Genomic DNA, 230,686 nt, shown 5'->3' with positions numbered 1-230,686 from the left:
TCGGTGGCTAGTCAGCTCAATCAGGGTTCTCAGTTTAAGATTAAGTTTTACTTACCTTCAAAAGAAGTGGTTCATCCAATTTCTAATGTTTACTCCAACCAAATCACAGGTTATCAAGGCGAGCGAAAACGAATTTTGGTTGTCGATAATGAAGCGGTGGACCGAGGTTTAGTTGCTAATTTTCTAAAACCATTAGGGTTTATAATTGAAGAAGCCGAGTCGGGGATTGACTGTTTAAGACGAGTACCTATTTTCCAACCTAATCTGATTTTGATGGATTTAAATATGCCTTTGATGGGCGGGTGGGAAACAGCACGATTATTACGTCAGAATAATATTACCAATGTGCCGATCTTAATTATTTCCGCCAATGCAGGCGAGCGCGAAGTCAATCCACAAGATGCAGTCTTAAGTGAAGACTTTATGCTAAAACCAATCGACCTGAATTTGTTGTTGAGTAAAATTGGAGACAAGTTAGGCTTAGTTTGGATTGATTCCAAATCAGAGACATTCCTTGAAAATGATGAAGTTCAAGCACTTGATGTAAAGGTGTTTAAGCAGGAGCAAGCTGCTGTTCATACATCAATTACACAACCTGAAAATAAAGACCTGCTTGATTTACCGCAAAGCTTGCAACAATTAAATGATTTAATTGGGCAGGGCTATATTCGAGGAATTCAACAGACTTTAATGCAATGCCGGCAAAATTTTCCGGAGCATAACGAATTATGGGAACAGCTTGAACAGGCTATTCGAAAGTTTGATTTAAAACACGCGCAACGATTGATTCAGGATAAGCAATGAGTACGCAACATGTTTCTTTTCAGCAAGCTTCGCCAAACGAGCAGGCTGTTATTCTGATTGTGGATGATGTGCCGGAAAATCTGGGCTTGTTACATGAAAGTCTGGATCATGCAGGTTATCGCGTGCTTGTTACAACGGATGGATTAAGTGCTATTGAAATTGCACACCGATGCTTACCGGATATGATTTTACTTGATGGCAATATGCCACATATGGATGGTTTTGAAAGTTGTATACAGCTTAAAGCGAGCCCAATTACGCAGTTTATTCCCGTCATTTTTATGACAGGTTTGTCTGAGACAGAACATATCGTGCGTGGTTTTCAGGTCGGTGGAGTGGACTATGTAACCAAGCCTCTAAATATTGAAGAAGTATTAGCAAGGGTAAAAACACATTTGGCACATGCCAAACTATTGCAACAACAAAAACAGGTGATTGATGCAACGGAAACAGCCATTCTCGCGCTAGATGTTCACGGTAAAATTGTGTGGAAAACTCAAAAAGCCAGCGATTTACTGAATCAATACTTACCTGAATTAGAGGGTTTTGAAGCAGGCTTAAAAGCTTGGTTTTCAGACTTAGAGCATGAAAAAGACCCCAAAAAATTAACCAGCTGTTCTTATTCAACACCATCTCAGCAATTACAGCTTTTATTGCTCACGCCGTGGGAGAGTGAGCCAAGTGTGGCTAAAAATTATCTTATCCAGATAAAAACTTCTACACCAGCTTTGGAAATGGCTGATATTTTGAAATATTGCCCACAGTTGACTCAACGTGAGGCAGAAGTCATGCACTGGTTGTTGTTAGGAAAAACCAATAAAGATATTGCAGAAATCTTGGAGCTGAGTCCACGGACGGTAAACAAGCATTTAGAGCATGTTTTTGAAAAACTTTGTGTTGAAAACCGAACTGCTGCCGTGGCACATATTAATAGTCTGGTACAAGAGTTTCACTAATTTAACTGGCGATTGTATTTAAAAAGCATACAGACTCGCTGCTAAAAACAGGCTATTTTTTTACAGTTAAATTTGTTCTTATAGATAAAGATTATACAAAGTCATTTCTAAATAAATATGAGTCTTAATACGAGGAATTCATTGTGAATATTCAACAAAAAGATGATACAAAACACGGCAGCTTTAGCTTACTTGATGGTGAAACCGTTGCAGGCGAAATGACTTATACATGGGCAGGCGAAAGCATGCTAATTATTGATGCTACAGATGTAAATGAAAATTATCGTGGACAAGGCGTAGGTCGCCAATTACTTGATGCTTTGGTGGCTTTTGTTCGTGAAAAAGACGTAAAAGTAATTCCGCTTTGCCCATATGCTAAATCGGTTTTTGATAAAGACCCAAGTATTGGTGATGTACTTAGAAAATAAGCAATAGATTAAAAATCATTTAATAAAAATCGGGCCTTGGTGTCCGATTTTTTTATTGGTTTTGTTATTCATCTTTGTTTTAGTGAATATGTTTTAAGCAGTTGTATTCAACTGATTTGAAGGTTTTTGATTGACAGATCGAATTTTTAAAACTTAATTAGCTACTTACTTAAGAGATTCAAAGATAGAATTTCATCGTGCTAATTCCTTGGCTTTATATTACTTTAACTTAAATAAAGTCGGCTCTGCTGCTAATTTATCTGCCAAATATTGAATCAACACACTCAATTTAGGCGGGACATGCCGTGTCGGTGGGTAAAGTAACCACAGCCCTCCACTGTAATAGGTTTTAAAATACCAGTCTGGCAAAACCTGCACTAAGGTTCCTTGTTGTAGAGCATGATGGGCAACGAAGTATGGCAAGCTCGCGATACCTAAATGCTGTAATGCAGCACTCAAGCGCACACCCGTATGGTTTGCTGCATAACGCCCACGCACAGCCACACTTATCGATTTATTTCCTTGCTGAAATTTCCATTTTGAGTCACTGGCTTGTTCGCCCAAGTAAATACATTCATGCTGCTTTAAATCATGAGGATGGGTTGGTATGCCATGCTTTGCTAAATATTCAGGTGTGGCACAAACCAAGTGATCAATATCAATCAGCTTTCGACCCATCAGCCCACCCGGTGGTTGCTCTGTAATTCGAAGTGCTAGATCAATTCCATCATCAATCAGGTCGACATAGCGATCTTCTAAAAGCATTTGAATATCAATTTTTGGGTAGCGTTCTAAAAATTCGGGTAAATGCGGATGAATCATAAAATGCCCCACAGCTTTCGGAACACTCATACGAATAATACCTTCTGGCTCGACATGAAATTGACCTGAACTTTCCATGACTGCTTGGGCAGCATTTACCATATCTAAACAACGTTGATAAACCTGTTGTCCGCTTTCACTTAAACGAAGTTTCCGCGTAGTTCGATAGAGTAAGCGGGTGCCTAAAGCACGTTCTAATCGAGAAATCGCGCGGCTGACAGCAGAAGGCGTTGTACCAAGCTGCCTTGCAGTTTCAGAAAAACTTTCCGATTCGACAACCTTAACGAAAGTCGCCATTTCATTTAACAGAACCAGACTTTGATTTGTGCTCATGAGGCAAAAGTTATTTGGATTTTGATTGGATTATCGCGTCTAAAAAATCGCAATACAATCTTTTAGATGATTTTCAGGAAACTAAATTATTATGTGGCAGTTGTATGGACATGAGTTTTTAACGCTAGCTCTTATTCACTTTATGGCCGTGATTTTACCGGGACCAGATTTTGTGATTACGGTAAGACAAAGTGTACGTTATGGCTATTTGATTGGATGTCTAACCGCGATTGGTATTGGTGTCGGGATTTCAGTCCATGTGTTTTATACACTTGTTGGTATTGGCTTTTTGATTCAGCAAAGTGAATGGCTCTTGTCTCTGATCAGAACAGCGGGGGCAGCTTACTTGGTGTATTTAGGGTGGCAGTGTTTACGTAGCCAGCCGAATACCAATATTGATATTAATGGTCAAGCAGACAGTGACACGCCGAGTTTATTTAAAGCGTTTACAATGGGTTTTCTCACCAATGCGTTAAACCCCAAAGCCACTATCTTTTTTCTGGCAATTTTTACAACGATTGTAAGTACGACCACACCAATGAAAGTTCAGGTCTTTTATGGGGTTTGGATGTGTATGGTCAATGCCATCTGGTTTATGGTAGTGAGTGTACTGTTTGCACAGCCTATTGTACGTAAACGATTTTTAGAGTTCGGAGTTTATTTTGAGAGGGTGATGGGAGTTTTATTGATTGGGATTGCATTGAGATTGATATGGGATTTATTTAATTAGACTTGATACTTTCTCATCACATTCACTTGATAAGTTTGAAATATATTTTATATATTTCAAACTTAGACTTTCTAAAATACAGAAATTAAGCAAATCCACCATTTACTCGAACGACTTGTGAATTTATCCAACGTCCATCTGGGCCAGCTAGCATGGCAACTACACTGGCAATTTCTTCAGGTGTTCCGATTCTTTCCAAGGGAGCGAGTTTTGCAATTGCTGCCACTTGCTCATCAGTTTTTCCATTATAAAAAAGGTCAGTTCCTGTCGGGCCGGGCGCAACTGCGTTTACAGTAATATTTCGGCCGCGTAACTCATTTGCTAACACATGGACCAAACCTTCTACCCCTGCTTTTGAAGCAATATAAGGACCATAGGCCGGAAAAGATTTGGCAATTACACTGGTTGAAAGCGTAATAATCCGACCACCATCTGGCACCGTTTCGGCTGCATGCGCCAAAATTAAAAAAGCGCCACGTAAATTGGTATGAATTACTTTATCGAAATCTGGCAGACCTTCAGGTGTAATTTTTGCCATAGGCATAATGCCGGCACTATGAACTACCACATCTAATTGACCGTTAATGGCTTTAGCTTCTTGAAATAAACGACTCACTTCATGTTCATTTGCAACGTCCGCTTGAATAGCTGAGGCTTGACCACCTTGCTCAATAATATGATTTACAGTGGCTTGGGCATGAACCTTATTGCCCGAATAGTTAACAATCACATAAAAACCATCTTGAGCTAAGCGTTCAGCAATAGCACGACCAATACCACGTGATGCGCCAGTAACCAGAGCTGTCTTTTTTGAAATATTCATTTTTAGATTGCCTGTTTGAGTAGGTATGGCTTATTTTAATAATATAGAAATATGGGATAAATCTTGATAATTGGATAAGATAATTCCATATTTATTAATAATAGATAGGGTAAAAAAGAGAGCACTATGGATAAATTTGATACCTTGCAACTTTTTACCCGCATCGTAGAGCTGGGTAGTTTTAGTCAGGCAGCCGATCAGCTAAATATCCCACGCGCTACAGCAAGTAACGCCATTAAAGAGTTAGAGAATAATTTACGGTGTCGTTTGCTAGAGCGGACGACTCGGCATGTAAGACCATCACTAGATGGACAGGCATTTTATGAGCGTTGTACACAAATATTATCGGAACTCGATGATGCCGAATCGTCCTTACGTAATGTAATTGCTCAGCCCCGTGGTTTATTACGTGTTGATTTATCAGGTGCACATGCGACTAAAATTGTTTTACCCAATATCGACCAATTTCACGAGTTATATCCCGACATTGAACTTGTAATTAGTACGGGTGATCGTTTGGTTGATCTGATTCGGGAAGGGATAGACTGTGTGGTGAGAGCGGGACGTTTGGATGATTCAAGTTTAATTGCTAGACATTTGGTCGATATGCCACAAGTCATTTGTGCAAGTCCTGACTATCTAAATAAACATGGAACACCACAGCAACCAGAGGATTTGTTATCACATTATTGTGTTAATTTCTTTTCGACATCAGGCGGGCGAAATTATCCATTTGAATTAATTGTGAATGGCAAGAAACAAGATTATTTTTTGAAAAGCTGGATCGCGGTAAATGATGCTGAAAACTATGTATTATCTGCTTTACGTGGGGCAGGTTTAATTCAGGTCCCGCGCTATCATGTAGCGAATGAGTTAAAAGACGGACAACTGGTTGAGGTTTTATCTGAGTGGGAAATCCCGAAGATGTCAGTTTCTGCTTTATATCCGCAGCATCGGCAGCTCTCACCACGCGTACGGGTTTTTGTCGCTTGGCTGAGTGAGTTATATGCGAGTTATTTTGCCAATTTTGAATACCCGCAAAAATGAAATATCTTACGGGTAAGTTAAAAACTGAATGATATTTTTAAGACTGATTCTGCAATTTATCTTGAGTCTTGGTCTCAAAATCACTCGCATCATGGCGTTCATGCAACTGCGTAGCTAAATCACCAAAAGTACGATTTACCATACGACCACGTTGAACCGCAGGGCGCGCTAAAATCGTATCTGCCCAACGTTGAACATTTTTATATTGATCGACACCTAAAAACTCCGCGCCGTTATACACCCAGTTTTTAACAAGACCGCCATACCAAGGGAACGCCGCAATATCGGCGATGCTATATTCAGAACCAGCCAAATATTCATGCTTTGCTAGATGCTGCTCTAATACATCAAGTAAGCGTTTTGTTTCCAAGGCAAAGCGGTTAATTGCATATTCAACTTTAACGGGTGCATAAGCATAAAAATGCCCAAAACCGCCACCTAGGTAAGGTGCGCTGCCCATTTGCCAGAATAACCAATTAAGGCATTCAGTACGTGCAGCAATATCAGTTGGAATGAAAGCTTTAAACTTTTCAGCCAAGTAAAGCAAAATTGAGCCAGATTCAAATACTCTTAATGGCGGGTTTTGGCTATGGTCAACCAATGCTGGAATTTTAGAGTTTGGATTAATTTCTACAAAGCCACTGCCAAATTGCTGACCTTCACCGATTTTAATCAGCCATGCATCATATTCAGCATCTTGATGTCCTAATGCTAAAAGTTCTTCTAGCAAAATAGTGACTTTTTGGCCATTAGGCGTTGCTAAAGAGTAGAGCTGGAGCGGATGTTTACCGACGGGAAGTGTATGCTCGTAACGCGCACCTGAAGTAGGTTGGTTTAAATCGGTTTTTTCTCCAGTCCATTGCCAAACTTGTGGAGGAATATAGTTTGAATCACTCATTTTTTATCTCGTGTTTGGTGTAAATATAAGGATTTATTTATGTCGCAAGGCAAGCCATTTTTGTACGGTCGGACGTTGCCATTGCTGTAATGCATAGTTTTTTAAACGTTCTGGTACAGCATCACCATTTTGAATAAGGCGTTGCAACATCAGGGCAAGTTCAGCATCCACAATGCTCCATGAACCAAAAAGAAATTCGGCATCAGACGCAAGAAGTTTTTCTGCAACAAAGAAAAGTTTCTCCGCAGCTTTTTTGCCTTCTTCTGAAAGTGGAGTGGACTTGGGCTGAATAAAAATAACATCGGTTGGTCGTTCAGTTCTTAGTGAAACTAAGTCTGATCGGAGCCATGCCTGAATTTGTCTTGCTCTTGCGCGTGCTTGAATATCTTTTGGATAAATAGATGTGTTTGGATAAAGCTCTTCAAGATATTCCAAAATGGCAGATGATTCTGATAAGGCAAAATCATTGTGCTCAAGTACAGGCACTTTGGCAGTTAGTGACTTTGCTACATAAGATTTTTCAAACTGGCCTTGCTGGCCTAAGTTGATGGTCGCTATTTCAAATGGAATTTGTTTTTCATGTAGCCCTACAAAAACTGTAAACGCATAGGGGCTTAGAAATTGTGAATCTGTGTACAGCTTAAAATGTTCATTATTCATTGTTATTGTCCATGTCATAAAACAATCGGATCTAGTCTAAGTGAGCTAAGCCAAGATTGGGTAGCTTTTTTGTGGAAAAGCTTTATCGGTTTTTGAATTAAGCCATTTCAGTGTTCAACGTTAGGGTTTAATATGCTGAAAATGTTGACGAACAATGTTCAGCCATGCCTGTACTGCTGGTGAGACAGGAAGATTCTTTTTCCAAGCCATCACTAAGTGCCACTGAATATTTGGTTTTTCGAGTGGTACCGCTGCAAATAAACTAGGGTCAAGCATGTCGGTATAATATTGAGGAAGAAGGGCGATTCCCATACGTTGTAACACCATGTCTGCCAAAAGGTGCCATTGGCTGGTCCGGCAAGCAATGGTTGGGTAGAAACCATGCTGCTTACAGGCATCGAGAATAATACTGTTTAAAGAGAAATTTTCAGGAAACATTAAAAATGATTGGTGTTGTAGCTCTTCTAAATTTATTTTTTTGCGTGTTGCCCAAGTCGCATCACGACGTAAAAGTACCATTAAAGGGTAGTTACATAGCTCAATGCTATTGAAAATTTGCGTATCAAAAGGCTGCAATAAAACGCCAACGTCTAGTTCATTGTTAAGTAAAGCTTGCTCAATACCGCGTGAACCAACCTCCATAAAAGCCAATTCAATATCTGGTAATTGCTGATGATAATCAAACAGGGCAGTCGTTAAGAGCTGCGAGCCTAAAGGCGGAACGCCAAGTTTTAAAGTCCCAGTTTTTAATTGTTGATAGTTTTCAATTTCAAGAAAGATGTTCTGTTCTACCTGAAGAAGCTCGATCGCATGTTGATAAATGCGCTCTCCAATTTCAGTTAACTCGATTTGTCTTTTACGGCCATGATCGGGTTTAACCAAAAGCTGTACCTGAAGTTGCTCTTCAAGCTGCTGTAATATTTTACTAATAGTGGGTTGAGTCAGATACAACTCTTCAGCAGTACGTGTAAAGCTTTTAGTTTTTACTAGTGTAACGAAGCACTGTAATGATTTTAGAGAAAGCATAATAAAGAATAAATTATTCAATTTTGGAATAATATTAACATGAATAATTCATATTTAGCAGATTTAACCAAGATAGCATAATAGTGTAGTTAACCATTTAATTTCGAAAAATGAGTACTGAATCTGCTTCTGGAACACCCACACAACCATCACTGTTCGTGTTAGTTAAACAAATTCTCATTTTGGCTGGATTTTGGTGGATTGGATATCTCTTACACCAAAAACTCGGTGTACCTGTCTCGGCAGGTATTTTAGGTATGTTTTTATTGCTTTTATGCCTGTTCTTTAAAATTATCAAAATGGATCAGGTGGCAATGGGAGCAACCGTGGTTTTAGGTGAGCTATTACTGTTTTTTGTGCCTGTAGTCGTTGCCGTTGTCCAGTATAAAACCCTGTTTATGACCGAAGGATGGCAAATCGTCTTAAGCATTGCGGTTGGAACCATTTTAGTCATGTTAAGCACTTCACTGACTATTCATTATTACAATCGTTTGAAGGCTTACTTACAGGCTAGAAAACGTCTTCAACATAAGCATATCTAAAGAGCATAATGACATGAATATCTGGTCAATTCTTTGTCTCATCTGGACTTTGGTCGCTTATGTTGTGGCAAAGCGAATCTATCAAAAACATCCAAAACTTTGGTTATCACCCGCAATTAGTGTGCCTGTACTTACCATCATTTTGATGACGATTTTTGGAATTTCATATCAAACTTATGCAGAAGATACGCAGTGGATTGTTAATTTATTAGGACCAGCAACGGTTGCGTTTGCTGTACCGATTTATCGTTATCGGGAAACGATACGTAAAAACCTTGGGGTCCTTTCGATTGCGATTATTGTGGGGATGAGTGTAGGTGTGATGACTGCCTATAAAATGGCGCAGTGGTTCCACTTTAGCCCTGAAGTCACCAATAGTTTGATGGCCCGTTCTATTTCAACACCATTTGCCATGATTTTAGCGGAAGATATTCACGGTTCGGCAGCATTGGTTTCTCTATTTACTGTTATTACCGGTTTGGTCGGTATGATTTGTGGCGATGCAATTTTGGCAATTACTAAAATCCGTTCTAATGTGGCAAATGGTGCCGCCTTGGGTAACGCAGCGCATGGTTTTGGTACAGTCAGAGCACAGCAAAGAAATAGTGAAGAAGGGGTGATTGCCAGTTTAACCATGGTTATTGCTGGTATTTTAATGGTGCTGATTGGACCATTTGCGATTCATCTATGGTTGCTGTTGTAAGGTTTACCTACATTGATTTGGCGTGCTGTTGAATAATCTTTGATAATTTTTTGATAGCTTGTTGCATCAGTTCGGGTTCAAAATCACCTAAGCCGACAATTAAACCCGAACGTTGCCGCTCTTTTGAAAATGTCGGCGAAATTGCTTTGATGGCAATACCTGCATCGACTGCCGAGCTTGCAACGTCAATATCATTAATATGTTGAGCAAGCCATAACACCATATGCATGCCTTGATCGCCCGGCTGTAACCAAGCCAGTTCTTGAGGTATGTATTTTTCAATCAGATCAATAATGTATTCTCGAACTTCTGCATAGACATTTCGAGTACGTCGAATATGCCGTTCTAAATAACCCTCTTGAATAAAAGCAGCCAAAACGTGTTGGTCGGCAGCAGGCGGGTGTCTATCAATTAATACTCTGAGCCCACAAAAAGGAGCTACCAGTTCTTTAGGCAACACTGCATAGCCAAGCCTAAGCGATGGAAATAAGACTTTGCTGAAAGTCCCAAGATAAATCACTTGGTCAGGTGCCATGCCTTGTAAAGATGGGAAGGGCTGACCGTTGTAACGAAGTTCACTGTCATAATCATCTTCAATGATCCATGCATTTTGCTGTTTTGCCCAAGCTAATAATGCCGTGCGTCTTGCTAGACTCATCGGCATACCCAGTGGATATTGGTGAGAGGGTGTTACAAAAGCAGCACGTGCATGTTTAGAAAGCTTAATTCCGGTTTCAACCTGAATACCTTCTTCATCGACAGGAACACGCACCATGCGAATGTTTTGTACAGCATGTTCAAAAATGGCTGTTGTACCCCGATAAGCAGGATCTTCAATCCAAACTTCATCTTTTGCTTCAAATAAAATCTGACTGCAAATATAAAGTGATTGCTGAATGCCGGGTGTAATCACAATTTGTTCAGGTTCGCAGTGTACAGAGCGGGATCGACGGACATAGTCGGCTATAGCAACTCTGAGTGATAACACGCCTTGAGGTTCGCCATAACCCGAAGGAGCACCTGCACCTCGAGATCTAAATTTATTACCAAACTTACGCCAAATATCACTCGGTTGGGTGCGGGCAATGGGAACAGACACTGCAAAAGGGGCGTGAGGAAGTGGTTTAAACTCTTTAAGCACTTGGGCATAAGAACGTGCTGACTTCGTCAAAGAGATTGCGCTAGGTGTGGTTTCTTTTTGAGAATGTTGCGGCGTAGTTTTTTTAGTTAAAGCATGAGACACATAGGTGCCTGTTCGTGCTTGAGAGTCAAAAACGCCTTCAGCTAAAAGCTGATCGTAAGCTTCGATAATCGTTCCGCGAGCGACTCCAAGTGTTTGAGCCAGTTCTCGTGAAGAAGGCAACGGATCGCCGGGCTGTAAATCACCACTTTGTACAGCTTCACGCAAAGCTTGGGTCAGTTGAGCACTTATTTTTCCTTGGCTTTTATTAATCTTTGCAATCGACGGAAGTTCAACAACTTTTGCCATTCTTGCCATAATTCTGGTCTACTTAAAAAAATACAAAGTGGTTCTTTTTAATAAACCACAGAAACCAGAAAATTTACAACACCAAATATAAATAACCCTGAGATTTACAGCGAGGTTTTTAGCCATGTATATCCTTGATGATTTTGCAGAAAACCGTTTGGATGTATTGCATTCTCTTATTACCGAATATCCGTTTGGTGTGCTTTTTACGCATGGAAGTAATGACTTAGATGCAAATCATCTTCCATTCGAGTTGCAGGAAAATGAAGGGAAATTTGGCATGCTACATGCCCATGTGTCACGAAATAATTCTGTTTGGCAGGACATTAAAAATGGAGATGAGGTGTTGGTCGTTTTTCAAGCAGGAGATGCTTATATTTCACCAAACTGGTATCCATCTAAACATGAACAGCACAGACAAGTACCGACGTGGAACTATAGGGTTGTGCATGCATATGGCAAAGTGACGATTCGAGATGATGAACGCTATGTTCGTGGTGTAGTGGCTCGCTTAACCCGCACCCATGAAGCTTCTCAACTTGAACCATGGAAAATGTCCGATGCACCAAAGGATTATCTTGAACCGATGTTAAAAGCCATTGTAGGTATTGAGATTGAAATTACCAAGCTGCAAGGAAAATCAAAACTCGGGCAAAACAAAGAACGCCGAGACATTTTAGGCGCGGCAGATGGCCTATCGAAAGCTGGTCATCAAACTATAGCGAATGCCATGTACAGTGTGGCTGAGTTAAATAAATAATTTTGAAAATATAAAAGCTTAATATCAATTGAGGAGATAAAGATGTCTTGGATTACACCTGTTGAGTTGGTAGGTGAACACGTTATTTTAAAGCCTTTAAACTTAGCTCAAGTTGACTCACTGGCAGAGGCTGTTTGTGATGGGGAACTCTATAATCTTTGGTATACCCGTGTGCCTAGACCTGAACAAATGGCTGCTGAAATTGAAAGACGTCTCGGTTTACAAAAATCCGGCTCTATGCTGCCATTTTATATTGAAGATCGAAAAACGGGGTGGGCGTTGGGCATGACAACTTTAATGCATATTGAAGAAGCCCATCGCCGTGTAGAAATTGGTTCGACGTGGTACCGCAAGTCTGCACAGCGTACGCTTGTAAATACTGAGTGTAAAAAGCTATTGCTGGCTCACGCATTTGAGACTTTAAACTGTATTGCGGTTGAGTTACGCACATCTTCTTTAAATGTTCAAAGTCAAGCCGCGATTGTACGCTTGGGTGCAAAGTTAGACGGTGTACTCAGAAGCCATCAAATTGTAAAAGATGATATTTTACGGGACACTCACGTTTACAGCATTTTGAAACATGAGTGGCCTGCGGTTCGCCAAAACTTGGAATGGATGTTGAATAAACCGCGTTAGGAATGATATGGCTTGGGCCTTGATTTTAAGAGGCTGTATCTCCTTATGAAATGGTCTCAACTCTTTGTTGAATGGTTTTAATCACCTGATCTAATGCACTTTGAATTTTAGTGTTCCATTCAAAAGAGCAATTGATTCGCAAATAATGCTGCTGTGCGGGTAAAACACTAAACAGTGGGCTTGGCGCAACGCCAATATCTTGCTGAATCAATTCTTCATAAACTTGCATACTGTCTAGCGTACTAGGAAGTTTGACCCATAGAAAATAGCCACTTGGGTAGTAATACACTTCGCAAGAGCTCGGTAAATGCTGCTTTAAATAGTGATAAAACTGCTTTTTATAACGCTCAAGTGAAAGTCTAAGTGTACGCAAGTGCTTTTCATAATGATGATGTGACAAAAATTCAACCAATGCATTTTGAATAAGTGCATTTACTGAAATGGTACTCATAAGCTGCAAGTGTTGAATATGGTCTGAAAATTTACCCGCATAGACCCAACCAACCCGAAAACCTGCACCTAATGTTTTAGAAAAAGACGAGCAGTGAAGCACCAGATTTTGTTGGTCAAAATACTTCATTGAAAGTGGTTTTTGGCCGCCATAAAAAAGCTCTTCATAGACATCATCTTCAATCAAATAAATTTGGTGTTCATGAAGCAATTTGGCAATTTTATATTTAATGTCATCACTAACAGTAAAACCAATCGGGTTCTGGGCATTCAGCATGAGCCAACATACCTTGATAGGATATGTTTGAATAACTTGTTCAAAAGCTTCTAAGTCAAAACCATGCTGAGGATGTTCAGGAATGGTAATCACTTTAAGCCCTAAACGCTCGGCAGCTTGCCAAGCGCCGTAAAATACGGTTTGTTGCAATAGAATATAGTCGCCTGGTTTAGCGACTGCTTGTAATGAAAGATTAAGCGCGTCCAAACCTCCGGATGTAATGACAATGTCATCTGGGTCAGTTTGTATCCCTTGCATACAATAGCGCTGAGCAATCAGTTTCCTTAACGCTAAATTACCGGGAGGTAGACTTGCTGTTTGATCATAGCTTTGTCTTTGACGCGCAAGTTGCCCCATAATTTGAATAAGTTTGGGAGCAGCTAAAAGCTGACTGTCTGGAAAAGCTGACCCAAAAGGTACAACAGATTCATGTTGAATTGACTTAAGATATTTAAAAACTAAGGAATTAATTTCAATTTTAGAATTGAGCGAAACGACCGAATATTGTTCCAGTGGTTTAAGTGCAATTTGCTCCGCAACAAAATATCCCGATTTTTCTTTTGAATAGATCAGACCTTGGGATTCAAGTTCTTGATAAGCATTCATCACAGTCATTAAGCTAAAACCAGAACGTTGTACCTGATCTCTTAACGAAGGTAATTTTTCATGTGCATTTAAAGTACCGCTCTCAATGAGTTGGCGAATGCTATGGGCGAGTTGTTCTGATTTATACATGTATGAGCTGCACGAAATAAAAAAAGATGCACTGAATCAATAATAAATGCCGTTTGTAGAATCTACAAACGGCATTTGTTTAGAACGATAGATTTACTTTAAGTAAGGGGCTGCATAAATCAATATCACTTTAAACAATCCCGCAATCACAGCTAGGGCAAAAAAACCACCAAGCCATAGCAGAATAAACCATTGGGTTTGGTTGAGTTTAACGGATGACTTTTTCATAAAACCCTCCATACTTAATGATAGCCTTCATCACCTACACGGACTTTGTCTCTAAATACCCAATAAGACACAATGGTGTAAGCAATAATGATTGGAATCAAAATAAGAGCACCAACCAAAGCAAACATTTGGCTTGAATGTGGTGCTGCAGCCTGCCAGATGGTGACTGATGGTGGAATAATATAAGGCCATAAACTAATCACAAAACCAGTAAATGCAAGGAAAACGAGAGCCAATGTATATGCAAATGGTTTGAGGTCGTGATTCTGCTTTTTACATGCCGATAAAATTAGGCCAACAAACAATAAGACCAAAATAGGTACAGGACTAAAATAGAACAGATTTGGTAAAGAGAACCAGCGATCTGCAATTTCAGGGTGAGTCAAAGGCGTATATAAACTTACAGCGCCAAAAATAATGAGCAGTGCAATAATTAGCTTAGGCATAAGCTCATACATACGTTGCTGTAAGCCTTTTTCGGTTTTTAAGATGAGCCAGCCACAACCCAAAGTGGCATACATGGCAACTACGCCAATACCTGTAAAGATCGTAAATGGAGATAACCAATCAAGAGACCCACCAGCATAAATACCATTTTCGGTTTTGATCCCTTGAATATAAGCACCCAGAATAATTCCTTGGAGGAAGCTGGTTAACACTGAACCCCAAATAAAAGCCAAGTCCCAAAGGTGTTTGGTGCGATGAGCTTTAAAACGGAATTCAAAAGCAACGCCACGGAAAATAAGGGCAATCACCATGAAAATAATAGGTAGATAGAGTGCTGATAAAACTGTTGAATAGACCAGTGGAAATGCTGCATATAGACCAGCACCTCCGAGTACCATCCACGTTTCGTTACCATCCCAGACAGGGGCGACGGTATTCATCATCACATCACGTTCTTGGCTGTTCTTAATGAAGGGGAACATGATCCCGATTCCTAAGTCAAAACCATCCATGACGACATAAATCATGACACCTAAACCGATAATACCGACCCATATTAAAGAAAGATCAATCATGACGGTTCTCCCCAGATTTTTGGTTGCTGTCAATATTTTCATCAACTGCACTGAGTGGGCGCATTGGTGTTTTAAAGTGTCCAACACCACCAGATTCGATATTTGGTGTATCGATAAATGATGGGCCTTTATTAATGAGTTTTAAGGTGTAGTAAATACCGCTACCAAAAACGATGGTATACACCACTACAAAAATAAAGAGACTGAGGCCGACTTGATCTGCCGACACCGTATGAGATAAGCCATCTTTGGTTCGCATAATGCCATATACGACCCAAGGTTGACGGCCTACTTCAGTGGTTACCCAGCCTGCAAGTAATGCAACATAACCTGCTGGGCCCATTAGTAAAGCAAATTTGTGGAACCATGATGTTTCATAAAGTTTTCCGCTTTTACGCAGCCAAAGGGCAATCAGTGATAAGGTAACCATAAGGACACCAAGGCCAACCATCACACGGAAGCTCCAGAAAATAATGGTCGAGTTTGGACGATCTTCAGGTGCGAAATCTTTTAAACCAGTGACTTGACCATCTAAACTGTGAGTCAAAATTAAGCTACCCAAATATGGAACCCCCACTTCAAAGTGGTTACGTTCTTCTTTCATATCTGGAATAGCAAATAACAGTAATGGCATTGGTTCGTTATGATTGGTTTCCCAGTGACCTTCCATTGCGGCAAGTTTGGCAGGTTGATGTTCACGAGTGTTTAAACCATGGTTATCACCAATCACCACTTGTAAACATGAAGTCACAAGTACCATCCAAAGACCCATCGAGAATGATTTTTTTACCAATTCATCGCGACGGCCTTTTACTAAATGCCATGCAGATGTTCCTACGACCAATAAAGATGAAACCAAGAAGGCAGCAGCACCCATATGGGCAAAGCGGTAAGGGAACGATGGGTTAAAAACGATAGCTAGCCAGTCTTTTGGCACAATAATGCCATTTTCGATGGCAAAACCTTGTGGGGTTTGCATCCAGCTATTGGAAGATAAAATCCAGAACATGGAAATACATGTTCCGATAGCAACCATAAGCGTCGCAAAGAAATGGGCTCTAGGACCAACACGTCCCCAGCCAAACAACATAATGCCTAAGAAACCTGCTTCTAAGAAGAAGGCACTTAACACTTCATAGGTAAGTAAAGGACCAGTAATACTTCCGGCGACTCGTGAAAATTCACTCCAGTTGGTACCAAACTGGTAGCTCATTACGACACCGGAAACAACTCCCATACCAAACGCAACGGCAAAGATCTTAATCCAGTATTTAAATAGATCTTTATAAATAGGGTTTTGTGTTCTTAACCATTTCCATTCTAAAACTGCCAAAAAGCAGGCAAGTCCGATGGATGTGGCTGGAAAAATAATATGGAAGGATACTGTGAAAGCAAATTGTATTCGCGCTAATTCTAGAGCGGTTAGACCGAGGCTCATAAACTTTCCCCCTGTGAACTAGCTGATGATGATTGAATGAGTTAAATACTTATTTTCAGGCAAAAAAGTACTCTGGCGATTAAACTTACTTCTGTGATAAATGTTCTTAGCAAGTAAAATGCCAACAGAGTAAAGCAATATAATTGCTTGATATTTCAATAGAATAGGGCGATTGATTGTTTTCAATCTGTTAGCAAAGTTTATGCTTGATGTTGCATTTGTAAAAATGCATGTTGCATTGAAACATTGATGAAATATCTGGCGATATGCAATAGATCGTCTCATGAAAACTACCTACCTTAAGAAGTTTTCTTAATCATGCACTCGCTCTATTTGTATATGTAGATACAGAAATTTTTTATAAAACTATAACAGTTCAGTGCTGTTTCGAGGGGGTGCTATAGTTTTTTTTCGCTCATCTGTAGCTATATATTCAGTCCTCTAAAGTTCACAATAAAAATGAACAGGATTTACCGTCGACCTAAACCAACCTTCAAGACTCAATGTGAACGCTGCTTTAGATTTTTTTAAGCACATGATTATGTTCTTCTTTTCTATTTCCATTGTTGTTTTGTGTAGGGTCCGGTTGCTGCGTGTTTCTTAAAGACCTGAGTGTAAGTGTAGCGCTTCTAAAATAGCTTGGATGTTAAAAAATGTTTATTACTTCTCAACTCAATGTTCTACATAAAATTATTAAAAATCAGTCTATTTCTACCTTGGTAATAGATCAGTTAGAACAGGCTTATGTGAACCTTGAAGCAACTTTACTTAGAGCGAAAGTACTCAGAGACTTTTCTAAAACTCAAACGGTTTATTTAATTCAGTCGCATATTGAGCCACAGCAAAGCAGTTTGGCTTATCTATTCTCACCATTTATTTTTGCGAACCTAAACAAAGCTGCTATTTATACAACACCTGCAACACCACCTGTGCTTACTATTTTTAATAAATACTATCAAGCTGACAAGAAGGTCGTATTTAAGATAGATGAAGTTTTAGAAAGCCTAAAAATATATCTAGATTTAGAATTAATAGAGATGGGAGAAGCTGACTTTATTTATTTAAAATTAATCAAAGCATTGTGTCGAAGTGATATCTCTACAGTTTTTTTGATCACCCATTTGGAGCTTGATTTAGAAGCTTTAAAACAACTTGAACAGTTCTTAAAAATAAAAATTCATTGGGTCAAAGTCGTAAAAGATGAAAGTCTAAAAGGCTTAGATCAGCTAGATATGCGTAAATTATTATTTAAAAATAAAGATGAAGCATATGTACAGTTATGTGCTCATTTTGCGCAAATGAATGCAGCACTGGTCGGGTTATGCGATACCTTTACTGCTAGTCAAATGACGCACTTAATTGATGACATGTTTTATTCAGAACATATTTTTGAAAAGTTATCTGTCTATTCAGAATATATGCAAACCTTATTGCAAAGTCAGCATAGTCTTACCAAGAAAGAGATCGCTTAGAGCGGTCAGGCTTTTGATTGGTGTTATATCAAGATTGAATACTGTTATAAAAAAATAATCGTTTTCATGTGAAATAAATATTTTATGGTAAAAGCAAAGCAATATTGGTTTTACTTACATGACAAATTTAAATTTTGAGCATCATCTCGGTTCCTTAACACACGCAGCACTTAGTCAGGCCTCAATTATTTCTCGGGTGTGGGGTGAAGGACCAACTGAGCGTTATGATGAGTTGGCAAAAAATTTCAGACCGACTTTTGCCCTTATTAAAGAAGGGGCTTTAATCCGCGAGCAACAGCATATTTTGCCTTATGAACAACTTCAGTGGCTCAAAGATATTGGTTTTACACGGCTAAGACTTCCCAAAGCTCATGGTGGCTTTGATGCAACCATTCCTGAACTATTTGCATTGCTCATTGAACTTGCAGAAGCGGATTCAAACTTACCGCAAGCTTTGCGTGTGCATTTTGGTTTTACAGAAGATGTCTTGGTAAGTAAAGATAAAGCGTTTCAACAGCGTTGGCTAAGCCGAATTGCCAATGGCGAAACAGTGGGTAGTGCATGGTCTGAAGGCGGGAAAGAGTCAATCGATCAGTTTGAAACACATTTGTATCGAGACAGTGACGGAAAAATTCGCGTTAAGGGTAAAAAATATTACACCACAGGCAGTCTGTATGCAGATTGGGTTGATGTTGGTGTAACAGATTTAAAGGGTGAATCTGGCTCGGTTGTTGTTCGCCGTGAAGATGAAGGTGTCGAAATTGTCGATGACTGGAATGGCTTTGGACAGCAGCTTACTGCAAGTGGTACGGCATATTTCCATGACGTATTGGTCGATGAAGCTGAAATTTTACCTGACGATGACCGTTTTAAATATTCGGCGGCTTATTATCAACTGGTCCAACTGGCAATCATTACAGGTCTAGGGCGTGCTGCAAGCTATGATGTTTCTCAAGCTGTTGCTAAACGGACCCGAAACTACACGCATGCAAATGCTCAATTTGTAAAGCAAGATCCGCAAATTTTACAAGTAGTAGGTCAAATCCGTGGCGCGGCTTACAGTGCAGGGGCGATTGTGGAAAAAGTCGCACAAAGCTTACAACGTGCTTACTTAGCTGCATTTCAAAATAATGAGCAGCTTGAAGAAGAGCAAAATGCGCTTGCCGAGCTTGAAAGTGCACAGTCTCAAACGGTTATTACCGATTTGATTTTAAATGCTTCTACGATTTTATTTGACGCTTTAGGTGCTTTCGCAACAGACAAAGATTTAGGCCTAGATCGATACTGGCGTAATGTACGAACTTTATCTTCACATAACCCGAGAGTATTTAAAAATCGTATTATCGGTGATTTTAGTGTAAACGGCACATTACCACCGTATCAATGGCGAATAGGGAATGTTGCTAAACAATAAATTATAGTTTTAGATATTAAGCTGCTATTTTTAGCGGCTTAATATTATTTTGATTTTTTTAAATTAAATTATAAAAATCTATTAGAATAAAATCATATTTTGTTTGGGGTTTATATTATAAAGAAAATATAAAAATTGCTTTAGTATAAAAATTAAATAAAATGCTGGTTGATATTTTATGACTAAGAAAATTAGTTTTAATGCTTTTGAAATGAATTGTATTGCCCATCAATCTCCTGGATTATGGCGACATCCTCAAGATCGATCTGTTGAATATAAAGATTTAGAATATTGGACAGATTTAGCAAAAATTCTTGAGCGTGGTTTTTTTGACGGTATTTTTATTGCAGATGTGCTTGGTATTTATGACGTTTATCATCAAAGTGCTGAACATGCCTTAACAGGTGCAGTACAAGTTCCAGTCAATGATCCGCTACAGATTGTGCCAGCGATGGCAGCAGTCACAAAGCACTTGGGTTTTGGTGTCACGACCTCTATTTCCTTTGAACATCCTTATCCTTTTGCTAGACGTATTAGCACGCTAGACCATTTAACCAAAGGGCGAGTTGGATGGAATATCGTGACGTCTTATTTGGAAAGTGGTTCGAAAAACTTGGGCCTAAAAACTCAGGTGAATCATGACAATCGTTATGATATTGCTGATGAATACTTAGAAGTCCTTTACAAACTTTGGGAAGGCTCTTGGGAAGAAGGTTCGGTACTTCGTGACCGTGAAAGCGGTATCTTTGCTGACCATAAAAAAGTGCATCCAATTCAGCACGAAGGTAAATACTTTACTGTACCGGGCATCCATATTTGTGAACCATCACCACAGCGAACGCCAGTACTCTATCAAGCAGGCGCATCTTCACGCGGGCAGAAGTTTGCCAGTCAAAATGCCGAGTGTGTATTCATCGCAGCGCCGTCTAAAATTGCTACAAAAAAAGTGGTGCAGGGCATTCGCCAGAAATTGGCTCAGGAAGGCCGCGATCCGCACTCAGTTAAAATTTATGCACTTCTATCGATTGTCACTGATGAAACCGATGCAAAAGCACATGCTAAGTTTAAAGAATATCAAAGCTATGGAAGCTATGATGGCGCTTTAACATTGCTATCTGGCTGGTCGGGTGTGGATTTTTCTCAATACCAGCCAACGGACAAAGTTGAATATATTCAAACCAACGCGATTCAATCTTTATTAGACTCTTATGTAAATGCAGATCCGGAACGAGTCTGGACCATTGAAGAAATTGCAAACTGGAACAGTTTAGGTGGTAATGGACCTGTTCTTGTAGGTTCGGCAGAAACCGTTTCAGATGCTCTACAACAATGGGTTGAAGATACCGATGTCGATGGTTTTAACTTGGCCTACATTTTAGCTCATCAAACCTTTGCCGATGTGGTCGAATTTATTGTTCCAGAGTTGCAAAAACGAGGGGTATATCAAACCTCATATACACAAGGAACATTAAGAGAAAAGTTATTTGGTGCTGGGCCATATTTACCTGAAAATCACCGCGGCGCTAAATATCGTAATCTAAAGGAATTAAAACTTGCTGAGGCGAGTTAATATTTTGCAAAACCATTAAATAAATAGCTGGTTAAATACCAGCTTTTATTTTGTATTTTTATATCGGTTTTACTGCTGAGTTAATAAAGAAAAGATAATTCTATAATTTAGATTAAAAAATCAGATTAATTTGTTTTTGTATTATGTGAATAATCATTATTTTGTTCCTGTTATTAAAATTCAGGAATTATTAAGTGAGCACACAAGAACTCGATCATAACCATCGTTATGAAATTAAATCTCCCGATGATGTTTCACAATTAATTTCCAAATTTGCAGGGAAGGGTAAATCGAATAAAGTTATTTGGTTGGCATTGATTGGGGTGTTTATTGATGCCTATGATTTAACAACGCTATCCTTTGGTATTGAGCAAGTTATCTCAGAGTTTTCTTTAAGCCCTGTGATGACTGGGGTGGTGGCTTCAGCAATTGTCTGCGGAACCATTGTTGGTAACCTGATTGGTGGTTGGCTGACAGATAAAATTGGCCGTTATCGGGTCTTTATGGCGGACATGGTGCTCTTTGTCATTGCGGCAATTGTCGCAGGCTTTGCACCAAATGTTTGGGTTTTGATTTTAGCCAGATTTATCATGGGAATTAGTGTCGGTATTGATTTGCCTGTGGCAATGTCATACTTATCTGAGTTTTCCAAATTTAACGGTAGTAGCAACAAAGCAGCACGTTTAGCCGCATGTTGCCCAATGTGGTATGCCGCTTCTTCGGTCTGTTTTGGTCTAGTTCTGGCGCTTTATTTCCTTTTACCCCCTGAGCATAGCAACTGGTTATGGCGAGCATCTTTAATTTTTGGAGCAGTGCCAGCGTTACTCATTATTTTTATTCGCGGTAAATATTTAACTGAATCACCAATCTGGCTGGCAAACCAAGGCGATTTAAAAGGTGCGGCTAAAGTTCTACAAGAGTCTTATGCAATTAATGCAGTCGCTACAGTTGAAAAAGTAGAAAGAACTGCTGAAAAGAAAAAGCGCGAGGGTTTTGCAGTTTTATTTAATAAAACCTATTTGCCAAGAACGATTGTGGCAATTGTGATTCACATTTCGGTGGCATTTCAGTACACCACCATTGCTTTCTTTCTACCTTCTATTTTAACGCGTTTCTTTCATACTGATGTCTTGACGACGATTACTACAACGCTCGGACTCAATTTACTATTTGCATTTACGGGCGGGTTGTTAGGCGTATTTGTTGCTAGCAGATTTAAATCTCGTCATGTGTTGCTCACAGGCTTTTTACTCCAGTTTATAGCACTCATTGCGCTGGCATTAATTGGTGAACCCGGTAATAGCTTTTTACTCTATACCGCAATTGGCATGCTCGGTTTATGGCTTTTTGCTGAAGGCTTTGGGCCTGGGGCACAAATGATGGTTTATCCAACCATGGCTTATCCAGCTTCGATTCGTGGTGTTGGTGTGGGCTTTAACCGTGCAGTAACGGGCGTTGCTCAAGCAATTGCTTTGTTTGTTTTACCAATCTGGATGGCGGGATATAAAACTGATGTTTACCTGATTATTTCTATCTTTGCGTTTATTCCTTTAATTGTGATTGGACTACTGATTAAGTTTGAGCCTACCGCCCAAGATGTCGATGTTATCGATGAAGATAAAACAGAACTTCCTCTCAATAATTCACCTGTAATCGACTAGAGTAAAAATAGATATCTAAATGAAAACAAAGGCCAACATCTGTTGACCTTTGTTCTTGGAGTTAGAAGTAATAAGCAAAAATCACAAACGCTTTTTTGTTCCATTTATCATTGCTTCCACCAGCCGCAAGGCCTTCGCTATCGCCTAAATATGGGTCATGTTTACCCATCAGCAACTCGGCTTGTACCGTCAATTTTTGATAATTAAACGCAATACCCGGAATAAAACGGGTGGAGTCTTTAAAGCCATCTTGCTCTTTTCGATAAGAACTATAGTTTAGGTATGGGCGAACAGATGTAATAGGGCCAAACTGCTGAGGAAATAAATAGCTCAGTTCGGCTGAATAAATCTGACCTTTGGTTGCCGAGTTAAATGAATAATCGAAACCGCCCAAAGTCAGGTGGTCTTTATATTGATTGTCGGCATTATCAATGTCTTGATAACCAGCCAAAAGCTGTAAATTCCATTGGTTATAATTGGTGTTGCTAAAAACCGAATAGACTTGGCGATTCCCATCTTGTCCTGAGCGTTTGTTTTCAATGGTGGAATACCATGCAGAAGCACCCAGTTGGGTAGAGAAATTTTCTTGGCCTAAGACATTTTTAAAGGTATGAGTACCACGAACAACAATGGAGTTCTTTTCTTTGGTATTGGTGCCTTCTGGTACAGAGTCATCTGCATTGACAGGGTTGATACTAAATCGACTCGAGTCTTTGCTTTTACCTCTATAGGTGCCACCATCGGTAGGATAAAAGGCAAGTTGTGCCTCATTGATTCCATCATTGAAATCATATTTCACGCCAAGGTTGTGTACATCTTCCCAACCCGCACTGTTGGCAATGCCTAAATAATAAGTATTTCCCCAAAAGCGACCCAAGCCAAAAGGAACGGGGTTTAAGCCAGCAATAATTTTACTATTGTCATTAATTTTATAACCCAACCATGCATCGGTCAGCCAATTGGCATCGCCTAAACGCCCGTAATATTCATAAACCCGATAATCTAAGCGGCCAATCCATTTCGGGGAGTTGTAGTCCAGCCATAATACCGCGTCATTAAAAGAAAATTTACTGGTAGAGGGTTCAGAGTCAAAATCATAAACATATTTAGCCCGAACAGTACCACTTACTTTAAGTTCACCTTCTTCAGCATTACCAAAGGTAAGCGCTGCATGGCTTGAAAGACTAAAGGTAGTCAAAGTCGTAGCGATGAATATTTTTTTAAAATTTTGGGGATGTTTAAACAAAATATATTTTCTCCTCTTAAAAATAAAAAATTAAACTTGCGTCATGTATAAACCAGAAAAAGATTTGTCTAAATCTCAATATTTGCAGAGGTTTTAAGATAAAAAGATAATAAAATCTGATCTTTATAAAAAATGGCGAAAATTGATTAGACGTAAAACGTCTAATGCGATAGACCAAAAGAAAAAATGATTAAAGGTGAGTAGGATAAAATACTAGAGAGCTTATGTCAGGCTTTTCCAATCATATGATTTGGGAATAACGTTTTTAATTATTGATATATAAGTATTTTAATTTTGTATCTATTCTATAAGATTACTTAAAATTTTCTTTTTACCAAAAGATAAAAACTTATATGAAAAAGTTATTTATCAAAAATAGATAAGCAACTCATATTTTTTTATTTTTCATTATAAAGCCAGCTGCATACCATGAGCTTATATTATTGAAAGATCATGAAATTATGAGCACAAAGACCAAACCGTTGATTATCACGGCAATTGTGGTTGTAGCAATTGTTGCATTTATCGTATGGCAAAATAAAAAAGACAATAATACAAGTGCTTCAGTTCGCGACAGTAAACCTGTCGTGATCGCCTATCAAACAGGGGTGGACCCAAGCAAAGTTGCACAGGCCAATGGGGAATATGAAAAACATAGCCAACGTAATATTCAATGGAAAAAATTTGATGCGGGTTCAGATGTTGTAAACGCACTTGCTTCAGGCGATGTTGTACTTGGCAATATTGGTTCAAGTCCACTTGCTGCTGCGGCAAGCCGTGATTTACCGATTGAAGTCTTCTTAATTACATCAAAACTTGGTGCGTCTGAAGCGCTAGTAGTAAGTAATAAATCAGGCATTAAAACTCCTCAAGATTTAATTGGCAAAACCATTGCTGTACCGTTTGTTTCAACTACGCATTACAGCCTTTTGTCTGCGCTTAAACATTGGAACATTCCTGAAGACAAAGTAAAAATTATTAACTTGCGTCCACCTGAAATTTCAGCTGCTTGGGAACGTGGTGATATTGATGCTGCCTATGTGTGGGAACCTGCTTTAAGTAAAGCTAAAGCATCTGGTACGGTTTTAACCGACTCAAAACAAGTGGGTGAATGGGGTGCTCCAACTTATGACTTATGGGTTGTACGTAAAGATTTTGCAGAGAAAAATCCTGACTTCTTAAAAGCTTTTGTCCAAACCACGCTTGAGCAGCTTGAAAAATATAATCAAGATCCAGCCGCTTACGTTAAAGATGCCGATAACGTGCAAAAAATTGCACAGCTCACAGGTTCTGATCCAAAAGATATCCCGCTTTTATTAAGTGGAAATATTTACCTAGACCACGCTCAGCAAAAACAAACGTTAGATGGTGAATTTGCGCAAAATATTTTTGACACAGCGAAATTCTTAAAAGGTCAGGGCAAGGTCGATCAACTTAAAGCCGATTATAAAGGCAACGTGAATTCTTCATTTTTGCAGCCTTAAGGAGTTGTCATGAGTGTACTAGAAGCCAAACATATTCATCTGACTTTTCCTAAACAGCAAAAGCCAGTTTTACAAGACATTAACTTAACCATTGAAGAAGGTTCTTTAACCGTCATTTTGGGCGAGTCAGGTTGTGGCAAAACAACTTTGCTTAATATTTTGGCGGGGTTTCAAAAGCCGAGTTCAGGTGATGTGCTTGTAAATCATGAAGTGGTAAATGGACCAGATGTAACCCGCGCTGTCGTGTTTCAGGATCATGCACTCCTTCCTTGGTTGAATGTTGCAGATAATGTTGGCTTCGCTTTGCAGTTAAAAGGTTTAAAGCGCGCAGATATCGAAGCACAAGTGAGTGCAATTTTAAAAATTGTAGGTTTAAGCCACGTTGAAAAAGCCAATATTTGGGAACTTTCCGGTGGTATGAAACAACGTGTTGGTATTGCCAGAGCTTTGATTAGTCATGCACCGTTTATTTTATTAGATGAACCTTTTGCCGCATTAGATGCTTTTACACGTGAAAACATGCAGCAGTTAGTGCTCGATTTATGGATTCAACAAAATAAAAGCTTCTTTTTAATTACTCATGACATTGAAGAAGCATTATTGCTCAGCAATCAGTTAGTTCTGATGACAGCGCATCCAGGCAAAATTGTAGAAACTCTACATCTCGATTTTGCTAATCGATATCGTCAAGGCGAGTCTATTCGCTCAATTAAATCGGACCCTCAATTTATTCAGCTCAGAGAACAGCTGTTTGAAAGTTTAAGGGCGCAAAAGCAAAGCGGTAAGGAGGCGTTAACCACATGAACACTAAAGATAACGTCTATGAATATGACAAAGCAGAGCTAAAACTTAAGCCAGATGTGCAAACAGAAAATGCTTCATTTCTATCGTCATTTTTTGAGAAGCATCGCACTTTGGCAGTTAGCATAATTAGTGTGGGAAGTGTGGTCGCACTCTGGTTTCTCATTACTGCTTTGCATATCGTACCTGAACTGTTTTTACCGAGCCCACAGGCAGTCTGGCAAAAATTTATATCGGTCAGCCAAGAAGGCTTTATGAAGGCTACTTTGTGGCAACACTTGGCCGCTAGTATCTCGCGTGTGTTTTTGGCTTTGATTGCTGCCGTGGTGATTGGTGTTCCGCTGGGTTTGTGGATGGGGCTGAACAAATGGGTTCGTGCTGTTCTAGATCCTTTGGTTGAATTATTACGTCCAATTCCGCCGTTAGCGTATTTGCCGTTACTTGTTATTTGGTTCGGTATTGGCGAAACCACAAAAGTACTTTTGATTTTCTTCTCGATTTTGGCGCCTGTCATTATTAGTAGTGCGCATGGTGTTTTAAGCCATCAGCTTAATCGTGAGCGTGCGGCATTGTCGTTGGGTGCGAGTCAGTCACAAGTCTTTTGGCATGTCATTTTACCAACGGCTTTGCCTCATATTATTACCGGTATTCGTATTGGTCTCGGGGTGGGCTGGTCAACATTAGTTGCAGCAGAATTGGTTGCAGCGGACCGTGGTATTGGTTTTATGGTGCAATCGGCAGCGCAGTTCTTAATTACCGATACGGTGATTCTGGGCATTATTGTGATTGCGATTGTCGCAGTTAGTTTTGAGCTGTTTTTACGTTGGTTACAAAAACAGTTTTCTCCTTGGTATGGTCAGCAGTTGTAGTAAAGAAGATGAATACAGAAGTAGCAAACTTAAATATTGAAGTGATCAAGCCTACCATTGGCGCAATTATTCACGATATTGATTTGAATGCGTTAAATGAACAGACAACGCAACAAATCCAGCAGGCTTTGCTTGATCATCAGGTCATTTTTTTTCGAAAGCAACAATTAGCGCCGCAAGCACAAGCAGACTTGGCACGCAGTTTTGGCACCTTACACGTGCACCCGATTTATCCTTCAATTGAAGATGTACCTGAAGTGATGGTACTCGACAGTTGGAAACAAGACTTGCGTGACAATGAACTTTGGCACACAGATGTGACCTTTAGTAAAACCCCACCTTTAGGTTGTGTGTTGCAAGCCATTAAAATTCCACCTGTAGGCGGAGATACATTATGGTCGAGCAACACAGCAGCTTTTAAAGGGCTTCCGCTTGAGTTACAGCAAAAACTACGTGGCTTAACTGCAACACACGATATTCGTAAGTCTTTTCCGCTTGAGCGTTTTGCCCATAATGAAGAAGAGCGTGAAAAGCTTTTGCAAACATTTAAGCGTAATCCACCAGTGGTTCACCCAGTGGTGCGTACCCATCCGGTTACAGGTGAGCCTTTGTTGTTCGTAAGTGAAGGCTTTACTACTCGCATTAATGAGTTACCTGAACAAGAAAGTGAGCAATTACTTGATTTCTTGTTTGAACATGCGACCCAAGAGCAATTTCATTTGCGTTGGAAGTGGCAAGATGGTGATATCGCGATTTGGGATAACCGTTGCACACAACATAAAGCATTATTTGATTATGGCGATGCTCATCGCATCATGCACCGTGCAACTATTAACGGTGATGTGCCATTTTATAAAAATGAACAACAGCCAGAGTTAGCCGAAGTTTAATTCTTTGGTTTTCAGCCGTTTCAATTCCAACGCAGCATTTTGAGTTGGAATTGAAACAGTAATTTATTTCTAATGTGCTCCAAATCCTGACAATATGCCTGTATAACTCTTTACGGGAGGTGAGGCCCAATCACCAACTTTGCTGGTTTTTAAATTTAACTGGACTAACATTTCAACTTGTTTAACTGCTGCTGCAACGCCGTCAATAACAATCACTCCCAACTCTTTTTGTAGTTTTAGACACAAATCACTCATACCTGCACAGCCCAAAACAATCGTATCGCTTTTATCTTCTACTAGTGCTTTTTTGCACTCATCTCGTATGGTTCGATAAGCATCTGAGTCAGGAAGCTCCAACTCTTCAACTGCAATGTCACAAGCTCGAACATTTTTGCAAAATGGCGTAACGCCATAGCGATGAGCGAGATGCCAGCTCATATTCACTGTACGTTGTAAGGTTGTAACTACACTAAATCCAGTACTAACATAACTTGCAGTTCGCATAGCTGCTTCGGCAATCCCAATCACAGGTGCTGAAGTCATTTCACGGGCAGCATAAAGCGCAGGGTCGCCAAAACAGGCAATAACATAAGCATTTACACCTAGAAATTCACCTTGGCGAATTTCCTCTAGTACACCTACTGCACTTAATGCTTCATCATAATAACTTTCAATCGTTGCAGGGCCCATTTGAGGACTCACTGCAATAATTTGAGTACCAGAACTTGCAACTATCTTTGCTGATGCAGCAATTTTGTCTGTCATGCTTTGGGTGGTATTGGGATTAATAATTTTAATTTTCATTGTACTTTTGCCTTCGTCATTGCCGATTTAGCATGGGCAAGCGGTTGGTTAAGAAATCGGTAAATGACAAAACCGAATCCCATCCCAATAAACCATGTGAAATTAGCTAGCCCCGATAGTTGTGGTAAAAGTACGCAGAGAATAGGAATTAATGAAGCTGGAATTAAGGCATAAAAGGCAGAGTGGTTATAACCATTTTTGTACCAATACAAACCTTTGGTATCTAAGGTATATAAATCATCTACTACGATTTTTTGTTTTTTAACGAGGTAAAAATCAGCTAGCAATACGCCAAAAAGTGGGCCGATAAATGCACCTAAAATATCAATGGTGTAGTGGATTACTTGAGGATTATTAAATAAATTCCATGGGGTAATGAAAATCGAACCAACTGCTGCAATCATTCCACCCATGCGCCAGCTAATTTTGCTCGGTGAAACGTTGGAAAAATCAAAGGCAGGTGAAACAAAGTTAGCGACAATATTAATTCCAATGGTGGCAATCATTAACGTCAAGCTGCCTAAAATCACCACAAAGGTACTATCAAGTTTTCCAACCATCTCGACAGGGTCTGTAATGAGCTTGCCGTAGACTGGAAGCGTTGCCGCAATACACACCACAGTAAGTAAAGAAAAGCCTAAGAAATTAATCGGTAGTCCAAGAAAGTTACCCATTTTAATGGCATTAAAACTTTTGCCATAACGAGAAAAGTCACCAAAGTTCAGCATTGGTCCAGAAAAATATGAAACAACAAGCGCAATAGCACCAATCATGACTGGTACAACCGCAAAACCGTCGTATTGAACACCGCTCAAGTTTAAATCAATATTCTGCCAGCCAGCTTTCCAGATGAGCCATACTGCCATCACAAACATTACAACGTAGACAGCCGGACCTGCCCAGTCAATAAACTTACGAATACTGTCCATGCCAGACCAAAAAAGAATCGCTTGAAGTAGCCAAAGCAGCATAAAGCCAACCCATCCTAAATAGGAAAGTCCAAGAAAGCCATAATTTGAAATATCGGCATAGACCGACCATTCTGGAAAGAACTTTAAAATGACCAATAAGAAAGCACTTGAGGCCAAATAGGTTTGAATGCCATACCATGCGACAGCAATAAGACCACGAATAACAGCAGGAATATTTGCACCAAGCACACCGAAGGTTGCGCGGCAAATAACAGGATAGGGCGTACCAGTTTGTTGGCTAGACTTGGCAATCAGGTTTGTAAAAAACTGAACTATGGCAATGCCGATGAGTAAAGATAAAAGTACCTGCCAGCTATTGAGCCCAAGTGCAAAAAGGCTCCCAGCCATGACATAACCGCCGACACTATGAACATCAGACATCCAGAAAGCAAAAATATTATAAGCGCCCCATGTTTGCTTTTTTAAAGGAGCCAAGTCTTGATTTGTCAGTTTTGCATCATAAGAAGGTTTAATTATTGCTTTGGTATTATTCATCTTGAACACTCACTTCCTTAAGATGGAGGCACTTTCAGCAGTATTGTTTTTCTGTCTAAAAGAATGGAATTAAAATTGTGTACAATGTGATATTTAAATTGTGCACAATCTTAATTGAGCAAAAGTTATGCCAAATTTCAGAAGTAGCGCTTATGAGTTATCTAAACTGGTATGGATTTTGGATATGAAGAGATAAATTTATAAAATGAAAAGTGCTTAATTTTTTATAAAAAGTAAGTAAATTTAGCTGTATAAGTGGATATTTAGAGGTCTAATATTGAATTGTTTAGCTCAACATAAGTATTTGGGGAATGAGAGCAATATTCCAAAACGCTTAAGTTAAACTTACACTATTGTCATTAGATAAAGTTTTAAAAAGAGGGAGCATCAATAAAAAATGGAAAAATCAATGCCATCGAATGCACCAAAAAAAGCCGTAGAAATGAGCAATGATGAAATTGATGACCATATATATAACGCTATTGTAGATGCTATTTTAAATCGACAACTTGCCCCTGGCGCACGTTTAGTTGAAGCACCTTTGTGTGAAGCATTCGGTGTAACGCGAGGAGTGTTAAGACGTGTTTTTGTCAAACTTGCACATGATAAGGTCATCGAAATTCAGCCCAATCGTGGGGCACTCATCGCAAAACATAGTGCTCATGAAACAAAAGAGGTCTTTGAAGCACGCAGCATGCTTGAAATCGCTACTGTAAAAAAGCTCGCTCAAAAGTCACATAGCTTAGATTTTAGTGAGCTTCGAGGCTTAGTCGATCAAGAGTCTCATGAGCGTTTAGCTGGCAATTGGGCCGAGTGGATTAAGCTATCAGGGCAATTTCATTTAAAGCTGATTGAAGCAAATCAAAATACAATTATGACCAGTTATTTACAGACGCTTATTGCAAGGACTTCGTTATTAATTGGATTATATGAAATTCCCAAACATAATAATTGTTCGGCAGATGAACATCGTGCAATTTTAAATGCCATTGAGCAAGGCGATGAAAAGCGAGCAACTCAATTGATGGAAGAGCATTTAGAACACTACGCGACGACATTTGTTGAAGAAGACCACACAGCAACAGCAGATCAAAATTTATTAAATTTATTTAAAAATAAAAAAATTGAAACTATTTAAAATAACTAAAAAATAACGGGCCAATTCCTATGGAAAAGGCCCAGATTGGTTATTTTATAGGAACGATTTGACGCGTTAGAAAATCAATAAATAGTTTGACCTTCTTCGATAAAATCTTACGGTTTGGCCATGTGACATATAAGTGAAGCGGCTGACTGGTATAGTCCTCCAAACATTTCTGTAATTTGCCTTCTTTGTAATAAGGCTCTGCAATAAACTCTGGAAGAAAAACGATACCGTGATCTTTCAAGCACATATCTAATAATAATTCCCCATTATTACAGGTCATCACAGGGAAGCAATTAAAGGACACTTCTTTTTGATCTTTTTGGAAAATCAATTTTTTATGTCGGCTATCTTGATAGTAAATCAGAAATTTATGTTCTTTAAGTTCTTCTAAAGAGGTTGGAAGGCCATGCTGATTAAAATACTCTGGTGTTGCATATAAATATCGTTGATAGGTATTTAATATTTTACTATTTGCCAAATTTGGAGGTGAACCATCTACACGAATGGTTAAATCAAATTTATTATTATTCGTATCTAATAGCTGATCAGTCATGAATAAATCAATTTTGATACTGGGATATTTCTCTATAAAGTCTGAAATGATATGTTGAAGAAAAATATTGCTAAAAGACATGGGGGTATTGAGCTTAAGTTCGCCTTCAGGGTACTGCTGATTGTAACTAATTTCATAAGCAGCCCATTCAAACTCACTTAAAATGACTTTACTATGTTGATAAAATTTTTCCCCACAAGAGGTGAGATTCATCTGTCTTGTTGTTCTGGTTAACAGTGTGGTTTTCAGGTCATTTTCGAGGTAGCAAACACGTTTGGCTACTAAGTCACGAGAGATGTCGAGTGCTCTGGCTGCGCTACTAAAATTCCCATGCTCTACGACACTTACAAAAGTGGAAATACAGTCTAATCGATCCATGGATAAGCAAAAGTTAAAAAAATATATATCAATGATTAAACTATAAAAATTAAAAAGCAATCATTGATTTTATTGTATTCGTACAGCATACAGATTCGAGCTGATTTACTGTCTATTTTTTTACATTTTTATCTGTTTTGATAATAAACATTAGATTTTTTACTTAAACACAAAACTTATCAGTAATAACGGAGTTATTCATGAATAAATCACTTTTAGAACAATTATCACCAACGAATTGTCAGGTTATTTTTATTGATCATCAGCCACAAATGGCTTTTGGGGTACAGTCAATAGATCGCCAAGTATTAAAGAATAATACTGTAGGGTTAGCCAAAGCAGCTAAAACATTCAATATTCCTGTCACCATTACTACGGTTGAAACTGAAAGCTTCTCTGGTCATACCTATCCAGAACTTTTAGATGTATTTCCAGATGCTCCATTACTAGAACGTACTTCTATGAACTCATGGGATGATCAAAAAGTACGTGATTCTCTTGCAAAAAATAATCGTAAAAAAGTGATTGTTTCAGGCTTATGGACTGAAGTGTGCAATAACACTTTTGCTTTTGGTGCCATGCTTGAAGGCGATTATGAAATTTATATGGTTGCAGATGCTTCTGGTGGTACATCAAAAGAAGCACATGACTATGCCATGCAACGTATGATTCAAGCAGGTGTTGTTCCAGTAACTTGGCAACAAGTCTTACTCGAATGGCAACGTGATTGGGCACATCGTGATACGTATGATGCAGTTATGGCAATTGTACGCGAGCATTCTGGTGCTTATGGTATGGGCGTTGATTATGCTTATACGATGGTACATAAGGCGCCTGAACGTACAACATCAAAACACGAAGTACTTGCACCAGTTCCTGCAAAATAAAACAGTACTGATTTAGGTAAAGGCATGTCTAGTATTCAATATTTAAGTGATATTAATACAGATATGCCTTTATTTTTTAGAACGATAATTCACAAGAATGGAGTTCAGAATGACCGAAATAAACCTCATACTCATAAACGGTAAAATCACAACACTAGATCCTCAGAATCCCGAAGTACAAGCAATTGCGATTGCAGACGGTAAAGTCGTACGTACGGGTACAAATGATGAGATTATGAAGCTCGCAACACCAACAAGCAAAGTCGTAGACTTAAATGGCCGTCGCGTTATACCGGGTCTAAATGACAGTCATCTGCATATTATTCGTGGTGGCCTAAATTACAATATGGAACTGCGCTGGGAAGGAGTACCATCCGTTGCTGATGCACTACGCTTACTTAAAGAGCAAGCAGATAATACGCCTGCTCCACAATGGGTCCGTGTAGTAGGCGGTTGGACTGAGTTCCAGTTTGCTGAAAAGCGGTTACCAACTTTAGAAGAAATTAATAAAGCTGCGCCAGATACTCCTGTCTTTGTTTTACATTTATATGCCAGTGCTTTGTTGAACCGGGCAGCGCTTGATGTATTAGGCTTTAATAAAGACACGCCAGATCCACCCGGAGGCAAAATTGTACGAGATGCAAAGGGTGAGCCAACAGGTCTGTTGCTCGCAACTCCATCCGCTATGATTTTGTATTCAACCTTAGGGAAAGCACCAAAATTGCCAGTTGAAGATCAAGTCAATTCAACTCGTCATTTCATGCGCGAACTAAATCGATTAGGCATTACTTCGGCAATTGATGCAGGTGGTGGTGGTCAAAACTACCCTGAAGATTATGATGTGATTAAGCAATTACACGATCAAAATCAAATGACAGTGCGAATTGCTTATAATCTATTTGCTCAGAAGGCAGGCCAAGAGCTTGATGACTATCGCCGTTGGACAGAAATGACATTTCCGGGTGATGGTGATGAGTTATTTAGAATGAATGGAGCAGGAGAGAACCTGACTTGGTCAGCGGGTGACTTCGAAGATTTCTATGAACCACGTCCAGATTTACCGGAAAAAATGGAAGGTGAACTCGAAGCCATTGTAGAGCACTTGGCTGAAAAGAAATGGCCATTCCGTATTCATGCAACCTATGATGAAAGTATTAATCGTCTGCTCAATGTATTTGAGCGCGTCAATTCAAAACAGCCATTTGCAACTCGATTTATTATTGACCATGCAGAAACTGTATCTGAGCGTAATATCGAACGTATTGGTGCGTTGGGTGGTGGTATCGCCATTCAACACCGTATGGCATATCAAGGTGAGATTTTCGTAAAACGCTATGGTGCCGAGGCTGCTCAGGCAACGCCACCAGTTAAGAAAATGTTAGAGCTTGGTGTTCCTGTGGGTGCGGGGACAGATGCGACTCGAGTTGCATCCTATAACCCTTGGGTATGTTTATACTGGCTAAGTACGGGTAAAACAGTCGGTGGTTTGCCACTCTATGATGAAAAAAATCTATTAGACCGTCAGACTGCACTCAAACTCTGGACTAAAGGTTCGGCTTGGTTCTCAGGTGAAAAAGATGTCAAAGGTTCACTCACAGCAGGGGAACTTGCTGACTTGGTCGTGTTGTCTGATGACTACTTCAAAGTTGAAGCAGAAGATATCCAGTGGATTGAGTCTGTACTCACTGTTTTAGGTGGAAAAGTGGTATATGCAGGTGCAGAGTTTAAGCAAGATGATCCGCCGTTACCGCCAGCTTCACCAACATGGTCGCCAGTAAAACGCTTTGGTGGTCAGTGGCGTTTATCTGAAAATCGTAATGCGCCCTCGAATCAATCATTACAGTCACAAAGTGCATTGTGTGAATGTGCTAGCAGCTGTGGCATGCATGGACACAGCCACGCTTGGATGCTTGATGTTCCTGTAAATGATAAGGACAAAAAATCTTTCTGGGGCGCACTAGGGTGCTCGTGTTTCGCATTTTAAATAAAACAGTATGGGAACCTGCTGATTAAATGGCTTGATTCTCTAAGGTATGTACGATGAAAATGTACTTGTTATCTTTGGCTGTAGGGTTACTTGTTGGTGTCTTATATTATGTTTTAAATGTTAAGTCACCTGCTCCACCTCTTGTTGCATTAGTCGGTTTATTGGGCATGGTGATAGGAGAGCAACTGCTTCCTTTTATTAAGTCCTATTTTTAACCTGTTTCATTCAAAAAGCTAAATGGTGCTATGCCATTTAGCTTTTTATATTAATAAGTATTTTCAATTACTTTATACGACGGCCTTGTTCGTCAATAATCACTTCGCCATCTTCTTTTGCAAAATAGCCTAAGTTTTTTGAATCTAAAATGTCGAGCACCACTTCAGAAGGGCGGCAAAGTCGCGTGCCTTTTGCTGTAACCACAAATGGGCGATTAATTAAAATTGGATACTCCACCATAAAATCAATTAATTGCTTGTCTGTCCAATGGTTTTGTTCTAACTCTAAATCTTTGTAGGGATCAACATTTTTACGAATTGATTCACGTACAGTTAAGCCTGAATCCTTAATGAGTTGAATCAATTCATCTTTACTTGGTGGTGTTTGCAAATATTCAATAACAATAGGCTCAAGTCCTGCATGACGAATAAGCGCCAATGTATTGCGTGAGGTTCCGCAAGCAGGGTTATGGTAAATCTTCACTAGCTCAGTCATGGTAAATTTATTGTCAAATTAAGATATTGCATTTATATATGGATATCCGTATATTTGCAATAACGAATATATTCTGTTGAAGATATGATCAACCAAGTCGATTTCTTTAAATGTCTATCTGACCAAACTCGGTTAAATATTCTTAAATTAGTTCTAAATAAACAAAATATTTGTGTTTGTGAGCTAACAGAGCAGCTTGAATTGAGCCAACCGAAAATTTCTCGTCACTTGGCCTTATTAAGAACTCATGGCGTATTACTTGATGAAAGAAAAGGTCAGTGGGTCTATTACAGCTTAAATCCTGATTTACCTGTATGGGCTTTAGATATTTTAAAGGTGATAGAAAATGATGAGAGTGAGACAAGAGTAAAACAACAATATCAGCCTTTCATCACTACAACGTGCTGCGATTAATCTTCCTAGATTTCTATCTTAAAAATTCGGATTTCTAGCATAGGTGTATCAATCATTTATGTATTGAACAAAATTAATCAATTCTTTCTTCGAGTAGAACATGACCAGACAAGGGCTTTCATTTTTAGATCGAAACCTGACGCTATGGATTTTCATTGCAATGGCTTTAGGTTTAGCGATTGGAGTTTTCTTTCCTCAGGCATCTGTGTCTTTGAATGAATTAAGTGTAGATAACGTTAATATCCCGATCGCAATCGGCTTAATTTTGATGATGTATCCACCTTTAGCTAAGGTTGATTATGCTGCGTTACCAGAGGTATTTAAAGATAAGAAAACCTTAACTTTATCGTTGGTACAGAATTGGATTATTGCTCCAGTTTTAATGTTTATCCTTGCGATTATTTTCTTACATCACTATCCAGAGTATATGACGGGCCTTATTTTGATAGGCTTAGCACGTTGTATTGCCATGGTATTAGTCTGGAATGGCTTGGCTTGTGGTGATAACCAATATGTTGCAGCGTTAGTTGCCTTTAACAGTATTTTCCAAATCTTATTTTTCAGTACGTATGCTTGGCTATTCTTGACCTTTTTGCCGCCGTATTTTGGTGTGGCAGGACAAGTCATTGATGTGAATTTCTGGACGATTACACACGCGGTTTTGGTGTACTTAGGTATTCCATTTTTAATGGGATTCTTGACGCGTTTGATTTTAGTCAAGTCGAAAGGGTTGGAGTGGTATCAAAGTAAATTTTTACCAAAGATCAGCCCGATTAGTTTAATTGCTTTACTTTTTACTATTGTGGCGATGTTTAGTCTAAAAGGTGGGGATGTAGTGAGCTTACCTTTAGATGTATTAGGTATTGCGATTCCACTTACAATTTACTTTGTCGTAATGTTCTTCATTAGCTTCTTTATGAGTAAACGGATGGGGAATAACTATCCACGTACCACTGCTATTTCATTTACCGCTGCTGGCAACAATTTTGAGTTGGCATTAGCGGTTGCTATCGCAACATTTGGTTTAGCATCACCTGTCGCTTTTACCACAGTGATTGGGCCGTTGGTTGAAGTTCCCGTTTTAATTTCACTCGTTACCGTTTCTCTTTGGCTCAAGAAAAAGTATTTCTCACATGAACAGTCCTAATAATGATTTATCAAATGTAGCATTAAATCTTCTAGATAAGCCTACATTTGAGCAAGTGCAAGCACAGCAGCTTGAGCATCCTCCTCGGATTTTATTGCTATATGGTTCTAATCGTGAACGCTCTTATAGTCGTTTTGCTGTGCTGACTGCTGGCCGAATCCTTGAATATTTAGGTGCTGAAGTCAAAATCTTTCATCCTAAAGGTTTACCTTTGCCTGAGGATGCAGGAACAGATCATCCTAAAGTCCAAGAATTACATACACTATTAGCTTGGGCAGAAGGCATGGTGTGGTGTTCGCCTGAACGTCATGGTGCGATGAGTTCAATTTTAAAAGCTCAAATTGACTGGATTCCTTTAGCAGCTGGAGCAATCCGTGCAACTCAGGGTAAAACCCTAGCAGTCATGCAAGTCAGTGGTGGTTCGCAATCTTTTAATGCAGTCAATCAAATGCGTATTTTAGGTCGTTGGATGCGTATGATTACCATCCCAAATCAGTCATCTGTCGCAAAAGCATTTTTGGAGTTTGAGGAAGATGGCAGTATGAAACCTTCTTCTTATTATGATCGAATTGTTGATGTGATGGAGGAACTGTATAAGTTCACATTATTAACGCGTGGGCAAAAAGAATATTTGATAGATCGCTATTCTGAGCGCAAAGAATCGGCAGAAGAGCTATCAAAACGAGTAAATCAAAAATAAACAGTTTCATGAAAAAGTGCTTCATTTGGAGCACTTTTTATTGCTTAGTTTTTACACTCAGGTGATTGTGGGCAAAAGTTTTTGCATAAGTTCAATAAAGTTTGAAACTTTAGCCGAGTTTTCATTTTCTCGTGTAATCAAGTAAATAGGCGCATTCAGTTTTATTGAATCATCAAATTCTCGATATACAATTCCATGTTCCCAAAAGTTATGCATTGAGGCTGGCACAATCGTTATACCAATTCCAGCAGCGACTAAATTTAATGTTGCGGTAGGTCGAGGTGCTTCCTGGACAATGCGCGGACTAAAACCTGCTTGATAGCAACTATATAAAATATTGTCATATAAGCCTTGTCCTGAAGAACGACGGTATAAAACAAAATTCTCATCAGATAAGTCAATTAAACTAATTTTCTCTCTTTTTGTAAGTGGATGGTCTATAGGCAATGCCACTACCATTGATTCATCTAATATATGCAGATGTTTCAAACCAATATCACGACTAATCGGCGCTCTTAAAAAAGCAATATCAAGCTTTTCCGAAATTAACCAATCTAATTGCTTTTGGCTGCCTGCTTCTTCAAGTTTAGTCTGTACAGCTGGGTACATTTCACGATATGAGCGCAATACCAGCGAAATAAGCGGATGTAAACCTGCGGAACTTGTAAAACCAATATTGAGTTGTCCAGTTTTGCCTTGGCTAACATCTTGGACGAGTTGGGGTATATGTTTAGCATGCTCTAATAAAAGCTGTGCTTCTTTAAATAAAGCTAGACCTGCCTCAGTTGGTTCAATCCCGCGCGGTTGACGAATAAGTAATTGTGTACCGAGTTCTTCTTCAAGTTTTTTGAGTAAACGCGTTAGAGGCGGCTGTTGAATAAACAATCGATTTGCTGCATGCGTAATGTTTCTTTCTTCAACCACTACTACAAAGGCGTGAAGCTTATGTAAATCGAGCATAGAAATACCTTTAGGGTATGCTTAGTGAAAATAAAAGCATTTGTAGATATATCACAAAAGTATCATTCTATCTTGGTCAGATAAAGTGAAAAGTAACGAAAATGAACCATGTTGAGATTGCCGTGCGGAAGGAGAGTGTACCCACCTGCACAGAGTTATTTTTAGGTTTTTTAACATTAGGTTTAATTGGATTTGGTGGTGTTTTACCTTTAGCAAGAAAAGTCATTGTAGAGCAGAGACAGTGGCTAAGCCCTGAAAAATTCACCGAGTTACTTGGTTTGTGTCAATTTTTACCGGGCGGCAATATTATTAATTTATCTGTTGCGATTGGTATGGAGTTTCGAGGTGTTCGTGGTGCAGTGAGCTCGCTCATTGGTCTGATCCTTGCACCTACTGTTATTGTTGTACTTTTACATTATGTTTATGAGCAGTTCCAAAATAATTTAATGGTTAAGCATCTTTTTGAAGGGTTAGGAGCAGCAGCAGCAGTGCTTCTGGTAGCAACTGGCTTAAAAATGTTGAAACCATTATTACGTAACCCGATAGCGATGTGTGTTGTCGTGGCTGCAATTATCAGTATTGCTTTTCTAAAAATTTCTTTGCTTTTGACTATGTTGATTCTATTGGCACTTTATTCATCTATTATTTGGAGACGTGTGTAATGGGAGCAGTTCTACTTGCTTTAGCGATCATTTTTACTCAGTTGTCTCTTATAGCTTTTGGTGGCGGAAACACGATTTTGCCCGAAATGCAGCGTCAAGTGGTTGATATTCATCATTGGATGACTGCACAAGAATTTAGTGCTTTGTTTGCTATGGCTCAAGCAGCTCCCGGTCCGAACATGATGATTGTACCATTGGTGGGATGGCATGTAGCAGGACTGTCAGGTTTACTTGTGGCCTCTACCGCTAAATTTCTACCTTCATCTCTTATTACGGTATTTGTAATGAGAGGCTGGTCTAAGTTCAAAGATAAAAAATGGCGCCGTGTTTTACAGCTTGCTTTGCAACCCGTCACAGTGGGGACGGTGCTTGCCAGTGCTTGGATTATTTCTGAGGCAGCAGCAATAAATACTTTACTTATTATTATGGTAGTCATTGCAACTCTATTATCTTTAATTAAAAAAGTTCATCCTTTACATGTCTTAATTGCTGGGGCTGTATTTGGTGTGGTGTTACTCTAGTTTAACCAGTTTGCCGACCTGCGCTGGGATAAGTTCAGGTTGGTTTTTTTGAATGAAAAGAATAAAATCTAAAAAACCGATTAAATCTATAAAAACATACTGTTTTACCTATTTTGTGTTTTAACGTACTATGCATCTATTGAAAGAATTTGGATGAATTGGAGTAAAAACAGATGTTAGATCAAAACATTAAAACTCAATTAAAAGCTTACTTAGAACGTTTAGAAAGTCCAATCGAATTAGTGGCTGCTTTAGATGAATCAGATAAAGCTGCTCAAATTAAAGAGTTAGTGACAGAAATCGCTGAGCTTTCTGACAAGGTGACTGCTCGTTTTGATGGCAACAATACACGTCGTCCAAGCTTTGGTGTGGCTAAAGCAGGTGAACAGCCTCGTGTGTTCTTTGCAGGCTTACCAATGGGCCATGAGTTTACATCTTTGATCTTGGCGCTGTTACAAGTCTCTGGCTATGCACCTAAAGTTTCTGATGAAGTGCTCGACCAAATTAAAGGCCTAAACCTCAAAGCTAACTTTGATGTGTTTGTATCCTTAAGCTGTCATAACTGTCCGGACGTGGTACAGGCGCTTAACCTGATCGCGATTTATAATCCGAATACCACAGCAACCATGATTGACGGTTCATTCTTCCAAGACGAAGTGGAACAACGCAAAATCATGGCTGTACCAATGGTATTTCAGGACAACGAACACATTGGTCAAGGTCGTATGACCCTTGAAGAGATTGTGGCAAAACTTGACACCAACTCAGCTGAAAAAGATGCAGCAGCACTGAATGCCAAAGATGCCTTTGATGTATTGGTGATTGGTGGTGGACCTGCGGGTGCAACAGCAGCCATCTATGCAGCACGTAAAGGTATTAACACTGGTATCGTAGCTGAACGCTTTGGTGGTCAGGTCATGGATACCATGGACATTGAAAACTTCACGTCTGTGCAAAAAACTCAAGGTCCTAAGTTTGCTGCCGAGATGGAAGCACACGTTCGTGAATACGATGTCGATATCATGAACTTGCAACGTGTTAGCAAAATCACAGGTGCCAACCAAACAGAAAATGGTCTGGTTGAAGTTGAACTTGAAAACGGTGCAAAACTTGAATCGAAGACAGTCATCCTTTCAACAGGGGCACGTTGGAGAGAAATGAATGTACCGGGTGAGCAAGAATACCGTACCCGTGGCGTTGCATACTGCCCACACTGTGATGGTCCATTGTTCAAAGGCAAACGTGTTGCCGTGATTGGTGGTGGTAACTCAGGTGTTGAAGCTGCAATTGACCTTGCAGGAATTGTTGAGCATGTGACTTTGGTTGAGTTCGATACAAAACTACGTGCAGACCAAGTGTTGCAAAACAAATTGCATAGCTTGCCGAACACAACTGTGATTATGAATGCCTTAAGCACAGAAGTGTTAGGTGATGGTTCACAAGTGACTGGCCTTAAATATAAAGACCGTGCCACTGATGAAGAGCATGTGGTAGAGCTTGCAGGGATCTTTGTACAGATTGGTTTACTTCCAAACACTGACTTCTTAAAAGACAGTGAAGTTGAGTTAACCAACCGTGGCGAGATCATTGTGAATGACCGCAACGAAACCAATGTGCAAGGTGTATTTGCTGCGGGTGACTGTACCACTGTGCCTTACAAGCAAATCATTATTGCTACAGGTGAAGGTGCTAAAGCATCACTCTCTGCGTTTGATTACATCATTCGCTCTGGGCAGTAAAATTTAGTTCCCAAACGAAAGAGCCAAAGGATTACCTTTGGCTCTTTTTTATTTTCATGGTTTATATAAACCGTGTTCGACTAAATGCTCTCGTAAAATCCGACGTAGCTCTAATACAGCTTGTGGTGTTAACTGAATAGAGTGTCCACCCGGAAGTACTTTCTCAGACTTTGCACCCTCTAAGTGAGCACTCTTATAAGGAACAATACCATCGGTAATCACATTTGGATCATCACTCTTGGTAATGTTACCCATAATTGAGTGGAAGACTAATCCTTGATGTGGATTAATATTTTCCGTGAGTTCCATAAATTTAGATTGATGGCTTAAGTCACTTGGTCCATTTTGAATCAGACCATTATCAATGTTATTCAAGAAATCTTTAACATCTAGGTTTTCTGTAGTTAGTGATGTCGCTACAGCAGATAAAAAAGCTCCCGGCAAACGAATAATTTTACGAGCAGCTAACGTAAACCACCGATCAGCGTAATCTGTACCTCTGTGAGGTGATGCCAAGAAAATTGCACGATCAAAGTTTCCAATTGAATGCATTTGCAATCGCTCAGTTACCATAGGGTGTTTCTTGAAACGGTTCTGTTGGCGTACAGTCATTAGTTTTAAGGCTGGTTGAGTAATATCTCCATCACTGACCAGCAGACGGCTAATAATACCACCCATACTATGGCCTACAAGCACAGCATCGTGTGCAGCAGGGTCACTTGGGTTTAGCGAACCAAACGCTTGTTTAAGCAGAGCGTAAATCTGGAAGCGACTTTCTAAAATTGGCATGTTAGTCGAGTAAAAAACTTGCCAAACTTGATAGTTATCTCTTAAAACAGTATCACCCATCACATCGTTGGTGAGCGCAATCCATGCCTCGGGGCTACTTGCTAAACCATGCACCAACACAATAATTTTTTTGTTTGGATTATAAGGTTCGAGCATATATAAATGTGGCATAGTTAAATGCTGATCACGATCAATTAGGCTTAAATAAGCCGCTACGCCTAAGTTATTTTCAGCTAGCCATAAACCGTAAGGTGCAGAGAAGTTCGCAGCTAGAGGGTATTGCTTACCTGCGACATTAATATTATCGGTGCGATAAGGATCATAAACTCGAATTACAAATTCTGGGTTATTTATAATGTCTTGAACAGTTTTGGCATTTTTAGGCTCAGCCACAATCGTTGCAGCTAAATAACGTGCATGGTGAATATTCGGATTCACACCATTTTTATAGCTGTAATTAAGTGGATCTAAAATATATTCATTAATATCTTCTTTTCCTGAGCTCGGAAAAACGGCGACAAACTCAGAACCGAAACCATCACGACGGTTAATTGTTCTTAAACCCGAGAAATTTAAGTTATAGCTTGAAATTAATTTCTCTAATTTTTGGCCAGTTAATTGTCTATGAAATTCAAAGTCTATTGAATAAACACTCTTACCAATATGGATTTGTGGCTCTACCACATTTTTTTGCGGGTATCTCAAATCATACACACTGACCATTTTGGCAATGGCTTGATTATAAAAGTCGCGTATTTGAACTTGTCTGTTATCAAAAATACGGTCGGTCGGCTGACGTTTTGTTGAAAACAGATAGGCATAGCTATAACGAATGCTCTTATCGAGAAAGGTTAATTGTTGGTCTAAGCAATCGTCATATTTATTCTGAATCGCTTTTTGTTCATCAGTCGCTTTGTGTTTAGTGAATCGACTAATTTTACACTCGGAAGAATCTGATAAAGCCATCGTTTTTGCGAGATACATTTCGCTCGCAGTAGATAAAAGCTGTTCGTCTAAAATTTGAGGAAGGTTTTTGAGTTGATTTACGCAGGTGTCAGGGGAATCTGTACAGGTTTTGGCTTCTTGCCCTGACATAGACAAAACGTTAAGACTTGCTTCACTCAGTTTATCTTGCGTAAGAATACTATTACGTTCATTTGCAATAGTAACGTTGAGAGCTTGTTGCTTAACATTGACGACCTGACATCCACCGAGAATTGAACCGAGGATTATGACCGTGAAGAGCGCTGAATTTCTTTTTCTAACAAACATTATGGTCAAATATGTGGATCAGTAATATGCCGATCATACAAATTTTAAAGTTTTTTTCAATTGATCAAATATAAAAAAGGGCTGTCAAATCAGCCCTTTTTTAAATTTTAAACTTATTTTTTTGCAGGTTTTGCAGGTTTTGCAGGCGTAGCAGGTGCCATGGCTGGGTTTGTTAAAACTTGCCATACATTCCAACGACCTTGTTTTTCAATTTCTTGAATTAAACGGTCAGCCACTTCAGCTTCATCAGGGTATTTAACTTTATAATTTTTTAAAGTCTGAATCGCATTTTTCTTTTGTTCCATTGCAATATAGTTATTTGCAGCGGCTAAATATGCTTCTTGAACATTGCCTTTAATGGCTTTGTCTAAATATGGAATGGCTTCACGCTGACCACCACCTTCAGATAAACCAAAACCAAACCAGAAATTCGTTTCTGGATCGTCTGGGCTAATTTTTAAAAGTCTTTGAGCATATTCTAAAGATTTAGTTGTGTGAACAGTACCTAAATCTAAATTACGTGCAAGTACGCTTGCTTTGAATGCTCGAATTAAAATATCAAATGAAGCATTTGGATTAGCAGCTAAAGTATCTAAGCGCTGAGTCACTTCTTTAAGTTTGCTTTCAAAACCTTTACGTTCCTGACGGTCTGTAAAGCGAGGCGGGTAGTGACGAGCTTTACCTTCTACAAGCTGTAAGAAGTCGTCAATTTCTGTCACATCAATTTCATTATCGCCAGCTAAAACTGCGTACTTCACTGAACGTTGTGAACTATTAATTGTAGGTACAATCAGTTTATTTGTATCTAAAGTAAGCGATTTAGTTGGATCATCCTGACGAGTGACCACCATTTTCGTTACAGGCTGAGCAGCAGCATCTTTTAAAGCAACTTCAAATGCTGGCGGAGCATCATAATTAAATGGGTTTAAAGCATAAAATGGAGGAGTAAGGTCAGGTTCCTTGAAAACAAAAGGTTCATTTTTTTGTTCTTTTACAGGCGCCATTGTACACGCTGTTAAACTAGAAGTTGCAAGGAGTAAATACGCCAATGGCTTTAAATTCATAGGATCTTCCGTTCATTTTAGTAAAGTCAGATTTGGTACAGCTAAGTCTAGGAAAACCTAAACCGACATGCAAGGGTAAGCGTGTTACATTATGAATCAAGAATATTACGTTTTTGATGTCTTGTTTTGCGCACCGCATTCACGACGAACTTCTTCAAGAATTTTTAGCTCTTCATCGCTAAAAGGTTGTTCATCTTGGCTTTCTTTTTTGAAAGTTGGGTCAAGTTCGGATAAGCGCTGACACAAATTGTTCATACGAGTTTCGTTGTGTTGAATACGATCAAGTAAAACTCGCATTCCTTCTAAAATCGGATCAGATTGATCAGCAGTGGTCGCATACGGGGCAAAACCAATACTCTGAGCATAATCACGGCGGCGTGCTTCATCTTGATCTTTGGTTTTATCAGCATCTTTATAAATATAGCGCGCAGGATTACCAACGGCTGTTACACCAGCGGGAACAGCTTTTGTCACCACAGCATTTGAACCCACTTTAGCGCCTTTACCAACTGTAAAAGGTCCTAAAATTTTTGCACCAGCACCAACGACTACACCATCTTCTAGAGTTGGGTGACGTTTACCTTTTTTCCATGTCGTACCGCCTAGGGTAACTCCATGATATAGCGTAACGTCATCACCAATTTCGGCAGTTTCACCAATCACAACACCCATACCATGATCGATAAAAAAACGTTTGCCGATCTTTGCACCAGGGTGAATCTCAATTCCTGTTGCAAAACGACTAAATGTTGATACAAAGCGGGCAGTCCCTTTGCAATCTTTTTTCCAAAGTTCATGTGCAAGTCTATGCAACACTAGGGCATGAATACCGGGATAATTGGTAAGTACTTCGAGCGTATTTCGTGCAGCAGGATCTCGCGCGAAGACAGCCTGTATATCTTCTTTAAGCTGTTTAAGCATTGGATTGATCCTCCTTGTCCGATGATGCTTTTTTCCATTTGCCGCTTGTGAGGGCTTGAACTCGACTAAAAATACCGCGAAGTAAATGATATTCCATACGATCTAATTGTATACGACCAAATAAACGACGCAAGCGTAAAGGTAATAAACGTGGATTTTCTGGATCTAAAAATTCAATTTCAGTTAGCATTTTTTCCAAATGAGGATAAAACTCTTCCATTTGCTGCTGAGTGACTAAAGGCTCATCCCACTGCATGCTTTGACCTTGTGCAAGTGGCATTTGTCCATCATCAGAAACAGATTCTTTTTGCTCTAATACCGACATGCGAAGTTCATAACATACAACTTGAATCGCTTGGGCAACGTTCAGTACACCATAATCCGAATTTACAGGAATAGTAAGGTGATAGTTTGCTAAAGCTAATTCTTCATTGGTTAAGCCGCGGTCTTCACGTCCAAAAACAATTGCAATTTGTTGGCCTTGCGAAGCAGCCTTAATTGCTTCTTTTGAAGCAGGGCGTACATCAAGCAATGGCCATGGAATAGTACGACTTCGAGCACTGGTTCCAAAAACTAAATGACAATCTTTAATCGCGTCTTCGAGCGTTTCAACAATTTCGACTTGTTCTAATAAATCTTGTGCACCAGCAGCAAGCGCTAGAATATCTGGATGTGGATAGGTCTTTGGTGAAACAAGAACCAACTTACTTAAGCCCATTGTTTTCATTGCGCGTAAAGCACTGCCAATATTAGCAGGTAAAGTGGTATTGACCATCACAATACGCACTTGTGCTAATTGTTTTGACACAGCGGTGTCGTCAAACAAACTCATAAGATTTCCAGAAATTACGAATATTGAGAAACTTCGCTTTGGTATGAATCCAATGCATCATCAATAGTCATGTCCACAGGAGGTGAGGCAACAGGTTGCGGACGAACAGGGTCTGCTGCTTTAGCTGCCTTAGATTTTACCTGATATTCAACATGAATATTATCTTTACCAAAGTAATCTCTTAGCTTGGCTAGAAGTTCATCTAAAGGAGCGACTTTCCATTGTGGGCCAAGTTGAAGCTCGGCCTGAGCATATGGTTGGTCAAGGTGTAAATTTAGTGCAATATGCTGATGCATATCAACATTGCAATAAGGCAATAAGATATTTTGTAGATCTTTTGCCAAACTTGGTTGCATTAAATCATTGGTTAACTTGATTTGAATGCTATTGGCACGTTTTTGTCTAATTTCATTTAAGTTAAAGGCTTTGTTTAAACGGCCCATTGGACGATCAAAGCCTTCACGCTCATAAATCTCGCCTTCAAAGACAACTACATGTTCAACTTGTATGATATCTTTAAAGCGTTGGAAGCGTTCATGATTACAACTGACTTCAATACGTGCTGTACCATCGTCGAGCACAATAACCACGCGATTTGGAAAGTTGGCTACATCCAGAACCAGACCCGCATAAACAGTTGTTACACCACGACGAGTCGCAGTAATTTCATTAAGTTTTGCTGGAATAAAGGCTTTGAGTTCTTGACGGTAAACATCAATAGGGTGACCTGTTAAATACAAACCAAGCGTATCTTTTTCGCCTTTAAGACGAACTTCATCACTCCATGGTTTAACTGGCTTAGCGGGTTTACGCTGAACTTCTTCAACTTCACCAAATAAGTCCATAATCCCGCTTTCACGGTTACTACGTGCTTGTTCGGCTGCTTGTACTGCTTCTGGCAGTTGAGCCATTAAACTAGAACGTTCAATACCTAAACAATCTAGTGCACCAGCACGGATAAGCGCTTCTAAGGTTCGTTTATTGATTTTTTTCAAATCAATACGGTGGCAGAAGTCGAATAGGTCTGTATAAGGCCCTTGCTGACGGCGTGAGTCAATAACAGACTGCATTGCCTGTTCACCAACACCTTTAATTGCACCTAAACCATAAACGATGGTTTTATCATCACTGGCATGGAAATGATAAGTCGACATGTTAACTGACGGAGGTAAAACTTCGAGTCCATTATTTCGACAGTCATCAATTAAAAATACGACGCTGTCAGTGTTCTGCATTTCCGATGACATTACTGCTGCCATAAATTCGGCAGGGTAATGAGCTTTTAACCATGCTGTATGGTATGCAACAAGAGCATAAGCAGCCGCGTGTGATTTGTTGAAACCATAGCCCGCGAACTTTTCCATATAGTCAAAGATATGGTTGGCGGTGCTTTCATCAATGCCTTTTTGTCCAGCACCTTCAAGGAAGATTTGGCGTTGTTTCACCATTTCTTCAGGTTTCTTTTTACCCATTGCACGGCGAAGTAAGTCAGCGCCACCGAGCGTATAACCCGCACAAATCTGTGCAGTTTGCATTACCTGTTCCTGATAAACCATAATCCCGTAGGTTGGCTCTAATACGCCTTCAAGCAAAGGATGAAGATATTCAAAATCCCCACCATGCATACGATGAATAAAGTCAGGAATCAGATCCATTGGGCCCGGACGATACAAAGATACGAACGCAATAATTTCTTCGAATTTGCTTGGTCGTGCCTCTTTAAGCATTCGTTTCATGCCGACGGATTCAAACTGGAATACCGCTGTTGTATTTGCATCAGCAAACACAGAATATGCTTTAGCGTCGTCGAGTGGGACGTGAGATATGTTTAGAGGGTCATTGCTATCGCGATTTTTATTAATATTTTGAATAGCATCTTCAATAACGGTTAAGTTACGTAAACCCAAGAAGTCAAATTTTACCAGACCTGCAGCTTCTACATCGTCTTTATCGTATTGTGCAACACGGCTGGTTCCGTCTTCATCACATAGTACAGCCGAGAAATCGGTAATCTTACCGGGTGCAATAACAACACCACCGGCATGTTTACCAGTATTTCGAGTGATACCTTCAAGTTTTAATGCCATTTCCCAGATTTCACTGGCATCATCATTATCTGGGTTAGATGGGTTAGTGACGATATCTTTAAGCTGAGGTTCCATCTCAATAGCAGTTGCTAAATCTACACCAAGTGGCTTAGTCGGCACCATTTTTGAAATACGATCAGCTAAACCGTAAGATTTACCTAAAACACGCGCAACGTCACGAATCGCACCTTTTGCAGCCATTGTACCGAAAGTTGCAATTTGCGAAACTGCTTCACGACCATAGGTACGTGATACATAGTCGATAACACGGTCACGACCTGCAATACAGAAATCGACGTCAAAGTCGGGCATCGATACACGTTCTGGGTTTAAGAAACGTTCGAAGAGCAAGTCATAACGAAGTGGGTCAAGGTCAGTAATTTTTAAGCTATATGCTACTAATGAACCTGCACCTGAACCACGGCCAGGCCCAACAGGAACGCCATTATTTTTAGCCCACTGAATGAAGTCCATTACGATCAAGAAGTAGCCAGGGAATCCCATCTTAAGGATAATTCCAACTTCATAATCAATTCGTTCATCATAAGGTTTACGAATTTCTGGCCAGTCTTCGCCACGTTTTTCAACAGGATACAGATAATCTAAGCGTTCTTCTAAACCTACTTTTGACAAGTGCTCAAAGTAAGTGTCGATGGTAAATCCATCTGGAATTGGGTAATCAGGTAAAAAGTAGGTGCCAAGTTGTAGGCTAACATTACAGCGTTTTGCAATATTGTAGGTGTTTTCGATAGCACTTGGGATATCAGAAAACAATTCGATCATTTCATCGGAAGTTTTAAAATGCTGTTCAGGACTATATAAGCGTGGACGACGATCATCTGCTAATACATAACCATCAGCAATACAAACACGTGCTTCATGTGCCTCAAAATCTTCTTTTTCTACAAAGTGCACATCATTATGCGCCACTACACCAACATTATATTTGGCAGCAAGTTTTGCTGCTTCTTGAATAAAGTCTTCTTCACCAGGACGATCAGTACGTGTTAAAGCAAGATAAACACGATTACCAAACTTTTCAATCCACTCTTCAAGTAAAGGTTCAGCTTTTTGTGGGTTAGATGAGCAAAGCATTTGACCAACATCACTATGTTGACCTAGCAGAACAATAATATCTTGATGCTGTTCAAGTACCCATTCTTTTTGTACACAAGGGATACTGAGTTGTTGACCTTCAATAAAACCGCGTGAAACGATTTCGGTCAGGCTTTTCCAGCCAACATTACTCATTGCAAGTAAAGTTACACGATGCTGAGCATCATTAAGACGTATGGTACTACCTAAAATAGGTTTAATACCTTTTTTAAGGCAAGAGTTATAAAACTTTACGGCAGCGTGAAGGTTAGATAAGTCTGTAAGAGCCAGTGCAGGCATTTCATCCTTTACAGCAGCCTTGACCAAGTCGGGTATGCGAACAATCGACTCTGTAATCGAAAATTCTGTATAAATACCGAGATGAACAAACTGCATAAACCAATCCTTAATACGACCGCAGCATAGTTTAGCATGCAAAGTTCAAAGGAAATGCTTAATATTTTGGCAAACTGTTTAGGATTTTAGTATTTAAGCAAATGTTTAGAATATTAAAATGAAAGATTGATCAAAGATTTTAGTTATTTTATCGAGTGAAAATACAAGAAAATAAAAGAACCAGCCCAAACGGATTTGGACTGGTTGAAAAACTTAGTACTGCCAGAACATACGTTGAATTTCTTTAGCATCATTCGTCTTAGTAAGAGCTAAAGCTGCAAGAAGACGTGCTTTTTGTGGGTTTAAGTCATGAGCAGCTACCCAACCATATTTATCGTCAGGTTGTTCAGCATTACGTAATACGAAACCTTGTGGTACACGTGATGAACGGATAATTTGAATACCGTCTTTATCATGAAGTTTTTGTAAAGTTGGAACGATATAGTTCGCAACAGAACCGTTACCTGTACCTGCATGGATAATCGCTTTAGCGCCAGCTTTTGCATATGCTTCATAAGCATCAGGAAGCATAGAGTCTGAACCGTAAACGATTTGTACCATTGGAAGTGCATCACCTTTAATATTTTCAATATTAAATTCTGAAGCATTTGTAAAACGTTTAACAGACTGTCTGAACCAGTATGGTTTACCTTCAACTAATGTACCTAAAGCGCCCCATTGGCTAACAAAAGCATTTGTATGAATGTTAATGCCTTTAGTTACATCACGTGCAGCAAAAATAGAGTCGTTCATAAGAACCATAACGCCTTTATTTTTTGCTTCGTCAGAAGCTGCTAAAGCAACTGCGCTATAAAGGTTAAGTGGTCCATCTGCTGAAAGTGCAGTTGAAGGTCGCATTGAACCAACAACAACGATTGGTTTGTCAGTATGAACAACAAGATTTAAGAAAAATGCTGTTTCTTCTAAAGTATCTGTACCGTGAGTGATTACGACACCATTCACAGATGGCTTCTTAACAAGTTCATTTACTTGACGAGCAATTTGTAATAATTCCTTGTCAGTAATACTTTCAGAAGCGATCTGTAATGCTTGAATACCGCTTACATTTGCCAAATCTTTGATTTGTGGAACTGCATTGATTAGAGCATCAACTGGAACTTTTGCTGCTGTGTAAGTTGCACTATTTGCTGAGCTTGCGCCAGCACCAGCGATTGTACCGCCCGTAGCAACGACAACAACATTGTTTTTTGCGTAAAGAGGGAGAGAGCAGGCCAATAAGCCCATAGCTAAACCGAAAGATTTAACAGTTTTAGTCAACATCGAAAATATCCTTATGAAGTGACGAAGTAGAAGTTTGCCGAATACGCCTGCTTGTCCTAAGCAAAATACATACCATATAAAACATATTCGTAACTTGTCTGAATAAAAAGCATCCCTGAATATCATTTTGTTTCGACAACAATCATTTAGTCATTGCTTTTATTCAGTGCTAATAAATATCATGAAAAAAATAAAAAATCTATTAAGTTTTTCTAATTTATCTCTATTTTTTTAATTTTTATATAAAGAATACAAATGAAATTTTTGATGATATAAAAATAGGAAATAATAGAATAATTCAAAGACTTATTTAACAAATGATAATTTTATGTTGTTGTTTTTTATTGATAACTTTAATTGTTTTAATGGTATTGAAAGTTATATAGGCAAACTCAATAATAAATTCAGTTGTTTAATGAAAATAATGAATTTAAAAGTGTATTAAAAAATAAGCATTTGATCTGTGTTTTTTAAAAAATAAAATTTGATTGATTGGTTTGTATTCTATTTTTAAGGTTTGCTCTTAATAAATTTAATAGTGATTGGAATCTAATTTTTCTACCTTTATTTAATATAAAAATACTCGTAAGTTTCTACTGTTAAATTTTAGAGCAAAAAAAAGAGCAATTTTATAAGGTCATATAAAATTGCTCTGAAATTGGGAGAGTGGGAGAAAATATAGACTTAAGCAGTCGTTTGTTCTTGAGTCGATTTAATTAATACTGTCTCTGGTAATTCTTCAGTATCTGCTACTTTTTCACCTTCAAGTTTAGCCACTACAGCTGTTGCAATACTATTACCGACTACATTTGTTGCAGTACGGCCCATATCAAGGAATTGGTCAATTCCGAGCAGTAATAAAATGCCGGCTTCAGGTAAATGGAACATGGTTAGTGTTGCAGAAATTACGACAATAGAAGCTCTTGAAACACCAGCAATACCCTTACTTGTCACCATAAGAGTCAACAAAATCAAGATTTGTTGAGTAAAGCTAAGGTCAATATGGTAGGCCTGTGCAATAAAGAGTACTGCAAAGGTGGTGTACATCATTGAACCATCTAGGTTAAATGAATAACCCAAAGGTAAAACGAAGCTTGTCACTTTCTTTGGTACACCAAATTTATTTAGGGCATCCATAACTTTTGGATAAGCTGATTCGCTCGAAGCTGTAGCAAAAGCAAGGGTTACAGGTTCACGAATTAATTTGCCTAAACGGAAGATATCCTTTTTGAGTACGATTGCACCTACCGAGAATAAAATAACCCAGAGTAATAAAAGGCCGAAGTAGAACTCTGCAATTAAAATACCGTAGTCAACAATTAAGCCTAAGCCTTGTACAGTAATTGCAGATGCAATTGCTGCAAAAACTGCGACAGGTGCAAATTTCATGACGTAATCAGTGATACGGAACATGATTTTGCTAAGTTCTTCGGTCAAGCGAATAATAACCGAGTCTTGTTCTTTGCCTTGATTAACAAAAGCTAAAGCTGAGCCAAAGAAAATCGCAAAAACAAGTACTTGTAAAATGTCATTATTAGCCATCGCCTCAGCAATACTGCGCGGGAATACATGGCTTATAAATGACTGTAGTGTAAAGCCAGTAGTCGCTGGGAGAGTGGCGCTACTGAGTTCTTGAGCTGTCGGTAATACTAAATTTAGTGCTGCGCCAGGTTGGAAAAAATTGGCTAAGCCCATACCGATGGCTAGTGAGACAAAGGAAGCAGTAATGAACCAAGTCATTGACTTGAGTGTAATGCTACCAATTGAAGTCGATTTACCCATTGAAACAATGCCAGAAACAATTGTGGCAAATACCAATGGAGCAATAATCATTTTGATAAGACGTAAAAATATATCTGTGATGATATTAAAATAAGAAGCGATTTGCTTCAGTTGATCACCTTCATTAAAGAAGTGGTGACAGATCCAACCCGTCAATACTCCGAGTAAAATGGCAACCACAATATACTTGAGCAATTTCTTTTGCTTCATATGAACCTCTATCCTTTGGGTTCAATCATCTTTTAGATGGGCTAGAGATGATTGAAAAGCTTTCCTTGTAAGTTCAGTTCGATCCTTTGACTGATTTCATCTTCCTAAATCTGCATCAGTGTTAACCGAATCGAATATGATGATGTTGTTATGGAAAGGGATTGTTGCTCTATTTTGAAGCAGTGTGAAATGCAAAAAAATATCAACTCATGCATTTTTTGCATAACAGCTAAAATGGAAAATGAGGAAAATTATAATAATTTAATCGAATGGTAAAAAATATGAGTTTATTTTTAATTGGAAACTAATATAAATTAAATTTATTAAAAATTAATGAAAATCAAAATATTGTGTCGGTTTTTAATGATATTTAAATTGGGTCTTAAGTATTTTTAAATATATGTATGGATCATATAAAAAAGAAAAAGGCATCTAATTTAAGATGCCTTTTTGATTATGCATTTTTTTAACGGCGATTGGCTAAGAAACGACCTAAACGACCAATTGCTTCACGTAATTCATTTTCTGCTGGTAAGAAAACAACACGGAAATGGTCTGGAGTTGGCCAGTTAAAGCCTGTTCCTTGCACTAAAAGTACTTTTTCGGCACGAAGTAAATCTAACATTAACTTTTCATCGTCTTCGATTGGGTAAATATTAGGATCAAGTCGTGGGAAGCAATACATTGCACCTTCTGGTTTAACACAGCTTACACCTGGGATTTCATTTAACATTTCCCAAGCGATATTACGCTGTTCATAGAGGCGGCCACCCGGACGGATTAAGTCATTAATAGACTGATAACCACCAAGCGCAGTTTGGATTGCATATTGAGCTTGTACGTTTGCGCATAGACGCATAGACGCCAACATATCTAAGCCTTCAATATAATCTGCTGCACGGCTTTTATCACCTGTAATTGCCATCCATCCTGAACGGAAACCCGCAATACGATAAGCTTTTGATAAACCATTGAATGAAATACATAGCTGATCGCCAGCTAATGAAGCCACTGAAACGTGCTCAATTCCGTCATAAACAATTTTGTCGTAAATTTCATCAGCAAATAGAATGAGATCGTATTTTTTTGCAAGTGCCACAATTTGTTCAAGCACGTGGCGCGGATATACTGAACCAGTTGGATTATTTGGGTTAATAATCACAATACCACGTGTATTTGAAGTAATTTTACTTTCAATGTCAGCAATATCTGGATACCAGCTATTTTCTTCATCGCATTTATAGTGAATGGCAGTACCGCCCGAAAGATTAACGGCTGCTGTCCAAAGTGGATAATCTGGCATTGGAATTAGCATTTCATCGCCATCATCAAGTAAGCCTTGCATCGCCATGACAATCAGTTCAGATACGCCGTTGCCAATATACACGTCATTTACGTGCATATTTAGGATGCCTTTTTGTTGGTAATATTGGCAGATCGCTTTACGTGCTGGAAAGATACCTTTCGAATCAACATAGCCAATTGCATTTGGTAGGTTTAAAGCAACGTCATTAATAATTTCTTGTGGTGCTTCAAAACCAAATGGAGCAGGGTTGCCGATATTTAGCTTAATGATTTTATGTCCTTGCTCTTCCATTTCATTGGCGGCTCGTAATACAGGCCCGCGAATGTCATAGCAAACATGCTCAAGCTTCGATGATTTCTTAATTTCCCGAGAAGTTGGCATGGATTGGAGAGTAGCAGTATTTTTAGACATAGCTGGATTCACTTTTGCATATCGGTATAAATAACTTTTAAATGTTTTAACTGTTACCAAATTTAGATCATGTTGATCTTTTAGTAGTTCAACAATTCTTTCGTGGGTAAAACCCGATTGCTGATACTGTTTGATAACTGGTAATAGTTGCTGGAAAAGCACACTTTTTTTCTGAGACATGTTTTGTCCTATACAACCGTGCCAAACAAGAATAGCACCATCTTTGCTTCCTTGGAAGGAAATAAAACATAATTTTGCTTACTTTTGTTTTTTAATTTGCTTACTTTTTGCTTTCTATTACTTAGATGATTAAATTCCAACAAATTTTACGTTCAGAGACTAGTGTTTTTTTGACGAATGGCGTAAATATAAAACACGATTATCAATTTATGTTTACATCAGAATAAAAGGTGCATGTCATGGGAAAAGTTAATAAAACAGACCGGGAATGGCAAAGAGAGTTATCACCAGAAGAATATCGGATAACACGACAAAAGGGCACTGAACCAGCTTTTACGGGGCAATACTGGAACACTAAGCAACATGGTACCTATGTTTGTCGTTGCTGTGGCGCTGAATTGTTCTCGTCAGATGCAAAATACGATAGCGGTTGCGGCTGGCCAAGTTTCTTTCGTCCAGTCAATGGAACGGTCATTGAAGAACATGAAGATTTAACGCATGGTATGGTCAGAACAGAAATTGTTTGTCATGATTGCGAAGCTCATCTTGGGCATGTTTTTGAAGATGGACCACAGCCGACAGGTTTGCGCTATTGTGTGAACTCGGCATCATTACAACTTAAAACACAAGAAAAAAATGACGAGGAAACTTATCCATGAGTAACATTTATCAGTTTGAAGCTGAATTGTTAGAAGGTGATATTAAGCAATTTGCTGATTACAAAGGTAAAGTTTTATTAATTGTAAATACCGCCAGTAAATGTGGTTTTACTCCACAGTTTGCTGGCCTCGAAAAACTTTATGAAAAATATAAAGATCAAGGTTTAGAAGTTTTAGGTTTTCCCTGCAACCAGTTTGGTGGGCAAGATCCAGGAAATAATAAAGAGATTGGGGCTTTCTGCCAGCGAAACTATGGGGTTAAGTTCCCTATGTTTGCGAAAGTCGATGTAAAAGGGCCTGAAGCGCATGTAATTTTTAGATATTTAACACGTGAAGCTAAAGGGATTTTAGGCAGTAGTACGATTAAATGGAACTTTACCAAGTTTCTGGTCGGTAAAGATGGTTCAGTTTTGAATCGTTATGCACCTACGACTAAACCTGAAGCTTTAGAAGCTGATATTGAAAAAGCATTAGCAGGCTAATTAATTTAATGAATGCTATTCCTCAAACTTTCGAGTTTTGGCAAGATCGGCGAATGCCCTATGTTGAAACTCGAAAGTCGTGTCGTAGCCGGACATGTTATAAGTCTCATAGCCATCCAACATTTTCAATTGGTGCGGTAGACGAGGGGAATAGCATTTTTCAAAGTTCTTTTGGCACTGCTCAAGAGATCTCGACGGGTACTTTAGTTATTGTACCTGCCCATATTGAACATTCTTGTAACCCTAAGCCAAATGAGGCTTGGAGTTATCAAATGTTGCATCTGGATATAATGTGGTTAAGTCAGTTGTATTCTGAATTTCAACAGCAAGGCTTTGATTTGCATCTACCTCAACATAAGCCTCTCATTATAAGGGATGAAACTTTCTATAAAGCTTTTACTGAAATGAATGATGCGCTTTTTGATGAACAAAAGCTAATTCTTGAAAAGGAACAATCACTTGTTGATTGTCTTATGGGCTTGTTGTTGCCGCATTTTATTTTAGAAGAAATACAAAAACCGCAGTACTTATATAAAGATTTTCTAGATTTAGTTGAGGCTGTTACTTCTTCTGAGAGTTTTATTTCCCTTGAAGAACTTGCACAGCAGGTTGGCCTGAGTCGTTATGCAATCATTCGGCTATTTAAAGCAAATGTCGGTCTAACTCCACATGCATTTCAAATTAATTTAAAGATTAACCAAGCTCGAGAACTCCTTAAACAGGGGATTTCACTCGCAGAGTTGGCTGTTAATTTAGGCTTTAGTGATCAAAGTCATTTTCATAAAGCATTTAAAGCCCATACAGGAGTTACTCCTCGACAGTTTCAACTTGCAGTCGCGCAATAATTTACAAGAAATAATAAGTTCCTATTTTTAAGATTTTCCATACTGTTTTATAGATGAAGCTGTTATGGACGTTTTTTTAGTTATTGCATTTACTCATTTTTTAGCACTGTTATCACCAGGACCAGATTTCTTTCTTATTCTCACGAGCCTTTTGCAAAAAGGACGCCATTATACTTATGGAGTTGTTTTAGGAATCACTTTAGGGAATGCATTAATTTTAGTCGTGTGTTTGTTTGGTTTTATGTTGCTTGGAGATTTGAGTAGTGGCCTCCTTACACTTTTTAAATGGCTTGGTGCGGCATATTTGGCATATTTGAGTTTTCTTTGCTTTAACTCTGCTAGATCAAGTGATTTATCATTCTCGACTGAAGAAAACAATTTATTTGATCAAGCCAATATTAAGCAGAACAAAATTAAAAGTTTAATGTTAGGTGTGCAGTCTAGTCTTCTAAATCCAAAAAATATTATGTTTTATAGTAGTTTGATGCTGCTTATTCAATATAAGTTCAGTTTAATTCAAAAATTGCTCATGAGTACATGGATGGTTGGTGTTGTTCTTGTTTGGAATATTTTGCTGGTTGGATTACTTGCTCAGGGGTGGGTTTTAGAAAAAATCAAGCGCTCTGCGACAGGTTTATATTATTGTTCTAGTGTTGCTTTTATTATTTTTGCTGTGCTTTTGATTACATATAAATAGTGTATAGCCCAGTTGTATAGTCTTAATCGTTAAAAGACTATACAACTGGTAAGAAGAGACTTAAAGAATCGCTTTTAAGCGTTTAACTACTTCCTCACATTGTGCTAAATCTGCCACTAAAGCCATGCGTACATGGTTAGCTCCTGGGTTGCCTTGCTCAGTATCACGAGATAAATAGCGACCCGGTAAAACTTTAATGTGTGCTTTTTCCATCAGCATTTTGGCAAAATTTTCATCATTATCTACTTTTAACCAGTAGTAAAAACCAGCATCAGGTTTTTGTAATGGTAACAAATGGCCTAGCTCAGATTGGAATAAGTCAAATTTTGCACGATACTGCTTACGGTTTTCTTCAACATGGTCTTCATCATTCCATGCTGCAATTGAAGCAAGCTGGTGTTGTACTGGCATTGCTGCACCGTGATAGGTACGATATTGCAAATATGGTTTTAATAAATCAGCATCACCAGCTACAAAACCTGAGCGTAGACCCGGTAAGTTAGAACGCTTTGAAAGTGAGTGGAATACGATACAGTTTTTGTAGTCATCTCGTCCAAGTTCAGCACAAACTTCTAATAAACCTGTAGGCGCTTGGTCGAACCAAAGTTCTGAGTAGCATTCATCAGAAGCAATCACAAAATTATATTGATCTGATAAAGCAATCAGCTTTTTAAATTGCTCTTTAGAAAGCACCGTACCTGTTGGATTACCCGGAGTACATACAAAAAGAAGGGCTGTCTTTTCCCACACTTCGGCTGGCACAGCATCAAAATCGCCTAAGTAACCGTTTTCTTCTGTGCAATTAATGAAATATGGCTTTGCACCTGCAAGTAACGCTGCACCTTCATAAATTTGATAAAACGGGTTAGGCATTACCACATATGGTGCATCTTCACGATTAATCAAAGCTTGAACAAAAGAGAAAATCCCTTCACGCGTACCAGACACTGGCAAAATGTGGTTTTCAGCACTAATGCTGTTAAGTTTAAAACGCTGAGTTAACCAGTTTGCAATGCTTTGGCGAAGTTCAGGTAAACCTTTGCTGTTTGGATAAGTTGATAGATGGTTGAAGTTATCAATAATAGCCTGTTTAACAAACTCTGGTGCTGGGTGCTTAGGTTCACCAATTGATAGAGGAATCAATGGGAGATTAGCAGGAGTAGTATCCTTAAAAAGCTGGTTTAACTTTTCAAACGGATACGGATGTAATAACGACAAGCTAGAGTTCATTAAACAGTTACCAAGTAGTTGAGTTTCAGTGCTGACAAATTTGATTAGATGCTTCATCTAATGCAGCTTTCAGTTTTTCCGAGAAGAGTTTGACCTCTTCATGATTTAGCGGTTTTCCATCTTTTTTGGTGACAAAGAAAATATCTTCTGCACGTTCACCTAAAGTTGCGATTCGAGCTGAATGGATGTCTAAACCTTGCATCATAAATAAACCACCTACACGTGCAAGTAGGCCAGGATGGTCAAGTGTTGAAATTTCGACCATGTTCTGCTGTAAAGCTTCATTTAATGTTACGTCGACTGTATTTTCAATATCAAAGTGACGCAATTGACGCGGGATACGGCGTTGCATGAGTCCCGGATATTGATCTGGTTGGCTAAGTGCCTTCACTAATGCAGTTTTAACGGTTTCTTCACGTTCAGGATCAGTCAGCAATGTACCAAAACGATCAAGTACAACATAGGTATCTAAACTAAATGCGGTAATTGCTGTGATAATTTTTGCATCTTGAACGTCTAAATTCATGCGATCTAACACTGCAACTGTAGTCGCAAACAGGTTTGGCTGATCACGTGTATAAATAAAGATTTGAACGGCATCTTGGGCAGCTTTACGATGAGCACGTAAAAGTACTAATGGTTCAGGATTATCACCGTGTTTTAAAATTGCTTGTGTATGCCATGCAATTTCATCGGCAGATTCTTTAATGAAGTATTCATCACCAAGTTCTTGCCATACCTTTTCGACATCTGCCAATGCGAAGTTATTTACCAGTAATTCACTTGCTGCAAATTTGGTATCTTCAATCAGCATTTGGTAGTCAACAGGGCGACCTAAGCCAGTACGAATTACATCACGAGCATGCGTATAAAGTTGACGCATGAGGGATGCACGCCATGTGTTCCAAAGTTTTGGATTTGTCGCATTAATATCCGCCACCGTTAAAGTGTACAGATAATCGAGATGTTCCATATCGCCAAGTTTTTCTGCAAAATCTTTTACCACATCAGGATCAGAAATATCTTTTTTCTGCGCTGTCAAAGACATGAGTAAATGGTTTTGAATAAGCCATGCGATTAATTTACATTCACGCTCTGTAAATCCGTGTGCACGGCCAAACTCAATCGCATCTTCAGCACCAAGTTCACTATGGTCACCACCACGACCTTTGGCGATGTCATGGAATAATGCCGCTATAAAGACGATATCTTGGCGAGCAAGACGCTGAAAAACTGAACTGACCACAGGGAACTCTTTAGCGAATTCAGGTTCTCTAAATCGGTTTAAGTTACGCAGTAATAATAACGTGTGGGCATCGACTGTATAGATATGGAACAGGTCATATTGCATAAGCCCCATAATTTGCCCAAAAGCAGGAATATAGTTTCCTAAAACACCATAACGCTTCATCGCAACCAATGTATCGTATAGGCGATATGGTGAGCGAATAATTGACATAAACAGCGCTTGGTTTTCTGGGTTATTACGGTAACTTTGGTTAATTCTTTTCGCCGCAAGAATCAGTAAACGCAAAGTACGAGCACGAATACCCTCGATATCTGGTCGATTCGCTAAAATATAGAACAACTCTAGAATAGCGCTCGGATGTTCTGCAAATATTTTATGATGTTGTACGGCAAGTTTGTTATCGACAATTTTAAAATGATCATTAATCACTTCAATTTTGCGTTCGTAGTTGGGGAGTCGAGGTGTGATGACCGACTCACTAAAATACGCGAGTAACATTTCATTGAGTGTCGAAACCTGTTGTGCAGTACGGTAGTAGCGCTTCATGAACTGCTCAACACCATAATTTACAGGTTGGCCTTCTTGACGCACATATCCAAACTTTGCGGCAATTTCCCTTTGGTGGTCAAAGAGTAGACGGTTTTCATCACGTTTGGCTAAGCGGTGCAAATGGTGACGAATTTCCCAAAGGAAACTTTCAGCTTCTTCTAGAACGGCTAATTCAAATTCTGAAATGAATCCTAAATGTACTAAATCATAGATACGGTTTACGCGGAAATGACGTTTAGCAATCCAACCGATCTGATTAATATCACGAATACCACCCGGAGCATTTTTTATATCAGGCTCTAAGTTACTTTCTGTGTTGTTATGTTGATGGTAGCGCTTGGCTTGTTCTGCCATTTTCGCGTCATAAAAGGTTTTATCTGTCCAAGTCTGAGAGACGATACGACGAGGCCATTTTGCAAGCTGAGTATTACCGGTAATTAAACGGGCTTCAATGAGTGTGGTTGCAACCGTTAAATCAGTAGCGGCCTGCTCAACACAGCTTTGAATAGTTCGAACACTAATACCAGGTTTAAAGTTTCCGACATCCCATAATGAAGAAATAAAGGTAGAAATTCGCTTTTCGTTTTCTTCAGTAATTTCATGTTCTGACAAAATCATGATATCGACGTCGGAATAGGGCAACATTTCACGGCGTCCATAACCACCTACAGCGAAAAGGCCTAGACCTGTCCGATCCAGTTCAGCATGTTTCCATAAAAAGATCAGCGCTTCATCAACTAAATCTGAACGTGCTTTAATGATGTCACGAATAGATTGCCCATTTTCATATGAATCCTGCAACTGCTTTTCTACATCCGTTCGCCATTGATTAATGGCTTTAATATCATGATGACTTGAGACGTAGTTCAACAGTGGCGATGTATTGATCATGAAAATGGGTCTACCAATAAATAAAAATTAAGAGTTTGTTTGAACGATTACTTGATCAGCGGTTTCTTTCGCTAAAGTACGGGCAAGATCAGTATTTTCAGCACGAGCAGTTGCAACACCCATGCGACGTCGTTTGAAGCCTTCTGGTTTACCAAACAAACGCAAGTCTGTGTCTGGATGAGCTAAAGCTACATTCAGATTGCTATAACTTAAATTGTTGGCATCTACTCCAGCATAAATTACGGCACTTGCAGCGACACTGTGGCGTGCTGTGTTTACAGGTAAACCTAAGATTGCACGTGCATGTAATTCAAATTCACTTTGATACTGAGATGCTAAAGTCACAAGACCAGTATCGTGTGGGCGAGGTGAGACTTCACTGAACCAAACTTTGTCACCTTTAATAAATAGTTCTACACCAAAAATACCACAGCCACCAAGTGCTGTTGTCACTTTATTTGCAATACGTTTTGCTTCTTCAAGGGCTGCAGGAGTCATGGGTTGAGGCTGCCAGCTTTCTACATAATCGCCTGCATCTTGACGGTGACCAATCGGGTCACAGTAGTGAGTTTCAATTTCACCAGTTTCAGGGTTTTTAGCACGTACCGTGAGTAACGTAATTTCAAAATCAAAATCAATTTGAGATTCAATAATGACTGTGCCTTGGTTAACGCGGCCACCTTGCATCGCATATTCCCAAGCCGCATCAACTTCATCAAAACTTTTTACACGAGACTGGCCTTTGCCAGAAGAAGACATGACTGGTTTTACAAAATTAGGATAACCAATGTCATCACAAGCAGCGCGGAAACTTTCTAAAGAGTCAGCAAAGCGATAAGCGGAAGTAGGCAAACCAAGCTCTTCAGCCGCAAGACGGCGAATACCTTCACGGTTCATGGTCAGGTTTACTGCTTTAGCAGAAGGAATGACAGTAGCGGTTTGATTTGCTTCAATTTCAAGCAAAACCTCGGTTGCAATTGCTTCAATTTCTGGAACAATTAAATTCGGTTTAACTTTTTCAATGAGTTGTTTTAATTGAGTTGGATCAGCCATGTTTAACACATAAGAAAAATGTGCAACTTGCATAGCTGGTGCGTGATCATAACGGTCGGCTGCATGTACTTCAACACCAAGGCGTTGTAAGGAAATTACAACTTCTTTACCAAGCTCTCCTGAACCTAACAATAAAACTTTAAATGCAGAAGATTGAAGTGGGGTACCGAGTGTCACGCTCATGCGAATCATCCTGACAAAATTATTTTTTTAAGCATAGCAGAACTTATGGTGGAGTTAAGCCTTATCACACATAAAAAAATGAATTTTGTCAGACAATGATGCAGATAATTTTTAAACGTTAACCTGATAGTTTAGACGCATTTCATCTGCGTTTTGACCACGGATACCCCAATTCTCTTTAGGTGTTTCAAAAATAGTGATTTCAATATCTTGTGGGGCAATTTTGCAGTACTGTTCAATATTACGAAATAAAGTTTGAATAAGTCTTTTCTTCGCTTCAGTACTTCTGCCAGCAAACATTGAAAGTTCAATAATGATGTAGTGTTGGCTTCGATCTGAAGGATAGATAAAGTTTTCCGGTTTTAGACTCATAAAGCGTTGAAATCTTTTCTCGACAGGATATTTCAACTCTTCAATAAGAGCCTGATGAATAGCATGAGAAAGCAATTCTCGATACTGCATGATGGTTTGTTCATTTGCATAAATTTTAACTTGTGACATTTTTATCTCTAATCGCTAGATGGTGTTATCTTTTAATAAATTTAAAAAATGAGTTTTTCATGCTAGAAGCTATTACTATTAATCACTTCTAGCCTTTATATATTATATAAGGATGATCAGTTTATCTATTTATAAAGGTAAATATGTGTAGATCAAACCATAAACGAGTGCAGCAGTTAAAGTCGCTGGAACAATTTTCTTAAATTTAAAATAAAGAGCTGCTAAAACTATAAAACCCATAAACATTGCGAAGCTCTTGTTGGGAGTTTCAAGTAAAGGGGGGAGAGTTGCAACTACAAGCATAGCGCTAATCGCAGAGATACCAATACTCCCTAAAGCAATTTTTATCCAGACAGAGCCGCGTTTTTGATGAGTACCTTGTAGTTTTTGTATAACGAAGAACGGGCCAAAACGTGAAGCAAAATTGGCAATACCGACAATAATGCCGACCAATATAATTTCTAAGTTCATATTAGGCTTCAACCTCTTCATGCTGTTTCAGCACATAGTGTTTAAATAAACCAGCTAAAATGCCTGAAAAAATACCAATAAAAATAGCTGCTGATAAGTTAATCCAATAACATGCCAAGGCTGAAACGACCAAAGATACTGCAACGACTAAAGTATGTTTGCGCTCAAAAGCTGCGAGCAAAAAGCTTAAAAATAAAGCGGGTAGTAAAAAGTCTAAAGCTGCTTGTAAAAATTTTGGAAGATGGGCGACTTGATCTGCAAATAAGCCACCTAACAATGAACCAGTTGCCCAAGACATCCAGCTGAACAGACTTAAGCCTAACATCCAAGATTCAGACCACTGCTGTTTACGTTGCGAAAGTTGAATCATTCCACTGGCAAAAACTTCATCTGTAAGCCCCCAAGCCCAAACAGCCGTCTTTTTTAGATTTAATTTATTGGGAATTAAGTTATACAGTGCTGGACCATAGAGTACATGGCGAATATCTAGTGCAATGACTGTTAGCGCCGTTAACCAAATAGATGAACCACTAGCCAAAAGCGCAACCACAAGAAATTGGCTTGCACCAGCATACATTGAACAAGAAAGAAAAAATGCTTCCCAAGGACTGAAACCAAATTGAGATGCAGAAACGCCAAAGGTAAAAGAAACAGGTAAATAGGTGAGTACGATGGCTTGGCTATCTTTGGCACCTTGCCAAAAAGTTGCTTTTTGAGCAGCCATCTGTTGTTGATTCGACACGATACACCTTGGCTGTAAAACAATTATAAAAACTTGAAAGATTGAGTATTGTAGCCGAATTTAATAGCATAGTGCCGAAATGTTTAATTCGGCAGTTTGATATGTTCAAATCAAAGACTCATTTAGTTTATATCGCCATCCTGAGTGCAAGCGCATTTATATTGCAGGGTTGTGATGATGGACATAACCCAGATAAAAAAGTTGAAATTAAACCAGCGCCGAAATTAACTAATGATGCAACGGTCTATGCGAAAAAGGCATGGACATTAATTAACTCTGTTGACCCTTTAGTTTATGGAAAACAGCTTAATCAGATAAATGATAAGGTTCGCAAACCATTACGTCAGCTGAGTACGGACTGGCGTATTAACGTAAAAATGACAGATTCGGTAACTGAAGGAAAATATGCACTTTGTCGAAAAGCCTTAACTAGTCTAGATGTATGGGCACGAGAAACACTGGAAAATGAAAAAACAGTTGCTCAAAAACAAACAGACTACGAACGTGATAAACAGCAGTGTAAGGAAGCAATTGATAACCCAAATTTAGGAAATACATCTCCGAAATAATGGTAATAATAAAAAAAGCGAGATTTGGAATCTCGCTTTTTTAACACATAAATTAATATTAATTATGGTTTCTTAGCTGTGTTTGCAGTTTTTACAGCATCTTGTTTCATTTGATGAGTAGCTTGATTTGCTTCTTGTTTAGCGTTAGTCGCGCTAGTCATAGCAGCATGTTTCTTCTCATTCATATCTTTCTTAGCTTCTTTTTTAGCAGTCGTTTTGCCGCTCATAGCAACACATTTGCCACCTTTATGATGTGGTCCAGTTCCTCCTTGGAGTTGAGTTCCTTTTGGACATGCAAATGCCGAAACACTTAACATTGCCAATACGCCAGCTGTAAGAATTGTTGATAATTTTTTCATGTTAATCAGCGCCTTGTTGAGTATTATTGCTCAGTTCGAGTGTAAGATGAAAAATTCTGTTTTGGAATATTTATTTTGTGAAATAGAGTTTGAACAATGTTTAATTTTGCAGTGTTATCTAATTTTTTAATTTAATTTTAAGTTTTTATTATATAGATTTTTTTAATCTATTTAACTAGTAGATTTTGCGATTAAATTTAACTTTTCTATGTCTAAAATTTCAATTTTTCTGAACGCAATTTTAATAATATTCTGCTTTTCTAATAAGTTTAACTCATGATTAACAGTCTGTCTTGAGGTAGTGAGCATATTTGCTAATTGTTCTTGAGAAATATGAATTTGTCTTTCTTGTATAAGAATGTGATTACCATAACCTTCCAAAATAAACAAAAGACGTTGAGCAAGTCTTTGAGAAATACTGCGTGTTTGTATAGCAATCTGTTCTAAAAAAACATATCTGAGTTTTTGACTGGTTAAACGGGCAAAGTAGTACCAATAATATGGATTGTCTTTGAGTAATTCATTTAATGGTTTGGCAGGAATATGTAGAACGGTACTTTTTTTCAAGGCAATGGCATCATGTGAACGCGGTTCATGGTCAATCAGGGATATTTCACCAAACCACATAATTGGCTCAGCAATTGCAGAAAGGGCTTCATTACCATTTACATCGACATAACCCAAGCTAATTGAGCCTTCAAGCACAGTATAAATGCCATCAAACACATCTTGAGTGCGGAACACATAACTATTTTTTTCAAAAGTAATTTGCTTACCATGTTCTAAAATAAAATTTTGGAATGCTTCTGGAAGCACACTAAACCATGTATTTTCTTTAAGTCGATTAATATAAATAAGATCCAATATCAGTCCATCCATGAAAAAATCATTACTTTGTCAAATAGCTGACAACTTTAAATTTTCCGTATTTGTACAGTATGACTATATGTAGATGAATAGGGAATTACTCATGACAAATCTGGAGCAACAGCTTAGCAAATATGCGGCTTATCATTTAAACCATCAAAATATTTTGACGCATTTTGTTGGTATTCCACTTATTGTATTTTCAATTTTATGTTTAACAGCGAGAGTTGGGATCGATATAAGTAGTTTCAAACTGACTTTCGATATGGTGTTGATTGCAGTTAGTACGATCTATTACTTCATTTTAGATAAAGTATTTGGTTTACTCATGCTGATTATTTTAGTTGCTGTGTATCCATTGGCAAGCCAAATTGCCGAGCTTTCTTTAGGACAATGGTTAGCGGCAAGTATTGGTTTCTTTGTAGTGGGTTGGGTCTTTCAGTTTGTTGGACATTATTTCGAAAAGAAAAAACCTGCCTTTGTTGATGATGTGATTGGACTCGCGATAGGGCCGTTATTTGTATTGGCAGAATTTATATTTATGCTGGGTTTTAGAAAGCCTTTGCATGAGCGTATTTTACAAGAGGCGCGCAGTAAACGAGAGACGATGGATTTAAGTCATTAACAATAAAAAAGCCCCAATATATTGGGGCTTTTTTAGCTTTAACTTAAACGTTAAAACGGAAGTGCATTACATCGCCGTCTTGAACAACGTAAGTTTTACCTTCTAAACGCCATTTACCAGCTTCTTTAGCGCCGTTTTCACCGTTGTATTGTACAAAGTCATCGTATGCAACAACTTCAGCACGGATAAAGCCTTTTTCGAAGTCGGTATGAATCACACCAGCTGCTTGAGGAGCGGTTGCACCAACTTTTACTGTCCAAGCACGTACTTCTTGTACACCAGCAGTGAAGTAAGTTTGTAAACCTAAAAGCGCATAACCGGCACGAATAACCACGTTTAAGCCTGGTTCTTCCATACCCATTGCTTCTAAGAATTCAGCACGATCTTCATCTTCTAATAATGAAATTTCAGCTTCAATCTGGTTGCAAAGAGGAACAACGATAGCGTTTTCTTCAGCCGCAAGTTTTTTAACTGCGTCTAAGTGTGGGTTGTTTTCAAAACCATCTTCTGCAACGTTTGCAATATACATGGTTGGTTTTAAAGTCATTAAACCAAAACCACGAACTAATTTACGCTCGTCATCAGATAAATCAGCTGCACGAGCTGGTTTACCTTCGTCAAGTAAAGGTTGGATTTTTTCTAAAACTGCTTTAGTTGCTACAGCTTCTTTGTCACCGCCTTTAGCAACTTTAGTTAAACGTAAAATTGCTTTGGCAACAGTTTCAAGATCGGCAAGCGCAAGTTCAGTATTGATGGTTGCGATGTCGTCTAATGGATCAATTTTACCATTTACGTGAATTACGTTTTCATCTTCGAAACAACGTACAACATGAGCAATCGCATCAGTTTCACGGATGTTAGCAAGGAACTGGTTACCCAAGCCTTCACCTTTTGATGCACCAGCAACAAGACCTGCAATGTCCACAAATTCCATTGTAGTTGGCAAAATACGCTGTGGTTTAACAATCGCAGCAAGTTTGTCTAAACGTGGATCTGGTACAGGAACAATACCTGTGTTTGGTTCAATGGTACAGAAAGGGAAGTTTTCCGCTGCAATCGCTGCTTTCGTTAATGCATTGAAAAGGGTAGATTTCCCTACGTTTGGCAGACCAACAATACCGCAATTAAAACCCATGAAAACCACTCACAAATGTGTAAATTAAAAATTGTCGCTGATTTTACATGAAAGCCATGACAAAGTCATGGCTAGAGCAGGGTTGTATTGCTTTTAAACTTTACGTTTATCAAGTTGCTGGGCTAATGCATCGCCTGTTGCTTGTACTAACATGACTAAAACAATGAGCACAAAAATTACAGCTAACATAATTTGCATATCAAAACGTTGATAACCATAACGATAAGCAATGTCTCCTAGGCCACCTGCACCAATAGCACCTGCAATTGCTGATGAGTTAATCATAGTCACAATAGTCACGGTAAAGCCTGCCACAATACCCGGCAAAGCCTCTGGTAAAAGCACATGCCAAATAATTTGTTTACGGTTACAACCCATGGCTTGTGCAGCTTCAATTAAACCTTGATCGACTTCGCGTAAGCTGACTTCTGCAATACGCGCAAAGAAGGGAATTGCCGCAATCGTCAATGGAACAACGGCTGCCCAAACGCCATAACTTGTACCTACAATCCAGCGAGTAAGCGGAATAAGTGCAACCATTAAAATAAGAAAGGGCACAGAACGAGTAATATTAATGACCCAACCCAAAGCCTGATTAATCTTTTGCGAGGGGTGAATGCCGTGCTCAGAAGTACTGACTAAAACAACAGCAATAGGTAAGCCAATTAAAAAAGCAATAAATGCAGATGCACCTACCATGAGTAAGGTGTCTACAGTTCCAGTAATTAATAAATCAATGAGCTGGTCGTGCATAGCCAAGTACCTCAAATTGTGCAATTGCAGTTGATGCGTCTTGTCGTATAGATGAAAGATCAATTTCTACGTTAGGAATACCGACTAAAAGAGAACCAATAATGTGCCCTTGAATGGTATCGACCTGACTTTGATATAAATTGACGGGCGCTTTAAATCTAGCAAGTAGTTCTTGAATATCTGGAACCTGATGTGCTTCAGCTTCATATTTCAGTTTTACAATAATATGAGTTGAATCTTCATCGGGTAGAGAACTGATTTTAAAAGGCAGAGTGATCTGCTCAAGGTTTAACAATTCTTGAGTAATTTGTTGCTCTGGTCGTGAAAATACGGACCAAACTTTTCCTGCCTCTACAATTTCACCTTGGTCAATCACAACGACCTGATCACAAATTTCTCGAATGACCTGCATTTCGTGTGTGATGAGTACAATCGTTAGACCAAGTTCCTGATTAATCTTTTTAAGTAAAGCCAAAATAGTAGCGGTACTTTCTGGGTCAAGTGCTGAGGTGGCTTCATCACACAGTAAAATTTCAGGATGATGGACAAGTGCACGTGCGATACCGACACGTTGCTTTTGTCCGCCCGAAAGTTGTGATGGATAATGACCAGACTTATCTGCAAGACCTACGAGTGCCAGAACTTCATTTACACGCTCATCGATATCTGCTTTGTTGTAATTGGAAACTTTTAAGGGCAATGCCACATTTTCCCAGACTGTTTTTGCAGACATTAAATTGAAATGTTGAAAAATCATTCCAATTCGTTGACGGGTTTGAATGAGTTCAGCATGACTCAATTCAGCAATGTTTTGTTGATGAATATGAATGCTGCCTGTATTAACTTGTTCTAAGCCATTTAAAGTACGGAGTAGCGAAGATTTTCCCGCACCACTTTTACCAATAATGCCTAAAATCTTACCTTGAGGAATATCAAGGTTAATCTCTTTTAAAGCATGCAGTTTTTGACTCTGCGATTGGTAAAACTTATTTAAACCACGAATTTTGATATGGGGTAGAGAAAAATCAACTTGTGATCCAAAACTCACCATTGCCATTCTCCTTATTTCCAGCCAGGGAACCAAAGTTTTGGGCCAATCTCAGCATCTAACACAGCTTTAACTTTTGGCGAGTTTTGATAGATCTCAACAAATTTCTTTAATTTGTCGCCCTTATCCTGATAGTCATCACGCACTACAAACAAAATTGCATAACGTTTATTGGTATTGTCATCAAGTAAAAGCGCACTATTAGGGTCAGCTGTTTTTGCTAAACGTAAGTAATGTGGATAGCCAAAAGCCAAGTCAACATCATCAATTGCACGAGCAGTTTGTGGCCCCTCAACTTCAATGAATTGCAAGTTTTTAGGGTTTGAAACAACATCTTTAAGTGCAGATAAATGATTATTTGAATCTTTAAGCGTAATTAATTTAGCTTGCTGTAAAAGTAGTAGGGCACGACCTTGATTCACTGGATCATTTGGAATGACTACACGTGCGTTTTGTGGCAATTCATCTAAGCTTTTATACTTTTTTGAGTAAAGTCCCACATGTGATGCAGCACCCACTGCAAATGCCTTTAACTTAAAGCCAGTTTCTTTAATTGCATTGTCTAAGAAAGGTTGATGCTGGAAAAAGTTCGCATCAATATCCCCATGATTTAAGGTAATGTTTGGTGTGTTCCAGTCAGAAAACTCAACCAGTTTTACATTTAAACCTTGTTTCTTTGCTTCATCGGCAGCAGCTTGTAAAGGTTTTGCAAATGGTGGACTAATACCAATCACAAGTTCATTTGAGCCACTTTGACGATGTTTATTCCATAAGAATAAAGCAATAAAAAGCACTACAACGACTAAGCTTACGCCTAGCCATTTTTTAGAGGCTGTTTGAGCCATGTCTATCTCCAAATTTAGGCAGTTATTTCTTCAATTTTTGTTAGGTTTTTGCTGTTGTTATAGGGACTACATCGGAACGCTTGAACAGGGTGCTGTTCTGGTAATTGATCACCCCGATTAAAAATTTTGTTCCGCAGTGAACCCGTTTTATATGCAGTTTTATAGCGACCACGTTGCTGTAGTTCAGGAATAACCAAGCGAATAAAGTCGTGGTGAGACTCAGGTGCAACTGTACGTGTCAAATTAAAGCCATCAATATCTGTCTCATCTAAAAGATGAATTAAGTATTCAGCAACTTCTTCGCCACTACCTACGATGAGGGGATAACGGCCACCTAAAACATGCTGAGCTTTTAAGTCATTTTTTGTGATTTGCTGTTCTTTAAATTTTTCGGTAATCGAAACAATGCTGTTACTTTTTTGGTAAGGAATTGCTTCATTGTCAGCAAATTTACTTAAGTCGATGCCAGTTGAACTCGCATAATGCGCGAGGCCAGCTTCAGCACTTGCATACTGACGATATTCATTAAGTTTCTGTACAGCGAGATCATGTGTTTCGGCAACAACAACGGTGATGCCAACGAAGACTTTAATGTCATTCGCTGAACGGCCTTGCTGTTCTGCAAGAGCACGAATCTTTTTCACTTGTTCGCGTATTTTTTCGGGTTTGTCGCCACCAATAAATACACACTCAGCATGACGCGTCGCAAACTGCATACCTTTTGGTGAAGCACCTGCTTGAAACAGTGTTGGAGTACGTTGCACAGAAGGAGACACCTGAAACACACCTTCACTTTGGTAATATTTTCCGTGGTGGTGAATGGTGTGAACTTTAGATGGATCTGTAAAAACACGCTGTACTTTATCTTTTTTAACAGCGTCATTTTCCCATGAACCTTCCCAATATTTATAGCAAAGCTCTAAAAATTCTTCGGCTTGTTCATAGCGAGCATCGTGGTCTTTTAAACCTTTTTGACCAATTAAGCGTTCGGCACTGTCTAGATAACCTGTCACAATATTCCAGCCAATACGACCTTGAGTTAAATGGTCGAGACTCGCAAAGCGTCGGGCAAATTGATATGGATGCTCATAGCTTAAGTTCACAGTGACTCCAAAACTTAGGTTTTGAGTGACTGCCGCCATAGCTGAAATGAGTGTAGATGGGTCATGGCTAGGAAGCTGAATGGACTCTTTTAAAGTCAGATCAATACCATTTTGATAGACGTCATACACACCTGTAATGTCTGCAATAAACAAACCATCAAATAAACCACTTTCTAAGGTTTTGGCTTGTTCTGTCCAGTAGCTCAGTTCATTAAAACGATGTGATTCATCACGTGGATGTGTCCATAAGCCATGATTAATATGCCCAACACAGTTCATATCAAAAGCATTGAGTAAAATTTCTTTCGCTTTAAGATCTGCCATTACAATGTCCCCCGACGAGGTGGTAGAACACCGTTAAGAACATAGTTTCCAATAAAGTAATATTTCCATCGTGCAGCATCATGTAAGGTATGTACGCGCGCATTGCGCCAGAAACGGTCTAGACCATCCTGTGACTGACTGCCACGACTTCCTGCAAGTTCAATCAGCTTAGAGGATGCTTTGAGTGCAATATCACTACTATGAGCACGCACTTTGGCCACATCGATAGATGCTTTTGCAATGCTTTCTGGTGTGGTTTCAATTTTTGCGGCATCAATTGATTGAGCTGCCTGTTTTAATAACACTTCACTTGCTCGTACATCGACAGCAATGCGTCCTAGCTCATAAATTGTCAAAGGATCTTGGTTGGCAGTTTCTACATTTGAATCAATCCATGGGCGTGCTTGATGCACTCTTTGCAAACTTTCTTCAAAGGCTGTACGTGCAATGCCTACCTCAATTGATGCATGCATAATTTGAGCAAAAGGGCCCACTAAGGTTGGTTGTAAAAATGCAGTATCAAAAGGAATAACATCATCTGCATCTACGAAAACCTGATCAAATTTAACAGTGCCGCTACCTGTGGTTTTCTGACCAAAACCAGACCAGTCATCAACTAGTTTCAATCCTTGTGAACCACTTTTTACAAAGGCTAGGTATTCTCGACCCGCATCATCTAAAACTAAGGTTGGAATTCGGTGAGCAAATAAACTTCCTGTGCAGTAAAACTTTTCACCCTGAATGAGATATCCATTTTCATGCGGACGAATATTGGTTTGTTTGTGGGTTGAAGTTTTAGTTTTAAACTCGGCAAGGGCATTACCAAAGCGAGTGCCATTTAAAACTTCGCCGTATAAACGTTGTTTTTGAGCTTCTGTGCCTGTATTGTGTAAGACTTCTAAGGCATAGAAATGGTTTTGTGGAATTTGTCCAATTGAACCATCTGCACCACTCAAAAGAGCAATCACTTTAGCAACTGTATGACTTGAAACTTCGGCACCACCATATTGCTTTGGCACTGTAATTGCCCAAAGACCAGATTGGCTCAAAGCATCGATTTCGGTATAGGGTAAAATTCGTTTAGCATCTCGCTCAACTGCAGTTTTTTTAAATTGCTCAGCAAATTGTTTAGCAATTTCTAATGCTTCAGCATCATTTTGAATAATGTGCGCTTGGCCAGATGCTGATGTTTGTTTTGTTTGAACCGATTGATATGAAGTCATGACAATTTCTCCTTAAATCCAGGCGTGACGGGCAGGGAAATGACCATTAAGGTAATAATTGCCAATGGCATGTATTTTCCAGCGAACAGGGTCGTGTAAGGTATGTACACGGGCATTTCGCCAATGTTGATCTAAATTGTGTTGGCTTAAGCTTGAACGACTACCGCCTAGTTCTAGTAGTTTTTCAGAGATTTGTAGAGCTGCATCATTGGCATAGACTTTTGCTTCAGCAACCAAAATTGAAGCTTTAGCTACTTGTTCATCAGTCACAGTTTGGAGTTGGTCAAGTTCATCTAAATATTCAGCAGCTTCATTAAGCAGTAAGATTGCAGCATCGAGCAAAATATTTAACTTACCTACTTCTTGTAAGGTGTAATGTTCAAAGCTGGCTTTTTCAACATTTGCATCAATAATTGGACGTGCTTTATGAATAGTCGATAAAGTATCGTCAAATGCAGCTTCTGCAATCCCTACATCAATGGCTACTTGTAACAGTTGCGAATAAGCACCGCGATACGTAGGAACTTGTGTTAATAAGCGTTCGTCAAAAATAAGTTCAGGATTGACTTCAACATGATTTAATTTAACCGTGCCACTTGCTGTCGTGCGTTGCCCAAAACCATTCCAGTCATTAATCACTTCAATATCTTGAGCATCCGAGTTAACAATTACTAAAACAACATGACCTTCGGGATGAACCGCTTTAATTGCGAGCCAATGCGCAAAACTTGTTCCTGTCGAATAAAATTTTTCACCGTTTAAAATGTATTTACCGTTTTCAATGGTAAGCGTGGTTTTTAGTGTTTTTGAGTCATGTGTATTCCGTTCTGGTCCACCATTAGCAAGACGTTTGCCTGCCAATATTTCTGAAAAAATAAATTGTTTTTGTTGTTCTGTGCCCAAGATCTCGACTAGGTTTAACAGACTAATTTGATTTTGTGGAATTTGACCAACATTGGCATCGCCTTTACTTAAAATACGAAAGACTTGAGCCAAAGTTTTATTGGAAACAAAAGCACCGCCATATTTTTTTGCAATGCGAATTCCACCTAAACCTTTTTGGCTAAAACTTTCGATTTGCTCATAAGGAAGTTGGCGTTGTTGATCACGTGTATTACGACCCTCTAAAGCAAAATCAGCCACTTGATAAGCAGCATTTATCGCTTGTTGATCATTTTGAATGACTTGGACGTATGCCGTCGTTTTAGATAGAGAATTAGACATAATGACACCTTGTATTGCTGTCATTACCTTACAAAAGAAATATTTTTCCACTAAACGAGGACTTATGCTCAGCTTATGAATAAAAATGCAAAGCACTTTTTTTGATTTTCAATAGATAAATATAGATATAGAAATTTATTATAAATCAATCAATTATAAAATTCATTGGCTAGGAAAATTACTAAACTGGTTTTAATATGAAAAAGAGCTATAAGTACGGTAAAAAAAGATATAAAAATATAGACCTAACTGTCAGTGAAAAATGAGCACAATATCCATTGTTTTCATTAAAAATAGCTTCTAAAGTATCTACTTAACGACGACGATTTTTGTACGAATAGTCAAATAAAAATAAACGTGGAGATTTTATGCGGGTTTTGTATCAGTTTCCTTTGTCTCATTATTGTGAAAAAGCTCGCTGGTTGTTAGACCATAAAGAACTTGATTACGTTGCACATAATTTGATTCCAGGCTTCCATCGTGCATTTGCACAACTCAAAACTGGGCAAAATTTATTGCCAATTTTGAAAGATGACCAACGTTGGATTGCTGAATCAACTAAAATTGCACTTTATCTGGATGATACTTATCCAGAGCATGCACTTTTGCGCCGTGATGAACAACTTCGACAACAAACGCTCAAGATAGATAGCTTGGCAGATGAACTGGGTGTACATGTACGTCGTTGGGCACTTGCCCATACTTTAGCCCATGGCGACCATGCTCTAGAGATTATGATGGGTGAGCAAGGTTACTTGCGCCAGTTTGAAAAAATATCAAAACCTTTCCTCAAAACTTTAGTAAAGAAGAACTATAAGCTTGAAGGGGAAGTTGTGAGCCAGTCAAAAGAACGTATGGATGAACTTATAAATGAGTTGAATCAGTACCTCATCGAAAACCAAGCACGTTATATGGTTGGAGACCGCTTAAGTCTTGCTGATATTTCGGTGTGTTCTATGCTTGCACCTTTACTTGAAATAAAAGGTACACCATGGGAATCCGAAGAGGATGAAGAGGTGTCGCCAGAGTGGAGCAATTATCAGAAAGCTTTACTTGATTTGCCCCTTGGACAATATGTTTTAAGAATATATCAAACAGAAAGAAATGCACGCGTTGATTGGCGAGGCATTTAATCTATAGGTTTTATAAAAAAGCTCGAAATAAATCGGGCTTTTTTTATATTTGTAGAAATATTTTAATTGTAAAAAACATGACTATAAATTTTATAAATGAATTTTATTAAAACATTTTTATTTATTATTTTGAGGTTTGTATTGTTTTTAAATTACAAACTTAGACTTTTAGTCTAAATGCCTAATAAAATTAATTTTTCTTTTTATTAATAAAATAGTTTTTCTAAAAACAGTTTTTAGAAAAAATTAAGCCACTTTATTGTGCATGTGTTTACAATGTAATCAAAAATTGCCACATTTAAGTGTAATTAGATGAGCTTAATAATAGACAGAAGATTAAAATATAGATTAAAGTAGAAACATGTGAGCAGTTTTAAAGGTATTAACTCTGCGAAACAGATAAATAATAAGTGAAGCAAATGGATGAAGTCCTACTTGGAAAAGTTGGCTCGATAATTGCAATTTAATAATAAATCACTTTATTTCTCTATAAGAATGATTCTGTAGACAAATAGAGGAATGATCATCAAGGAGTTCTTATGAAACGTTCTGCAACCTCTCTCATTGTTTCAACAATTATGCTTTGTACGGTTGGTGCTACTTCTCAAATACAGGCAGCAGACACATTAGCAAAAATCAAAAGTACTGGAAAAATCGTTATTGGTCACCGAGAATCATCCGACCCAATTTCATACGTTGTTGGAGGTAAACCAGTAGGTTATGCAGTCGACATTTGTAACCAGTTCGCAAATGATATTAAGAAAGAATTGAAAATGCCTGGTTTAAAAGTTGAATACAAGGCAGTCACTTCATCAACACGTATTCCTGAGCTTTTAGCAGGAAATATTGATATGGAATGTGGTACGACTACAAATTCTAAACAGCGTCAGCAACAAGTTGGTTTTTCAACGAACTACTATGCAACAGAAGTGCGCATGGCTGTTAAAGCAAACTCTGGTATTAAGAGTCTAGCTGATTTAAATGGTAAAGCAGTTGTTACGACTCAAGGTACAACATCTGACAAGTACATTAAAATGAATGAAAAAGGTCAGTCACTTAATGTACAAAACATTTATGGTAAAGACCATTCTGACTCATTTGCCATGATGGCATCTGGCCGTGCCGCAGCATTTGTAATGGATGACAATATCTTAGCTGGTCTAATTGCTAAGTCATCTACACCAAAAGCATTCGCAATTGTAGGGCCAGTACTTTCGTCAGAACCTTATGGCATCATGATTGCAAAAGATGATCCAAAATTTAAAGCAGTTGCCGACCGTACCGTAAATAATTTATGGAAAACTGGTCAAATGGACGCTTTATATAAGAAATGGTTCTTATCTCCAATTCCACCAAAAAATACTAATTTAAATATGCAGCCAAGTGCATCTTACAAAAAGCTTAAAGCCCACCCAACAGATGCAGGAATCTAACACGTTCCTTTTGTCCTAAATTTACTTGTGCAAGTGTAAAACCTCATTTGCACAAGTGGTCTATTTTCTAAGATATTCATTTAAGGGGCAAACATGTCAGTCGGCTCGCTAAACTGGACTATATTCTGTGCGGAGTCTAATGAATATGGTGTCGATAAAGCCGCATGGGCAGAATCAGTTTGTAAAGTCATTGGTAGCTCTAGCTACAATGCTTATTCTGAGGCGCCCACATGGTTACAAATGTTAGGTTCTGGTGTCTTTACTATGGTATGGACTGCTGTTGTAGCCTTTCTTATCGCATTTTTATTAGGTTCTCTCCTCGGGGTAATTCGTACTTTACCCAACAAACCGCTTGCATTTATCGGCAACTGTTATGTCGAAATATTCCGTAATATTCCTTTAATTGTACAGTTATTCTTCTGGGCTTTTGTATTCCCAGAGTTCTTACCAGATAGTTTAAGTGCCGGAAGTGGAGACGTTGTAGCAGGTGGATGGTGGAAAAACCTTCTAAATCATCATCCTGCTGTTATTGGTGTTTTTGCTTTGGGTCTATATACCGCAGCACGTGTTTCTGAGCATGTAAGAGCGGGGATTAACACAGTTTCTCGCGGACAAAAGTTCGCAGCTTCTGCAATGGGTTTTACAACGGCGCAAAGTTATCGTTATGTGATTTTACCAGTTGCATACCGTACTGTATGGCCAACCATTACTTCAGAAGCAATGAACGTTTTTAAGAACTCAGCAGTTCTATATGCGTTAAGTGTTTTGAACTTCTTCGCTTATACCAAAACCATGCGAGAAGAGACTTCTCAGGACATTATCATTCTTATTCTGTCTACACCGGTTTATTTAATCATTACCTACACCATTAAATTTGTGATGGCATGGATTGAAAAACGTATGGCTGTACCAGGTTTAGGTTCGGGAGGAAAATAATTATGGATTTTTCTCTATTACATAATCCTGATGTTATTGCTGCACTCAAAGAAGGTTTTATCTTCACGCTTACGGTAACGGTACTTGCGATGATGGGAGGGATCCTGATTGGAACTCCATTGGCAATGATGCGTTTATCTAACAGCGCAATTGCAAGTAACTTTGCGAAGTTCTATGTCGATCTATTTCGTGGTATTCCATTAATTCAGGTCATCTTTATTTTCTATTTTTTGTTGCCGAAAATATTTGAGTTTCAATCAGATACTTATTGGGGACCATTATTTTCGAGTGTTGTGACCTTTGCTATTTTTGAAGCTGCATTTTTCTCGGAAATTGTACGTTCCGGTATTCAGTCTATTTCAAAAGGTCAGGTCAATGCAGGCTACGCTTTAGGTTTCACCTATGGTCAATCTATGCGTTATGTGGTGTTACCACAGGCCTTCCGTAATATGCTCCCAGTATTACTTACTCAAACCATTATTCTCTTTCAGGATGTGTCATTAGTCTATGTGATTAGTGCACCAGACTTCTTAGGTCGTGCAGATACATTGGCTAATACCTATGGTCCTGAAACAAAAGCAACATTCTACTTAATCGTCGCTGTGGTGTATTTCTGTAGCTCGTTTGTGCTATCGCAATTAGTCAAACGCTTACAGAAAAAAATTGCCATCATTCGCTAATTGGAGATTTTAAATGCCAATGATAGACATCCAACATATCTCTAAATGGTATGGTGATTTTCAGGTTTTAACAGATTGCACGACGAGTATTGAAAAAGGTGATGTCGTTGTTGTTTGCGGGCCATCTGGTTCAGGAAAATCAACGCTCATTAAAACCGTAAATGCTTTAGAACCATTTCAGCAAGGTGACATTATTGTTGATGGGGTTTCATTAAAAGATCCAAAAACTGATCTTGCAAAATTCCGTTCTCGCGTAGGAATGGTGTTTCAGCACTTTGAACTTTTTCCGCACATGACAGTTTTGGAAAATTTAACGATTGCTCAAGTGAAGGTGTTAAAACGCTCAGTTGCTGAAGCTCGGGAAAAGGGACTTAAGTATCTGGAGCGAGTTGGGTTACTTGCGCATAAAGATAAATTTCCAGGACAACTTTCTGGTGGACAACAACAACGTGTTGCAATTGCTCGCGGGTTATCTATGGACCCAGTCTGTATGTTGTTTGATGAACCTACTTCGGCACTCGACCCTGAAATGGTAGGAGAAGTGCTTGAAGTGATGGTACAACTTGCAAATGAAGGTATGACCATGATGTGTGTTACTCATGAAATGGGTTTTGCTAAAAGAGTATCGAACCGTTTAATTTTCATGGATGAAGGCAAAATTCTTGAAGATTGTCCAACCAATGAATTTTTTGATAATTTAGAGGCTCGTCACGAGCGCGCTAAACTTTTCTTAGAGAAAATTCAGGCAATGCATTAATTGTGACAATAAAAAAAGAGCCTTTAAAGGCTCTTTTTTTTATATCTAGCTATTAGAAATTATATTTAGCAAGTAAATTTATACGTGAGTAATCACCTTTATCACCTGCAAATGTTTCACGCTGACCGTAAGTGTATTCTGCACCTAAGTCAATGTTCTTAACTGGATTCCAGATTAAATTAACCAGCGCATTATAAATTTCTTTGTTATAGCTGGTGTTATTTAAATTAGTATTGGCATATGTGCTGTCATCTTTATACTGAACTCCGCCAATTGCGAAAGTAGAACGTAATATTGGATTCCATTTGCGTTGATAGCCAATAACAGCGCTATCAAATTCTCCTAAGTTGATATCTTGACTAACTGTGTCATATGCATAAGCAGAGTTGCTATAAGATAAATATCGACCATCGCCTTTAACATGATAGTAATTCGCCATAACACTATCTTGAGGGGTAATATCATACTTTCCGCCTATGCCGACACCCCAACCAAATTTTTCTTCAGATGAACTATCTTTAGGTGCGACACGGTTTTCGTGAGCAAGCCCATGAAGTTGTAATAAGCCTTTATTATCGGCAGTTTTAAAATCATAACGCGTTGTTAGAGCAGGGAAACGGCTTCCACCCGCAACATTTCCTACTTTTTCAACATCGCCACCTTCTAAAGCAAATAAGATTTTTTGTTGCGCATCAATCGGCTGGGTATAGCGGACTTGTACGGTACGGGTTGTTCCTGTGCCCACTGCACCTGTAAAGTCTAATGTTTCTGGAGATGTATCGGTATTTACGAAAGGTGAAGTCGTTTGACCTGCTAACCATTTACCTAAAGACATATAAGCATGGCGTACACGGAAAGTTCCACTGCCATTGTCGCCATTCCCCCCCATAAAGTCGGCTTCAATTTTTCCGGTTAAATCACCATATTGGGTAGGTCGAAGAATATCTAAGCCAATACGTGTAGTTGCAGCAGATACATTTAAAGAATCTTGTCTTGGATCATCTTTATTTAATGGGTAATTGGCTGCATTTGAAATGCTTCCATTTGAACCTTTAAAGTCATAAGTTGCATCTACTCGTACGTTTCCATAGAGCTTAACTTGAGTTTGTCCATCAGGCATTTGCATCCATCCAGGTTTGCCTTGTGGAGCAGGTGGATTTGCTACAGTTGCAGTTTGTGGAGCTGTTGGAGTATTAGCTGCAAGTGCTGTTTTTTGTTGACTTGATAGTTGCTGAACCAGTTGTTTTAATTCACCGACCTCTTTGCGTAAAGCATCTACTTCTGCATCAGTAGCAGCATGGGCTGGCACCATTATACCTGTTAGGCTAACAGCACTCATGGCAAGAACTAAAGTTTTGATTTTTTTCACAGGTATTCCCCACATCGGATATAAAATTTTTCCAATATCTGCATATCAAAAACAGTGCCAACTTTTTGAAATTCTGAAAAGTAACTGATTTTATTTAGAAAATACTCATTATTCTTAAATAGCATATTGTTTTACTAATGTGTTAAATGAAAAACTGAAAGGATATAAGGCTATAAACCATTGCAAATGCGCTATAAACGTCATACTACTGCACAGTTAACAGGCACAGATTTGAGTCAACATATTGAAGTAAAGCTTAATTCTTTTTTTAATCGTGTTTGATTTTTAACGTAGACTTGGCTTTAGGATATACTGTTCACTTATAAAGAGTACTGATTGGAGAAAAGAATGGAGTTAGACCGTTTTGATAAACAAATTCTGGAAATTTTGTCTCATGAAGACCTGAATTTGAATGAGCTCTCAGAACGGATTAATCTTTCAGTTAGCTCTGTTCATCGTCGCATTAAGCACTTAATTGAAGCTAATATCATGGGACAGCTTAAAAGAGAAATTAACTTTAGCAAATTGGGTTTTACCTTGCATATTTTGCTACAAGTCTCTTTAAGTAAACATGATAGCGAGACCTTCGATAAATTCCTTTCTGAAATTGAAGCTATTCCTGAAGTTACAAATGCATTTTTAGTCACTGGTCAAAGTGCCGATTTTATTCTTGAATTGGTCGCACGTAATATGGATGACTACAGCGAAATTTTATTAAGACGGATTGGTAAAATTGACAATGTCGTCGCTCTACATTCGAGCTTTGTGATTAAAGAGTACAATGTGTTTAACTGTTATAACTTATTAAATAAGCTATAAAAAAACGCACCAATCGGTGCGTTTTTTAATTTCAATGTTTGGTTTAAGCATCTAATTGAGCTAAAACTTCATCTGAGAATTCAACGTTTGTATAAACGTTTTGTACATCATCAAGATCTTCAAACATATCGATCATTTTGAGAATTTGTTTTGCTTGGTCAACATCTGTAATTTCAGCTTTGGTTGAAGGGCTCATTACAACTTCAGCGTTATCAGATTTTAAGCCTGCAGCAGCGAGAGCATCTTGAACATCACCAAAAGTTTCTGGTGAAGTAATGACTAAAATTTCATCTTCTGAAACTTCAATATCTTCTGCACCAGCTTCTAGAGCAACTTCCATGATTTTATCTTCTAAAGAGACATCTTCAAAAGTAATTTCGCCACGTTTAGTAAATAGGTAAGATACAGAACCCGCAGTTCCTAAATTACCGTTTGTTTTACTAAAACAGTGACGTACATCTGGTACTGTACGGTTTAGGTTATCTGTCATTGTTTCAATAAGAACAGCAACACCACCAACGCCATAACCTTCGTAAGTTACTTCTTTTAAATCATCATTATCTTCACCACCCACACCGCGTTGAATTGCACGGTTAATGGTGTCACGTGTCATATTGACAGAAAGTGCTTTTTCGACAACAGCACGAAGGCGAGGGTTACTAGCAGCATCTCCACCACCAAGTCTGGCAGCAGTAACAATTTCACGAATATATTTAGTAAAAACTTTACCGCGACTTGCATCTTGTTTAGCTTTACGATGCTTAATATTGGCCCATTTAGAATGACCCGCCATGGAAGTGAACTCCAAAAATTAAAAAATGCAAAAGTGCCAGAATATTATCATAGGCATGGTTTTCTTGAAAACTGTTGTCCTATGTTTTGTTAACCAATTAAGCACGCTTTGAGAGTCTAAATTTAGCTAAAAAATAGACTCGAAGTTTGCGACTAAATTGGTTAGCTAATCTTTACATCAATATCGTATTGCGCATAGAGTTCTTTAATTGTTTCAAGATCCTTTTGCAAATCGGAAGGATAAATTTTGCCTAAAATACCGCCTTTTTTTGTTCTTGCATTTGCGTACATCAGTACGATTGGCACATTAGCAGCTTTAGCAATATGCCAGAATCCGGTACGGATAGGTCTGCGTTCAGATCCATCTTTTGCACGTGTTGCTTCAGGTGCAATGACTAGATTAAATGTATCGTGACTTTGAAATTTTTCGACCATTTGAGAGACAATATCTTTACTCGCTTTTCGATCTACAGGTATTCCACCTAGTTTCTCAAGAATAGGCTTCATTGGACCTTTGAAAAGTTCCTTTTTTATTAAAGTATGAATTTTTAGGTCTAACATTTGAAACAAAGCAATAGATAAGATTGCATCTAGGTTAGAAGTATGCTCAAAACCAATAATAACTTGTTTTTTCTCAAGAATTGTAGGATCTACATCATAGGTCCAACCAACTGCTTTAAAGATAGAATTGCCTAAAAACTTTTTCATAGAGATGTGGGAGACAATAAGGATGCGGAATTCTAATATGAGTTGGTCTAAAAAGGTAGAAAATTATCACTGCAGTAAATTTCATTTATTTTAATATTAATACTCAATAAACTTTATATTTATTAGTGTTATATTTTAACTAGTCAATATAAAAATATATAATATATTGGTTTGAGATTAACTTTTATCAGTTCAACTAAGATTTTCAGTTTTAATTAAATACTCGATATATTGCCATTTTTTGTTAGGATCAATCAAATCTTTATCAATCGTTCCATCAATGATAATCCCATCAATAACTGAGATAAGCATATGGGTAAGCGGAGTAGGATTTTCAATACCAAGCTCTACTAATAAACTATTTAATAAATTGATTAACCAATTTGTATATTCTTGAAATGGTTCTCGAATTGAAGTGTATTGTTTAGATACTTCAATAAATGCCTTCTTAAATAGGCAGCCATTAAAGTTTTCACTGTTAATCCAGTCGATATACCAATTAAAAATCAGATGTATTTTTTCAAGTGGCTCTGCATCTGGATGTGCATTCAATCTTTCATAAATAGAATTTTGTATATTAATGTTTCTATGCTCTAGGCATTCCATGATTAAACTTTCTTTAGAGGGAAAGTATTTATAAAAAGTCATCTTGGCGACATTTGATTCAGCAATAATTCTATCTACACCCGTAGCGTTATAACCTATTTTATTAAAAAGGTTTAAAGCAGTATTTATAATATCTTCTTTTTTTGACATTATTTTTCCATATAGTTAGAACTAATTATGAGTTGACATAGCTTTTGATTTTTTAATCAATTTGATCATAATCAAAAACATAATTTGATTCAAGTTAATATTATAAAAATAGTCTTTATTATTTTTAAATTTTTTTAAATATTCTATTTGATTTAATATAATTTTAATTCTAAGATGGATTTTTAACAAAAGGAGTTTGGATTTTAGCGTAATTCTTTGTTTTTAAAATAAAATATGGAAATCAGATAACTTTAATAAGTTTAACGAGAGTGAATTATGCCAAAAAAATTTGAGAACTTTAATAATCCTAGGAAAAAGGCACTCGCAGGGATGAAACAAAGCATTTCAGCTGAGCTTTGGGATAAAAATCTAAATTTTTTAAACCAATTAAGAGTTAAGATTTCAAAACATCCTGTTTCTCATCATCCCGCAATAGAAATTTTAAACAATGGAGAAATCAGTAAACAAAATTTAAAGCGTATTCATTTAGAGTATCGCCATGCAATTGTACAAACTTTTACAGATGCTTTATTAATGGCTCAATATCAGACAAAGCAATTAGAACCAAAATTGCATGCTGGAGCCAAAATGTTCCCGCGTTTTCTTTTAAGTCTAAATATATTTGATGAGTTCGGATTCAGGCCTGGTGCTGACCGAGATGGTTATTATCAAGGAAACCCTGAATATGCTCATTATCCATTATTTGAAGATGTTTTGAATGATTTTGGAGTAACTGAAGAGGAGCGTCGCAACTATAAGCCAACAGAAATCGCGCATCAGGTGAGAGATTTTTTAGAGAGTTCTTATAATGACTATAAAGCTGTTTCTGCTTTATTGGCTGTGGCTGAAGAAGAGGTGATTTTGTATAGTCCACCTTTGCGTAAAGCAACCAGTGCTGTCGGTATAGATGTCGAGGGTGGTGGTTATTACCATGTTCATGGCATTTCTGAAGATGAAACTGCCGAGGCAGCAGATGATGATCATGAAGAAGATTTATGGTACATTTTGATGCAGGCTTGTACTGAAGAAGACTATATTTATTTAGAAAATCTATGCCTTGAATATTGTGGTTTGTGGGAAAAATTTTGGGATGTTCAAATGGAGATATCAAAATCAATGCCTAAACAAAATTTGGCTTAAGAATATCTCAAATATTGAACTCATAATTTATAATAAACATAAATACTAAAAGGAATATTGAAAATATGGAAATAGTAAAACTCTTTTAGTCTTTAAGTGAGCAATCTTTGAATCGTGTAGTGCTATTCAATTGTATTTTAAGATATTCAGAATTATAAAACCCCCAAAATTAAATTTTTAGGGGGTTAAATTTGGCTAGCCAATAAATTAGAGAACTTAAATATTTTTATTTAAACTTAGATTAATCAGTTGTTTACGATGTTTCTCTATGTCATTTGTAGTTTGGTTTAGTGCTATTTAGGGGCAGATGTATTCTGGTCATTGTAGAATTGGAATATTCTTACAATGAGATTGTATTTGCATAATATTGTTGGTCAATTCAATCAATAAATATGAGTTTATCCCTAATATATTAATAATTTATAAGAGTTTACGATTGGCGGTGGATCTACATTATTTTTTTTTAATGTTGATTTATATTAGCTTGCTAAATTGATTTCGATGAAAATTTATAGCAATCCTAGCATTATTGCTCGAATGACTGCTGAAATTTTATTGTTTACATTGAGTTTTTGCATTGCATTCACCACATGAAAAGTTACGGTTCTCTCACTAATAGATAGAATTAGTGCAATTTCTGAAGCGGTTTTTCCTTCTGCGCTCCAACGCAATACCTCTTTTTCTCTGTTGGATAACTTAAGATTTAAATCACGGAACTCTTTGTCATTCACGATTTTGGCTAGACTACTATGCAGCATTTGAGCAAGCCAAAACATTTTTGAGGATTGCGATTTTTGTTCTTGTTCAGAAATTGGATCGGCTGATCTGGCAAGTGTGAGCATGCCTTGCGTACCAATTAAATCTCGACATGATTGTGACCAACCAACGCTCAAGCCGAATGATTGTGCTTCTTCCCAAAAATCTTTTGGTGATTGTTTGTTTGCTTTTTGACTAGACCAAATAAGTGGTTTTAATGAGCTTAGACAATGGCGCACTGTTGGATCAATAACAATATACCGATGCTGAGCATAACGTTGCTGCCATTCTTCTGGATAGTTATTTAATAAGATTAACTTAGGTTGAGTAATAGAGAGTGGGATATGCATGCCATAAGCACAATAATTATATCCCAGTTGCAAGCTAATGGACTTGGCTGTATCAAACAGCTGATCAGTATCTTTTGCATTTAAAGATGCAGAAAGCAGATCTTCTTGCCAATTTTCCATGTTTTCCCCTTGTCCTTAATGCATAAAATTTTATTAAAAGTATTTGATTTTTATGGTCAAGTATTCCCTTAAAAGGGTTTTTATAACTACAAATTATTGGTATTAATTGGTTGATAAACAAACTGTATGAGTGGTCCTTGCTGTTTTTGCTTCGGTCTCACCAATTCACCATTAATAATATAATAGGTTTTAAATTGTATATTAATTATACATTATATTTAATCTTTAATTAAAGCTAAGTTTTTACCTACGAACAAAAGCTAACCATGAATAAGAAGTAAAAGCTCCTGTCTTTTAATTATAAATGATGCATTTATTTTGATTGCCCTTAAATATGAAAATTCGTGTAGATGACAAAAAGTATGAATCTGCTGCACTATAAATTTATAGTGCAGCAGATTTATGTGATTGGTTAGATTTAACAAGAACCCCAAACAACACCAGACCAAACAGGATTGTTGTTAAGATAGAGTGTAATTTTTAAACCTTTAGGGATACCCCATGTTGTACAAACATCACCACAGACTTTTAGTGTGGCACCAATTGGAATACTAATAGGAGATGGGAAGCAAATTTGCCCAATGATTGGAAAGTTGAAGCATATTTTGTTTGTTTTTGGATCATAAGAAGCTGAAACACAAGCTTGAAGGTTTAATGCTTGAACTCCAGCTGAATCTAGTTGGCTTTTGAGGCCTTCTACAGTTATATTATTTTCAGCTGTTAAGTTATTATTGTCACTTGCTAAATTAGCGTTTGCAGGTTGATTTTCAAATCCGACTTTTGTGTAGTCAGGGATCACGTCTTTTTCACATTGACATTTGCTCATTTTAATACTTCCTTTTAAATCTTCGTACTCATCTGGCTTTTCCGAAATTCGCCCCATTTATTTTTTGTGGTTTCTGGAATCCACAGTCACTCCGGTATGGAATGATTTCTTGTAGGTAGATGCATTTATAAGATTCCGTGATATCAATACATCTGCTTATTCTTTGATCAAAATTTAATGGTTTTTTTGAAAGGAAATAACTGTAATTTTTTACGGTTTTTAAGCAAAAAATGATGTTTTTGAGCTTTGAAAGGGGCAAGTTCAATCAGTTGAACTTTTTAACGATGATAAGAAGGTGTAATGGTTTAATGATGTAATTTGCACTGTAATTTTTTCAAAAATTTATATTGGAAACTAAGAAGAATTCTTTAAAATCAAATATTTTTGGATTTAAGCTACAAAGTATGGCTTTATTAAATAATGAAATAGACTAGCGTACTCATGATGGGTAATTGTCATAAGTGAAAATTTTTAACTACAGTCGGAGGTGTTATTAGTAGGAAGTTGAGAACCTTCATAGGGAGATGAATATAAATACTTTTATTGTCTATCATGCACAGTTGAAGAAAACATTATGAAACCGCTTGTGCTAATAGGAAAAAGGGTAAGCAGCTGAAATTTTTAAATTTTCTGAAGATAGATCGTTTTACTTTCTTTTTTAGTTATAAGGTATTGAATGATAGGACAGATATTTAATACTGATAAAAAGACAAGGTATTTAAAAAATTAAATAGTGTGAAGTTTGACCTATAAACCAACGGATTATTAAAATTATGAACCATTGAAAAGATATAAAGATCCAGATGTTCTGAAAAATAGAAGACATTAAAAAACCTCATAACCTAAAAGATTATGAGGTTCGAATTTGGTGGGCCCACCGTGACTTGAACACGGGACCAACGGATTATGAGTCCGCTGCTCTAACCAACTGAGCTATAGGCCCTATAAGAAAGAAAAGCTTTTATTCTCAAGGCTTTTCAGTGCCTGCAATACTAATCAATTTTTTGTTTAAACACAAGTATTTTTCAAAACTAGATATGCAGTAGACCTGAAAAATATTTTGATATATTGTTAATTATCACAAGCGATACGGATTTTAGCTTATGAGCACTTCACGAGTAAAGCTAACCAAGTCATTTATTGATCAACTTAAACTCATTCCAGCAATTTATCGCGACAGTGAGATTATCGGCTTTGCTATTCGTGTGAATAATTCTTATAAAACATATATTATAGAGAAGAAAATAAAGGGTAAATCTATACGTTGCAAAATAGCTGACTATGAAAAAATTACTCTTGAAGACGCACGTGTACTTGCACGGCAAAAGTTAAAAGATTTATCTGATACCAGTCTTGCTTGTATTAAAAATGATGAAATATTAAAAAATAATTTAAATAAGGAATATTATCAGCCCACTCTAGCAGAGTCTTTCCAAGCCTATATCGATCATCATAAACTGAAAGAAAGAACACTTGCTGATTATAAAGAAGTTATAGAAAAATACTTAATAGACTTGAAGGAACTTAAATTAATTTATATTACTGAACAAATGGTTATAGATAAGTATACTCAGCTATCTAAAAGTAGTTATGCAAAAGCCAATTTGTCTATGCGTGTTCTACGAGCTATTTATCATTTTTCAGTAAAATATTATAAAAATACGCAAACAACAATCCCAATCATGAACCCGATTGCTTTGCTGAATTCAAGAGAAGTATGGCAAGAAATCCCAGCTCGAAATGATTATATTGATATAGATAATTTGAAAAAATGGATCTATACAATAGTTGAATATAAAAATAGGGGGAAGGAGAATGAAACAAATAAAGATTTTTTATTCACGCTTGTCCTAACTGGACTTCTTAGAAATGAGTGTGAGTGTTTGCGTTGGGAAGATCTGGATTTACACCAAGGAACACTTTCTTTTATAAATGCTTATAATAATGAGAGTTATAAACTTTATATGGGTGATTTTCTATGGCTTTTAATGAAAAAACGTAAAATTCAAATGGAGGGAGAGTGGGTTTTTCCATCTGCTAAATCTAAATCTGGTCATATTGTTAATATTTCTAAATTCCGAAAAAAGATAAATGAACAAAGTAATATTTCTTTTACTTTTCAAGATTTACGTAGAACATTTAACTTTATTGCAAGTAATTTAAGTAATGAACCTATATTTATAAAAAACACAAATAAAAAGAAAATAATATTAGAATCTGACCATGTTGTTTATGATCAAGATATGCGTCACAAAATGAATAAAATTGAACAAATCGTTTTAAGTTCATATAGAGATGAACTTATTGCATTAATGAACATCAATTCCTAAGAACTTTTATTCTCAAAAATAAAAAACACAGAACTGACACCCCTTATCAAATAAGTCTAAGTTTTGTCTGTAAAACGCAGAATGAATATTTCTTCACATTTTTCACAACTATTTGTAATTGATGAATTTTATACTTGACTAAATCACTTGGAATTTATACAGTACCAGAGTATTTTCTCATAATTATTAATATTGCTTAGTCCTGAAATACAGTAAGAAGCCTATTCACTATGAATAGGCTTTTTGCTTTTTTTAATGGGTAAGCTTAGATAGGCTTGATTGAATAGTTTGAACCAGTTCTCTTGCAGCTTTTGATAAGGGTTTATCTTGGAGCCAAATGAGATAAATAGAGAGCGGCAAATGATTTTTTGTATTTTTAAAATCTAGTTGAACTAAATGCCCCTGTTCAATTTTTTCTTTTACTAAAGATAAAGGAAAATTTCCCCAGCCTAAACCTACCTCAACCATATTAATAGCGGTTTGTAAATTATTGGTTTTCCAATACATTGCTCCAACGATTGAACGTGAGTCTTGCATATTTAATTCAGTACTTGCGACAACAATTTGTCGGACATTAATTAATTCTTCAATAGAAATGAGCTTATTCTTTTGTTTTAAAAATGGATGATCAACAGAAATTGTGGCGACTAAAGTTTCATTCATAACTAATTGTAAGCTTTCACGCATTTTTATATTGAGATCTGAACCTGCAAGACAAAGACTAATATTTTCTGTATAGAGCAAGTTTAGAATATCATCTTGTGGAGCGGTAATAATTTCTATATTGAGTAACGGAAATTTATCCGCCAATTGTTTTATCGCTTTAAGTAGTAAATCGGTGTTGGCATCTGAAACAACACCAATTTTCAGTTTACTTTCTAGCCCTAATGAAAGTTCATATGCATGGGTGCCTAATAGCCTAAGTTGTTCAGCAATAATTCTTGCTTGAGGTTCTAATGCTAAAGCCGCAGAAGTAGGAATCACTTTACGGTGAGTACGTTCAAATAGATGATAACCAAGCTCTGCTTCGATATTAGCAATACCCATACTCACTGCTGACGGTACTCGACTTAATTTACGGGCCGCAGCAGAAAAAGATCCTGTATCTAACACAGTTAAGAAAAGCTCGATATTTTCGCTATTAAAATTCATTTTGATATCAGTACAACTGAAAGCTGTTAACTTTAATTGTGATTTTAACTGAAACTAAAATAAAAGGAAGTTAGAAAAGTTGATTGGTTATGCAAGGTTTAAAGCGTCGTATTGTTTATGTTTCTTCATATGAAGTTATTGGAATGGTAATTTCATCGGTAGGTTTAGCACTTTTGGCTGGAGACAGTGTAGAGCATACTGGCCCACTTTCAGTGATGATTACGACTATCGCGGTAACATGGAACTTTATATACAACATTCTTTACGAAAAGTGGGAAGCTCGGCAAGAAAGTAAGTCACGTACTGTTAAACGTAGAATCGTACACGCGATCGGATTTCAAATCACTTTAGTGATATTCTTAATTCCGCTTATTGCATGGTGGATGGATCTTTCTCTCGTTGCAGCATTCTGGCTAGATGTTGCCTTTATTATCATCATTCCAATTTATACATTTATATTTAACTGGACGTTCGATAAATTATTCGGATTACCTGTTTCTGCACAGATTAAGCCTATTCAAGAATAGAGAAAATTTCAAAGAGATATCAAAGTATTGATCTATTAACTTTGATATCTCACCTGAAATTATTTGATTTGTCCAAGCTCAAGATTTTTTGAAACTTTTATTTGAGCTCTTTTTGCTAGTACATAATATAAAATTGCAGTCGATAACAATCCAACTAACCATGATAAATCAATACCGCCTAACATCTCAGCAATTTGTCCTTTGTAGAATTTACTGTCAATAAAGGGAAGCTGAAGTAATATGCCAAGAAAATAGCAACTAATGCCAATGGTGTTCCAGCGGCCATATTTTCCATTCGGGTCATATAGTGCGTCTACATCACATTTTTCTTTAGAAATAAAATAATAATCAACTAAATTAATTGCACTCCAAGGAATGAAGAATGTCAGAAGAAATAAAATAAAAGCTTTGAATGCACTTAAGAAGGTATGTTCACCTACAACTGCAATGAACGTCGAGATTAAAACCATTGCAAGAACAATGATAAGTCGGGTTAGTTTTGAAATTTGTCCAGTTGGTTTAAAGCTATTCCAAATGGTCGCTATACACATAAAACTGCCATAAGCATTGAGTGTCGATAAAGTGACCTTCCCAAAAGCAATACTAAAATATAAGAAAGTAATGATGAGAGCGATGGGATTCATACCTACAACATACTGAACTTCATTACCAACAAAACCACCATTTGAGACTTGAGCAATTAATACACCAAGTGTCATGGAAATTTGTGAACCGATCAAAGAGCCAAGACCAACTGCCCAAAATACCCGAGTTGAAGAGGTTTTTGTTGGTAAATAACGCGAGTAGTCGGCAACATAAGGCCCGAATGAAATTTGCCAAGAAGCCGAAAGAGAAACTGCTAATAGAAATGATGACCAGCTAAAGTGGCGTACAGCAAGCAATTCTGAAAAATTCGAGAGGGCCAAAATTTGAGTAAGAATAATAACAAAAGCAATTAAACCGATAATGCTTGCGACTTTTCCTACCCAATGAATCAACCTATAGCCAATCGTTGCAAATACAATAATGAAACAAGCATAAATTAAAATACCTGTTGTATTACTGACTTGTGTAAGGTGTGCAAGTGCTTTGCCTGCGAGTACTTCACCAGTTGCGGTAAAGCCAATATACATCAGGCAAACCAGAATAATAGGAATACATGCACCATAGACCCCAAATTGCACCCGACTCGAAATCATTTGGGGAAGGCCAAGTTTTGGTCCCTGAGCTGCATGCAAAGCCATAACAGCCGCACCAAAGCACTGTCCAATAAATAGTCCAATGATTGACCAAAACACATCACCGCCTAATACGACGGCTAAAGCACCCGTGACAATCGCTGTAATCTGTAAATTAGCACCAAACCAAAGGGTAAATTGGGCGAATATACTGCCGTGCCTTTCATTTTCAGGAATAAAGTCAATACTGCGGTTTTCAACAAACCCATTTTTAGATGTTCCTGTTGCTGGATCCATATAACACTCTCCTTATCCTTTAAGAGCTTTTCTTTTATTTGAGTCTATTTTGTACAAACAAATACAAACATGTATATACAAGTAATTCTAGAAAGAAGCAATGGTCAGTGAAATCACACTTATAAAATTTTTATGTCTATAAGTTTAAATACGATGGAAAATTCAACGGGGCTATAATCATTTTTATAAGTATAAAAATGTTTAATCAAAAAGTTAATTTCATAAAAAAGCCCTCCAATGAGGGCAGATAGTCAGACTTCAGCATCAAGAATGGCCTGAAAAAATACAGGTAGTTCTGAAAATTGAACTAATTGAGTTTTATCATCATGCTTATAATAGTATTGATAATGCGGTGTTTCAAAAGCACTATCGAGATATTGAGTTGCATCGGAAAATTGGGCTTTGGCAACAGGTTTGTCTTTTTTAAATTTAACAATAATAGGATTTACAGAGTTTAATTTAACGGGTACACCATTTTCAAACTTGGCAGTTTCAATGAGTAAAGAGATTTTAAAGTCACCAAATACAGCACAAAATTGGCCTCCTTTTTCTGTTTTAATTTCACGATCGTGAAACAGTTCTTTAAATAAATCTTTTAACGATTCTCTGTGCTTGTCTAAGGCTAATTGAAAATCATGATCTTGCTGTTCTAGTTTCTCTTGCTCTTCTTTTAGCAATTTGGCCTGTTTTTCGATTGTTGTAAAATCCAAATTCATCTTAATTTCTCCTTGTTGTATTTTTAAAACTATATATGGCAGCCATTTGTTAAGTTTTAAAGAAACATACAATCTTTGTTACAACGCAATAATTAAGATGAATTTGTGTGACTACTATTTCGTACAAGGTTTAGCCATAAGTGTCGGACGCTTAATGTGAATAAATCCTCCACTACTTAGAACACCGAGCATGACCAAAACAGTACCTATAAGCTGCCAGATATTAAGTGCCTGACCAGCCAATAGTGCCACCAACATACTAAAAACTGGAACAAAGTTAAAAAAGATTGATGCTCGGCCTGCGCCTAGTTTTTGAATGCCATTAAACCAAAATAAATAAGCAATCATGGTAGAGCAAATAATGACGTAACCCATTGCCAAGTGTGAAGTAATAGGTGCCATAACTACTGCTTTGATTGGATGTTCGAAAATTAGGCTTAATGTGATTAAAGTCAAAGCACCGAACAACATAGAAAAAGTTGTAGTTTCTAGTGGTGTAGCATTTTTTACATAGCGACGTGATAACACATTGGCTAAACAAAAACTGATACCACCGAGTAAGATAAATAAGTCACCGATTGCTATTTTTAAATGAAGTAGCGTTGATAGATGACCATGACTAATAACAAAAAGCACTCCACTTAAACCAAATACAACACCAATAGATTTAGCAAGTGTTAATTTTTCTCCATCAAGCAAAATTGCTAACAATAGAGTAATCAGTGGAGTAGTTGCCATGATTAAAGCACCATTGACTGCCGATGTTGTTTGTAAACCGTAGAAACAGCCTATATTAAAACCAGCAATACCTATAATTCCAATAAGCAGATAGATAAGTAAATTCTGCCGTAAAGCATCCCAACGCAATTTACCCGTAGCCGAAAAAATAATAAATAGCCCAAGGCTTGCAAGTGTAAAGCGCTCAGCTGCTGCTGAAAGTGGAGGCATATGTTGGATGATATAAGACATTGCATTAAATGCTGAGCCCCAAAACAGCATTGTGATTACAACGCCTGTATAGGCATAAACCATTGTTTTATTCATGATGGGACTCCGAAAAAGAATGTCTCTATTCTGAGTAATCATTTAAAGGTGTACAATTCCATATTAATTCATCTTTGATGTGAAAATTTGCACAATGATTGATTGGGAAAATTTACATTACTTTTCAGTTTTTTCAGAAGAGAAATCACTTTCAGCTGCCGCAAGAAAGTTGGGAGTCGACCATGCTACTGTTGCAAGAAGAATCGCACAGTTAGAGCAGAACTTAAAATTAAAGCTAGTTGATCGTAGGCCACGTACATACGTACTTACTTCAGATGGAGAGCGGCTTTCTCAAGTTGTAGCTCGTATGATGGAAGAAACTTTTTCCATTGAGAGACTTGCTCAGGCTGGACAGCAGGAAGTTACAGGTACTGTTTCTATTAGCATGCCTCCGTTAACTGCTGCTCACCTCATCATGCCTCAACTTGGAAAGTTTTATCGCCATTATCCGCAGTTAAAATTACGTGTACTTGGTGACGTTCATTATGTATCTTTGCTGCATAGCGAAGCGGATATAGCTGTGCGATTTGGACGACCTAAAGATGATTATTTAGTTGCTCGTAAAGTTGGGGAAATCCCTTTTGGAATATATGCTGCTCCAAATTACTTAGCTGCTACGAGTGAAGAAAATTATGAATGGATTAGCGTTGAGGTCGGTGGTGTACATGGACAAAAACAACAAAAATTAAAAGAAAGATTAAATAATAAAGAGCCGATTATGATGACTAATCATCCTGAGTTGCAATGGAGAGCCGCATGTGGGGAAGTGGGTTTAGCTGTTTTGCCTGATTTTTTAGGTGGTCTTGGTAACTTAGAGAAACTTCCAGATGACCAGCCGATGAGTGCAGAAATCTGGTTGGTGACTCATGAGGATTTAAGGCACAGCCCAGCTGTGCGAGTAGCAATTGATTTTCTTGTGAGTTGTTTTGAGTCTTTTAAAGTCTAGATTTCGTTAATTAAAAATGAGTTTATATTAATCAATTTAAAAGCTGCTGTAGTTCAGCAGCTCCTTCAATTTGACAGATCTTCCAAAGCTCACTTTTATTCCTCTACATAAATTAGATCGTCCCGATCAGAGTTAAAATTAATGTTTTAGTGCTTCTGGTTGCCAAGTTACTTAAATTATTCAGGGAAGTGACCTGCATCTTCTCGCCCTTGTTTTAAAGCTAGAAAAAAACATAGTAGAAAAAGTAAACCAATAAAAAACAAGAAAAAATCTAGATTGCTAATACCAAAACCAATTGCCGAAGCCCCTAAGCTTAATAATAAAATGCAAAATATTTTCCAAAAAATGAGCATGCTGTTTTGTTGTAAACACTTGAAGTTAGACTGTAATTGAAGAATATTTAAAGATTTTTTTATGTTTTTTTTCTTATAGGTTGTGTAAAACTTTATAATTTTTAGACTTTAAATACAGTGAAGTGACATTCAATATTGAAAAAGACGATGTAATAGATTTTTTAGCTATATTGAACATTAATCTTTGTAAATTTCAAATTTTCTTAATTAATAGAATGGTAATTCTTTAGAAAGTCTGTAGAATAGTGATATTGAATTTTATTTTTAATTTAATTGTATTTGAAATTAACTAGTTAGGTGTGTTTATCAAACCTTTGTTAAAAAAAAGACTTGATATTTAAGTTAAATTTTGGAATTATAGTGATGCAAATTGTGATCTATTTCCCACAATTTGTATTTCAGGTTAAGTGGTTATCACTAATGCTCATTGGCTTTATTCGCTTATGAGCATTTTTTTAATTTATTAGTTAGTAAAATTTAAAAAACGTCATTATTTAAAATCCTTTTTATTTAGTGTTAATTAAAAATAATAGTTTATATAGCTTTATTCACACTACAAATAGAGACGTAATAAAACTCAGTTTTGTATAAGTTTACTGCTAATCATATTGAATGGTTACAGTGGCATTAGCTTTGACTTCACCCGCTGTAACAGTAGTTGCTGTTTGATAGTAACGTGCTGTTAAAGGCACATCATATTCTACAGTTTGATTAGAACTTACAGTACCAATATCTAGCGGATTCCCTTTTTGAATAGGGCTGTTCGCACCATTCATATTCCATAAAAGCTCTACACCAACGCCGTTCGCTTTTGTTGAATCAGCAGCACTATTATTAATAACCTGATTATTTGAGCTATCCGAATTATAGTCAAAGCTTAAGCTCAATGAATTGCTGGTAGGTACTCCTGAGTTATTCTCGCCTCCATTACAAAGAATAGATAGGTTAAAGTTTTTTTCACCTTGCGTTGAACCAATAGCTCTAAAACCTGATTTTGTTACTGTGGGAAGTTGCACAATAGTATCTGGACCATTTTGAATTTCACAAGATGATGATGCAATTAGAATAGGGGAGCTACCTAGTACTGTGGTTGTTAAGAACGGACGGTTTTGTTGTCCTGCCACATAGTAGGTACTATATCGACCTGTCACCAATGCACCGGAACCTGTAGTGGCAGCAGTTTTAATAACTTCCAGAACAATGTAGCCTGGTGAAAGCGTGTATGTTGTGTGAGGCGTCAATGTAAGTTTATAAGGGTAATAGCCGGAAGCGTTTGAAGAGTCTGTTACTTCACGATAAATTCGAATGCCTATACCCGGAATGTTTGTAGCATATACATTATTGCCTATTGAGCTAATTGGATAATTTAGGGGTAATGCTGCTGTAATTTGGTCATCTGGACGGTTACATGTTGCCGTAGAATTATTTGGCGAAATCGTAAAAGTATTTTTTTGTAGAACTGTGCCTATTGGATCAGTCGGACGAACGATAATCGTACCAATTGTTATTGGAATATCTACTGTAGTAAAACCTTTGCTTAAAGTGCAGTTTGCATAAGCTTGGTTATAAATAAATAGACTAGTTACTAATAAGCCACTTTTCATTAGTACTTTTTTCATTTGCAGATTGCCTCTGTCATAATAATTGATTGTTTTTCCTGAGAGATTTTTGATTGAATGTCATATTCAAGTTGACATTCCTCATTATTCCTTTCACCCCACCTCACATACAAATGATCGTGGGTTAGAGGTGTACGTAAATAAATTCGACTACCTTGGGCGACCATCCCAACTAATTCTTTGTTTTGGTTAAAAACTTGTGCTGCAAAAGGAAGATGAGTACCCGTTGGAGTTTGGGTATTAATAAAAAGTGCATATCCAGTTTTTGTCGAGAAATTTACCTTGGTGATGGATCCAGCATAAGGTGCTATACGATGACTTGTTTCTGAAAGCTCCACATTGGAAGGCATACCTTGAGGATCTAAACTAATGTCATTTAACCGATAAGGCGTAACATAGGGAATAACAGCATATCCCTGCTTATTAATACTTAAACCTGTTGTATTACCTACTCGTGCACCAGTAGCCTCAGGAGCATAGACTAATACCATCGTTTGGGCCTGGTCAGGTCCAAATAAAATACCTTGAGAGTGGGCAACAATATTTCCATTTAAATTGATCATTTCTTGTTGATATGTATCGGATTGACTATAAGAAGCTCCTAGGGTGGTATAGTTAGTACGATAGTCTCCATTAATATTTATGCTTGTCTGAGCTTGATCTTGATAGGTAACAGATGAACCATAGTCGAAGCGGTTGCCGATATAACCACTCATTCCTAGAGTTTTACTATCTTCTGAAATAGTGCTATTAAAATTAACCGTATTTTTCTTAAATTTGAGTGGAAAGGATAATGACAATAAATATTGTGTTTCATGTCCTGAATCTTGTTTTTCTAAGTCAAGTTCATGCCTAACTGCAGAAATACTGTAAGTTAAATCTTTAAACTGATTACTGTATCCAAATTGAAATTGTTGATTACGATTAGGTTGATTCCAGTAATTAATCCAAGAACCCACTAAGTAAAAATTACCCCATTGGTTCGGAAGACCTTGGTTTAATGTGATCTGAAATTCACTTTTTTGTTTCCCTACTGAAAAACTATCTATATTTCGTTGTTGTAAATCTTGGATTAATATTGAATCTCTTAACTTTAAATAATTTTCTGTTGAATATCTGTATGTTGCTACAGTTAGGTTAGTGCGAGTTGGAGTAAATAATCGATTGTAACTTAGACGATAACTTTGTCCTTTGAGAGTAGGACTTTGGTCAAAATCAGCTTTTGATTGAGTTACATCAAATGCAATTGCACCAATTGGTGTCGCAAAAGCGCTACCTATTAAAATTGACTGATAATGTTCAGTAGATTGAAAACCTGCATAGCTTGTTAAATAGTTGTTTATACCTCTTTGATATTTACCTTGTATCAACCACGGTTTTAAATCGATATTCGCATCTCTAAACTGCCCTAAGGTAAAAGAATATCGACTCATTTTAGGACGAAGCATTTCTACTACAGATGCATAGGGAATAGAGAACTTTTGAATCTCTCCATTTGTTTCGTGTACAGAAACTTGGAGTTCACCACCAAAACCAGTGGGATAAAGATCGTTGATTTCAAAACTTCCCGGGGTAACGGTAGTTTGATAAATTAAATTTCCCTGTTGGCGTACCTCTACTTTTGCATTGGTTTTTGCATAACCTCGAATTTGAGGAGCATATCCAAGCATACTGTTCGGAAGCATGCGGTCATCACTTGATAGGTTAATACCCCGATAAGGAAGAGCCTCAAGAAAATTACTATTTGTAAAATAATCTCCTACAGTTACGACGCTATTTAATTGAGGAAAGGCTTTTTGGGCGTAGGTATTATTTGATGTATAAGAAGAATTCTTATTCTGTATTTCATTATGATCTTGCCATTTCCATTGTCCAGTATGGCGTAATTGCCAGTCGTACAAATTTATACCAACATTTGTACTCATAAAAGCATAATTTGTTTCATGATCATTATTTACAATCCGATAAGCAGAGGCGTTGTATGAAAAAAAAGCGGCGTTTATGCCACGATCCCATAAGCGTGGATCGACATATCCTTGAGCATTTTTCTGCAAAGCGACCTGTGGGATTGAAATATCAAGTCTGAGGCGAGCCGTATCAAATTGATAAAAGGCATCTTTGATCCATTTTTCTAAATCATTACAGGTAGGTAAATTATTTGCTTCTCTATCAAGAATTTCTGATTTAACCCCATATTCTAAAAGCATATCTGCCGTAAAACAGGTTTTTGCATTTTCATTGGAGTTTGTAGTCTTAAAAAGAAACTTTCGTTTACCGAACCATTGTCCATTAATATATACATCAAGACTATATTCGCCAGGTAAAATAGGGTTACCGTATTTAAATCGACCAATATCAATTTTTTGCGCATTTCCTACTAAAAAATTAGTATCAAAGTCAGCTTTTAACACATTTTCGCTATTCATATTGTCAGAAGCATATACAGCCAAAGGCACATTAATTGCGATGCTTAACACTAAATAATATGTACTTCGCTTTTTTAAGCAAATATGGGGTATGAACCACTCTGACATCATCTTTATGCCTATTCATGGATAGGTGTTTAAATTTAAAAATGGTAAATAAAATTAGAACTTGATTACTTGTTCAACTCGACCACCGTAATCGTTTATGTAAACAAAACGCATATTTGTTATATTGCTATTTTTAAGTTTTATGTGATCTTCTGAAAAAGGAGAAAGCATTAAACCTTGCTTTAACAGATCTATTTTTTGATGATTTACTTCTTGAAAAATAGAACTTAATGTAACGTGAAAGGGCGTTGGATTTTTAATAAGCAAATTATCTTCATTTTTTATCCATTGAATTTTCTCACCCACTGTATCAATATTTTCTTTTAAATTTACAGGTCTATAAAAGAATTTAATTCGAGAGCGTATGGCTAATTGAAGGAAATTATTAGTTAATATTTCACTATTTTCTTGTTTTTTCCCTTCTGGTCTTGGGGGAATATCTAATACATTAAGCCAAAATATACTTTCCTTATTTTGATTTAATTGAGATGCATTAGGTAGTGCGGTAATTCGTAATGTTTGTCCTTTAGACGGTTCGACTCTTGAAATAGGAGGCGTAATAATGAAAGGTACATTCGACTCATCTGGCGTGGATTTTGGATTTCCATCATCAATCCAAGCTTGAATCAGTGAAGGTGTTGTCCCGTTATTACTTAGCTGTAAGCTAACTTCTCGAGCATCCGATGGATATACTACACGCGTGCCATGTAGTACTACTTCAGAATGTGCTGTAATAGCAATAGCTGCTTGAAGACAAGCCATTCCCCAAAAAAATTTACGACCACTAAAAAGCATGAGTCATATTCTCAATATAATAAACAATAGATGAGATATAGCTTCTATTTGATAATAGAAGCTGATTTTTAGTTTATTGATAAATAATGGTGTATTTAACTTGTGAAGTTACGGTACCAGCAGTCGATACACCTGTCGCATAATATTCAGCATAGTAATTAAGGTCAGCGTTACCACCAGCTGAAACATCTACCCACTGTGAGTTATCTTGTGCACCTGAAGCACCTTTAGCAAGTACAGGAATTACTGCATTATTACTTCCTAATAACTGAATATTGACATTAGTAGCCGCACCAGTTGTCGCTTGGTTTAATAAGCGTCCACTATTAAAATCGACTGTTGCACCCGGTTCAAAATAAGTTGCAACTTTACCAGCTGAAGCGCAATTCGTTAAATTGATTTGGAAGGGAGTACGTCCAGCAATATCACCAACATTTTTTAAAGATTGAGATGATACTGTAGGTAAATTTACGGTTAGATTTTTATCACCTGTATCAATCGTACAAGTATTATCGGTTACTAAACCATTAATAGTAATTGTGCCATCTGCAGCCTGTGCAGTGGCAATATTAAAAATAGAAGTTGCGGCTATAAAAATAAGCTTTTTCATAAATTCCCCAGAATATTTTATAAAGTATATTTATTACTCTTCAGTGATTTTATTCTGATCAAGTAATGCGGTGGAAATATAGCACCTTTCAATTAAAAAACAAGAATTACATTATATTTTTTCGTATTTTGATCGGTTTTTTTTATGTGAAATTTTGTTTTAAAATTTAATTTATACCAGATGGTAAAATAATTAAATTTTATTTTATTAAAATAAAATTGATAATAATTTTAATTTAAGTTGTTGAATTTAAGCAATTTAAGTTTTCCTTTAGAAAAATAATATAAGTTATTTATAAAATGTTTTATTAAGTATCTGTTTTTTATTAATAAAAATAATTTGTTTATGTTGTATGAAGATATTTGTTTTTTTAAGAATTTTTTAAGGTTTAATTCCTAGTGTTTTAGTTGTGATTCAATAAAAGATCGTCTGGAGTTTATTTCCATGAACAGCATGAAATACAGTTATAAACCAAATTATTTTTTCTTTGCCCATAAATTAGTCTTATTCTTAAAGGACTATTTACTTAAACATCCCACAGAACAGAATACGACGTTTAATTTACAAACAATTTATGACATCTTTAGTCATGATTTAGCGTCTAGTACAACGAATCTTGAGGGTATTCTAAATATTGCGGATGAATACGTGTTTGAAACTGAAGAAGGCTTACTTCCATTGATTAGTAAGCATTCAATCAATCTTAAGAATCATGTGCTATCTTTGGAGTTTTCTCCTCAGGCCTTAGCAAGTTTGTTATCGGGATATTCGCTTGTGAATCCTAAAGCTGCTTAGACTCTCTTTTAAGGTAGGGTTAACTCATATAGAATTCATAAATATTTATTTTTAAGAGTGATTTATGAGTAAAGACTTTAAAGCCTTAACTTATATTGCGGATGAGAACGTAGCAGATACAGTGACTTGGCTCATGCATCACCAAGATGTTTTTGAAACTTTCCACTTTGATGTGCTGAGCCAAGAGTTATCGGTTACACATGCAGCAGGTAGGGATATTATTCGAGTTGGAACTTTTCTGAATGCGACTTATGGAATACTAGTAACATCTATATAAAAAAAGCCCTGAATGATCAGGGCTTTTAAATTCTTGATGCTATTAAGCACTCATCGCATCGACTGATAGATCAGCAACAGTTGGTTTTGGCTTTTCAGCAGTTAAACCAAGTTTGTTAAATAATGCTTGGTCTTTACCTTCACCAGCATTTGGAGTGGTAAGCAATTTATCACCCGAGAACAGAGAGTTCGCACCTGCCATAAATGCTAAAGCTTGATCTGAATCACTTAAAGATTCACGGCCTGCAGAGAGACGGATATAACTATGTGGCATAATGATACGTGCAACTGCAATAGTACGGATCCATTCAATTACATCAAGCTTTTCAACATCAGCTAAAGGTGTTCCTTCGATTGGAACAAGCATGTTAATTGGCACAGATTCAGGATGAATCGGTAGAGTAGCTAGTTCATGCAATAGACCAATACGATCTTCACGACTTTCACCTAAACCCACAATACCGCCACTACAAACTTTCATACCAGCTTGACGAACATAATCAAGTGTATTCAAACGATCATCAAAAGTACGAGTACTGATAATGTGAGAATAGTATTCACGAGAGGTATCTAAGTTATGGTTGTAATAATCTAAACCAGCAACTTTCAGGCGCTCAGCTTGAGATTGATTAAGCATACCTAAAGTCATACAGGTTTCCATACCTAATGCTTTAACTTCGCGTACCATTTCTAAAACATAAGGCATATCGCGTTCATGTGGGTTACGCCAAGCAGCACCCATACAAAAACGTGAAGAACCTGAATCTTTTGCAGCTTTCGCTTCACTAATTACTTTTTCTACAGCAATACGCTTTTCTGCTTCTAGTTTTGATTCGTAATGTGCCGATTGTGAGCAGTATTTGCAATCTTCAGGACATTTACCCGTTTTAATAGATAACAGGGTACTGACCTGAATTGTATTGGCAGTGAAGTGCTCGCGGTGTACTTGTTGAGCCTTGAAAACTAAATCCAAAAAAGGTTGTTCATATAAAGCTTGGATTTCTTCACGATTCCAATCATTACGTAGAGTCATTGTCATATCCATGATGATGGCATTAATTCACTGTACATAATCATACAGAATTCGTATTAAAGCTATAGGGCAAAAAACATCATTTTTTTAATTTGATCGCTGAAGTTGATTAAGTTGTTGCTCAATTGCCCAATCAATATGCACATTAACGATTTCGTCATGTAGATTTTTGCCTTTATGTAGCTGATCTATAATTTCTTCTGAATATGGCGCATTACCCATTCCAATAGCGATATTACGTTTAAATGATTGATAACCTGTGCGGCGTATTGGACTACCTTCGGTATTGGCTAAAAAAGTAGCTTCATCCCACTGCCAAATCTCGAGCAGACTAATGTTATCTAAACCATGTCTAGGGGCGAAATCGGTAATAGAAGCTTTTTTTGCAAAGCTATTCCAAGGGCAGATTAACTGACAGTCATCACAACCAAAAATTCGGTTACCAATACCTGCACGTAATTCTTCAGCAATAATTCCTTTGTATTCGATAGTTAGGTATGCAATACAGCGTCTTGCATCTAGCATATAAGGCTCGACAATCGCTTGCGTTGGGCAAATGTCGATACACGCGCTACAAGAACCACAATGTGCTGTTGCAGGTTCGTCAAAAGGTAGGTCGAGTGATGTAAATAGCTCTCCTAGAACGAAAAATGAACCTGACTTTTTATGAATGAGCAAAGTATGTTTACCTGTCCAGCCCATTCCAGCACTTTCCGCCAGTGATTTTTCAAATATAGGTGCCGAATCTGCAAAAGGGCGAGATTCAAAATCGCCGACTTTTTCACGAATTCGTGTTGCTAAAGTTTTCAATCTACCACGCATCACCTTGTGATAATCACGCCCACGCGCATAACGCGCGATAATGGCTGAGTTCGGTTCAAATGGGACATATCGTGGTTTTGGAGATTCCACAAGATAGTTCATGCGTACGCAAATAATACTTTTTGTGCCTGGAACTAATAAAGTGGGATCAGCTCGCATTTCTAGATTTTCTTCTAAATAGGTCATATCTGCATGATAACCACGTTCAAGATACTCTAAAAAACGAGGCATTTGCTCTTGAGCATCTGGTTTTGCAATGACACAATCAGCAAAACCCAAGTCTAATGCTTGAGCTTTGATCCATGCTTTTAGTTCATAAGGATCAATTTGTTGTACTGCAATGCGTGATGTGTCGGAAGATGTCATAAACCAAAATGCAAGAGGATAATAATATGCAGGCCGTAGTTTACCATAGCGATGATATTCGAGCATGGGAGCAGCGCTGGTTTGCTGCGCAAAACTCATCATTAGGCTTAATGCAGCAGGCAGCTTGGTCAATCACTCAACAGCTCATCGTACTTTTTGAAAATCATGCTACTAAGAATATTGCGGTCTGGTGCGGACAGGGTAATAACGCAGGTGATGGCTATTTTATAGCAAGTTATTTAAAACAAACTGGATTTCATGTAGAGATATTTGCGGCTGAGTTGGGCGACTCAACTGATTTACAATATGCTGTCGATTTTGCGAAAGAAAATAATGTTCAGGTTCACCAAGATTTTGAGGTGAGTAAAACCTTTGATTGCCATATTGATGCACTATTTGGGATTGGTTTAAACCGAGAGTTAAATGATTATTGGCAACATGCTATTCAACAATTTAATGAGCAGGCTGGCTTAAAAATCTCGATTGATATACCAAGTGGTTTGCAAGCAAATACAGGACGTATTTTACCCTCAGCTGTAAAGGCAGATCATACATTTACTGTTTTAGGTCTTAAGGCAGGACTGTTTACTGGTCAAGGTAAAGAGTACACGGGACAAATTCATTTAGTTAATTTAATTCCAATAGACCAAGAGCTGAAACCTTTAGCTTATTTGACACCAACACATATCAGACTTCCTAAACGTTTGGCTTTTGGGCATAAAGGAAGTTATGGGCATGTTTTGGTGATTGGTGGGCATGAGCAAATGGGTGGAGCTGTCATTATGGCTGCGGAAGCTGCGTTTCATGCAGGTGCAGGTAAAGTGACAGTGATTTGTCATCGCAACCATCATCAGGCTATTTTGTCACGAGCACCTAATATTATGCTTCGTGATATTAATGGACTTGATGAAAATGGCATTAAAGATATTTTGTCTCAAGTTGATGCCGTATGTTTTGGGATGGGATTAGGCCGTGATGACTGGTCACAGCAAATTTTTCAACAATGGTTTCATTTCTTAAATCATTCACACTTGGAAGTTGTATTAGATGCAGATGCTTTATGGTTTCTTGCCAAGCAGCCTGAAAAAATAGGTGTGCATGTTTATGCGACGCCTCATCCGGGAGAAGCCGCTACCTTACTGGGTTCTTCTACAGCGGAAATTGAAAATGACCGAATTGATGCAATTTATGCGTTGCAGCAAAAATATAGTGGGCAATGGGTGCTTAAAGGTGCTGGTAGCTTAATTTTAGAGAATAACTTGTACATTTGTACCCAAGGTAATGCAGGTATGGGTACTGGTGGCATGGGAGATATATTGGCAGGTATGATCGCGAGTTTAAAAGCTCAGTTCCACAAAGATATTGCATTACATGAGATAGTGACTTTGCATGCTCAGGCAGGTGATGAACTTGCAAAACAGGGCATGCGTGGTTTACAGGCTTACGAAATGAATCAGGCAATTACTCAAGTCGTGAATCAATAAAGCTTTAGCGTCTACGGCTACTCGAGCGACTTCGTCCACGTGCCATACCACCTAAAGCATTTAAGACCGACAGTTTACTCATACTTCCTGATGCATGAGCATGGCAAATGGCAGCTGCAAGGGCATCGGCTGCATCGGATTGCGGTTTAATGGTTAAATTAAGTAATCGCATAACCATCATTTGTACTTGTTCTTTATCGGCAGCGCCATAACCCACTACAGATTGTTTGATTTGACGGGCAGTATATTCTGCAACTTGTAAATCTAAATTAACTAAAGCAGCTATGGCAGCACCACGGGCTTGTCCTAGTTTTAAGGCAGAGTCTGGGTTTTGAGCCATAAAAACTTGTTCAACCGCAGCTTCAGTAGGGCCGTGAAATTTCACAATTCGCTCAACGCCAGCGAAAATACGCTTTAAGCGCTCTGGCATTTCTTGAGTTTCTGTTCGGATTGTACCAGCATCGACAAAACGCAGTTTACTACCATCTTTTTCAATGATTCCATAACCTGTTAAGCGTGAACCTGGGTCAATTCCAATAATCAATGCCATGTGAAGACTTATATAATTAGTTTAGAGAGTATTGTTACATAGCCAAAACGGTTCTGCATGCGTAATTTAAAGAATGCTGCTGTAAATGGTTATTTTTCGGGTTTAACTGGTCTAATTTATAACTGTTTAAAACTCTACAAATACTTATAAACCATAATGTGAAATGATTTGATGTAATTCTATTTTAATGGAATACTTATCTATAAATATGGAATGAGTTTGCTCGATGGATGATATCAATATCAGGATTGCACATCGAATACGAGAGTTACGTTTAGCGCGTGGATATACATTAGAGATGCTTGCCACTCGATGCAAAGTCAGTCGTTCAGCTATTTCTTTAATTGAAAGAGCTGAAACAAGTCCTACAGCAGTTGTGCTTGAAAAATTAGCAAATGGACTTGAAGTACCTTTAACCCAAATTTTTATCAATGAAACAATTAGTCCATCTCCTCAACCGGTTATTCACCGAAATGAACAAGCTGAATGGCGAGATCCAGAAACTGGCTATATTCGCCGTACCGTTTCGCCCCCCAATTTGAAGCTACCATTTCAGATTGTTGAAATTGAATTCCCGCCTCATTCTCGAATTACATATGAAATGAGTGAAAGTTCTAAAGTAGTACAACAGCAACTTTGGCTAGTTGAAGGGCAAATTGATATTCAATTAGGTGAAAATTCTTACGCATTAGGTCAAGGGGATTGCTTGGCTATGCAATTAGATCAACCTGTTATATACAGCAATAATTCATCACAAGTCGCTCGCTATATTTTAGTCGTCTCTAATCAACTCGTGTCTGCTCTTAAGGAATCTTTATGAACTATTCCCTCGATTCTAACTTTCGCTTAATTGACTGTAATGAGGCAGAACATGCTGTGGCTATACTAGAGATTTTGAATGATGCGATTATTAACTCAACAGCACTATATGACTATGTGCCGCGTTCGCTTGATTCAATGAAAACATGGTTTTCTGTAAAAAGAGAAAATGGTTTTCCTATTATTGGTGTGGTAGATGAATCAGGCAAATTATTAGGATTTGCTAGTTGGGGAACTTTCAGAGCTTTTCCAGCTTATAAATATACAGTTGAACATAGTATCTATATACATCATGAACATCGTGGTGCTGGTTTGAGTAAAGTATTAATGCAAGTGTTAATTCAGCGAGCTCAAGAAGCCCAGTTTCATGTACTCATTGGTTGTATTGATGCGACAAATCAAGCCAGTATAGGCCTCCATGAAAAAATGGGATTCACACATGCTGGTACTTTTAAACAGGTAGGTTTTAAGTTTGGACAATGGTTAGATGCTGCTTTTTATCAGTTAATTTTAAATACACCATTTGAACCTGTTGATGGGTAAATTATCAAATTTTTTGTTAGACAATGCCCCAGTTCAATATAGGAAAAACTGAACTGGGGCATAGTGTAATTTTATAAAATACCTAATTGTTCTAAGCTTTTATAAGTAATCTCTTTTCGAACAGAGCTAGGTATTCCTTTTTTCATTTCTAAATTGAGAGAGAATGCTACAATATTCCCTTTAGGTTGGACCACCCAGCCAGTTAACCAACCCACTTGTGGGTCTACATCCCATCCCCAACCACTTTTTGCGTATATTTTATTTCCATTTTTTTCTTCTATGAAAAGCATGGATTGAACTTGTTCTTGTACATTTTGACTAAATGGAAGGGTTTTGTTAGCTAACCTATAGGCAAATTGTGCTTCTTGTTGAGGTGTAATTTTTAAAGGGCCGACAAGCCAAAAATTATCGACTTGGGTGCCAATATTAGTATTGCCATAATCTACACGTTTTACCTCAGCAGACATGAGCTCAAGTCCAATACGACGAGCTAAATCTTGATAAACTGGAATAGCAGAAGCCTTCATAGCATCGCCTAGTGTCATATCCTTTTCCCATTCGGGAAAGAGTCGCTTTTTTCCATCCCATTTGAATATTTCTGTTGTGGTTACTTTATGGTGCTCAAGGCCGATTAAAGCATTAAGCATTTTAAAGGTTGAAGCCGGTACATACTCTGTTGAAGCTCGAGTAAGATCATTACCATAGCTTTGTTGTGTTTGACCTTGTTGAATAACTAAAACACCAGTTGTATGTGCTTCTTCAAAGATGTCTTTAATTTTCTGCGCTTTTTCATCTGCTTTTAAAACACTATTATTTGGATTTGCTGTCACTATATAAGGCGAGCAGGCAGAAATAAGAAGAGCGCTTGTTACCAATAAGATAGCTTTAATATTCATGCGATTTATAAAATTAAATTTAAAGTTTAGCTAATTAATGTAGCTTGAGTGGATCAAATATTAGATATCAAAAATGTAAGTTAGATTTTAGAAAAATGTCGATAATAGTTAAAAAAACGACTAATTTTTGAAAAAAATGCAATCTTGTAGAAAAAACACTTGATAAAGTTTTTATAGCACTCATTAATAATGAAGTATGGCTATTTTATTAATTTGAAATCAGTCTTATTGATAGTATTGCAGAGTTTGGGCTTAGCGACGATTTTAGTTAAGTTACAAGAAAATATTGTCTAAGCTTTACTACCTATTCAACTTTTTTCAATTGAAAAGGGTTCATAGGTTAGATGGTGAAATCTGCAATGAATTTTCTTTTTGAGATAGATAAAGTTTTACATGAATTTACTTCTTATTGTGGTTCTTGGCGCGATTCTTGAAATTGCCGTATGGATTGGCGTAGCACATTTCATAAGTGGATGGTATGTGTTTTTCTGGTTCATCATTGCCTTCTTTATTGGTCTAACGCTTATTCGTAAGAGTACGGCTGGTATTATGCCGCAATTACAACAAATGCAGATGACTGGACAATTAGGTAGCGATCCGACCGTGACTAAAAAACTAGCATATGCTTTTGCAGGTTTTTTATTGATGGTGCCTGGCTTGGTATCAGATGTTTTAGCGCTTCTAATTCTAATTCCGGGCGTGCAAACTGCGTTCCGTAATATCGCAATGAAAACACTTGCGAAGCGTCAGCAAGCCATGATGGAAAAAATGATGGGTGGCATGGGCGGTGCAGGTGGTGGTCAAAATCCATTTGCTGATTTAATGCGTCAAATGCAGGATATGCAGAACCCACAAGGTGGTAGCCCATACCGTGGAGATTCAAGCATTATTGATGGTGAAGCACGAGAAGTTACTCCAGACCATAAGAAAATTGAACATAAAAATAAGGATTAATTAATTCCTTATATAAAAGATAAAAGGCCTAAATCTTAAATGTTTAGGCCTTTTTTATATTCTATCGATTATGAATTTGAAGAATCAGTATTATCTGTTCCAGCTTGAGCTATTGCAGTTGGATTTTCTTCTAACTTCGTCTGAGGCTGATATTTATTTGAAGGTAGGGCTGTTTGTTTGTTTTCAGATTGTTGATATTTTCGGCTTCTATTGGCTCTTTCACGAAAGCCACCTTTATTAATGAGCTGTGTGTGTGACATAGACTGGCCTAGAAAATAAACTATTTATGCATTTTAGCAAATTCAGCAAAATATCAAAATAAGAAAAATAGTACATAAAAAATAATATTTAATTTATCTCATTGTATAAATTAAATATTTTTAAAATGAACGCATTGTTCATTCAGATTGAATTCTCTTTTCATTTCACATAGGATAAATATAAAGGATGTATAAAGTAAAAATTGTAGCAAACCTATTAAAACAACAACGGTTGAAGTGAGGGAAGGAGGGTTACCTATGCTATATCAATATCATTGTGCATGTTGTGACAAAGTCGTGGCATCAACTGACAAATCATGTCCATATTGTGGTTCACACCATATTCGAAGCCCGTATGGGTTATGGATGTTCTGTGTGATGGCATGTCTGGCTGTGGTTGTTGTATTTAAAGTTGTTCATATTTATATTCAAAATCATCAAGATACACCTACGCAGTCGACTTTATTGGACGTGCTAAATGAAGGTGATAAGACCACTAAACAATAGTATGACTTAAGTTGTTGCTAAATACCTTTAAACAAAGTGTATCGAAAAGCTTATTGTTTAATATTAACAGCATATAAAAATAATAAAAAAGCCCGCATTAAGCGGGCTTTTAATATATGAGGCTTATAGGCCCGCAGCATCTTTAAGTACTTCAACTTTGTCAGTTTTTTCCCATGTAAATGCAGAATCTGAACCTTCACGACCAAAATGGCCATAAGCAGCTGTTTGTTTATACATTGGCTGAATCAAGTTAAGCATACGAGTAATACCAAACGGACGTAAATCAAAATGTTCACGTACTAATTGGATAATTAACTCATCAGAAACTTTTGCAGTACCAAAAGTGTTGATTGAAATAGAAGTTGGTTCTGCAACACCAATTGCATAACTCACCTGAATTTCACATTTGTCAGCAAGACCAGCGGCAACAATATTTTTAGCTACATAACGGCCAGCATATGCAGCTGAACGGTCTACTTTAGATGGATCTTTACCAGAGAAGGCACCACCGCCGTGACGAGCCATACCACCGTAAGTATCAACGATGATTTTACGACCTGTTAAACCACAGTCACCTACAGGACCACCAATAACGAACATACCAGTCGGGTTAATGTGGAATTTAGTGGCTGCATGGAACATTTCAGCAGGAATAATTGGCTTGATAATTTCTTCAATTACAGCCTCTTTAAGCTGAGCTTGAGTAATTTCAGGGTCATGTTGAGTAGAAAGTACTACTGCATCTAAACGTACAGGTTTGCCATTTTCATATGCGAAAGTAACCTGACTTTTTGCATCTGGACGTAACCATGGTAATGCGCCTGAACGACGAAGTTCAGCTTGGCGTTCCATTAAGCGATGTGCATAAGAAATAGGAGCTGGCATAAGCACGTCAGTTTCACGACTTGCGTAACCAAACATTAAACCTTGGTCACCGGCACCTTGATCTTCAGGTTTTTGGCGATCAACACCTTGAGCAATCTCAGGTGATTGTTTACCAATCATATTGATCACTGCACAAGTTGAACCATCAAAGCCTAAATCTGAGTGGTGATAGCCGATACCGTTAACAGTTTGGCGAACAACAGCTTCTACATCAATATTCGCAGTAGTTGTGATTTCACCTGCAAGTACAACAGCGCCTGTTTTTACCAGTGTTTCACAAGCAACACGTGCGTATGGGTCTTCTTTTAAGATTGCATCCAAAATAGCGTCGCTAATTTGGTCGGCCATTTTATCGGGATGACCTTCGCTTACAGATTCCGAGGTAAAAACAGCGTACTCGCGCATGAAAGTCCTATCTTGGTTATTTCAAAAAGACATAATATGTTACATCGACTTGAGCTTGAGGACTAGTTCATACTGACTAAAAAGCATGAATTTATTTCATTTCTACTATGTTTTAATTGATAAGTGTATCAGCGAAATTGATATAGTAGGTTGAAAATTAATTGTTTTTAAACAAGAGTTGCTTATGGTCGTTTAAATTTTAAACATTTGATTTTGCGAAATATTAATCAATAAAATTTGCACTGTGAAGTGGAAAAGTATAAATTGCATACGCAAATTCATCTTTATATGCTCTTTATAGTCATTAAACGTCTACAATTGTTGATTAAAGAGGAACTATAAAATGCATTGTTTTATGTAACTTAAGAATCTAAATGTTTTTTGAGTAACCAAGAAACGGTTAAAAATAAAGAAATATACAGTGTTGGGGTTTACCCATAGGCGTTTTTTTAAGACAATATAGCGGCACTGAATGGTTATTCATCTTCTTCTTTTCATCAATCTATTAAAATTGGATTCTGATCTATGACGACCCCTTTAAACGAACGTCGTATTGCAAACGCAATTCGTGTATTGGCAATGGATGCTGTGCAACAGGCAAACTCAGGGCATCCAGGTGCTCCAATGGGGATGGCAGATATTGCTGATGTCGTCTGGCGCGAGTTTTTAAATCACAACCCAACTAATCCACAATGGGCAAACCGTGACCGTTTTGTTTTGTCAAATGGCCATGGTTCAATGTTGCAATATGCTTTGCTTCATTTAACAGGTTATGATCTTTCAATTGAAGATTTAAAACAATTCCGTCAATTACACTCAAAAACTCCTGGTCACCCTGAATATGGTTATGCGCCAGGTATCGAAACAACTACTGGTCCTTTAGGTCAAGGTATTGCAAACGCTGTTGGTTTTGCATTAGCTGAGAAAACTTTAGCTGCTCAGTTCAATAAAGATGATTTAAAAGTAGTTGATCACTTCACTTATTGTTTCTTGGGTGACGGCTGTTTAATGGAAGGTATTTCTCACGAAGTATGTTCATTGGCAGGTACTTTACAGCTTGGTAAGTTGATTGCTTATTATGATGACAATGGCATTTCGATTGATGGTGAAGTAGAAGGTTGGTTCAGTGATGACACTGAAGAACGTTTCAAAGCGTACGGCTGGCAAGTTCTTCGTGTAGATGGCCATGATGCTGATGCTATTCGTCAAGCAACAGTTCAAGCTAAAGCAGAAACTCAAAAACCAACGATCATTATTTGTAAAACAATTATTGGTTTAGGTTCTCCAAACAAGCAAGGTAAAGAAGATTGTCACGGTGCACCATTAGGTAAAGATGAAATTACCTTAACCCGTGAAGCTTTAGGCTGGACAGAAGAAGCATTTGTTATTCCTGCTGATGTATATGCTGCATGGGATGCTAAAGCAAAAGGTAATGAAGTTGAAGCAGCTTGGAATGAAGTATTTGCTCAATACCAAGCAAAATATCCAACAGAAGCAGCTGAGTTACTTCGTCGTATTAGCGGTGATTTACCAGCAGAGTTTTCAGCTCAAGCAGATGCCTTTATTCGTGAAACAAATGCTAAAGCTGAGACTGTAGCAACTCGTAAAGCAAGCCAAAATACATTACAAGCATTTGGTCCTTTATTACCTGAATTGTTAGGTGGTTCAGCGGACTTGGCTGGTTCTAACTTAACACTTTGGAAAGGTTGCCAAGGTATTCAAGAAAACCCAGCGGGTAACTACGTGTACTATGGTGTACGTGAGTTCGGTATGACTGCAATTGCAAATGGTGTTGCATTACATGGCGGTTTCATTCCTTACGTGGCAACATTCTTAATGTTTATGGAATATGCACGTAACGCAGTGCGTATGTCTGCATTGATGAAACAACGTGTAATTCATGTTTATACACATGACTCAATTGGTTTAGGTGAAGATGGTCCTACACACCAACCAATTGAACAAATTGCTTCTTTACGTGGTACACCAAACCTAAATACTTGGCGTCCTGCTGATACTGTTGAAACAGCAATTGCATGGAAATCTGCTTTAGAGCGTAAAGACGGTCCTACAGCACTTATTTTCTCTCGTCAAAACTTGCCATTCCAAACGCGTACTGAAGAGCAAATTCAGAATGCTGCAAAAGGTGGTTATGTTCTTGCTCAAGAAAAAGGCGAGCTGAAAGCAATTATTATTGCGACTGGTTCAGAAGTTTCTTTAGCAATGGAAGCTTATGCTCAACTTGACGGTGTGCGTGTAGTTTCTATGCCATGTGCAGAAGAGTTTATGAAACAAGACGCTGCATATCGTGAAGCTGTATTACCAGCTCATATCCGTGCACGTGTTGCTGTTGAAGCAGCTCATGTTGACTACTGGTGGAAGTTTGTTGGTCTTGATGGCAAAGTAATTGGTATGTCAACTTATGGTGAGTCAGCACCAGCGAAAGACTTGTTCCAATTCTTTGGTATTACAACTGAAGCTGTAGTAGCTGCGGTTAAAGAATTGACTGCTTAATCTATTAAGTAGTATAAAAAAGCGCTCTGATTAGGGCGCTTTTTTTATAAATTTTAAATATTAAGCTCGGTTTGAATCGAAATATTCGAAGTCAATAACTTATGAATGGGGCAGCTTTCAGCAACTTTTAGTAGTCGTTTATGTTGGTCTTCGGTGAAATCACCCTTAAGTGTGATTTTACGCTCAATGTTATTTGTGCCTGCTTCCGGATCACCATTTGGATTTAAGGCTAAATCGACTTGTACATGCTCAAGCTTAATCCCTTTGTGATTTGCATACATTTCTAGTGTAATTGTAGTGCACGCGCCTAAAGCCGATAGTAAAAGCTGAACTGGATTTGGAGCTGTATCTTGTCCACCTTTATCAGTTGGTTCATCTCCAAACCATTGATGACCAGATGGATCAGTAAGTGTTACTCGGTAAGGAGTAGAAGTGCTTTGTGCTTGGACTGTGTTAACCATGTTTTACCTTGTTATTTATCAATAAAATCGAAGTAAAAACCAATCAATCTGAAAACTTTGAATAGAAAAATATCTATACTTTATAATATGGGTTTTGAATAACAACTGTAACGCTTTTATTGTTGCATGGATGAAACATATCGTTTTATAAAGAATAGTGAATTAAATTACTTGATGTATACACTAACGACTATATCAATAAAGGATACGAAAATGCATCTTAAAACATTAAGCTTCGGTTTAGCAGTAGCATTGGCAAGTACAGTTACTTTGGCTGCTCCAGTGGACTATAAAATTGATCCAACGCACACAGCTACTGTTTTTTCATGGAATCACTTTGGTTTTTCAACACCAAGCGCTAACTTCTCAGACATCCAAGGTGTAATCAAAGTTGATAATGCTAAACCAGCAAATTCTTCTGTAGATGTTACAATCCCTTTAAGCAGCGTAAATACAAACGTACCTGCTTTAGATAAAGAATTCCAACAAGAAGCTTGGTTTAACGCAGCTAAATATCCAAATATTACTTTCAAAAGTACGAAAGTAGAAACTAAAGACAAAAAGCATTTCAAAATTACTGGTGACTTAACTGTTAAAGGTGTAACTAAGCCTGTTGTACTTAATGCTGTTTTAAATAAACAGGGCGAACATCCAATGGCAAAAGTTCCAGCGATTGGTTTCAACGCGACAACTTCATTCAATCGTTCTGAATTTGGCCTAGGTAGTTATGTGCCAAACGTAGGTGACAAGATCACTGTAAACATTACGACTGAAGCAACTGCAGCTAAAAAATAAGTTGTGAGTTTTCTAAAAAGTCCTCAATTGTGAGGACTTTTTTAATTAGATGGGTTCTTTTTTATCTGATTCTATAAAAACTAAAGGTTGAGCAGGATCAATCTTGCTTTTCTCTGCTTTTTCTCTTAAAAATTGATATGTCGGGACTTTCATTTTTGCCTGATCACGTAATTTCTTTTTAATATAGAGAACAAGAGCAAAGCAGGTCGTTGCTACCGTCAGCATCATGCCATTCATATAACTCATAATTGAACTTACATAGCCTATTGTAGTTAGACGATGCATCATGCGTTCAACTTGAGTACTGCTTTCTATACCTGTAATTGCCCAGCTACATAAATGTTCGCAATTATTAATAATCAAATGATAATGATTTTCGTGCATGCGTGAGCGCATACGTCGCACAACGACTTTACCTTTGTAGCGTGGAGCATCATAAGAACGTACATGAATTTTTTTGCCGTGAGAAAAGGCATCTATTGAAGTGATTTCAATGGGACGCTTTTTTATAAAATGTGCTAGGCCTGAATAATGAATAACTCGACCTCTCCCAGCATAAATACCATGATGGCTATAACCGAGATGTTTTACAATAAGATGAGCCCCTAAAGGGTAGCGTTTATTTGTTTGTTGCATATTCACGCTGATCCGATAAAGTTTTAATCACTTTTATTAAAAGCTTTGAGCATTATAGCGAATATGATTGTGTCCTAGTGTATTGATTAGGTGGAATAAGCGACTTTCGGATATACATCTTATGAAACCTTTTTTAGTTTAATAAAATGTATTTTATAAACATAAAATGACTTATGAGATTCATCGTTAATGAAAATAGTAATACTGTGTATTATGAACTTTTTTGTCTTTGTGCAGTCTGCTTTAGCATTAGAGCATCGACAAATTGAAAATGATACGGATGATCAATTTGAAGTTATTGAACTTTCTAATTTAAATCAATTACGTCTATTTCTGAAGAAGCCACAAACGAATGAATATTATAAAAGTTTCGATAATATTCAGTACCAGCTCAAGTCATGTGAACAACTTACTTTTGCAATGAACGGAGGGATGTTTCATTCAGGCTTTTCACCTGTAGGCCTATATATCGAAGAAGGGCAAGAGATCCAACCTTTAAATCAAGATAAAGGGTGGGGGAACTTCTTCTTGCAGCCTAACGGAGTTTTTGCATGGAATAAAAGACAAGCTGTTATATGGACAACTGAACAATATAAAGCAAAGGCTTTTCAACCAGATTATGCAACTCAATCTGGCCCAATGCTGGTGATTAATGGAAAACTCAATCCCTTGTTTCTAGCAAATAGCGATTCAAAGAAAATACGAAATGGGGTGGGTATAAAAAATAATAAGCTTTATTTTGTAATTTCTAAAAATAGAGTGAATTTTTATAATTTCGCTGAATTTTTCCAAAAGAATTTAAAAGTAGAACAAGCTCTTTATCTTGATGGTTCTATATCTAGTCTTTATTTGAAAAAAAATAACCGTAATGATAGAAAATTTTATATGGGGCCAATTATTGGTGTGGTTAGTCGCAAAAATTGTACAGTAAAATAAAATGCAAAAAAGCCAGTACAAGACTGGCTTTATCATTAATGAATAGATGGTTTTTGAATGAGTTCATTTAACTCTTTTCGGCTATACCCACGGGAAATAAGAACTTTTTTTATTCCCATAATGACATCTTCATCTGTTGCTTGTGCAAGCGCACTTAGAAGTTGTTCATTAGTTTTACATGAGCAGTCATTTTCAACACAAGCAGTTTGATTCTTATGCTCGTTATGCTGTTGATCTGCTAAGAACAGCTTTTGCCAAAAACTCATAGAGCCTTCATATACAACCTAACATAGCTCGAAATATAGCCAATTTAAATTAAAATACAAGACTCTATATGTGATAAATCCACCAGTTGAACTCAAGAATTTTCGATAGTAATGGTTGAGTTAAACGAAATTATGACGAATAGATGACTTGATATTTTTTAAAAATTTAAGTGCTTATATGAAATGCATTGAAAAATAAGGAGATATTTAATCTCCTTATAAAATTTGGTTACATTGAAAGATTTTGTTTAAATCTTCTCAAGTAATACACCTGATTCGACATGATGTGTATAAGGAAACTGATCGAACAAACCAAACTTAGTCACTTGATGAGTTTTTGTGAGTGTTTTTAAGTTTTCATATAAAGTGTCAGGGTTACATGAAATGTAGATGATACGCTCAAAACCTTGTAAAAGTTTTAAAGTTTCAACATCAATTCCGGCACGCGGAGGGTCTACGAATACCGTGTCAAAGTCATAGCTCTGAATATCAATATTTGCTTCTTGTAGACGGCGGAACTCACGCTCACCTTGATATGCTTGAGTAAACTCTTCAGCCGATAGACGAGCTACCTGAATATTATCGATCTGGTTTTGTTCAATATTCCATTGAGCGGCATAGACTGATGATTTAGCAAGTTCTGTAGCAAGTACGCGTTCGAATTTTAGTGATAACGGAAGGGTAAAGTTACCATTACCACAATAAAGTTCTAATAAATGTTTTTTCGAACCTTCCGCTGCATCACATGCCCATTGCAGCATTTTTTTGCAAACTTGAGCATTAGGTTGGGTAAAGCTGCTTTCAATTTGCTTATATTTGAATGTACGATTTAAAAGTTCAAATTCTTCTACAACAAAGTCGTCGCCAATCACAATTTTTTGGCCACGGCTACGGCCCATAATTTGAATATTTAGTTTTTCAGCAAGTGCTTTAGCTGCTTGTTCCCATTCCTGATCTAATTTACGGTGATAAATTAGAGTAACTAGCATTTGACCGCTTAGTGTTGCGAGGAAATCCACTTCAAATATACGGTTAGAAAGCTTATGTTCTGCTTTAAGTTCTTCCAAAAGTTTCGGCATTAAATTATTAATGCTTTTGTCTGCAATAGGAAACTCGTCTATGCGAACAACTGTTTTTTGCTTGTCTTCATCGTTACGTTCAAACATGGCATAAAACATATCATTTTCTGTATGCCAGATCCGAAACTCAGCACGCATACGGAAATGTTGTTCAGGTGATTCAAACACTTCTAATGTAGGCGGTGTAAATTCAGAAAATTGAGTAGTAATGCGATCAATTTTAGCTTGAAGTTGTTGACGATAAGAAGAGGTCATAGACAAAGAAAATTTAAACAGAATCAAATAGTGAATGGTACCAAAAAAAACGAGCTTGCAGGAGCCAATTTTACTCAGATATTCATAAACAAATAGGGTACTTAAATTAGAGATGATTTAAGATATTTTGAATAAAATCTGATTTTACTTTTCTATATTGATCATGGTCTAAATGACTACACTCTAATTTTAGTTGATTATATTCGTTCACGAGCTTTGGTGAGTCTATAAGCTTATTTCTAAATGTTAAGAAAAACGTAAATACTGAATCGGCTACTACAACTTGAAATGCAACATCATCGTTGTTAAGTGATTCAAGCATGCAAAGCTCGTGTGTTCTAAGCGTATTTTGTTTCTCTATAAAATTAAGTGTTTTTAACTGGTTTATTGCGAATTCAAATTGGTCAGGCATAACTTCAATATAAATATCTAGATCACCTTTGGAAATTGCATGAGGTATTGCAGAAGAACCTATATGCTCAACTTTGGCAAATGGGAGAAGTGTGGAAATATCTTTTTTATACGAATTAAAAAGTTGAATACATTTTTGTTGATATTGCTCTGATTCTAAAAAGATCACTACGAAACTCTCTAATCTATAAAATTTATATATTTAAAAATAGATTACTTCATTAAACAAAAAAGCCCAAATACTAAGATTTGGGCTTTTTAAATAAATTATGCATTAGTCAGACATAGTCATTAAGCTTGCATTACCACCAGCAGCGGCTGTATTCACACTAATTGCACGTTCAATCACTAAACGTTCAAGTGGAATCGATTCATTTGATTCAACATGTGTAATGCCAACAATTGCGCCAGAGCGGCTAGCAATTTCTTGCTGTAATGAAAGAACTTCCTCACGGTTGCCATGATGTAAAACAGCATCAAAATCATCTGATGTGATGTTTTTAACTGTAGTAATTGCATCAAGTACATCTTTTGGCAACGTTTGTTTGTGTTTTGCCAACAATGGACTATTTAGCATTACAGCAGCTTGGCTACCCACTGCAAAAATTGCGAGCAATTGATGCAATTGATTTTCTTCAGTATCAGCAATTGAAAGCACACGGTGACGCGGCAAAATAATATATTGGTTACTTTCCCCAGTAGGGCCTTGTAACTCATAAAATTTGCCTACACCAAATCGTTCAATATCACGATTTGCTTGAGGTAAATGCTGTTTCGCCCAGTTTTGTAAGCTCTGATAAACCTCTCGGTTAAAGCCTTCATATGCAGTTTGTTCATTTTTCATAGCAAATGGTATTGCCAATACTTTATTTGAACAATTTTGCATTAAGCGATACATATAAAGCGGACCACCAGCTTTCGGACCTGTCCCCGATAAACCTTCACCACCAAATGGTTGAACACCAACAACAGCACCAACAATATTACGGTTGATATAAAGGTTACCAACTTCAGCATGTTGAATAACGGTTTGGATGGTTTCATCAATACGAGTATGCAGACCCATTGTTAAACCATAACCTTTGGCATTAATACGTGAGATAAGTTGTTCAAGCTCACCATACTTATAGGTAATGATATGTAAAACAGGACCAAAAACTTCGCGTTGTAAGTCATCGAGGTTAGGTAGCTCAATTGCTGTCGGGACAACAAAAGTTCCTTTGCTCAATTCATTTTGGTTAGTTGCACCAAACATCAGTTGATGTACTGGATAGCCCTTAGACTTCATTTTTTGGATATGTTGATCAATTGTCTGTTTTGCTTCTTCATCAATAACAGGGCCAATATCCGTTTTTAAAATAGCAGGGTTACCAACAATTAACTGTTGCATTGCACCTTTAAGCATTTTAATAACGGTTGCAGCACTATCTTCTTGTACACATAAAATACGCAAAGCAGAGCAACGTTGACCTGCGCTATCAAATGCAGAACTTACAACATCAAGTACAACTTGTTCCGTTAAAGCAGATGAGTCCACAATCATGGCATTCTGACCACCAGTCTCTGCAATGAGAGGAATAGATTGACCATTAGCAGCCAAGCGTTTTGCTACTGTTTTCTGCAAAATTTTTGCAACTTCAGTTGAGCCAGTAAACATGATGCCATCAATGCGTCGATCTTGGCTAAGCTGAGCACCTACTGTTTCACCACGGCCAGGTAGTAACTGTACAGCGCCATGTGGAATACCAGCTTCCCATAAAATTTGCACTGCTTGAGCCGCGATTAATGGTGTTTGTTCAGCAGGTTTTGCAATAACACAGTTACCACTGACTAATGCTGCAGCAATTTGACCAGAGAAAATTGCAAGAGGGAAGTTCCATGGACTAATGCAAAGTACAGTACCAAGCGGTTGAATAGTTGTATTTGAAGGAAGATTCTCAACTTGAGTTGCGTAGTAACGTAAAAAATCTACAGCTTCACGAACTTCTGCAATGGCATTGGCATAAGTTTTACCACTTTCACGGCAAAGTAATACCATTAACTCTTGAATACGGCTTTCCATAAGGTCAGCTGCACTTTTTAAATATTGTGCGCGTTGATCTTTAGGTGTATTTGCCCATTCAATTTGTATTTGTTCAGCTGCATTCAATGCAATTTCTACATCATTAAGATCAGCTTCTTGTACATATCCAACAATTTCATCATTTTGTGCTGGGTTTGTAATTGCAACAGAATGGCGTTGTTCTGTTGAAGCGTTATTTCCTAGTAATGGATGGCTTTGCCAAACACGGTTACGAAGTTGTTGAGCTGTGCTATCTAAAGCTTCAAGCGGCGTGTCGTTTGCTAAGTCATATCCTTTAGAGTTTTTACGGAGTGTGCCGTACATATCTAAAGGAAGAGGAATTGATGGGTGTTTTAAACCAACTGAACCCTCAAGTTTAGCAGTATTGCGTATATCGTAAATTGGAGACTGAATGAGATCTTCAACTTTAAGTGTTTTATCGGCAATACGGTTAACAAATGAAGTGTTTGCACCATTTTCGAGTAAACGACGAACTAAATAAGCTAACAAAGTTTCATGGTTACCAACCGGAGCATAAATACGGCATGGTACGCCTAATTTATTTTGCTCACGAGGACCCACAACTTGTTCATAAAGTGGTTCACCCATACCGTGTAAGCATTGGAACTCATATTGACCAGCATAATATTTGCTTGGATCAGCTAAATGATAAATCGTTGCCAATGTTTGAGCATTATGAGTTGCAAATTGTGGATAGATGAACTCAGGGGCTGCAAGTAATTTTTTAGCACAAGCAATATAAGATAAATCTGTATGTACTTTACGCGTGAAGACAGGGTAGTCATCCATACCTTCGATTTGAGCTTTCTTGATTTCGCTATCCCAATATGCGCCTTTTACAAGACGAATCATGAGGCGTTTTTGGCTGCGTTTAGCAAGATCAATAATATAATCAACTACAAAGAAGCAGCGTTTTTGGTAAGCTTGAATAACGAATCCAATACCTTTCCAGTTGGCTAGTTCTGGCTCGAAGCAAAGACGTTCAAGTAACTCAAGCGAAATTTCTAAACGCTCTGATTCTTCAGCATCGATATTTAAACCAATGTTGTAGTGTTTGGCTAAACGAGCGAGTTCAAATACTTTGCCGTAAAGTTCTTGATGAACACGTTCAATTTGCGCACGTTGATAACGAGGATGTAAAGCAGAAAGCTTGATTGAAATACCTGGGCCATCATAAACACCTTTACCATTAGACGCTTTACCAATTGCATGGATAGCTTGCGTATAATCGTTAAAGTAGCGTTCAGCGTCATGGTCAGTTAAAGCTGCTTCACCTAGCATGTCGTACGAATAACGGAAGCCTTTATCTTCAAGCACTTTTGCGTGGTCTACAGCTTCTTCAATAGTTTCCCCAGTTACAAACTGTTCACCCATCATACGCATTGCAACATCAACTGCTTTACGAATAATGCCACGTCCACTACGGGCTAAAAGGCCAGTAAGTACACTTGAAAGACTGGTTTGCTTTGGGGTTTCCATAAGCTTACCAGTTAACATAAGGCCCCATGCAGCAGCATTTACAAACATTAAGCTACTTTGACCAACGTGTTCTTTCCAGTTACCTTGATTGATTTTATCTCGGATAAGCAAATCACGTGTTGCAGAGTCTGGAATACGAAGCAAAGCTTCAGCGAGGCACATAAGCGCCACGCCTTCTTGAGAAGAAAGAGAGAATTCTTGTAATAACCCTTGAACAATACCAGCTTTACCCGAAGAGGTTTTACGTTCACGTAAGTTATGGGCAAGATTAAATGCAAGTTCATAAATTTTATGATCTAAATCATCAGATACCGCAGCAGCTTGTAATAGCTCTTCTACAGCTTCCGGTTCAGCACGACGCCAAGCTGTATTAATGCGTTGTTCAAACTCACTTTTATCATTGAATTCGGTGATATAGCCTTGGTGAGATTTATCCATTTGATGAAAAGTATCCATTGTGTTCATATCTATTTCCGACAACCGACTCTCATAAACTCATCTTGAGTAGAGAGGTTTAGATAATTTATGATTACAGAAGAAACACCGAATAACTCACTATATTTAGCCTATTTTTTAGAGGAAAATTCAGATGAATGGCCCATTATTAAGCCTTGATCGCACTGATTTAAAAATTTTGGATATTCTTCAAACAGATGGGCGAATTTCTAATAGTAAATTAGCCGAAATGGTGAACTTATCTCCAACCGCTGTTATGGCCCGGGTGCAGAAGCTAACAAAAGATGAATTTATCTTGGGCTATGAAGCAAAATTGAATCCAATCAAACTGAATGCAAATTTTTTAGTGTTTGTAGAGGTCTTGCTTGATAAAACAACACCTAACGTTTTAGACGAGTTTATTGATGCTGTCGTGCATTATCCAGAAATCGTTGAATGCCATATGGTGAGTGGCGGATTTGATTTCTTAATTAAGTTAAGAAGTGGCAGCATGGAGGAGTTTAGACGTATTGCTGGGCAGGTACTATGGCAATTACCAGGGGTAAAAGAAACCCGTAGTTACCCTGTAATGCAAGTAGTCAAAGATACTTCAAAAATTAAAATCAAAACTAAAAGCAAATAAAAAGGGGCCGAAGCCCCTTTTTATTTTACTCATTTTTATACACTTTCTTTGTAGAGTTCATCTGCTTCTTCAAAGCGTCCAGTTACTGTTTTGTTTGGTGCTTTAGTTAAAAGACTCACTACAATAATGCTGATAAATGCAAGAATAAAACCAGGAATAATTTCGTAAACACCAGTACTTGCGAAAAGATTCTTCCAGCCAATCACTACAACAGCACCAACGATCATACCCGCTAAAGCACCTTGTAAATTCATACGTTTCCAGAACAATGACAAGATAATAAGCGGACCAAATGCAGCGCCGAAACCAGCCCATGCATAGGCAACAAGACCAAGAACTTTACTGTCTGGATTACCTGCAAGCACAATTGCAAGAACTGCAATCGCAAGAACCATAACTCGACCAACCCACACAAGCTCTTTTTGAGATGCGTTTTTACGGATGAAACCTTTGTATAAATCTTCAGTTAAAGCACTTGAACATACTAAAAGTTGACAGCTTAGCGTGCTCATAACAGCAGCTAAAATTGCAGCCAAAATGATACCCACAATCCAAGGATTGAATAAAATTTTAGTCAATTCCATGAATACAGTTTCAGGATTTTTGCTTACAACTGCTGCTAATTCAGGGTGTTGCTCAAAATATGCGATACCGAAGAAACCAGCACCAACAGCACCAACTAAACATAAAATCATCCAAGTCATGCCGATACGACGAGCAGCAGGAATTGATTTTACAGAATCAGCGGCCATGAAACGTACTAGGATATGCGGTTGACCAAAATAGCCTAAGCCCCATGCCATGGAGGATAAAACAGCCACCACACTTAAATCTGAAACAATATTAAATGCATGCGGACGAGCAGTTTCAATGAGCGTTACAAAGTGAGTCGTATCACCAATTGCAAGGTAAGTTACGATTGGGGTGAGTAAAAGAGCAAAAATCATTAAGCCAGCTTGGAAAGTATCGGTCCAGCTAATGGCTAAGAACCCACCAATACAAACATAACTGATTGTTGCAATAGCACTTAACCAGACTGCGGTGGTATATGACATACCAAATAAATTTTCAAATAAACGTGCGCCAGCTACCATACCTGAGGCACAGTAAATTGCGAAGAAAACCAAGATAATAACGGCAGAGAAAATACGAAGAATCTTTTTCTGGTCATCAAATCGACTTGTAAAATAGTCGGGCAGAGTGAGTGCATTATTTTGGATTTCAGTATGAACGCGTAATCGACCAGCAACCAGTAACCAGTTAAGCCAAGCACCGATAATTAGACCAATTGCAATCCACGCCTCAGATAAACCAGAAAGATAAATCGCTCCTGGTAAGCCCATGAGTAACCAACCACTCATGTCTGATGCGCCTGCGGATAATGCAGTAACGAAACTGCCTAAACTACGACCACCAAGAATATAATCAGAGAAGTCGCTTGTAGCACGGTAGGCAAATAAGCCAATAAGTACCATTGCTACGATGTACACCATAAACATGATGAGGGTGGGATCAAAATAACTCATAATGGATGTGTGTCCTTATATCCATAATCCGTGATTGTAACCTAATCCAGGTCGCTGTTTTCTTGTACGGCATTTCAAGAGGTTGAGATTCAACCACAAAAGAATTTTTTTGCTCTGTTATCTTTGTGATGTGTTTTGTGTATTTTTGTGTAATCTAATGTAAATTTGGTTACATTATAAATTAAATCAATTTTAATCAATATCTTATAGGGTATGCATAATTCTTATAAACTTTCAAAAATTATAGAAATGGTAAATTTTGAGAATAAAATAGCATGTTTGGTTACAAAATTAGCAATGACAATATATGACTCAAGAAAAAATTTGATATGAGTTGAGTGTTTTCGCATCAATTTCATGTGAAAAGACAATTTTAGAGATGAAATCTGCAATAAAAACTATGAAAATATCAGTTCGTCAACTTATGAAATAGCTCTTTCATACCTTCTGTGGCTGTCATATTTAATAGTTTATATTGAGATGGAACACGAGAATGATCTGCTTGGGGATCTATATAGTAGGCTTCAGTGTAATTAGGAATTTCATGAACTAAAGCAGCAACAGGATAAACACTTAAGGTTGAACCAATAACAATGAAAATATCTGCTTCCTGTACTTGCTTGATGGCTTCTTCAAATGCTGGAACTGCTTCACCAAACCAAACTACATGAGGACGAAGTGGATAACCATTTGGGCAAAAGTCATGTTCTAAATCTAACTTCCAACCATTAATCTCATAAAACTGAGTTGTATATTGTGCATTTGGTCCAGAGCTTTTTGCTAGTCGAATATTACCATGTAGATGCAAGACGCTGTGGCTACCAGCACGCTCATGTAAATCATCAATATTTTGCGTAATAACCTGTACATCAAAATGAGTTTGTAGTTTGGCAATGTACTGATGAGCTTCATTTGGCTGAGCTTCTAAAATATTTTTACGGCGTTCGTTATAAAACCGTTGGACTAAAGCCGGGTTTTTGTTCCAAGCTTCTGGAGTGGCTACTTGTTGTATATCATAATTTTCCCATAGGCCATTACTGTCGCGAAAAGTACTAATTCCACTTTCAGCACTCATACCTGCACCAGAAAATACAACAAGTCTTGTCATGTTATTGATCCTAAGCATCCATTTTTGTATCTATTTTATACATATATAAAAAAACCAGTTTAAAAGTAAACTGGTTTTTATCAAATACTGAAAGCGTTGCTAACTTTTATAGACCAGCTTCATATTCTGCATTTGTTAACAGTTTTTCAACGTCTGCCATGTTGTCTGGCTTGATTTTATAAATCCATCCCTTGCCGTATGGATCTTCATTTACAAAATCCGGATCATCTTCAAGGTCTGTATTTACTTCTACTACAGTCCCAGAGACAGGGGCGTGGATATCAGAGGCCGTTTTAACTGATTCAACTACTCCAGCTTGTTCGCCAGCTGTTACTTTGCTGCCAATTTCAGGAGTCTCAACATAGACCAAGTCTCCAAGTTCATCTTGTGCATGGTCAGTAATCCCTGTAATAACAAGATCACCTTCAATTTTTACCCACTCATGTGTACGTGCATACTTCAATTCTGAAGGGTGGTTCATGACAACTCCTTAAGCTTGTGTCCAATATTTTAATAACATTATAAATAGGGGTCTTTGCGCCAGTTGCTTGGACTACGGCCACTCCAGCGTTTAAAAGCACGGCTGAAATTTGCGACATCGGAGTAACCAAGTTCATCCGCAATTTGTTCAAGACTATAATCTGTACGTGAAAGTAAAGAAGTCGCATGACGATAGCGGACTTCATCTACTAATGTTGAAAATGATGTTCCTTCAGCAGCCAACTGTCGTTTTAAAGTACGATCTGACATGTGTAAGTATTCTGCTACATTTTCTATGCTTAAGTAATGTTGTTCAGAATTACTTAGAATATCACGGACACGCATTGCCAAACGGCGACGTTCGCCTAAAGCTGATAGTTCCGCTTCACATTGATTAATAGCGATTTGACTGGCGATTGGATCTGAATTAATTAATTTAAGACCTAAATATTTTTTATCAAAGCTAGAAATTAAATGAGGTTGATTAAAGCGAATAGTGCTGCTTAATTTATTTTTATATTTATCAAAGCCTGCTGGCTCAGGAAAGTCTAAATCAACATCACCTGCTAAATCTTCGATACCTGTCATTGCTTTTGCCATTGTCATGATGCCAATAGTTAAGCCTAAAACAATTTCGGTACGAAGTGGTTCTAACTCAATATCACACTGTAATTGTAATGTGGCTTTGGGGCCGAATGTAGAAAAAAAGAGTTGTAGAAAGGGTAAGCGTAACTGGATAAAACGAGCAGCAAGAGCAATCGCTTCTGTAATATCCTTTGCTGTCATTATTGCGTAACCAATAAATCCATGAATCGAAATGCGCATTTGGGTGCCAATATGATAACCCAATGTACTTTCACCAGTGAGATTTAAGGCGTGTTTAACCAGTTCATTTGCTACAGGTGTTGAAATACGATACTCAGGGTCGGCCAATTGCTCACTAGTAAGATGAAAAGGAGCAAATAAAGTCTCATCGTTGTATCCCCAACGTGAAACAACATCTAAAAGCAATAAGCCATAGACTCCTGGAATACCTTGATCTTGACGAGCTGAGGTAATTTTCATATGCGTTCCGTTGCTCTCATCAATTCTCTACGTGCATTTCTTACACATCTTGTCATGAAATATAATTTGAGTTTATAAAAACTGTTAGACAATCATATCAACGATTCATTAAACATTCTTTTTAAAGACAACGATTTTTGTCGTCGAAATAAGTAAAACATCCCCATGTTGATTTAAGGCTTGTGTAACGTAACTTACAATACCACGATCCAATTTTGTTTTGGATGGTGTAATGGCGGAAATTTCAGCTTCAACATGAATACGATCACCTGGTCGTGTTGGACGTGGCCACCGCAGACTAGACTCTGAACCCACTAATCCGCCATGAATTGGCATACACTCTGTCCATAAACGCATCGTAATTGCAGAAGTATGCCAGCCACTAGCGGCAATACCTTTAAAGATAGGGTCTTCTTTGGCTAGCTCTTCATTTGTATGAAAAGTTTGGGGGTCATACTGGCTTGCAAACTGTTTAATTTCATCTAGTGTAATTTCATATTCACGACTAATAAAACGATCACCAACTTTTAAATCTTCTAAATAAAGCATTAATCTTGACCCTGTACTACTTTTTGCTCAATAAGAAAGCCACCAGTTTGACGTTTCCATAATTGTGCGTATATACCATTTTTGGCAATTAATTCTTCATGTGTACCTTGCTCTGCAATTTTACCTTCATCAAGAACAATTAAACGGTCCATTTGAGCAATGGTAGACAAACGGTGAGCAATTGCAATAACCGTTTTATCAACCATCAGGTCATTTAAACTAGACTGAATGGCTGCTTCAACTTCAGAATCTAGTGCACTTGTTGCTTCATCTAATATTAAAATTGGTGCATCTTTTAGGAAAACACGTGCAATAGCGATACGTTGTCTTTGACCGCCTGAAAGTTTGACACCACGTTCACCAACTTGTGCGTCATAACCAGAACGACCCTTTAGGTCTACAAGCTGGGGAATAAACTCAGCTGCTTTAGCTTTATGAACAGCACTTTGCATATCGTGATCAGTTGCATCTGGACGACCATATTTAATGTTCTCGGCAACTGAGCGATGTAGTAGGGACGTGTCTTGAGTAACTAAAGCAATATTCGCTCTCAAACTATCTTGTGTAACATCTTCAATATTTTGTCCATCAATTAAAATTGCACCTTCTTTAAGATGATAGAAGTGTAAAAGTAATTGGATGAGAGTAGACTTACCTGCACCTGAGCGCCCAACAATACCGATCTTTTCACCTGCTTTAATATGTAAATTAAAGTGATCGATAACATTTTTATTGTTATAGGCAAAAGTGACATCTTTAAATACGATTTCACCTTGTTTTACTGCAAGTGGTTTTGCTTCTGGTTTGTCTTGAATATTGATTTTTTTGCCGAGTGTTTGCATACCATCTTGAATGGTTCCAACATTTTCAAATAACGCGGACATATGCCACATCATAAACTCAGCCATACTATTAAGTTTTAAAATCATGGCTGTGGTTGCAGCAATAACACCTAAAGCCGCTAAACCTTGAGTCCATAACCAAACTGCGGTACCAATCACGCCTACAAATAAAACAGCAGAAAGCATATTAATACTAACTTCAAAAAGAGTACCTAAACGCATTTGCGCATAGACCGTTGTCATAAACTCTTTCATTGAGGCTTTTGCGTATTGGCTTTCACGGCCTGCATGGGCAAATAGTTTAACTGTTTGAATATTTGTATAGGCGTCAGTTACGCGGCCAGTCATTACGGCACGTGCATCGGCTTGTTGTTGTGACACTTTGCTTAAACGCGGAATAAAGAACCAAGCACTTAATAAAAATAAGCCCAACCAAACCATAAGTGGAATAAGTAAAGTCGGTGAAATTGCACCCAGAACAATACTAACAGTAATAAAGTAAATGCTGACGTAAGCCAACATATCGCCCAGAATAATCCAGAATTCGCGAATGGCTAAAGCTGTTTGCATAACCTTTGCTGAAAGGCGACCTGCAAAATCATTATGGAAAAAATCTAGGCTTTGTTTTAATAAAAGATTGTGAAAGCGCCAACGTAAGCGCATTGGAAAAGTGCTATATAAAATCTGATGTTTTATAATAGATTGAATATTAACAAATAAAATATTAGCAAATAAGACACTTATTAAAATAAGGATATTTGAAGCATGTTGGCTTAAAAAACTTTCAGGTTGACTTTTACTTAACCAATCTACAAGTTGTCCAATTTTTGAAAAGAGTAATGCTTCAAATGTAGCTGCACCCGCTGTACAGATAACAAGAAGCAGTAAGTATGGACGTACGCCTTCAGTAGCTTGCCAAACAAATGGGAAAAAGCGTGTTGGTAAGGGCTCATCCAGACCTTTGGTTGGATAAGGATCGACAAGTTTTTCAAACCACTTCAGCATGAATGACTACCTTTATACATCAGCTAGTTTATTAAAATTCCGCAATTTAATTTTGCAATAAAGTCAGTTAGATCAAGCTCGACAAAGATGTTGATCTTTCGGATATGTGTGAAGACACATCAAAGTTTATGTTTTATATCTTTGGCTAAAACTGACATGATTTAGACAAGACATAAAGTTGGAATCGGGAAAAGCCTAAAAGGCATGGTAAAGACAAAATGTTTTATTCATTATATCGATAATAATAGATGAAGTGGTGAATGAATTTGACCGGAATGTAATTTTTATAGTTTTTTTTAATAATTGATAAAATATTAATAATTAATTTAAAAAGTATAAGCCTTTATCGCATAATTGATAAAGGCTTGAGAAAATTACCACATTAAGTCATCTGGAATAACATACGCTGCGTATGGATCTTCTTCGTCGGTGGTTTGTTCATTTTTCTCTGCATTATTAATCAAAATAAAGCCTTGCATCTTTTGATCAATCTTTTCAGCTAAAGCCTTTGGAAGGTAAGCATACTGGTCTTGATCTTTAGCAATTACTAAGCTTCCTGTTACAAGGGCATTATAGACTTGCTGAGATAGGTAGACTTTTTTAACTTTATTTTCATCAATAAATTGATAAGCGACATCGCCAGCAAAATCAGTAATTTTGTGTTGCTTAATCATTTGAATGATTGAAGCTTTCAATGCTTTTTCTTCAAGTTGTTGTTGTTTTTCTAAATTTAGAGCTTGATCTTTTGCCAGTTTCTCTTTTTGAGCTTTTTCAATATTTGCCTTAATTTCTGCCTCATTACTTTGGCCTGTACGTTGCTCGTGTTGAGCTTGTTTGGTTAGCTTTTTCGCTTTTTTATTATCAACTAAACCAGCTTTGAGTAACTGAGCTTGTAAGGCATTTTTAACCATGACTTAATCCGAATTTGAAGAAGAACTGTGAAAATAAACAACCCAATACGAGATACTGAGAGTTAAACTCAAAATTGCTGGAAGCAAAAATGCTTGCAATTTCAAGTGGGGGTGAACTAAAGCAGCAATTATACCACCAAACAGAAAACCTGAAAAAATAAGTAGATGCAAAATTATACGACGGTTTTCAACTTTTAAACCACGTGCCATGTAACCAAGAGCAAGACCAAGGTCTGTCAAAACACCTGATAAATGAGTGGTCCGGATAATAGTACCTTTGTAATGGCTGACCATGGCATTTTGTAATCCCATGGCGACACAAGCCCATAATAATCCATATTTGGGAAAATAAGGGAGTAATAGCCAACATAGAAAAATAAATAGAGCAACTAAGCTTAAAGGAAGGCCATATCGACGGCCTAATTTAAAATGACTGTTACCTAAAATAAAGCCACTATAAAATGATCCACATACATAACACAGTATAACAAGTACTAAATATATGATGTGTTCAAATTGCCAGTTTACCAAACTCATCGCTAGCATACTGACATTACCTGTCATATGCGAAACTGACTGATGTAAAAGGGTGATTAGCCCTAATACATTAATCATTCCGGCATTTATTGCCAGTAAGAAGGCACCAATTTGGAACCAATTTGGTAAACGTTGAAATGGCATGTTCTCTAAGAGTTTTGTTTGGAGCGAATATCAACTGCGGCTGTAAATAAAACATCAGTAGATGAGTTAAGAGCCGTTTCCGTTGAATCTTGTAATACACTAATAATCATACCTACCGCAACAACTTGCATTGCAATTTCTGATGAAATACCAAATAAACTACACGCTACTGGAATTAAAAGTAGGGAGCCGCCTGCAACACCAGATGCTCCACATGCTGAAACTGTAGCGACTACTGATAAAATAATCATGGTTGCTAAATCAACATGAATTCCTAATGTGTGTACAGTTGCTAACGTAAGTACCGTAATGGTCACAGCTGCACCAGCCATGTTAACAGTAGCACCTAAAGGAATAGAAACGCTTGCAGTAGATGGGTTAACGCCTAAACGCTCAGCTAAATCGAGGTTAACCGGAATGTTAGCTGCTGAACTACGTGTAAAGAATGCCGTAATACCACTTTCTTTTAAGCATTTAAAAACGAGTGGGTATGGGTTACCACGAATTGTTAAACCTACTAAAATTGGATTAACTACAAGAGCAACAAATAACATTGTTCCTAATAGGATTGCTAATAAGTGCGCATAACTTTCGAGTGTTGCTAAACCAGCATCGGCAAAAGTCACAGCTACTAAACCGAAAATACCTACAGGTGCAAATGCAATTACTTTATGAATAATGGCACTCACTGCATGTGAAACATCATGCATGACTTGTTTGGTTGTTTCCGAACTATGACGCATTGCTAAGCCAAGACCAATAGCCCACGCCAAAATACCAATAAAATTCGCTTCACTAATTGCTTGAACAGGGTTTGCAATAAAGCTTAAAAGCAAGTTCTTTAATATGTCTGCGAGGCTTCCAGGGGCTTGTAAATTGTTATGGCTAACGCTATTGAGATAAAGCGTACTTGGAAAAGACAAGCTAGCAACTACCGCACTAAAAGCAGCTAATAGCATGCCCACAACATAAAGTAATAAGACTGGACGTAAATTTGCACTATGACCTACTTGGAAGTTGGCAATAGAAGAAAGAACCAATACAAAAACTAAAATAGGAGCAACTGATTTCAATGCTTTAATGAACAGTTCACCAAACAAGCTTAGGTAGGGTGTAACGTTTGGAAATAATAGTGCAACGCCTATCCCTAAAACAATCGCAATAATAATTTTGGTGACTAAGCTTAATCGAGAAAAGAATTCAAGCATATAAAGGCCTTATTAACCTATTCGTGGCTAAAGGTTGAACAAGCGGAGTATTTTATACTTAAGTGATCGGAATCTTAAGCTTTTTTATAGCAACTAATCGGGTTTATAAGCTGCGGTAATATTAAGTATATGTTTTTAAAATATTAAAATAATATTATTAAAGTGCCAAGAAAGATGTTTTTGCTTACATTACAATCAATAAACCAATTATGTAGACTTGGCTGTTTAGTAAATGAGTGGTTGAAGATAAAAGATGTAAAAAGAAATAGAAGAGATTATTTTTGTTTTCAATAGATTTGAATACTAGAAAAACTACGCGAATTTTCAATCCTCTTTGCTGGAACAACTACACCCGCTACCAAGTTGAAAAATCGCATATTTCAGGAAATACATTAATATTATTATAATTTTATAAGTGCAGATCAGTTACTTTATGCAATATAACTGATAAAGCATATTTAAAATTGAATGCATCTTATCATCCTTTATAGAGTAGAAAATTTGTTTGCCATCACGACGGGTTGAAACAACATCACTTTTACGTAACATCATCAATTGTTGTGAAAGGGTGGGCTGGGTAATTTGTGTTTTGTCTTCGATCTGAGAGACATTCAACTCCTCATGAGCTAAGTGACATAAAATTAATAAACGGTCAGTGTTAGCTAAAGACTTTAATGTTCCTACGACAGAATCAGCCGCATTTTTCATTTCTTCAATTTGGAGTCCATCTTTCATACTTTATACCTATATCAATATGGCCGGCATAGTATAGATTGATCTTGCAGAAATGAATGTAGCAAAACTAATCAATCCAATTGTTTTTGTTGAAAAGGTTTATAAGTGTAATTGATAAATATATAGCATTATTAAGGTAAAACAAGAATTTGTAGTTGTTTTGTGTCAAAAGTGTTGTGTTGTGTGAGAAGCGTAATTGTTAAGTATAAATGAAACAAAGTCAAAGTAAACAATCCATGTTTTAACTCTGATCAATAGTTAATTCTGATTTATGTCAAAAAAGTCGATAAAAAAAGATTGAGTTTTTACTTTTTAAAGATATAATGGATTGTGTACAGACAGGTCTGTATATTCTGGTTTGGAATCTTATTCCAAAAAGAAGTCTAACTCTAAACTAGAATGACTTTCAGACGCAGCGTGATGAATAAGAAGAAGATTCAACAACATAAGAAGAATAATATCACGCTTTATTTTTTAATGTGCAGTTTTTTCAAACTCAATTAATCTCTCCACACGTTTCCAGTAGTCATAAATTTTTACTGAACCATGTTCAACTTGAGCTTGAATGGTCATACCTTCTAAAATATTGACTAGAAGTAAAGCTAAAGGGCGGGACTCTTCAATTTTAAGTTCAATAAGCAGATCTTGCATTAGCTGGGTCAACCATATTTTATATAAGGTTGCAGGCTGGTGAGTAGAAGGGTACTGTTTTAATACTTCTTCTAGGGCTTTTTGAAACATACATCCATTAAAATCATCACTATTAAACCAATTTGAATACCATAAAAATATTGCTTTAATACGAGCTAATGGATTGTTTTCAGCTTCTTGGGAAATAGCAGCAGTAAGAGAGTTTTGCAAAAGTGAGTTTCTCAACAATAAACACTCTTCAATAAGTTTCTCTTTTGAAGGAAAGTATTTATAAAATGTCATTTTTGCTACACCAGACTCACTGATGATACGATCTACTCCTATAGAATTATAACTATATGAGTTAAAAAGTCTTAAAGCAGTGGTAATGATGTCATCTTTTTTTGACATGTTTTGATAGCCTCACACAAATATTTTGCTCTTAGCCTAAATGGTGGAATGCATAAATAAAAAGCACGAACGCGCAATTTTACATTGTATTGATTGTTATTGATAGAAAAAAATACGTTTTTTGAAAACAATAAAAGATATAAAGCCAAATGCTCTAAATATAAATTTTATATTTATTAAAAAATTTCTATATTTTACAAAGCCTGTAATAGATCATTTTTTCACTTAGCAAGATTGATTTATACCATAAACGAATAACCATAAACATGGGTTTAAAGAATGGTATATTTAAACATGTATTTATAAAAGAAAAAAGGAGAAATTTATAAATTTCTCCTTTCGTGATGATTAGCTAATATTATTCCGCAGGAGGTAGAAGCATGATAATTGAATCATTTAATAATTGAACAATATTCTCTAAAATATCTAAACTGTTTAGTTCGTTATTGAAAGGAACACTTTTTCCGTCAGCTATAGCTTTAAGTTGAGTGGCAAAAGATTCCACAATTGGTAAATCTTCTCCATTACCCCAAAAATTTAAAATACCATTTTGTTCTTTATAAAGTAGGCGAGAAGCAGGTTCTAGCAATAATTCATAGCCTTCTGACAAAATAGCATTTAAATCTTCAATTTCAATTTCATCAGGTTCTGGAATATTGTCTGGATATTTAGGCTCAGTCATGTAGGCCATAATAGCAGCATCAAGTACTGATGAGTTTTGCAACTGAGCTAAAACCAAATTTCTTAAATAAGCTAATTCTTCTGGATTGATTTCACCAACTTGAGAAATATTCTTCCGAGCAATATCTACAACTGGGTTTTGTAGTAATTCATCGGTAGCAAATTGATCGCTAATTCTATCGATCATGCCTGAAATATTAGGCATGCGAAAACCAAATGAGTAGGTTAAACACTCATCTTCTGCAACACCATAGTGAGATAATCCAGGTGGAACATATAAAAGGTCTCCAGGTGCCAAAACTTCATCAAAATGAACATCGATTTCAGATAAAAGCTTTAAAGGTTGATTAGGTACAAATTGAGTAGTTTCATCACACATTTGTCCGAGTTGCCAACGACGGTGACCGTGGCCTTGAACTAAGAACACGTCATAAAAGTCAAAATGTTTTCCGACTGAACCACCTTTAGGGGCATAAGAAACCATAATATCATCACGACGCCATTGCGGAATGAAAGGAAACTTCTTCCATAACTCGGCTAAATCAAATGAGTAATGATCAACAGCTTGTACTAAAAGCGTCCATAGTTTTGGTAGTTTTTGAAAGTCACCTTTGGTTAGTGGTGATGATTTTAAATGCCATTCATTTGGGTTCTTATCTTTTTGACGAATAAGACGAGCACTGACATGATCTTCTACAGCAAGTTCTTTTACATCATTTGGCTCTAACATGCCAATAATTTCAGGCATGGCATTGCGCACAAGTAATGGTTTTTTCTGCCAATATTCTGTTAGGAATTGTTCAGCAGTAATGCCGCCTAAAACGGTTAAAGGTTGTGTCATGGAGATAACCTATAAATAAGCTAATAAATATTAAGGAATTTGAAGTTCAAGCTGTCTTAAAATCTGACAAAGCTGAATCATGGGTAAACCCATTAAAGTGGTTTGATCTTGGCCTATCATTTTTTCAAATAGACTAATACCTAGACTTTCACACTTAAAACTTCCCGCACAATGGAAGGGTTTGTCTAACTCGATATATCTTTCGATTTCTAACTGGGTTAGATTGCGGAATTTAACTTGATAGTGATCAATAAGAGTGTGTTCAAAACCTTTTTCAAGGCACTGGACACTTAAAGCTGTACTAAAAAAGACTGTTTTACCAGAGTTGGCCGTTAATTGAGCTTTGGCATTTTCAAAGTTTAATGGCTTACCAATAAAATCATGAGGTGCATGTTCTCGCCATGCAACCTGATCTGATCCAATTACAATTGCTTGAGGATTCTGTTGAGCTATAAGCTGTGCTTTAGCAAATGCTAATCTTTTTGCTAAATCGTCGGCATGAGTCTCACCACAAGGGCTTTCATCAATATCTGGGCTAATACAGGTATATTCGAGTCTTAAACGATTCATCAAATCCTTACGCGTTTGACTACTCGATGCCAAGATAATTTTGGGTTGCTTCATCAAACTGCAAATTCCATTAACACATCTAAAGGAACATAGCTTAATACTGCTTGATGACAAGCGTGGAGTTTGATGGGGGGTGCTTGCCCAGCTTGATAAGCTTCAACCCAGCGAGTTACACAGATGCACCAGAAGTCGCCAGGCTGTAAACCCGGGAAGCCTGCCTCAGGTAGAGGTGTGATAAGATCATTTCCAATTTTTTGTGAAAAATTTAAAAACTCTGAAGTCATTTGGGCACATACAGTGTGTTGTCCAAGATCTGTTACCGCTGTATGGCAAAAACCATTTCGAAAATAACCAGTAATAGGGTCAAAACAACAGCTCGCTAAAGGTTCACCTAAAACATTTAAACGATTGATTTGTGGATCTGGATGAATAGACATAATGGATGAAATATTAGATTACTACCTCTATCATAATCAAAACTTTGGCTTTCTACAGCTTTTATGCAAAAAAACTAACCTTTTTTGATGTAATCATTTAAAATTGGCGCGTTTTTAAAATCATAAAGAGAGCTTTACATGAATTTTCAGCGTATGACTGACCTTAACTTAGCAGGTAAACGTGTACTTATTCGTGAAGATTTAAACGTTCCTGTTAAAAATGGCGTGATTACCAGCGATGCTCGTTTACGTGCAGCACTTCCAACAATAAAAGCTGCTTTAGAAAAAGGCGCTGCTGTAATGGTATTTTCGCATTTAGGTCGTCCTGTTGAAGGTGAGCCAAAGCCAGAACAATCACTTGCACCAGTTGCAGCATATTTAACTGAAGCATTAGGCCAAGAAGTTAAATTATTTACTGACTATCTTGATGGTGTAGAGGTTCAGGCTGGGCAAGTGGTTTTGCTCGAAAATGTTCGTTTTAATGTGGGTGAAAAGAAGAACAATCCTGAGCTTGCACAAAAGTATGCTGCTCTATGTGATGTATTTGTTATGGATGCATTTGGTACTGCTCACCGTGCGGAAGCTTCTACAGAAGGTGTTGCTCGTTTCGCTCCTGTTGCAGCTGCTGGCCCATTACTAGCTGCTGAATTAGATGCACTTGGTCGTGCAATGCAAACACCTGAAAAACCAATGGTTGCTATTGTTGCTGGTTCTAAAGTTTCAACAAAACTTGATGTTTTAAACTCATTGTCTACTATTTGTGATCAACTTATTGTTGGTGGGGGTATCGCAAACACCTTCTTAGCGGCAGCTGGTTACAACGTTGGTAAATCTTTATACGAAGCTGATTTGGTTGAAACTGCAAAACAAATTGCTGCTAAAGTAAGTGTTCCGCTTCCTACAGATGTTGTTGTTGCTGATGCATCTCAAATTAATTTTGAAGATTTCTTGGGTTCTTTAGCGGCAGCGGAAGCTGTTGTTAAGAAAGTTGAAGATGTAACATCAAACGATATGATTTTAGATGTTGGTCCTGAAACAGCTAAAGCTTTTGCAGAAATTTTGACTACTTCTAAAACGATTCTTTGGAATGGCCCAGTTGGTGTGTTTGAAGTTGATCAATTCGGCGAAGGTACTAAAGCACTTTCTCTTGCTGTTGCTGAATCTGATGCATTCTCGATTGCTGGCGGTGGTGATACACTTGCTGCGATCGATAAATATAATGTTGCTGACCAAATTGGCTATATTTCAACTGGTGGTGGCGCATTCCTTGAGTTCGTTGAAGGTAAAACTTTGCCAGCAGTTGCAGTTTTATTAGAACGTGCATAATAGATATATGTAAAAATAAGAAGGGGTTGGGTTCAACCCCTTTTTTCATGGATAAGTCATTAAATTGTCATATTTCTGAAATAAAATAATGAGCACTAAATCACCAATTGTGGAAAATAGTGATGAATTTAAAACTTACCTTAGCTGCTTTGTTAATTGTTCCAGTGATGTTGACTGCTTGTGGCAAAAAAGAAGAGTCTTCTAAAGCAGGACAAGATGCTGCTTCTACAGCAGTTGCTGATAAAGTAACTCCTGAACAGCAAGCTACAATTGATTCGCTTGATAAGCCAGTTTTAGATGAAAAGAATACCGATGTGGTTCAAGGTGGCGCGTCTAGCGAGCCGGCTGCTTCAGAAACTCATTAATTTGTTGTATTTTGTTAAAAAGTCCCTGCAAATGCAGGGATTTTTTTTGAAATACTGTGATTTGTTGCTGAATTGAAATAAATGACAAGGTAGAATAAGCCGCACTACCTGGGAGGATATTATGGCACTCATTTCAATGCGCCAGCTCTTGGATCACGCTGCAGAACATAACTACGGCGTACCAGCATTTAACGTAAATAACTTAGAACAAATGCGTGCAATTATGCTTGCCGCGGATGCAACCAATTCACCTGTGATTGTTCAGGCATCAGCTGGAGCTCGCAAATATGCAGGCGCTCCATTCTTGCGTCATCTTATTTTGGCTGCAATTGAAGAATGGCCGCACATTCCAGTGGTAATGCACCAAGACCATGGTACAAGTCCTGAGATCTGTCAGCGTTCAATTCAGCTTGGCTTTAGTTCTGTGATGATGGACGGTTCATTAGGTACAGATGGTAAAACACCTACATCTTACGAATACAACGTTGATGTAACTCGTAATGTTGTTGCTTTAGCACATGCATGTGGTGTTTCTGTTGAAGGTGAGATTGGCTGTTTAGGTAGCCTTGAAACTGGTATGGCTGGCGAAGAAGACGGTGTTGGTGCTGAAGGCGTACTCGATCACTCACAACTTCTTACTTCTGTTGAGGAAGCGACTCAGTTTGTTGCTGATACCAATGTAGATGCATTGGCGATTGCTGTAGGTACTTCACATGGTGCTTACAAGTTTACTCGTCCACCTACAGGCGATATCTTGGCAATTGACCGTATTAAGGAAATTCATGCGGCCTTACCAAATACTCACCTTGTTATGCATGGTTCAAGCTCTGTACCACAAGAATGGTTGAAAGTAATCAATGAATTCGGTGGTGATATTAAAGAGACTTATGGTGTGCCGGTTGAACAGCTTGTAGAAGCAATTAAACATGGTGTGCGTAAGATCAATATTGATACAGATTTACGTTTAGCATCTACTGGTGCAATTCGTCAGTTTATGGCTGAAAACCCAGCTGAATTTGATCCACGTAAATACTTTGCTAAAACTGTAGATTCAATGAAGCAAATTTGTATTGATCGTTATGAAGCGTTTGGTACAGCTGGTAATGCTGATAAGATCCGCCCAATTTCTTTAGAGAAAATGGTTGATCGTTATAAATAATTCCCGTTAGGGTTTGATTTATAGAAACCGGTTATGTAAATAACCGGTTTTTTTATTAGCTGGATTTTTATTCATAAAAAACCTGTGATAAACACAGGTTTTAATAGCAGCGAAAAGAACTTACTTTGGTAAGTTTTTCTTGTCGAGACTAGGATCTTTAATTTCTACATAGGCATTAGCACGTACTTCACGTAACCAGCTATCAACTTCGGTGTTGAATTGACGCTCACCTAGAATTTGACGTGCCATACGCTCTTGATATTCATGAGTCATATCTTTTTCGCGTTTGTCTGTCACTTGTAGGATATGCCAACCAAATTGAGTTTGGAAAGGTTCACTAATTTGACCTACAGGAATTTCCTGCATTTTTTTATCAAATTCAGGAACCATCATACCTGGTGTAACCCAGCCTAAACTACCGCCATCACGTGCTGAACCTGTATCGTTTGAATAGGTTGCTGCAAGTGTAGCAAAATCTTGTCCTGCTTTTAATCGCTTGTAAATACTATCAATAATTTGTTTCGCATTTTCAGGACTAACGACTTCAGACGGTTGAATAAGAATATGGCGAGTTTGATACTGTGTTACTAAAGCTTTTTGTTCATTTTGCTTACGTTCTAAAAGTTTTAGAACATGTACGCCATCACGTACAGAGATTAGATCAGTTGTTTGACCTTCTTGTAGCGGAGTAATGCGCGCAGCAAGTTCAGCTGGAATGTCAGAAAGAGGGCGGAACCCCATATCTGCACCTTCAACTTTCACACTTGTAGTTGAAAGCTTTTTGAGTGCATTTAAGTCATTACTTTGAGCAAGCTTCGAACGAACTTCTTTGGCTACACTCTGAACTTCTTGAGGGTTGTCCCCAGAAATTCGCATGTGAATCACATGTACTTGATTGCCAAGAGCTGCTTGTCCCTGAGGTGACTTTAAGAAATTGTCTACATCTTGATCGCTAATTTTAATGCGAGACATTACTTGTTGTTGACGTAAGCGATTGATTGCTAAATCTTCACCAATACGGCTACGTAAATTTTCATAAGTACCTGGTGCAATAGCATCTAACTTTTGTTGAAAGGCTTCTAAACTTTTGCTACCAGATTGATTTGCTACTTTAAGTACTGCTTCATTTAGACTTTTCTCATCAGGCTTAATGCCATAACGTTTTACTTGTTCAAGTTGAGCTTGACGTAAGATAAGTTGATCTAAAACCTGAAACTGTAGGTATTGTTGAGGTGGTACTTCTTTTTTTTGCGCTTGCAATTCATGGGTGGCTTCAGCCATTCCTTGTTCAAGGTCGCTTTTTAAAATTACGCTATTGTCCACAATTGCCACAACTTCATCCGCGGGTTGGGCAAAACTATGCATTGATGAAGATATTAATACAGCAAGGGTTGTTGCTTTAAAAAACTGTTTAAGATGCTTTGTCTTCATTAACGTTGTGTCCAAGATTGATTAATTTTGTTAAAACCTAACACGCGATTTTCGAGTAAAGATGCGAGTTTATTATTTAAACCGCCTAAACCTTTGAGTGTAATTTCAGCCATGATCGCACGTTTTTCACTAACATTCGAAGCTTTCGGATCATCTAGGTCGTTATAGTAAGAGCGACCATAGACTGAGATACCCCAACAGCATGATTCGTAGTTAACACCGAGTAAAATTTCACGGGCAACATCATTATCGATGTCATATTGTACGTGGCCCATAATACGCCAATTGTCTTTAATTGGTTGTATAAACGATGCAACAACTTGATCATAAGTCTCTTGACGACCAGCTATGTCTTTGCGATAGAAGTAACCTAGGTTGTAAAGGTTACCTTTGTCGCCTGTATAGTAAACTTGGAAGTCTCTCTGGGCATTATCACCATTTGACATCCATGCAGAATTGGCAGCAATTGTAAAGTTTTGGTTGAGTTGGCTCGTTAAACTTACAACAGGACCAGTATTACGTTCGGTATCAATATCATCTTGTTCGTTTAAAGTAACACGGCGATCTTCAAAGTAATAACTTTGCCCTACACTTGCACGCAAACGTTCTAAGCCTACCGTATCAAAAAGACTATAACTTACACCTAGTGATAAGAAGTTGTTGTCTTCAAGGCGGTCATGTCCATAAAAGCGGTATGGGTTAAAGAGTTGATCGTAATTAACCGATGCTGAAGTTGAGTCGAAGTTTGGATAACCATCTTGGTTCTTGTAAGGCGCATACGCATAAAATGCACGAGGGGTGATCGTTTGTAGGTATTTACCTTCGCGTTCAAAAGTTAAACCACTGTCCAAAGTAAACTGAGGTACAACAACTGATTTAGATTCCGAGCTTGCGTCTAGACCCTGTGAGGCAATACTGTCCTTATCATAGAATGTCTGTATGGAGCGTACTGAAACTTCAGGAATAACAAAGGCTGCCGGTGTTCGATAGTTATAACGTGTCGCGAACTGGTTATAAATACGCGTACCACTACTTTCCTGAGCAGAACCGTCATTAATTGATTTTTTAAAGTATGCCGTATCGTTATTAAATTCGTATTGTAATCCCTGTGGGTTACCAGTGACATAATTTAATAAGAATTGTGGTAAACGTGCATAAGGTTTATTTGCATCCAAGATTGTTGGATCTAGTGTTTGGAAGTCTTCAACTTTAAGCTGCGCTTTTAAGCCAGGAATACCGTGCTGATAGTTAAGTTCCCAAGCTCTACGTAAATTTACATCAGTTTTAGAGTTTGGGCTGTTATCTAAATCAGCAAAATAATCTTTATCCGATGCATAACGATATTCAAGATTGGTTGACCACTGATCGTTAATATCCCAGTTATGAAGGAAGTTAAAGTTTTTACGATCTTGATCATCGTATTTTTTATCAGATGGAAGTATACCGCCCCATATTTGACCAGAACCGAAGCCATCAGTTAAATATCTAAACGAACCTTGCAGCATTGCACCACGGTCTGCTAAATAACGTGGAGTCACGGTTGCATCATAATTAGGTGCAAGGTTTAAATAAACAGGTACTGAAAGTTCAACGCCACCATCGTTTGAGAACCCAAACTGAGGGTTGAGGATACCCGTGGTTCGGCGGTCATCGATTGGAAAGTTGAAATATGGAACGGCAATAACTGGAACATCTTTAACATAGATTTTTGTTCCACGCGTAACACCGCGACCAGTTTCCTGATTGAGCTCAATTTTATTTGCTTGGATCTTCCATGCAGGTTTTTGACCTGGAGGGCAAGTGGTATATGTTGCATCGTTAAGAACCATCACATTTGGAGAGGTTTTTTCGATTTTTCCAGCATGACCATGGGCATGTTGTTGTTCAGCAATATAAAAACTATTGTCTAAATTACCAGTCTGAGTCTTTAGATTGTAATCAATTTCGTCACTTTGAGAGAGTAAGCCACCTTGAGCCAACTGTACTCGGCCTTTTGCATGTGCAAATGTTTGAGTTTTATCAATGGTCACTTTGTCGGCACGAACCGTGCGACCTTCTTGATCAATTACCACATTTCCTTCTAACACCGAGTCGCCAGCAGGGTTGTAATGACCATAATCAGCCGTAACGACCGAAGTGGTTTTGTCTGCATCTAACGCTTTGGTTTCAGGATTAATAGGGGTAATCCAAGTTCCTTGACAAAATGCCGAACTCAAATATTTATTATTGCGCAACTGCGCCTCAGGTGCAGATTTATCAACATAATATTGTTGAAAGAATTCCTGTCCTGGATAGGCTTCCTTAATACTCGCCTTAAGTTGATTATTGTCTATGTTGGAGACAACATCAGCTGACTCAGCATAACTTGATTGTATGGAGCCACTACATAAGAGCGTAAAAATAGCGGTCGCTAAAGGATTAAATTTAAACTGATGCTTCATTGTCTCATTAACCAAGTATGCTAATTCACAATTAATTATTGTCGCATCATAGAGAAAAAGTTTATAAGTGGCTACACTTAACCCTTCAAAAATCTCAGCTTGTTTTAGATTTTATTGCAAATGAATACACAACGTGAACAATTGATACATACATGGCTTACATCTGTTCTTGAAAATGATCAATTTCAGATCGCTTTTTTAGCAGGTGATGCGAGCTTCCGCCGTTATGCTCGCATTCAGTTACAAAATAAAACATATATGCTTATGGATGCGCCTCCTGAAAAAGAAGACTGTGTTCCGTTTGTGACGATTGACGAGTTTTTTGCGGGTAATGGAGTTCGGGTACCCCAAATTATTGCAAAGGATCTTACTCAAGGTTTTCTTTTGTTAGAAGACTTTGGGGATGTGCTGTTATCTACATTATTAAATGATGAGACAGTAGATCAGTATTATGAACAAAGCTTTAAGCAGCTCGTTCATTTGCAATCGATTAATGGCACTGACAATTTTCCAGCTTATTCTTATGAAAAGTTAATGTCAGAAATGCACTTATTGACAGACTGGATGTTGCCATCACTTGGAATTCATCCAACGGCTGAGCAAAAGAAAATTATTGATAATGCTTTTGATTTTTTGGCTCAATCAGCACTAGCTCAACCTCAGGTTATTGTACATCGCGATTTTCATAGCCGTAATTTGATGAAGATTGCAAGCGAAGACGAATTGGGTGTAATCGATTTCCAAGACGCGGTTATTGGTGCCGATACCTATGATTTAATCTCGATTACACGTGATGCATATGTGCAGTGGAACGCTGAGCATGTTTATCAATGGTTTAAAGTTTTCTATGAGCTTTTACCAGCCTCTGCTAAACAAAACCGAAGTTTTGAGCAATTTAAACGTGATGCTGATTTAATGGCAATTCAACGCCATATCAAAATTTTGGGTATTTTTGTCCGCTTATTCGAGCGAGATGGTAAGTCTGGATACCTAAAAGATTTACCGCGAGTGATGTGGTATTTACTTGAGGAAAGTCGTGGTTACGCTGAGCTTGAAGAATTCATGTCATTTGTAAATAACATAGTGATGCCTAAGTTTATCGAGAAATATGGTAGCTATGAGGTAGCAGCATAATGAAAGCAATGATTCTTGCTGCAGGTTTGGGTAATCGTATGCGTCCACTCACGCTATATACGCCAAAGCCTCTGCTTGAGGTAGGCGGTAAGCCACTTATTGTATGGCATATTGAGAAACTCAAAAAAACTGGTGTGACTGAAATAGTCATCAATTCGGCGTGGTTGGCTGATAAGCTGATTAGTAGTTTAGGAGATGGTTCTCAATTTGGTGTGGACATCCGTTGGACACGAGAAGAAGAAGGCCTTGAAACAGCTGGCGGCATTATTAATGCTTTGCCACTACTTGGAACGGATCCTTTTATTCTAGTGAATGGTGATGTTTGGACCACGTTGGATTTTGAAGCTCTGCGCGATATTAACCTAAATGATGATTTAGCACACCTTGTATTGGTTGATAATCCTAAACAACATCCTGAAGGCGACTTTACATTATTGGATGGGCGCGCTTTTGCATTCGATCAGGATGTGAAGGGTGAGAATCTAACTTTTAGTGGTGTGTCTGTTATTCATCCTAAGCTTTTTGATGGATTGGAACCTGGTAAACGTCCTTTAGCTCCGCTATTGAAGCAATCAATGCAAAATCAAAAGGTATCCGCTGAAAAGCTTAAAGGTGCATGGGTGGATGTAGGGACGCCAGAGCGCTTAATGGAGCTAGATTTGCAAATTCGTGAAGGCTTCTACGATTAACTGCGTAATCCCTAATCGTTAAATAGTGTTCCACGATGCATAAATGGGTATACTTTGTTTTAAATTTTACTTAGATGTTATCTGTTTATGCATCCGTTTTTTCAAGAGTTACAACAGGGTAGTCAAAAATTAGGTTTATCGCTTAGCGATGAAGCTTTGGCGTTATTGTTAAAGTATCAAGATGCTTTGGTACTTTGGAACAAAGCTTATAATCTAACAGCGATTCGTGATCCGAAAGAAATGTTAGTGAAGCATTTGTTAGATAGCCTAAGTATTTTGAAAGACTTACCAGCAGGGCGCTTGCTAGATGTAGGTACAGGTGGTGGCATGCCAGGCATGATCATTGCTTTATGTCAGCCTGAACGTTCTTGTGTATTGCTTGATTCAAATGGTAAGAAAATTCGCTTTTTGAAACAGTTTATTGCTGACCTTAAGCTTAAAAACGTAGTAGCTGTGCAAACACGTGTTGAAAATCAAGAAACAATTGATGAGCTTGGTCAGTTCGATGTGATTACAAGTCGTGCATTTGCATCACTAACTGATTTTGTTGATGCTGCGCGTCCATATTTACATGAGCAGAGCATAATTGCTGCAATGAAAGGACTCATTCCATTTGAAGAAATGGAAGAGCTTAAGCAGGAGTTTTCATGTAAAGTAATTGAACTGCATGTACCAAGACTTGATGAACAACGTCATTTACTTTTACTTCAACGAATTTAAATAAAAAGTATTAGGGTTACCATGGCTCAAATTATTGCGATTGCAAACCAAAAAGGTGGTGTTGGTAAAACAACGACTGCAGTAAATCTTGCAGCGTCACTAGCTGTATTGAAAAAACGTGTGTTACTTGTCGATATAGATTCGCAAGGTAATGCAACGATGGGGTCTGGAATTCAAAAGAATGATCTGCTTTATTCAATTACTGATGTTTTATTGGGTGAAGTTCCAATCGAAACAGCAATTCAAAAGGCAGAGGTTGGATATAAGGTTTTAGGCGCGAACCGTGAGCTTTCAGGCGTTGAGTTGGCAATTGCGGAACAAGAAGGACGTGAATTCATTTTAAAGAATGCACTAAATGAAATCAGAAATTCATTTGATTACATTATTGTTGACTGTGCACCTAGCTTAAGTTTAATTACAGTGAATGCGTTAGCGGCGGTAGATAGTGTAATCATTCCTATGCAATGTGAGTACTACGCATTAGAAGGTTTGGCAGATTTAACTCAAACTATCGATCGTATTCAAAAAGCTTTAAATCCTGATTTAGAAATCATTGGTGTGTTACGTACTATGTATGATGCACGTAATGCTTTGACACGTGATGTGTCAGCTGAGTTGGAGCAGTTTTTTGGTAAAAAACTCTACGATACCGTGATTCCACGTAACGTTCGATTGGCGGAAGCGCCTGCACATGGTTTACCAGTTATCTATTTTGAGAAAAGTTCTAAAGGTGCAGTTGCATACTTAAATCTTGCAGCTGAGATGTTAAAGAAAAGTAAAGTGAAGAAAGGAAGTAAAGTATGAGCATCAAAAAACGCGGATTGGCGAAAGGACGTGGTTTAGATGCATTACTTGGTTCAATTCAAAAAGAAAAATTACAACTCGAAGCTCAAGCGCTTGATCATGGTCAATTAAAGCAAATTGATGTGAATTTATTGAAACGTGGTGAATATCAGCCACGTCGTTTTATTCATGAACATGATTTGCAAGAGTTAGCATCATCTATTGAAAAGCATGGGGTAATGCAGCCAATCGTTATCCGCCCTGTAGATGATGAAGCTCATCCTTACGAAATCATTGCAGGTGAGCGTCGTTGGCGTGCTGCACAAATTGCCGGTTTAACTGAAATTCCTGCAATTGTTCGTGATTTAAATGACCAAGTTGCCATTGCTTTAGCACTGATTGAAAACATTCAGCGTCAAGATTTAAACCCTATTGATCAAGCCTTAGCACTGCAACGTTTTCATGATGAGTTTGGTTTAAGTCATCAGGAAATCGCTGATACTGTCGGTAAAGCAAGAACAACGGTGAGTAATTTACTGCGTTTATTAAGCTTGGCTGATGATATTAAAGAGTTTATGCAACAGGGCCAGCTTGATATGGGGCATGCTCGTGCCATTTTGACTTTAAAAGGCAAAGAGCAGCTTGAAGTTGCCAAAATTGTTATCGAAAAAGGATTATCTGTTCGTCAGACTGAACAGTTAGTGCGCGATTGGAATGAGCCTAAACAGGAAAAAGAAAAAACTCCTGTTGCACCAGACATTGAGCAATTAACGCAAAAATTATCTGAGCGATTTGGTGCCAATGTTAAAATTGATCATAACCAGAAAGGTAAAGGTAAGCTTGTTATTCATTATCATTCACTCGATGAGTTAGATGGTATTTTGAATATTTGTTTGCCAGAGTAATTCTAAGTTAGGTCATATATTTCTAATTTATATTCTTGGGGAAGAAAATATGTGGGAACTTGTGAAAGCGGGCGGCTGGTTAATGCTGCCTTTAATTTTGTGTTCAATTTTAACGGTCGCTATTAGTATTGAGCGTTTTATACGTTTAAAACGTTCACAAGTTTTGCCCAAATTACTGATGAGTGATGGTAGTGCAGATGTTTCTCATATCATCACAAATTTGGAGCAGGATATTGCTGCCCAAAACACAGCATTAGGAAATATTCTAAAAGCTGGTTTTGAGCATCAGGAGCATGGTGAGCAATTTGCTCGAGCACAAATGGAAGCAATGGCTTCTCAAGAAATTTCTTATTTAGAAAAAAATATTAACTTCTTGGGAACTTTGAGTGCGATTGCACCATTACTTGGCTTGCTTGGGACAGTTGTAGGGATTATTGAGTCTTTTTTAGTGATTGATTTTGGTTCGGCAGGTAGTCCAAGTCTAATGATTCCGGGTATTTCAAAAGCCCTAATTACGACCGCCGTTGGTATGCTCATTGCAATTCCTGCTCTTATTTCATATCGCTATTTTCAAAGAGTAGTGCAAAACTACATTGCGGAATTAGAGCAGCAGTCTACACTCTTTCACGCATCACTGTTTTACAAACGCTCTTCTGTTGCTCAAGAACACCGTCGTGTTGGTTGATGGATAGGGAACAATATGAAGTTTAAACGTTCTCAAGTTGAAGATATTCATATCAATCTGACGCCGATGATTGACTGTTTGTTGTTTATTTTAGTGTTTCTATTGTTATCTACTACTTTTAACCAGCCCAGTCGTATCAATTTAACATTACCAGATGCGCAAGGCGTCCCACCAAAACAGTACGATCATAAAATTGAAGTCGTGGTAGACTCTAGCGGTCATTACGCTGTTAACGGTCAGGCATTGTCTACAAAAGATATAGCTGATTTGAGTACTGCAATTAAGCAAATTGCTCAAGAGCGCCGTGATTTTATGTTTATCATTGCTGCTGATGCAAAAGCGTCTCATCAGGATGTTATTCGTGTTATGGATGTAGCAGGACAACTCGGTTTTGTTAACATCAATATTAGTACCAAAGTTCCTTCTAGAGGTTTTTCTGAGTGAATCAAGATTTTAAGGTTTATTTGCGTCTCATATCTTATTTAAAACCTTATTGGCGCGTGGCCTTATTAGTTCTTATCGGATTCGGTATGAACTCAGCAACAGAGGTTTCAGTTGCTAAGCTCATTAAATTCATTATTGATGCAATTCAAAATTCGAGTAGAGCGGATCTGGATTGGTTCCCTTTACTAATTATTTTATTAGTATTTTTCCGTGGCCTTGGCCTATTTATGGGTGGCTACTATACTGCTGTTATATCTCGTAGTTTAGTTTTTAGCATTCGCCAAGAGGTTTATGCAAAACTTTTAAGATTGCCAGCCCAGTATTATCTCGATAACTCTTCGGGACACATTACAGCCAAAATTATGTATAACGTTGAACAGCTGACGGCTGCTTCATCTGAATCCTTAAAAACCATCGTTCGAGATGGCATGATTACTTTGGGATTGTTAGGTTATTTGTTTTATACAAATTGGCGTTTGACTATTTGTATCATGGTTTTCCTACCTATTATTGGTGTTTTGGTACGTAGAGCATCAAAAAGAATGCGCAAACTTTCATTGCAAGTGCAAGACACTATGGGTGATGTCAACCATGTAGTGCAAGAAAGCATTAGTGGTAGTGCAGTTGTTAAAAGTTTCGCAGGTGAAGAGTCAGAACAAGAGCGTTTTTATAAGTCATCTGAAGAGAACTTAAAACGCGGTTTAAAAATGGTGATTGTACAAAACCTGAATAGTCCCGTTGTTCAAGTGGTCATGGCTTGCGCAATGGCTCTTATTGTATGGTTGGCTTTAAGACCACAAATTTTAGGTAATACAAGTGCTGGTGAGTTTGTCGCGTATATTACAGCGGCTGGCTTACTTTCTAAACCTGTCAAAAACTTAACTGATGTCAATGAGAAGTTGCAGCGTGGTTTAGCAGCAGCACATTCCGTTTTTGAGCTATTAGATTTACCGGAAGAAGAAAACAGCGGTCAACTTCAACCTAAGTTGCAAGGTGCAATTCGTTTTGACCATGTTGTACTTAACTATGCGGATGGTACTCAGGCGATTAAGGATTTCTCTTTGAACATTCGCCCAGGGGAAACTGTTGCATTGGTAGGGCGCTCTGGTGCTGGTAAAACCTCTTTAGTGAACATGTTGGTGCGTTTCCAAGAAGTCTCAAGTGGTCAAATTTATTTAGATGATTTACCAATACGTGATATTGAACTTTCAAGTTTGCGCACGCAAATTGCAATGGTAAATCAGCAAGTTGTTTTGTTTAACCGAACAGTACGTGAAAATATCGCTTATGGTCAGTTACATGATGCAAGTGATGAACAAGTGGTAGCGGCAGCAAAAGCCGCTTACGCCCATGACTTTATTATGAACTTACCAAATGGCTACGATACTGTCTTAGGTGCTCAAGGCTTAAACTTGTCTGGTGGTCAACGTCAACGTATAGCAATTGCTCGTGCAATTTTGAAAAATGCGCCAATTCTTATTTTAGATGAAGCGACAAGTGCGCTTGATAATGAATCTGAGCACTTTATTCAACAGGCATTTGATGAAGCGATGCAAGATCGTACAACGATTGTGATTGCGCATCGTTTATCAACAATTGAAAATGCAGATCGTATTGTTGTGTTAGATCGTGGACAAATTGTTGAACAAGGTACTCATCAAGAATTACTTGCTAAACAGGGTGCTTATCATCAATTACATCAGCGTAATTTTGAGGACAACTAAGTATGTCTTTAGCCCAGCTGATACAAAATGCATGGAATAAACAATCAAATTGGTTGGTTGTTTTGCGTCCATTATCATGTTTGTATCGTGTTGGGTTTTTATTGAATCGTCATTTTTATAATTCAGGTTTAAAAAAAATCTATGACGCGCCTGTACCGGTCATGGTGATTGGAAATATTACAGTGGGAGGTAGTGGCAAAACGCCATTATTAATAGAACTGGTTAACTACCTGAAACAACATAACGTAAGAGTAGGGGTAATTAGTCGGGGTTATGGTGGAGCTGGTCCTTTTCCTATGTTGGTGACATCAGCCAGTCAGGCAGCTGAAGCAGGAGATGAACCTGCTTTAATTGTACAGTCAACAGGCGTTCCTATGGCTGTAGGGCCCAATAGACAAGCAGCAACCGAGTTATTATTAGCATCAACAAAACTAGATTTAATTATTAGTGATGATGGTTTGCAACATTGGGCATTAGGTCGTCAAATAGAATGGATTGTGCTTGATCAAAATCGTGGCCTTGGAAATAGAAAGTTATTACCAGAAGGCTATTTGCGTGAACCTGCTGAACGTTTAAAAACGGGTACAGTAATCGAACATGCATCTGTCCCTTCAACAGCAATGCATATGCATTTGGATGCAGGCCAACCTTACTTGTTGAATGTTTCTTCAGCAATTGAGTTATCATTTAATACCCAAAATAATTACCATGCAGTAGTTGGTATTGGTTTTCCTCAGCGCTTTTACCAAACACTTAAAGGTTTAGGTATAAACCAATTTCAAGAGCATGCTTTTCGTGATCATCATGATTACGTTATTGATGACCTTGTATTTAATGATGACCAACCTATCATTACGACTGAAAAAGATGCAGTTAAGTTGTTACCGTTACTCGAAAAGCATCCAGAATTTAAACGGCCTATTTGGGTCGTACCTGTTAAAGCTGTTTTGTCTGAAGAATGCTATCAGGTTTTAAATCAGCAATTGCAAAAGCTTGATATTCAAATATCTTAGGAAGAAAAAATGAAACACATCGTTATTCCAGCACGCTTCTCAAGCTCGCGTTTGCCAGGTAAGCCATTGTTACTTATTCATGATCGTCCTATGATTTTACGCGTAGTAGATCAGGCAAAGAAAGTTGAAGGTTTCGATGATCTGTGTGTAGCAACCGATGATGACCGTATTGCTGAAATATGCCGTGCAGAGGGCGTTGATGTTGTTTTAACAAGTGCTGAACATCCATCGGGAACAGACCGTTTAAGTGAAGTTGCTCGTATTAAAGGTTGGGATGCGGATGACATTATTGTAAATGTACAAGGTGATGAGCCTTTACTGCCAGCTCAACTTGTTCAGCAGGTTGCTAAGCTTCTAGTTGAAAAACCAAATTGCTCAATGTCCACATTATGTGAGCCTATTTATGCTTTAGATGAGTTTCAGCGTGACAGCATTGTGAAAGTGGTCATGTCTAATCAAAATGAAGCTTTGTACTTTAGTCGTGCAACTATTCCTTATGATCGGGATGGTGCTAAACAAGCTGAATCAACTTTACATAGTCAAGCATTTCGTCATTTAGGTTTATACGCTTATCGTGTGAACTTGTTACAAGAATATGTTACATGGGACATGGGTAAACTTGAAAAGCTAGAGAGTCTTGAGCAATTACGTGTTTTAGAAAACGGACATCGTATTGCTATTGCTGTAGCAGAAGCGAATTTACCGCCAGGTGTTGACACCCAAGCAGATCTTGACCGCCTAAATAATATGCCTGTTGAGTCTTTTGAGTAAGTGTTAATTTAATGAATCAGAATGTGACTTCTAAGGTTTATCCGTGGCAACAGACAATGTGGGAAACGTTAACAACACGTTTTCCCAATATTGGGCATGGCTTATTATTTTATGGTAAACAAGGTTGTGGCAAGCATGCTTTTGCTAAGCATTTCTTAGCGTGGGTACTTTGTTTAAATAAACAACCTCACGGTGCTTGTGGTGAATGTAGTAGTTGTCAATGGCTAAAGTCAGATACGCACCCAAACTATGTTCATATCACGACTGATGAAGAAAATAAAAAACAGAATGCAAAAATTAAAATAGAAAAAATTCGAGATCTATTGCCATTTGTCCAGCAAACTGGTGAAGGATGGCGTGTTATTGTTATTGAACCAGCCGAAGCTTTAAATCTTGCATCATCAAATGCACTGTTAAAAACTTTAGAAGAACCCGGTGAGCGTGTTGTTTTAATTTTGTTGGCTGATCACTATTTGAAATTACCAGCTACCATTCGAAGTCGTTTACAGCATTTTGCTTTAGACCGTATTTCATATGAGCAGGCAACAACTTATCTAAATGAGCATTTGGCTGAAATTGCGTCAGTGCCACCTGAATTATTGTTAGGTCTTTCCAATGATATGCCTTTGCAAGCAGTCGAAATTGCTACTAGTGATTGGTTTGCGAAAAGACAGTCTTTTTTAGAAGACTGGACGAAAGTTGTAAACCAAAAAAATATGCCTTTATTTTATTCAGCTAAGTGGCAGAAAGAGCTCAACTTTAATGATTTTATGATGCTTCTTGAATACTTGTTAGGGGATTTAATTTGTGTCAAGCTCAATCAACCACAAAAAAATATTGATTTACAATTTGATCAATTAGCACAAAACTATAATTTAGAAAGCTTATTCAGTCTTTATGAGGAATTACAGCAATCCAAAAGATTGGTTGAACAAAATGTACAAACACAACTCATCACAGATCAACTTTTTATAAAATTAATGAACGTTTAAGGGGAAACTATAATGCAACCACAAATGGGTGGAATTATTCAGGTTAATATTCCTGATAGAGCAACCTTACAAGCAAGCTATATGGGGTATGTGCAAGGTGGGGGCTTATTTGTGCCATCAAAGCAAAAAGTGAAGATGGGTCAAGAAATTTTTATTTTAGCTACGTTACCAGAACAATCACAAAAAATTCCTTTAACTGGTAAAGTGGTGTGGATTTCACATAAGCAAAGTGGCTTTAAGCCGCAAGGCTTCGCAATTCAATTGAGTGGCGATAAAGGTATTTACTATAAAGCTGAGGCTGAACGGATTTTAGCTGGTAGTATGTCTTTAGATCGTCCAAGTTATACCATGTAAGTAGATAGGAAAGAACAGTGTTTGTTGATACCCATTGCCATTTAACCATGTTGGATTTAACACCATATAACGGTGATTTAAATCTTGCACTTGCTGCTGCACGAGCAGAAGGTGTTTCTAAGTTTATGGCAATTTCAGTTGACCTTGATGATCACATTGCTTTAGCTGAAATCGCAAAGCGTCATGAAGATGTTGGGTATACAGTAGGTGTACATCCATGTGAGGATGTAGATACCATGGCCCGAGCAACGACTGAGTATTTGACTGAGTTAGCCCAATCAGAAAAAGTGTGGGCTTTAGGCGAGACAGGTTTAGATTATTACCACAGCACTGACTTTATTAATGAGCAAAAGGCTTGTTTTGCTCGGCATATTCAAGCCTCTAAAAATGTCAAAAAGCCAGTAGTTGTTCATACACGTTCAGCCAAACATGACACGGTGGATATTATTCGAGCTGAACAATCTTCACATGGTATTTTGCACTGTTTTACTGAAGACTGGGAAACAGCAAAAGACGTATTAGACTGCGGTTACTATATTTCCTTTTCAGGGATTGTTTCATTTAAAAATGCGCAAGATTTACGAGATGTTGCCAAGCAAGTGCCTTTAGATCGACTTTTAATTGAAACAGATAGCCCTTATTTGGCTCCAGTGCCATATCGTGGTAAAACAAATGAACCAAAATACGTGCCCTATGTAGCGAAAGCACTTAGTGAGGTATATGATAAATCGGTTGAGGAAATTGCAAGAATCACCTCGCAAAATTTCGAAAATTTACTCAAAGCGATTTAACTTATAGAAACTATATAAAGAGAGTAATTGCGTGAAGATGGACCGTCAAGCTCAGTTCCGAGCAAGAGAAGCATTAATATTTCAAGTTGCGGAACAGTTGTTGTTAGAAAATGGCGAAGCCGGAATGACACTTGATGTGCTGGCTGCTGAGCTTGATTTGGCAAAAGGTACCTTGTATAAACATTTTCAAAGTAAAGATGAATTGTACATGCTGTTAATTATTCGTAATGAGCGCATGCTACTTGAAATGGTTCAAGACACTGAAAAAGCTTTTCCAGAGCATTTGGCTTTCTTTATGTTGCACCATTTGCACCATCCAGAACGAACTGTATTGTTTCATCAAATTGAAGAAAAGCTTTCGATTACTGCTCAAGGTGTACACCATCTTTTTAATGAGTTGTATCAGGTAAGAAAACAGCGCTTACGTATCATTATTCGTATGACTGATCATTATTTGGAGTCAATTCAAAGTCATATGAGTACGCGCGATTACTTGGCTTCAATCTGGTCGCTCACTCATGGAGCTGCTGCAATTCTGAACTCAAGTTTTTACCAACGTTATTTGGGTTCAAGAGATACTTTAAGGGTAGCTTATATTGATCAGGCATTGGCCTTACCGAAACAAGCAATTGAGCAATACGCTTAATAGGTCGATATGAAATCGAAATCATTTCAATCACAAAAAGGCTTTACCCTCATAGAAGTGATGGTGGTCATCGTGATTATGACAATTATGACCTCACTTGTTGTATTGAATATCGGTGGTATAGACCAAAAGAAGGCAATGCAGGCACGAGAGTTATTTTTATTAGATTTGCAGAAAATTAATAAAGAATCACTTGATCAATCGCGTGTATTAGCTTTAGAAACTCATGGTGAGACAGATGTCTCACCATTTTCTTATGAATTATACGAATATCACGATCAAAGTACCTTGCAAGTACAAGATATAAAAAACCAATGGCAGAAATATGCTGAGTTTAAAACACGACAACTTCCTACGCATGTATCTTTCTCTGTGCAACCGATAGATGGGCAGAATTATTCTAAAGCTAAAAATACCGATTTAGTGGGAGGGCAAACGCCTCAACTCATTTGGTTTGGCAATGGCGAAGCCAAGACTGTAAAAATACAATTTTATTTAGAACAAAAACCGATTGGTTCAGAAATACAAATAGATCATTTGGGTAAAATTAATGAAATCTAAAGGCTTTACCCTCTTAGAAGTTATGGTTGCTTTGGCAATCTTTGCTGTAGCAGCTGTCGCTTTAACTAAAGTGGCTATGCAGTACACTCAGTCTACCTCTAATGCGATTTTACGAACTAAAGCTCAATTTGTAGCAATGAATGAAATTGCTATGATGGAGATTAACCAAGAGTGGTTGCAGGGCACTCAAAGTAAGCAAGTAACCTCTCAAGGTGAGACTTGGCAGATTGATAAATCAGCTGAATCGACTGTTAGCCCTAATGTTCAAAAAATTGATGTACAAATTAGCTTATATGATCCGGATAAGGGAAAAGTACAAAACGGTATTACTCATATGGTCTTTTTTAATTATCCAGTGAAAGCAAAATAATGATAAAAAATAAGTACTTTTGCACCCGAAGCAAAGTTTCACGTCTTACGGCACGATCAAGTATTGTGTCGACTGACTACTCAGAGCATAGCTCTTCGTCTTACGCTCAGACAAAGCGCTGTTTTAGTGATTCTCACACTCGAAACACTATTTCTCATCTTGCGGCGCGATCGAGCAGTGCTCGATTAGCTCGCGCCTCAGGATTTACGTTGGTTGAGTTATTGGTTGCGATTGCTATTTTCGCGGTTTTATCTTTATTGGGGTGGAAAATATTCGATTATTTGCTCAAGGTTCGTGATCGTAACGCTGAACATGAAGTGCATTTATTTGAATTACAAGATGCTTATCAACAAATTCTTCGTGATACTCTGCAAATTATTCCTTTATCTGCAAATCAAGGGGGGCAACTTCATCCAGCTTTAGAAATCGATAATCAAATTTTACGTTTTAGCAAAGCAGGCGTAACTGATCCTTTAAAACAGGGTTTATCACCATTTGAACGAATTGAATATCGTTATGATGCTGACCAAAAAAAACTTTATCGTCTTAAATATACAAATTTAAATACTTCGAATAACGAGCAACCTTTATCAAGTACCTTACTAAGTCAAGTTGACCAATATCAGGTTATGGTCTTAACTCCGCAAGAAGTAACAAAATGGCCCGAAGTTAATATTGATCCAACAAAACCTAACGAGTTAAAAAAATTACCGAAAGGAATAAAAATCCAAGTTACAGTTGCAGGAGTAAGTTATGAATGGATTTATAGCTTAAATCAAAGCAACTTAGCACTTTCTCAGCAAGGTGGTTCATAATGGTTATTCGTTATAAGCACCAACAGGGCGTGGCTTTATTGACAATACTTATTATGGTCGCCTTGGCTACAATTTTAGCTGCTTCAATTGCCAAGCATCAAAATAATACTATGGAAAATACAGCTTACTTAATGCGGCAAAATCAATCTTTGCTCTATGCAAAAAGTGCAGAAGCTTTTTTTTCGGAATTATTAATTCAAGATGCAAATAATGCTGGTGGAGTGGATCATTTAAAGGAAACATGGGCGCAACCTATGCCACCGTTTCCAGTAGAAGATGGTTCTGTCTCAGGGCGTTTACTTGATGAGTCGGGGAAGTTTAATCTAAATAATTTGACCAACGGGGAAGGTGCTGTCAATGAAGATGCTAAAAATTGGTTCGAGCGTTTGCTTGTACGACTAGGTTTACCCGCTGAGTTGAGTCAAGCTGTGATTGATTGGCAAGACCCAAATGATGAACCAGCTGGACCAATGGGAGCAGAAAGTAGTTATTATCAAGGTTTAGATCCAAGCTATATGGCTGCAAATACTAAATTTCATCGTATTGAAGAGTTAAAGCTGGTCAGAGGCTTTGAAGGTAAAAAATATGACCTTATCTCTCCATATATTTCTGCCTTACCTGAAAATACGAAGTTAAATATTAATACTGCTTCACCATTGGTTTTAGCAAGTATTGATGAAAAACTAGATGTGGGAACTATAGAAAAAGAATTACAAGCACGACAGCAAAACTTAAAGTTCTTTCAAAATGTTGATGAACTTTGGCAATTGAATGCTTTTTCAGCGGTTGATAGTGAGAAGAAAAAGCAGGCAAGTGGTCTTATTGATGTTAAATCCAACTTCTTTCAAGCTCAAATTGAAGTTGTTCTAAACAATAGAAAGCGTCAGTTTACAAGTGCTTTAATGCGAAAAGACAAGCAAGTATATGTATATTCCAGAAGCTTGGCTCCATTTAACTGAATAAATTTATTGATATTTTTTTTGAGTCTGTAATACTTGAAACTTATTAATAAAAGGGATGGGGTCATATTTCTGCATAGACAGTATTTAAAGTAAAAATCAATATCTTCAAAATTCCTTCACATCTCTTATCATACTTTTTGCTAATTGTTTCTATTTGAAAAGTGGTGCGAAGTTTTTGTCTTTTGCTTTATAATAATGTTCTTAGAAGGAATGATCGATTTGGCACATGTTAATTCGTAAGTTATTTAAGTTTGAAAATGCACATGTTGTACGTAACTGTACATCGGATCGTTGTAAGCGATCGATTCATGGGCATAGTTATAAAGTCGAGTTATTACTTAAAGCTTCGAAATTAGATCATGGACAAATGGTATATGATTTTGGACTGTTAAAAGGTGTAATTAAGGATCTTTTTGATAGTTTTGATCATGCGATTTGTTTCTGGGAAAAAGATGATCCTCAATATATCGATGCTTGTAAGACTTTTAGTGCACGTTGGATTTCTTTACCAGTGTCTCCATCTGCCGAGCAATTTTCTCGTATCTTCTTTTTCTTAGCTCAGCAAGTATTACAATCGACCGTTACCCAAAATGGGGAAGGCGATGTTGAAGTTTATTCAGTGATTGTTCATGAAACTGATACGGGATATGCCCAAAGTTTCCTTGAAGATATTCAAAATGAGCAAATGGGTTTGTTAAACCTTGAAGGAATTGTTTTTTCAGAACAAGTTCAATCTGAGTGGAATGATCCACAAATGTATGAAAATTTAAAACAAGGAGTTAAATTTCATAATCCGCATGTTAACTTACAAGTAGAAGTTTAAGTTAACTTCCTTTTGTTTGTAGAAATGAAAATTGATCTAGGATGACATTAATGCAATTAACTGAGCAACAGCAAGACAAACTCAGTAAAGTTCAATTAGAAGAAAGCTGGAAAAGCTCATTAACTCCATTTTTGCTGAGCCCTTATATGGATAGTTTGCGAGACTTTCTCTTCCAAGAGAAGCAAGCTCAGAAAACAATATATCCACCAAGCAAACAAATTTTTAGTGCTTTAAATATTACGCCTTTAGATCATGTAAAGGTCGTTATTTTAGGGCAAGATCCATATCATGGCCCTAATCAGGCGAATGGGTTAAGTTTCTCCGTACAAAAAGGGATTGCATTACCTCCTTCTTTACGTAATATTTTTCATGAATTAAACACTGATTTAGGTGTACCTGTTTCGCGCCATGGTGATTTAACTAAATGGGCCGAGCAAGGTGTACTTTTATTAAATAGTGTACTTACTGTAGAAGCAGGACAACCAACATCACATCAAAAACAAGGTTGGGAAGAGTTTTCTGACGCAGTAATTGATGTTTTAAATGAACAACGTGAGCATATCGTGTTCATTTTATGGGGTGCTTATGCACAACGTAAAGGACAACGTATAAATAGAGAAAAACATTTGGTTTTAACAGCTGCACATCCATCACCACTTGCGGCTAATCGTGGTGGTTTCTTTGGGTGTAAAGTGTTTTCAAAAACAAATCAATATTTGAAACAACATGGCATTGAGCCCATAGACTGGCAATTGGACGCATGATGAACTCTCCCAATGTAAATAGCTATCATCCGGATTTGGTAGTTGAAGAAGCGAAAAATGGTTGGCGTATTGTACGATTGAATCGGCCTAAATCATTACATGCTTTAGATGAATCAATCGTAACGGCTTTATTACGAGTATTTGAAGACTTCCGTGATGATGAGCGAGTAAAAGCAATTTGGTTGGATTCGACAACACCAAAAGCTTTTTGTGCAGGCGGAGATGTACGCAAATTACGTCAGCTGGTGATCAATCAAGAAGTAGAAACAGCAAATAAGTTTTTCCAGCAAGAATATGCTTTGGATTTACTGTTGCATAACTATGCCAAACCTATTGTGGTGTGGGGTGAAGGTTATGTAATGGGTGGTGGACTAGGCTTGTTCATGGCGGCGCCTTTCCGCCTTGTTACGCCATATTCACGTTTAGCAATGCCTGAAATTAACATTGGCCTATATCCGGATGTTGGAGCAAGCCGTTTCCTTGCTGACCGTGGGCAAATTGGTTTATTTACTGGTTTGACTGGTTCAATTATGACTGCTGCTGGGGCATTTAGCATTGGTTGGGCGACACATATTTGTGAAGCACAACGTGATAATGTTTTGCAAAAAGTACTTAATATTAATTGGGCTCACTATCCAGCAGGCGATTTCCGCGCGATTGACGATACTTTAAATAGTTTGCATCGTCCAGTTGCAGCTGGGCCATTACAAAATTCCCTAGATGTTATCCATAGTGTTTGTCGTGGTTCAAGTTTTGAACAAGACTATCAATCCATTGTTAGCTTGCGAGATGCAAGCAGTGATTGGTTGCGTCAAGCCAGCGAAAACTTGCAAAAGGGTTCACCGAGCACAGCAGCCATTACTTGGTTATTATGGCAATGGGGTAAACAAGTACATTCTTGGGACGAAGTTTTTGATTTAGAAGCGCAAATCTCTGAATGGAAAATTCGTCATCCTGATTTTGTCGAAGGTGTTCGTGCTCGTTTAGTTGATAAAGATTTATCGCCAGAATGGAAAGCATGTGAAGACCTTACATTGAGAGGCATTTTGGCTGATGATCCACCAATAACATCTATTGATAGCTGGAATGCTTTACTTAGACAATATGGCGTAGTTTCATAGTCAATAAATGTCCAAATTTAGTAACGAGTATTGGATGCAGCTTGCTTACGAGCAAGCTGAGTTAGCGGCTGAACAGGGTGAAATTCCTGTAGGTGCTGTAATCGTAAGTCAAAATAAATTAATTGGAGCAGGTTTTAATGCTCCAATTGGTTTATCTGATCCTACTGCCCATGCGGAAATTCAAGCTATTCGTGCGGCTTGTGACTCATTAAAAAATTATCGTTTACCAGAAGATGCAACTTTGTATGTTACGCTTGAACCTTGCACGATGTGTGTAGGTGCTTTAGTACATGCAAGGATTAAACACGTTGTATTTGGCACAACAGAACCTAAAGCTGGTTCACTTGTCAGTGCGCGTCAATTATTAGAAAATGGTTATTACAATCATAAATTTACTTTTGAGCAAGGGTGTTTACATGAAAAATGTGCTCAACAGTTAAGTCTTTTTTTTAAGCAAAGACGTGAACAAAAGAAAAAAGAGAAACAACAAAAAACGTCCTTAAATGATTAAAAAATGTCATGGGGTTATGGCAAACTAGCGCCGTTTCATTGACATGATTTATTTAAATAAGGAACTTTCATGCGTAATGTAATTACTATACAAAAAGAATTTAATGCTCCGCTGTGTGATGTATTTAACCTGCTTTCTAAACATGCAACTTACAACAAGGCATTTGCTCCACTACAAGTTGTACGTGTGAAAGACTCAGCAGATCCTGAAAGACCAGATGGGGTTGGTTCTATTCGTCGTATGGGATTTGGTGCAATTAAACCGCTTAAAGAAGAAATTACTCATCTCGAAGAAAACAAGCGTATTGAATATAAATTGATTGATAATCCTTTAGTTAAACACCATTTAGGTCGTATCGAGTTTTCTGAAATTACCCCTTATATTACTTTGGTTACTTATCGTATCGAATTAACGGCAAAAGCCCCCGTTGTAAGTAAATTAATTCTTGCACAGCTAAAACTAGCGATTACACTAGGCTTTTCGAGATTAGCTAAAGCATTTGCTTCTTAGTGAGAGTTCAATGACAGTTCAAATTATTACTATTGATGGTCCGAGTGGTTCGGGTAAAGGAACATTAGCGGCAAAACTTGCTGCATATTATCAATTTCATTTACTTGACTCTGGCGCCTTGTATCGTTTGTTAGGGTTGTCATTACATAAACATGATTTATTGGAAAAATTAGATAGCCATTTAGATGAGTGTGTGAATTATGCTCGTCAGCTTAATATCAAGTTTGAAACTTCACCTGAGGGAACATTAGTTTTCCTTGATGGAGAAGATGTATCGCAAACCATCCGCACAGAGCGAGTTGGTGAATATGCATCTAAAGTTGCAGCAATTCCTGAACTTAGACAAGCACTTTTTGATCGTCAAAGAGCATTTGCGCAAACTCCAGGTTTAGTTGCAGATGGCCGAGATATGGCAACATCAATTTTCCCAGAAGCTAATGCAAAAATTTATCTGACAGCTTCGGCTGAGTCACGTGCTGAGCGAAGAGTAAAACAGTTGCAGGGCATGGGGCTAGATGCTAAAATAAACGACATTTTAGCTAATATACAAGCGCGTGACAAAAGAGATATGGAGCGAGAAGTTGCTCCTCTCAAGCCAGCCGCAGATGCTTATATTATTGATAGTTCGGAATTAACGATCGATCAAGTATTTAAGTTAATGGTTGATTATGTCAATAGCCGTACTGTTAGCAACTAAGATTATCAGTTGACGCATAGCTTGATCAGTCTATAAAGACTATGTTGATACTTAACTAAACCGGCCTTGTCTGATCCAAGACCGCTGAATTTATCAGGTATATCATGACCGAATCTTTTGCAGCCCTCTTTGAAGAAAGTGAATTAAACCTCAACGTTGAAAAGGGTGCAGTCATCCAAGGTGTTGTTGTAAACATCGATAGCGACTGGGTTACTGTTGACACTGGCCTTAAATCAGAAGGCATTGTTGATCGTGCTGAATTTTTAAATGAACAACGTGAACTTGAAGTTCAGGTTGGCGATACTGTTGACGTAGTTGTTGAAGCTCTTGACAACGGTATGGGTCAAACAGTTTTATCACGTGAAAAAGCTAAACGTGCTGAAACTTGGACTAAACTTGAAAAAATCTTTGAAGATGGCGAAATCGTTACTGGTGTTATCTCTGGTAAAGTTAAAGGCGGTTTCACTGTTGACATCGGTCCTGTTCGTGCATTCTTACCAGGTTCATTAGTTGACACTCGTCCTATCCGTGACACTACTCACCTTGAAGGTAAAGAGTTAGAGTTTAAAGTAATCAAACTTGATGCTAAACGTAACAACGTTGTTGTATCTCGTCGTGCTGTTATGGAAGCTGAATCTTCTGCTGACCGTGAAGCATTACTTGCTCAACTTGAAGAAGGTCAAACAGTTACAGGTACTATCAAAAACCTTACTGATTACGGTGCATTCGTTGATCTTGGCGGTATTGATGGTCTTCTTCATATCACAGATATGGCTTGGAAGCGTATCAAGCATCCTTCAGAAGTTGTTGAAGTTGGTCAAGAAGTTACTGTTAAAGTACTTAAATTTGACCGTGAACGTAACCGCGTATCTTTAGGCCTTAAGCAATTAGGCGAAGATCCATGGTTAGCGATCATGAGCCGTTACCCTAAAGGTTCTATCGTTAAAGCACGTGTTACTAACTTAACTGACTACGGTTGTTTCGCTGAAATCGCGGAAGGCGTTGAAGGTTTAGTACACGTTTCTGAAATGGACCACACTAACAAAAACATCCACCCATCTAAAGTTGTTCAGATTGGTGACGAAGTTGATGTTATGGTTCTTGAAGTTGACGAAGAACGTCGTCGTATCAGCCTTGGTATCAAACAAACTCGTGCTAATCCATGGGAAGAGTTTGCTAAGTCTCATGAGAAAGGCGAAAAAGTTTCAGGTACAATCAAGTCTATCACTGACTTTGGTATCTTCATTGGTTTAAATGGCGGTATCGACGGTCTAGTTCACTTGTCTGATATTTCTTGGAACGAACAAGGCGAAGAAGCTATCCGTCGTTACAAGAAAGGTGACACAGTTGAAGCTGTTATCTTGTCTGTAGACGCTGAAGGTAACCGTATCAGCCTTGGTATCAAGCAATTGAACAGCGATCCGTTCAATGATTTCTTAGCTGCTAACGAACGTGGTGCTTTAGTTAAAGGTACTGTGACTGCAGTTGATGCTCGTGGCGCAACTGTTAAGTTAGCTGACGAAGTTGAAGCAACTCTTAAAGCTTCTGAAATCAACCGTGACCGCGTTGAAGATGCGACTAAATTCTTAGAAGTTGGTCAAGAAGTTGAAGCGAAAATCATCAACGTTGATCGTAAATCTCGCTCTATCAACTTGTCTATCAAAGCGAAAGACGAAGCTGAAGAGAAAGAAGCAGTTGCTAACTTACGTACAGCATCTGCTTCTCAAGAAAATGGTCCTAAGACTATTGGTGACTTGATCAAAGCACAAATGAAGTAATAAGTTAACAAAGTACAGTTTCATGTAACGAAATTGTACTTTTTATACAAATTACTGTAAACGGTAGCGTAGTATTCAACATACTGCGCTACCGTTTTGTATTTAAACAGGTTATTATCAAACGACTTAGAGTAGTAATAAATAACGAGGTCGTAGATGACTACTGAAGCTCTTAATAAGTCTGATTTAATCGAACGCATTTCGCTAAAAAATCCACACTTGGCTGAACCTTTGGTGGAAGAAGCGGTTAAAATCATGATTGATCAAATGATTGAAGCTCTTTCGACGGACAACCGTATTGAAATCCGTGGTTTTGGTAGCTTTGCTTTACATCACCGTGAACCTAGAGTTGGTCGCAACCCTAAAACTGGTAAGTCAGTTGATGTTGCAGCAAAGGCGGTTCCGCACTTTAAACCAGGTAAAGCACTACGTGATGCAGTGAATGAATCTGGAAAATAAATAAAACTCATAAGGGGTGCCTATGCGTTATATTCTAATTGCATTACTCATTATTTTATTTGGCTATTCTTTAGCACTCGTTTTGCAGAACCCAACAGAACTTCCTGTTGATTTATTATTTACTCAAGTTCCAGCAATGCGTTTAGGGCTATTATTGTTGCTTACCTTAGCGCTTGGAATTGTGGTTGGACTTTTATTAGGTGTGCAAGTTTTCCGAGTCTTTCAAAAAGGCTGGGAAATCAAACGTCTTCGTAAAGATATTGATCATTTGAGAAAAGAACAAATTCAAACTGCTCAATTGGCAGCGGCAGAAGCAGCTGCAAATGTAAGACATGAAAAAACTGTTGTAGATATTTATCCGCAAGATAAAAACTCTACTCCGTTATAATTATTTTTGATACTACTCTTTATCCAGTTATAAAGAGTAGTATTTTTCATTTCTATATTTCAATTACTAAATAAATTCAAAATCAATATTTTCTTATTCAAAAACTTGTCTCAATAGATTTCTTTATTAGTAGCTGACTTGTCTATTATAATAGCGCTGATTTTATGTGATGGAAGAAAGTCTCTTGAGTATCATTGTTGCGTTAGATGCTAAAAGCCAATATGACGCTTTAAAAATTGTTGAACAACTCGATCCTACGTTATGCCGTGTAAAAGTAGGTAAAGAGCTTTTTACTCATGAAGGCCCATCTGTTGTAAAAAAACTTCAAGATGAAAATTTCGAAGTTTTCCTCGATTTAAAATTCCATGATATTCCTAATACAACTGCTCAAGCTGTATGTGCTGCAGCAGATTTGGGGGTATGGATGGTGAACGTACATGCATCAGGTGGTCGTAAAATGATGGAGACCTGTGTACAGCGCTTAAAGGCAGGTAATTATCAAACTCAGCTAATTGCAGTAACAGTTTTAACTTCAATGGGGCGTGAGGACTTAAAAGATATTGGTTTAGATATCGAACCTGTAGAGCAAGTTAAAAGATTGGCTAAACTTACCAAAGACAGTGGTTTAGATGGTGTGGTCTGTTCTGCTCAAGAAGCTAAAATTCTCCGTGAATTAATTGGACAAGATTTTTCTTTAGTTACTCCAGGAATACGTCCAGAAGGTAGCAATGCCGATGACCAAAAACGTATTGTGACTCCAAAACAAGCAATGCTTGATGGTTCTACTCATTTAGTTATTGGTCGTCCAATTACGAAAGCAGAAGATCCAACTCAGATGTTGAAATCAATTCTTGCTTCAATTGCTTAAAAGTTTAAAAACACAGTAATTAAAAGTGGAGCGAGTAAGCTTAAAAGTAGGCCGCTCATCATGGCATGTGGTACATAATGTGTGCCACATGACTGTTTTACCATAGCTAATGTTACATCCATTGAGGTAGCGCCAGCACTTGATATTGCTGGACGCGGAAAACGCCATCCCATTGTATACATTAGTAAAATTGCCACTATTTCTCTAAATAGATCTGTAAGTAAAGCAATTCCGCCTAACTCGGCTGAATGTAACTGTGTAAATAAAATACCCGACATTGAATACCAGCCATAGCCTTGAGCCAAGGCTAGCATTTCGTTGAGTGTAAAATGGTTACCTAGTAAGAAATAGTTGAGAAACCCAGCTATACATGAACCTATAAAAGCAGCCAATGGCACAATAAGGATTTTCCAGCTTAACCATGTTCGATTAAAATGAGTAAAAGCTAATTCGATACCAATCAGAAAAATAAAAACTAATAACAAATACCAGCTATTAAATGGAATATGTACATTTAATCGAGTTAAAAAAATACCTAAAATGATACCTGCAGCTAAAGCTAAAAATGCCTTCGCAATATTTTTTAAAGCATTTATAAAAAGTTGAAGTGAAATTTTTCCTTTTACACTTTCTTTATCAAAAACTGTATACGCTAATAAACATGTAAAAAAGGAACCGAATGATGTGGTGACTGCAATTAATAGTGCAGGTGGCAGTATGGTAGAAGGATTGTTAATTTGATCAAGCGCAAGAGTTAATTCTAAAGCAACACTTGTGAGTAAAATATAAGAAAAATAGGGCAAAACTTTGAAAATAAATTTTCGAATATTTAACGAAAGTTTAGGGCCTAAAAAGTAGCCAAAAGCTATGACAATAAAAATTTGAATAATGAGGCTAACAGATTGCATATAATAGATAGATTGTTATCAACCTATCTATTATGTATTGAACATTTTATGCTGCATAGTTTTTAGAGTATTTATTTAGCAACAAATAATCTTTGGTATTCACTTTACGGGTTTCTAGCCAATACTTCCAAGTGTAAGTTGGCCATAAGGAAAAGTTCTTTCCATCGGCAGCCTGATACCAGCTATTACACCCCCCAGCTTGCCATACTGTGCCTTGAAGTTGTTTCTGTATTCTTTCATTGAAAGCATCTTGGACTTCCAGTTTAATTTCTATCGCATGTTGGCCAGATTTATCGACAAGTTCAATCAGCTGTAAAATATAATTAACTTGTGACTCAATCATAAAAATAACTGAGTTATGACCTAAAACAGTATTTGGTCCAACGAGTTGAAATAAATTAGGAAAATTCTTGGTCATAATGCCATAATAACTTTCTGCACCATCTTTCCAAGCTTGTTTTAATTCAATTTGGTTACGACCAATACAAGTAAAATGTTTTAAGTAAATACGTGGGTCGGTAATAAAACCAGTCCCATAAATCAGGCAATCGATAGGTCTTTCTTTTCCATCTTTTGTGATAATGCTGTGCTCTTTAATTTCTTGAATACCATCTATCACTAATTCAACATTTTTACGGTTAAATGTCGGAAAGTATTTATTTGAAATAAGAATGCGTTTACAACCCATCACGAAGTCTGGTGTAAGTTTTTTAGCTAATTCTTTATCTTTGACTTGGAAACGTATAAAAGCCTCAGCTAATTTTTGCCCATATTTCATGATTTGCGGCTGAACAATTGGCACAACGCGGGATTCGTTACTCCAATAAAGGCGACTGCGATGAATTTGTCTATAAAGATTAGATGTTTTAAATAAGGCTTTACTTAAGCTTGAGTATTTGCGCTCATCTCGTGGAATCACCCATGCTGCTGTTCTTTGAAACACATATAGTTGTTTAACATCTTTTGCAATTTCTGGAATATATTGAATTGCACTACCACCTGTACCAATAGAGGCAACTGATTTACCTATAAGGTTATAGTTATGTTCCCATTGTGATGAATGAAATACCTTACCTTTAAATTTTTCGATACCGCGAATATGAGGGATTTGCGGAATATGTAAGGGACCAGAAGCAAATACTACAAATTGTGCTTCGAGAGAAGGTTGGTTTGTAAAGTCTAACGTCCATACATGGCGCGTTTCATCATACTGAACAGAAGTAACTTCATGATTAAACTTACAGTAGTTTTTAATTTGATATTTATGAGTTATATCTTGAATATAGTCAAAAATTTCTGGTGCTTCTGCATAGCGTTTTGACCAGTCAGTTTTAGGTGCAAAAGATAAAGAATACATATGCGACTGAACGTCACATGCAGCTCCTGGATAGCGGTTTTCGCGCCAAGTTCCACCCACATCATTAGACTTTTCTAAAATAAGAAAATCTGTTTGCTTGTTCTGTAATAGACGAATAGCCATTGCAAGGCCACCGAATCCAGCACCAATAATTGCGATTTTAGTTTTTTGAATAGCGTTTTGTTTTGGACTGTGCATTGTAAACCCTGCATATACCGTAAAGAGGATTGTAGGCAAGACTAACGTTTTTTGATCAGTTTAAACATGATTGTACCGACGTGAAAATTGATATATTCGGCAATTAATTTTATTCCTTCTTTATAGTAAAACATTTCAGTCTAGGGAAATTGATAGAAGAATGAAACGATCGGCACTTGGTTTAATCTATTTAATTCAAGGAATGCGCAATGCGGGCATTGATGTCGACTCACGTTTGGCTAATATAGGCATTAAAGTAGATTCTTTGGACCCAAGTTCAACAATTCACGATAGTTTAGAGTGGGATATTCAACAAATTATTAGTGAAAATGTTGATCCCGAAAAAGGATTGTTCATAGGGCAGCACTATGCATTAGCAGGTTATGGTCCTTTATTAATGCTACTTGTAACAAGCCAAGATATACAAACTGCATTGGAAAAAGGCATACAGTATCAAAAACTCACTCATTTATTTGGTACTTTAAGTTTACAAGAAACTGAAAATCATATCATTCTGAACTATTTACCTGTCGACTTAAAAACAGAGATTGGTTTGCTTCGTGCCCAGTGTGAAATTTCAGGGACTTATAAATTTATTCAAGATATTTACACCATGATGGGCTTAACAATGCCTCTTATGCGTATAGATTTGCCATTTCCCAAACCAAATAATACAGATACCGTTGCTCAATATTTCTCATATTATGGAGATGATCTGCATTTTAATTCTACACATGCAGCATTTAGCCTAAGTAAGAATGTGCTTGGAATGAAAGTTCCTTCAGCGGATATCATTACTCATCGTATCTATGAAGCGAAATGTATTAAAGAAATAAAACGATTAAATGAGCAAGATCATCAAATACCACCCATTATTCAATATGTACAAGATTATCTAGAGCTACAACAAGGAATTATCCCGAGCATGGCGGAAACCGCTTTCGCTTTAAAAATGCCTGAAAGGACATTAAGGCATCAATTGCAGCAGCTTAATACGAGTTACAAACAGATTCGTGAACAGATTATTAAGAATAAGGCGCTTAAACTTATGGAATATAAAGAATATTCAATAGAAGTTATTGCTGAGTCGCTTGGCTATTCTGAACCTGCAGCTTTTAATCATGCGTTTAAAAGATGGTTTGGGCAGAGTCCTCGGCAATATGGGAAAGAGTTTTACTGAGCATAACTCTTGATGCTAAAAGCTAATGTGGTCGGACAAAATGTTCGCTATACTCTCTTCAGTTAAAATTGAAATAAAATGATATGTTAAATTTAAAATCTTCTCATAGTACTGCTTTTACTCCTTCTTCCCCAGCAGAGCGCTATGCTGAGGCATTGGCTTCAGGCCAGTTTATGGCAGATGAAGCACAAGCACAGGCAGTGCAAGAATTAGATCGTGTTTGGAAGGAACTTTTAAACCGCTATAAAGCTTCTAAGAAAGCTTTCCGTCGCTTCCGTCGCCAAACCTCTCCAAAAGGCGTGTATATGTGGGGTGGTGTAGGTCGAGGAAAAACTTGGTTAATGGACCAATTTTATGAGTCTGTGCCATTTCGTCGTAAAACACGTATGCATTTCCATCACTTTATGCAACACGTTCATAAAGAATTAAATAAACTTTCTGGTCAACGTAATCCACTCGATATCGTGGCTGATCAAATTTATAAAGATGCGGTTGTTATTTGTTTTGATGAGTTTTTCGTTTCAAACGTAACAGATGCAATGATCTTGAGTGATTTATTCCAGAAGTTATTTGTTCGTGGAGTAACACTGATTGCTACTTCGAATATTGCACCAGACGGTTTATATAAAAATGGCATTCATCGCGACCGTTTTATACCTACCATTGAAATGGTTAAAAAGAATTGTGCTATTTTAAATGTAGATGCGGGCGTAGATTACCGTTTACGTGTTTTGAAACAAGCTCAATTGTTCAAATCGCCTTTAGGTAATGAAGCGCAAAGTTGGATATCTGAGCGTTATACTGCCTTAACGCATACGCAAGCAAATTCTCAAGAACCAATTGTGATCAATAACCGTGTTGTTGAAACGCTAGGTCACACCGAAGATGTTTTATGGTGTGAGTTTTCTGAACTTTGTTTAAAGCCACGTAGCCCAGCAGATTTTATTGAAATTGCTAATATTTATAATACAGTTCTGGTCAGCAATGTTCCGCACTTAACCGACTTCTTGTCAGAAGGAACGCGTCGATTTATTTATCTAGTCGATGAGTTTTATGACCGTGGCGTGAAATTACTCTTAACTTCTCAAGATAGTATCATTGATATCTATCAAGGCGAGAAATTAGCTTTTGAAATTGAGCGTACGCGTTCTCGTTTGTTGGAAATGCAGTCAGATGATTATTTGCATTCAGAACACCGACAAATTGATGAAGCTAAAACTTCTTAAGAAGATAGTTGTGAAAAGCGCTCTAGATAGAGCGCTTTTTTTATAACAAAAAATTGATAAATTTAATTAAATAGTGCTTTTTCACAGCTTAAAGTTTGATATAACTAAATACGCTTTAGAAAAATCAGATACTGAAATTTTTTGTTTGTTAACAAAAAGTCTAGTTTCAGTATTTTTAAATATTGAATAAATTGTTGAGAAACCTAGTTAGAATTTTAATATTTTCCTATATAGAAAAATTTATCTTTGTCAATAGTTTTGCAACGGAAAATGCTTACTATTTAGGAATGTGATATTAGTATTCAGCTTAATTTAAATCGGTATACTAGGTTTCTCTTGGTATAAAAAGTAGCAACTTCAGGAAAGACAATGACTGCACGTATTCAAAAAGGCAAGTTAGCGATTGCTAAAGAACTTTACGATTTTATCGAAAATGAAGCTTTACCAGGTTCTGGTTTAGATAGTGAAACTTACTGGAAGAACTTTGAGCAAGTTGTTGTCGATCTTAGTCCAAAAAATAAAGCGTTATTGGCTAAGCGTGATGAATTACAAGCAAAAATTGATGAATGGCACCGTAATAACAAATTTGAATTAGGTGCTTATAAAGCGTTTTTAACTGAAATTGGTTATTTATTACCAGAAGTTGAAGATTTCCAGATCACAACTGAAAATGTAGACGAAGAAATTGCATTATTAGCAGGGCCGCAGTTAGTAGTACCTGTACGTAATGCACGTTATTGCTTAAATGCAGCAAACGCACGTTGGGGTTCTTTATATGATGCACTTTACGGCTTTGACGTAATTTCAGAAGAAGGTGGTGCTGAAAAAGGGAAAGGATATAACCCTGTACGTGGTGCTAAAGTAATTGAGTTTGCTAAAAACTTCTTAAATGAAGTTTTCCCACTTGCACAAGGCTCACACGCAGATGCAACTAAATATGCAATTGAGCAAAATAAACTTGTTGTGACTTTAAAAGATGGGACTCAAACAGGTTTAGCTCATGAAGCTCAGTTCGTTGGTTTTAATGGTGAAGAAGCAAATCCTTCAGAAGTTGTACTTTTAAGTAATGGCTTGCATGTCATTATTGAAATCGATGCAAATAGCCCAATTGGTCAAACTGATTTAGCGGGTGTTAAAGATTTAACACTTGAAGCTGCGGTTACGACGATTCAAGATCTTGAAGACTCTGTTGCAGCTGTAGATGCTGAAGAAAAAGTTGAAGGTTACCGTAACTGGTTAGGTTTAATGAAGGGTACACTTCAAGAATCTATCGAAAAGAATGGTAAAACAATTGTCCGTGCTTTAAGCAAAGACCGTGAAATTAAAAACTTAATTGGTGGAACAACAAAACTTCATGGTCGTTCACTTATGTTACTTCGTAACGTAGGTCACTTAATGACGAATCCTGCTATTTTGGTAGATGGTGAAGAAATTTTCGAAGGTATTATGGATGCATTGGTAACTCCATTGTTATCAGTTGCTGATATCCGTAGTACGAACGAAAATAAAAACTCTCGTAAAGGATCTATGTATATTGTTAAGCCAAAAATGCATGGTCCAGAAGAAGTTGCTTTTGCTGTTGAATTATTTGAACGTGCTGAGCAAGCATTAGGTTTACCCGCGAAATCTTTAAAAATCGGTATTATGGATGAAGAACGCCGTACATCTGTAAACTTGAAAAACTGTATTGCTGCTGCTAAAGATCGTACTATCTTTATTAACACTGGCTTCATGGACCGTACAGGTGATGAAATCCATACTTCTATGGAAGCTGCACCAGTTGTTCGTAAAGAAGCGGTTAAAACACAAAAATGGATTGCTGCTTACGAAAATCGTAACGTTGCCATTGGTTTGAAATGTGGTTTACAAGGTAAAGCTCAAATTGGTAAAGGCATGTGGCCAAAACCAGATAGTATGAAAGATATGTTAGCAACTAAAGCTGCTCATCCAAATGCTGGTGCTTCATGTGCTTGGGTTCCATCACCAACTGGTGCTGTACTTCATGCGATGCATTACCATCAAGTAAATGTAAAAGCGCGTCAAGATCAGTTAAAAGCTGAAGAAATGTTGTCATTAGATGACTTGTTAACTCCTCCATTTGCACCAGAAACAAACTGGTCAGCAGAAGAGATCAACAATGAACTTGAAAATAACTGCCAAGGTATTTTAGGTTACGTTGTTCGTTGGGTTGACTTAGGCGTGGGTTGTTCAAAAGTTCCTGATATTAACAACGTAGGTTTAATGGAAGACCGTGCAACATTGCGTATTTCTTCTCAACACGTTGCGAACTGGTTACGTCACGGTATTGTGACTCGTGAACAAGTTGAAGAAGTGCTTAAACGCATGGCAAAAATTGTTGATGAGCAAAATGCGAATGACCCATTGTATAAACCAATGGCAGCTAACTTTGAAACGAATATTGCTTTCCAAGCAGCTTCTGATCTTATCTTTAAAGGTTGTGAACAGCCTTCTGGTTATACTGAGCCGTTACTTCATGCTGCTCGTTTAAAGTTAAAAGGTTATACAGGTGACTAATTTTAACCTGTTTTGAAAAAAAGCCTCTTCGGGGGCTTTTTTATTTTCGGTATGTTTTGTGCTTACAGATAAGGTGTGAATTTATAAATAAAGGATTCAAGTTTGATTGACTTAAAAAATCTCGAGCGTGAGAATTGGCTTCTATGTGCAAAATTATCATTAGATTATTCTCAAAGGGACTATGTTGCACCAAATGTATATTCTATTGCTGAGTCTAAAGTAGAAGAACATTACTGTCCAAGAGTCATCTGTTTTAATGATGAAGTCGTTGGGTTCCTAATGTATTGCGTCGAAATTGATCCACCTGATGAGACATTATTTTGGTTATTTCGTTTTATGATTAGCAAAGATCATCAAGCTAAAGGTTATGGTACCACAGCGTTGCAAATGGCAATTGATGAAATAGCTGCAAAAGGAGCTAAACGAATTAGAACGATGTATAAATCTTCTAATAACATTGCTGGAAAACTTTATAAGAAAATGGGTTTTATAGAAACTGGAGAATATGATGAGTGTGGTGATATTATTTTAGAGTTGAATATTTCGGCTTCAAAAAAAACGCTAACTGAAGATTCAAGTTAGCGCAGGAGTTAATAGAGTTAAATAGATTGAAAAGTAATATTAGTTACTACTTACAATTCCAATTTTAGTGACGCCTAAACGCTGTGCCGTAGCCATGACCATCGCTACATTTTTATATTCAGCCAATTGGTCTGGTTTGAGTTTGATCTGGTCTTGATCTTTTTTAGCAACAACACCTTGAAATAAAGTCTCTAGCGCCTTTCGGTCAGAAACCTCTTGGTTATTCCAAAATACTTTGCCTACGGCATCAATTCTTACATCAATAACTTCGGGTGGCTTTTCATTTGTTGGTGGCGGTGTGCCATTTGGCAAATTAATATTAATCGCGTTGTTGGGTGCAGGTATGGTAATAATAAACATGATAATGAGTACCAACATGACATCAATAAGCGGTGTCATGTTGACTTCTAACATCACATCATCATCATTATTTGAACCGACATTCATACCCATAAGATTCTCCTTAAAATAGTTATGGGGAGGCTGGAGGGGTAGTAACAAAGGCAATTTTGCCAATACCAGCTTGTTTGGTTGTACTAATGACCTGATCTATCGCTTCAAAATGGGTAAGCTGATCTCCTCGAATATGTACCTCTGGCTGCGGTCTTTTTTGCGCCACAGCCTGTAATTTCGATAATAAAATTTCTTTATTTGGTACATAACTTTCATTCCAGAAAATATCTCCTTTCTTATTGACTGAGAGTTGAATATTTTCGGGTGTGGTTGCATACGGCGTATTCTTTTCTTCTGGTAGTTTCACCGGAACTGTATGAGTAACTACCGGAATCGTAATTAGGAAAATAATAAGTAAAACCAACATGACGTCCACCAGAGGCGTCGTGTTAATTGTTCCAATCATTTCGTCTTCATCTTCAGAACCAACACTCATACCCATAATGTTTGCTCCTGATTATTTAATGCTGCGGTTAACTGAATTATTAGTATTAATTTCTCCGCTTAATAAAACTGCATGTAAATCTGAACCAAATGAGCGTACGTTTTCCATCACTGCTTTATTGCGACGAGTCAACCAGTTATAACCAAGTACAGCCGGTACTGCGACTGCAAGACCAATAGCTGTCATAATCAGTGCTTCACCAACTGGACCTGCAACTTTATCAATAGATGCCTGTCCTGAAATCCCGATAGCTGTTAACGCGTGATAGATTCCCCATACTGTTCCGAATAGACCTACGAAAGGGGCTGTAGATCCAACTGTTGCTAAAAAGGCTAAACCTCCACTTAAGTGGTTTTGTACTTTTTCAATTGAACGTTGTATTGAAATGCTTACCCACGTATTGAAGTCAATGCGTTCAAGTAACGAACCGCCGTGTGACTTAGTTGAGTTAATTCCTTTTTCTGCAATAAATCGATAAGCGCTACTTTGTTCTAAACCTTCAGCAGCATTATCAAGAGAAGTAGCTTCCCAGAAATGTCTTTCAGCTTCTTTTCCTTGTCGTTTAACTTTTCCTTGTTGTAATAGTTTAGAAACGATGATGTACCATGTACCGATAGACATAAGTACTAATATGAATAGGGTAGATTTTGCAACTAAATCACCTTCACGCCAAAGTGCTTCTAAACCATAAGGGTTTTTAACGGTTTCACTCGTTGCAGGCTTTGGCGGTGGAGTCGGTGTGCTTGAGTTTGAGGTTGCTTCAGTCGTTGCTGTTGCAACAGGAGTATTACTCGTTTCTTCTGCAAAAACTGTATTTAATGGGAGCAGTGAGCAAGCTGCGATTAGACTTGCAGAAGCGAAACGTACTAGCGGTTGAGTTGATTTTTTCATCATATTTTCTCCAATATTTTTAATTTCTGATTAATTCAATTTGTTCATTCAATTACGAAAGGATATTCAATTTCATACCAGTCCTGCTGAGGCACACCATCTTTCATTGCTGGTTTGAATGTGCATAGGCTGTAAGCTTTAGTTGCTGCCTTATCTAGAATCCTGCTGCCACTCGATTTCTTTATCTTTGCTTCTATAACTTTGCCATTCGTATCAACTAAAACTCGAATGCGGACAGTGCCTTGTTCACCACTCATTTCTGCTTCACGTGGATACTCTGGTTTTTCACAACCTGCGGAACCTTCTGAAACGCCACGAGTTACACCAGCTGGTTTAGGTGCTGGAGCAGCCGCAGTTGGAGCAGGTGCCGCAACTGGACTTGGTGATGGTGCACTAGGTGCAGCCGGTGCTGCTGGAGCAGGAGTCGCAACTTTAGTTGGTTGAGCTATTGGAGTGGTTTTTTGCACAGGAGTTACAACTTTCTCAACCTGTTTAGGAGGTTCAGGAACCTTGGCAACTTTTTCCACCATTTTTGGCGGTTCAGGTGGTTTTTCCTTAGGTTTCGGCTCCTCTGGTTTTGGTGGTGGAGGCGGTTTAATATCCTGAATAATTTGTAATTCCACAGGTTTTTCTGCTGGTTTTTGAATATTGTTTGCTAAACCTGACATCAGAATATAGGCAACAAGAAGATGCAGAAAAATTACTGCAGCAATACCAATAAGGCGTTTGGCAGATTTATTTTCTATGTCTGTAAAAGTCATGCCCATAGTTACTCCTGAAACTGTAGACAAACAATGTTTGAAATGACTGTTTGGCTAAGAATGAGTATTTGTTCTGCAAACTAACTTTTGAGTGTTATATTTGCAGAACAACCATTTAGAACTTATATGTACCTCGTACAAAGTAAGTGCGTCCTAAAGGATCTGCGTAACGTGGGTCATATCCCATTTGGAAGTTATCAATTACATTAGAAGCAGGTGGAACTTCATCAAAAATATTCTTAATACCTGCTGTTAACTCTAGGTTTTTAAAGCCTTTGTAAGTTCCTGAAATATTGTAAGTTGTGTAGTCACTTACTCTGTGATTTTGATCATTTGAGTTTTGATCTTGATAACCGCGTGAGAAGTTTTGTTGTAGGTTTAAAGCCCAGTTTTCGTAGTTCCAATTCACATTGGCGGTATGTTTCCAACGAAGAATAATTGATTGATAATCTAAGCCAGTATATGAGCCTGCAACACCTATCCATTCACCATCTGGTTCTGCTTGATATTTGTAGTCTGTGATATATGTGCCATCAATATTGAAACCAAATCGACCTGTAGCTGTCATTGGGGAAACCCAACTTAAGCCCACATCAAAACCAGATGTTTTAATGCCACCTAAATTTTGTTGTGTAGTAATAATATAATTTAGTGAGCCATCAGCATTACGTACAAATTTGTCTGCATATTTCACAGGGTCATTAAAAATAGCAGCTTCAGATAGAGTAGCAATTTGCTTGTCCACTTCTATATTGAAGTAATCGAGAGTAAAGGCTAAATTTTTAACAGGTTCAAAGACTAAGCCTGCTGTAAAAGATTTAGACTCTTCAGCATCAAGACTCTTGTTTCCACCATTTTGGCGTTTAAACTGCATATTACAGTCGCGTTCTTTTTTACCTCCAGGTTGTATAACACCTCCAGGGCAAAGTGCTGGGTCATTATATGTTGCACCAGTATTCGTTACTGAGTTTGGCCCATTAACCTCCCAAAGTGTAGGTGCTCTGAAACCTGTACTATAAGTGGTACGGAACATCAGTTGTTTAATTGGTTCCCAACGAAGTGCGAATTTTGGATTAAAGGTATCACCAAAATCATTGTAGTCATCATAACGAGCAGCAATTTGAGCTTCTAAAGTTTTGTGCAGTGGAATATGAAATTCGGTAAATACTGATTTGATATTACGATCACCCTTATTTTCTGGTTCGTCAGGATCATTACCTGTACTAGGAGCAAGTCGAGCAACATCAGCAATTACTTTTGAAGTCCAATCTTCATAACGATAGCTCGCTCCAACTGCGAACCCAACATCACCCGCTGGCAATTTGAAAATAGGGCGACTAGCAGTAAAATCAACCGTGGTTGTATCTAAGTTGGCTTTTAAATATTTTCCTTCAACACCTAGTTGGTCCCATACACCTGCATCCTCAGCATTCTGAGGGCCGAATGGATTTAAGGTGCCATTGTTTAAAGCTTCTTGAGTTTTGTCATAGTTTAAATAGCCACTCAAGATAGCATCAGAAGCACTACTATGCGCATAAGTCACACCTGAATTGATATCCCAACCATATGTTTCACCTTCAATACCAGCAAATATTCGATGCGATTGGTTAATACTATTACTGATACGATTACCAGCTTGTGAGCGTAAGTAAAGATCGATAGGGCCCGATGTGCCAGCAAGAGCAGGAGTTATGCCATTTCCTGGATAGTATTTACTGCTAGGGTCTAGTGTTAAATCAAAAAATACATCTGGTGCGACCGAGGTGGTAACCTCATTTCTTGCATATAAATATTCTGCAATCGCATTAAAATCATCATTGAGTTTAAAAGTTGCTCGACCCATTACAGAGATATCTTCTGTTTTTGGAACAATTCCAATCACAGCTTGGCTGTTATATCTGCACGTTTCTCCATCAGTACTAGCGACTAAAGGATCATTACCACAACCAGTACTCGCATAGGGATTACCTAGACCAGGAACATTAGCAGGGAAGGTACCACTACTGGTTCTATTGACACCTAATTCAGGTAATATGCCCCCGCGGCGACTGACCTTACGGTCTTGGGCCATAACATCATCACCTTTTCGATAATCGATAACCCCAAAAACGTTATAGCCATTTTCATCTAGGTCACCAAAACCACCGAAAATACTATAATCTTGTTGCTCACCACCTTTTTCTTCTGGTTTTTGATATCCAGCAGTTAAGTTGAGGCCAGTAAACTGTTTTTTAGTAATGAAGTTAATAACCCCGCCAATTGCATCTGTGCCATAAATGGATGAAGCACCATCACGTAAAACTTCGATACGGTCTAACATGGCGAGTGGAATAATATTTAAATTTGTTACTCCGCTATCGTAAGCATTGGCAGCTAATCTACGCCCATTTAGTAAAATAAGTGTCTTGTTTGCCCCCAAGGCTCGCAAGTTTGCTGCCGAGCCAACAGTTTTACTTGTACCGACATTATTTGCAGTCACAAAGTTTGATTGGTTTGCACTAATCTTGGCTAAAGCTTCTTCAGTTGATGTTACTCCTTGTTTTAAAATTTCATCAACTTTCACAACTGTAATAGGAGAAGCACTTTGTGCTGCAACACCTTTGATCGAAGAACCTGTAACGGCAACTTTTACGACTTTTGCAGGTTTATCATCATTGCTTGATTGTTCTGTTTCTGCTGCTTGTGCCATGGTAAGACACATCATGCTTAAACTAAGGGTACTTAATTTAAGTATTGTCTTGCCGATCTTGGGGGTTACCTGAGATCGAACATTGTATTTTTTTTTCATCGTGGATTTGATCCCTTTTTGTTGTAGTTAGCGATATTGCTGGAAAGTTTTTAAGCAAAGCAAGTGCCAACTATATATTTTTCTTTTTTTAGTTTATGCAAAATATTGATAAATATTGATTTTATTATGGTTGCGAACAGTGCTTTTGATTTTTTATAGGGATAAAAAGTTTTCCATTTGGTAATTTTTTTAATGGTGGCTAAAAGTTCCAAATAAATTTGTATAAAAAATATACATTGCTAGATTCTTCACATGCTTAATACAGAAAAATGTGCTGTTTTAGAACTTTCTTGTATGTAATGTTATACTATTTTTAATAATTATTTATTTTTAATATTTCTAATAATATTAGTATATTAGGTTGAAATTAATAATTTTATATGCATACTTTTTTGTGATTCATAATGATACATTTGTGTGTTTTTATTGTGCATTTAAGGTGTTCAATGATTAACTTATGCAAATATAATATTTGGCAAAAAGTGACTTTTATTTATATAGTTCAAATGAATTTAAGTACCTAATAAAAATATGAATTTCTAATAATCTCAAATATTTTATGATGATTGCCAATAGATGGCATGAAATTCGCTTTATATTCAGTAGTTACAAACACTGGGTGCTTAAGTTTATTTTTTTCCATTTGATCAAATAAAAATGATGATAAAGGAAAGTAAATTACAAATCCCAAATAGGCCTATCTGCTGAAAAAGAACTTTTCTTATGCGGATTTAGATGTTACTCAAAAGGTTAATGTCTTTTAAAAAAATTAGTTATGTGGATATGAACTTGAAATTAAAATTTTTTAAGCTCGCCGTTTTAAGTTTGGCTATTACATCAGTTCCATGTGCCTACGCAATTACGCCAGCACAACCCAACAAGATTTTGCATGTTGCCTATGAAGCACCAGATGATGGTTTTGACATGGTTAAAACCACTAATTTTTATAGTGCAAGTATTGCAGAAGCCATTTTTGAACCTCTACTTAAATACGATTATTTGGCACGTCCGGTACAACTGGTTCCTTATACGGCAGAAACTATGCCTAAGGTTGAACAAGACGGTAAAGTTTATATATTTAAAATTAAGCCAGGTATTTATTTTACAGATGATCCCGCATTTAAAGGTAAACGCCGCGAGTTGGTAGCTGAAGACTATGTCTATGCAATTAAACGTATTTTAGACCCTAAAAACAGAGCGCCTTCCGTTTCTTTTCTGGATGGAAAGTTGGTGGGTGCCGACGCAGTGGTAGCTCAAGCAAAAAAAACAGGAAAATTTGATTATGCTGCGCCAATTGCAGGGCTTAAAGCGACTGATCGATATACTCTACAATTTACTTTAACTCGCCAAGACTTTAATTTTCCTTATATTCTTGCCTATATTACATTTAGCGGCGTTGCCAAAGAGGTTGTCGATTATTACGGTGACCGTATTGGTATGCACCCTGTAGGTACCGGACCTTACATGCTAAGTAAATATGTTCCAAGAAGTAAGGTCGAGTTGGTTGCCAATCCTGATTATCGTGGTTTTGTCTGGAATTTTAAGTCAACAGGAACGCCTTGGGATAACCAACTTGTTAAGGAAATGTCTGGAAAGAAAATGCCACAAATTGGCAAGGTGGTGGTTAGTATTATTGAAGAGCAACAGTCACGATGGTTAGCTTTCCAGTCTGGTCAATTAGATTTTGATAGACTTACAGCAGATGCAGTTCCGCAAGCTTTAGATGGCAATCAACTTAAAGCTTCTTTTCAGAAAAGAGGCATTAAACATTTCCCATATAAAGAACCTGAAATTACTTATACCATGATGAATATGCGAGACCCTGTCATTGGTGGTTTTAGTCCTGAAAAAATAGCGCTTCGTCGAGCAATTACTTTAGCTTATGATCAAAAAGAAAGCATAAAACAGGCATATAAAGGTCAGGCTGTCAGAGCAGAAATGTTTATACCTGAAGGTGTAAATGGATATAACCCAAAATATAAAAGTAGTGTTGGGTACAATCCAGTTCTAGCAAATAAATTACTTGATTATTATGGTTATAAAAAAGGGGCTGATGGCTATCGGACCTTACCAAATGGCAAGCCTTTAGTTTTAAAAATTAACAATGAAAATAGCTCAGCATCCGTTATTCATTCAGAGCTTTGGAAAAAAAATCTAGATGCGATAGGCATTCGTGCTGATTTTAAAGTAAGTAATTTTGCAGATAACTTAAAAGCCGCAACTCAATGTAAATATATGATGTGGAGTGGGGCATGGATTGCTGACTATCCCGAAGGAGATAATTTTGCACAATTACTATATGGACCAAATGCTGGGCAAGGGAACCATGCGTGTTATCAGTCTAAAACATATGATGCTCTTTACACTCAGGCCATTCATTTACCACCGCAACAACGTCTACCATATTATGAAAAGCTTAATCGCCAGATAGAAGCTGATAATCCTTGGATTATTCATGTAACTCGAATTCGTAATTGGTTGATACAGCCACAAGTTCAGGGTTTTAAACCTCACCCTATGATGAATACAAACTGGCAATATCTTGATATTACCCCTATTAAAAAATAATTTTAGATAAAGATCATCATGACTGAAAATTTAAAACAAAAGCTCAAGCACTGTAGTGTAGGTCTATTATTTGTCAGTATGGCATTAACGGGTAACACGACTATTTTTGCAAAAAGCCCAGCCGATCCAAATAAAGTTCTCCATTATACGTTTCCGACAGCTGAAACAGGTTTCGACCCAGCGTATATCCATGACTTATATTCGGCACATGTAACCACGTCGATATTTGAAACTTTATATACCTACGATTATTTAGCAAGGCCAGCAAAGCTTATTCCGCAAATCGCAACCGCTATGCCAGAAGTGAGTGCAGATGGCCTGACTTATACTATTCACATTAAAAAAGGTATTTATTTTACGCCGGACCCTGTTTTTAAAGGTAAACCTAGAGAGTTAACGGCTTACGATTATGCATACTCTTTTAAGCGTCTATTGGACCCAAATTTACGTTCGCCAAATAGCTGGTTGTTGGAGAACAAAATTGAGGGTATGGATGCTTTAGTACAATCAGCCAGTAAAACAGGAAAGTTTAACTATGATCAAAGTGTGAGTGGTTTACAAACACCTGATAAGTACACTTTGGTTATTCGGTTAGTGAAGCCTGATTATAACTTTCCTTTATTACTGGCACATGACCCTACAGGGGCTGTAGCACGTGAAGTTATCGAAAAATATAAAGATAAATCTGGCTTTGTTATGGGGCATCCAGTAGGGACAGGACCTTATATGCTCAGTAAGTGGGTGCCTGCTTCGCGTATTGTTTTAAAAGCGAATCCTGATTATCGCGGTTTTACTTGGAACTTTGTAGCCAGTAGTGCTGAGGACCAAGCAATTGTAAAACGCCTCAAAGGTAAACAAATGCCTCAAATCGGCACAATTGATATTCAGGTAATGGAAGAAAACCAGTCACGATGGTTAGCATTTCAGCGTGGTGAAGTTGATATCATTCAACTTGAAGGGCAATTAGTCTCGAAAGCGATTAAAGACGGTAAATTAAGTCCTGAGCTTGCAAAAGAGGGTGTGCATTTATCTCGTATTGTTGATCCGGAAATTAGTTATAACTATTGGAATCTTAAAAATCCCGTTGTTGGAGGGATGAGTAAAGAAAAAATTGCTTTACGCCGTGCAATTGCAATGTCTCGTTCAATAGATCAAGAAATTAAATTAGTACGTAATAGTGATGCTGAGCGTCTACATTTTCCAGTTCCACCAGGTGTAGTAGGGGCTGAACCTCAATATAGAAGCAGTACCCCATATTCGGTCAAAGCAGCAAATTTATTATTAGATAAATATAACTATAAAAAAGATGCATCAGGTTGGCGTACACAACCAAATGGTAAGCCCCTTGTTATTGAATATATGGCGCGCAATGACAGTATTGGTCAGCAAAGCGCTGAGCTTTGGAAAAAGAACTTTGACAGTTTGAATATTCGTATGGTTTACAAACCAATGCTCTTTTCAGATCTTATTCGGGCGCAAAAACAGTGTGATGGAATGTTTGGCTCTTCTGCATGGATTGCCGATTATCCAGATGGCGATAATTTTATGCAGAATTTTTATGGCCCGAACACCCATATGACCAACTGGTCTTGCGGTTCAATACCAGAGTTTGATCAATTATACCGTCAGTCTCAACAGGTTAAGCCTGGCCCAGAACGAGATGTGATTTATCGAAAAATGACACGTTTGTTAGAAGTGTATATGCCAGTTCAAGTGTTGTATGCACGTTATAGAAATATGTTGGCTCAACCAAGAATCATTGGATATAAGAAGCATCCGATTTTACATGCTGAATGGATGTACTTCGATATCGATACAAATACGAAATCTAATCATTAAATGAAAAAAATTGGAGATACGATGAAAAATAACACACTGAAAATGACTAGTTTATGTATGTTGACGATAGGTATAAGTCAGTTTGCATCGGCAGAGACGACACGTGCGACGTTACCATTACTTAAAGCAGAGCAACTTCCCACATGGTGCGATTCTAATTTAAAAAAAATCCAGCAAGAGATTTCAAGTTTTGAAAAAATACCTGTTAAAACCGATGCTGCTGCCGCTCCGATATTAGCCAAATGGGATAAAATTTTTGCTCATCTTGAAGATTTTTCAGGACCTGTCGGTTTATATAGTAATGTAGATCCAGATGCGAAATTACGTAAGGCAGCCGAAGATTGCGAAATTAAAATTAATCAGTTACATACCGATATATTTCAAAACTCAAAATTATATAACGTAATTAAAAATACAAAAGCGACTGATCCGATAGATAAAAAATACCGCCAGGATATTTTGGATCAGTTTGAAGACACAGGGGTTCAATTAGAACCAGCCAAACGTGCAAGAATGAAAGCGATTCTTGATGAATTGACTAAACTCGAACAAGAATATAGCCGTAATATTCGTGATAACCCTGAAAAACTTGAATTTACGCCTGAAGAGATGAAAGGTCTGCCGGAAAGTTATATTTCAGGGTTAAAGAAAAATGGCAAAGGTAACTATCTATTAGGTTTTGAGTATCCTGAATATCGTCCATTTATGGAACTGGCAGATAATGATGATGCCCGAAAAAGATATCAAATCGCCTTTACACGACGTGGTACTGAACAAAACTTAAAATTACTCAAACAAGCAATAGATTTACGTTATGAACTGGCGCAGTTATTTGGAAAAGCAAGTTATGCAGATTGGGCGTTAAAGGACCGTATGGCAAAAACGCCCGAAGCTGTAAATCAGTTTTTGGCAGAAGTACAAAAAACGGTGGCACCACTTGAGCGCAAAGAAGTAGAAGAGCTCCGCGCATTTAAAGCACAAACTTTAAAAACACCATTAGATAAAACCGAGATAACACGTTGGAGTGAAGCTTACTGGAGTGAGAAACTGCGTAAGAGCAAATATCAAATTGATCAGGAAAAGCTTCGTGATTATTTCCCGACTTTAGCGGCACAAAAATGGTTATTTGCAATTTCATCTGACCTTTATGGTATTGATTTTAAATCTGTCAAAGTTAAAGCATGGCAAAGCGAAGTTGAGTATTACGATGTAGTCGATAAAAAGACAGGAAAGCTTCTGGGTGCTCTATATATGGATAAATTCCCTCGCGAAGGGAAATATGGCCATGCTGCCGTTTGGGGAGTATATGGTGGCAGTACTTTAACTAACCGCTTACCCGTGTCAGTACTTGTCACAAACTTTAACCGTAAAGGTTTAAATAGTGACGAGTTAGAAACTTTTGTTCATGAATTTGGTCATGCCTTACATGGCATTTTATCTAATACCCGTTATGCAAGTCAGTCTGGAACTTCTGTAGAGCGTGATTTCGTAGAAGCACCATCTCAAATGTATGAAGAGTGGGCACGCCGTAAGGAAACTTTGTCTAAAGTAGCTGATTATTGTGATCCAGCATGTCCACGAGTTGATGATGAATTAATTGCCCGTTTAAAAGCAGTACATAACTATGGGCGCGGTTTACGTTATGCACGTCAGACACTTTATGCACAGTACGATATGGCACTTCATACGGCTGATGCCTTAAAAGTAAAACCTTTAGAAACTTGGCAAAAAATGGAAGCAGATACAGCCTTGGGATATGTACCAACAACAGAATTTCCTGGACAGTTTGGACACTTAATGGGTGGTTATCAAGCAGGTTACTACGGTTATATGTGGTCTGAGGTTTTAGCTTTAGACATGCTTTCTGCTTATGGTGACAACCTTAATAACCCACAAGTCGGGCAACGTTACCGTCAGACGATTTTATCCCAAGGTAGCCAAAAACCGGCAGCTGAGTTGGTTAAAGATTTCCTTGGTCGTGATCCTGACAATAAAGCATTCTTTAATGAAATTACCGGACAACGGGTTAAATAAGGAATTATCACTATGCTGGCATATGTTATTCGGCGGTTATGGCAGATGATTCCAACCATGTTGGGAGTAGTACTGTTTATCTTTATTCTTTTTAACTGGGTAGGTGGAGATCCAGCTTATATTTTGGCAGGTAAGATGTCTAATCCTGAGCAGATTGAAAACATTCGTAAGCAGCTAGGTGTCGATCAGCCTTATTACGTTCAGCTCTGGATTTTTATTAAGCAGATTCTCACTTTTGACTATGGTGCAAGTTGGAGTACGGGGGAACCGGTTTCACAAATTATTTTAACCCGCTTGGGGCCTTCACTAACGCTTTTAATTCCACTCACTATTTTACAAACCGTTATCTCAATTGGCTTGGCATTGGCTGTGTCGGCTGTACGTGGCTCTTTAACAGATCGTATGGTCATGATGTTATGTACTATTGGCATGTCGATTAGTATCTTGGTTTATATTATTGTTTTTCAATATGTTCTGGCTTATCAGTTAAGTTGGTTCCCAGTGCAGGGCTGGAGCGATAATTTTACCGATAATTTATTTAAGTTCGCCTTACTTCCAATTTTAATTATGTTGGTGGTGAGTATTGCACCTACTTTACGTTTATACCGTAGTTTTGTGCTTGATGAAATTAACCAAGATTATGTTAGAACGGCACGGGCTAAAGGTGTAGGGGAAAGCCGAATTTTAGGTGTGCATGTTTTACGTAATGCCTCAATTCCTATTATTACCGATGTGATGGCGACTTTGCCTGCGTTGCTCATAGGTGCATTTTTAATTGAACGTTTTTTTGGTATTCCCGGTATTGGTCGAGAAGTAATTATCGCAGTTGAGCGAAGTGATTTTCCTGTGATTAAAGCAATTACAGTCTACATTGCAGCTGCAACCATGATTTTTAACTTGATTGCCGATTTAGTCTACAAAGTGGTTGATCCACGTGTACAGTTGAAGTAGGTGGGTTATGCTAAGTGTTCTATCAAAAAGAAAATTACAAACCCAGACAGCGCCTGTTTCAGCGGGTTTATGGCGGCTTGCAATGCGTCGCCTTCGGGCTGACAAAATTGCAATTGCATCACTCATTATTGTGCTGTTCTATCTGGTCGTATTACTACTATCATTTACAGGAGTGATTGCATCGGACTGGAATAAAGAAGTTGCTGTCAGTTATGCACCTCCTACATTTATAGGTGCAGATAAAACAAATGAAGCTTTGCAAAAGACAGCTGCTGTAGATGAAGAGTTACCGGAAAATCCAGTCGATCCTTTAAAAGATATTATTCACCAACTCAAGGCTGAAATTAAACAAGAAAAGAGCTCTGGAAGTGCAATTGATTATTATGGTGTAGTTGATCCGTTAGCAGATGATATGAAAGCAATTGATCAGCAACTAGGTGGACATTTACTCGAACAGCAAAGTGAACTTAAAAGTACGCTTATATTTGGAGCTGACAAATGGGGACAAGATGTCCTTAAAAAGACCATTAAAGGTGCCGAAACCTCAATTATTGTAGGGCTAGTTTCTGCATTACTCGCAGTGACCTTAGGCACATTATTAGGGGCAATTTCAGGCTACTTTGGTGGTTGGGTAGATGACATACTTAACTGGTTTTATAACATTTTTACTTCCATTCCATATTTATTATTAGTTCTTGCGATAGCTGCCGTACTGCAACAAAAGGGCATTTTATCTATTGTTCTAATTTTAGGTTTAACGGGCTGGACAGGTGTTTACCGTTTAATTCGTGCTGAGTATATGAAACATACCTCACGTGAATATGTTCTGGCTGCCAAGGCAATTGGTGTTGGACATTTTCGCCGTATGTTCATTCATATTTTTCCTAATGTCAGCCATATTGCTTTGGTTCAAATGTCAATTTTGGTGGTTTCTTTTATTAAATCGGAAGTTATTTTGAGCTTCTTAGGCTTCGGTGTACCTGTCGGCGTAGTGTCTTGGGGAAGTATGTTAAATGAAGCGCAAAGTGAACTTCTTTTAGGAAAATGGTGGCAGCTTGTCGCAGCCTCTGTCGCAATGGCTGTTTTGGTTACTGCATTTTCAATGTTTACTGATGCACTGCGTGATGCATTAGATCCAAAACTAAAATAAGAGGAAAACCTAATGTCAGAACAACAAAAAAGTGTCCCTTTACTCCACATTCAAAACTTACGTGTAAGCTTTAAAGGTGAAGACAAGCAGTATATCGAAACTGTTAAAGGAATCTCCTTTGATATTCCAGCAAATACCACTGTCGCTTTAGTTGGTGAGTCGGGTAGCGGCAAGTCAGTTACTTCTTTGGCAACTATGGGCTTACTACCTGTAGGCCAAAGTAAAATTGATGAAAAAAGTAAGATTGTTTTTGAAGGTCAAGACTTACTCAGCTTATCCCGTAAAGATATGCGAAAAATCTGTGGTAAAGATATTGCCATGATTTTTCAGGAACCGATGTCATCATTAAATCCCGTTTTTACGGTAGGTAATCAAATCGCAGAAGTGTTGTGTTTACATATGGGTATGAGTCGTAAACAGGCCCGTCAACGTGTTTTAGAGTTACTCAAAGAGGTCGGGATACCTTCACCAGAAATGAAAATTGATGCTTATCCTAACCAGCTGTCTGGTGGTCAACAACAACGTGTCATGATTGCAATGGCGATTGCTTGTGAACCTAAGTTACTGATAGCCGATGAACCGACTACGGCACTCGATGTCACCATTCAAAAACAAATTATTGATCTGCTTGAATCGTTGCGTCAGCGTCGTCAAATGTCGATGCTCTTTATTACGCATGATTTGGCTTTAGTGGGTGAAATTGCAGATCAAGTCATTGTGATGCGTCATGGTGAAATTAGAGAGCAAGGTCTTGCAGAACAAGTTCTAGAGCAACCTAAAGATGTATATACCCGAGCTTTACTTTACTGTCGTCCTCAAATGTCCCAGCGACCTTATCGTTTGCCTGTGACCAGCGATTTTATGCGTCAAGAAGACAATGTATTGGTCGAACAAAGCTTTGATGTTTCAGAAATTCCACAGCGTAAACGTGGTTTAAATGGCGATGAGCAAATCGTCTTAGAAGTAAAGGATTTGAAAAAAAGCTTTTATAGCCGTAAAGGGTTATTTGGCAAGGAAGAATTTCAAGCAGTAAAAGGTGTTTCTTTCAAACTGGCAAAAGGGAAAACGCTTGGTTTAGTGGGAGAGTCTGGCTCAGGCAAAACTACTGTGGGCTTGTTACTTATGCGTTTACACGAAGCAACAGGTGGTGAAGCCTTAATTGAAGGTAAAGATATTCTTTCATTAACTGAAAAAGAGTTTGCTAAATATCAGCGGAAGATTCAGATTATCTTTCAGAACCCATATGCTTCGCTTAACCCACGCTTTACCATCGGGCAGATTTTATTAGAGCCTATGCAAATTCATAACATTGGTAAAGATGATGCGGAGCGTAAACAAATTGCACTTGGGTTACTTGAACGAGTTAATTTACCTGAACAAGCTTACTATCGTTATCCACATGAGTTCTCGGGTGGGCAACGCCAACGTATTGCTATTGCACGTTGTTTAACGCTAAAGCCTGAAATTTTAATTTGTGATGAGTCTGTTTCGGCACTCGATGTTTCAGTTCAGGCCCAAGTACTTAACTTATTACAGGACTTACAAGATGAGTTTGGACTAAGTTATATCTTTATTTCACATGATTTATCGGTTGTGAAATATATCTCGGATCAAGTCATGGTCATGAATCATGGGGAGGTTGTTGAAATTGCCAATTCGGATGAGCTCTATGCACATCCTCAACATGATTACACTAAGCGATTATTGCAGGCGATTCCACAAGGCATTTAACACGTTTCATAAGCGTAAAGTTATGTCGTTAAGGGCACTTTCGAGTGCCTTTTCATTTGGTTTATGTGGTAAATGCTTATAAAATAAGAGAAGTAAAAGTACAGTGTTTTATTCTTGCTATGTGTGCCAACTTTAAACCTTTAACGCTTGCCCAATTACAGCAACTTCAGTTGCCTGTGGTCGGCTTTAGCTATGCCGATGAGGTTTATCCTGCTGGCACAACGCCGCTATTATTCAAATCACCGCAAGGTCTTGAATGGCGTGAAGTCATGTTTGGATTAGTTCCCAAATGGGCGGAAGATACAAACATAGCAAAACATACTTATAATGCGCGTCACGAAACAATTTTCCAAAAACCAAGTTTTCAAGAAGCCGCACTTAAATGTAAGTTTGGTGTGATCCCTGTGACCGAGTTTTATGAAAGTAAATATATAAATGATAAACCTGAACGATGGGCTGTACGCCGTAAAGATGGACAGGCATTTTTCATTGCAGCAATCTATGAAATTTGCAAAATGAATGAAACGATTGTTCGTTCTGCAAGTATGTTAACCATGGACGCGATTGACCATCCTATGATGAAAGACTTTCACGAACCGGGCGATGTCAAAAGATCAGTCATTGTGATTCCACATGATCGTTTAGATGAATGGTTAAGTTTAGAAACACCAGATATTTCAAGCTTTATTGAGGGTTTCCCTGTTGATGAGTTTGAATGTTTACATGTTCCCAAAGAGAAAATTATAAAACCTACGCCTCAATTAAGTATGTTTGAATAGCAATAGTAGAGCAAGGTTATTGGCTTAATTGTTAAGTCAATAACCCTTTATAGTTAGTCAATATTCTTACTTAAAGTTTGTACCTGATCATCATGTGCTAGATAAGCCAATTCAATTGGTGAAATTACAAAAGTTGAGTTATCGGAGGTTTGTTTAAATACAAAGCCATATTCAAATGATTGCGTATTTTTACTTGGTAACCAAAATAAATAAGGGCAACCTGTATAGCTACCGTCCCAACCCATTTCTTTAGCCAAAGCCAAAGCGGTATCTGACTTAGCAATAATTTCTTTAAGTGATTCTTTGTCTCTTTGAGACACATCGCCGTCATCATCTGCAAATGTTTGTAAAAACTCGTTTAATGGGGTTAAGTCTTCCCAGTTATTTTCAATTGTTGAGAAATGATATCCATATAGCATCATATTTTAGTCTTCCGTTTTGTTATTGTGCTATTGAACATAACAAGAAATGCTTGAAAATGAAATGTTTGAATTTATGTTAAGTTGTTTATTTTTCATAAGTTACAATAGAATTTATATACAAAAATTAATGTTGTTTTCTTTTGTATATAAGTACTTTACCAATTCAAGATTTGAAGCAAAGCTTATGAAAAAATTGTAATGATTCAATTAAAAAGAATGTATTTTTAAGGATACTAGACTCTTGTTGAATACTGAATTTGTCATAATTCACTTATAATGAAAAGGAAAGTAAATAGAGCTTATTTATGTTTATAACAACAACTCGTCCCAATGATGCCTTAATTGAACAGCTGCTACCAATCTTGGAAGAGGCTAGTCAGATTTTATTACAAGAATATCAAAACTATTCAGCAGGATATGAGTTTAATATTCAAGAAAAACATGATGATTCACCTGTAACTCAAGCAGATTTAAAAGTAAATCAATTTTTATTAAAACATCTTGCAGAAATTACACCAGAGTTACCTGTCTTATCAGAAGAAAGTGACTATAGCGCTCGCCATGACTGGTTTTCTTGCTGGATGTTAGATCCGCTTGATGGTACCAAAGAGTTCATACATGAGCGGGATGAGTTCACGATAAACTTAAGTTTGATTGAAGGGCGCGAAACTATCTTCTCTGTAATCGTTGTACCTTGTGAGCAGGTTGTTTATTTGGGTTATTTAAAAGAGTTGCCTTTTAAATATAGCTTTAGCCAACAACAATGGTACCAATATCAAAAAGAGTCGTATTCAACACAAGCACCTGTACAAATTGGTTTAAGCCATAGTAGTAAAAATCCGAAATATCATAAATTTATTGAACCGATTGAAAAAAAACGGACCGTGATTCGACGTGAAGCGGGCAGTGCTTATAAGTTTTGCATGATGTTAGAAGGTGAGATTGATATTTACCCTAGATTTCATCCTACCTCTGAATGGGATACCAGCTCAGGTCAGGGATTATTAGAGAGTATAGGTGGGGGGTTACTCACCTTAAAAGGTAAACCCTTTGAATATAACCAGCGTGATACTGTATTAAACGGGGGCTTTATCGCATTTCGTGATCAACAAAGCAAAAAAATAGCATTTGAAGCTTTGGCTCAATCGGGTGTTTTGGATTGAGAGTTATGCCAGACATGTTATAGTGACAAAGTATTGAAAAAAGATGACACGATAAAATGGCACTCGATTTATTGCCTAAAAGCATGTTTGAAGCAATTGATTTATTGCCAGATGCTTCAACCCCTGTAACCCTTTTTACACGGCACTCGCTGAGAGAGTTGGTCGATGGGCAAGGCTTGGCAGGATACGATTTGCAACTTACTCCTCAAGGGCGTGAGCTAGCACAGGCATGGGGAAGCTATTTAATTAAAAATACGGACCGTGTGATTCAACATTGTATATCTAGTCCGATCCAACGTTGTGTAGATACTGCTGCGCTTATGATTGAAGGTGCAGATGGTGTAAGCCCTGAGCCGAATACACATACAATTGAAATTGTTGAACAAGGCTTACTAGTAGAACCGGGAAGCTTTGTACTCGATATTCAACAAGCCGCCCCTTATTTTCGTAAACAAGGGGCTTTAGGCTTTATTAATAGTTTTGTGAATAACGCATTACCTGGTATGAAACATCCCATTACGGGTGTTTTAGACGTGTTGGAGCTGATTTATCAGACTCATCCTAAAACGAAAAGTGGGTTAAGTTTAGCTGTTAGTCATGACACAATCATTGCTGCGATTGTTGCTGTAATTTCGGGTAATAATCAGATACAAAAGGCAGATTGGCCTGCAATGATGGAAGGTTTATTTGTATGGTTTGAAGGGGATGAATTTCCCAACTGTAAATTAAAATGGATTTGGAGAGGCAAGGCTTACGAGTTGGACGTATCAAAATTTCATAATGAACAGTAAAAGCAAAAAATATAGATAATAAAAAAAGCCCTATTGGGCTTTTTTTATATGCTTCAAATTAGTTAGCTAACGCTTTAACTTGAGCATTTAAACGGCTCTTATGACGAGCAGCTTTATTTTTGTGGATGATGCCTTTATCAGCCATGCGGTCGATTACAGGAACAGCTTTTTTATAAGCTTCTGTAGCAACTGCATAATCACCACCAGCGATTGCACTTAAAGTACGCTTGATGTAAGTACGAACCATAGAACGCAAGCTTGCGTTGTGTTTACGCGCTGTAACGTTTTGGCGCGCACGTTTTTTAGCTTGAGCAGAGTTTGCCACTCTTGCACTCCTTGAAAATAAGTTGGTCTGGGCGGGCTGTGGTCAATCCAGTAAACTGGTGTAACCATCACCAGCCCGTAAACAAGTGCCATATTGTGATGAATCAACACCGTGAAGTCAAGCCTTGCGAGCATTTTAAGCCGTTTTAGGGGCTGCTAAAAGCGTAAGAAAAGGTTAAATTTGAAACAAACTTAAAGAAGGTTGGATAAAAAATGACTATAAGCAAGAAAAAAGCAATTGTAGTAGGTGCTACAGGACTTGTTGGTTTAGCTCTTGTAGAGCAGCTTGAGCAAACACCAGAATTTGAAGCAATTACGGTTGTTGTTAGAAAAGAATCGCAACTACTTAATACATATAAAAAAGTTACTCAACTAGTCATAGAGGATTTTTTATTACTTAATGACGAAGACGTAAATGATCATACTCATGCATTTAGCTGCTTAGGTACAACTCTAAAAATAGCAGGTTCAAAGAAAGCCTTTTATGCTGTTGACTATGAAATAAATGCTCATTTTGCCGACTTGATCCAAGATAAACATATTCATTTCTTAATTGTGAGTGCGCTTGGAGCAAATGCTAAGTCACCAGTTTTTTACAATAAAGTAAAAGGACAACTCGAAGACTATATTCAAAGTTTAGATATTGAAAAATTATCGATTTTCCAACCATCTTTATTAATTGGTAAACGTAGCGATGTGCGTTTTATTGAAGATTTAGGACAAAGCCTATTTAAATTCATTGAAAATAAATGGCATAAACCATTCAAATATAAACCCGTTACTGCTGAGCAATTGGCTCATACCATGGTCGTAGCGGCGCTAGCGCAAATTGAAGCATTTAAGCGATATGATAATCTGAGCATACAGCAAACTCGATAAGGGAGAATAAAAGTGTCTACAGTACCATTTGTGACATGTGATTTATTGGATGATAACCCAGAAAAAGATTTACAAGTGGTCATACCCTCAATGGATGGTAAGTTCTTTAAAAGTTATGGTGCGCGTCAAACCTTTGGTGGACAAGTTGTAACTGTAAAGTGCTTTGAAGATAACTCACGTGTAAAAGAGTTATTGGCAACGGATGGTACAGGGAAGGTGTTGGTTGTGGATGGTGGTGCTTCAATGCGCTGTGCACTTATGGGAGATATGATTGCTGAGTCGGCAGTTAAAAATAACTGGAATGGCGTGATTATTTACGGCTGTGTACGAGATGTTGATGCACTTGCAACTCTGGATTTAGGTGTACATGCATTGGCAGCAATTCCACAAAAAAGTAATCGTAAGGGCATTGGTGAAGTAGATATTCCTTTGTATTTTGGTGGAGTCACAATTCAATCTGGAGATTTCATTTATGCAGATAACAATGGAATTGTGATTGCTAAGGAACAATTAGTTTAGCTCCACAATATAAAGGAACATGACATGGTGAATCATCAAATTAAAGTGTTGCAAGCAGTAGCATCTGCAATTGCTGAGGGTGGTAGAGGGGTTACAGGTACAGCATTTCCTAATCAACCTGTTAAAGCGTTAAAACTCTATGAATTTGAGGGTTCACCATTTTGTCGTCGTGTTCGTGAAGTGATTACACTTTTGAATTTGGATGTTGAAATTTATCCGTGCCCTAAAGGGGGAACAAAGTATCGTTCAGTTGTAAAACAAATAGGCGGTAAATTACAGTTTCCTTTTTTTATTGATGAAAATACAGGCGATAAGCTATACGAATCACAAGATATTATTCATCACTTATTTAAACATTATGGAAAGACAGGACAAACACCTCAGAAATTTTCAAATTATCCAAAAATGCCATATCTGGCATTTGCAGGGACGTTATTGAATGGTGCACGTGGAGTCTGGATTAATAAAAAAATAGTAAATAGAGTTGCACCTGAGCAAAAACTTGAACTATGGAGTTTTGAAGCAAGCCCATATTCAAGAGTAGTAAGAGGTTTGTTATGTGAACTTGAAATTCCTTATATTTTGCATAATGTTGCAAAAGAAAGATGGCAAGATATGGGACCTGCTATTCTTCGCTTAAAACCGGGTAAATATGTACCTTTAAAAGATGGGAAAAGAGAAAAGTTATTGCCGATTATGCAAGGTAAAATGCAAGTACCTTATCTGGTTGACCCAAATACAGGGGTTAAAATGTTTGAATCTGCTCAAATTGTAAAATATTTAAAACAACAATATGGTAGTTAAGATAAATTAAAAAAATTTAAAAGAGATTGGAGAAATTCAGTCTCTTTCAAGACATAAAAAGAATAAGAAATCGTACGATAAAAAAATGAGTATGCTAAATTACTACCGTAAATTGTGAAAAATAAGGCCTGTTTTTATGGAATGTATGAGAATTCAGCCAGTAACAAGTCATCCTGGTGAAAATGCATTATTTATTGTATTGGGGTTAGCTCAAGGTGATTCTGTTGTAGAAAAAGTAAAAGATTTTGCTGCTAATTTTTCAGCGTTAACTCGAAGTTTGTCTAATCGTTATCCAGAAAGTAAATTTAATGCCACATTCGGTTTTAGCTCAAATGCATGGGATGTTTTATTTCCAGAGCAAGCAAAGCCTCAAGAATTAGAAACATTCCAAGAAATAAAAGGCCCAAAGTACACAGCTGTTTCAACACCTGGTGATTTATTCTTTCATATTCGTGCTGATCGACAAGCTCTCTGCTATGAATTGGGAAGCATAATCAATGAACAGTTGGGTAAAGTGACTTACCCAATCGATGAAGTACATGGTTTCCGTTATTTCGATGGTCGAGCGATTATTGGCTTTGTAGATGGAACAGAAAACCCTGAACCTGTCATTGCTGCGCAGTGGGCGCTAGTGGGTAGTGAAGATCCTGAGTTTATCGGGGGAAGTTATGCATTTATTCAAAAATATACTCATGACATGGAAAAATGGCGTGCTTTAAGCGATGCAGAACAAGAAAAAGTGATTGGACGCAAGAAGTTTAATGATGTTGAACTTGGTGATGAGGAAAAGCCTTTAACAGCTCATAATGTGGTAAGTAAAGCGCATGATGCAGAGGGCAATGAACTAAAAATTATGCGTGCCAATATGCCTTTCTCGAATCCTTCAAAAAATGAATACGGTACTTTTTTTATTGGTTATTCACGTAAATTTAGTACAACGCGCCAAATGCTTGAAAATATGTTCCTAGGAAATGAGCAAGGCCATCTTGACCGTTTACTTGACTTTAGTACTGCGCAAACTGGTACTTTATTTTTTGTACCGACTGTAGATTTCCTAGATGATTTGGGTGACGAATAGTCGCTAGAAATTAATTAAGCATAAGTGATGGAGGTGAATAGGTTGCCTCCATTATTTACATTGAAACTAATATGATGTGATGAAATGTTTAAAAAGTTAAGCCAGCTTTTTCAAGGCTCGAAAGAGTCACCAGAGCAAATATATTTACAAGAGAATCAACTTAGTTTTGATTCTGAGCGTGGACCCGTAATTAAAAATATTGTCATTAACGAGAAATGGTCAGAGCATCTTGAATATTTTTCAAATCGTAAATTACAAAACTTTGATGATTTACGTAAGTTATTTCAAATTACGCCACAAATTAATGAAAAAATCGACTTAGAGATTGCAAGCCAACGCTATGTCGAAAGGTTAGGTAATACTGAAGAAAAGTTACTTGGACTTAAAGCAATTATACAAATATTGAATCAATATTATGTGATGTTTCTACGTGATAAATAAGTTCAAACATTTGTTTAAGAACTATAAAAAAGTATCGTAAAGTAGTAGCTTGATTTCAGAAAAATAACTCAATTCAATAAAAACATCATGCTACTATTAACCTCATATCTTTTTAGCTCATAAAAGCCATATACATGTTTCAACAAGAAATCTCTCAATTGAATTTGCAACAGCTCAAGGCCGGTGAAAAGCGTTGGGTGGGGTCATTATTAGGTTCATCAACCGCTTTATTGCTTAAAGAAATTGCGACTCAGCATTCTTCTTTATTAGTTTTAGTCGCTCGAAATAACCAACATGTTGCACAATTAGAAAGTGAACTTGAGTTTTATGGGATAAAACCGACAATTTTCCCTGATTGGGAAATTTTGCCTTATGATCGTTTATCACCGCACCAGGATATTGTCTCGGAACGTCTTGCGATTTTATCGAATATGCCGCAGCAAGGTGTATTACTCATATCAGCAAGTACTTTGGCTCAACGTGTTGCACCTTATTCATGGGTTTTAGGCAAGCACTTTGACATAAAAGTGGGACAAAAATTTGATTTAGAACAGCAAAAATTAAGATTGGTTCAGGCTGGCTACCACTTAGTAGACACAGTATATGATCATGGCGAATTTGCGGTACGCGGCAGTATTATGGATATTTTTGCATCTGGGCAAGAAGCTCCTATTCGTATAGACCTATTTGATGATGAAATTGATTCTTTAAAATTCTTTGATCCTGAAACCCAAAGAACAACTACAACGCTAAAAAGTTTTACAGTTTTACCTGCTAAGGAATTTCCATTAAAAGAAGCACGGTCAGTTTTTAGAGATCGTTATTCTGAGTTTTTCCCGACAGCAAACCCTAAGAAAAATCCAATTTATCAAGATGTCTTAGATGGCATCGCATCTCCAGGAATTGAGTTTTATTTACCTTTGTTTTTTGATAAAGAACAAATGCAATCGCAAAGTATGTTTACAACGTACTTGCCAAAGAATTGCATTGTAATTACAACCAATGATGTTGATACCGATTTAACTAACTTCTGGAAAGAAGTTATGCGTCGTTATGAAGATCGACGTCATAATATTGATCAACCTATTCTTGCTCCTGAAGAGTTATTTATTTCTCCAAATCATTTGTTGAGTGCTTTAAATCAGTTTCCACGAATGCTTGTGAGTGCGGAAACGATTGAAGAAAAAGCTGGTGCACTTAACCTTAAAACTGAGCAACCACCTAAATTACCGGTCGACCCAAAAAAAGAAAAACCATTTACAGCTGTAAAAAAATATATTGATGAAGCAAACCATCCTGTTCTATTGGTTGCGGAAAGTGCAGGACGTCGAGAAAGTTTAAAAGATGCATTGCGTTCAAGTTTGGGGGAAATTCCGAATGTAGAGAATTTTGAGCAATTCAAAACCAGTCAATTTGCAATTGCGATTACCAATGCACCTTTAGACCGTGGCTTACTTATAACTGATCAATTAACAGTTATTTCAGAAAATCAGCTTTATGAACACCGAGTTGTACAGCGTCGTCGTAAGCGACAACAGGAAGTTTCTGAAGAATTTCTGATTCGAAGCTTAACTGAGCTTAGTATTGGTGCTCCTGTTGTGCATATTGATCATGGCGTGGGGCGTTATGCTGGCTTAATTACACTTGCTATCGAAGGGCAAGACTATGAGTTCTTGCAACTCGATTATGCTGAAGATGCTAAAGTTTATGTCCCAGTAACAAACTTGCATCTGATTAGCCGTTATAGTGGTGGTGATCCAGATTTAGCACCATTACATAAAATTGGTACAGATGCTTGGAATAAGGCAAAGCGTAAGGCTTTAGAACAAATTCATGATGTTGCAGCCGAACTTTTACATATACAGGCACGTCGCCAATCAAAACCTGGCTTTGCTTTTGAATTAGATCAATCACTTTATATGCAATTTGCAAGTGGCTTTGCGTATGAAGAAACGCTTGATCAGGCCAATGCAATTGAAGCTACGCTGCATGATATGCAGCAAGCAAAACCAATGGATAGATTGGTATGTGGTGATGTAGGTTTTGGTAAAACCGAAGTGGCCATGCGAGCAGCATTTGTTGCAGTACAAAATGGTAAACAAGTTGCAGTTTTAGTTCCTACTACATTGCTCGCTCAACAGCACTATGAGTCTTTTAAAGACCGTTTTGCTGATTGGCCTGTTCGTATTGAAGTATTATCACGATTTGGCTCAAACAAAACTCATGTGAAAAATATTGAAGACTTGGCTGATGGTAAAGTCGATATTGTGGTAGGTACACATAAGCTATTACAAGAAAATGTTCAGTTTAAAGATTTAGGCTTAATGGTTGTAGACGAAGAACATCGCTTTGGTGTACGCGATAAAGAGCGAATTAAAGCTTTACGTGCCGATGTTGATATGTTGACTCTTACAGCAACACCAATTCCTCGTACGCTTAATATGGCTTTCTCTGGTATGCGTGATTTGTCAATTATTGCAACTCCACCTGCACGCCGTTTAGCAGTGAAAACTTTTGTGCAAGAGCATACAGATGCTTCGATTAAAGAAGCAGTTTTGCGTGAGTTATTACGTGGTGGACAAGTTTACTTCTTGCATAATGAAGTAGATACCATTGAAAGAGCTGCTGAAAATATCCGTGTTCTTGTACCTGAAGCACGCGTAGCTGTGGCACATGGACAAATGCGTGAACGTGAGCTTGAGCAAGTCATGCAGCAGTTCTATCACAAAGAATATAATGTGCTAGTGTGTTCAACCATTATTGAAACGGGTATTGATGTTCCAAATGCCAATACAATCATAATTGAACGTGCAGATAAGCTCGGTTTAGCACAATTACACCAACTACGTGGGCGCGTGGGCCGTTCACATCATCAGGCTTATGCTTATTTATTGGTACCTTCAATCAAACATTTGAAAGGTGATGCTGAAAAACGCCTTGATGCAATTCAACGCGCTTCTACATTGGGTGCAGGTTTCATGCTTGCTACTGAAGATTTAGAAATTCGTGGTGCTGGTGAGTTATTGGGTGAGCAACAAAGTGGTTCAATGCAAGCGATAGGATATAGCTTGTATATGGAAATGCTTGAGAAAGCGACCAAAGCAATTCAACAAGGTAAAACGCCGAATTTTGATGCACCATTGTCGTTAACTGCTGAAATTAATTTACATATTCCTGCGCTGATCCCTGATGATTACTTAGGCGATGTTCATCAAAGATTATTATTCTATAAGCGTATTAGTAGTACCGATACTCAGGAAAAATTAGATAATATCCGAATGGAACTGATAGACCGTTTTGGTGTTCCTCCACAGTCGGTTAAACACTTGTTTAGTGTGCATCAGATTCGCTTAAAAGCAGAACATTTAGGTATTACAAAAATTGATATTAATACTCAGGGTGGACATGTTGAATTTTCACCAGATACCCCAGTTCAGGCGATTAGTATTATTCAATTGATGCAAAAGAATCCGACCTATTATCGTATGGAAGGTGGTCAACGTTTAAAGGTAATGGTTCAGCTCGAAGAGTATGAAAAACGGATTCAATTTATCAATGATCTACTACAAAAATTGATGAGTGAACTACATGTCTGAGATATGTTTTTTTATAAACGATAACTGAGTAAGACATTTGTATTGCTACAATTGAAAGTTATGTACTATTTATACCTTGAGATATGAATAAGTGCATAAAATCATTATTATTTGTAAGCAAACAGGCTACTAATAATATTCACATCAAAACTGATGTGATAGTATTAGCCATTATTGTTTATTGTCATTTATAAAAGATATGTTTAGTTTGCATCCACAACTTGCTCAAGATACTTTTTTTGTAGGCGATTTTCCGCTTTCAACATGTCGTTTAATGAATGATATGCAATTTCCTTGGTTGATTTTAGTACCACGTGTACCAGGAATCACGGAATTATACGAATTGAGCCAAGCTGACCAAGAACAGTTCTTACGTGAATCAAGCTGGTTATCTAGCCAGTTAGCTCGCGTTTTTCGTGCTGACAAAATGAATGTTGCAGCTCTAGGTAATATGGTACCTCAATTACATTTCCACCATGTTGTCCGCTATCAAAATGACGTAGCTTGGCCTAAACCAGTGTGGGGTACACCAGCAGTGCCATACACAAGTGATGTTTTAGCTCACATGCGTCAGACCCTTATGCTTGCTTTACGTGGTCAAGGTGATATGCCTTTTGATTGGCGCATGGATTAAATCAATGTAATGCCACATCTCAGTGTGGCTACATTGAAATGTGGAGGATAGGGTGCAATTAGAGAGGTTTATAGATCGAGAACCTAAACAGTTTGCATATTTTCATCGTTTGATGGGATATTCAATTCTGTCATTGATTTTAGTGATCTATGCTTTCACCTCACCAAATACTAATTATCAAATCTATATTCCTCCTTTTTTTCTTTTTTTACTTTTTATCAGTTCTAAATTAGAACATTGGTTACAGTATCAATTTGATAAGAAAACACAAAAAAGTGTTTTTTTTGCCATAGACACGATTGTGGTGGCAGTTACTCTTGCAGGAGTACACCTTAATCTTGTTCCAACATTTATTGCAGTTTTTGCCTTATTTTACTCAGCTATTAATAGTCGTATTTCGTTTGCAGTGATTTGTTTAACGAGCTTACTTGGTGCGATTATTTTTTATTTAAGTACTTTTTTCCTATTCGGTTTCCATCCATATTTTGAAGCTACTAGCCAAGAACTTACAGTAATTACTTTGCTTGGTCTGGTTATGTTTATAACCATTGGTAATTACTACCAACATCGTTGGGTCAAAAAAATTAGTCAGCAACGTCAGCATTATTATGATCAAATGACACGTTATATTGCTTTTGCTAATCAGTTAAGCCGCTATGCGCCATTACAGCTATGGCAATCTATTATGCGCGGTGAGGCTGAGGCAAAAATTGAATATAAACGTAAGAAAATGACAGTATTCTTTTCTGATATTCAGGGTTTTACTGAGTTATCCGAAACCTTAATTCCAGATGATTTGGCTTTCTTGCTTAATGACTATTTAAGTCATATGACTGAAATTGCGAAGCAATACGAGGCGACTGTTGATAAATTTATGGGAGATGCGATTCTCATATTTTTTGGAGATCCGAACTCACAAGGTGTTGAGCAAGATGCCAAATCATGTGTAGAAATGGCAATTGCTATGCGTCAGCAAATGAAGTTGTTGCGCGAACGCTGGAAGAAAATGGGATATTCAGCCTTACATATCCGTATGGGGATTAGTACGGGTTATTGCCACGTTGGGAACTACGGGGCAACACATCGTATGGCTTATACGATTGTGGGTCGTGATGTAAATTTGGCGGCACGTTTACAATATGCTGCTGAAATCGATGAGATACTCATTTCTGATGATACTTATCAACTTATTAAAAGTGATTTTCTATGTGCACCTAAAACACCTATTTATTTAAAAGGTATTCAAGGTGCAGTAAAAACATGGCAAGTCATGGAAAAATATACAGGTAACAAGTCAGATCATCAGCAATGGTTTGATTATGAGTATAAAGGTTTTCATTTAGTCCTGAACTTAGAAGAAGTACAGAACTACGAATATCCAGAGTTGGTTGAAGTGCTTGAAAAAATGATTCAACGCATTAAAGTTCAACAAACTTTGATTAATACTCAAGGTGTGGCTCAGCTTAAACTTGAAGATGAAGTTAAACAGATAAATATTGATCAAAAGCAAAACCAAATATAAATTACAAGAATAAAAAAGCTGCCGAAGCAGCTTTTTCACTATTATATTTTAATGATTTTCTGATGCATGGTTAATTGTGTATTTCGGAATCTCGATTTCAAGATCTTCATCTACGATTTTAACTTGGCATGAAAGGCGAGAGTCTGGCTCTAAGCCCCAAGCACGGTCTAAAAGATCGGCTTCAACATCATTCATTTCTTCTAAGCTATCAAAACCTTTGCGAACAATGACATGGCAAGTTGTACATGCGCATGACATGTCACAAGCGTGTTCGATTTTGATACCTTTGTTGAGCAGGCTCTGGCAAAGATTTGCATTTTGTTCAACCTCAAATTCTGCGCCTTCGGGACAAATCTGAGCATGAGGAAGTACTTTAATACGTGGCATATTGATCACCTATACCTTTTAGTTTGATTTTGACCAATCGTCGAGTTTTGTGCCTTTTAAGGCATGGTCAATATGTCGATTCATTCGTAGTGCTGCAAACGCATCACTATGTACTTTAAGCTGTTGAACTGCTTGCTCAATCGCTTGGATATCGCTGCCTTCAAGCTGGGTTTTCAAGGATTCTTTTGCAGAGTTAAGAGCTTCACGCTGGTTTTCATCAAGTAAATCTGCATCTACTTTTAATGCTTGCTCTAGAGCCTCAAGTTCACGTTCTGCTTCAACTTTGGTTTCCTTTAAGTGACGAAGATTTTTGTCTTCTTCGGCATGTTGAAAACCTTCAATTAATAAGCGTTCCGTATCTGCTTCAGATAAACCATAAGATGGTTTAATATCAATATAGGCTTGTACACCAGAAGTTGTTTCGCGAGCAGAAACAGTGAGTAAACCATCTGCATCAACTTGGAAAGTGACTTCAATACGAGCTTGGCCTGCTGTCATTGGTGGAATACCATGAAGCACAAATCTGCCTAATGAGCGGCAATGTTCAACTAAATCACGTTCACCCTGAACTACATGAATTAACATGGCAGTTTGACCGTCTTGATAAGTTGTAAACTCTTGACGACGGGCTACAGGAATAGCTGTATTACGAGAAATTAGGCGTTCAACTAAACCACCCATTGTTTCTAATCCAAGAGAAAGAGGAGTCACATCTAAAAGAAGTGAACCATCTTGACTATTGCCGATTAACTGATTTGCCGTAATCGAGGCACCAATAGCCACAACTTCATCTGGGTTGATTGTGCAGAGAGGCTCTTGATTAAAAACGTCACGGACTGCTTTTTGAACCGCATAAGAACGGGTAGAACCACCTACCAAAACAACATTTTGAATGTCAGTTAACTCAAGCTTGGCATCGCGTAATACACGCTTACAAACACTAATGGTTTTATCTAGAGCCACTTGAATAATGCTTTCAAATGTAGGGCGATCTAGTGTAAGAGTTGTATCAATCAGCTTTAATTCAACTGAATCTTGAGTAGATAATTGTTCTTTAGCTTGACGCGCTGCAACTATAAATACGGCATAGTCTTCATTACTTAATACATCAATACTAAGCTGTTTTTTTGCCCATTTCACAATTAGACGGTCTAAGTCATCACCACCTAAAGCTGTATGACCACCAGTCGCTAAGACTTCAAATACGCCTTGTGAAAAACGCAAGATTGATACATCAAAAGTACCACCGCCCAAATCGTAAATTACATAGTTACGGTCGGTCTCTAAGTTACTTTCTTGATCCAATCCATAAGCAACTGCGGCAGCTGTAGGTTCATTTAATAAACGTAATACATTTAAACCAGCAAGTTGAGCGGCGTCACGAGTTGCTTGACGTTGAGCTTCATCAAAGTAAGCAGGAACTGTAATCACAGCACCATTAACAGGATTTTGTAGACTGTCTTCAGCACGATCTTTTAATTGTTTTAAAATTTCAGCTGAAATTTCTACAGGTGTTTTACGTCCAGCACGAGTTTCAAAAGCAGGCATCTCGTTTTCTGAGCCTACTAATTCATATGGATGCTGAAACTTAATATCTGCTTTTGAGCGACCCATAAATCGTTTAACAGATACAATCGTATTTTTTGGATCTGCAATGATAAATGGCTTAGCTTCTTCACCATAATGAGTTGTATTGTCCCCATAATGAACGATAGAAGGAAGTAATCTTCTATTTTGAACATCATTGAGTACTTTAGGTTTGCCTGATAACACTGTCGCAACTAGTGAGTGTGTTGTTCCTAGGTCAATACCAATCGCAATGCGATGTTGGTGTGGGGCACTGGATTGACCCGGTTCAGCAATTTGCAAAAGTGCCATGAGTTAAATCCCTTGAAAATAAAGTAGAAAAAGCAAAATTAAAAATCATCGTCTAAATCAAAGTTGTCTTCTTCATCTAACAGTTGATCTTCTGCTTTATCAATATCGTTCAAAACACGTTGAAAGAAACGTAACTTACGTACGGTATCACGTGCTTCAGCCCAATCTTCTTCACTGTAATCAATTTTGAATTCACGAACCAGGCCATCAATCCATTGTTGTACTTCTAGCTTTAAAGTACGTAAATGTTCAGTTGTTGTCGCTTCGTCAAGTTGTTCACGAAGTTCTAAAGCAGATTGTAGAAATTCAAAATCACTAATAGATTGATCAAGATGATGATCTTGCTTCTTAAGAGCTAAAAGATAAGCAGCACGACTATCTACTTGTGATAGTGTTTTAAAAGCTTGATTGATTTCACTTGATTTGATCAATGCTTGATCTTTATCTGAGGCTTTATCTGGATGATATTGTTGCTGCAAACTCAAGAAATTTGATTTTAAGCTTGCCAAATCGATATCGAGTGCCACAGGTAAATTGAACAACTCAAAATGATTCATTAGAAATGGGATCCGCGTTAATTAAATACATTAAAACAGTGCTTGATAGACACTGTTTTAATGAGAAAAAGGAAAGGAGAGGATTAAACAGTGAAAGATTCACCACAACCACATTCACCCTTTTTATTAGGATTGTTAAATTCGAACCCTTCATTAAGGCCATTTTTAACATAGTCCATTTCTAAGCCTTCTAAATAAACTAGGCTTTTCGGATCTACAAAAACCTTAACGCCGAACTGTTCGAAAGTTTGATCATGTTCATCGATTTCATCTACAAACTCGAGAACATAAGCCAACCCAGAACAACCAGAAGTTTTCACACCAACGCGAATGCCTTCACCCTTACCTCGGTTTTTAAGGTAATTGCTAATATGAGTCGCAGCATTTTCAGTTAAATGAATCATGAAAACTCCAACGTTTATAATGGTAACAAATTAAGCTTTTGACTTTTTACTACGATAATCTTCAATCGCAGCTTTAATCGCATCTTCAGCTAAAACAGAGCAGTGAACTTTTACTGGTGGAAGAGCTAACTCAGTCGCAATATCAATATTTTTGATTGCTTGAGCTTCATCAAGAGTTTTGCCTTTTAACCATTCAGTTACAAGAGAACTTGATGCAATTGCAGAACCACAACCGTAAGTTTTAAAGCGTGCTTCTTCGATTACGCCACTGTCATTTACTTGGATCTGTAAACGCATCACGTCGCCACATGCAGGTGCACCCACCATACCTGTACCAACATTTTCAGAGTTTTTGTCTAAAACACCAACATTACGTGGATTTTCGTAATGATCAATTACCTTTTCGCTATAAGCCATTTCGCTTCTCCAAACCTCGGGGTCAGCCTAATATTAATATGAGGGTTAAAACACTAATTTCAATAATTAGTGTTCTGCCCATTCAACTGTAGAAAGATCGATACCTTCTTTGTACATATCCCAAAGCGGAGAAAGTTCACGTAATTTCTCAACAGCGGCTTTGGTAATTGTAAGCACGTGGTCAATGTCTTCTTCAGTCGTGTATTTACCAAAACTAAAGCGAATTGAGCTGTGTGCAAGCTCATCAGATAAACCTAATGCGCGAAGAACATATGAAGGCTCTAAAGTTGCAGAAGTACAAGCTGAACCACTTGATACGGCAGCATCTTTAAGCGACATCATTAAAGATTCACCTTCAACAAAGTTAAAGCTGACATTTAAATAGTTTGCAACGTTTTGAGTCGGGTGGCCATTTAAGAACACTTGTTCAAGATCTTGTAAACCGTTCCAAAGTTTGTCACGAAGTTTACGAAGACGCTCTTGTTCTGCATGCATGGTTTTGCCTGCGATTTCAAAAGCCTCACCCATACCTACGATTTGGTGAGTAGCCAAAGTACCAGAACGCATACCGCGCTCATGACCACCACCATGAATTTGTGCTTTTAAGCGAACACGTGGGCTACGACGTACATATAATGCGCCAATGCCTTTTGGACCATAAATTTTATGAGCAGAGAAACTCATTAGGTCAATTTTCATAGTAGATAAGTCGATATCAACTTTACCAGCTGCTTGTGCTGCATCTACATGGAAAAATGTTTTATTGGCACGTGTTAACTCACCAATCGCCGCTACATCTGTAACTGTACCAATTTCATTGTTTACCATCATAAGAGAAACAAGAATAGTATCTGGGCGAAGGGCAGCCTTCACCATCTCAGGAGTGATTAAACCTGTTTGTGGCTGTGGCTCTAGGTAAGTAATTTCAAAACCTTGTTCTTCTAATTCACGACAAGGATCTAGAACAGCTTTGTGTTCAATTTTACTTGTAATGATATGTTTGCCTTTAGATGCGTAGAATTGAGCTACACCTTTAAGAGCAAGGTTATCTGATTCGGTTGCACCAGAAGTCCAAACGATTTCACGTGGGTCAGCTTTAATTAAATTTGCGACTTGCTCGCGTGCATATTCAACTTTTTCTTCTGCTTGCCAGCCATAAGCGTGGGAACGAGATGCAGCATTACCAAAGGTACCGTCGAAAGTTAAACACTCCATCATACGTTCTGCAACTTGCGGATCTACTGGAGTGGTTGCTGCGTAATCAAGATAAATTGGACGTTTCATATCAAATACCTGTACCCGATAAAAGAGCTGAATCTATGCCAGTCACATTTTGGCGTAGTGCAACAGTTTGAACGTTGTCTCGGCTAATGAGGTCGGCAAGAGTGATTTTGGCTAAATAGTCGGCAATATGATGAGAGAGTTCTTGCCATAAATCGTGAGTCAGACACATTGCACCATTTTGGCAGTTACCTTTATGGTCGCAACGCGTTGCATCAACGGTTTCATTTACGGCTTCAATGATTTCTAACACAGTAATTTCATCAGCGTTTCGAGCCAAATGGTAACCACCATTTGCACCGCGAACACTAGAAACTAACCCATGACGCTTAAGTTTAGCGAACAACTGCTCTAAGTAAGCAACTGAAATAGATTGACGTGCGGCAATTTCGGCGAGCGTGATCGTTTGTTCAGTTGGCTGCAAAGCTAAATCAAGTAGAGCAGTCACTGCGTAGCGACCGCGAGTTGTAAGGCGCATGATTCGATACACATGTTAAGACTAGATAATAGGATTTTATGAATCCCGACTAAAATAGTCAAGTTTTTTTATTTTTAATTCAAGTGTAGGATCAAGATAGAAAAAAATGAGTTATGCTGCCCATAAATTATATATCAAATAAGCAAAAAATATTAGGCTAATTATACCAAAGCACAAGTTAATATTGCGTTGGCGTTGCTGTAAACGTGCAATTCGATTCTGATATTGTTTAATTTCTACATTTAATGAATTGATCTCTGAACGTTGTTGATCGATTTTTTCAAGTAATGGGGCAATTCTTTTGCGTGAAGCAAGTGTCTCAGCTTCGTCATCTGGCGTGTTGAACCATTGTTTCCAGTCTGCTAGAAGTTTAGGTAATGTGAGATGTGAAATTAAATCGATGAGTTCTTTTTTAGTTTCTGAATCTCCATCAATTCGCATGTTGTTTAAACTGCGTTGATTTGAGAAAGCGAAAATCTTGATAAGATCAATAAGTGTACTATTTATTTCTAAGTCAATACGACGGTCATATGAGTGAATATCAAATAGCAAGCCTTTCTCAGTAAATTGCACATAGAAGTCGAAAAATGGCAAATAGCTATTAATGCGGATTGTGATTTTATTAGCGATAAACTTTTTCGCTTGCAAGCGAAGAACACCATCGTGGGTGAGAATAAATGAGAAAAAAGTTTCTAAAATAATTAGAACAATATTCAGCAACAGACGTGGATGTTTTTGTCTTTGTTGCGTTTCACTCATAAAAGTTTATCCTTAAATATTAGAGATTAATTGAGGGAATGAGACATCCTATCTCAAACTTAGCATAATGTCCTGTTAAATATATTTACATGACATGATTGTTTTGTAGAACAGTTTCATAAATGTATCAAGTCTTGACTTTGATATTATAAGAATATTTTGTGGTTAAATAAGACTTCGTCTGTCTCATCCGATCAGGAGCTTAGATCAATGGATAATGCAAATATAGAAACACAAGTAGAAGAGCAAGGAGAAAAAAATAAATTAAAATCAAAAAGTTCTAGGAAGTCGGCATTAGATTTTAGAAAGTATACTAAACAGATCTGGTTAGCAGGTCTAGGTGCTTTTTCTCGTGCTGAAGAAGAAGGCAATAAACTATTTGACTCGCTAGTCAAAGTAGGTGAAGAGCTTGAGTCCAAAACAGGTGACTTAGCAGATACAACTGTTGGTAAAGTAACCGAAAAAGCCAAAGAGTCTGTTTCTGACACCAAAGACAAAGTTGAAAAAATCTTAGATACCAGTGTGAATCATTCTTTAAATAGAATTGGCTTAGTTACTCCTAAGGACTTACAGCACATAGAACAACTCTTGGTTCAACTGCATATAAAGGTTGATGCTTTAATTGAAGAAAATCAAAAATTGAAGGCAAAATTGAATGAAAAGTAAAAAAATGTAGGGATTTAGCAAATATATAACAGTTTTTTAGCATTTATTTTTGCTAAAAGCTCTGCTCTAGTATTGCGTTTTCCCCCAAAGCATTGCTATAAAGGCGTCATGGCCTTTTAAACTATAGCCTTGGACCTTAAACAAACGATATTAAGAGGATGTTTTATTCATGAATAAATCAGAATTAATCGATGCAATTGCTGAAAAAGGGGGAGTATCTAAGACTGATGCAGGCAAGGCACTCGATGCGACAATTGCGTCTATTACTGAAGCACTAAAAAAAGGTGACACAGTAACTTTAGTTGGTTTCGGTACTTTCAGTGTTAAAGAACGTGCTGCACGTACTGGCCGTAACCCTAAAACTGGTGAAGAGCTTCAAATTAAAGCAACAAAAGTACCTAGTTTTAAAGCTGGTAAAGGTCTTAAAGATTCAGTTGCTTAATCTTTTAAGATGATTAAACGCGCCAATATAGGCGCGTTTTTTATTAAAAATCTGAATTGACCAATATTGCTCATTCATTCATTGTGGTTTTTCAGTTAAAATTCTCCTCGAAATAAAATATTGGAATACTTATGGAATCTTTTCGTACAGTCATTAAGGGTTGGCTAGGCAAAGTCCTTTTAATTTTGTTTTTGACCCCTTTAGCGCTTGTAGGTATTAATGGATATTTTAATAGGGGAAACAAGGCAGATGTCGCAAAAACTGTCAATGGACAGGACATATCAAAAAAAGACCTTGAAACTTTAACGCAAAGGTATAAAGAACAATATTTAGCTGCTGTAAAGGGTGATGAAAGTTTACTTAATTTACCGGTAATTCAAGCGAAAGCACTTGATATATTGGTATCTCGTAATTTACTCATTCAGCAAGCTGAAAAACTCGGTATCTCTTTAAGTGATGCTCAAATCGAGCAAATGTTGGCTCAACAGCCAAGTTTGCAAGAAAATGGCCAGTTTTCACAAAAATTATATGAAAATTATTTGCGTTCGATTGGTATGACAAGCCAAGCTTTAATTGCGAGCTTGCGTCAAGATCACGCTTTAAAAATGTTGACTTCAACTTTTTCAGATTATTCTTTAGTAAGTAAAGTTGATTTAATGCAAATTGCGAATTTGCAAACAGAACAACGTACATTACATTTGGCTAGTATCAAGTTAGACAGTTATAAAACTGGCTTAACTGCATCGAATCAAGAAGCTACTGACTATTACAACAAACATCAGAATGAGTTTAAACAGCCTGCTTCAGTTGATGTGGATTATGTTGTTTTATCTCCATCTTTAATGGCTAAGCCTGCACCAGCAACAGATGCTGAGCTTAAGCAAGCCTATGCGAAGTTTGTAGAATCTCAGCAAAAAGATGCTAAACGTGTTGTTAAACATATTCTTATTACGACTGATGGTCGTGATGATGCAGCAGCCCAAAAGCTTGCTAAAGATGTATACGCAAAAATCCAAGGTGGTCTTTCATTTGCTCAAGCAGCAGCCCAGTTTTCAGAAGATCCCACTTCGAAAGCGAAAGGTGGCTTAGTTGAGGCATATGCACCAGGTATTTTCTCTGATGCATTTGATAAAACTGTTTTAAGTTTGAAAAATGGTCAAGTTTCACAGCCAGTAAAAACACAATATGGTTACCACATTATTGAAGCAGAAACCCCAGCGACTCAAATTCCTTCATTTGATGCTGAGAAGTCACGCTTAACTGCAGAAGTTGAAAAGAATAAAGTTGCTACTGTTTATTCAGATACCGTTAATAGTTTGAATGAAACGATTGTTGGTAATGATTCTTTAGATGCAGTTGTACAACAAGTCAAAGGTACAAAAATTGAATCTTTAAATGGTGTAACTTTAGCTACTCAAAACCCGCAATTAAGTGATCCAAACGTAAAAATTAAATTGTTTAACGATGATGTGAAAAATGGTGATCGTAATGCTTCATCAAATATTCAATTAGCGAATGGCGATACTGTCTGGATTAAAGTACGTGACTATCATGCAGCTGGTGTTAAACCAATTGCTCAAGCGATGAATGAAGCGAAAGCTAAAGTAATCGATGAAAAAGCACGTAAAGCGGCTCAAGCAAAAATTGCTACAATGTTGACTGAATTCAAAACTCAGCCAGCTGAACAGGTTGTTGCAAAAAATAAGGTACCTTTTGAATCTGCAGGTGTATTTACTCGCTCACAAGGTTTGAAACGTGCAATTGAGCGTGCAGCATTCAGTGTTCCTACGCCAAAACCTGGTATGTGGTCTGTTACAACAGCGAACTTACCAAATGAGTTAGTCGTTGTTGCTGTCTCTAATGTAAATTCAGCTGCCGTAAACGCTATGCCAGCCGACCAGTTAAAGCAATTACAACAGCTTTATCGCCAATCTCGCGGTCAGCAAATACTCGAAGATTACAGCGAATACTTAAAGTCACACGCTAAAATCAAATAAAACTTATGTAATAAAAAAAGCGCTTCGGCGCTTTTTTTATTACTGATCAAGACTACTGCCAATATAATTTTGTCTATATTGTTTAGGCGATAAATCAAATACTCTTTTAAATGCCTGACTAAATGCTGTTTCTGACGAATAGCCCACTTTATTTGAAATTTGTTGAATTGATAAATTACTTGTACGCAGATATTGGCTTGCTAAACGAAAGCGATAATGCTGTAAATAAGTAAGGGGAGGTTCCCCAATAATACTATTAAAAAGATTGGCAAACTTAGAACGTGACATGCAGCATTGTTCAGCTAATGATTCAACAGTCCAGCTTGCTTCAGGTTGACTATGAATTGCTGATAGAGCATTACTCAACTCAGGGTGAGTTAAGGCACCTAACCAGTTTTGCTGATCTGACATTTGTTGAATATGATCACGAATACATTCAATTAAAAGAATACTCACTAAATGATCGATAATCTTGTCATGCCCAGGTTGAATTTTTTGTGTTTCGACTGCTAAAAAATAAAGTCCTATTTGCAACCATTCAGGAGGCGTGGTTTGGTTCTCTCGTTGAATATGCATGATAGGTGGTAATGCATTAATAAGTGGTCCTGCCATATGCGTATCAACTTGACAGCGTAAACAGAGCAGTAATGTATTTTCAGATGCTGCTGAACCGAGCTCAATCGGGTCTTGTCGATGTCCGTTAAATAACGGAGTAATATCTACAGGATCTACAAGTTTACTTGCAGTCGCTTTTGAGTCTGTAGCATGGTGAGCTTTTCCAGAGGGAATTAAAATAATATCTCCAGCCTTAGCTGTTATTTTTTCTGAAGCATTTATTTGAATATATACAGAACCGGTTAAAACGATATAAGCAAGTAAAGCAGATTGATCTTGTGTTTTAAAAGCCCATTCATTTTGTGCTTTGATATAGATATATTCTGACTTATTTAAGTGGATATCATCAAAAAATTTACTTAGTGCATCCATGTTTACGCGATCAATCATTATTTTAATAAAATTATAGTGAGCTGTAAGAATAGATCAACATGTGTTTTTAGGACAAAAAAGTGGAAGAAAATGCCAAAGACTTTGAAATAGGTTTTTTGGACGGTTACAACTGTTAAGCAAATGGTATTTCTTTAACTATATAGATATATAGAAAAAGGAAATATGACTATGAATGCACCAGTAAATGTTCAGCAAGAACTTATGCCAGTGCCAGCGTCTATGCGTGAGATAGATCGTAAGCGCTATTTATGGATGATTAGTCCGGCTTTACCTGTAATTGGTTTAGGTATTTTAGCTGGTTACCATTTTGGTCCACGCCGATTAAAGAAAGTATTTGCTTTAGGTGGCCCACTTTTATTACATGTTGTGATTCCTGCAATTGATACGATTATTGGTAAAGATGCACGTAATCCAACTGACGAAGAAATTAAGCTTCTTGAAAAAGATCCGTATTATTCACGTTTGGTGAAGAGCTTTATCCCATTACAATATGCAGCAAACGTTTATGCATGTTATTTAACAAGCCGTAAAACTACTTCTTTTATAGATAAAATTTTACTTGGTATTTCAATGGGTGCAATCAATGGTATTGCGATTAATACTGCTCATGAACTAAGCCATAAACATGATCGTATTGACCATATTTTATCTCATCTTGCTTTGGTGCCTACAGGTTACAACCATTTCCGTATTGAGCATCCATACGGCCATCATAAGCGTGCGGCAACGCCTGAAGACCCTGCTTCTTCACGTATGGGTGAAACATTCTATGAATTTTGGCCGCGTACAGTTATTGGTTCTTTCAAGTCAGCAATTGAAATTGAGAAAAACCGTTTAAAACGTAAAGGTAAAGAGTTCTGGTCACTTGATAACGAGTTGTTGCAAGGCTGGGGTATGAGTGCTGCTTTCCATGCTTCTATGGTCGGTATTTTTGGTAAAGGCACAATTCCTTATTTGGCAACACAAGCATTTTACGGTGTTAGTCTATTCGAAATTATTAACTACATTGAGCATTATGGTTTATTGCGCCAGAAAAAAGAAAATGGTCAATATGAACGTACAATGCCAGAGCATAGCTGGAATAATAACAACGTAGTGACAAACTTGTTCTTATATCAGTTACAACGTCACTCAGACCATCATGCTTATCCAACTCGTCCATTCCAGGCACTGCGTCATTTTGATGAAGCACCTGAGTTACCAAGTGGTTATGCAAGTATGTTGCTACCAGCATTAATTCCTTCACTGTGGTTTAAAATGATGGACAAGCGTGTATTTGATCACTACAAAGGTGATTTAAATAAGGCAAATATTTCACCAAAACGTCGTGCAAAAATCTTTAAAAAATTCGGTGTAGTTGATAAGTCATTAGAAGTTACACCAGCTAAATAAATAAAAAATATATTCCTGAAATACCAAACCCTCTAATCAGGTGATTAGAGGGTTTTTATTTTGTAGATTGAGTAGTGCTAAACAGCAAGGGAATTTAAACTCCCTTGCAATGCTCTTATTTTAATTCACTTGAAGACTTACCAAGCTCACGTCGAGCAATAATAAGTTGCTGGATTTGTTGAGTACCTTCAAAAATATCGAGAATTTTTGAGTCACGTGCCCATTTTTCAAGTAATTCATCCTCGTTATAGCCAACACTTGCTGCCAACTCGACACATTTTAAAGTGATTTCATTACCAACGCGGCCAGCTTTTGCCTTGGCGATGGAAGCTTCTTTTGAGTTTGGTTTCTTGTTGTCAGCCATCCATGTTGCTTTCAACATGAGTAACCGTGCTGCTTCCCATTCGGCCTCCATACGGTAAATTTGTGCCGCAAGATTGGATGTTTGCAAATATGGCGTTGAGTAATTTGAGTCCAACTGATCTTTAAAAATTTCTTTAATACGTTCTAATGAAGCTTTAGCACAGCCAATGGCCATAGCAGCGACTAACGGGCGTGTATTATCAAAAGTTTCCATTACACCTGCGAAACCTTTAGCCACATCGACTTCAGCATTACCTAAAAGATTTTCGGCTGGCACATGGCAGTCAGTAAAACTAATAACTGCCGTATCAGAAGCTTTAATTCCCAATTTATGTTCAAGGCGCTCCACCTTCATTCCAGGCGTGCCTTTAGGCACTACAAATGATTTGATGGCTGCACGTCCAAGTTTTCGGTCGAGTGTAGCCCAGACAACCACAGAGTCTGCACGTTCACCAGAGGTTACGAAAATCTTTTCACCATTTAAAATGTAGTCATTACCATCTTTAGTTGCTGTAGTACGGATAGCAGCAGAGTCTGAACCACAGCCGGGTTCAGTAATCGCCATTGCAGCCCAAGTACCTTTAAAACGTTCTAGTTGCTCATCATTTGCAACTGCTGCGATGGCAGAATTTCCTAAACCTTGGCGTGGCATACTGAGTAATAACCCAGTATCGCCATAACACATTTCAATGATACCTAGTGCTGTCGACATGTTGGTGCCGTTACGGACACCTTCATCATCTGTTTCACCTCGTTTGCTTGCACCAGCCGCACCTGCATTAATTCCTTCGCCACCTTCGTTCATACCGTCGATGAGTGAAGCAAGCATATCAAGCTCTTTGGGATAAGCATGTTCTGCTTTATCGTATTTACGGGAAATAGGGCGTAATACATTGATCGCAACATCATGTGCTTGATCAATCATCATTTTGAATTTTTTTGGATTTTGTAAATTCATGAAAATGTCCTCTGATTGATCTTAAGCATGTAAGCCAGAATGTAAAATTGCGGTCGCACGTAAATCACGGTACCAACGTTCAACTGGGTGTTCTTTTGTGAAGCCATGACCACCCAAAATTTGTACGCCATCTGTTCCTATTTTCATGGATTTTTCTGCGCAAAGAAGACGAGCTAAATATGCTTCACGATGGAAAGATTTACCTGCTTCAGCAAGACTTGCTGCATTTAAAATCAGCATACGCATAGCATCAATCTCAATTGCCATGTCTGCAATCATGAATGCGACACTTTGACGATGTGAAATCGGTTCTCCGAAAGCAGTTCGCTCATTGGCATATTTAATACAATAGGCTTTTACAGCTTCACATGTACCTACAGCCATTGCACACCACATCAAGTTGCCCAAATCTACAAAGGCTGTGTAATCAAAATCTGTTGTGCCTAGTCGTAGAGCAGGTGCGTGGCTAAATTTTAAAGTAGCTGTCTCTGTTGCTTTGAGGCCCATTGCCGGAGTGTTCTTAATAGAAATAGTGTCACCCACTTGCACTACAAATACATCTGGCTTGCCATTAAAGTCAGCACTCACCAATAACACATCAGCCAAATCACCTAAAATGACTAAGGTTTTTTCACCATCAATGTAAAATTGATCATTTTCAAGAAAAGCTTTTGTTTTTAAAACATAAGGGTTAAATGCTGGAGTTGCTTCTTGTACTGCAAAGGTTGCTGTAATGTCTGAGTCTTCAGCAAAACATGGCAGATACATTGACTGAACCTCGGCAGATCCCCAACGTGTGATTGCATTAATAACGCTAAAGGTACTGAGTAATCCCGCTGTAAGACTAAAATCACCTTCAGCTAGTTTTTCAGCAATCAGTAAGTTACTTACAATATTTTGTTCAGCAGCAACTCCACCTAGTGCTTCTGGTAGGGCGTAATAATTTAGCCCTAAATCTTCAACATATTGCCAAAGACTTTCTGGAAATTGTGCTGCTTGATCGGCATCATGAGCTAATGCTAGTAAAACTTCTTGAGCAAATTGAGACATTGCTTCAGAAGTCATTTGTTGTTCTTCAGTTAGGCTTAAATCAAATAGGTTTTTCTTTTGCTGAGGTAGTCGTTGTTGTGGAATTTGTTTAGGTTTAAATGCTTTTTGAGTTTGGCTTAATGCTCTGAAGCCAGCTTTTGAACCTTGATAAAGAGACTTTTCAAGAAATTTACGTAGTTTGAGTTGATCAAGTACATCGCTTCCAGCCAATTTTGTGATCAGCGATAAACCCAACCCTTGGGCTTTATTGATCATATTTGTCATGATTATGGTGTCCTAACACATTGTTATTGTTTTATGCTGACACGCAGTATAAGAAAAAACTATGTCGTTACTGACATTCAAAAAAAGAGTAGATAAATGGTAAAAATAAAATAGACTTGATTTTATGTTTTTGATTTTATAAATAAAAATTAGTTCTTAAAAATAATAATTTTGTTTGCATTGACTAGAATGACATTGAGCCATTCTAGTCGTGATCAAATTATGCAAAGTTACGAATCATACGACGTACATTTGTTTTGGCATCAATAACAGTCATAAATGTATATGCGCCAATAAATTTACGGCTAATAAACATAAATTCTTTTGGAGGAACAGAGAAATATCGGGATGCCATTGATTTACTTGCTTGTTGCATAACACGGCTATGTAACTGGCTTTTTTTCCAGTCATAACGTTCATGTTCATCCATCAGGCCGGCTGGCATATCTGGATTATTTGCAGGGGTGCTGAATGCTTCGGTCGCAAGTAAAAAGACATCTGCCATGCCAGGTTTAATACTTTCAGGCATCGCATCGAAAAACTCATATCCAGTCATTGCTTGGACCATTGCATGTTTATCATGCTGATAACCCGCTTGTATGAGATTACGTGCAACTGAGAGTAAGTGTTCATCGAACTGACGGATTGCACCAAAATCTAATAGTACGATTTTATCTTGAACATCTTGACCATTACCTAAACGAACTAGGTAGTTACCAAAGTTAGGGTCAGTTTGCATTTCACCCCATTCAAAAATCTCACGAACTGCAATCTCTAATGATGCTTCACCAAGTTGATTACGACGTTCTTGCGGAAGAGAAAGCATAACAGGACTATTAATAGGTACGCCGCGTTCGAATGTCATACACAGGACTTGATCTGTGCAGTAGTCATCTACAATTGTAGGGACTATATAGCGTTCATCATCTTTTAAGCGCTCACCAAAGCGGCGAGTGGTTGCTGCTTCTACATCATAATTGACTTCACGATGCATCATTTCACGTACTTCATCAAACCACTGATCAAACTCACGGGTTTGTGGCACCATACGTGTAAGCTTAAGCATGTTTTTAAATAGACTCATGTCTGAGTCAATTGCACTCGCTACACCAGGGTATTGAATTTTTAAAACTAACTCTAATCCATCTGATTTGCGGATTGCGCGATGAACTTGTGCAAGAGACGCTGTACCAATAGGTTCATGATCAATGGTTAAATCGTTTAACTTAGAACCAAGTTGTTCTTGTAAATGTGGCTTAATCGCAGGCCAGTCTAAAGCAACCGTTTGGTTGTTTAAAGTATTTAACGCCTGAGTAATTTCTTCTGGTAAAAAATGTTCACCATAAAGAGCCATCATTTGGCCAATCTTAACAATAGAACCTTTAAGTTTGCCAATTTCAGAAACAAGATAATTAGCTTGTTCGCTCATTGCCTTTTTACGCTTCTTCTCTTTTTCTTCTTCACTAGAAAAAAGGGTAGAGGCACTTGCAGTAGCCCAACGTGTTCCTGCCAGTAAAGAAGCTTTCGCGATTGATAAGCGTCGATCCATGGAAGAAGTTTTTAAACTCTTAAGCTTATCGTTCTGATTTGACATGAAAATAGAATCCTATGCGCATCATGCAGCCAAACGCTGGTGATCTAAAATTGTAACGAATATTACATGTTTTGAACGTATTAAAATAGTTCCCTCAGACTGAATGGTGAGTTGAAAGTATCATTTTATATCTTAATTTTCTAAAATAGCCTAAGCAACATAATAAAAATTAAAATACAATTTCTCCAGAAAGAGGAACTAGATTAAAAAGCCATTAAATATTAATCATTAACTTACATTTTAAACTGAATTTTTAATTCAGCTTTTTGCATTAAGTGGACACGATTAGCTTGAATATGTTGAATAACCATTTGCTTGACAGAATCATGCATAAAACCAAGTGCATGGGCCTTTACAATAACGATGCTCGGTAGTGTATAGAAAAAATACTTAACATCCTCAAAAGTGGCATTATTAAAAATGCCTTGTTCGATTAAGGTCTGCTGTAAAAATTGCTTTTCATTTAATACATGATCTGAAGATTCATCCCAAAAACGGTGACGCATTGCCATCAGATTATTGTGTTTGTAACTCATAAATTTGCCAGTTCAGACTTTAAATCTCAATTAAATATATTGGAGTCATCCACTCAATATCAAGTTCAGATTGTTTTTTGTTCAGTGTCTGTTTGATTTTTCATGTAAATGATGTAAATAGCCTAAGCAAATTTTAAACTTTTCTTTAAAATAAATATAATCAATACCATTTCATTAAATTCTAAAATCCTATGACACCTGCATGTAGACTGTTAAAAAGTAATAAAATCGAATTTTCTATTCATGAATATGAACATGATGCAAATGCTAAAAGTTTCGGTTTAGAAGCTGCCGAAAAATTAAATCTTGATGTAAATGAAGTTTTTAAAACACTACTTGTAACTGATGAAAAAAATTATTTTGTCGCAATTATACCTGTTAATCATCAACTCAATTTAAAAAAGGTTGCTACGGCGGTTGGCTGTAAAAAACTACAAATGGCAAATCCAAAAGATGCAGAACGTTTAACAGGGTACTTAGTGGGTGGAATTAGTCCATTAGGACAAAAGAAACGTTTGAAAACTGTGATAGATGCTTCTGCACAAGAACTTGGCAAAATTTATGTAAGTGGGGGAAAAAGAGGATTAGATATTGGTCTAAATCCGAATGATCTGGCGCGAATATTGACGGCGCAATTTGTAGATATCCTTGATTGATTAAAATAAGGGCAATATCAAATTGACTTGTTAAATGAAAATGATTATCATTATTGTATGGAGTTTGGTTCTACCAGAAGATAACAAGAGTTAGATAAATTTCTGGTATTGGTAGACCTGCAAGACATAATAAAAACAATGCAGGTTTGTTTAGCAGTAAATGGACCTAAGAAAAATAAACATTATCAGCGCAATAAAAAGAACAAGTAAAGATAGCAAGCAAGGATAGCTTGCTATCTTTGCATTAGAACTCGGTTTCAGAATTATTTTCATTATTCAACCTTTTAGAGTTTTTAAGTTCTCTCAGTAACAGATTACTTATATTTTTGATTAAAAAATAACCAGTAATGTTTCATTTATTATCATCCTGCCTTTTTAATCAATTTTTTGTATACCCTGAATAAAACATGATCAAAAAAAGAGGTAAAAACGTGCTTATTTTTCATGGAAAACCTGTTCATGGAGCTATCTTTGATATGGATGGGACAATGTTTGACACTGAGCGCTTACGGTTTCAAACATTGCAACAAGCATCTCAAGAGCTGATTGGGCAGGAGTTTTCACACGAATATTTAATGCAATGTTTGGGTTTAAGTGCGACAACAGCAGAAAAACTAGCACAACGTTTATATGGGGTAGATGTTCCGTATAAAGAAATAAGGAAAAGAGCTGATGAGATGGAGCTTGAGCATATTCGTAAACACGGCGTGCCTATTAAAAAGGGATTAGTTCAAGTTCTTGAACGTTTAAGAAAATCTGGTTTAAGAATGGCCGTAGCCACTTCAAGTCGTAGAGCAATTGCCGAAGAATATTTAATAAATGCCAACGTTTATAAGTTCTTTGATGTGATTACTTGTGGTGATGAAGTGGAACAGGGAAAACCTCATCCCGAAATATTTTTAAAAGCAGCAAGCCAACTTAATTTAAACACTAAGCAATGTTTAATGTTTGAAGATTCTGAAAATGGTCTAACCTCAGCTTACACATCTGAAGGTCTAACGATTTTATTAAAAGATATTAAAGAACCAAATGATGAAATGCTTGAAAAAGCAGATTTTTATTATGATCAGATGTATGACTTTTTAAGCGATCTTGACCAGTTTATTCCTATTATGGATATGCCGGAAATACAAGAACCTTTTCCACAGAGCCTGAATCAACTTACGGTTGGTATACATGGCTTCGGTGCTATTGGTGGGGGGTATATAGCTCAAATATTGTCACATTGGGATGGATATACAAAACCAAGAAAAATAATTGCTTCAACGCGTAATAGTCTTTTTCGCGAGGCCGTAAATGCGTTTGGAACCTATAGTATTCGCTATGGACAATTTTCTTATGATGAACGTATTGAGAATATGACGATTGTTGACTCGGACAATGAGCAACAAATGTTAGAGATGTATACTCATTCAAGTTTGATTGCACTTTGTTTACCAGAGCAAGCGATTGAAGCTGAATCAAAAATGATTGCAAAAGGACTATACGCCCGTTTTAACTCACCACTTGAAACATGTATAGAACCGTTAACTTTTTTAATTATTTTAAATAAAGTGGGTGCTAAATATTTAGTGATGAAGCATCTTCGCGAAGCTCTTTTAGAGTTAACGAATGATGAGGACGTGACTGAGCATATTTTAAAAGAGCATTACTTTTGTGACACTGTAGTAAACCGAATGGTTTCAAAACTTTCTAATCAGAATTTATATCGTCAACTTCGTATTAAGCATAATTTCCTTGAACAGCATTTAGAGGATGTAGAGCAAGAAGATCAAATTGAAATTGAAGACTGCAATAAACTGACTCCAGATCAGCAAAACAATGCCTCGGTTTATGTTGAAAACATGCGTCGTAATTTCCAACCCGGTCATATCTTACAAAGTATGGATTTAATCTTATTCCATAGTGAAACGGATATGCCAATTTATGTTGAAAAAGGCAGTCCTTTACTCGAAAAGCTACGTCAGGTTGTATTGGTTGAACAAATTACAGATATTCAACTTATTAAAAACCGCCTATGGAACGGCGTGCATGCGATGCTTGCTTGGTATGCATCACTAATGGGTTATGAATCTATTGGGATTGCTATGGGTGATCATTCAGTAAAAGCATTTGCAGAAAACTTAATTACAGAAGTAAAACAGGGGCTTGCAATTGTATTGCCTAACTACGCAAAAGATCTGAACCGAATGGCTCAAAGTTTTCTAGACTCATGTGAATATGCATTTAAAGATCCGTGCCAACGAGTAGCTCGAGATCCATTACGCAAACTCAACCATAATGAACGTGTCATGGCATCAATTGAAATGAATATAGGTCATGATTTACCTTATAAAAATTTATTAAAAGGTACTGCTCTAGGTTATGCCTATGCGATTCAATTTTTAGAAATTGATGATAATGCTGCTATTCAGCATTTGCAGCAACAAATTCTAAAATTAGATCTGAATATGGCTCAAAAAAGACAGCTTGAAGTTGATTTGGTCCAACACATTCAATATTTGTTTTCTGAACAAGACCAACAGCTTTTGGGTATGAAAACTAACAAAGCCAGAATGACAGCTACCCAATATGTTTGAAGGCATTTAATGATTTAACACTCTACAATTGAAAGGCAAACATGTTTTAATACAAAACTTAAGTGACTTTGAATTAAAACTGTGCTGCTAAAACCTACGACGTTCATGGTGCCAACGACTATACGGGATTATCCGGAATGGCACCTAGGACGTCAAAATTATGCTTTATGGTATCTAGAGATTAATGATCAGAAATTAGTTGATTATCTAGATGTCTTACGTACACATTTTTCAGAATTTTTATTAGAACCGAATAACCGTCAATATCATGTCACATTATTTATATGTGGATTTTTAACCCATGAACATAGTATTTATAGTGATGACTTTAGTTTCCATGATTTCTCAGAACAAAGAGAAATTTTAAAAAAAGAAAATATTTCACCATTTCGATTAAAAATTGGTTCAGTTGATAGTTTTAGTAGTGCTTTATTTGTAGAAATCCAAGATACCGATAATGTTTTATCCCACATACGTCAAAAATTAGGCATAGTTTCTAATGAAATTGCTGCTTTAGATTACTATCCTCATATCACCTTAGGCTTATATAAAAACATCTATAGTAGTGATTTGATTTTGCAAAAAATTTCTCAATTACCTGTACAATACAAAAACGCTGAATTTGAACTGAAAGTTGAGCATTTAACGTTTGGTTTTTATGAAGCTCAAACTTTACAAGGTAAGCTGTTTTCGTATCAGCATTTGTTTTTAGGTGATTCATGTTGCAATTGATTTTGGGTGGTGCTCGCTCTGGCAAAAGTCGACTCGCTGAACAAACGGCAATATCTACACAATTACCTGTGACTTATGTGGCGACAGCGCAAGCGCTTGATCCAGAAATGCAAAGTCGAATTGCACATCATCAAAATCAGCGACCTGTTCACTGGGCATTGGTTGAGGAACCATTATTTTTAGCAAATGCTCTGAAAAAAATTGATCAACCTAATCAAATTATTTTGGTAGATTGTTTAACGCTTTGGTTAACCAATTTGTTACTGTTAGATGATCAAAATATTCAACAATTTGAATGTGAGCAACTATTAAAAGTTTTACCTACACTTGAGTCAGAAATTATTTTAGTAAGTAATGAAACAGGGCTTGGTGTTGTACCACTCGGCGAAATTAGTCGCCGTTTTGTCGATGAAGCAGGAAGATTACATCAAGCTTTAGGGCAAATTGCAGATAAAGTTGTGTTTTGTGTGGCTGGTTTTCCAATGATTTTAAAAGGTGAGAAGTAAAATGAACTGGTGGTTAGAATCTGTAAAGCAACCTAATCTAGATGCAAAGCAACAAGCTGAACAACATCAACTCCAGCTCACTAAACCTACAGGTGCTTTAGGTGATTTAGAGCAGATTGCAATTACACTTGCTAGTTTACAATCAAATGCACATCCTCATGTTAACCATCCATGGATTACAATTTTTGCCGGTGATCATGGCGTAGTTGAAGAAAATATCTCTGCATATCCTCAAGCTGTTACCCGTCAAATGTTGCAAAACTTCACGACGGGTGGCGCAGCAATTAGTGTACTTGCTAAATATCATGAAGCTCATTTACAAGTGATTGACTGTGGCACAGTGGGCGAAGCATATGAATACGAAGGTGTTGAACGTCACTGTATTCGTGCTGGGACTGCAAATTTTGCTAAACAAGCCGCAATGAATGCTGGTGAATGCCGTGCTGCGCTAGAGTTGGGAAAAAATAGTGTAGATACTGCTAAAGCCGACGGCGCAGATATTTATATTGCAGGTGAAATGGGAATCGGGAATACCTGTTCTGCTTCTGCCTTAGCTTGTCTTTTACTAAATGATACTGCCGAGCAATTGACTGGAGTAGGGACAGGAATAGGTGCCGATCAGTTAAGACATAAAATTAAAGTAATTGAGAAAGCTATAGAACTTCATCATAAACATGTCGTTGGTGATGTCTTTAAAACATTATGCGCCGTCGGTGGTTTGGAAATTGCCGCAATTACTGGTGCTTATATTCGATGCGCACAAGTCGGTTTACCTATTATTGTGGATGGATTTATTAGTTCTGTAGCCGCTTTATGCGCTGTACGGATGAACCCTAAAGTACGTGACTGGATGTTATTCGGTCATCAATCGGCTGAATATGGCCACCAACGTATTTTACAGGAACTCAATGCTGACCCTATTTTAAAGATGAACTTGCGTTTAGGTGAAGGTAGTGGTGCTGGTGCTGCATTGGCATTAGTTAAAATGGCATGTGTATTACATAATCAAATGGCTACCTTTGCCCAAGCTGCTGTAAGCGGGGATAAAATTGGGTAAATTTAGAATCGATTTACTCAGACATGGCGAAAGTCAGTATAGCCATACTCTACGTGGGCATTTGGATGATGAGTTAACCGCAAAAGGTTGGCAGCAAATGCAGTCAACCATTGAGCAAGTTACAGACCAGACATGGGATGTCATTGTAAGTTCTTCATTAAAACGATGTGCTTGTTTTGCTGAACAACTTGCAAAGACAACTCAGCTGCCTTTACTTCTAAATCATGACTTAAAGGAAATGTATTTTGGTGAGTGGGAGGGTGTATCAACTCAGCAAATTTACGAAACTTCATCCGAACTACTTGCAAATTTCTGGCAGAAACCGAGTCAATATTGTCCACCACAGGCAGAAACCTTAATTCAATTTCAAACGAGGATTTTGAAAGGCTTTCAAGATTTACTCTTAGAGATGCGAAAACAAAACTGGCAACGTGGATTGGTTGTTACGCATGGAGGCGTGATTAAGTTATTGTCTTGCTTGGCACGGCAACAGCCTTTAGATGACTTGCTAAAAATGCAGGCAGAACTTGGAAAATTATACTCATTCGAATTTTTTGAAGAAGAAGAACAATTAACTTTTATCTTGAAATAGTGGTTTTATATTTTTATACAATTGTAAGTTATTATTTTTATAAAGATATTTAAGTCCGTTTAATAGAACTGTAATTGCTAAAAACTAAGCTAGGGGCATTTCGTATTAATAGCATATCTAACTTATGAATATTTTATTTAAAACGACTGTACTTACCGCCTCATTATTGCTTGCGGCTTGCAACAACAATGATGATCAAGAAGTTCAAACTACACCATCTACAAACTCATCGAAATATTATCAAACCAAAACACCTTATCAACCGCAACAAGATCTAAAAAGCTATGAACAAGCACCCAATGGGTTCCAACCAGTTTTTACAGAGCTAGTTGCACGTCATGGTTCACGAGGACTCTCAAGTCTTAAATATGATTTAGCACTTTATAATTTATGGAAACAGGCAAAAGCAGAAAATGCTTTAACGCCGGTAGGTGAGCAGTTAGGTGCTGACTTAGAAGCAATGATGAAAGCCAATATCCTGTTAGGTTATGGTGTTGAAGGTATTCGCCAATATGGTTACGGAAATGAAACCATGACTGGTATTTTAGAACACCGTGGCATTGCCGATCGCCTATTACAACGTTTACCAACACTTGTAAACTCTCAAGCATCTATATTGGTACAAAGTTCTGGGGTAGATCGTGCGGTGGATAGTGCTAAATTCTTCACTGCTGAACTTATTAAACAACAACCCCTCTTGAAAGATAAGATTGTACCAACGTCTTATACCAGTTTATCGAGTACAAGTGTTCCAAGTATTTTAGATGGTGGTGTTGACCGTTTTAAACTTTACTTTCATAGCTTAAATGCGGCTGAAGACTTAACTCAACCACTAAGTGCTACCCAACAGAAAATTTATGATGCAAGCCAGACTTATCAAGATTTTGAAGCAAACAATAAAGATTTAGCTCAAAAGTTAAGTGATTTATCAAAAAATCCTCAGGCAGAAAAAACTGCTCAGACCGTACTCACTCCAATTTTTAAAGCAGACTTTATTAAAAAGCTTGGTACAACAGGTTATAGTTTTAGCAATAATGGGTCTTTTACAGTAACTTCACCTAAAGGCGAACAAATTACAGAAAAGGGTAAGGGTAAAAATACCATTGCTAGTGCAGTAGATGCTGCGGCTTATATTTATGAGCTTTATTCTATTTCTGGTGGTATGAAAGATGAGTTAAAAGGTGTTTATTTTGATAAATATATGCCTTTAGACGCCGCAAAATTTTATGCTGAATTTAATGATGCCAATGATTTTTATGAAAAAGGCCCAAGTTTCACAGAGTCAAATCAAGTTACAAGTGAAATTGCACAAGGACTCAAACAAGATTTATTTCAACAAGTTGATGCAGTTGTAAATAAAGCCCAACCATATAAAGCAGTTTTACGTTTTGCTCATGCTGAAATTATTATTCCTCTAGCGACCAGCTTAGATCTGCATAATATGATGCAGCCTTTACCCCTACGCCAGACTTATAACTATTCAACAAGCACATGGCGTGGTGAAGTAGTTTCACCTATGGCAGCCAATGTACAGTGGGATATTTACCAAAATAACCAAGGTAATACTTTAGTGAAGATGCTCTATAACGAAAAAGAGACGTTATTTAAGTCTGCATGTAATTATGCACGTTACACACCAACAAGTTTTTATTATGACTACATTAAATTGAAACAGTGCTATCAAATGCAATAGATTTTCAGTTTTTAAAGTCTTTCATGGGAATAGGGATTGCTATTCCCATTTTTATTTCTTCATAATTCAGTTTATTTTTAAATATAGTTCAGTTAGAGAGTTGGATATGACACCTTTTTGGATTGCATTGCAATTTTTAACTGTTCTGCCTATTGAGTTAAAAACAATACCAACGGCGCAACAAAATGGTCGAGCTATTTTGTTTTATCCGCTGGTTGGGCTAGTTATTGGTGGCATACTTTTTATTACCGCTTGTCTTTTAGCTAAACTTCCGATTGTTCTACTTGCCTCAATCATACTCACTTTATGGATTTGGTTGACTGGTGGATTGCATCTAGATGGGTTAGCCGATACTGCCGATGCGTGGGTAGGTGGTTTTGGTGATAAACAACGTACTTTACAAATCATGAAGGATCCAAGTTGCGGTCCAATTGGAGTACTGAGCTTAGTTATCATTTGTTTACTCAAATTTGTACTGATCTATGTGTTGATTGAACAACATCAGACACTATTTTTAATACCTGTACCTATAGTTGGACGCGTTGTACCGACCATTTTATTTTTGACTACTTCATATGTTCGTGAAAAAGGTTTAGGTCGTTCTTTGACAGATCATTTACCTAAAATTGCTTCATGGATAATAACTGGGTTTGTTCTGCTATTGCCTTTGTATTGGGAATTGCAAGGGCTTATTACGATTATTGGCTTTTTAAGCAGTCTTGTTTACTTAAGACATTTATTTATAAAACGAATAGGTGGTATTACAGGCGATACTGTCGGCGCAGCAATTGAGATTAGTGAAACTGTACTGCTTTTTACTTTTGTGGTGAGTTATTTTTACTTATTTTGATATTAAATTTTGTTCAATCAAAATAAAAAAGCCCTCAAAAATGAGGACTTAATTTTCAATCTTAAAAAGATGAATTAACGGTTTGGTAAAACATTTTTTAAAGCTTCATGCATTTCAAGCAATGTCTTTTCCGTAGTTTCCCAATCGATACAACCATCAGTTACCGATTTACCATATTCAAGGTCACAAAGGTTTTCAGGAATATCTTGGCGACCACCTTTTAAATGGCTTTCAACCATAATCCCTACGATTGACTTATTACCATCTAAAATTTGTTCAGTAATATTTTTAAGAACAAGTGGTTGTAAGTACGGGTCTTTATTAGAGTTGGCATGACTTGCATCAATCATGATTTTATTGCTAACTTTTGCTTTCGCTAAAGCAGTTTCTGCTTCTGCAACAGAGCCAGCATCGTAGTTTGGCTTACCATTACCACCACGTAATACAACGTGCGCATAAGGGTTACCATTTGTATTAATAATTGAAACCTGCCCGTCTTCGTTCAAGCCTAAGAAGCTATGACCATATTTAACAGACTGCATGGCATTGGTTGCAACAGTTAAACCACCATCTGTACCATTTTTAAAACCTACTGGAGATGATAGACCAGAAGACATTTCACGGTGAGTTTGGCTTTCAGTTGTACGAGCACCAATAGCAGACCATGAAATTAAGTCTTGGTAGTATTGTGGCGAGTTAGGATCAAGTGCTTCAGTTGCACAAGGTAAACCTTTTTCATTTAACTCAAGCAAAAGCTTACGACCAATACGTAAACCTTTTTCGATGTTAAATGAGTCATTCATATCTGGATCATTGATTAGACCTTTCCAACCAATTGTCGTACGTGGTTTTTCAAAATAAACACGCATAACCAAATAGAGGGTATCTTTAACCTTTTCGCTTAGCGCTTTTAAGCGATCGGCATATTCGTGAGCAGCTTTAGGATCATGAATAGAGCAAGGACCAATAACGACAAACAAACGCTTATCAGAACCGTCCAAAATATCGCGAATAGTTTCACGGCCTTTTAGAACAGTTTGTGAAGCAACATCAGATAAAGGAAGTTCTGACTTAAGTTCAGCTGGTGTTACAAGAGTTTGGATGCTTTTAATATTAACGTCGTCGATATCTGGCTTTGAAACGGAATTTAAATGTGTAGTCATTGCTGTCACTGGTTCGATCATACTAAAGGTTGTTTTGTGTACTGAATATACCATGAAATAATTATGAAAATACTACATCCCATGGTATTTCAGTTTGGAAAAATCCTATTGATTTTACTATCTTTCAGTCGAGTTGCCTGTTTTTTCAGCAACTTGAGCTTGTTGTTGTACCACAGGTGCTTTCGGTTTTGCTTTGACTGGGTGAACCATAAAGTTAACACCAAGGGCAAATAGAGTGATACCTAAAATTTTACGGATTAAACGTTCAGGCATGCGAGAGCTAATTAATGTTCCTACAATAATTGCAGGAATTGAACCTACCAATAACCATGTAAGCAACATAAAGTCGACATTACCTGCACTCATATGTCCAAGACCAGCAACTAGAGTA

Annotated in this window: 223 protein-coding genes and 1 tRNA gene (2 of these 224 only partly in view); 118 read left to right on the top strand and 106 right to left on the bottom strand. The window is 37.5% G+C overall.

The window, feature by feature from the left end:
* The 3 genes from NE363_RS11035 to NE363_RS11025 form a co-directional block, all read left to right on the top strand.
* Nucleotides 1–804, top strand: the 3' portion of a protein-coding gene (locus NE363_RS11035) for a hybrid sensor histidine kinase/response regulator (protein ID WP_445536383.1). The gene continues 2,661 nt to the left of window position 1, outside the view; only the last 804 of its 3,465 coding nucleotides appear in the window; the start codon falls outside the window, past its left edge; its stop codon occupies nucleotides 802–804.
* The gene (locus tag NE363_RS11030; protein WP_445535040.1) at nucleotides 801–1,760 is read left to right on the top strand and encodes a response regulator; all 960 of its coding nucleotides are present in this window, start codon (nucleotides 801–803) and stop codon (nucleotides 1,758–1,760) included. Before NE363_RS11035 ends, NE363_RS11030 begins: the two co-directional genes overlap by 4 nt.
* 143 nt (nucleotides 1,761–1,903) lie before the next feature.
* Nucleotides 1,904–2,188 carry a GNAT family N-acetyltransferase gene (locus tag NE363_RS11025; protein WP_001025680.1) on the top strand — a complete coding sequence of 95 codons (285 nt, stop codon included), beginning with the start codon at nucleotides 1,904–1,906 and terminating at the stop codon, nucleotides 2,186–2,188.
* A gap of 219 nt (nucleotides 2,189–2,407) precedes the next feature.
* On the opposite strand, the gene NE363_RS11020 is transcribed toward NE363_RS11025, so the two are convergent.
* A complete protein-coding gene (locus NE363_RS11020; protein ID WP_445535039.1) occupies nucleotides 2,408–3,343 on the bottom strand; it encodes a LysR family transcriptional regulator in 936 nt (311 codons plus the stop codon).
* A 91-nt stretch (nucleotides 3,344–3,434) separates the two neighbouring features.
* Here NE363_RS11020 and NE363_RS11015 point away from each other — a divergent pair, with 91 nt between their 5' ends.
* On the top strand, nucleotides 3,435–4,073 hold the full coding sequence (locus tag NE363_RS11015; RefSeq protein ID WP_445535038.1) for a LysE family translocator: 639 nt from the start codon (nucleotides 3,435–3,437) through the stop codon (nucleotides 4,071–4,073).
* 85 nt (nucleotides 4,074–4,158) lie between these two features.
* On the opposite strand, the gene NE363_RS11010 is transcribed toward NE363_RS11015, so the two are convergent.
* Nucleotides 4,159–4,896, bottom strand: a complete 738-nt coding sequence (locus NE363_RS11010) for an SDR family oxidoreductase (RefSeq protein WP_445535037.1) — start codon at nucleotides 4,894–4,896, stop codon at nucleotides 4,159–4,161.
* Nucleotides 4,897–5,022: 126 nt separating this feature from the next.
* Here NE363_RS11010 and NE363_RS11005 point away from each other — a divergent pair, with 126 nt between their 5' ends.
* Entirely contained in the window at nucleotides 5,023–5,943 is a 921-nt protein-coding gene (locus NE363_RS11005) for a LysR substrate-binding domain-containing protein (RefSeq protein WP_445535036.1), read from the top strand.
* A 37-nt stretch (nucleotides 5,944–5,980) separates the two neighbouring features.
* Here NE363_RS11005 and yghU read toward each other — a convergent pair whose 3' ends face one another.
* From yghU to NE363_RS10990, 3 genes are all read right to left on the bottom strand, one after another.
* Nucleotides 5,981–6,841 carry a glutathione-dependent disulfide-bond oxidoreductase gene (gene yghU / locus NE363_RS11000; protein ID WP_445535035.1) on the bottom strand — a complete coding sequence of 287 codons (861 nt, stop codon included), beginning with the start codon at nucleotides 6,839–6,841 and terminating at the stop codon, nucleotides 5,981–5,983.
* A 33-nt stretch (nucleotides 6,842–6,874) separates the two neighbouring features.
* Complete coding sequence (yfcF, locus tag NE363_RS10995; protein WP_445535034.1) at nucleotides 6,875–7,501, bottom strand: glutathione transferase; 627 nt, start codon at nucleotides 7,499–7,501, stop codon at nucleotides 6,875–6,877.
* Nucleotides 7,502–7,621: 120 nt separating this feature from the next.
* Nucleotides 7,622–8,527 carry a LysR family transcriptional regulator gene (locus NE363_RS10990; protein WP_445535033.1) on the bottom strand — a complete coding sequence of 302 codons (906 nt, stop codon included), beginning with the start codon at nucleotides 8,525–8,527 and terminating at the stop codon, nucleotides 7,622–7,624.
* A 110-nt stretch (nucleotides 8,528–8,637) separates the two neighbouring features.
* On the opposite strand from NE363_RS10990, the gene NE363_RS10985 reads away from it, so the two are divergent.
* Both NE363_RS10985 and NE363_RS10980 read left to right on the top strand, forming a co-directional pair.
* A complete protein-coding gene (locus tag NE363_RS10985) occupies nucleotides 8,638–9,069 on the top strand; it encodes a CidA/LrgA family protein (protein WP_000102771.1) in 432 nt (143 codons plus the stop codon).
* A gap of 13 nt (nucleotides 9,070–9,082) precedes the next feature.
* A complete protein-coding gene (locus NE363_RS10980) occupies nucleotides 9,083–9,772 on the top strand; it encodes an LrgB family protein (protein ID WP_163048978.1) in 690 nt (229 codons plus the stop codon).
* 7 nt (nucleotides 9,773–9,779) lie between these two features.
* Here NE363_RS10980 and pdxR read toward each other — a convergent pair whose 3' ends face one another.
* Nucleotides 9,780–11,270: a MocR-like pyridoxine biosynthesis transcription factor PdxR gene (gene pdxR, locus NE363_RS10975; protein ID WP_445535032.1), complete on the bottom strand. Its 1,491-nt coding sequence runs from the start codon at nucleotides 11,268–11,270 to the stop codon at nucleotides 9,780–9,782.
* A gap of 115 nt (nucleotides 11,271–11,385) precedes the next feature.
* On the opposite strand from pdxR, the gene NE363_RS10970 reads away from it, so the two are divergent.
* Nucleotides 11,386–12,021, top strand: coding sequence for an FMN-binding negative transcriptional regulator (locus NE363_RS10970; protein ID WP_445535031.1), 636 nt, complete (start codon nucleotides 11,386–11,388; stop codon nucleotides 12,019–12,021).
* A 42-nt stretch (nucleotides 12,022–12,063) separates the two neighbouring features.
* A complete protein-coding gene (locus tag NE363_RS10965) occupies nucleotides 12,064–12,657 on the top strand; it encodes a GNAT family N-acetyltransferase (protein ID WP_445535030.1) in 594 nt (197 codons plus the stop codon).
* A 43-nt stretch (nucleotides 12,658–12,700) separates the two neighbouring features.
* Here the strand turns inward: NE363_RS10965 and NE363_RS10960 are convergent, their stop codons facing one another.
* The 4 genes from NE363_RS10960 to NE363_RS10945 all read right to left on the bottom strand — a co-directional run bounded on the left by NE363_RS10960 (nucleotide 12,701) and on the right by NE363_RS10945 (nucleotide 16,807).
* On the bottom strand, nucleotides 12,701–14,119 hold the full coding sequence (locus NE363_RS10960; protein ID WP_445535029.1) for an aminotransferase-like domain-containing protein: 1,419 nt from the start codon (nucleotides 14,117–14,119) through the stop codon (nucleotides 12,701–12,703).
* 93 nt (nucleotides 14,120–14,212) lie between these two features.
* A complete protein-coding gene (locus tag NE363_RS10955) occupies nucleotides 14,213–14,347 on the bottom strand; it encodes a hypothetical protein (protein ID WP_023274259.1) in 135 nt (44 codons plus the stop codon).
* Nucleotides 14,348–14,361: 14 nt separating this feature from the next.
* Nucleotides 14,362–15,369 (bottom strand): cytochrome d ubiquinol oxidase subunit II, encoded by a 1,008-nt coding sequence (cydB, locus tag NE363_RS10950; RefSeq protein WP_019458891.1) that lies wholly within the window; start codon nucleotides 15,367–15,369, stop codon nucleotides 14,362–14,364.
* Nucleotides 15,362–16,807 (bottom strand): cytochrome ubiquinol oxidase subunit I, encoded by a 1,446-nt coding sequence (locus tag NE363_RS10945; RefSeq protein ID WP_019458892.1) that lies wholly within the window; start codon nucleotides 16,805–16,807, stop codon nucleotides 15,362–15,364. Before NE363_RS10945 ends, cydB begins: the two co-directional genes overlap by 8 nt.
* Nucleotides 16,808–17,460: 653 nt before the next feature.
* Here NE363_RS10945 and NE363_RS10940 point away from each other — a divergent pair.
* From NE363_RS10940 to NE363_RS10925, 4 genes are all read left to right on the top strand, one after another.
* Nucleotides 17,461–18,279, top strand: coding sequence for a hypothetical protein (locus tag NE363_RS10940; protein WP_445535028.1), 819 nt, complete (start codon nucleotides 17,461–17,463; stop codon nucleotides 18,277–18,279).
* 118 nt (nucleotides 18,280–18,397) lie between these two features.
* A complete protein-coding gene (locus NE363_RS10935; RefSeq protein WP_445535027.1) occupies nucleotides 18,398–19,693 on the top strand; it encodes an acyl-CoA dehydrogenase family protein in 1,296 nt (431 codons plus the stop codon).
* Between the two features lie 178 nt (nucleotides 19,694–19,871).
* Nucleotides 19,872–21,263 carry an LLM class flavin-dependent oxidoreductase gene (locus NE363_RS10930; RefSeq protein WP_445535026.1) on the top strand — a complete coding sequence of 464 codons (1,392 nt, stop codon included), beginning with the start codon at nucleotides 19,872–19,874 and terminating at the stop codon, nucleotides 21,261–21,263.
* 194 nt (nucleotides 21,264–21,457) lie between these two features.
* Nucleotides 21,458–22,924 carry an MFS transporter gene (locus NE363_RS10925; RefSeq protein ID WP_445535025.1) on the top strand — a complete coding sequence of 489 codons (1,467 nt, stop codon included), beginning with the start codon at nucleotides 21,458–21,460 and terminating at the stop codon, nucleotides 22,922–22,924.
* Between the two features lie 61 nt (nucleotides 22,925–22,985).
* Here the strand turns inward: NE363_RS10925 and NE363_RS10920 are convergent, their stop codons facing one another.
* The gene (locus NE363_RS10920) at nucleotides 22,986–24,170 is read right to left on the bottom strand and encodes a hypothetical protein (protein ID WP_445535024.1); all 1,185 of its coding nucleotides are present in this window, start codon (nucleotides 24,168–24,170) and stop codon (nucleotides 22,986–22,988) included.
* A 443-nt stretch (nucleotides 24,171–24,613) separates the two neighbouring features.
* Here NE363_RS10920 and tauA point away from each other — a divergent pair, with 443 nt between their 5' ends.
* The 4 genes from tauA to tauD are packed head-to-tail and all read left to right on the top strand — an operon-like array spanning nucleotide 24,614 to nucleotide 28,214.
* A complete protein-coding gene (tauA, locus tag NE363_RS10915; protein WP_445535023.1) occupies nucleotides 24,614–25,654 on the top strand; it encodes a taurine ABC transporter substrate-binding protein in 1,041 nt (346 codons plus the stop codon).
* Between the two features lie 9 nt (nucleotides 25,655–25,663).
* The gene (locus NE363_RS10910; protein WP_151745133.1) at nucleotides 25,664–26,458 is read left to right on the top strand and encodes a taurine ABC transporter ATP-binding protein; all 795 of its coding nucleotides are present in this window, start codon (nucleotides 25,664–25,666) and stop codon (nucleotides 26,456–26,458) included.
* Complete coding sequence (gene tauC / locus NE363_RS10905) at nucleotides 26,455–27,324, top strand: taurine ABC transporter permease TauC (protein ID WP_151792968.1); 870 nt, start codon at nucleotides 26,455–26,457, stop codon at nucleotides 27,322–27,324. The genes NE363_RS10910 and tauC overlap by 4 nt, the downstream gene beginning before the upstream one ends.
* Before the next feature lie 8 nt (nucleotides 27,325–27,332).
* Complete coding sequence (gene tauD, locus NE363_RS10900; protein ID WP_400198993.1) at nucleotides 27,333–28,214, top strand: taurine dioxygenase; 882 nt, start codon at nucleotides 27,333–27,335, stop codon at nucleotides 28,212–28,214.
* Nucleotides 28,215–28,283: 69 nt separating this feature from the next.
* Here tauD and NE363_RS10895 read toward each other — a convergent pair whose 3' ends face one another.
* Nucleotides 28,284–29,018: an aspartate/glutamate racemase family protein gene (locus NE363_RS10895; protein WP_445535022.1), complete on the bottom strand. Its 735-nt coding sequence runs from the start codon at nucleotides 29,016–29,018 to the stop codon at nucleotides 28,284–28,286.
* On the bottom strand, nucleotides 29,015–30,484 hold the full coding sequence (locus NE363_RS10890; RefSeq protein ID WP_445535021.1) for an NCS1 family nucleobase:cation symporter-1: 1,470 nt from the start codon (nucleotides 30,482–30,484) through the stop codon (nucleotides 29,015–29,017). The genes NE363_RS10895 and NE363_RS10890 overlap by 4 nt, the downstream gene beginning before the upstream one ends.
* Before the next feature lie 397 nt (nucleotides 30,485–30,881).
* On the opposite strand from NE363_RS10890, the gene NE363_RS10885 reads away from it, so the two are divergent.
* A complete protein-coding gene (locus NE363_RS10885; RefSeq protein ID WP_086497178.1) occupies nucleotides 30,882–31,622 on the top strand; it encodes a GntR family transcriptional regulator in 741 nt (246 codons plus the stop codon).
* A 49-nt stretch (nucleotides 31,623–31,671) separates the two neighbouring features.
* Here NE363_RS10885 and NE363_RS10880 read toward each other — a convergent pair whose 3' ends face one another.
* Nucleotides 31,672–32,562, bottom strand: a complete 891-nt coding sequence (locus NE363_RS10880) for a LysR family transcriptional regulator (RefSeq protein ID WP_004792929.1) — start codon at nucleotides 32,560–32,562, stop codon at nucleotides 31,672–31,674.
* Between the two features lie 200 nt (nucleotides 32,563–32,762).
* On the opposite strand from NE363_RS10880, the gene NE363_RS10875 reads away from it, so the two are divergent.
* The 3 genes from NE363_RS10875 to NE363_RS10865 all read left to right on the top strand — a co-directional run bounded on the left by NE363_RS10875 (nucleotide 32,763) and on the right by NE363_RS10865 (nucleotide 35,651).
* Entirely contained in the window at nucleotides 32,763–33,449 is a 687-nt protein-coding gene (locus NE363_RS10875; protein ID WP_001043290.1) for a hydrolase, read from the top strand.
* 109 nt (nucleotides 33,450–33,558) lie between these two features.
* Nucleotides 33,559–35,433, top strand: coding sequence for an amidohydrolase (locus NE363_RS10870; RefSeq protein ID WP_445535020.1), 1,875 nt, complete (start codon nucleotides 33,559–33,561; stop codon nucleotides 35,431–35,433).
* Nucleotides 35,434–35,489: 56 nt separating this feature from the next.
* Nucleotides 35,490–35,651, top strand: coding sequence for a DUF1427 family protein (locus tag NE363_RS10865; RefSeq protein ID WP_000784879.1), 162 nt, complete (start codon nucleotides 35,490–35,492; stop codon nucleotides 35,649–35,651).
* 67 nt (nucleotides 35,652–35,718) lie between these two features.
* Here NE363_RS10865 and arsC read toward each other — a convergent pair whose 3' ends face one another.
* On the bottom strand, nucleotides 35,719–36,147 hold the full coding sequence (gene arsC / locus NE363_RS10860; protein WP_445535019.1) for an arsenate reductase (glutaredoxin): 429 nt from the start codon (nucleotides 36,145–36,147) through the stop codon (nucleotides 35,719–35,721).
* Nucleotides 36,148–36,231: 84 nt separating this feature from the next.
* On the opposite strand from arsC, the gene NE363_RS10855 reads away from it, so the two are divergent.
* From NE363_RS10855 to arsH, 3 genes are all read left to right on the top strand, one after another.
* Nucleotides 36,232–36,561 carry an ArsR/SmtB family transcription factor gene (locus NE363_RS10855; RefSeq protein ID WP_019458909.1) on the top strand — a complete coding sequence of 110 codons (330 nt, stop codon included), beginning with the start codon at nucleotides 36,232–36,234 and terminating at the stop codon, nucleotides 36,559–36,561.
* Nucleotides 36,562–36,661: 100 nt separating this feature from the next.
* Nucleotides 36,662–37,708, top strand: coding sequence for an ACR3 family arsenite efflux transporter (gene arsB, locus NE363_RS10850; RefSeq protein WP_445535018.1), 1,047 nt, complete (start codon nucleotides 36,662–36,664; stop codon nucleotides 37,706–37,708).
* Nucleotides 37,695–38,408: an arsenical resistance protein ArsH gene (gene arsH, locus NE363_RS10845; protein ID WP_445535017.1), complete on the top strand. Its 714-nt coding sequence runs from the start codon at nucleotides 37,695–37,697 to the stop codon at nucleotides 38,406–38,408. The genes arsB and arsH overlap by 14 nt, the downstream gene beginning before the upstream one ends.
* Nucleotides 38,409–38,465: 57 nt before the next feature.
* Here arsH and NE363_RS10840 read toward each other — a convergent pair whose 3' ends face one another.
* Nucleotides 38,466–39,368 (bottom strand): LysR family transcriptional regulator, encoded by a 903-nt coding sequence (locus tag NE363_RS10840; protein WP_134261577.1) that lies wholly within the window; start codon nucleotides 39,366–39,368, stop codon nucleotides 38,466–38,468.
* 101 nt (nucleotides 39,369–39,469) lie between these two features.
* Between NE363_RS10840 and NE363_RS10835 the strand changes: the two genes are divergently transcribed.
* The 3 genes from NE363_RS10835 (at nucleotide 39,470) to ahpF (ending at nucleotide 42,290) form a co-directional block, all read left to right on the top strand.
* Nucleotides 39,470–40,030 (top strand): chromate transporter, encoded by a 561-nt coding sequence (locus NE363_RS10835; RefSeq protein WP_445535016.1) that lies wholly within the window; start codon nucleotides 39,470–39,472, stop codon nucleotides 40,028–40,030.
* On the top strand, nucleotides 40,030–40,551 hold the full coding sequence (locus NE363_RS10830) for a chromate transporter (RefSeq protein ID WP_004702206.1): 522 nt from the start codon (nucleotides 40,030–40,032) through the stop codon (nucleotides 40,549–40,551). The genes NE363_RS10835 and NE363_RS10830 overlap by 1 nt, the downstream gene beginning before the upstream one ends.
* Nucleotides 40,552–40,724: 173 nt before the next feature.
* Complete coding sequence (ahpF, locus tag NE363_RS10825; RefSeq protein WP_445535015.1) at nucleotides 40,725–42,290, top strand: alkyl hydroperoxide reductase subunit F; 1,566 nt, start codon at nucleotides 40,725–40,727, stop codon at nucleotides 42,288–42,290.
* A gap of 54 nt (nucleotides 42,291–42,344) precedes the next feature.
* Here the strand turns inward: ahpF and NE363_RS10820 are convergent, their stop codons facing one another.
* The 8 genes from NE363_RS10820 to NE363_RS10785 all read right to left on the bottom strand — a co-directional run bounded on the left by NE363_RS10820 (nucleotide 42,345) and on the right by NE363_RS10785 (nucleotide 55,916).
* Complete coding sequence (locus NE363_RS10820; protein WP_445535014.1) at nucleotides 42,345–44,351, bottom strand: esterase/lipase family protein; 2,007 nt, start codon at nucleotides 44,349–44,351, stop codon at nucleotides 42,345–42,347.
* A gap of 113 nt (nucleotides 44,352–44,464) precedes the next feature.
* On the bottom strand, nucleotides 44,465–45,415 hold the full coding sequence (locus NE363_RS10815) for an ABUW_2363 family tetratricopeptide repeat lipoprotein (protein ID WP_139344793.1): 951 nt from the start codon (nucleotides 45,413–45,415) through the stop codon (nucleotides 44,465–44,467).
* 105 nt (nucleotides 45,416–45,520) lie between these two features.
* On the bottom strand, nucleotides 45,521–46,336 hold the full coding sequence (gene cysE / locus NE363_RS10810) for a serine O-acetyltransferase (protein WP_004702199.1): 816 nt from the start codon (nucleotides 46,334–46,336) through the stop codon (nucleotides 45,521–45,523).
* On the bottom strand, nucleotides 46,329–47,168 hold the full coding sequence (locus tag NE363_RS10805) for an RNA methyltransferase (RefSeq protein WP_347912987.1): 840 nt from the start codon (nucleotides 47,166–47,168) through the stop codon (nucleotides 46,329–46,331). Before NE363_RS10805 ends, cysE begins: the two co-directional genes overlap by 8 nt.
* Nucleotides 47,169–47,182: 14 nt before the next feature.
* Nucleotides 47,183–50,746 (bottom strand): DNA polymerase III subunit alpha, encoded by a 3,564-nt coding sequence (dnaE, locus tag NE363_RS10800; RefSeq protein ID WP_004702195.1) that lies wholly within the window; start codon nucleotides 50,744–50,746, stop codon nucleotides 47,183–47,185.
* A gap of 213 nt (nucleotides 50,747–50,959) precedes the next feature.
* Nucleotides 50,960–52,027, bottom strand: coding sequence for a type II asparaginase (locus NE363_RS10795; RefSeq protein ID WP_049065923.1), 1,068 nt, complete (start codon nucleotides 52,025–52,027; stop codon nucleotides 50,960–50,962).
* Between the two features lie 684 nt (nucleotides 52,028–52,711).
* Entirely contained in the window at nucleotides 52,712–54,019 is a 1,308-nt protein-coding gene (locus NE363_RS10790; RefSeq protein ID WP_445535013.1) for a dicarboxylate/amino acid:cation symporter, read from the bottom strand.
* 466 nt (nucleotides 54,020–54,485) lie between these two features.
* Entirely contained in the window at nucleotides 54,486–55,916 is a 1,431-nt protein-coding gene (locus tag NE363_RS10785) for a pyridoxal phosphate-dependent aminotransferase (protein WP_004702188.1), read from the bottom strand.
* 239 nt (nucleotides 55,917–56,155) lie between these two features.
* On the opposite strand from NE363_RS10785, the gene msrB reads away from it, so the two are divergent.
* The 4 genes from msrB (at nucleotide 56,156) to NE363_RS10765 (ending at nucleotide 58,599) form a co-directional block, all read left to right on the top strand.
* A complete protein-coding gene (gene msrB, locus NE363_RS10780; protein ID WP_004702186.1) occupies nucleotides 56,156–56,575 on the top strand; it encodes a peptide-methionine (R)-S-oxide reductase MsrB in 420 nt (139 codons plus the stop codon).
* Nucleotides 56,572–57,057, top strand: coding sequence for a glutathione peroxidase (locus NE363_RS10775; RefSeq protein WP_004702185.1), 486 nt, complete (start codon nucleotides 56,572–56,574; stop codon nucleotides 57,055–57,057). Before msrB ends, NE363_RS10775 begins: the two co-directional genes overlap by 4 nt.
* Nucleotides 57,057–57,902, top strand: a complete 846-nt coding sequence (locus tag NE363_RS10770; RefSeq protein ID WP_143221065.1) for a helix-turn-helix transcriptional regulator — start codon at nucleotides 57,057–57,059, stop codon at nucleotides 57,900–57,902. The genes NE363_RS10775 and NE363_RS10770 overlap by 1 nt, the downstream gene beginning before the upstream one ends.
* Nucleotides 57,903–57,966: 64 nt before the next feature.
* Nucleotides 57,967–58,599, top strand: coding sequence for a LysE family translocator (locus NE363_RS10765; RefSeq protein WP_445535012.1), 633 nt, complete (start codon nucleotides 57,967–57,969; stop codon nucleotides 58,597–58,599).
* Between the two features lie 60 nt (nucleotides 58,600–58,659).
* Here NE363_RS10765 and dapC read toward each other — a convergent pair whose 3' ends face one another.
* The 6 genes from dapC to NE363_RS10735 form a co-directional block, all read right to left on the bottom strand.
* The gene (dapC, locus tag NE363_RS10760; protein ID WP_025469151.1) at nucleotides 58,660–59,829 is read right to left on the bottom strand and encodes a succinyldiaminopimelate transaminase; all 1,170 of its coding nucleotides are present in this window, start codon (nucleotides 59,827–59,829) and stop codon (nucleotides 58,660–58,662) included.
* Nucleotides 59,830–59,854: 25 nt separating this feature from the next.
* Nucleotides 59,855–62,518 (bottom strand): [protein-PII] uridylyltransferase, encoded by a 2,664-nt coding sequence (glnD, locus tag NE363_RS10755; protein WP_445535011.1) that lies wholly within the window; start codon nucleotides 62,516–62,518, stop codon nucleotides 59,855–59,857.
* Between the two features lie 27 nt (nucleotides 62,519–62,545).
* Complete coding sequence (gene purT, locus NE363_RS10750) at nucleotides 62,546–63,763, bottom strand: formate-dependent phosphoribosylglycinamide formyltransferase (protein WP_077168466.1); 1,218 nt, start codon at nucleotides 63,761–63,763, stop codon at nucleotides 62,546–62,548.
* 102 nt (nucleotides 63,764–63,865) lie between these two features.
* A complete protein-coding gene (locus tag NE363_RS10745) occupies nucleotides 63,866–64,255 on the bottom strand; it encodes a tautomerase family protein (RefSeq protein WP_077168467.1) in 390 nt (129 codons plus the stop codon).
* Between the two features lie 129 nt (nucleotides 64,256–64,384).
* On the bottom strand, nucleotides 64,385–64,726 hold the full coding sequence (ygaH, locus tag NE363_RS10740) for an L-valine transporter subunit YgaH (RefSeq protein WP_004702171.1): 342 nt from the start codon (nucleotides 64,724–64,726) through the stop codon (nucleotides 64,385–64,387).
* Between the two features lies 1 nt (nucleotide 64,727).
* Nucleotides 64,728–65,450, bottom strand: a complete 723-nt coding sequence (locus NE363_RS10735) for an AzlC family ABC transporter permease (protein ID WP_445536382.1) — start codon at nucleotides 65,448–65,450, stop codon at nucleotides 64,728–64,730.
* Between the two features lie 119 nt (nucleotides 65,451–65,569).
* On the opposite strand from NE363_RS10735, the gene NE363_RS10730 reads away from it, so the two are divergent.
* Entirely contained in the window at nucleotides 65,570–66,037 is a 468-nt protein-coding gene (locus NE363_RS10730) for a hypothetical protein (RefSeq protein WP_004702159.1), read from the top strand.
* 62 nt (nucleotides 66,038–66,099) lie between these two features.
* Here NE363_RS10730 and NE363_RS10725 read toward each other — a convergent pair whose 3' ends face one another.
* The gene (locus NE363_RS10725; RefSeq protein WP_004702158.1) at nucleotides 66,100–66,396 is read right to left on the bottom strand and encodes a hypothetical protein; all 297 of its coding nucleotides are present in this window, start codon (nucleotides 66,394–66,396) and stop codon (nucleotides 66,100–66,102) included.
* A 171-nt stretch (nucleotides 66,397–66,567) separates the two neighbouring features.
* The gene (locus NE363_RS10720) at nucleotides 66,568–67,275 is read right to left on the bottom strand and encodes a Crp/Fnr family transcriptional regulator (protein ID WP_348888017.1); all 708 of its coding nucleotides are present in this window, start codon (nucleotides 67,273–67,275) and stop codon (nucleotides 66,568–66,570) included.
* Nucleotides 67,276–67,366: 91 nt separating this feature from the next.
* Here NE363_RS10720 and NE363_RS10715 point away from each other — a divergent pair, with 91 nt between their 5' ends.
* Complete coding sequence (locus NE363_RS10715; RefSeq protein ID WP_445535010.1) at nucleotides 67,367–67,888, top strand: Mpo1 family 2-hydroxy fatty acid dioxygenase; 522 nt, start codon at nucleotides 67,367–67,369, stop codon at nucleotides 67,886–67,888.
* Between the two features lie 43 nt (nucleotides 67,889–67,931).
* Here NE363_RS10715 and ychF read toward each other — a convergent pair whose 3' ends face one another.
* From ychF to NE363_RS10680, 7 genes are all read right to left on the bottom strand, one after another.
* Nucleotides 67,932–69,023 (bottom strand): redox-regulated ATPase YchF, encoded by a 1,092-nt coding sequence (ychF, locus tag NE363_RS10710; RefSeq protein ID WP_004642544.1) that lies wholly within the window; start codon nucleotides 69,021–69,023, stop codon nucleotides 67,932–67,934.
* 93 nt (nucleotides 69,024–69,116) lie between these two features.
* Complete coding sequence (locus tag NE363_RS10705) at nucleotides 69,117–69,776, bottom strand: methionine ABC transporter permease (RefSeq protein WP_004792864.1); 660 nt, start codon at nucleotides 69,774–69,776, stop codon at nucleotides 69,117–69,119.
* On the bottom strand, nucleotides 69,757–70,833 hold the full coding sequence (locus NE363_RS10700) for a methionine ABC transporter ATP-binding protein (protein ID WP_445535009.1): 1,077 nt from the start codon (nucleotides 70,831–70,833) through the stop codon (nucleotides 69,757–69,759). Before NE363_RS10700 ends, NE363_RS10705 begins: the two co-directional genes overlap by 20 nt.
* Nucleotides 70,834–70,838: 5 nt before the next feature.
* A complete protein-coding gene (locus NE363_RS10695) occupies nucleotides 70,839–71,669 on the bottom strand; it encodes a MetQ/NlpA family ABC transporter substrate-binding protein (RefSeq protein ID WP_445535008.1) in 831 nt (276 codons plus the stop codon).
* 14 nt (nucleotides 71,670–71,683) lie between these two features.
* Nucleotides 71,684–73,096 carry an LLM class flavin-dependent oxidoreductase gene (locus NE363_RS10690; protein WP_445535007.1) on the bottom strand — a complete coding sequence of 471 codons (1,413 nt, stop codon included), beginning with the start codon at nucleotides 73,094–73,096 and terminating at the stop codon, nucleotides 71,684–71,686.
* On the bottom strand, nucleotides 73,096–74,319 hold the full coding sequence (locus tag NE363_RS10685) for an SfnB family sulfur acquisition oxidoreductase (RefSeq protein WP_445535006.1): 1,224 nt from the start codon (nucleotides 74,317–74,319) through the stop codon (nucleotides 73,096–73,098). The genes NE363_RS10690 and NE363_RS10685 overlap by 1 nt, the downstream gene beginning before the upstream one ends.
* Before the next feature lie 12 nt (nucleotides 74,320–74,331).
* Nucleotides 74,332–75,567 (bottom strand): SfnB family sulfur acquisition oxidoreductase, encoded by a 1,236-nt coding sequence (locus tag NE363_RS10680; RefSeq protein WP_445535005.1) that lies wholly within the window; start codon nucleotides 75,565–75,567, stop codon nucleotides 74,332–74,334.
* Between the two features lie 344 nt (nucleotides 75,568–75,911).
* On the opposite strand from NE363_RS10680, the gene NE363_RS10675 reads away from it, so the two are divergent.
* The 5 genes from NE363_RS10675 to NE363_RS10655 all read left to right on the top strand — a co-directional run bounded on the left by NE363_RS10675 (nucleotide 75,912) and on the right by NE363_RS10655 (nucleotide 80,482).
* On the top strand, nucleotides 75,912–76,676 hold the full coding sequence (locus NE363_RS10675; protein WP_049065794.1) for a glutathione S-transferase family protein: 765 nt from the start codon (nucleotides 75,912–75,914) through the stop codon (nucleotides 76,674–76,676).
* A gap of 539 nt (nucleotides 76,677–77,215) precedes the next feature.
* Nucleotides 77,216–78,109: an amino acid ABC transporter substrate-binding protein gene (locus tag NE363_RS10670; RefSeq protein WP_004702139.1), complete on the top strand. Its 894-nt coding sequence runs from the start codon at nucleotides 77,216–77,218 to the stop codon at nucleotides 78,107–78,109.
* Nucleotides 78,110–78,202: 93 nt separating this feature from the next.
* Nucleotides 78,203–79,045, top strand: a complete 843-nt coding sequence (locus NE363_RS10665) for an amino acid ABC transporter permease (RefSeq protein WP_004702137.1) — start codon at nucleotides 78,203–78,205, stop codon at nucleotides 79,043–79,045.
* Nucleotides 79,046–79,047: 2 nt separating this feature from the next.
* A complete protein-coding gene (locus tag NE363_RS10660) occupies nucleotides 79,048–79,725 on the top strand; it encodes an amino acid ABC transporter permease (RefSeq protein WP_004702135.1) in 678 nt (225 codons plus the stop codon).
* A 13-nt stretch (nucleotides 79,726–79,738) separates the two neighbouring features.
* Complete coding sequence (locus tag NE363_RS10655; RefSeq protein ID WP_019458936.1) at nucleotides 79,739–80,482, top strand: amino acid ABC transporter ATP-binding protein; 744 nt, start codon at nucleotides 79,739–79,741, stop codon at nucleotides 80,480–80,482.
* Between the two features lie 52 nt (nucleotides 80,483–80,534).
* Here NE363_RS10655 and NE363_RS10650 read toward each other — a convergent pair whose 3' ends face one another.
* The gene (locus tag NE363_RS10650) at nucleotides 80,535–81,851 is read right to left on the bottom strand and encodes a DcaP family trimeric outer membrane transporter (RefSeq protein ID WP_445535004.1); all 1,317 of its coding nucleotides are present in this window, start codon (nucleotides 81,849–81,851) and stop codon (nucleotides 80,535–80,537) included.
* Nucleotides 81,852–82,199: 348 nt separating this feature from the next.
* Here NE363_RS10650 and NE363_RS10645 point away from each other — a divergent pair, with 348 nt between their 5' ends.
* Nucleotides 82,200–82,670, top strand: a complete 471-nt coding sequence (locus tag NE363_RS10645; protein WP_002050132.1) for an Lrp/AsnC family transcriptional regulator — start codon at nucleotides 82,200–82,202, stop codon at nucleotides 82,668–82,670.
* Between the two features lie 43 nt (nucleotides 82,671–82,713).
* Here the strand turns inward: NE363_RS10645 and NE363_RS10640 are convergent, their stop codons facing one another.
* The 3 genes from NE363_RS10640 to NE363_RS10630 form a co-directional block, all read right to left on the bottom strand.
* Nucleotides 82,714–83,463, bottom strand: a complete 750-nt coding sequence (locus NE363_RS10640; RefSeq protein WP_004702129.1) for a YebC/PmpR family DNA-binding transcriptional regulator — start codon at nucleotides 83,461–83,463, stop codon at nucleotides 82,714–82,716.
* A 161-nt stretch (nucleotides 83,464–83,624) separates the two neighbouring features.
* Nucleotides 83,625–84,170 (bottom strand): 1-acyl-sn-glycerol-3-phosphate acyltransferase, encoded by a 546-nt coding sequence (locus tag NE363_RS10635; protein WP_039252793.1) that lies wholly within the window; start codon nucleotides 84,168–84,170, stop codon nucleotides 83,625–83,627.
* 192 nt (nucleotides 84,171–84,362) lie between these two features.
* Nucleotides 84,363–84,926, bottom strand: coding sequence for a TetR/AcrR family transcriptional regulator (locus NE363_RS10630; protein ID WP_019458940.1), 564 nt, complete (start codon nucleotides 84,924–84,926; stop codon nucleotides 84,363–84,365).
* A 276-nt stretch (nucleotides 84,927–85,202) separates the two neighbouring features.
* Between NE363_RS10630 and NE363_RS10625 the strand changes: the two genes are divergently transcribed.
* Nucleotides 85,203–86,066 (top strand): iron-containing redox enzyme family protein, encoded by an 864-nt coding sequence (locus tag NE363_RS10625; RefSeq protein WP_191011325.1) that lies wholly within the window; start codon nucleotides 85,203–85,205, stop codon nucleotides 86,064–86,066.
* Between the two features lie 509 nt (nucleotides 86,067–86,575).
* Here NE363_RS10625 and NE363_RS10620 read toward each other — a convergent pair.
* From NE363_RS10620 to NE363_RS10610, 3 genes are all read right to left on the bottom strand, one after another.
* Nucleotides 86,576–87,292, bottom strand: a complete 717-nt coding sequence (locus tag NE363_RS10620) for a LuxR family transcriptional regulator (RefSeq protein WP_077165781.1) — start codon at nucleotides 87,290–87,292, stop codon at nucleotides 86,576–86,578.
* A gap of 418 nt (nucleotides 87,293–87,710) precedes the next feature.
* Complete coding sequence (locus NE363_RS10615) at nucleotides 87,711–88,118, bottom strand: hypothetical protein (protein ID WP_031944963.1); 408 nt, start codon at nucleotides 88,116–88,118, stop codon at nucleotides 87,711–87,713.
* Nucleotides 88,119–88,984: 866 nt separating this feature from the next.
* Nucleotides 88,985–89,061, bottom strand: a tRNA-Ile gene (locus NE363_RS10610).
* Nucleotides 89,062–89,221: 160 nt separating this feature from the next.
* Between NE363_RS10610 and NE363_RS10605 the strand changes: the two genes are divergently transcribed.
* Nucleotides 89,222–90,448 carry a tyrosine-type recombinase/integrase gene (locus NE363_RS10605; RefSeq protein ID WP_445535003.1) on the top strand — a complete coding sequence of 409 codons (1,227 nt, stop codon included), beginning with the start codon at nucleotides 89,222–89,224 and terminating at the stop codon, nucleotides 90,446–90,448.
* Between the two features lie 252 nt (nucleotides 90,449–90,700).
* Here the strand turns inward: NE363_RS10605 and NE363_RS10600 are convergent, their stop codons facing one another.
* Nucleotides 90,701–91,600: a LysR family transcriptional regulator gene (locus NE363_RS10600; RefSeq protein WP_445535002.1), complete on the bottom strand. Its 900-nt coding sequence runs from the start codon at nucleotides 91,598–91,600 to the stop codon at nucleotides 90,701–90,703.
* Between the two features lie 89 nt (nucleotides 91,601–91,689).
* Between NE363_RS10600 and NE363_RS10595 the strand changes: the two genes are divergently transcribed.
* On the top strand, nucleotides 91,690–92,127 hold the full coding sequence (locus NE363_RS10595; protein WP_445535001.1) for a PACE efflux transporter: 438 nt from the start codon (nucleotides 91,690–91,692) through the stop codon (nucleotides 92,125–92,127).
* A 59-nt stretch (nucleotides 92,128–92,186) separates the two neighbouring features.
* Here NE363_RS10595 and NE363_RS10590 read toward each other — a convergent pair whose 3' ends face one another.
* The 3 genes from NE363_RS10590 to NE363_RS10580 form a co-directional block, all read right to left on the bottom strand.
* On the bottom strand, nucleotides 92,187–93,602 hold the full coding sequence (locus NE363_RS10590) for a purine-cytosine permease family protein (protein ID WP_445535000.1): 1,416 nt from the start codon (nucleotides 93,600–93,602) through the stop codon (nucleotides 92,187–92,189).
* A gap of 251 nt (nucleotides 93,603–93,853) precedes the next feature.
* The gene (locus NE363_RS10585) at nucleotides 93,854–94,318 is read right to left on the bottom strand and encodes a hypothetical protein (protein ID WP_100192680.1); all 465 of its coding nucleotides are present in this window, start codon (nucleotides 94,316–94,318) and stop codon (nucleotides 93,854–93,856) included.
* A gap of 114 nt (nucleotides 94,319–94,432) precedes the next feature.
* Nucleotides 94,433–95,362, bottom strand: coding sequence for a DMT family transporter (locus NE363_RS10580; protein ID WP_445534999.1), 930 nt, complete (start codon nucleotides 95,360–95,362; stop codon nucleotides 94,433–94,435).
* 94 nt (nucleotides 95,363–95,456) lie between these two features.
* On the opposite strand from NE363_RS10580, the gene NE363_RS10575 reads away from it, so the two are divergent.
* A complete protein-coding gene (locus tag NE363_RS10575) occupies nucleotides 95,457–96,308 on the top strand; it encodes a LysR family transcriptional regulator (protein ID WP_445534998.1) in 852 nt (283 codons plus the stop codon).
* Between the two features lie 952 nt (nucleotides 96,309–97,260).
* On the opposite strand, the gene NE363_RS10570 is transcribed toward NE363_RS10575, so the two are convergent.
* The 4 genes from NE363_RS10570 to NE363_RS10555 all read right to left on the bottom strand — a co-directional run bounded on the left by NE363_RS10570 (nucleotide 97,261) and on the right by NE363_RS10555 (nucleotide 102,219).
* On the bottom strand, nucleotides 97,261–98,280 hold the full coding sequence (locus NE363_RS10570; protein ID WP_347912973.1) for a fimbrial protein: 1,020 nt from the start codon (nucleotides 98,278–98,280) through the stop codon (nucleotides 97,261–97,263).
* A complete protein-coding gene (locus NE363_RS10565; protein WP_445536381.1) occupies nucleotides 98,277–100,814 on the bottom strand; it encodes a fimbria/pilus outer membrane usher protein in 2,538 nt (845 codons plus the stop codon). The genes NE363_RS10570 and NE363_RS10565 overlap by 4 nt, the downstream gene beginning before the upstream one ends.
* A 54-nt stretch (nucleotides 100,815–100,868) precedes the next feature.
* Nucleotides 100,869–101,609 carry a fimbrial biogenesis chaperone gene (locus tag NE363_RS10560; protein ID WP_445534997.1) on the bottom strand — a complete coding sequence of 247 codons (741 nt, stop codon included), beginning with the start codon at nucleotides 101,607–101,609 and terminating at the stop codon, nucleotides 100,869–100,871.
* A 73-nt stretch (nucleotides 101,610–101,682) separates the two neighbouring features.
* Nucleotides 101,683–102,219: a fimbrial protein gene (locus NE363_RS10555; protein ID WP_004702089.1), complete on the bottom strand. Its 537-nt coding sequence runs from the start codon at nucleotides 102,217–102,219 to the stop codon at nucleotides 101,683–101,685.
* Between the two features lie 444 nt (nucleotides 102,220–102,663).
* On the opposite strand from NE363_RS10555, the gene NE363_RS10550 reads away from it, so the two are divergent.
* Both NE363_RS10550 and NE363_RS10545 read left to right on the top strand, forming a co-directional pair.
* Nucleotides 102,664–103,014 carry a hypothetical protein gene (locus NE363_RS10550; protein ID WP_445534996.1) on the top strand — a complete coding sequence of 117 codons (351 nt, stop codon included), beginning with the start codon at nucleotides 102,664–102,666 and terminating at the stop codon, nucleotides 103,012–103,014.
* Nucleotides 103,015–103,078: 64 nt separating this feature from the next.
* A complete protein-coding gene (locus tag NE363_RS10545; protein ID WP_004702086.1) occupies nucleotides 103,079–103,291 on the top strand; it encodes a hypothetical protein in 213 nt (70 codons plus the stop codon).
* A 42-nt stretch (nucleotides 103,292–103,333) separates the two neighbouring features.
* Here the strand turns inward: NE363_RS10545 and bioB are convergent, their stop codons facing one another.
* Together bioB and queG are read right to left on the bottom strand one after the other, a co-directional pair.
* Nucleotides 103,334–104,323 carry a biotin synthase BioB gene (gene bioB / locus NE363_RS10540; protein ID WP_004702085.1) on the bottom strand — a complete coding sequence of 330 codons (990 nt, stop codon included), beginning with the start codon at nucleotides 104,321–104,323 and terminating at the stop codon, nucleotides 103,334–103,336.
* Between the two features lie 87 nt (nucleotides 104,324–104,410).
* Nucleotides 104,411–105,511 (bottom strand): tRNA epoxyqueuosine(34) reductase QueG, encoded by a 1,101-nt coding sequence (gene queG / locus NE363_RS10535; RefSeq protein ID WP_445534995.1) that lies wholly within the window; start codon nucleotides 105,509–105,511, stop codon nucleotides 104,411–104,413.
* A gap of 26 nt (nucleotides 105,512–105,537) precedes the next feature.
* On the opposite strand from queG, the gene NE363_RS10530 reads away from it, so the two are divergent.
* A complete protein-coding gene (locus tag NE363_RS10530; protein ID WP_445534994.1) occupies nucleotides 105,538–106,995 on the top strand; it encodes an NAD(P)H-hydrate dehydratase in 1,458 nt (485 codons plus the stop codon).
* Nucleotides 106,996–106,999: 4 nt separating this feature from the next.
* Here the strand turns inward: NE363_RS10530 and ruvC are convergent, their stop codons facing one another.
* Nucleotides 107,000–107,545, bottom strand: a complete 546-nt coding sequence (ruvC, locus tag NE363_RS10525) for a crossover junction endodeoxyribonuclease RuvC (RefSeq protein ID WP_002121356.1) — start codon at nucleotides 107,543–107,545, stop codon at nucleotides 107,000–107,002.
* A gap of 226 nt (nucleotides 107,546–107,771) precedes the next feature.
* Here ruvC and NE363_RS10520 point away from each other — a divergent pair, with 226 nt between their 5' ends.
* Nucleotides 107,772–108,365, top strand: coding sequence for a helix-turn-helix domain-containing protein (locus tag NE363_RS10520; protein WP_445534993.1), 594 nt, complete (start codon nucleotides 107,772–107,774; stop codon nucleotides 108,363–108,365).
* Nucleotides 108,362–108,907 carry a GNAT family N-acetyltransferase gene (locus NE363_RS10515; RefSeq protein WP_445534992.1) on the top strand — a complete coding sequence of 182 codons (546 nt, stop codon included), beginning with the start codon at nucleotides 108,362–108,364 and terminating at the stop codon, nucleotides 108,905–108,907. Before NE363_RS10520 ends, NE363_RS10515 begins: the two co-directional genes overlap by 4 nt.
* A gap of 71 nt (nucleotides 108,908–108,978) precedes the next feature.
* Here the strand turns inward: NE363_RS10515 and blaOXA are convergent, their stop codons facing one another.
* Nucleotides 108,979–109,803, bottom strand: coding sequence for an OXA-51 family carbapenem-hydrolyzing class D beta-lactamase (blaOXA, locus tag NE363_RS10510; RefSeq protein WP_445534991.1), 825 nt, complete (start codon nucleotides 109,801–109,803; stop codon nucleotides 108,979–108,981).
* Nucleotides 109,804–110,196: 393 nt separating this feature from the next.
* Between blaOXA and NE363_RS10505 the strand changes: the two genes are divergently transcribed.
* Nucleotides 110,197–110,757, top strand: a complete 561-nt coding sequence (locus NE363_RS10505; RefSeq protein WP_445534990.1) for an FxsA family protein — start codon at nucleotides 110,197–110,199, stop codon at nucleotides 110,755–110,757.
* Nucleotides 110,758–110,825: 68 nt separating this feature from the next.
* Here the strand turns inward: NE363_RS10505 and NE363_RS10500 are convergent, their stop codons facing one another.
* A complete protein-coding gene (locus NE363_RS10500) occupies nucleotides 110,826–111,017 on the bottom strand; it encodes a hypothetical protein (protein WP_004702073.1) in 192 nt (63 codons plus the stop codon).
* A gap of 258 nt (nucleotides 111,018–111,275) precedes the next feature.
* On the opposite strand from NE363_RS10500, the gene NE363_RS10495 reads away from it, so the two are divergent.
* Nucleotides 111,276–111,524 (top strand): hypothetical protein, encoded by a 249-nt coding sequence (locus NE363_RS10495; protein WP_004702072.1) that lies wholly within the window; start codon nucleotides 111,276–111,278, stop codon nucleotides 111,522–111,524.
* A 123-nt stretch (nucleotides 111,525–111,647) separates the two neighbouring features.
* Here NE363_RS10495 and metK read toward each other — a convergent pair whose 3' ends face one another.
* Entirely contained in the window at nucleotides 111,648–112,814 is a 1,167-nt protein-coding gene (gene metK, locus NE363_RS10490; RefSeq protein WP_004702069.1) for a methionine adenosyltransferase, read from the bottom strand.
* A 525-nt stretch (nucleotides 112,815–113,339) separates the two neighbouring features.
* Here metK and tkt point away from each other — a divergent pair.
* Nucleotides 113,340–115,328 (top strand): transketolase, encoded by a 1,989-nt coding sequence (gene tkt / locus NE363_RS10485; protein WP_039255205.1) that lies wholly within the window; start codon nucleotides 113,340–113,342, stop codon nucleotides 115,326–115,328.
* A 53-nt stretch (nucleotides 115,329–115,381) separates the two neighbouring features.
* Here tkt and NE363_RS10480 read toward each other — a convergent pair whose 3' ends face one another.
* Entirely contained in the window at nucleotides 115,382–115,789 is a 408-nt protein-coding gene (locus NE363_RS10480; RefSeq protein WP_445534989.1) for an OsmC family protein, read from the bottom strand.
* 213 nt (nucleotides 115,790–116,002) lie between these two features.
* Here NE363_RS10480 and NE363_RS10475 point away from each other — a divergent pair, with 213 nt between their 5' ends.
* Complete coding sequence (locus NE363_RS10475; protein ID WP_191000205.1) at nucleotides 116,003–116,584, top strand: YceI family protein; 582 nt, start codon at nucleotides 116,003–116,005, stop codon at nucleotides 116,582–116,584.
* A 45-nt stretch (nucleotides 116,585–116,629) separates the two neighbouring features.
* On the opposite strand, the gene NE363_RS10470 is transcribed toward NE363_RS10475, so the two are convergent.
* Nucleotides 116,630–117,220: a lecithin retinol acyltransferase family protein gene (locus NE363_RS10470; RefSeq protein WP_406521504.1), complete on the bottom strand. Its 591-nt coding sequence runs from the start codon at nucleotides 117,218–117,220 to the stop codon at nucleotides 116,630–116,632.
* Between the two features lie 189 nt (nucleotides 117,221–117,409).
* Here NE363_RS10470 and NE363_RS10465 point away from each other — a divergent pair, with 189 nt between their 5' ends.
* Nucleotides 117,410–118,156: a phosphodiester glycosidase family protein gene (locus tag NE363_RS10465; RefSeq protein ID WP_445534988.1), complete on the top strand. Its 747-nt coding sequence runs from the start codon at nucleotides 117,410–117,412 to the stop codon at nucleotides 118,154–118,156.
* Nucleotides 118,157–118,191: 35 nt separating this feature from the next.
* On the opposite strand, the gene NE363_RS10460 is transcribed toward NE363_RS10465, so the two are convergent.
* The 4 genes from NE363_RS10460 to putA form a co-directional block, all read right to left on the bottom strand.
* Complete coding sequence (locus NE363_RS10460) at nucleotides 118,192–118,422, bottom strand: hypothetical protein (protein ID WP_002050077.1); 231 nt, start codon at nucleotides 118,420–118,422, stop codon at nucleotides 118,192–118,194.
* A 248-nt stretch (nucleotides 118,423–118,670) separates the two neighbouring features.
* Nucleotides 118,671–119,756 (bottom strand): tRNA (uridine(54)-C5)-methyltransferase TrmA, encoded by a 1,086-nt coding sequence (gene trmA / locus NE363_RS10455; RefSeq protein ID WP_445534987.1) that lies wholly within the window; start codon nucleotides 119,754–119,756, stop codon nucleotides 118,671–118,673.
* 106 nt (nucleotides 119,757–119,862) lie between these two features.
* Nucleotides 119,863–120,336 (bottom strand): GrpB family protein, encoded by a 474-nt coding sequence (locus NE363_RS10450; protein ID WP_191105337.1) that lies wholly within the window; start codon nucleotides 120,334–120,336, stop codon nucleotides 119,863–119,865.
* Between the two features lie 105 nt (nucleotides 120,337–120,441).
* Nucleotides 120,442–124,194 (bottom strand): trifunctional transcriptional regulator/proline dehydrogenase/L-glutamate gamma-semialdehyde dehydrogenase, encoded by a 3,753-nt coding sequence (gene putA / locus NE363_RS10445; protein ID WP_445534986.1) that lies wholly within the window; start codon nucleotides 124,192–124,194, stop codon nucleotides 120,442–120,444.
* 124 nt (nucleotides 124,195–124,318) lie between these two features.
* Between putA and NE363_RS10440 the strand changes: the two genes are divergently transcribed.
* Complete coding sequence (locus NE363_RS10440) at nucleotides 124,319–124,807, top strand: Lrp/AsnC ligand binding domain-containing protein (RefSeq protein ID WP_004702048.1); 489 nt, start codon at nucleotides 124,319–124,321, stop codon at nucleotides 124,805–124,807.
* 35 nt (nucleotides 124,808–124,842) lie between these two features.
* Here the strand turns inward: NE363_RS10440 and putP are convergent, their stop codons facing one another.
* The 14 genes from putP to NE363_RS10370 form a co-directional block, all read right to left on the bottom strand.
* Nucleotides 124,843–126,333 carry a sodium/proline symporter PutP gene (gene putP, locus NE363_RS10435; RefSeq protein ID WP_445534985.1) on the bottom strand — a complete coding sequence of 497 codons (1,491 nt, stop codon included), beginning with the start codon at nucleotides 126,331–126,333 and terminating at the stop codon, nucleotides 124,843–124,845.
* A gap of 409 nt (nucleotides 126,334–126,742) precedes the next feature.
* On the bottom strand, nucleotides 126,743–127,450 hold the full coding sequence (locus NE363_RS10430; RefSeq protein ID WP_445536380.1) for an SIR2 family NAD-dependent protein deacylase: 708 nt from the start codon (nucleotides 127,448–127,450) through the stop codon (nucleotides 126,743–126,745).
* A gap of 97 nt (nucleotides 127,451–127,547) precedes the next feature.
* Nucleotides 127,548–127,922, bottom strand: coding sequence for a glycine cleavage system protein GcvH (gene gcvH, locus NE363_RS10425; RefSeq protein ID WP_019458970.1), 375 nt, complete (start codon nucleotides 127,920–127,922; stop codon nucleotides 127,548–127,550).
* 38 nt (nucleotides 127,923–127,960) lie between these two features.
* Complete coding sequence (locus tag NE363_RS10420; protein WP_445534984.1) at nucleotides 127,961–128,986, bottom strand: AraC family transcriptional regulator ligand-binding domain-containing protein; 1,026 nt, start codon at nucleotides 128,984–128,986, stop codon at nucleotides 127,961–127,963.
* A gap of 108 nt (nucleotides 128,987–129,094) precedes the next feature.
* Nucleotides 129,095–129,535 carry a MaoC family dehydratase gene (locus tag NE363_RS10415; protein ID WP_348900319.1) on the bottom strand — a complete coding sequence of 147 codons (441 nt, stop codon included), beginning with the start codon at nucleotides 129,533–129,535 and terminating at the stop codon, nucleotides 129,095–129,097.
* Nucleotides 129,535–131,382 (bottom strand): ABC transporter ATP-binding protein, encoded by a 1,848-nt coding sequence (locus NE363_RS10410; RefSeq protein ID WP_191014870.1) that lies wholly within the window; start codon nucleotides 131,380–131,382, stop codon nucleotides 129,535–129,537. The genes NE363_RS10415 and NE363_RS10410 overlap by 1 nt, the downstream gene beginning before the upstream one ends.
* A gap of 374 nt (nucleotides 131,383–131,756) precedes the next feature.
* Nucleotides 131,757–132,293 carry a DUF2058 domain-containing protein gene (locus NE363_RS10405; RefSeq protein WP_004702033.1) on the bottom strand — a complete coding sequence of 179 codons (537 nt, stop codon included), beginning with the start codon at nucleotides 132,291–132,293 and terminating at the stop codon, nucleotides 131,757–131,759.
* A 3-nt stretch (nucleotides 132,294–132,296) separates the two neighbouring features.
* A complete protein-coding gene (locus NE363_RS10400; RefSeq protein ID WP_445534983.1) occupies nucleotides 132,297–132,974 on the bottom strand; it encodes a YoaK family protein in 678 nt (225 codons plus the stop codon).
* A 5-nt stretch (nucleotides 132,975–132,979) separates the two neighbouring features.
* On the bottom strand, nucleotides 132,980–134,182 hold the full coding sequence (gene sstT / locus NE363_RS10395; protein WP_191102665.1) for a serine/threonine transporter SstT: 1,203 nt from the start codon (nucleotides 134,180–134,182) through the stop codon (nucleotides 132,980–132,982).
* Between the two features lie 426 nt (nucleotides 134,183–134,608).
* A complete protein-coding gene (locus tag NE363_RS10390) occupies nucleotides 134,609–134,917 on the bottom strand; it encodes an ArsR/SmtB family transcription factor (RefSeq protein WP_004702027.1) in 309 nt (102 codons plus the stop codon).
* Between the two features lie 474 nt (nucleotides 134,918–135,391).
* Nucleotides 135,392–135,958: a TetR/AcrR family transcriptional regulator gene (locus tag NE363_RS10385; protein WP_445534982.1), complete on the bottom strand. Its 567-nt coding sequence runs from the start codon at nucleotides 135,956–135,958 to the stop codon at nucleotides 135,392–135,394.
* 358 nt (nucleotides 135,959–136,316) lie between these two features.
* Nucleotides 136,317–137,480 (bottom strand): ribosomal protein uL16 3-hydroxylase, encoded by a 1,164-nt coding sequence (locus NE363_RS10380; protein WP_445534981.1) that lies wholly within the window; start codon nucleotides 137,478–137,480, stop codon nucleotides 136,317–136,319.
* Nucleotides 137,481–137,510: 30 nt separating this feature from the next.
* Nucleotides 137,511–138,104, bottom strand: a complete 594-nt coding sequence (locus NE363_RS10375) for a Maf family protein (RefSeq protein ID WP_068934630.1) — start codon at nucleotides 138,102–138,104, stop codon at nucleotides 137,511–137,513.
* Nucleotides 138,104–138,487, bottom strand: a complete 384-nt coding sequence (locus NE363_RS10370) for a DUF2237 family protein (protein WP_004702019.1) — start codon at nucleotides 138,485–138,487, stop codon at nucleotides 138,104–138,106. The genes NE363_RS10375 and NE363_RS10370 overlap by 1 nt, the downstream gene beginning before the upstream one ends.
* Nucleotides 138,488–138,625: 138 nt before the next feature.
* Here NE363_RS10370 and NE363_RS10365 point away from each other — a divergent pair, with 138 nt between their 5' ends.
* From NE363_RS10365 to fba, 3 genes are all read left to right on the top strand, one after another.
* A complete protein-coding gene (locus NE363_RS10365) occupies nucleotides 138,626–139,813 on the top strand; it encodes a phosphoglycerate kinase (protein WP_019458979.1) in 1,188 nt (395 codons plus the stop codon).
* Nucleotides 139,814–139,935: 122 nt separating this feature from the next.
* Nucleotides 139,936–140,178, top strand: coding sequence for a hypothetical protein (locus NE363_RS10360; protein ID WP_445534980.1), 243 nt, complete (start codon nucleotides 139,936–139,938; stop codon nucleotides 140,176–140,178).
* A 121-nt stretch (nucleotides 140,179–140,299) separates the two neighbouring features.
* Complete coding sequence (gene fba, locus NE363_RS10355) at nucleotides 140,300–141,337, top strand: class II fructose-bisphosphate aldolase (protein ID WP_004702014.1); 1,038 nt, start codon at nucleotides 140,300–140,302, stop codon at nucleotides 141,335–141,337.
* 120 nt (nucleotides 141,338–141,457) lie between these two features.
* Here fba and NE363_RS10350 read toward each other — a convergent pair whose 3' ends face one another.
* Together NE363_RS10350 and NE363_RS10345 are read right to left on the bottom strand one after the other, a co-directional pair.
* Nucleotides 141,458–142,768 carry a peptidylprolyl isomerase gene (locus tag NE363_RS10350; protein WP_107973444.1) on the bottom strand — a complete coding sequence of 437 codons (1,311 nt, stop codon included), beginning with the start codon at nucleotides 142,766–142,768 and terminating at the stop codon, nucleotides 141,458–141,460.
* Nucleotides 142,768–145,209, bottom strand: coding sequence for an LPS-assembly protein LptD (locus tag NE363_RS10345; protein ID WP_068934628.1), 2,442 nt, complete (start codon nucleotides 145,207–145,209; stop codon nucleotides 142,768–142,770). Before NE363_RS10345 ends, NE363_RS10350 begins: the two co-directional genes overlap by 1 nt.
* Nucleotides 145,210–145,329: 120 nt before the next feature.
* On the opposite strand from NE363_RS10345, the gene NE363_RS10340 reads away from it, so the two are divergent.
* The 28 genes from NE363_RS10340 (at nucleotide 145,330) to pyrF (ending at nucleotide 167,487) form a co-directional block, all read left to right on the top strand.
* Nucleotides 145,330–146,343 (top strand): aminoglycoside phosphotransferase family protein, encoded by a 1,014-nt coding sequence (locus tag NE363_RS10340; RefSeq protein WP_191000194.1) that lies wholly within the window; start codon nucleotides 145,330–145,332, stop codon nucleotides 146,341–146,343.
* A complete protein-coding gene (murU, locus tag NE363_RS10335; protein ID WP_445534979.1) occupies nucleotides 146,343–147,032 on the top strand; it encodes an N-acetylmuramate alpha-1-phosphate uridylyltransferase MurU in 690 nt (229 codons plus the stop codon). The genes NE363_RS10340 and murU overlap by 1 nt, the downstream gene beginning before the upstream one ends.
* A gap of 87 nt (nucleotides 147,033–147,119) precedes the next feature.
* On the top strand, nucleotides 147,120–147,752 hold the full coding sequence (rsmG, locus tag NE363_RS10330; protein ID WP_019458985.1) for a 16S rRNA (guanine(527)-N(7))-methyltransferase RsmG: 633 nt from the start codon (nucleotides 147,120–147,122) through the stop codon (nucleotides 147,750–147,752).
* A 21-nt stretch (nucleotides 147,753–147,773) separates the two neighbouring features.
* A complete protein-coding gene (locus NE363_RS10325) occupies nucleotides 147,774–148,556 on the top strand; it encodes a ParA family protein (RefSeq protein WP_004702001.1) in 783 nt (260 codons plus the stop codon).
* Entirely contained in the window at nucleotides 148,553–149,440 is an 888-nt protein-coding gene (locus NE363_RS10320) for a ParB/RepB/Spo0J family partition protein (RefSeq protein WP_049063485.1), read from the top strand. The genes NE363_RS10325 and NE363_RS10320 overlap by 4 nt, the downstream gene beginning before the upstream one ends.
* A 49-nt stretch (nucleotides 149,441–149,489) precedes the next feature.
* Nucleotides 149,490–150,125, top strand: coding sequence for a MotA/TolQ/ExbB proton channel family protein (locus tag NE363_RS10315; RefSeq protein WP_445534978.1), 636 nt, complete (start codon nucleotides 149,490–149,492; stop codon nucleotides 150,123–150,125).
* A 15-nt stretch (nucleotides 150,126–150,140) separates the two neighbouring features.
* Nucleotides 150,141–150,569 carry an ExbD/TolR family protein gene (locus NE363_RS10310; protein WP_004701995.1) on the top strand — a complete coding sequence of 143 codons (429 nt, stop codon included), beginning with the start codon at nucleotides 150,141–150,143 and terminating at the stop codon, nucleotides 150,567–150,569.
* On the top strand, nucleotides 150,566–152,293 hold the full coding sequence (gene msbA, locus NE363_RS10305) for a lipid A export permease/ATP-binding protein MsbA (protein ID WP_445534977.1): 1,728 nt from the start codon (nucleotides 150,566–150,568) through the stop codon (nucleotides 152,291–152,293). The genes NE363_RS10310 and msbA overlap by 4 nt, the downstream gene beginning before the upstream one ends.
* Before the next feature lie 2 nt (nucleotides 152,294–152,295).
* Complete coding sequence (gene lpxK, locus NE363_RS10300) at nucleotides 152,296–153,306, top strand: tetraacyldisaccharide 4'-kinase (RefSeq protein WP_445534976.1); 1,011 nt, start codon at nucleotides 152,296–152,298, stop codon at nucleotides 153,304–153,306.
* A 9-nt stretch (nucleotides 153,307–153,315) separates the two neighbouring features.
* A complete protein-coding gene (gene kdsB / locus NE363_RS10295; protein WP_134261621.1) occupies nucleotides 153,316–154,077 on the top strand; it encodes a 3-deoxy-manno-octulosonate cytidylyltransferase in 762 nt (253 codons plus the stop codon).
* 11 nt (nucleotides 154,078–154,088) lie between these two features.
* Nucleotides 154,089–155,069 carry a DNA polymerase III subunit delta' gene (locus tag NE363_RS10290; protein ID WP_134261622.1) on the top strand — a complete coding sequence of 327 codons (981 nt, stop codon included), beginning with the start codon at nucleotides 154,089–154,091 and terminating at the stop codon, nucleotides 155,067–155,069.
* Nucleotides 155,070–155,081: 12 nt separating this feature from the next.
* Entirely contained in the window at nucleotides 155,082–155,423 is a 342-nt protein-coding gene (locus tag NE363_RS10285; RefSeq protein WP_001183024.1) for a PilZ domain-containing protein, read from the top strand.
* Between the two features lie 17 nt (nucleotides 155,424–155,440).
* Complete coding sequence (locus NE363_RS10280; RefSeq protein WP_134261623.1) at nucleotides 155,441–156,214, top strand: TatD family hydrolase; 774 nt, start codon at nucleotides 155,441–155,443, stop codon at nucleotides 156,212–156,214.
* Between the two features lie 37 nt (nucleotides 156,215–156,251).
* Entirely contained in the window at nucleotides 156,252–156,860 is a 609-nt protein-coding gene (locus NE363_RS10275; protein ID WP_134261751.1) for a TetR/AcrR family transcriptional regulator, read from the top strand.
* A 9-nt stretch (nucleotides 156,861–156,869) separates the two neighbouring features.
* Nucleotides 156,870–157,421: a type II secretion system protein gene (locus NE363_RS10270; protein WP_004701984.1), complete on the top strand. Its 552-nt coding sequence runs from the start codon at nucleotides 156,870–156,872 to the stop codon at nucleotides 157,419–157,421.
* Nucleotides 157,411–157,791 carry a type II secretion system minor pseudopilin GspI gene (gspI, locus tag NE363_RS10265; RefSeq protein WP_019458993.1) on the top strand — a complete coding sequence of 127 codons (381 nt, stop codon included), beginning with the start codon at nucleotides 157,411–157,413 and terminating at the stop codon, nucleotides 157,789–157,791. The genes NE363_RS10270 and gspI overlap by 11 nt, the downstream gene beginning before the upstream one ends.
* The gene (gene gspJ / locus NE363_RS10260) at nucleotides 157,791–158,606 is read left to right on the top strand and encodes a type II secretion system minor pseudopilin GspJ (protein WP_134261624.1); all 816 of its coding nucleotides are present in this window, start codon (nucleotides 157,791–157,793) and stop codon (nucleotides 158,604–158,606) included. Before gspI ends, gspJ begins: the two co-directional genes overlap by 1 nt.
* Complete coding sequence (gene gspK, locus NE363_RS10255; protein ID WP_134261625.1) at nucleotides 158,606–159,565, top strand: type II secretion system minor pseudopilin GspK; 960 nt, start codon at nucleotides 158,606–158,608, stop codon at nucleotides 159,563–159,565. Before gspJ ends, gspK begins: the two co-directional genes overlap by 1 nt.
* Before the next feature lie 229 nt (nucleotides 159,566–159,794).
* Nucleotides 159,795–160,391: a 6-pyruvoyl trahydropterin synthase family protein gene (locus NE363_RS10250; RefSeq protein ID WP_134261626.1), complete on the top strand. Its 597-nt coding sequence runs from the start codon at nucleotides 159,795–159,797 to the stop codon at nucleotides 160,389–160,391.
* A gap of 50 nt (nucleotides 160,392–160,441) precedes the next feature.
* Nucleotides 160,442–161,155, top strand: coding sequence for a uracil-DNA glycosylase (gene ung, locus NE363_RS10245; RefSeq protein ID WP_004701973.1), 714 nt, complete (start codon nucleotides 160,442–160,444; stop codon nucleotides 161,153–161,155).
* Nucleotides 161,152–162,276, top strand: a complete 1,125-nt coding sequence (locus NE363_RS10240) for an enoyl-CoA hydratase/isomerase family protein (protein ID WP_134261627.1) — start codon at nucleotides 161,152–161,154, stop codon at nucleotides 162,274–162,276. Before ung ends, NE363_RS10240 begins: the two co-directional genes overlap by 4 nt.
* Before the next feature lie 7 nt (nucleotides 162,277–162,283).
* Nucleotides 162,284–162,787, top strand: a complete 504-nt coding sequence (gene tadA, locus NE363_RS10235) for a tRNA adenosine(34) deaminase TadA (RefSeq protein ID WP_031944487.1) — start codon at nucleotides 162,284–162,286, stop codon at nucleotides 162,785–162,787.
* Between the two features lie 69 nt (nucleotides 162,788–162,856).
* A complete protein-coding gene (locus NE363_RS10230) occupies nucleotides 162,857–163,297 on the top strand; it encodes an SRPBCC family protein (RefSeq protein WP_107973453.1) in 441 nt (146 codons plus the stop codon).
* A 10-nt stretch (nucleotides 163,298–163,307) separates the two neighbouring features.
* Entirely contained in the window at nucleotides 163,308–163,994 is a 687-nt protein-coding gene (gene cmk, locus NE363_RS10225) for a (d)CMP kinase (RefSeq protein WP_019459000.1), read from the top strand.
* Nucleotides 163,995–164,098: 104 nt separating this feature from the next.
* Nucleotides 164,099–165,772, top strand: coding sequence for a 30S ribosomal protein S1 (gene rpsA / locus NE363_RS10220; RefSeq protein WP_002050239.1), 1,674 nt, complete (start codon nucleotides 164,099–164,101; stop codon nucleotides 165,770–165,772).
* A gap of 156 nt (nucleotides 165,773–165,928) precedes the next feature.
* Complete coding sequence (locus NE363_RS10215) at nucleotides 165,929–166,231, top strand: integration host factor subunit beta (RefSeq protein WP_004701961.1); 303 nt, start codon at nucleotides 165,929–165,931, stop codon at nucleotides 166,229–166,231.
* 22 nt (nucleotides 166,232–166,253) lie between these two features.
* The gene (locus NE363_RS10210; protein ID WP_004701960.1) at nucleotides 166,254–166,619 is read left to right on the top strand and encodes a lipopolysaccharide assembly protein LapA domain-containing protein; all 366 of its coding nucleotides are present in this window, start codon (nucleotides 166,254–166,256) and stop codon (nucleotides 166,617–166,619) included.
* A gap of 169 nt (nucleotides 166,620–166,788) precedes the next feature.
* Entirely contained in the window at nucleotides 166,789–167,487 is a 699-nt protein-coding gene (pyrF, locus tag NE363_RS10205) for an orotidine-5'-phosphate decarboxylase (protein WP_025465262.1), read from the top strand.
* On the opposite strand, the gene NE363_RS10200 is transcribed toward pyrF, so the two are convergent.
* Together NE363_RS10200 and NE363_RS10195 are read right to left on the bottom strand one after the other, a co-directional pair.
* Entirely contained in the window at nucleotides 167,484–168,395 is a 912-nt protein-coding gene (locus tag NE363_RS10200) for a lysine exporter LysO family protein (protein ID WP_134261628.1), read from the bottom strand. The genes pyrF and NE363_RS10200 overlap by 4 nt on opposite strands.
* A gap of 46 nt (nucleotides 168,396–168,441) precedes the next feature.
* Entirely contained in the window at nucleotides 168,442–169,989 is a 1,548-nt protein-coding gene (locus NE363_RS10195) for a flavin-containing monooxygenase (RefSeq protein ID WP_134261629.1), read from the bottom strand.
* A 121-nt stretch (nucleotides 169,990–170,110) separates the two neighbouring features.
* Between NE363_RS10195 and NE363_RS10190 the strand changes: the two genes are divergently transcribed.
* The 4 genes from NE363_RS10190 to NE363_RS10175 all read left to right on the top strand — a co-directional run bounded on the left by NE363_RS10190 (nucleotide 170,111) and on the right by NE363_RS10175 (nucleotide 175,473).
* Nucleotides 170,111–171,130 carry an AraC family transcriptional regulator gene (locus NE363_RS10190; RefSeq protein WP_223861052.1) on the top strand — a complete coding sequence of 340 codons (1,020 nt, stop codon included), beginning with the start codon at nucleotides 170,111–170,113 and terminating at the stop codon, nucleotides 171,128–171,130.
* A gap of 83 nt (nucleotides 171,131–171,213) precedes the next feature.
* Nucleotides 171,214–172,356, top strand: a complete 1,143-nt coding sequence (zapE, locus tag NE363_RS10185) for a cell division protein ZapE (protein WP_004701955.1) — start codon at nucleotides 171,214–171,216, stop codon at nucleotides 172,354–172,356.
* A gap of 369 nt (nucleotides 172,357–172,725) precedes the next feature.
* Complete coding sequence (locus NE363_RS10180; protein WP_077164009.1) at nucleotides 172,726–174,891, top strand: malate synthase G; 2,166 nt, start codon at nucleotides 172,726–172,728, stop codon at nucleotides 174,889–174,891.
* A 102-nt stretch (nucleotides 174,892–174,993) separates the two neighbouring features.
* Complete coding sequence (locus tag NE363_RS10175; protein WP_445534975.1) at nucleotides 174,994–175,473, top strand: GNAT family N-acetyltransferase; 480 nt, start codon at nucleotides 174,994–174,996, stop codon at nucleotides 175,471–175,473.
* A gap of 39 nt (nucleotides 175,474–175,512) precedes the next feature.
* Here NE363_RS10175 and NE363_RS10170 read toward each other — a convergent pair whose 3' ends face one another.
* The 5 genes from NE363_RS10170 to NE363_RS10150 form a co-directional block, all read right to left on the bottom strand.
* On the bottom strand, nucleotides 175,513–175,926 hold the full coding sequence (locus NE363_RS10170; protein ID WP_445534974.1) for an ExbD/TolR family protein: 414 nt from the start codon (nucleotides 175,924–175,926) through the stop codon (nucleotides 175,513–175,515).
* 19 nt (nucleotides 175,927–175,945) lie between these two features.
* On the bottom strand, nucleotides 175,946–176,368 hold the full coding sequence (locus NE363_RS10165; protein WP_077168522.1) for an ExbD/TolR family protein: 423 nt from the start codon (nucleotides 176,366–176,368) through the stop codon (nucleotides 175,946–175,948).
* 15 nt (nucleotides 176,369–176,383) lie between these two features.
* Nucleotides 176,384–177,265, bottom strand: a complete 882-nt coding sequence (locus NE363_RS10160; RefSeq protein ID WP_174723112.1) for a MotA/TolQ/ExbB proton channel family protein — start codon at nucleotides 177,263–177,265, stop codon at nucleotides 176,384–176,386.
* A 41-nt stretch (nucleotides 177,266–177,306) separates the two neighbouring features.
* Nucleotides 177,307–178,029 (bottom strand): energy transducer TonB, encoded by a 723-nt coding sequence (locus tag NE363_RS10155; RefSeq protein ID WP_191104011.1) that lies wholly within the window; start codon nucleotides 178,027–178,029, stop codon nucleotides 177,307–177,309.
* Nucleotides 178,030–178,138: 109 nt separating this feature from the next.
* Entirely contained in the window at nucleotides 178,139–180,811 is a 2,673-nt protein-coding gene (locus tag NE363_RS10150) for a TonB-dependent receptor (protein WP_445534973.1), read from the bottom strand.
* A gap of 777 nt (nucleotides 180,812–181,588) precedes the next feature.
* On the opposite strand from NE363_RS10150, the gene NE363_RS10145 reads away from it, so the two are divergent.
* The 7 genes from NE363_RS10145 (at nucleotide 181,589) to NE363_RS10115 (ending at nucleotide 191,863) form a co-directional block, all read left to right on the top strand.
* Entirely contained in the window at nucleotides 181,589–183,379 is a 1,791-nt protein-coding gene (locus NE363_RS10145) for an ABC transporter substrate-binding protein (protein WP_445536379.1), read from the top strand.
* 15 nt (nucleotides 183,380–183,394) lie between these two features.
* Nucleotides 183,395–185,218, top strand: a complete 1,824-nt coding sequence (locus tag NE363_RS10140) for an ABC transporter substrate-binding protein (RefSeq protein ID WP_134261631.1) — start codon at nucleotides 183,395–183,397, stop codon at nucleotides 185,216–185,218.
* Nucleotides 185,219–187,252, top strand: coding sequence for a M3 family metallopeptidase (locus NE363_RS10135; RefSeq protein WP_445534972.1), 2,034 nt, complete (start codon nucleotides 185,219–185,221; stop codon nucleotides 187,250–187,252). It abuts the gene before it with no gap.
* A 12-nt stretch (nucleotides 187,253–187,264) separates the two neighbouring features.
* Nucleotides 187,265–188,203 carry an ABC transporter permease gene (locus NE363_RS10130; RefSeq protein WP_004709076.1) on the top strand — a complete coding sequence of 313 codons (939 nt, stop codon included), beginning with the start codon at nucleotides 187,265–187,267 and terminating at the stop codon, nucleotides 188,201–188,203.
* 7 nt (nucleotides 188,204–188,210) lie between these two features.
* Nucleotides 188,211–189,353: an ABC transporter permease gene (locus tag NE363_RS10125; RefSeq protein ID WP_445534971.1), complete on the top strand. Its 1,143-nt coding sequence runs from the start codon at nucleotides 188,211–188,213 to the stop codon at nucleotides 189,351–189,353.
* A 12-nt stretch (nucleotides 189,354–189,365) separates the two neighbouring features.
* Nucleotides 189,366–191,084 (top strand): ABC transporter ATP-binding protein, encoded by a 1,719-nt coding sequence (locus tag NE363_RS10120; protein WP_445534970.1) that lies wholly within the window; start codon nucleotides 189,366–189,368, stop codon nucleotides 191,082–191,084.
* Nucleotides 191,085–191,203: 119 nt separating this feature from the next.
* Entirely contained in the window at nucleotides 191,204–191,863 is a 660-nt protein-coding gene (locus NE363_RS10115; RefSeq protein ID WP_445536378.1) for an SOS response-associated peptidase family protein, read from the top strand.
* Nucleotides 191,864–191,916: 53 nt separating this feature from the next.
* Here the strand turns inward: NE363_RS10115 and NE363_RS10110 are convergent, their stop codons facing one another.
* Nucleotides 191,917–192,285, bottom strand: coding sequence for a hypothetical protein (locus NE363_RS10110; protein WP_039251368.1), 369 nt, complete (start codon nucleotides 192,283–192,285; stop codon nucleotides 191,917–191,919).
* Nucleotides 192,286–192,590: 305 nt separating this feature from the next.
* Between NE363_RS10110 and NE363_RS10105 the strand changes: the two genes are divergently transcribed.
* On the top strand, nucleotides 192,591–193,448 hold the full coding sequence (locus tag NE363_RS10105) for a 3'(2'),5'-bisphosphate nucleotidase CysQ family protein (protein WP_445534969.1): 858 nt from the start codon (nucleotides 192,591–192,593) through the stop codon (nucleotides 193,446–193,448).
* Between the two features lie 56 nt (nucleotides 193,449–193,504).
* Nucleotides 193,505–194,239: a histidine phosphatase family protein gene (locus tag NE363_RS10100; RefSeq protein ID WP_049065819.1), complete on the top strand. Its 735-nt coding sequence runs from the start codon at nucleotides 193,505–193,507 to the stop codon at nucleotides 194,237–194,239.
* A gap of 58 nt (nucleotides 194,240–194,297) precedes the next feature.
* Here the strand turns inward: NE363_RS10100 and rpsT are convergent, their stop codons facing one another.
* A complete protein-coding gene (gene rpsT / locus NE363_RS10095) occupies nucleotides 194,298–194,564 on the bottom strand; it encodes a 30S ribosomal protein S20 (RefSeq protein ID WP_002117906.1) in 267 nt (88 codons plus the stop codon).
* A gap of 212 nt (nucleotides 194,565–194,776) precedes the next feature.
* On the opposite strand from rpsT, the gene NE363_RS10090 reads away from it, so the two are divergent.
* From NE363_RS10090 to NE363_RS10055, 8 genes are all read left to right on the top strand, one after another.
* The gene (locus NE363_RS10090) at nucleotides 194,777–195,442 is read left to right on the top strand and encodes an NAD(P)H-binding protein (protein WP_077163999.1); all 666 of its coding nucleotides are present in this window, start codon (nucleotides 194,777–194,779) and stop codon (nucleotides 195,440–195,442) included.
* Between the two features lie 12 nt (nucleotides 195,443–195,454).
* A complete protein-coding gene (rraA, locus tag NE363_RS10085) occupies nucleotides 195,455–195,961 on the top strand; it encodes a ribonuclease E activity regulator RraA (protein WP_240286468.1) in 507 nt (168 codons plus the stop codon).
* 24 nt (nucleotides 195,962–195,985) lie between these two features.
* Complete coding sequence (locus tag NE363_RS10080; protein WP_086497279.1) at nucleotides 195,986–196,765, top strand: glutathione S-transferase N-terminal domain-containing protein; 780 nt, start codon at nucleotides 195,986–195,988, stop codon at nucleotides 196,763–196,765.
* Between the two features lie 145 nt (nucleotides 196,766–196,910).
* Nucleotides 196,911–197,843, top strand: a complete 933-nt coding sequence (locus NE363_RS10075) for a Dyp-type peroxidase (RefSeq protein ID WP_445534968.1) — start codon at nucleotides 196,911–196,913, stop codon at nucleotides 197,841–197,843.
* Between the two features lie 84 nt (nucleotides 197,844–197,927).
* Complete coding sequence (locus NE363_RS10070) at nucleotides 197,928–198,284, top strand: hypothetical protein (RefSeq protein WP_004701928.1); 357 nt, start codon at nucleotides 197,928–197,930, stop codon at nucleotides 198,282–198,284.
* A gap of 134 nt (nucleotides 198,285–198,418) precedes the next feature.
* The gene (mfd, locus tag NE363_RS10065; protein ID WP_445534967.1) at nucleotides 198,419–201,880 is read left to right on the top strand and encodes a transcription-repair coupling factor; all 3,462 of its coding nucleotides are present in this window, start codon (nucleotides 198,419–198,421) and stop codon (nucleotides 201,878–201,880) included.
* 199 nt (nucleotides 201,881–202,079) lie between these two features.
* Nucleotides 202,080–202,514, top strand: coding sequence for an HIT domain-containing protein (locus NE363_RS10060; protein WP_004701924.1), 435 nt, complete (start codon nucleotides 202,080–202,082; stop codon nucleotides 202,512–202,514).
* Nucleotides 202,515–202,566: 52 nt separating this feature from the next.
* Nucleotides 202,567–204,036 (top strand): adenylate/guanylate cyclase domain-containing protein, encoded by a 1,470-nt coding sequence (locus NE363_RS10055; RefSeq protein WP_019459027.1) that lies wholly within the window; start codon nucleotides 202,567–202,569, stop codon nucleotides 204,034–204,036.
* Nucleotides 204,037–204,084: 48 nt separating this feature from the next.
* On the opposite strand, the gene fdx is transcribed toward NE363_RS10055, so the two are convergent.
* From fdx to NE363_RS10015, 8 genes are all read right to left on the bottom strand, one after another.
* Nucleotides 204,085–204,423 (bottom strand): ISC system 2Fe-2S type ferredoxin, encoded by a 339-nt coding sequence (gene fdx / locus NE363_RS10050; protein ID WP_002049779.1) that lies wholly within the window; start codon nucleotides 204,421–204,423, stop codon nucleotides 204,085–204,087.
* Between the two features lie 18 nt (nucleotides 204,424–204,441).
* A complete protein-coding gene (hscA, locus tag NE363_RS10045; protein WP_151683026.1) occupies nucleotides 204,442–206,301 on the bottom strand; it encodes a Fe-S protein assembly chaperone HscA in 1,860 nt (619 codons plus the stop codon).
* Between the two features lie 38 nt (nucleotides 206,302–206,339).
* The gene (hscB, locus tag NE363_RS10040) at nucleotides 206,340–206,858 is read right to left on the bottom strand and encodes a Fe-S protein assembly co-chaperone HscB (protein ID WP_198071095.1); all 519 of its coding nucleotides are present in this window, start codon (nucleotides 206,856–206,858) and stop codon (nucleotides 206,340–206,342) included.
* An 83-nt stretch (nucleotides 206,859–206,941) separates the two neighbouring features.
* A complete protein-coding gene (iscA, locus tag NE363_RS10035; RefSeq protein ID WP_004701917.1) occupies nucleotides 206,942–207,262 on the bottom strand; it encodes an iron-sulfur cluster assembly protein IscA in 321 nt (106 codons plus the stop codon).
* A gap of 30 nt (nucleotides 207,263–207,292) precedes the next feature.
* On the bottom strand, nucleotides 207,293–207,679 hold the full coding sequence (gene iscU / locus NE363_RS10030) for a Fe-S cluster assembly scaffold IscU (protein WP_002049835.1): 387 nt from the start codon (nucleotides 207,677–207,679) through the stop codon (nucleotides 207,293–207,295).
* Nucleotides 207,680–207,745: 66 nt separating this feature from the next.
* Nucleotides 207,746–208,963, bottom strand: coding sequence for an IscS subfamily cysteine desulfurase (locus NE363_RS10025; protein WP_004701914.1), 1,218 nt, complete (start codon nucleotides 208,961–208,963; stop codon nucleotides 207,746–207,748).
* A 1-nt stretch (nucleotide 208,964) separates the two neighbouring features.
* Nucleotides 208,965–209,438 carry an Rrf2 family transcriptional regulator gene (locus NE363_RS10020; RefSeq protein WP_004701912.1) on the bottom strand — a complete coding sequence of 158 codons (474 nt, stop codon included), beginning with the start codon at nucleotides 209,436–209,438 and terminating at the stop codon, nucleotides 208,965–208,967.
* Between the two features lie 111 nt (nucleotides 209,439–209,549).
* Nucleotides 209,550–210,197, bottom strand: coding sequence for a hypothetical protein (locus NE363_RS10015; protein WP_004701910.1), 648 nt, complete (start codon nucleotides 210,195–210,197; stop codon nucleotides 209,550–209,552).
* Nucleotides 210,198–210,407: 210 nt separating this feature from the next.
* On the opposite strand from NE363_RS10015, the gene NE363_RS10010 reads away from it, so the two are divergent.
* From NE363_RS10010 to NE363_RS10000, 3 genes are all read left to right on the top strand, one after another.
* Entirely contained in the window at nucleotides 210,408–210,863 is a 456-nt protein-coding gene (locus NE363_RS10010; protein WP_004701909.1) for a phasin family protein, read from the top strand.
* 169 nt (nucleotides 210,864–211,032) lie between these two features.
* Nucleotides 211,033–211,305: an HU family DNA-binding protein gene (locus tag NE363_RS10005; RefSeq protein WP_001043034.1), complete on the top strand. Its 273-nt coding sequence runs from the start codon at nucleotides 211,033–211,035 to the stop codon at nucleotides 211,303–211,305.
* A 131-nt stretch (nucleotides 211,306–211,436) separates the two neighbouring features.
* Nucleotides 211,437–213,302 (top strand): SurA N-terminal domain-containing protein, encoded by a 1,866-nt coding sequence (locus NE363_RS10000; RefSeq protein ID WP_445534966.1) that lies wholly within the window; start codon nucleotides 211,437–211,439, stop codon nucleotides 213,300–213,302.
* 39 nt (nucleotides 213,303–213,341) lie between these two features.
* On the opposite strand, the gene NE363_RS09995 is transcribed toward NE363_RS10000, so the two are convergent.
* Nucleotides 213,342–214,289 carry an AraC family transcriptional regulator gene (locus tag NE363_RS09995; RefSeq protein WP_019459031.1) on the bottom strand — a complete coding sequence of 316 codons (948 nt, stop codon included), beginning with the start codon at nucleotides 214,287–214,289 and terminating at the stop codon, nucleotides 213,342–213,344.
* A gap of 189 nt (nucleotides 214,290–214,478) precedes the next feature.
* Between NE363_RS09995 and NE363_RS09990 the strand changes: the two genes are divergently transcribed.
* Nucleotides 214,479–215,702: an alkane 1-monooxygenase gene (locus NE363_RS09990; RefSeq protein WP_445534965.1), complete on the top strand. Its 1,224-nt coding sequence runs from the start codon at nucleotides 214,479–214,481 to the stop codon at nucleotides 215,700–215,702.
* A 115-nt stretch (nucleotides 215,703–215,817) separates the two neighbouring features.
* Here the strand turns inward: NE363_RS09990 and NE363_RS09985 are convergent, their stop codons facing one another.
* The 4 genes from NE363_RS09985 to NE363_RS09970 form a co-directional block, all read right to left on the bottom strand.
* A complete protein-coding gene (locus tag NE363_RS09985) occupies nucleotides 215,818–217,023 on the bottom strand; it encodes an acyl-CoA dehydrogenase family protein (RefSeq protein WP_445534964.1) in 1,206 nt (401 codons plus the stop codon).
* Between the two features lie 21 nt (nucleotides 217,024–217,044).
* Nucleotides 217,045–218,328, bottom strand: a complete 1,284-nt coding sequence (locus NE363_RS09980) for an acyl-CoA dehydrogenase family protein (protein WP_445536377.1) — start codon at nucleotides 218,326–218,328, stop codon at nucleotides 217,045–217,047.
* 229 nt (nucleotides 218,329–218,557) lie between these two features.
* Complete coding sequence (locus tag NE363_RS09975; RefSeq protein WP_077163992.1) at nucleotides 218,558–219,931, bottom strand: ABC1 kinase family protein; 1,374 nt, start codon at nucleotides 219,929–219,931, stop codon at nucleotides 218,558–218,560.
* Nucleotides 219,932–220,164: 233 nt separating this feature from the next.
* Nucleotides 220,165–220,467: a hypothetical protein gene (locus NE363_RS09970; protein WP_068934550.1), complete on the bottom strand. Its 303-nt coding sequence runs from the start codon at nucleotides 220,465–220,467 to the stop codon at nucleotides 220,165–220,167.
* Nucleotides 220,468–220,658: 191 nt separating this feature from the next.
* Here NE363_RS09970 and ybaK point away from each other — a divergent pair, with 191 nt between their 5' ends.
* The 8 genes from ybaK to NE363_RS09930 all read left to right on the top strand — a co-directional run bounded on the left by ybaK (nucleotide 220,659) and on the right by NE363_RS09930 (nucleotide 229,132).
* Entirely contained in the window at nucleotides 220,659–221,123 is a 465-nt protein-coding gene (gene ybaK, locus NE363_RS09965; RefSeq protein ID WP_199999883.1) for a Cys-tRNA(Pro) deacylase, read from the top strand.
* Nucleotides 221,124–221,554: 431 nt separating this feature from the next.
* Entirely contained in the window at nucleotides 221,555–223,702 is a 2,148-nt protein-coding gene (gene mtlD, locus NE363_RS09960; protein ID WP_445534963.1) for a bifunctional mannitol-1-phosphate dehydrogenase/phosphatase, read from the top strand.
* A gap of 105 nt (nucleotides 223,703–223,807) precedes the next feature.
* Nucleotides 223,808–224,434 carry a 2'-5' RNA ligase family protein gene (locus NE363_RS09955; RefSeq protein WP_445534962.1) on the top strand — a complete coding sequence of 209 codons (627 nt, stop codon included), beginning with the start codon at nucleotides 223,808–223,810 and terminating at the stop codon, nucleotides 224,432–224,434.
* Nucleotides 224,422–224,940, top strand: a complete 519-nt coding sequence (cobU, locus tag NE363_RS09950; RefSeq protein WP_107973237.1) for a bifunctional adenosylcobinamide kinase/adenosylcobinamide-phosphate guanylyltransferase — start codon at nucleotides 224,422–224,424, stop codon at nucleotides 224,938–224,940. Before NE363_RS09955 ends, cobU begins: the two co-directional genes overlap by 13 nt.
* Before the next feature lies 1 nt (nucleotide 224,941).
* Nucleotides 224,942–225,997, top strand: a complete 1,056-nt coding sequence (gene cobT, locus NE363_RS09945; RefSeq protein WP_445534961.1) for a nicotinate-nucleotide--dimethylbenzimidazole phosphoribosyltransferase — start codon at nucleotides 224,942–224,944, stop codon at nucleotides 225,995–225,997.
* Nucleotides 225,990–226,589 (top strand): histidine phosphatase family protein, encoded by a 600-nt coding sequence (locus tag NE363_RS09940; RefSeq protein ID WP_445534960.1) that lies wholly within the window; start codon nucleotides 225,990–225,992, stop codon nucleotides 226,587–226,589. Before cobT ends, NE363_RS09940 begins: the two co-directional genes overlap by 8 nt.
* Nucleotides 226,590–226,713: 124 nt before the next feature.
* Nucleotides 226,714–228,282, top strand: a complete 1,569-nt coding sequence (locus NE363_RS09935) for a histidine-type phosphatase (protein ID WP_445534959.1) — start codon at nucleotides 226,714–226,716, stop codon at nucleotides 228,280–228,282.
* 106 nt (nucleotides 228,283–228,388) lie between these two features.
* Entirely contained in the window at nucleotides 228,389–229,132 is a 744-nt protein-coding gene (locus NE363_RS09930) for an adenosylcobinamide-GDP ribazoletransferase (protein WP_346789824.1), read from the top strand.
* A 74-nt stretch (nucleotides 229,133–229,206) separates the two neighbouring features.
* On the opposite strand, the gene NE363_RS09925 is transcribed toward NE363_RS09930, so the two are convergent.
* Together NE363_RS09925 and NE363_RS09920 are read right to left on the bottom strand one after the other, a co-directional pair.
* On the bottom strand, nucleotides 229,207–230,316 hold the full coding sequence (locus NE363_RS09925) for a 3-deoxy-7-phosphoheptulonate synthase (protein ID WP_346790626.1): 1,110 nt from the start codon (nucleotides 230,314–230,316) through the stop codon (nucleotides 229,207–229,209).
* Between the two features lie 96 nt (nucleotides 230,317–230,412).
* On the bottom strand, nucleotides 230,413–230,686 hold the 3' end of the coding sequence (locus NE363_RS09920) for a sulfite exporter TauE/SafE family protein (protein WP_077163982.1). 614 nt of this gene lie beyond the right edge of the window; 274 of the gene's 888 nt are visible here — the last part of the coding sequence; its start codon lies off the right edge, out of view; the stop codon is at nucleotides 230,413–230,415.

It is taken from the genome of Acinetobacter sp. G18 (assembly GCF_052660225.1).
This window is presented reverse-complemented; position numbering and strand designations above follow the sequence as displayed.

Excerpts from the sequence above, each read along its gene's own strand:
- NE363_RS10460 (WP_002050077.1), bottom strand. The coding sequence starts at position 118,422 with ATGAGTTTTTGGCAAAAGCTGTTCTTAGCAGATCAACAGCATAACGAG.
- NE363_RS10290 (WP_134261622.1), top strand. The coding sequence starts at position 154,089 with ATGAATCAGAATGTGACTTCTAAGGTTTATCCGTGGCAACAGACAATG.
- NE363_RS10310 (WP_004701995.1), top strand. The coding sequence starts at position 150,141 with ATGAAGTTTAAACGTTCTCAAGTTGAAGATATTCATATCAATCTGACG.
- NE363_RS10795 (WP_049065923.1), bottom strand. The coding sequence starts at position 52,027 with ATGTTGACTAAAACTGTTAAATCTTTCGGTTTAGCTATGGGCTTATTG.
- NE363_RS10375 (WP_068934630.1), bottom strand. The coding sequence starts at position 138,104 with ATGAAGCAACCCAAAATTATCTTGGCATCGAGTAGTCAAACGCGTAAG.
- sstT (WP_191102665.1), bottom strand. The coding sequence starts at position 134,182 with ATGCTTGAATTCTTTTCTCGATTAAGCTTAGTCACCAAAATTATTATT.
- NE363_RS10865 (WP_000784879.1), top strand. The coding sequence starts at position 35,490 with ATGAAAATGTACTTGTTATCTTTGGCTGTAGGGTTACTTGTTGGTGTC.
- NE363_RS10960 (WP_445535029.1), bottom strand. The coding sequence starts at position 14,119 with ATGTATAAATCAGAACAACTCGCCCATAGCATTCGCCAACTCATTGAG.
- NE363_RS10590 (WP_445535000.1), bottom strand. The coding sequence starts at position 93,602 with ATGGATCCAGCAACAGGAACATCTAAAAATGGGTTTGTTGAAAACCGC.
- NE363_RS09955 (WP_445534962.1), top strand. The coding sequence starts at position 223,808 with ATGGTGCCAACGACTATACGGGATTATCCGGAATGGCACCTAGGACGT.
- NE363_RS10635 (WP_039252793.1), bottom strand. The coding sequence starts at position 84,170 with ATGAAAAAGTTTTTAGGCAATTCTATCTTTAAAGCAGTTGGTTGGACC.
- pyrF (WP_025465262.1), top strand. The coding sequence starts at position 166,789 with ATGGAAGAAAGTCTCTTGAGTATCATTGTTGCGTTAGATGCTAAAAGC.
- NE363_RS10595 (WP_445535001.1), top strand. The coding sequence starts at position 91,690 with ATGCAAGGTTTAAAGCGTCGTATTGTTTATGTTTCTTCATATGAAGTT.
- NE363_RS10565 (WP_445536381.1), bottom strand. The coding sequence starts at position 100,814 with ATGTCAGAGTGGTTCATACCCCATATTTGCTTAAAAAAGCGAAGTACA.
- NE363_RS10685 (WP_445535006.1), bottom strand. The coding sequence starts at position 74,319 with ATGACTTCATATCAATCGGTTCAAACAAAACAAACATCAGCATCTGGC.
- NE363_RS09925 (WP_346790626.1), bottom strand. The coding sequence starts at position 230,316 with ATGATCGAACCAGTGACAGCAATGACTACACATTTAAATTCCGTTTCA.
- NE363_RS10700 (WP_445535009.1), bottom strand. The coding sequence starts at position 70,833 with ATGGCAATGGTGAGTTTTGGATCACAAGTTGATTTTTCTCTACCCCAT.
- NE363_RS10815 (WP_139344793.1), bottom strand. The coding sequence starts at position 45,415 with ATGAATTTAAAGCCATTGGCGTATTTACTCCTTGCAACTTCTAGTTTA.
- NE363_RS10110 (WP_039251368.1), bottom strand. The coding sequence starts at position 192,285 with ATGATGCTATATGGATATCATTTCTCAACAATTGAAAATAACTGGGAA.
- NE363_RS09990 (WP_445534965.1), top strand. The coding sequence starts at position 214,479 with ATGAATGCACCAGTAAATGTTCAGCAAGAACTTATGCCAGTGCCAGCG.
- yfcF (WP_445535034.1), bottom strand. The coding sequence starts at position 7,501 with ATGAATAATGAACATTTTAAGCTGTACACAGATTCACAATTTCTAAGC.
- NE363_RS10820 (WP_445535014.1), bottom strand. The coding sequence starts at position 44,351 with ATGTTTGTTAGAAAAAGAAATTCAGCGCTCTTCACGGTCATAATCCTC.
- NE363_RS09995 (WP_019459031.1), bottom strand. The coding sequence starts at position 214,289 with ATGGATGCACTAAGTAAATTTTTTGATGATATCCACTTAAATAAGTCA.
- NE363_RS10840 (WP_134261577.1), bottom strand. The coding sequence starts at position 39,368 with ATGCTCGATTTACATAAGCTTCACGCCTTTGTAGTAGTGGTTGAAGAA.
- NE363_RS11005 (WP_445535036.1), top strand. The coding sequence starts at position 5,023 with ATGGATAAATTTGATACCTTGCAACTTTTTACCCGCATCGTAGAGCTG.
- NE363_RS10360 (WP_445534980.1), top strand. The coding sequence starts at position 139,936 with ATGAATTTAAAACTTACCTTAGCTGCTTTGTTAATTGTTCCAGTGATG.
- NE363_RS10640 (WP_004702129.1), bottom strand. The coding sequence starts at position 83,463 with ATGGCGGGTCATTCTAAATGGGCCAATATTAAGCATCGTAAAGCTAAA.
- NE363_RS10910 (WP_151745133.1), top strand. The coding sequence starts at position 25,664 with ATGAGTGTACTAGAAGCCAAACATATTCATCTGACTTTTCCTAAACAG.
- NE363_RS10005 (WP_001043034.1), top strand. The coding sequence starts at position 211,033 with ATGAATAAATCAGAATTAATCGATGCAATTGCTGAAAAAGGGGGAGTA.
- ruvC (WP_002121356.1), bottom strand. The coding sequence starts at position 107,545 with ATGGCATTGATTATTGGAATTGACCCAGGTTCACGCTTAACAGGTTAT.
- NE363_RS10500 (WP_004702073.1), bottom strand. The coding sequence starts at position 111,017 with ATGTCACACACACAGCTCATTAATAAAGGTGGCTTTCGTGAAAGAGCC.
- NE363_RS10945 (WP_019458892.1), bottom strand. The coding sequence starts at position 16,807 with ATGAGCCTCGGTCTAACCGCTCTAGAATTAGCGCGAATACAATTTGCT.
- NE363_RS10070 (WP_004701928.1), top strand. The coding sequence starts at position 197,928 with ATGTTTAAAAAGTTAAGCCAGCTTTTTCAAGGCTCGAAAGAGTCACCA.
- NE363_RS10805 (WP_347912987.1), bottom strand. The coding sequence starts at position 47,168 with ATGAGTTTGTTTGACGACACCGCTGTGTCAAAACAATTAGCACAAGTG.
- fdx (WP_002049779.1), bottom strand. The coding sequence starts at position 204,423 with ATGCCACGTATTAAAGTACTTCCTCATGCTCAGATTTGTCCCGAAGGC.
- ung (WP_004701973.1), top strand. The coding sequence starts at position 160,442 with ATGCAATTAACTGAGCAACAGCAAGACAAACTCAGTAAAGTTCAATTA.
- NE363_RS10550 (WP_445534996.1), top strand. The coding sequence starts at position 102,664 with ATGAACAGCATGAAATACAGTTATAAACCAAATTATTTTTTCTTTGCC.
- NE363_RS10135 (WP_445534972.1), top strand. The coding sequence starts at position 185,219 with ATGAAAAAAATTGGAGATACGATGAAAAATAACACACTGAAAATGACT.
- NE363_RS10645 (WP_002050132.1), top strand. The coding sequence starts at position 82,200 with ATGGAGTTAGACCGTTTTGATAAACAAATTCTGGAAATTTTGTCTCAT.
- NE363_RS10090 (WP_077163999.1), top strand. The coding sequence starts at position 194,777 with ATGACTATAAGCAAGAAAAAAGCAATTGTAGTAGGTGCTACAGGACTT.
- NE363_RS10270 (WP_004701984.1), top strand. The coding sequence starts at position 156,870 with ATGAAATCGAAATCATTTCAATCACAAAAAGGCTTTACCCTCATAGAA.
- NE363_RS10835 (WP_445535016.1), top strand. The coding sequence starts at position 39,470 with ATGAACCATGTTGAGATTGCCGTGCGGAAGGAGAGTGTACCCACCTGC.
- NE363_RS10705 (WP_004792864.1), bottom strand. The coding sequence starts at position 69,776 with ATGCACGACCAGCTCATTGATTTATTAATTACTGGAACTGTAGACACC.
- fba (WP_004702014.1), top strand. The coding sequence starts at position 140,300 with ATGGCACTCATTTCAATGCGCCAGCTCTTGGATCACGCTGCAGAACAT.
- NE363_RS10190 (WP_223861052.1), top strand. The coding sequence starts at position 170,111 with ATGAAACGATCGGCACTTGGTTTAATCTATTTAATTCAAGGAATGCGC.
- hscA (WP_151683026.1), bottom strand. The coding sequence starts at position 206,301 with ATGGCACTTTTGCAAATTGCTGAACCGGGTCAATCCAGTGCCCCACAC.
- NE363_RS11020 (WP_445535039.1), bottom strand. The coding sequence starts at position 3,343 with ATGAGCACAAATCAAAGTCTGGTTCTGTTAAATGAAATGGCGACTTTC.
- NE363_RS10060 (WP_004701924.1), top strand. The coding sequence starts at position 202,080 with ATGTTTAGTTTGCATCCACAACTTGCTCAAGATACTTTTTTTGTAGGC.
- NE363_RS10465 (WP_445534988.1), top strand. The coding sequence starts at position 117,410 with ATGAAAATAGTAATACTGTGTATTATGAACTTTTTTGTCTTTGTGCAG.
- NE363_RS10675 (WP_049065794.1), top strand. The coding sequence starts at position 75,912 with ATGCGGGTTTTGTATCAGTTTCCTTTGTCTCATTATTGTGAAAAAGCT.
- NE363_RS10100 (WP_049065819.1), top strand. The coding sequence starts at position 193,505 with ATGGCACTCGATTTATTGCCTAAAAGCATGTTTGAAGCAATTGATTTA.
- NE363_RS10405 (WP_004702033.1), bottom strand. The coding sequence starts at position 132,293 with ATGGTTAAAAATGCCTTACAAGCTCAGTTACTCAAAGCTGGTTTAGTT.
- NE363_RS10160 (WP_174723112.1), bottom strand. The coding sequence starts at position 177,265 with ATGATGAAAAAATCAACTCAACCGCTAGTACGTTTCGCTTCTGCAAGT.
- gspI (WP_019458993.1), top strand. The coding sequence starts at position 157,411 with ATGAAATCTAAAGGCTTTACCCTCTTAGAAGTTATGGTTGCTTTGGCA.
- gspK (WP_134261625.1), top strand. The coding sequence starts at position 158,606 with ATGGTTATTCGTTATAAGCACCAACAGGGCGTGGCTTTATTGACAATA.
- NE363_RS10400 (WP_445534983.1), bottom strand. The coding sequence starts at position 132,974 with ATGCCATTTCAACGTTTACCAAATTGGTTCCAAATTGGTGCCTTCTTA.
- purT (WP_077168466.1), bottom strand. The coding sequence starts at position 63,763 with ATGATTCGCATGAGCGTGACACTCGGTACCCCACTTCAATCTTCTGCA.
- pdxR (WP_445535032.1), bottom strand. The coding sequence starts at position 11,270 with ATGGCAAGAATGGCAAAAGTTGTTGAACTTCCGTCGATTGCAAAGATT.
- NE363_RS10380 (WP_445534981.1), bottom strand. The coding sequence starts at position 137,480 with ATGACACAACCTTTAACCGTTTTAGGCGGCATTACTGCTGAACAATTC.
- NE363_RS10665 (WP_004702137.1), top strand. The coding sequence starts at position 78,203 with ATGTCAGTCGGCTCGCTAAACTGGACTATATTCTGTGCGGAGTCTAAT.
- bioB (WP_004702085.1), bottom strand. The coding sequence starts at position 104,323 with ATGACTCTACGTAATGATTGGAATCGTGAAGAAATCCAAGCTTTATAT.
- queG (WP_445534995.1), bottom strand. The coding sequence starts at position 105,511 with ATGACATCTTCCGACACATCACGCATTGCAGTACAACAAATTGATCCT.
- NE363_RS09975 (WP_077163992.1), bottom strand. The coding sequence starts at position 219,931 with ATGTCAAATCAGAACGATAAGCTTAAGAGTTTAAAAACTTCTTCCATG.
- NE363_RS10985 (WP_000102771.1), top strand. The coding sequence starts at position 8,638 with ATGAGTACTGAATCTGCTTCTGGAACACCCACACAACCATCACTGTTC.
- NE363_RS10365 (WP_019458979.1), top strand. The coding sequence starts at position 138,626 with ATGAATTTTCAGCGTATGACTGACCTTAACTTAGCAGGTAAACGTGTA.
- NE363_RS10115 (WP_445536378.1), top strand. The coding sequence starts at position 191,204 with ATGTGTGCCAACTTTAAACCTTTAACGCTTGCCCAATTACAGCAACTT.
- ychF (WP_004642544.1), bottom strand. The coding sequence starts at position 69,023 with ATGGGTTTTAATTGCGGTATTGTTGGTCTGCCAAACGTAGGGAAATCT.
- NE363_RS10530 (WP_445534994.1), top strand. The coding sequence starts at position 105,538 with ATGCAGGCCGTAGTTTACCATAGCGATGATATTCGAGCATGGGAGCAG.
- NE363_RS10275 (WP_134261751.1), top strand. The coding sequence starts at position 156,252 with ATGGACCGTCAAGCTCAGTTCCGAGCAAGAGAAGCATTAATATTTCAA.
- NE363_RS10180 (WP_077164009.1), top strand. The coding sequence starts at position 172,726 with ATGACTGCACGTATTCAAAAAGGCAAGTTAGCGATTGCTAAAGAACTT.
- NE363_RS10895 (WP_445535022.1), bottom strand. The coding sequence starts at position 29,018 with ATGAAAATTAAAATTATTAATCCCAATACCACCCAAAGCATGACAGAC.
- cobU (WP_107973237.1), top strand. The coding sequence starts at position 224,422 with ATGTTGCAATTGATTTTGGGTGGTGCTCGCTCTGGCAAAAGTCGACTC.
- NE363_RS10340 (WP_191000194.1), top strand. The coding sequence starts at position 145,330 with ATGAATACACAACGTGAACAATTGATACATACATGGCTTACATCTGTT.
- arsC (WP_445535019.1), bottom strand. The coding sequence starts at position 36,147 with ATGACTGAGCTAGTGAAGATTTACCATAACCCTGCTTGCGGAACCTCA.
- NE363_RS10955 (WP_023274259.1), bottom strand. The coding sequence starts at position 14,347 with ATGAAAAAGTCATCCGTTAAACTCAACCAAACCCAATGGTTTATTCTG.
- gcvH (WP_019458970.1), bottom strand. The coding sequence starts at position 127,922 with ATGAACCACCCTTCAGAATTGAAGTATGCACGTACACATGAGTGGGTA.
- NE363_RS10655 (WP_019458936.1), top strand. The coding sequence starts at position 79,739 with ATGCCAATGATAGACATCCAACATATCTCTAAATGGTATGGTGATTTT.
- murU (WP_445534979.1), top strand. The coding sequence starts at position 146,343 with ATGAAAGCAATGATTCTTGCTGCAGGTTTGGGTAATCGTATGCGTCCA.
- NE363_RS10120 (WP_445534970.1), top strand. The coding sequence starts at position 189,366 with ATGTCAGAACAACAAAAAAGTGTCCCTTTACTCCACATTCAAAACTTA.
- NE363_RS10605 (WP_445535003.1), top strand. The coding sequence starts at position 89,222 with ATGAGCACTTCACGAGTAAAGCTAACCAAGTCATTTATTGATCAACTT.
- NE363_RS10930 (WP_445535026.1), top strand. The coding sequence starts at position 19,872 with ATGACTAAGAAAATTAGTTTTAATGCTTTTGAAATGAATTGTATTGCC.
- NE363_RS10075 (WP_445534968.1), top strand. The coding sequence starts at position 196,911 with ATGAGAATTCAGCCAGTAACAAGTCATCCTGGTGAAAATGCATTATTT.
- blaOXA (WP_445534991.1), bottom strand. The coding sequence starts at position 109,803 with ATGAATATTAAAGCTATCTTATTGGTAACAAGCGCTCTTCTTATTTCT.
- kdsB (WP_134261621.1), top strand. The coding sequence starts at position 153,316 with ATGAAACACATCGTTATTCCAGCACGCTTCTCAAGCTCGCGTTTGCCA.
- NE363_RS10670 (WP_004702139.1), top strand. The coding sequence starts at position 77,216 with ATGAAACGTTCTGCAACCTCTCTCATTGTTTCAACAATTATGCTTTGT.
- NE363_RS10325 (WP_004702001.1), top strand. The coding sequence starts at position 147,774 with ATGGCTCAAATTATTGCGATTGCAAACCAAAAAGGTGGTGTTGGTAAA.
- NE363_RS10165 (WP_077168522.1), bottom strand. The coding sequence starts at position 176,368 with ATGGGTATGAGTGTTGGTTCTGAAGATGAAGACGAAATGATTGGAACA.
- NE363_RS10345 (WP_068934628.1), bottom strand. The coding sequence starts at position 145,209 with ATGAAGCATCAGTTTAAATTTAATCCTTTAGCGACCGCTATTTTTACG.
- NE363_RS10020 (WP_004701912.1), bottom strand. The coding sequence starts at position 209,438 with ATGCGCCTTACAACTCGCGGTCGCTACGCAGTGACTGCTCTACTTGAT.
- NE363_RS10720 (WP_348888017.1), bottom strand. The coding sequence starts at position 67,275 with ATGGATGGACTGATATTGGATCTTATTTATATTAATCGACTTAAAGAA.
- NE363_RS10285 (WP_001183024.1), top strand. The coding sequence starts at position 155,082 with ATGCAACCACAAATGGGTGGAATTATTCAGGTTAATATTCCTGATAGA.
- iscU (WP_002049835.1), bottom strand. The coding sequence starts at position 207,679 with ATGGCTTATAGCGAAAAGGTAATTGATCATTACGAAAATCCACGTAAT.
- NE363_RS10415 (WP_348900319.1), bottom strand. The coding sequence starts at position 129,535 with ATGCTTTATTTAGAAGATTTAAAAGTTGGTGATCGTTTTATTAGTCGT.
- NE363_RS10250 (WP_134261626.1), top strand. The coding sequence starts at position 159,795 with ATGTTAATTCGTAAGTTATTTAAGTTTGAAAATGCACATGTTGTACGT.
- NE363_RS10495 (WP_004702072.1), top strand. The coding sequence starts at position 111,276 with ATGCTATATCAATATCATTGTGCATGTTGTGACAAAGTCGTGGCATCA.
- NE363_RS10680 (WP_445535005.1), bottom strand. The coding sequence starts at position 75,567 with ATGACAGCAATACAAGGTGTCATTATGTCTAATTCTCTATCTAAAACG.
- tkt (WP_039255205.1), top strand. The coding sequence starts at position 113,340 with ATGACGACCCCTTTAAACGAACGTCGTATTGCAAACGCAATTCGTGTA.
- NE363_RS10440 (WP_004702048.1), top strand. The coding sequence starts at position 124,319 with ATGAATGGCCCATTATTAAGCCTTGATCGCACTGATTTAAAAATTTTG.
- tauC (WP_151792968.1), top strand. The coding sequence starts at position 26,455 with ATGAACACTAAAGATAACGTCTATGAATATGACAAAGCAGAGCTAAAA.
- NE363_RS10935 (WP_445535027.1), top strand. The coding sequence starts at position 18,398 with ATGACAAATTTAAATTTTGAGCATCATCTCGGTTCCTTAACACACGCA.
- NE363_RS10080 (WP_086497279.1), top strand. The coding sequence starts at position 195,986 with ATGGTGAATCATCAAATTAAAGTGTTGCAAGCAGTAGCATCTGCAATT.
- NE363_RS10150 (WP_445534973.1), bottom strand. The coding sequence starts at position 180,811 with ATGAAAAAAAAATACAATGTTCGATCTCAGGTAACCCCCAAGATCGGC.
- NE363_RS10790 (WP_445535013.1), bottom strand. The coding sequence starts at position 54,019 with ATGAAGCAAAAGAAATTGCTCAAGTATATTGTGGTTGCCATTTTACTC.
- NE363_RS09985 (WP_445534964.1), bottom strand. The coding sequence starts at position 217,023 with ATGAATTTACAAAATCCAAAAAAATTCAAAATGATGATTGATCAAGCA.
- NE363_RS10010 (WP_004701909.1), top strand. The coding sequence starts at position 210,408 with ATGGATAATGCAAATATAGAAACACAAGTAGAAGAGCAAGGAGAAAAA.
- NE363_RS10855 (WP_019458909.1), top strand. The coding sequence starts at position 36,232 with ATGATCAACCAAGTCGATTTCTTTAAATGTCTATCTGACCAAACTCGG.
- ybaK (WP_199999883.1), top strand. The coding sequence starts at position 220,659 with ATGACACCTGCATGTAGACTGTTAAAAAGTAATAAAATCGAATTTTCT.
- NE363_RS10200 (WP_134261628.1), bottom strand. The coding sequence starts at position 168,395 with ATGCAATCTGTTAGCCTCATTATTCAAATTTTTATTGTCATAGCTTTT.
- NE363_RS10475 (WP_191000205.1), top strand. The coding sequence starts at position 116,003 with ATGCATCTTAAAACATTAAGCTTCGGTTTAGCAGTAGCATTGGCAAGT.
- NE363_RS10880 (WP_004792929.1), bottom strand. The coding sequence starts at position 32,562 with ATGGATCGATTAGACTGTATTTCCACTTTTGTAAGTGTCGTAGAGCAT.
- NE363_RS10015 (WP_004701910.1), bottom strand. The coding sequence starts at position 210,197 with ATGAGTGAAACGCAACAAAGACAAAAACATCCACGTCTGTTGCTGAAT.
- NE363_RS09930 (WP_346789824.1), top strand. The coding sequence starts at position 228,389 with ATGACACCTTTTTGGATTGCATTGCAATTTTTAACTGTTCTGCCTATT.
- NE363_RS10560 (WP_445534997.1), bottom strand. The coding sequence starts at position 101,609 with ATGCTTTTTAGTGGTCGTAAATTTTTTTGGGGAATGGCTTGTCTTCAA.
- rpsA (WP_002050239.1), top strand. The coding sequence starts at position 164,099 with ATGACCGAATCTTTTGCAGCCCTCTTTGAAGAAAGTGAATTAAACCTC.
- NE363_RS10965 (WP_445535030.1), top strand. The coding sequence starts at position 12,064 with ATGTCTTGGATTACACCTGTTGAGTTGGTAGGTGAACACGTTATTTTA.
- hscB (WP_198071095.1), bottom strand. The coding sequence starts at position 206,858 with ATGAATCATTTTGAGTTGTTCAATTTACCTGTGGCACTCGATATCGAT.
- NE363_RS10575 (WP_445534998.1), top strand. The coding sequence starts at position 95,457 with ATGATTGATTGGGAAAATTTACATTACTTTTCAGTTTTTTCAGAAGAG.
- cobT (WP_445534961.1), top strand. The coding sequence starts at position 224,942 with ATGAACTGGTGGTTAGAATCTGTAAAGCAACCTAATCTAGATGCAAAG.
- NE363_RS10130 (WP_004709076.1), top strand. The coding sequence starts at position 187,265 with ATGCTGGCATATGTTATTCGGCGGTTATGGCAGATGATTCCAACCATG.
- NE363_RS10410 (WP_191014870.1), bottom strand. The coding sequence starts at position 131,382 with ATGCTGAAGTGGTTTGAAAAACTTGTCGATCCTTATCCAACCAAAGGT.
- NE363_RS10570 (WP_347912973.1), bottom strand. The coding sequence starts at position 98,280 with ATGAAAAAAGTACTAATGAAAAGTGGCTTATTAGTAACTAGTCTATTT.
- NE363_RS10480 (WP_445534989.1), bottom strand. The coding sequence starts at position 115,789 with ATGGTTAACACAGTCCAAGCACAAAGCACTTCTACTCCTTACCGAGTA.
- NE363_RS10520 (WP_445534993.1), top strand. The coding sequence starts at position 107,772 with ATGGATGATATCAATATCAGGATTGCACATCGAATACGAGAGTTACGT.
- NE363_RS10940 (WP_445535028.1), top strand. The coding sequence starts at position 17,461 with ATGTTTATTACTTCTCAACTCAATGTTCTACATAAAATTATTAAAAAT.
- NE363_RS10505 (WP_445534990.1), top strand. The coding sequence starts at position 110,197 with ATGAATTTACTTCTTATTGTGGTTCTTGGCGCGATTCTTGAAATTGCC.
- NE363_RS10580 (WP_445534999.1), bottom strand. The coding sequence starts at position 95,362 with ATGAATAAAACAATGGTTTATGCCTATACAGGCGTTGTAATCACAATG.
- tauD (WP_400198993.1), top strand. The coding sequence starts at position 27,333 with ATGAATACAGAAGTAGCAAACTTAAATATTGAAGTGATCAAGCCTACC.
- NE363_RS10315 (WP_445534978.1), top strand. The coding sequence starts at position 149,490 with ATGTGGGAACTTGTGAAAGCGGGCGGCTGGTTAATGCTGCCTTTAATT.
- NE363_RS10745 (WP_077168467.1), bottom strand. The coding sequence starts at position 64,255 with ATGTCACAAGTTAAAATTTATGCAAATGAACAAACCATCATGCAGTAT.
- NE363_RS10585 (WP_100192680.1), bottom strand. The coding sequence starts at position 94,318 with ATGAATTTGGATTTTACAACAATCGAAAAACAGGCCAAATTGCTAAAA.
- NE363_RS10875 (WP_001043290.1), top strand. The coding sequence starts at position 32,763 with ATGAATAAATCACTTTTAGAACAATTATCACCAACGAATTGTCAGGTT.
- NE363_RS10555 (WP_004702089.1), bottom strand. The coding sequence starts at position 102,219 with ATGAAAAAGCTTATTTTTATAGCCGCAACTTCTATTTTTAATATTGCC.
- cmk (WP_019459000.1), top strand. The coding sequence starts at position 163,308 with ATGACAGTTCAAATTATTACTATTGATGGTCCGAGTGGTTCGGGTAAA.
- cysE (WP_004702199.1), bottom strand. The coding sequence starts at position 46,336 with ATGCTTAAACAGCTTAAAGAAGATATACAGGCTGTCTTCGCGCGAGAT.
- NE363_RS10320 (WP_049063485.1), top strand. The coding sequence starts at position 148,553 with ATGAGCATCAAAAAACGCGGATTGGCGAAAGGACGTGGTTTAGATGCA.
- NE363_RS10725 (WP_004702158.1), bottom strand. The coding sequence starts at position 66,396 with ATGAAAAAATTATCAACAATTCTTACAGCTGGCGTATTGGCAATGTTA.
- NE363_RS10775 (WP_004702185.1), top strand. The coding sequence starts at position 56,572 with ATGAGTAACATTTATCAGTTTGAAGCTGAATTGTTAGAAGGTGATATT.
- NE363_RS10990 (WP_445535033.1), bottom strand. The coding sequence starts at position 8,527 with ATGCTTTCTCTAAAATCATTACAGTGCTTCGTTACACTAGTAAAAACT.
- NE363_RS10125 (WP_445534971.1), top strand. The coding sequence starts at position 188,211 with ATGCTAAGTGTTCTATCAAAAAGAAAATTACAAACCCAGACAGCGCCT.
- NE363_RS10735 (WP_445536382.1), bottom strand. The coding sequence starts at position 65,450 with ATGGCTGCTCAAAAAGCAACTTTTTGGCAAGGTGCCAAAGATAGCCAA.
- NE363_RS10385 (WP_445534982.1), bottom strand. The coding sequence starts at position 135,958 with ATGTCAAAAAAAGATGACATCATTACCACTGCTTTAAGACTTTTTAAC.
- trmA (WP_445534987.1), bottom strand. The coding sequence starts at position 119,756 with ATGACCTCTTCTTATCGTCAACAACTTCAAGCTAAAATTGATCGCATT.
- NE363_RS10350 (WP_107973444.1), bottom strand. The coding sequence starts at position 142,768 with ATGAAGACAAAGCATCTTAAACAGTTTTTTAAAGCAACAACCCTTGCT.
- NE363_RS11010 (WP_445535037.1), bottom strand. The coding sequence starts at position 4,896 with ATGAATATTTCAAAAAAGACAGCTCTGGTTACTGGCGCATCACGTGGT.
- zapE (WP_004701955.1), top strand. The coding sequence starts at position 171,214 with ATGTTAAATTTAAAATCTTCTCATAGTACTGCTTTTACTCCTTCTTCC.
- iscA (WP_004701917.1), bottom strand. The coding sequence starts at position 207,262 with ATGATTCATTTAACTGAAAATGCTGCGACTCATATTAGCAATTACCTT.
- NE363_RS10870 (WP_445535020.1), top strand. The coding sequence starts at position 33,559 with ATGACCGAAATAAACCTCATACTCATAAACGGTAAAATCACAACACTA.
- mfd (WP_445534967.1), top strand. The coding sequence starts at position 198,419 with ATGTTTCAACAAGAAATCTCTCAATTGAATTTGCAACAGCTCAAGGCC.
- NE363_RS09970 (WP_068934550.1), bottom strand. The coding sequence starts at position 220,467 with ATGAGTTACAAACACAATAATCTGATGGCAATGCGTCACCGTTTTTGG.
- NE363_RS10230 (WP_107973453.1), top strand. The coding sequence starts at position 162,857 with ATGCGTAATGTAATTACTATACAAAAAGAATTTAATGCTCCGCTGTGT.
- NE363_RS10515 (WP_445534992.1), top strand. The coding sequence starts at position 108,362 with ATGAACTATTCCCTCGATTCTAACTTTCGCTTAATTGACTGTAATGAG.
- NE363_RS10615 (WP_031944963.1), bottom strand. The coding sequence starts at position 88,118 with ATGAGCAAATGTCAATGTGAAAAAGACGTGATCCCTGACTACACAAAA.
- ahpF (WP_445535015.1), top strand. The coding sequence starts at position 40,725 with ATGTTAGATCAAAACATTAAAACTCAATTAAAAGCTTACTTAGAACGT.
- glnD (WP_445535011.1), bottom strand. The coding sequence starts at position 62,518 with ATGATCAATACATCGCCACTGTTGAACTACGTCTCAAGTCATCATGAT.
- dapC (WP_025469151.1), bottom strand. The coding sequence starts at position 59,829 with ATGAACTCTAGCTTGTCGTTATTACATCCGTATCCGTTTGAAAAGTTA.
- NE363_RS10785 (WP_004702188.1), bottom strand. The coding sequence starts at position 55,916 with ATGTCTCAGAAAAAAAGTGTGCTTTTCCAGCAACTATTACCAGTTATC.
- gspJ (WP_134261624.1), top strand. The coding sequence starts at position 157,791 with ATGATAAAAAATAAGTACTTTTGCACCCGAAGCAAAGTTTCACGTCTT.
- NE363_RS10545 (WP_004702086.1), top strand. The coding sequence starts at position 103,079 with ATGAGTAAAGACTTTAAAGCCTTAACTTATATTGCGGATGAGAACGTA.
- NE363_RS10215 (WP_004701961.1), top strand. The coding sequence starts at position 165,929 with ATGACTACTGAAGCTCTTAATAAGTCTGATTTAATCGAACGCATTTCG.
- ygaH (WP_004702171.1), bottom strand. The coding sequence starts at position 64,726 with ATGAACTTAGAAATTATATTGGTCGGCATTATTGTCGGTATTGCCAAT.
- NE363_RS10885 (WP_086497178.1), top strand. The coding sequence starts at position 30,882 with ATGGAAAAATCAATGCCATCGAATGCACCAAAAAAAGCCGTAGAAATG.
- dnaE (WP_004702195.1), bottom strand. The coding sequence starts at position 50,746 with ATGCAGTTTGTTCATCTCGGTATTTATACAGAATTTTCGATTACAGAG.
- tadA (WP_031944487.1), top strand. The coding sequence starts at position 162,284 with ATGTCCAAATTTAGTAACGAGTATTGGATGCAGCTTGCTTACGAGCAA.
- NE363_RS10170 (WP_445534974.1), bottom strand. The coding sequence starts at position 175,926 with ATGGGTATGAATGTCGGTTCAAATAATGATGATGATGTGATGTTAGAA.
- cydB (WP_019458891.1), bottom strand. The coding sequence starts at position 15,369 with ATGATTGATCTTTCTTTAATATGGGTCGGTATTATCGGTTTAGGTGTC.
- msrB (WP_004702186.1), top strand. The coding sequence starts at position 56,156 with ATGGGAAAAGTTAATAAAACAGACCGGGAATGGCAAAGAGAGTTATCA.
- lpxK (WP_445534976.1), top strand. The coding sequence starts at position 152,296 with ATGTCTTTAGCCCAGCTGATACAAAATGCATGGAATAAACAATCAAAT.
- NE363_RS09980 (WP_445536377.1), bottom strand. The coding sequence starts at position 218,328 with ATGATCAATAAAGCCCAAGGGTTGGGTTTATCGCTGATCACAAAATTG.
- NE363_RS11015 (WP_445535038.1), top strand. The coding sequence starts at position 3,435 with ATGTGGCAGTTGTATGGACATGAGTTTTTAACGCTAGCTCTTATTCAC.
- NE363_RS11030 (WP_445535040.1), top strand. The coding sequence starts at position 801 with ATGAGTACGCAACATGTTTCTTTTCAGCAAGCTTCGCCAAACGAGCAG.
- NE363_RS10690 (WP_445535007.1), bottom strand. The coding sequence starts at position 73,096 with ATGGCAGATCTTAAAGCGAAAGAAATTTTACTCAATGCTTTTGATATG.
- NE363_RS10830 (WP_004702206.1), top strand. The coding sequence starts at position 40,030 with ATGGGAGCAGTTCTACTTGCTTTAGCGATCATTTTTACTCAGTTGTCT.
- putP (WP_445534985.1), bottom strand. The coding sequence starts at position 126,333 with ATGAGTTATTTTGATCCCACCCTCATCATGTTTATGGTGTACATCGTA.
- NE363_RS10620 (WP_077165781.1), bottom strand. The coding sequence starts at position 87,292 with ATGGAAAATTGGCAAGAAGATCTGCTTTCTGCATCTTTAAATGCAAAA.
- NE363_RS10625 (WP_191011325.1), top strand. The coding sequence starts at position 85,203 with ATGCCAAAAAAATTTGAGAACTTTAATAATCCTAGGAAAAAGGCACTC.
- NE363_RS10970 (WP_445535031.1), top strand. The coding sequence starts at position 11,386 with ATGTATATCCTTGATGATTTTGCAGAAAACCGTTTGGATGTATTGCAT.
- metK (WP_004702069.1), bottom strand. The coding sequence starts at position 112,814 with ATGCGCGAGTACGCTGTTTTTACCTCGGAATCTGTAAGCGAAGGTCAT.
- NE363_RS10630 (WP_019458940.1), bottom strand. The coding sequence starts at position 84,926 with ATGTCAAAAAAAGAAGATATTATAAATACTGCTTTAAACCTTTTTAAT.
- NE363_RS10155 (WP_191104011.1), bottom strand. The coding sequence starts at position 178,029 with ATGGGCATGACTTTTACAGACATAGAAAATAAATCTGCCAAACGCCTT.
- NE363_RS10210 (WP_004701960.1), top strand. The coding sequence starts at position 166,254 with ATGCGTTATATTCTAATTGCATTACTCATTATTTTATTTGGCTATTCT.
- NE363_RS10000 (WP_445534966.1), top strand. The coding sequence starts at position 211,437 with ATGGAATCTTTTCGTACAGTCATTAAGGGTTGGCTAGGCAAAGTCCTT.
- NE363_RS10420 (WP_445534984.1), bottom strand. The coding sequence starts at position 128,986 with ATGAAAATTACCTCAGCTCGTCAAGATCAAGGTATTCCAGGAGTCTAT.
- NE363_RS10980 (WP_163048978.1), top strand. The coding sequence starts at position 9,083 with ATGAATATCTGGTCAATTCTTTGTCTCATCTGGACTTTGGTCGCTTAT.
- yghU (WP_445535035.1), bottom strand. The coding sequence starts at position 6,841 with ATGAGTGATTCAAACTATATTCCTCCACAAGTTTGGCAATGGACTGGA.
- NE363_RS10660 (WP_004702135.1), top strand. The coding sequence starts at position 79,048 with ATGGATTTTTCTCTATTACATAATCCTGATGTTATTGCTGCACTCAAA.
- NE363_RS10730 (WP_004702159.1), top strand. The coding sequence starts at position 65,570 with ATGTTCAAATCAAAGACTCATTTAGTTTATATCGCCATCCTGAGTGCA.
- arsH (WP_445535017.1), top strand. The coding sequence starts at position 37,695 with ATGAACAGTCCTAATAATGATTTATCAAATGTAGCATTAAATCTTCTA.
- NE363_RS10470 (WP_406521504.1), bottom strand. The coding sequence starts at position 117,220 with ATGCAACAAACAAATAAACGCTACCCTTTAGGGGCTCATCTTATTGTA.
- NE363_RS10025 (WP_004701914.1), bottom strand. The coding sequence starts at position 208,963 with ATGAAACGTCCAATTTATCTTGATTACGCAGCAACCACTCCAGTAGAT.
- NE363_RS10890 (WP_445535021.1), bottom strand. The coding sequence starts at position 30,484 with ATGAATAATACCAAAGCAATAATTAAACCTTCTTATGATGCAAAACTG.
- NE363_RS10370 (WP_004702019.1), bottom strand. The coding sequence starts at position 138,487 with ATGTCTATTCATCCAGATCCACAAATCAATCGTTTAAATGTTTTAGGT.
- NE363_RS10695 (WP_445535008.1), bottom strand. The coding sequence starts at position 71,669 with ATGGCTCAAACAGCCTCTAAAAAATGGCTAGGCGTAAGCTTAGTCGTT.
- NE363_RS10240 (WP_134261627.1), top strand. The coding sequence starts at position 161,152 with ATGATGAACTCTCCCAATGTAAATAGCTATCATCCGGATTTGGTAGTT.
- arsB (WP_445535018.1), top strand. The coding sequence starts at position 36,662 with ATGACCAGACAAGGGCTTTCATTTTTAGATCGAAACCTGACGCTATGG.
- NE363_RS10600 (WP_445535002.1), bottom strand. The coding sequence starts at position 91,600 with ATGAATTTTAATAGCGAAAATATCGAGCTTTTCTTAACTGTGTTAGAT.
- NE363_RS10765 (WP_445535012.1), top strand. The coding sequence starts at position 57,967 with ATGGACGTTTTTTTAGTTATTGCATTTACTCATTTTTTAGCACTGTTA.
- NE363_RS09935 (WP_445534959.1), top strand. The coding sequence starts at position 226,714 with ATGAATATTTTATTTAAAACGACTGTACTTACCGCCTCATTATTGCTT.
- putA (WP_445534986.1), bottom strand. The coding sequence starts at position 124,194 with ATGAACACAATGGATACTTTTCATCAAATGGATAAATCTCACCAAGGC.
- NE363_RS10105 (WP_445534969.1), top strand. The coding sequence starts at position 192,591 with ATGTTTATAACAACAACTCGTCCCAATGATGCCTTAATTGAACAGCTG.
- rsmG (WP_019458985.1), top strand. The coding sequence starts at position 147,120 with ATGCATCCGTTTTTTCAAGAGTTACAACAGGGTAGTCAAAAATTAGGT.
- NE363_RS10390 (WP_004702027.1), bottom strand. The coding sequence starts at position 134,917 with ATGAAAGATGGACTCCAAATTGAAGAAATGAAAAATGCGGCTGATTCT.
- NE363_RS10715 (WP_445535010.1), top strand. The coding sequence starts at position 67,367 with ATGACAAATCTGGAGCAACAGCTTAGCAAATATGCGGCTTATCATTTA.